General features: G+C 62.9%; 195 protein-coding genes, 6 tRNA genes, 2 pseudogenes and 2 riboswitches (2 of these 205 only partly in view). Of the genes and pseudogenes, 90 read left to right on the top strand and 113 right to left on the bottom strand.

What is annotated here, in order from left to right; translation table 11 throughout:
• A protein-coding gene (locus DVU_RS09835) for a peptide-binding protein (RefSeq protein ID WP_010939361.1) crosses the window boundary here: on the bottom strand, positions 1–1,310 show its 5' portion. Its footprint begins 388 nt before the window's first position; the window shows 1,310 of its 1,698 coding nt (coding positions 1–1,310); it begins with the start codon at positions 1,308–1,310; the stop codon falls past the left edge of the window.
• 232 nt (positions 1,311–1,542) lie between these two features.
• On the opposite strand from DVU_RS09835, the gene DVU_RS09840 reads away from it, so the two are divergent.
• Positions 1,543–4,758: a DEAD/DEAH box helicase gene (locus DVU_RS09840; protein ID WP_010939362.1), complete on the top strand. Its 3,216-nt coding sequence runs from the start codon at positions 1,543–1,545 to the stop codon at positions 4,756–4,758.
• A 254-nt stretch (positions 4,759–5,012) separates the two neighbouring features.
• On the opposite strand, the gene pdxR is transcribed toward DVU_RS09840, so the two are convergent.
• The gene (gene pdxR / locus DVU_RS09845) at positions 5,013–6,455 is read right to left on the bottom strand and encodes a MocR-like pyridoxine biosynthesis transcription factor PdxR (protein ID WP_010939363.1); all 1,443 of its coding nucleotides are present in this window, start codon (positions 6,453–6,455) and stop codon (positions 5,013–5,015) included.
• Positions 6,456–6,585: 130 nt separating this feature from the next.
• Here pdxR and DVU_RS09850 point away from each other — a divergent pair, with 130 nt between their 5' ends.
• The 3 genes from DVU_RS09850 (at position 6,586) to DVU_RS09860 (ending at position 9,287) form a co-directional block, all read left to right on the top strand.
• Positions 6,586–7,263, top strand: coding sequence for a phenylalanine--tRNA ligase beta subunit-related protein (locus DVU_RS09850; protein WP_014524458.1), 678 nt, complete (start codon positions 6,586–6,588; stop codon positions 7,261–7,263).
• Complete coding sequence (locus DVU_RS09855; RefSeq protein ID WP_010939365.1) at positions 7,260–8,180, top strand: DMT family transporter; 921 nt, start codon at positions 7,260–7,262, stop codon at positions 8,178–8,180. The genes DVU_RS09850 and DVU_RS09855 overlap by 4 nt, the downstream gene beginning before the upstream one ends.
• A 270-nt stretch (positions 8,181–8,450) precedes the next feature.
• On the top strand, positions 8,451–9,287 hold the full coding sequence (locus DVU_RS09860; protein WP_010939367.1) for an EF-hand domain-containing protein: 837 nt from the start codon (positions 8,451–8,453) through the stop codon (positions 9,285–9,287).
• 134 nt (positions 9,288–9,421) lie between these two features.
• On the opposite strand, the gene thiE is transcribed toward DVU_RS09860, so the two are convergent.
• The 5 genes from thiE to thiS form a co-directional block, all read right to left on the bottom strand.
• Complete coding sequence (gene thiE, locus DVU_RS09865; RefSeq protein ID WP_010939368.1) at positions 9,422–10,102, bottom strand: thiamine phosphate synthase; 681 nt, start codon at positions 10,100–10,102, stop codon at positions 9,422–9,424.
• A 268-nt stretch (positions 10,103–10,370) separates the two neighbouring features.
• On the bottom strand, positions 10,371–11,012 hold the full coding sequence (gene thiF, locus DVU_RS09870; RefSeq protein WP_010939369.1) for a sulfur carrier protein ThiS adenylyltransferase ThiF: 642 nt from the start codon (positions 11,010–11,012) through the stop codon (positions 10,371–10,373).
• Positions 10,997–12,331: a 2-iminoacetate synthase ThiH gene (gene thiH, locus DVU_RS09875; protein WP_010939370.1), complete on the bottom strand. Its 1,335-nt coding sequence runs from the start codon at positions 12,329–12,331 to the stop codon at positions 10,997–10,999. Before thiH ends, thiF begins: the two co-directional genes overlap by 16 nt.
• A 2-nt stretch (positions 12,332–12,333) precedes the next feature.
• A complete protein-coding gene (locus DVU_RS09880) occupies positions 12,334–13,131 on the bottom strand; it encodes a thiazole synthase (RefSeq protein WP_010939371.1) in 798 nt (265 codons plus the stop codon).
• The gene (thiS, locus tag DVU_RS09885) at positions 13,131–13,331 is read right to left on the bottom strand and encodes a sulfur carrier protein ThiS (RefSeq protein ID WP_010939372.1); all 201 of its coding nucleotides are present in this window, start codon (positions 13,329–13,331) and stop codon (positions 13,131–13,133) included. The genes DVU_RS09880 and thiS overlap by 1 nt, the downstream gene beginning before the upstream one ends.
• A gap of 155 nt (positions 13,332–13,486) precedes the next feature.
• Positions 13,487–13,587, bottom strand: a riboswitch (TPP riboswitch).
• 65 nt (positions 13,588–13,652) lie between these two features.
• Positions 13,653–13,753, bottom strand: a riboswitch (TPP riboswitch).
• 465 nt (positions 13,754–14,218) lie between these two features.
• On the opposite strand from thiS, the gene DVU_RS09890 reads away from it, so the two are divergent.
• The 3 genes from DVU_RS09890 (at position 14,219) to DVU_RS09900 (ending at position 18,034) form a co-directional block, all read left to right on the top strand.
• Complete coding sequence (locus DVU_RS09890; protein WP_010939374.1) at positions 14,219–14,890, top strand: Crp/Fnr family transcriptional regulator; 672 nt, start codon at positions 14,219–14,221, stop codon at positions 14,888–14,890.
• A 288-nt stretch (positions 14,891–15,178) separates the two neighbouring features.
• Positions 15,179–17,068 (top strand): anaerobic carbon-monoxide dehydrogenase catalytic subunit, encoded by a 1,890-nt coding sequence (gene cooS / locus DVU_RS09895; protein ID WP_010939375.1) that lies wholly within the window; start codon positions 15,179–15,181, stop codon positions 17,066–17,068.
• Positions 17,069–17,152: 84 nt separating this feature from the next.
• Positions 17,153–18,034, top strand: a complete 882-nt coding sequence (locus DVU_RS09900; RefSeq protein ID WP_010939376.1) for an ATP-binding protein — start codon at positions 17,153–17,155, stop codon at positions 18,032–18,034.
• 140 nt (positions 18,035–18,174) lie between these two features.
• Here DVU_RS09900 and DVU_RS09905 read toward each other — a convergent pair whose 3' ends face one another.
• From DVU_RS09905 to DVU_RS09930, 6 genes are all read right to left on the bottom strand, one after another.
• Entirely contained in the window at positions 18,175–18,591 is a 417-nt protein-coding gene (locus DVU_RS09905; RefSeq protein ID WP_010939377.1) for a universal stress protein, read from the bottom strand.
• A gap of 225 nt (positions 18,592–18,816) precedes the next feature.
• On the bottom strand, positions 18,817–24,168 hold the full coding sequence (locus tag DVU_RS09910) for a translocation/assembly module TamB (protein WP_010939378.1): 5,352 nt from the start codon (positions 24,166–24,168) through the stop codon (positions 18,817–18,819).
• Positions 24,168–26,288, bottom strand: a complete 2,121-nt coding sequence (locus tag DVU_RS09915; protein WP_223295093.1) for an autotransporter assembly complex protein TamA — start codon at positions 26,286–26,288, stop codon at positions 24,168–24,170. The genes DVU_RS09910 and DVU_RS09915 overlap by 1 nt, the downstream gene beginning before the upstream one ends.
• A 484-nt stretch (positions 26,289–26,772) precedes the next feature.
• On the bottom strand, positions 26,773–27,636 hold the full coding sequence (locus DVU_RS09920) for an ATP-binding protein (RefSeq protein ID WP_010939380.1): 864 nt from the start codon (positions 27,634–27,636) through the stop codon (positions 26,773–26,775).
• Positions 27,633–28,538, bottom strand: a complete 906-nt coding sequence (locus DVU_RS09925; protein ID WP_010939381.1) for a nucleotide-binding protein — start codon at positions 28,536–28,538, stop codon at positions 27,633–27,635. Before DVU_RS09925 ends, DVU_RS09920 begins: the two co-directional genes overlap by 4 nt.
• A gap of 20 nt (positions 28,539–28,558) precedes the next feature.
• Positions 28,559–29,071, bottom strand: a complete 513-nt coding sequence (locus DVU_RS09930; RefSeq protein ID WP_010939382.1) for a hypothetical protein — start codon at positions 29,069–29,071, stop codon at positions 28,559–28,561.
• 168 nt (positions 29,072–29,239) lie between these two features.
• On the opposite strand from DVU_RS09930, the gene orpR reads away from it, so the two are divergent.
• From orpR to DVU_RS09950, 4 genes are all read left to right on the top strand, one after another.
• Positions 29,240–30,616, top strand: coding sequence for a sigma 54-interacting transcriptional regulator OrpR (gene orpR / locus DVU_RS09935; RefSeq protein ID WP_010939383.1), 1,377 nt, complete (start codon positions 29,240–29,242; stop codon positions 30,614–30,616).
• A gap of 357 nt (positions 30,617–30,973) precedes the next feature.
• Positions 30,974–31,384, top strand: coding sequence for a NifB/NifX family molybdenum-iron cluster-binding protein (locus DVU_RS09940; RefSeq protein WP_014524460.1), 411 nt, complete (start codon positions 30,974–30,976; stop codon positions 31,382–31,384).
• The gene (locus DVU_RS09945) at positions 31,375–31,734 is read left to right on the top strand and encodes a NifB/NifX family molybdenum-iron cluster-binding protein (protein WP_010939385.1); all 360 of its coding nucleotides are present in this window, start codon (positions 31,375–31,377) and stop codon (positions 31,732–31,734) included. The genes DVU_RS09940 and DVU_RS09945 overlap by 10 nt, the downstream gene beginning before the upstream one ends.
• A complete protein-coding gene (locus DVU_RS09950) occupies positions 31,731–33,194 on the top strand; it encodes an iron-sulfur cluster carrier protein MrpORP (protein WP_010939386.1) in 1,464 nt (487 codons plus the stop codon). The genes DVU_RS09945 and DVU_RS09950 overlap by 4 nt, the downstream gene beginning before the upstream one ends.
• A gap of 348 nt (positions 33,195–33,542) precedes the next feature.
• Here DVU_RS09950 and DVU_RS09955 read toward each other — a convergent pair whose 3' ends face one another.
• The gene (locus DVU_RS09955; RefSeq protein WP_010939387.1) at positions 33,543–35,180 is read right to left on the bottom strand and encodes an L-lactate permease; all 1,638 of its coding nucleotides are present in this window, start codon (positions 35,178–35,180) and stop codon (positions 33,543–33,545) included.
• A gap of 156 nt (positions 35,181–35,336) precedes the next feature.
• Here DVU_RS09955 and DVU_RS09960 point away from each other — a divergent pair, with 156 nt between their 5' ends.
• Both DVU_RS09960 and DVU_RS09965 read left to right on the top strand, forming a co-directional pair.
• On the top strand, positions 35,337–36,239 hold the full coding sequence (locus DVU_RS09960; RefSeq protein ID WP_010939388.1) for a LysR family transcriptional regulator: 903 nt from the start codon (positions 35,337–35,339) through the stop codon (positions 36,237–36,239).
• A gap of 176 nt (positions 36,240–36,415) precedes the next feature.
• Positions 36,416–36,655, top strand: a complete 240-nt coding sequence (locus tag DVU_RS09965) for a hypothetical protein (RefSeq protein WP_014524461.1) — start codon at positions 36,416–36,418, stop codon at positions 36,653–36,655.
• A 311-nt stretch (positions 36,656–36,966) separates the two neighbouring features.
• Here DVU_RS09965 and DVU_RS09970 read toward each other — a convergent pair whose 3' ends face one another.
• A complete protein-coding gene (locus DVU_RS09970) occupies positions 36,967–38,295 on the bottom strand; it encodes an NCS2 family permease (protein ID WP_011792073.1) in 1,329 nt (442 codons plus the stop codon).
• A gap of 634 nt (positions 38,296–38,929) precedes the next feature.
• On the opposite strand from DVU_RS09970, the gene DVU_RS09975 reads away from it, so the two are divergent.
• The 16 genes from DVU_RS09975 to DVU_RS10050 all read left to right on the top strand — a co-directional run bounded on the left by DVU_RS09975 (position 38,930) and on the right by DVU_RS10050 (position 55,760).
• Positions 38,930–40,318 (top strand): sigma-54-dependent transcriptional regulator, encoded by a 1,389-nt coding sequence (locus tag DVU_RS09975; RefSeq protein WP_010939391.1) that lies wholly within the window; start codon positions 38,930–38,932, stop codon positions 40,316–40,318.
• Positions 40,319–40,766: 448 nt separating this feature from the next.
• Positions 40,767–40,943 carry a Flp family type IVb pilin gene (locus tag DVU_RS09980; RefSeq protein WP_011792071.1) on the top strand — a complete coding sequence of 59 codons (177 nt, stop codon included), beginning with the start codon at positions 40,767–40,769 and terminating at the stop codon, positions 40,941–40,943.
• Positions 40,944–40,983: 40 nt separating this feature from the next.
• The gene (locus tag DVU_RS09985) at positions 40,984–41,157 is read left to right on the top strand and encodes a Flp family type IVb pilin (protein ID WP_010939393.1); all 174 of its coding nucleotides are present in this window, start codon (positions 40,984–40,986) and stop codon (positions 41,155–41,157) included.
• A gap of 220 nt (positions 41,158–41,377) precedes the next feature.
• The gene (locus DVU_RS09990) at positions 41,378–41,944 is read left to right on the top strand and encodes an A24 family peptidase (protein ID WP_010939394.1); all 567 of its coding nucleotides are present in this window, start codon (positions 41,378–41,380) and stop codon (positions 41,942–41,944) included.
• 9 nt (positions 41,945–41,953) lie between these two features.
• Positions 41,954–42,772: a Flp pilus assembly protein CpaB gene (gene cpaB, locus DVU_RS09995; protein WP_010939395.1), complete on the top strand. Its 819-nt coding sequence runs from the start codon at positions 41,954–41,956 to the stop codon at positions 42,770–42,772.
• On the top strand, positions 42,769–44,223 hold the full coding sequence (locus DVU_RS10000; protein WP_010939396.1) for a type II and III secretion system protein family protein: 1,455 nt from the start codon (positions 42,769–42,771) through the stop codon (positions 44,221–44,223). Before cpaB ends, DVU_RS10000 begins: the two co-directional genes overlap by 4 nt.
• 9 nt (positions 44,224–44,232) lie before the next feature.
• Positions 44,233–44,637 carry a hypothetical protein gene (locus DVU_RS10005; protein WP_010939397.1) on the top strand — a complete coding sequence of 135 codons (405 nt, stop codon included), beginning with the start codon at positions 44,233–44,235 and terminating at the stop codon, positions 44,635–44,637.
• An 11-nt stretch (positions 44,638–44,648) separates the two neighbouring features.
• Complete coding sequence (locus DVU_RS10010) at positions 44,649–45,863, top strand: AAA family ATPase (RefSeq protein ID WP_010939398.1); 1,215 nt, start codon at positions 44,649–44,651, stop codon at positions 45,861–45,863.
• Positions 45,864–46,400: 537 nt separating this feature from the next.
• Complete coding sequence (locus DVU_RS10015; protein ID WP_223294683.1) at positions 46,401–47,693, top strand: CpaF family protein; 1,293 nt, start codon at positions 46,401–46,403, stop codon at positions 47,691–47,693.
• 79 nt (positions 47,694–47,772) lie between these two features.
• Positions 47,773–48,738: a type II secretion system F family protein gene (locus tag DVU_RS10020; RefSeq protein WP_010939400.1), complete on the top strand. Its 966-nt coding sequence runs from the start codon at positions 47,773–47,775 to the stop codon at positions 48,736–48,738.
• A gap of 11 nt (positions 48,739–48,749) precedes the next feature.
• A complete protein-coding gene (locus DVU_RS10025; protein WP_011792065.1) occupies positions 48,750–49,721 on the top strand; it encodes a type II secretion system F family protein in 972 nt (323 codons plus the stop codon).
• A 53-nt stretch (positions 49,722–49,774) separates the two neighbouring features.
• Entirely contained in the window at positions 49,775–50,890 is a 1,116-nt protein-coding gene (locus DVU_RS10030; RefSeq protein ID WP_010939402.1) for a tetratricopeptide repeat protein, read from the top strand.
• Between the two features lie 188 nt (positions 50,891–51,078).
• Complete coding sequence (locus tag DVU_RS10035) at positions 51,079–51,468, top strand: TadE/TadG family type IV pilus assembly protein (protein ID WP_010939403.1); 390 nt, start codon at positions 51,079–51,081, stop codon at positions 51,466–51,468.
• Between the two features lie 10 nt (positions 51,469–51,478).
• Complete coding sequence (locus DVU_RS10040) at positions 51,479–52,741, top strand: vWA domain-containing protein (RefSeq protein ID WP_010939404.1); 1,263 nt, start codon at positions 51,479–51,481, stop codon at positions 52,739–52,741.
• 15 nt (positions 52,742–52,756) lie between these two features.
• On the top strand, positions 52,757–53,251 hold the full coding sequence (locus tag DVU_RS10045; protein ID WP_010939405.1) for a TadE/TadG family type IV pilus assembly protein: 495 nt from the start codon (positions 52,757–52,759) through the stop codon (positions 53,249–53,251).
• Between the two features lie 190 nt (positions 53,252–53,441).
• Entirely contained in the window at positions 53,442–55,760 is a 2,319-nt protein-coding gene (locus DVU_RS10050; RefSeq protein ID WP_014524463.1) for a PAS domain-containing hybrid sensor histidine kinase/response regulator, read from the top strand.
• On the opposite strand, the gene DVU_RS10055 is transcribed toward DVU_RS10050, so the two are convergent.
• A complete protein-coding gene (locus DVU_RS10055) occupies positions 55,747–56,409 on the bottom strand; it encodes a hypothetical protein (protein WP_010939407.1) in 663 nt (220 codons plus the stop codon). The two genes, DVU_RS10050 and DVU_RS10055, sit on opposite strands and share 14 nt — an antisense overlap.
• Positions 56,410–56,711: 302 nt before the next feature.
• Here DVU_RS10055 and DVU_RS10060 point away from each other — a divergent pair, with 302 nt between their 5' ends.
• On the top strand, positions 56,712–57,185 hold the full coding sequence (locus DVU_RS10060; protein ID WP_014524464.1) for a nucleoside 2-deoxyribosyltransferase: 474 nt from the start codon (positions 56,712–56,714) through the stop codon (positions 57,183–57,185).
• 266 nt (positions 57,186–57,451) lie between these two features.
• Here the strand turns inward: DVU_RS10060 and DVU_RS10065 are convergent, their stop codons facing one another.
• Both DVU_RS10065 and DVU_RS10070 read right to left on the bottom strand, forming a co-directional pair.
• Positions 57,452–57,709: a hypothetical protein gene (locus DVU_RS10065; RefSeq protein ID WP_010939409.1), complete on the bottom strand. Its 258-nt coding sequence runs from the start codon at positions 57,707–57,709 to the stop codon at positions 57,452–57,454.
• Positions 57,710–57,763: 54 nt separating this feature from the next.
• Positions 57,764–59,503: a YeiH family protein gene (locus DVU_RS10070; RefSeq protein WP_010939410.1), complete on the bottom strand. Its 1,740-nt coding sequence runs from the start codon at positions 59,501–59,503 to the stop codon at positions 57,764–57,766.
• A 719-nt stretch (positions 59,504–60,222) separates the two neighbouring features.
• Here DVU_RS10070 and DVU_RS10075 point away from each other — a divergent pair.
• Complete coding sequence (locus DVU_RS10075) at positions 60,223–60,774, top strand: FlxA-like family protein (protein WP_010939412.1); 552 nt, start codon at positions 60,223–60,225, stop codon at positions 60,772–60,774.
• Positions 60,775–60,911: 137 nt separating this feature from the next.
• Positions 60,912–62,033, top strand: a complete 1,122-nt coding sequence (locus DVU_RS10080) for an FxsA family protein (protein ID WP_014524465.1) — start codon at positions 60,912–60,914, stop codon at positions 62,031–62,033.
• 220 nt (positions 62,034–62,253) lie between these two features.
• On the opposite strand, the gene sucD is transcribed toward DVU_RS10080, so the two are convergent.
• The 5 genes from sucD to DVU_RS10105 all read right to left on the bottom strand — a co-directional run bounded on the left by sucD (position 62,254) and on the right by DVU_RS10105 (position 68,286).
• On the bottom strand, positions 62,254–64,329 hold the full coding sequence (sucD, locus tag DVU_RS10085) for a succinate--CoA ligase subunit alpha (protein WP_014524466.1): 2,076 nt from the start codon (positions 64,327–64,329) through the stop codon (positions 62,254–62,256).
• A 90-nt stretch (positions 64,330–64,419) separates the two neighbouring features.
• Positions 64,420–65,073, bottom strand: coding sequence for a lactate utilization protein (locus DVU_RS10090; RefSeq protein ID WP_010939415.1), 654 nt, complete (start codon positions 65,071–65,073; stop codon positions 64,420–64,422).
• Positions 65,074–65,125: 52 nt separating this feature from the next.
• The gene (locus DVU_RS10095; RefSeq protein WP_010939416.1) at positions 65,126–66,445 is read right to left on the bottom strand and encodes a histone deacetylase family protein; all 1,320 of its coding nucleotides are present in this window, start codon (positions 66,443–66,445) and stop codon (positions 65,126–65,128) included.
• A gap of 153 nt (positions 66,446–66,598) precedes the next feature.
• On the bottom strand, positions 66,599–67,273 hold the full coding sequence (tmk, locus tag DVU_RS10100; RefSeq protein WP_010939417.1) for a dTMP kinase: 675 nt from the start codon (positions 67,271–67,273) through the stop codon (positions 66,599–66,601).
• Positions 67,249–68,286 carry a 3'-5' exoribonuclease YhaM family protein gene (locus tag DVU_RS10105; RefSeq protein WP_010939418.1) on the bottom strand — a complete coding sequence of 346 codons (1,038 nt, stop codon included), beginning with the start codon at positions 68,284–68,286 and terminating at the stop codon, positions 67,249–67,251. The genes tmk and DVU_RS10105 overlap by 25 nt, the downstream gene beginning before the upstream one ends.
• Positions 68,287–68,423: 137 nt before the next feature.
• On the opposite strand from DVU_RS10105, the gene surE reads away from it, so the two are divergent.
• The 3 genes from surE (at position 68,424) to gap (ending at position 71,573) form a co-directional block, all read left to right on the top strand.
• A complete protein-coding gene (surE, locus tag DVU_RS10110) occupies positions 68,424–69,176 on the top strand; it encodes a 5'/3'-nucleotidase SurE (RefSeq protein WP_010939419.1) in 753 nt (250 codons plus the stop codon).
• Between the two features lie 448 nt (positions 69,177–69,624).
• On the top strand, positions 69,625–70,548 hold the full coding sequence (fba, locus tag DVU_RS10115; protein ID WP_010939420.1) for a class II fructose-1,6-bisphosphate aldolase: 924 nt from the start codon (positions 69,625–69,627) through the stop codon (positions 70,546–70,548).
• Between the two features lie 23 nt (positions 70,549–70,571).
• Positions 70,572–71,573 (top strand): type I glyceraldehyde-3-phosphate dehydrogenase, encoded by a 1,002-nt coding sequence (gene gap, locus DVU_RS10120; protein WP_010939421.1) that lies wholly within the window; start codon positions 70,572–70,574, stop codon positions 71,571–71,573.
• Between the two features lie 324 nt (positions 71,574–71,897).
• On the opposite strand, the gene DVU_RS10125 is transcribed toward gap, so the two are convergent.
• Both DVU_RS10125 and DVU_RS10130 read right to left on the bottom strand, forming a co-directional pair.
• Positions 71,898–72,548, bottom strand: a complete 651-nt coding sequence (locus tag DVU_RS10125) for a chloramphenicol acetyltransferase (RefSeq protein WP_010939422.1) — start codon at positions 72,546–72,548, stop codon at positions 71,898–71,900.
• Positions 72,549–72,908: 360 nt separating this feature from the next.
• Positions 72,909–74,417, bottom strand: coding sequence for an L-serine ammonia-lyase (locus DVU_RS10130; RefSeq protein ID WP_010939424.1), 1,509 nt, complete (start codon positions 74,415–74,417; stop codon positions 72,909–72,911).
• Positions 74,418–74,891: 474 nt separating this feature from the next.
• On the opposite strand from DVU_RS10130, the gene DVU_RS10135 reads away from it, so the two are divergent.
• Positions 74,892–76,286, top strand: a complete 1,395-nt coding sequence (locus DVU_RS10135; protein WP_010939425.1) for a hemolysin family protein — start codon at positions 74,892–74,894, stop codon at positions 76,284–76,286.
• Between the two features lie 114 nt (positions 76,287–76,400).
• Here the strand turns inward: DVU_RS10135 and DVU_RS10140 are convergent, their stop codons facing one another.
• Together DVU_RS10140 and dksA are read right to left on the bottom strand one after the other, a co-directional pair.
• Positions 76,401–78,140 (bottom strand): NFACT RNA binding domain-containing protein, encoded by a 1,740-nt coding sequence (locus tag DVU_RS10140; protein ID WP_010939426.1) that lies wholly within the window; start codon positions 78,138–78,140, stop codon positions 76,401–76,403.
• 19 nt (positions 78,141–78,159) lie between these two features.
• Positions 78,160–78,522 carry an RNA polymerase-binding protein DksA gene (dksA, locus tag DVU_RS10145; protein WP_010939427.1) on the bottom strand — a complete coding sequence of 121 codons (363 nt, stop codon included), beginning with the start codon at positions 78,520–78,522 and terminating at the stop codon, positions 78,160–78,162.
• Positions 78,523–79,267: 745 nt separating this feature from the next.
• Between dksA and DVU_RS10150 the strand changes: the two genes are divergently transcribed.
• The 4 genes from DVU_RS10150 (at position 79,268) to DVU_RS10165 (ending at position 79,617) form a co-directional block, all read left to right on the top strand.
• Positions 79,268–79,342, top strand: a tRNA-Gly gene (locus DVU_RS10150).
• Positions 79,343–79,353: 11 nt separating this feature from the next.
• A tRNA-Cys gene (locus tag DVU_RS10155) sits at positions 79,354–79,428 on the top strand.
• A 7-nt stretch (positions 79,429–79,435) separates the two neighbouring features.
• Positions 79,436–79,510, top strand: a tRNA-Gly gene (locus DVU_RS10160).
• Between the two features lie 32 nt (positions 79,511–79,542).
• Positions 79,543–79,617: transfer RNA gene (locus DVU_RS10165), tRNA-Gly, on the top strand.
• Positions 79,618–79,710: 93 nt separating this feature from the next.
• Here DVU_RS10165 and DVU_RS10170 read toward each other — a convergent pair.
• The 25 genes from DVU_RS10170 to DVU_RS10290 all read right to left on the bottom strand — a co-directional run bounded on the left by DVU_RS10170 (position 79,711) and on the right by DVU_RS10290 (position 104,631).
• Positions 79,711–80,070: an XkdW family protein gene (locus tag DVU_RS10170; protein ID WP_010939428.1), complete on the bottom strand. Its 360-nt coding sequence runs from the start codon at positions 80,068–80,070 to the stop codon at positions 79,711–79,713.
• A gap of 9 nt (positions 80,071–80,079) precedes the next feature.
• Entirely contained in the window at positions 80,080–81,096 is a 1,017-nt protein-coding gene (locus tag DVU_RS10175) for a hypothetical protein (protein ID WP_010939429.1), read from the bottom strand.
• 1 nt (position 81,097) lies between these two features.
• Positions 81,098–85,138, bottom strand: coding sequence for a host specificity factor TipJ family phage tail protein (locus DVU_RS10180; protein WP_010939430.1), 4,041 nt, complete (start codon positions 85,136–85,138; stop codon positions 81,098–81,100).
• Complete coding sequence (locus DVU_RS10185) at positions 85,128–85,553, bottom strand: C40 family peptidase (RefSeq protein WP_010939431.1); 426 nt, start codon at positions 85,551–85,553, stop codon at positions 85,128–85,130. Before DVU_RS10185 ends, DVU_RS10180 begins: the two co-directional genes overlap by 11 nt.
• Positions 85,553–86,062, bottom strand: coding sequence for a DUF1833 family protein (locus tag DVU_RS10190; RefSeq protein ID WP_014524470.1), 510 nt, complete (start codon positions 86,060–86,062; stop codon positions 85,553–85,555). The genes DVU_RS10185 and DVU_RS10190 overlap by 1 nt, the downstream gene beginning before the upstream one ends.
• Complete coding sequence (locus DVU_RS10195) at positions 86,059–86,424, bottom strand: hypothetical protein (RefSeq protein ID WP_010939433.1); 366 nt, start codon at positions 86,422–86,424, stop codon at positions 86,059–86,061. The genes DVU_RS10190 and DVU_RS10195 overlap by 4 nt, the downstream gene beginning before the upstream one ends.
• Positions 86,424–89,345: a phage tail tape measure C-terminal domain-containing protein gene (locus tag DVU_RS10200; protein WP_010939434.1), complete on the bottom strand. Its 2,922-nt coding sequence runs from the start codon at positions 89,343–89,345 to the stop codon at positions 86,424–86,426. The genes DVU_RS10195 and DVU_RS10200 overlap by 1 nt, the downstream gene beginning before the upstream one ends.
• Before the next feature lie 2 nt (positions 89,346–89,347).
• A complete protein-coding gene (locus DVU_RS10205; RefSeq protein ID WP_041722685.1) occupies positions 89,348–89,560 on the bottom strand; it encodes a DUF1799 domain-containing protein in 213 nt (70 codons plus the stop codon).
• Between the two features lie 83 nt (positions 89,561–89,643).
• On the bottom strand, positions 89,644–89,994 hold the full coding sequence (locus DVU_RS10210) for a hypothetical protein (protein ID WP_010939435.1): 351 nt from the start codon (positions 89,992–89,994) through the stop codon (positions 89,644–89,646).
• 8 nt (positions 89,995–90,002) lie between these two features.
• A complete protein-coding gene (locus DVU_RS10215) occupies positions 90,003–90,947 on the bottom strand; it encodes a phage tail tube protein (protein ID WP_010939436.1) in 945 nt (314 codons plus the stop codon).
• Positions 90,948–90,964: 17 nt separating this feature from the next.
• Positions 90,965–91,432 (bottom strand): hypothetical protein, encoded by a 468-nt coding sequence (locus DVU_RS10220; RefSeq protein WP_010939437.1) that lies wholly within the window; start codon positions 91,430–91,432, stop codon positions 90,965–90,967.
• Positions 91,429–92,139, bottom strand: coding sequence for a hypothetical protein (locus DVU_RS10225; RefSeq protein WP_010939438.1), 711 nt, complete (start codon positions 92,137–92,139; stop codon positions 91,429–91,431). Before DVU_RS10225 ends, DVU_RS10220 begins: the two co-directional genes overlap by 4 nt.
• Positions 92,139–92,489, bottom strand: a complete 351-nt coding sequence (locus DVU_RS10230; protein WP_014524471.1) for a hypothetical protein — start codon at positions 92,487–92,489, stop codon at positions 92,139–92,141. Before DVU_RS10230 ends, DVU_RS10225 begins: the two co-directional genes overlap by 1 nt.
• Positions 92,489–92,653 carry a hypothetical protein gene (locus DVU_RS10235; protein ID WP_010939440.1) on the bottom strand — a complete coding sequence of 55 codons (165 nt, stop codon included), beginning with the start codon at positions 92,651–92,653 and terminating at the stop codon, positions 92,489–92,491. Before DVU_RS10235 ends, DVU_RS10230 begins: the two co-directional genes overlap by 1 nt.
• On the bottom strand, positions 92,646–93,056 hold the full coding sequence (locus DVU_RS10240) for a lipoprotein (protein WP_010939441.1): 411 nt from the start codon (positions 93,054–93,056) through the stop codon (positions 92,646–92,648). The genes DVU_RS10235 and DVU_RS10240 overlap by 8 nt, the downstream gene beginning before the upstream one ends.
• Positions 93,057–93,198: 142 nt before the next feature.
• Complete coding sequence (locus tag DVU_RS10245; protein WP_014524473.1) at positions 93,199–93,714, bottom strand: lytic transglycosylase domain-containing protein; 516 nt, start codon at positions 93,712–93,714, stop codon at positions 93,199–93,201.
• 7 nt (positions 93,715–93,721) lie between these two features.
• A complete protein-coding gene (locus DVU_RS10250) occupies positions 93,722–94,177 on the bottom strand; it encodes a phage holin family protein (protein WP_014524474.1) in 456 nt (151 codons plus the stop codon).
• 72 nt (positions 94,178–94,249) lie between these two features.
• On the bottom strand, positions 94,250–94,459 hold the full coding sequence (locus DVU_RS10255) for a hypothetical protein (protein WP_010939444.1): 210 nt from the start codon (positions 94,457–94,459) through the stop codon (positions 94,250–94,252).
• 2 nt (positions 94,460–94,461) lie between these two features.
• A complete protein-coding gene (locus tag DVU_RS10260; protein ID WP_010939445.1) occupies positions 94,462–95,487 on the bottom strand; it encodes a major capsid protein in 1,026 nt (341 codons plus the stop codon).
• Between the two features lie 10 nt (positions 95,488–95,497).
• Positions 95,498–95,866: a head decoration protein gene (locus DVU_RS10265; protein ID WP_010939446.1), complete on the bottom strand. Its 369-nt coding sequence runs from the start codon at positions 95,864–95,866 to the stop codon at positions 95,498–95,500.
• 3 nt (positions 95,867–95,869) lie between these two features.
• Positions 95,870–97,147: a S49 family peptidase gene (locus tag DVU_RS10270; protein ID WP_014524475.1), complete on the bottom strand. Its 1,278-nt coding sequence runs from the start codon at positions 97,145–97,147 to the stop codon at positions 95,870–95,872.
• Positions 97,107–98,660 (bottom strand): phage portal protein, encoded by a 1,554-nt coding sequence (locus DVU_RS10275; RefSeq protein ID WP_010939448.1) that lies wholly within the window; start codon positions 98,658–98,660, stop codon positions 97,107–97,109. The genes DVU_RS10270 and DVU_RS10275 overlap by 41 nt, the downstream gene beginning before the upstream one ends.
• Positions 98,660–98,881 (bottom strand): hypothetical protein, encoded by a 222-nt coding sequence (locus DVU_RS10280; RefSeq protein ID WP_010939449.1) that lies wholly within the window; start codon positions 98,879–98,881, stop codon positions 98,660–98,662. The genes DVU_RS10275 and DVU_RS10280 overlap by 1 nt, the downstream gene beginning before the upstream one ends.
• Before the next feature lie 231 nt (positions 98,882–99,112).
• The gene (locus DVU_RS10285) at positions 99,113–99,790 is read right to left on the bottom strand and encodes a hypothetical protein (protein ID WP_010939451.1); all 678 of its coding nucleotides are present in this window, start codon (positions 99,788–99,790) and stop codon (positions 99,113–99,115) included.
• A 53-nt stretch (positions 99,791–99,843) separates the two neighbouring features.
• A complete protein-coding gene (locus DVU_RS10290) occupies positions 99,844–104,631 on the bottom strand; it encodes a DEAD/DEAH box helicase (RefSeq protein ID WP_010939452.1) in 4,788 nt (1,595 codons plus the stop codon).
• A 130-nt stretch (positions 104,632–104,761) separates the two neighbouring features.
• On the opposite strand from DVU_RS10290, the gene DVU_RS16955 reads away from it, so the two are divergent.
• Together DVU_RS16955 and DVU_RS17030 are read left to right on the top strand one after the other, a co-directional pair.
• Complete coding sequence (locus tag DVU_RS16955; protein WP_263053354.1) at positions 104,762–104,887, top strand: hypothetical protein; 126 nt, start codon at positions 104,762–104,764, stop codon at positions 104,885–104,887.
• A 95-nt stretch (positions 104,888–104,982) separates the two neighbouring features.
• Positions 104,983–105,148, top strand: a pseudogene (locus DVU_RS17030) (IS481 family transposase); the annotation flags it as partial.
• An 88-nt stretch (positions 105,149–105,236) separates the two neighbouring features.
• On the opposite strand, the gene DVU_RS10300 reads toward DVU_RS17030, so the two are convergent.
• Both DVU_RS10300 and DVU_RS10305 read right to left on the bottom strand, forming a co-directional pair.
• Complete coding sequence (locus DVU_RS10300; protein WP_014524476.1) at positions 105,237–106,610, bottom strand: HNH endonuclease; 1,374 nt, start codon at positions 106,608–106,610, stop codon at positions 105,237–105,239.
• Between the two features lie 265 nt (positions 106,611–106,875).
• Positions 106,876–108,113, bottom strand: a protein-coding gene (locus tag DVU_RS10305) for an IS3-like element ISDvu2 family transposase (RefSeq protein WP_150103616.1) whose coding sequence is annotated in 2 segments (ribosomal slippage) — positions 106,876–107,768 and positions 107,768–108,113 — 1,239 coding nt in all. Because the reading frame shifts where the segments join, the coding sequence is not laid out codon by codon here.
• Between the two features lie 386 nt (positions 108,114–108,499).
• On the opposite strand from DVU_RS10305, the gene DVU_RS10310 reads away from it, so the two are divergent.
• Both DVU_RS10310 and DVU_RS10315 read left to right on the top strand, forming a co-directional pair.
• The gene (locus tag DVU_RS10310; protein ID WP_010939456.1) at positions 108,500–109,378 is read left to right on the top strand and encodes a phage regulatory protein; all 879 of its coding nucleotides are present in this window, start codon (positions 108,500–108,502) and stop codon (positions 109,376–109,378) included.
• A 389-nt stretch (positions 109,379–109,767) separates the two neighbouring features.
• Positions 109,768–110,499, top strand: a complete 732-nt coding sequence (locus tag DVU_RS10315) for a hypothetical protein (protein ID WP_010939458.1) — start codon at positions 109,768–109,770, stop codon at positions 110,497–110,499.
• A 34-nt stretch (positions 110,500–110,533) separates the two neighbouring features.
• Here the strand turns inward: DVU_RS10315 and DVU_RS10320 are convergent, their stop codons facing one another.
• From DVU_RS10320 to DVU_RS10345, 6 genes are all read right to left on the bottom strand, one after another.
• Positions 110,534–110,752, bottom strand: a complete 219-nt coding sequence (locus tag DVU_RS10320; protein WP_010939459.1) for a helix-turn-helix transcriptional regulator — start codon at positions 110,750–110,752, stop codon at positions 110,534–110,536.
• Between the two features lie 3 nt (positions 110,753–110,755).
• Complete coding sequence (locus DVU_RS10325) at positions 110,756–112,735, bottom strand: terminase gpA endonuclease subunit (RefSeq protein WP_014524477.1); 1,980 nt, start codon at positions 112,733–112,735, stop codon at positions 110,756–110,758.
• Entirely contained in the window at positions 112,725–113,738 is a 1,014-nt protein-coding gene (locus tag DVU_RS10330) for a hypothetical protein (protein ID WP_010939461.1), read from the bottom strand. The genes DVU_RS10325 and DVU_RS10330 overlap by 11 nt, the downstream gene beginning before the upstream one ends.
• 428 nt (positions 113,739–114,166) lie before the next feature.
• The gene (locus DVU_RS10335) at positions 114,167–114,697 is read right to left on the bottom strand and encodes a hypothetical protein (protein WP_010939462.1); all 531 of its coding nucleotides are present in this window, start codon (positions 114,695–114,697) and stop codon (positions 114,167–114,169) included.
• A 416-nt stretch (positions 114,698–115,113) separates the two neighbouring features.
• A complete protein-coding gene (locus DVU_RS10340; protein ID WP_010939463.1) occupies positions 115,114–117,606 on the bottom strand; it encodes a phage/plasmid primase, P4 family in 2,493 nt (830 codons plus the stop codon).
• 80 nt (positions 117,607–117,686) lie between these two features.
• Positions 117,687–118,127, bottom strand: a complete 441-nt coding sequence (locus DVU_RS10345; RefSeq protein WP_010939464.1) for a phage regulatory CII family protein — start codon at positions 118,125–118,127, stop codon at positions 117,687–117,689.
• Between the two features lie 354 nt (positions 118,128–118,481).
• Here DVU_RS10345 and DVU_RS10350 point away from each other — a divergent pair, with 354 nt between their 5' ends.
• The 6 genes from DVU_RS10350 to DVU_RS10370 all read left to right on the top strand — a co-directional run bounded on the left by DVU_RS10350 (position 118,482) and on the right by DVU_RS10370 (position 121,646).
• The gene (locus DVU_RS10350; protein ID WP_010940664.1) at positions 118,482–118,766 is read left to right on the top strand and encodes a hypothetical protein; all 285 of its coding nucleotides are present in this window, start codon (positions 118,482–118,484) and stop codon (positions 118,764–118,766) included.
• Between the two features lie 562 nt (positions 118,767–119,328).
• On the top strand, positions 119,329–119,484 hold the full coding sequence (locus tag DVU_RS16710; RefSeq protein ID WP_010939467.1) for a hypothetical protein: 156 nt from the start codon (positions 119,329–119,331) through the stop codon (positions 119,482–119,484).
• Between the two features lie 101 nt (positions 119,485–119,585).
• Positions 119,586–120,065: a hypothetical protein gene (locus tag DVU_RS10355; RefSeq protein WP_014524482.1), complete on the top strand. Its 480-nt coding sequence runs from the start codon at positions 119,586–119,588 to the stop codon at positions 120,063–120,065.
• 46 nt (positions 120,066–120,111) lie between these two features.
• Positions 120,112–120,801 carry a hypothetical protein gene (locus DVU_RS10360; RefSeq protein ID WP_010939469.1) on the top strand — a complete coding sequence of 230 codons (690 nt, stop codon included), beginning with the start codon at positions 120,112–120,114 and terminating at the stop codon, positions 120,799–120,801.
• Positions 120,794–121,051, top strand: coding sequence for a hypothetical protein (locus DVU_RS10365; protein WP_010939470.1), 258 nt, complete (start codon positions 120,794–120,796; stop codon positions 121,049–121,051). The genes DVU_RS10360 and DVU_RS10365 overlap by 8 nt, the downstream gene beginning before the upstream one ends.
• Positions 121,052–121,358: 307 nt before the next feature.
• Entirely contained in the window at positions 121,359–121,646 is a 288-nt protein-coding gene (locus tag DVU_RS10370) for a helix-turn-helix domain-containing protein (RefSeq protein WP_014524483.1), read from the top strand.
• Here the strand turns inward: DVU_RS10370 and DVU_RS10375 are convergent, their stop codons facing one another.
• Both DVU_RS10375 and DVU_RS10380 read right to left on the bottom strand, forming a co-directional pair.
• The gene (locus tag DVU_RS10375; protein WP_014524484.1) at positions 121,647–122,726 is read right to left on the bottom strand and encodes a tyrosine-type recombinase/integrase; all 1,080 of its coding nucleotides are present in this window, start codon (positions 122,724–122,726) and stop codon (positions 121,647–121,649) included. It lies immediately after the preceding gene.
• Positions 122,727–123,100: 374 nt separating this feature from the next.
• Entirely contained in the window at positions 123,101–123,298 is a 198-nt protein-coding gene (locus DVU_RS10380) for a hypothetical protein (protein ID WP_010939473.1), read from the bottom strand.
• Positions 123,299–123,696: 398 nt separating this feature from the next.
• Between DVU_RS10380 and DVU_RS10385 the strand changes: the two genes are divergently transcribed.
• Entirely contained in the window at positions 123,697–124,077 is a 381-nt protein-coding gene (locus tag DVU_RS10385) for a hypothetical protein (protein WP_010939475.1), read from the top strand.
• Positions 124,078–124,884: 807 nt separating this feature from the next.
• Complete coding sequence (locus tag DVU_RS10390) at positions 124,885–126,042, top strand: iron-containing alcohol dehydrogenase (protein ID WP_010939476.1); 1,158 nt, start codon at positions 124,885–124,887, stop codon at positions 126,040–126,042.
• A 310-nt stretch (positions 126,043–126,352) separates the two neighbouring features.
• On the opposite strand, the gene DVU_RS10395 is transcribed toward DVU_RS10390, so the two are convergent.
• Positions 126,353–127,870 (bottom strand): MltF family protein, encoded by a 1,518-nt coding sequence (locus DVU_RS10395; protein ID WP_010939477.1) that lies wholly within the window; start codon positions 127,868–127,870, stop codon positions 126,353–126,355.
• Positions 127,871–128,194: 324 nt separating this feature from the next.
• On the opposite strand from DVU_RS10395, the gene DVU_RS10400 reads away from it, so the two are divergent.
• The 3 genes from DVU_RS10400 (at position 128,195) to mtr (ending at position 131,515) form a co-directional block, all read left to right on the top strand.
• Complete coding sequence (locus tag DVU_RS10400; RefSeq protein ID WP_010939478.1) at positions 128,195–128,569, top strand: RidA family protein; 375 nt, start codon at positions 128,195–128,197, stop codon at positions 128,567–128,569.
• Positions 128,570–128,678: 109 nt separating this feature from the next.
• Positions 128,679–130,067, top strand: a complete 1,389-nt coding sequence (locus tag DVU_RS10405; protein ID WP_010939479.1) for a tryptophanase — start codon at positions 128,679–128,681, stop codon at positions 130,065–130,067.
• A 170-nt stretch (positions 130,068–130,237) separates the two neighbouring features.
• Entirely contained in the window at positions 130,238–131,515 is a 1,278-nt protein-coding gene (gene mtr, locus DVU_RS10410; protein WP_010939480.1) for a tryptophan permease, read from the top strand.
• Between the two features lie 305 nt (positions 131,516–131,820).
• Here the strand turns inward: mtr and DVU_RS10415 are convergent, their stop codons facing one another.
• The gene (locus DVU_RS10415) at positions 131,821–132,492 is read right to left on the bottom strand and encodes a helix-turn-helix transcriptional regulator (protein WP_010939481.1); all 672 of its coding nucleotides are present in this window, start codon (positions 132,490–132,492) and stop codon (positions 131,821–131,823) included.
• A 377-nt stretch (positions 132,493–132,869) separates the two neighbouring features.
• Between DVU_RS10415 and DVU_RS10420 the strand changes: the two genes are divergently transcribed.
• The 3 genes from DVU_RS10420 to DVU_RS10430 all read left to right on the top strand — a co-directional run bounded on the left by DVU_RS10420 (position 132,870) and on the right by DVU_RS10430 (position 135,650).
• Positions 132,870–132,944 (top strand) — tRNA-Gly (locus tag DVU_RS10420).
• A 259-nt stretch (positions 132,945–133,203) separates the two neighbouring features.
• The gene (locus DVU_RS10425) at positions 133,204–133,926 is read left to right on the top strand and encodes a class I SAM-dependent methyltransferase (protein WP_010939484.1); all 723 of its coding nucleotides are present in this window, start codon (positions 133,204–133,206) and stop codon (positions 133,924–133,926) included.
• A complete protein-coding gene (locus DVU_RS10430; protein ID WP_010939485.1) occupies positions 133,923–135,650 on the top strand; it encodes a YcaO-like family protein in 1,728 nt (575 codons plus the stop codon). Before DVU_RS10425 ends, DVU_RS10430 begins: the two co-directional genes overlap by 4 nt.
• Before the next feature lie 146 nt (positions 135,651–135,796).
• Here DVU_RS10430 and DVU_RS10435 read toward each other — a convergent pair whose 3' ends face one another.
• Positions 135,797–138,361 (bottom strand): tetratricopeptide repeat protein, encoded by a 2,565-nt coding sequence (locus DVU_RS10435; RefSeq protein WP_223295095.1) that lies wholly within the window; start codon positions 138,359–138,361, stop codon positions 135,797–135,799.
• A gap of 84 nt (positions 138,362–138,445) precedes the next feature.
• Between DVU_RS10435 and DVU_RS10440 the strand changes: the two genes are divergently transcribed.
• The 4 genes from DVU_RS10440 to infA all read left to right on the top strand — a co-directional run bounded on the left by DVU_RS10440 (position 138,446) and on the right by infA (position 140,871).
• Entirely contained in the window at positions 138,446–138,808 is a 363-nt protein-coding gene (locus DVU_RS10440; protein WP_010939487.1) for a molybdenum cofactor biosynthesis protein MoaE, read from the top strand.
• Between the two features lie 344 nt (positions 138,809–139,152).
• Positions 139,153–139,854: a thermonuclease family protein gene (locus tag DVU_RS10445; protein WP_010939488.1), complete on the top strand. Its 702-nt coding sequence runs from the start codon at positions 139,153–139,155 to the stop codon at positions 139,852–139,854.
• A gap of 404 nt (positions 139,855–140,258) precedes the next feature.
• Entirely contained in the window at positions 140,259–140,528 is a 270-nt protein-coding gene (locus tag DVU_RS10450) for an RNA recognition motif domain-containing protein (protein WP_010939490.1), read from the top strand.
• 79 nt (positions 140,529–140,607) lie between these two features.
• Positions 140,608–140,871, top strand: coding sequence for a translation initiation factor IF-1 (gene infA / locus DVU_RS10455; protein WP_010939491.1), 264 nt, complete (start codon positions 140,608–140,610; stop codon positions 140,869–140,871).
• 534 nt (positions 140,872–141,405) lie between these two features.
• Here the strand turns inward: infA and DVU_RS10460 are convergent.
• Together DVU_RS10460 and rsgA are read right to left on the bottom strand one after the other, a co-directional pair.
• Positions 141,406–141,900 carry a GNAT family N-acetyltransferase gene (locus tag DVU_RS10460; RefSeq protein ID WP_223295096.1) on the bottom strand — a complete coding sequence of 165 codons (495 nt, stop codon included), beginning with the start codon at positions 141,898–141,900 and terminating at the stop codon, positions 141,406–141,408.
• 83 nt (positions 141,901–141,983) lie between these two features.
• Positions 141,984–143,030: a ribosome small subunit-dependent GTPase A gene (gene rsgA / locus DVU_RS10465; RefSeq protein WP_010939493.1), complete on the bottom strand. Its 1,047-nt coding sequence runs from the start codon at positions 143,028–143,030 to the stop codon at positions 141,984–141,986.
• 374 nt (positions 143,031–143,404) lie between these two features.
• Here rsgA and DVU_RS10470 point away from each other — a divergent pair, with 374 nt between their 5' ends.
• Positions 143,405–143,674 (top strand): CD3324 family protein, encoded by a 270-nt coding sequence (locus DVU_RS10470; protein ID WP_010939495.1) that lies wholly within the window; start codon positions 143,405–143,407, stop codon positions 143,672–143,674.
• A 190-nt stretch (positions 143,675–143,864) separates the two neighbouring features.
• On the opposite strand, the gene DVU_RS10475 is transcribed toward DVU_RS10470, so the two are convergent.
• The 8 genes from DVU_RS10475 to DVU_RS10510 all read right to left on the bottom strand — a co-directional run bounded on the left by DVU_RS10475 (position 143,865) and on the right by DVU_RS10510 (position 151,103).
• Positions 143,865–144,395 carry a single-stranded DNA-binding protein gene (locus DVU_RS10475; protein WP_010939497.1) on the bottom strand — a complete coding sequence of 177 codons (531 nt, stop codon included), beginning with the start codon at positions 144,393–144,395 and terminating at the stop codon, positions 143,865–143,867.
• A gap of 39 nt (positions 144,396–144,434) precedes the next feature.
• Positions 144,435–144,779, bottom strand: coding sequence for a hypothetical protein (locus DVU_RS10480; RefSeq protein WP_010939498.1), 345 nt, complete (start codon positions 144,777–144,779; stop codon positions 144,435–144,437).
• A 2-nt stretch (positions 144,780–144,781) separates the two neighbouring features.
• Positions 144,782–145,432 carry a hypothetical protein gene (locus DVU_RS10485; protein WP_010939499.1) on the bottom strand — a complete coding sequence of 217 codons (651 nt, stop codon included), beginning with the start codon at positions 145,430–145,432 and terminating at the stop codon, positions 144,782–144,784.
• Between the two features lie 18 nt (positions 145,433–145,450).
• Positions 145,451–147,706: an acetyl-CoA carboxylase carboxyl transferase subunit alpha/beta gene (locus DVU_RS10490; protein WP_010939500.1), complete on the bottom strand. Its 2,256-nt coding sequence runs from the start codon at positions 147,704–147,706 to the stop codon at positions 145,451–145,453.
• A 73-nt stretch (positions 147,707–147,779) separates the two neighbouring features.
• Entirely contained in the window at positions 147,780–149,195 is a 1,416-nt protein-coding gene (locus DVU_RS10495) for a biotin carboxylase N-terminal domain-containing protein (RefSeq protein ID WP_010939501.1), read from the bottom strand.
• Positions 149,176–149,619: a PilZ domain-containing protein gene (locus DVU_RS10500; RefSeq protein ID WP_010939502.1), complete on the bottom strand. Its 444-nt coding sequence runs from the start codon at positions 149,617–149,619 to the stop codon at positions 149,176–149,178. The genes DVU_RS10495 and DVU_RS10500 overlap by 20 nt, the downstream gene beginning before the upstream one ends.
• A 4-nt stretch (positions 149,620–149,623) precedes the next feature.
• Entirely contained in the window at positions 149,624–150,358 is a 735-nt protein-coding gene (locus DVU_RS10505; protein ID WP_010939503.1) for an OmpA/MotB family protein, read from the bottom strand.
• Positions 150,342–151,103: a motility protein A gene (locus DVU_RS10510; RefSeq protein WP_010939504.1), complete on the bottom strand. Its 762-nt coding sequence runs from the start codon at positions 151,101–151,103 to the stop codon at positions 150,342–150,344. The genes DVU_RS10505 and DVU_RS10510 overlap by 17 nt, the downstream gene beginning before the upstream one ends.
• A 115-nt stretch (positions 151,104–151,218) precedes the next feature.
• Between DVU_RS10510 and DVU_RS10515 the strand changes: the two genes are divergently transcribed.
• The 3 genes from DVU_RS10515 to DVU_RS10525 all read left to right on the top strand — a co-directional run bounded on the left by DVU_RS10515 (position 151,219) and on the right by DVU_RS10525 (position 154,892).
• Positions 151,219–152,043, top strand: a complete 825-nt coding sequence (locus tag DVU_RS10515) for a purine-nucleoside phosphorylase (RefSeq protein WP_010939505.1) — start codon at positions 151,219–151,221, stop codon at positions 152,041–152,043.
• A 203-nt stretch (positions 152,044–152,246) separates the two neighbouring features.
• Positions 152,247–154,088, top strand: coding sequence for a translational GTPase TypA (typA, locus tag DVU_RS10520; protein ID WP_010939506.1), 1,842 nt, complete (start codon positions 152,247–152,249; stop codon positions 154,086–154,088).
• A gap of 435 nt (positions 154,089–154,523) precedes the next feature.
• Entirely contained in the window at positions 154,524–154,892 is a 369-nt protein-coding gene (locus tag DVU_RS10525; protein ID WP_010939507.1) for a hypothetical protein, read from the top strand.
• 264 nt (positions 154,893–155,156) lie between these two features.
• On the opposite strand, the gene DVU_RS10530 is transcribed toward DVU_RS10525, so the two are convergent.
• Positions 155,157–156,134, bottom strand: a complete 978-nt coding sequence (locus DVU_RS10530; RefSeq protein WP_010939508.1) for a YheT family hydrolase — start codon at positions 156,132–156,134, stop codon at positions 155,157–155,159.
• A 184-nt stretch (positions 156,135–156,318) separates the two neighbouring features.
• Between DVU_RS10530 and DVU_RS10535 the strand changes: the two genes are divergently transcribed.
• The 3 genes from DVU_RS10535 (at position 156,319) to DVU_RS16865 (ending at position 158,080) form a co-directional block, all read left to right on the top strand.
• Complete coding sequence (locus DVU_RS10535) at positions 156,319–156,459, top strand: hypothetical protein (RefSeq protein ID WP_014524486.1); 141 nt, start codon at positions 156,319–156,321, stop codon at positions 156,457–156,459.
• A 19-nt stretch (positions 156,460–156,478) separates the two neighbouring features.
• A complete protein-coding gene (locus DVU_RS10540) occupies positions 156,479–157,648 on the top strand; it encodes a BaiN/RdsA family NAD(P)/FAD-dependent oxidoreductase (RefSeq protein WP_010939509.1) in 1,170 nt (389 codons plus the stop codon).
• Between the two features lie 108 nt (positions 157,649–157,756).
• On the top strand, positions 157,757–158,080 hold the full coding sequence (locus DVU_RS16865) for a DsrE family protein (RefSeq protein WP_014524487.1): 324 nt from the start codon (positions 157,757–157,759) through the stop codon (positions 158,078–158,080).
• A gap of 58 nt (positions 158,081–158,138) precedes the next feature.
• On the opposite strand, the gene DVU_RS10550 is transcribed toward DVU_RS16865, so the two are convergent.
• From DVU_RS10550 to DVU_RS10595, 10 genes are all read right to left on the bottom strand, one after another.
• Complete coding sequence (locus DVU_RS10550; protein ID WP_010939512.1) at positions 158,139–159,101, bottom strand: CobD/CbiB family cobalamin biosynthesis protein; 963 nt, start codon at positions 159,099–159,101, stop codon at positions 158,139–158,141.
• Positions 159,098–159,574, bottom strand: coding sequence for a tRNA (cytidine(34)-2'-O)-methyltransferase (locus DVU_RS10555; protein ID WP_014524488.1), 477 nt, complete (start codon positions 159,572–159,574; stop codon positions 159,098–159,100). The genes DVU_RS10550 and DVU_RS10555 overlap by 4 nt, the downstream gene beginning before the upstream one ends.
• Positions 159,575–159,819: 245 nt before the next feature.
• Positions 159,820–161,265: a glycoside hydrolase family 3 protein gene (locus DVU_RS10560; RefSeq protein ID WP_010939514.1), complete on the bottom strand. Its 1,446-nt coding sequence runs from the start codon at positions 161,263–161,265 to the stop codon at positions 159,820–159,822.
• Positions 161,265–162,917, bottom strand: a complete 1,653-nt coding sequence (locus DVU_RS10565) for a hydantoinase/oxoprolinase family protein (RefSeq protein ID WP_010939515.1) — start codon at positions 162,915–162,917, stop codon at positions 161,265–161,267. The genes DVU_RS10560 and DVU_RS10565 overlap by 1 nt, the downstream gene beginning before the upstream one ends.
• Position 162,918: 1 nt before the next feature.
• Complete coding sequence (pdxA, locus tag DVU_RS10570; RefSeq protein ID WP_014524489.1) at positions 162,919–164,205, bottom strand: 4-hydroxythreonine-4-phosphate dehydrogenase PdxA; 1,287 nt, start codon at positions 164,203–164,205, stop codon at positions 162,919–162,921.
• A 204-nt stretch (positions 164,206–164,409) separates the two neighbouring features.
• Positions 164,410–165,357, bottom strand: coding sequence for an isoaspartyl peptidase/L-asparaginase family protein (locus DVU_RS10575; RefSeq protein ID WP_010939517.1), 948 nt, complete (start codon positions 165,355–165,357; stop codon positions 164,410–164,412).
• A gap of 285 nt (positions 165,358–165,642) precedes the next feature.
• Positions 165,643–167,565: a 1,4-alpha-glucan branching protein GlgB gene (gene glgB / locus DVU_RS10580; RefSeq protein ID WP_010939518.1), complete on the bottom strand. Its 1,923-nt coding sequence runs from the start codon at positions 167,563–167,565 to the stop codon at positions 165,643–165,645.
• The gene (glgA, locus tag DVU_RS10585; RefSeq protein ID WP_010939519.1) at positions 167,562–169,031 is read right to left on the bottom strand and encodes a glycogen synthase GlgA; all 1,470 of its coding nucleotides are present in this window, start codon (positions 169,029–169,031) and stop codon (positions 167,562–167,564) included. The genes glgB and glgA overlap by 4 nt, the downstream gene beginning before the upstream one ends.
• A 28-nt stretch (positions 169,032–169,059) precedes the next feature.
• The gene (locus tag DVU_RS10590) at positions 169,060–169,521 is read right to left on the bottom strand and encodes an NUDIX domain-containing protein (RefSeq protein WP_011791976.1); all 462 of its coding nucleotides are present in this window, start codon (positions 169,519–169,521) and stop codon (positions 169,060–169,062) included.
• Between the two features lie 748 nt (positions 169,522–170,269).
• Positions 170,270–170,506, bottom strand: coding sequence for a hypothetical protein (locus tag DVU_RS10595; protein WP_010940656.1), 237 nt, complete (start codon positions 170,504–170,506; stop codon positions 170,270–170,272).
• An 89-nt stretch (positions 170,507–170,595) separates the two neighbouring features.
• Here DVU_RS10595 and DVU_RS10600 point away from each other — a divergent pair, with 89 nt between their 5' ends.
• Positions 170,596–172,767 (top strand): Tex family protein, encoded by a 2,172-nt coding sequence (locus tag DVU_RS10600; RefSeq protein WP_010939521.1) that lies wholly within the window; start codon positions 170,596–170,598, stop codon positions 172,765–172,767.
• 172 nt (positions 172,768–172,939) lie between these two features.
• Here DVU_RS10600 and DVU_RS10605 read toward each other — a convergent pair whose 3' ends face one another.
• The 10 genes from DVU_RS10605 to DVU_RS10650 form a co-directional block, all read right to left on the bottom strand.
• A complete protein-coding gene (locus DVU_RS10605; RefSeq protein ID WP_010939522.1) occupies positions 172,940–173,554 on the bottom strand; it encodes a peroxiredoxin in 615 nt (204 codons plus the stop codon).
• Between the two features lie 280 nt (positions 173,555–173,834).
• Positions 173,835–175,490 carry an AMP-binding protein gene (locus DVU_RS10610; protein WP_010939525.1) on the bottom strand — a complete coding sequence of 552 codons (1,656 nt, stop codon included), beginning with the start codon at positions 175,488–175,490 and terminating at the stop codon, positions 173,835–173,837.
• Positions 175,491–175,822: 332 nt separating this feature from the next.
• Positions 175,823–176,383 (bottom strand): helix-turn-helix domain-containing protein, encoded by a 561-nt coding sequence (locus tag DVU_RS10615; protein WP_010939526.1) that lies wholly within the window; start codon positions 176,381–176,383, stop codon positions 175,823–175,825.
• Between the two features lie 216 nt (positions 176,384–176,599).
• Positions 176,600–178,075, bottom strand: a complete 1,476-nt coding sequence (locus DVU_RS10620) for a chromosomal replication initiator protein DnaA (protein WP_010939527.1) — start codon at positions 178,073–178,075, stop codon at positions 176,600–176,602.
• 319 nt (positions 178,076–178,394) lie between these two features.
• Complete coding sequence (thyX, locus tag DVU_RS10625; protein ID WP_010939529.1) at positions 178,395–179,132, bottom strand: FAD-dependent thymidylate synthase; 738 nt, start codon at positions 179,130–179,132, stop codon at positions 178,395–178,397.
• A 17-nt stretch (positions 179,133–179,149) separates the two neighbouring features.
• On the bottom strand, positions 179,150–180,112 hold the full coding sequence (ruvB, locus tag DVU_RS10630; RefSeq protein WP_010939530.1) for a Holliday junction branch migration DNA helicase RuvB: 963 nt from the start codon (positions 180,110–180,112) through the stop codon (positions 179,150–179,152).
• Entirely contained in the window at positions 180,113–180,721 is a 609-nt protein-coding gene (gene ruvA, locus DVU_RS10635; protein ID WP_010939531.1) for a Holliday junction branch migration protein RuvA, read from the bottom strand.
• A 373-nt stretch (positions 180,722–181,094) separates the two neighbouring features.
• Positions 181,095–181,595 carry a crossover junction endodeoxyribonuclease RuvC gene (ruvC, locus tag DVU_RS10640; protein ID WP_010939533.1) on the bottom strand — a complete coding sequence of 167 codons (501 nt, stop codon included), beginning with the start codon at positions 181,593–181,595 and terminating at the stop codon, positions 181,095–181,097.
• A gap of 74 nt (positions 181,596–181,669) precedes the next feature.
• Positions 181,670–182,413 carry a YebC/PmpR family DNA-binding transcriptional regulator gene (locus DVU_RS10645; protein WP_010939534.1) on the bottom strand — a complete coding sequence of 248 codons (744 nt, stop codon included), beginning with the start codon at positions 182,411–182,413 and terminating at the stop codon, positions 181,670–181,672.
• Between the two features lie 53 nt (positions 182,414–182,466).
• The gene (locus DVU_RS10650) at positions 182,467–183,081 is read right to left on the bottom strand and encodes an RlmE family RNA methyltransferase (RefSeq protein WP_010939535.1); all 615 of its coding nucleotides are present in this window, start codon (positions 183,079–183,081) and stop codon (positions 182,467–182,469) included.
• 55 nt (positions 183,082–183,136) lie between these two features.
• On the opposite strand from DVU_RS10650, the gene DVU_RS10655 reads away from it, so the two are divergent.
• Positions 183,137–184,951: a glycosyltransferase family protein gene (locus DVU_RS10655; RefSeq protein WP_010939536.1), complete on the top strand. Its 1,815-nt coding sequence runs from the start codon at positions 183,137–183,139 to the stop codon at positions 184,949–184,951.
• A 96-nt stretch (positions 184,952–185,047) separates the two neighbouring features.
• Positions 185,048–185,123 (top strand) — tRNA-Ala (locus DVU_RS10660).
• Positions 185,124–185,578: 455 nt separating this feature from the next.
• On the opposite strand, the gene DVU_RS10665 is transcribed toward DVU_RS10660, so the two are convergent.
• The 5 genes from DVU_RS10665 to DVU_RS10685 all read right to left on the bottom strand — a co-directional run bounded on the left by DVU_RS10665 (position 185,579) and on the right by DVU_RS10685 (position 192,380).
• Positions 185,579–187,516 carry an autotransporter outer membrane beta-barrel domain-containing protein gene (locus DVU_RS10665; RefSeq protein ID WP_014524491.1) on the bottom strand — a complete coding sequence of 646 codons (1,938 nt, stop codon included), beginning with the start codon at positions 187,514–187,516 and terminating at the stop codon, positions 185,579–185,581.
• A 496-nt stretch (positions 187,517–188,012) separates the two neighbouring features.
• The gene (locus tag DVU_RS10670) at positions 188,013–188,306 is read right to left on the bottom strand and encodes an ErpA-related iron-sulfur cluster insertion protein (RefSeq protein ID WP_010939542.1); all 294 of its coding nucleotides are present in this window, start codon (positions 188,304–188,306) and stop codon (positions 188,013–188,015) included.
• Between the two features lie 301 nt (positions 188,307–188,607).
• Entirely contained in the window at positions 188,608–188,760 is a 153-nt protein-coding gene (locus DVU_RS17035; protein WP_014524492.1) for a hypothetical protein, read from the bottom strand.
• 161 nt (positions 188,761–188,921) lie between these two features.
• Positions 188,922–189,815: a glycyl-radical enzyme activating protein gene (locus tag DVU_RS10680; RefSeq protein WP_010939546.1), complete on the bottom strand. Its 894-nt coding sequence runs from the start codon at positions 189,813–189,815 to the stop codon at positions 188,922–188,924.
• A gap of 111 nt (positions 189,816–189,926) precedes the next feature.
• The gene (locus DVU_RS10685) at positions 189,927–192,380 is read right to left on the bottom strand and encodes a glycyl radical protein (protein ID WP_010939547.1); all 2,454 of its coding nucleotides are present in this window, start codon (positions 192,378–192,380) and stop codon (positions 189,927–189,929) included.
• 409 nt (positions 192,381–192,789) lie between these two features.
• Here DVU_RS10685 and DVU_RS10690 point away from each other — a divergent pair, with 409 nt between their 5' ends.
• On the top strand, positions 192,790–194,328 hold the full coding sequence (locus DVU_RS10690; RefSeq protein WP_014524493.1) for a sigma-54 interaction domain-containing protein: 1,539 nt from the start codon (positions 192,790–192,792) through the stop codon (positions 194,326–194,328).
• Between the two features lie 81 nt (positions 194,329–194,409).
• Here DVU_RS10690 and DVU_RS10695 read toward each other — a convergent pair whose 3' ends face one another.
• The 3 genes from DVU_RS10695 to DVU_RS10705 form a co-directional block, all read right to left on the bottom strand.
• The gene (locus tag DVU_RS10695) at positions 194,410–195,144 is read right to left on the bottom strand and encodes a sulfite exporter TauE/SafE family protein (protein ID WP_223295097.1); all 735 of its coding nucleotides are present in this window, start codon (positions 195,142–195,144) and stop codon (positions 194,410–194,412) included.
• On the bottom strand, positions 195,137–195,748 hold the full coding sequence (locus DVU_RS10700; RefSeq protein WP_010939552.1) for a DUF4125 family protein: 612 nt from the start codon (positions 195,746–195,748) through the stop codon (positions 195,137–195,139). The genes DVU_RS10695 and DVU_RS10700 overlap by 8 nt, the downstream gene beginning before the upstream one ends.
• Positions 195,749–195,811: 63 nt before the next feature.
• The gene (locus DVU_RS10705; RefSeq protein WP_010939553.1) at positions 195,812–196,663 is read right to left on the bottom strand and encodes an EamA family transporter; all 852 of its coding nucleotides are present in this window, start codon (positions 196,661–196,663) and stop codon (positions 195,812–195,814) included.
• A gap of 488 nt (positions 196,664–197,151) precedes the next feature.
• On the opposite strand from DVU_RS10705, the gene DVU_RS10710 reads away from it, so the two are divergent.
• Positions 197,152–198,660, top strand: coding sequence for an APC family permease (locus tag DVU_RS10710; RefSeq protein ID WP_010939555.1), 1,509 nt, complete (start codon positions 197,152–197,154; stop codon positions 198,658–198,660).
• Between the two features lie 155 nt (positions 198,661–198,815).
• On the opposite strand, the gene DVU_RS10715 is transcribed toward DVU_RS10710, so the two are convergent.
• A complete protein-coding gene (locus DVU_RS10715; RefSeq protein WP_010939556.1) occupies positions 198,816–201,017 on the bottom strand; it encodes a hybrid sensor histidine kinase/response regulator in 2,202 nt (733 codons plus the stop codon).
• Between the two features lie 269 nt (positions 201,018–201,286).
• Here DVU_RS10715 and DVU_RS10720 point away from each other — a divergent pair, with 269 nt between their 5' ends.
• Together DVU_RS10720 and DVU_RS10725 are read left to right on the top strand one after the other, a co-directional pair.
• Positions 201,287–202,837: a DUF697 domain-containing protein gene (locus DVU_RS10720; RefSeq protein ID WP_010939557.1), complete on the top strand. Its 1,551-nt coding sequence runs from the start codon at positions 201,287–201,289 to the stop codon at positions 202,835–202,837.
• Between the two features lie 327 nt (positions 202,838–203,164).
• Positions 203,165–203,686 (top strand): hypothetical protein, encoded by a 522-nt coding sequence (locus DVU_RS10725; protein WP_223295098.1) that lies wholly within the window; start codon positions 203,165–203,167, stop codon positions 203,684–203,686.
• Between the two features lie 422 nt (positions 203,687–204,108).
• Here the strand turns inward: DVU_RS10725 and DVU_RS10730 are convergent, their stop codons facing one another.
• Positions 204,109–205,629: an L-lactate permease gene (locus DVU_RS10730; RefSeq protein WP_010939560.1), complete on the bottom strand. Its 1,521-nt coding sequence runs from the start codon at positions 205,627–205,629 to the stop codon at positions 204,109–204,111.
• Between the two features lie 542 nt (positions 205,630–206,171).
• On the opposite strand from DVU_RS10730, the gene DVU_RS10735 reads away from it, so the two are divergent.
• The 8 genes and pseudogenes from DVU_RS10735 (at position 206,172) to DVU_RS10770 (ending at position 214,514) form a co-directional block, all read left to right on the top strand.
• Entirely contained in the window at positions 206,172–209,933 is a 3,762-nt protein-coding gene (locus DVU_RS10735; RefSeq protein ID WP_010939561.1) for a complex I subunit 5 family protein, read from the top strand.
• Positions 209,934–209,936: 3 nt separating this feature from the next.
• Positions 209,937–210,902 (top strand): annotated as a pseudogene (locus DVU_RS10740) (respiratory chain complex I subunit 1 family protein).
• Positions 210,903–210,914: 12 nt separating this feature from the next.
• Complete coding sequence (locus DVU_RS10745; RefSeq protein ID WP_010939563.1) at positions 210,915–211,349, top strand: NADH-quinone oxidoreductase subunit B family protein; 435 nt, start codon at positions 210,915–210,917, stop codon at positions 211,347–211,349.
• 1 nt (position 211,350) lies between these two features.
• Complete coding sequence (locus DVU_RS10750) at positions 211,351–211,986, top strand: 4Fe-4S dicluster domain-containing protein (RefSeq protein WP_010939564.1); 636 nt, start codon at positions 211,351–211,353, stop codon at positions 211,984–211,986.
• Complete coding sequence (locus DVU_RS10755; RefSeq protein ID WP_010939565.1) at positions 211,983–212,528, top strand: NADH-quinone oxidoreductase subunit C; 546 nt, start codon at positions 211,983–211,985, stop codon at positions 212,526–212,528. Before DVU_RS10750 ends, DVU_RS10755 begins: the two co-directional genes overlap by 4 nt.
• Positions 212,525–213,625 carry a hydrogenase large subunit gene (locus DVU_RS10760; RefSeq protein ID WP_010939566.1) on the top strand — a complete coding sequence of 367 codons (1,101 nt, stop codon included), beginning with the start codon at positions 212,525–212,527 and terminating at the stop codon, positions 213,623–213,625. Before DVU_RS10755 ends, DVU_RS10760 begins: the two co-directional genes overlap by 4 nt.
• 8 nt (positions 213,626–213,633) lie before the next feature.
• On the top strand, positions 213,634–213,996 hold the full coding sequence (hypA, locus tag DVU_RS10765) for a hydrogenase maturation nickel metallochaperone HypA (RefSeq protein WP_010939567.1): 363 nt from the start codon (positions 213,634–213,636) through the stop codon (positions 213,994–213,996).
• The gene (locus DVU_RS10770; RefSeq protein ID WP_010939568.1) at positions 213,993–214,514 is read left to right on the top strand and encodes a 4Fe-4S dicluster domain-containing protein; all 522 of its coding nucleotides are present in this window, start codon (positions 213,993–213,995) and stop codon (positions 214,512–214,514) included. Before hypA ends, DVU_RS10770 begins: the two co-directional genes overlap by 4 nt.
• 196 nt (positions 214,515–214,710) lie before the next feature.
• On the opposite strand, the gene DVU_RS10775 is transcribed toward DVU_RS10770, so the two are convergent.
• Both DVU_RS10775 and DVU_RS10780 read right to left on the bottom strand, forming a co-directional pair.
• Positions 214,711–215,790 (bottom strand): lipid II:glycine glycyltransferase FemX, encoded by a 1,080-nt coding sequence (locus DVU_RS10775; RefSeq protein ID WP_010939569.1) that lies wholly within the window; start codon positions 215,788–215,790, stop codon positions 214,711–214,713.
• A gap of 506 nt (positions 215,791–216,296) precedes the next feature.
• Complete coding sequence (locus DVU_RS10780) at positions 216,297–218,627, bottom strand: methyl-accepting chemotaxis protein (RefSeq protein ID WP_010939570.1); 2,331 nt, start codon at positions 218,625–218,627, stop codon at positions 216,297–216,299.
• 427 nt (positions 218,628–219,054) lie between these two features.
• Between DVU_RS10780 and mtgA the strand changes: the two genes are divergently transcribed.
• Positions 219,055–219,801, top strand: coding sequence for a monofunctional biosynthetic peptidoglycan transglycosylase (gene mtgA / locus DVU_RS10785; protein WP_010939571.1), 747 nt, complete (start codon positions 219,055–219,057; stop codon positions 219,799–219,801).
• Positions 219,802–220,013: 212 nt separating this feature from the next.
• On the opposite strand, the gene DVU_RS10790 is transcribed toward mtgA, so the two are convergent.
• The 3 genes from DVU_RS10790 to DVU_RS10800 form a co-directional block, all read right to left on the bottom strand.
• A complete protein-coding gene (locus DVU_RS10790; protein WP_010939572.1) occupies positions 220,014–220,871 on the bottom strand; it encodes a glycine betaine ABC transporter substrate-binding protein in 858 nt (285 codons plus the stop codon).
• Positions 220,872–221,028: 157 nt separating this feature from the next.
• On the bottom strand, positions 221,029–221,880 hold the full coding sequence (locus DVU_RS10795) for an ABC transporter permease (RefSeq protein WP_010939573.1): 852 nt from the start codon (positions 221,878–221,880) through the stop codon (positions 221,029–221,031).
• A complete protein-coding gene (locus DVU_RS10800) occupies positions 221,877–223,070 on the bottom strand; it encodes a quaternary amine ABC transporter ATP-binding protein (RefSeq protein WP_010939574.1) in 1,194 nt (397 codons plus the stop codon). Before DVU_RS10800 ends, DVU_RS10795 begins: the two co-directional genes overlap by 4 nt.
• A gap of 453 nt (positions 223,071–223,523) precedes the next feature.
• On the opposite strand from DVU_RS10800, the gene DVU_RS10805 reads away from it, so the two are divergent.
• The 4 genes from DVU_RS10805 to DVU_RS10820 all read left to right on the top strand — a co-directional run bounded on the left by DVU_RS10805 (position 223,524) and on the right by DVU_RS10820 (position 229,005).
• A complete protein-coding gene (locus DVU_RS10805; RefSeq protein WP_010939577.1) occupies positions 223,524–225,542 on the top strand; it encodes a cation:proton antiporter domain-containing protein in 2,019 nt (672 codons plus the stop codon).
• 75 nt (positions 225,543–225,617) lie between these two features.
• Positions 225,618–227,045 (top strand): tetratricopeptide repeat protein, encoded by a 1,428-nt coding sequence (locus DVU_RS10810; protein ID WP_010939578.1) that lies wholly within the window; start codon positions 225,618–225,620, stop codon positions 227,043–227,045.
• Between the two features lie 327 nt (positions 227,046–227,372).
• Positions 227,373–228,002 carry a DUF47 domain-containing protein gene (locus DVU_RS10815; protein ID WP_010939580.1) on the top strand — a complete coding sequence of 210 codons (630 nt, stop codon included), beginning with the start codon at positions 227,373–227,375 and terminating at the stop codon, positions 228,000–228,002.
• A complete protein-coding gene (locus DVU_RS10820; protein WP_010939581.1) occupies positions 227,995–229,005 on the top strand; it encodes an inorganic phosphate transporter in 1,011 nt (336 codons plus the stop codon). The genes DVU_RS10815 and DVU_RS10820 overlap by 8 nt, the downstream gene beginning before the upstream one ends.
• Before the next feature lie 97 nt (positions 229,006–229,102).
• Here the strand turns inward: DVU_RS10820 and DVU_RS10825 are convergent, their stop codons facing one another.
• Both DVU_RS10825 and DVU_RS10830 read right to left on the bottom strand, forming a co-directional pair.
• A complete protein-coding gene (locus DVU_RS10825; RefSeq protein WP_010939582.1) occupies positions 229,103–229,324 on the bottom strand; it encodes a TraR/DksA family transcriptional regulator in 222 nt (73 codons plus the stop codon).
• Between the two features lie 11 nt (positions 229,325–229,335).
• A complete protein-coding gene (locus DVU_RS10830; RefSeq protein WP_010939583.1) occupies positions 229,336–229,827 on the bottom strand; it encodes a YhcH/YjgK/YiaL family protein in 492 nt (163 codons plus the stop codon).
• Between the two features lie 261 nt (positions 229,828–230,088).
• Between DVU_RS10830 and DVU_RS10835 the strand changes: the two genes are divergently transcribed.
• Positions 230,089–230,686: the start of a methyl-accepting chemotaxis protein gene (locus DVU_RS10835; RefSeq protein ID WP_010939584.1), read on the top strand. 1,490 nt of this gene lie beyond the right edge of the window; 598 of the gene's 2,088 nt are visible here — the first part of the coding sequence; its start codon is at positions 230,089–230,091; its stop codon lies off the right edge, out of view.

Below are 230,686 nucleotides of genomic sequence, written 5' to 3' on the forward strand. Positions count from 1 at the left end.
AACGCGGCCCACTCCACCGTCCGTATCTGTACACGTATCCCCACATCCTTGAGCTGGCTCTGGATGATGGTTGCCGTCTTGATACGCTGGTCGTTGCCCTGGTTGGTCAGGATGGTGAAGGCGAAGGGCCTTCCCTCGCGGTCGAGGATGCCATCCCCGTCCGTGTCCTGCCACCCCGCTTCGCGCAGCATCTCGGCTGCGAGGGCAGGATCATAGGAGTACGCCGTTAACCTGTCGTTGTATACCCATGTGCCGGGCTTGTAGGGACCGACCGTGGGCACCCCCTGTCCCAGAAGCACGCCCTTGATGATGCCCTCGCGGTCGATGGCATGGGCGATGGCACGGCGGACACGCGCATCGGCGAAGAACGGATGCTTCAGGTTGTAGCCGAGATAGGTGTACCCGAACGAAAGATAGCGGTATTTGCGCCAGTCACGCTCCCATGTGTAGCCATCGGTCTGCCGCAGGTACTGCTGCGGCGAGAGCCCCATCATATCGAGCTTGCCCGCCTTGAGTTCGAGGAACATGGTCGCGTTGTCGGGAATGATGCGGTACACGACCTCGTCGATATGCGGCCTGCCCTCGAAGTAGTCTGGGTTGGCACGCAGCACCAGACGGGTTCCGGGTTCCCACGATTCGAGCATGTACGGCCCCGCCCCCACGGGCTTGCGCGCGAAGGGGGTCGTCCGCACGTCCTGTCCTTCCAGCAGGTGCTTCGGCATGATGTCCTGCATCCAGCTTATGAGCGACCGGGCAAAGGGCTTGTCGTAGCGCACCTCGAAGCTGTAGCGGCCCGTCTTGCGGAACTCCTGCACGGCAAGGAAGTCGCCCGCGTACGGTGTCGGTGTCGTGGGCGCGATGATAAGCTTGTAGGTGAACTCGACGTCATCCGCCGTGAGTTCCACGCCGTCCTGCCACCGGATACCCTTGCGCAGCTTGAACCGCAGCAGCCTGCCCCCGTCGAGCACCTCGTAGGACTCTGCCGCCCAAGGCTCGATCTCGAGGTCACGGTTATACCGCAAGAGCCCCACGTAAAGCTGGCTTGCGACCTCGTGCGAGGACGCATCGCTGGAAAGGAACGAGATGAGGTTCGACGGTTCCCCGATGGACCCCATGATGATGCGTCCGCCATCTTCCGCCATTTCCTGTGCGGTGGGTCGCCCAGCTGGCGGGAAGCCCTCGCCGGCGGTACTGCCGGAAGGCACCTGCGGTGCCTCTTTGGATACCGTGGGGGCAGTATCATCGCCACATCCCGCACAAAGGCATACAGCCACAAGGGATACGATGGTCAGACAACGCAAAACCGACATCTTGCAATCCTCGCTTCTTGCCATACGCGCACTTTACTCTAGAATGAAACGTGAGGCGGCGTGCCCCGGACAGCGAGTGGCAAGCCTAGCAGAGAACACAACCATTGAAAACAACCTACCAATCGTGTATGATAGTACGTTGTGCCGCATAGTCCGGGGGGACGTTGCGGCATACTCACAAGACGATATGCACTAGATTATCATTCGGCGCACATGGGGAGCACCAAACACAATGGACAGAAGTGAGGAGCAGGCAATCCGTACGTTGTTGCAAGGATTCGTGCATGATACGATTCCTGAATACATCCGCGACGGTGCGCAGGACATGCTGGCACAGGGGGGCGTCCAGAAACTTGGCCTCAAGAAGGAAGGCGGCACGTGGGAGATAGACGGAAGCATCCAGAGTGACGACTTCCAGATCTATGTCTCGCGCATCAGCCTGACGCCGTCCGAACATCGGGCCTCGTACGTGTGCAACTGCTCCGATTCATTCTCGGGAGTCTGCCGTCATGTGGCGGCGACAGCCCTCAAGATGCTCTCGACCTTCGACACGCGCCCCGGTTCCGATGAACCCGCGAAGCCGCGCGTCGAGTGGCGGCAGAGCTTCAGAAGCTTCTTCTCCACTGCCCTCGACCCCGAACCGGGTAAACATTACCTCATCTTCAGGTTCCACCCCGAACCGGGTCGCCTGACCGTCGCCTTCTTCAGGGCGCGTCAGAACAAGTCGGGCCTTTCCACCGTCCATAACGAGATAACGCTCGAACAGATCATCAACAACCCGGAGTGGTGCGAACTCTCGCCCCAGCTTGTGGATGTCGCGAAGCAGGTGGGGCAGTTCGTCGACTACTACGGGCACCGCATCGAGATACCCGACGGACTCGTCTCGTGGTTCTTCTGGGCCATCCGCCGCGAGTACTACCTTTTCTGGCTGGACACCGAATCGCCATGCCGCATCGAGAACACCGCGCTGGGCCTCAAGCTGCACCCCCGCCTCGGCGATGACGGACTTTCGTTCGACGTGATGCTCTACCGCGAAGGCAAGCCGCCCTTCTCCATTCTCGGCGGCGAGAACGCAGCGACCTTCCACGGTCAGATGCCCATGTGGGTGTGCTGGAACCGCAGCTTCTACCCGGTGCAGACCAGCCTGCCCCCCCAACTGGTGCAGGACCTCATCCGCCAGCATCCGTCCATCCCGCAGGAGGACATGTCGGAGTTCCTCGACAGGGTGTGGACGCGCCTGCCCTCTTCCGACCTCTACGGGCAGGAGGACTTCCTGAAGCTGATGGAACCCGTCTTCCAGCCCGCGCGTTACAGCCCCAAGCTCTTTCTCGACGAAGAGGGAAGCCTCCTCACCCTCGAGATACAGAACGTCTACGAGACGGCCCATGGCGAATTCTACCTCGCCGGACCGAACCCGGACTTCCAGACCGGCAGCTACACCTTCGAGGGCACCACGTTCCTCATCCGCCGCCACCAGGACGAAGAGGCGGGGCTCATCACCCAACTTTCCGAAATGCGCTTCCAGCCGCGCAGCAGCCGTCTGTGGTTCCTCGAACCCGAAGAGGCCATCGCCTTTCTTCTGGACGCCTACCCGCGCCTTGTCGAGAAATACCGCGTCTACGGCGAGAAGGCCCTCTCCCGGTACAAGGTGCGCCTTTCACAGCCCGTCATCACCGCCAAGGTCGAGAGCAACGAAGAGGAGAAATGGTTCTCGCTCGACATCGACGTGGAATACGACGGGCAGAAGGTGCCCATCGACAAGATCTGGAAGGCATGGTCGCAGGGCAAGCGCTACGTGCAGCTCAAGGACGGCTCCTACACCAGCCTGCCCGAGACATGGCTCGAAAGGCTCGGTCACAAGCTGCAAGCGCTCGGACTCGACCCCGACAAGCCGCCGCAGAAGCAGTTCAAGCAGTTCGAGGCGCCCGTGCTGGACAGCCTCCTCGACGACCTGCCGGGCGCCGAGACCGACAGCTTCTGGAACAGCCTGCGCGACAAGATACGCACGTTCCGCGAAATACGCGCCGTCAACGCCCCGAGGGGCCTCAACGCCACCCTCCGCGGCTACCAGATGCAGGGCCTCGCCTACCTCAACTTCCTGCGCGAGTACGGCTTCGGCGGCATCCTCGCCGACGAGATGGGCCTCGGCAAGACCGTGCAGACCCTCTCCTTCGTGCAGCACATGGTGGAGAGTGGCAAGATAGGCCCCAACCTCATCGTCGTGCCCACCTCGGTGCTGCCCAACTGGGAGCGTGAAGCGCAGAAGTTCGTCCCTGAACTCAAGCGGCTCATCATCTACGGCACCCGCCGTGAGGGGATGTTCAAGCTCATCGACGAATCGGACCTCGTGGTCACCACCTATGCGCTGCTGCGCCGTGACCTTGAGGAACTGCAGAACCACACGTTCAACTGCATCATCCTCGACGAAGCGCAGAACATCAAGAATCCCAACACGATCACGGCACGTTCGGTACGCCGCATCAAGGCCGACATGCGCCTGTGCCTCTCGGGTACGCCCATCGAGAACAACCTGTTCGAACTGTGGTCGCTGTTCGAGTTCCTCATGCCCGGCTTCCTCGGGTCGCAGCACGCCTTCCAGCGCGGGGTCATCAAGCCCATCAAGGACGGCGACTGTGAAACGCTCGACTACCTGCGCACCCGTGTGCGGCCCTTCATCCTGCGGCGCACCAAGTCCGAGGTCGCCAAGGACCTTCCGCCCAAGATCGAGAACACCTACTACTGCGCCCTTGCCGAAGAGCAGGCCGAACTGTACACGGCCCTCGCCCGCAAGCTGAAGGAGCAGGTGCTTGCCGACGTGGACGAGAAGGGACTCGCCAAGAGCCAGATGTCCATCCTCGACGCGCTGCTCAAGCTACGTCAGATATGCTGCCACCCGCGCCTGCTCAAACTCGACATGCCCGGCTTCTCAACCAACCTGCCCTCCGGCAAGTTCGATGCCTTCAAGGACATGATCACCGACATCGTCGAGGAAGGACACAAGGTGCTGGTGTTCTCGCAGTTCGTGCAGATGCTGCATATCATCCGCTCGTGGCTGCAGATTTCCGGCACGCCCTTCTGCTATCTCGACGGCACCAGCAAGGACCGCTTCGAACAGGTGGACAAGTTCAACAACTCGCCCGACATCCCCATCTTCCTCATCTCCCTGAAGGCTGGCGGTACGGGTCTCAACCTCACCTCCGCCGACTACGTCATCCACTACGACCCGTGGTGGAACCCCGCCGTGGAGAGTCAGGCAACCGACCGTACGCACCGCATCGGTCAGACCCGGCAGGTGTTCAGCTACAAGCTCATCTGCCAGAATACGGTGGAAGAGAAGATACTCAAGCTGCAGGACATGAAACGTGGCGTGGCCGAGGCCATCATCCCCGGTCAGGAGACGTGGAAGTCACTCACCCGCGAAGACCTCGAGATGCTCTTCGACATCTAGTCCGGCATCTCCCAAGTGTACTGCAAGACTTTTGCAAGAGTCCTGCAGATATTACGACAGAACAGCAATGGCGCGCCATCAGGTGCGCCATTGCTGTTCTGTCATGGGAGACGACGGGCCGGAATGCCATCACGACCGGAAAGACTGGCGTGGGGTGGCGTCAAAGGGGCATATGGTCAGCGTACCCCTCAACACGTCGGACTGTTTCCATGACGAGCGCACACAATAACGGCCCGACCTCACAGAAACCAAGTCTACCCGACAGGGACACGACCGGCATTCCCTAGAACCTGTTTCAGCAGCCGCACCCCCTGTTCCATCGCCTCTTCTGAAAGGTGTGCGTAGCCGAGGATGAGTTCATTCACATGGTCATCGCCATGCTGAAGGGCATAGGCGTGCACCGGAGTCGCCTCCACGCCGCCCCGTGCGAGTTCGCTCATGACCTTGTCGTCGAAGCGCACGCCAGTAAAAGCCGCGACGAGATGCAACCCCGTGGCATGTCCGCGTATGCCCACGGCATCTCCGAAGTGCCGCATCAGTGATTTGACCAGAAACGCCCGTCTACGCCTGTACAGCTTCTTCATACGCCAGATGTGCCTCTCCAGTGCCCCGCTGCCGATGAACGACGCCAGCGCATGCTGCGACAGCGCATCCGTGTGCACATCGCTGTACAGCTTCTCCCGGTGCCATGCCGCCAGCAGTCTTGCGGGTAGGATGGCGAAGCCAAGGCGCAACGCAGGAGCCAGAACCTTGCTGAACGAACCGAGATAGACCACCGATTCCGGGGCAAGCTCATGAAGCGTTCCCACAGGTGAACCTTCATGCCTGAACTCTCCGTCATAGTCGTCCTCGACGATGAGACACTCCGCCTCCCGGGCGAAGCGGACGAGTGCCTGCCGCCTCTGTACGGGCAGGATGCCCCCCAGTGGATACTGATGCGAAGGCGTCACATACACGAAAGCGACGCCAGCCCTGCGGGCCTCCTCCGCCGATGGCAACATCCCCGTGTCCATGCCCCGGTCATCGACGGGCACACCTTCGACCCGCAAACCCGTCACTTCAAGTACTTCACGCAATCCGGCATGGGCAGGGTCCTCTGCCAGAACCACTCCGCCACTCCGTTGCAGAAGCCGGGACATGATTCGCAGCCCCTGGGTCGCCCCACTTGTGATCATCACCCTTTCGGCGTGGCAGCGTATGCCGCGTGTCCTGCGCAGGTATCCGGCTATCGCCTCCCGCAACGCCCAGACGCCTGCCGGGGCGCTATAGCGCAGCGCGTCGTCGGGCAAAGCCGCGCACACCCTCTGGTAGGTCCTGGCCCACTCTTCGCGCGGGAAGACATCGAGTGCCGGAATGCCAGAGCGAAAGCTCACCACCCCCGAAGGACGTTCGGGTACGGCTGCGGGTGCAATGACGAACGGCGCACGGTTTGCACCTCCCTCCCCGCGTTCTGACACGATGCCTGCTGCCACCCTCGTCCCCGAACCATGACGCGTTTCGAGGTAGCCCTCCGCGGACAGCTGGTCATAGGCATCAAGAACCGTATTGCGCGACACACCAAGCTCAACGGCAAGGGCACGGCTGGATGGCAGGCGTGCCCCCGCAGCCAGTTCACCATCAAGGATCATCTGCTTCAGGCGTTCATACAGCTGTCTACCTAGAGACAGAGGACCGTCGACATCAAGCGGGAGCCACATGCTCGCTCCAAGTGGTACCTTGTCATTACCTGTTGACTGGGTCTTTCCGCATCCACTTCTCCCACCTTATGCTCCACTCCCACGAGAGACAAGGGCCATGTGCCGCACAGAACACACGGAGGGACAGGACATGCGTATCGATGACAACGTTGTGGCAAGACATCCGGCGACCATCATGGGACTGCTGGAGGCGCAGGGGCTTACCGGGGCGGACACGGCAGGGTGGGACTCGCTGAAGACCCGGGAGACCGAAACCTTCAGGCACCGGCTGCGCGACTACAACCGCAAGGCCGCATCACTCACCCACCCCGTATCGTGCTACACCCGCTATTACCGTCGATACGGCAAGTCGTATCCCGTTCAATTGCAGATGGAGTCAGTGGTGCTCAAGGCGAGGGATATCAAGGCCGCATGTCTTGCGGTGGAGACCATGTTCCTTGCAGAAGTGCGCCACGGGTTGCTGGTCGCCGGACATGACACGGCGACCCTGCGGGGAGACTTCGTGCTGGATGCGGCAGCAGGTGGCGAGACGTTCACCACCGTCTCGGGGCAGTCGCGCACCCTGAAGGCGGACGACCTGTATCTGGCGGATGGGGATGTCATACTCTCCAGCGTGCTTGAGGGACAGGCGCAAGCGTCGTCACTCACGGCAGACAGCACCGACGTTCTCTACTGCGTGTACGGCGTTGAAGGCGTCACGCGCACAGACATGGAAGCCTTCTTCGATGACCTCCGCCGCTACATCCTCACAGCCTACCCTCATGCCTCGGTCGGCTGCCCCGCCTATCACGCGGCGGTGCCGGCATGAACGTCAGACTCCGGGCATACATCCACCTGACCCTTGCCATGTGCATCGCGGGCAGCGCCGTCGTGGCAGGCAAACTCATGGTCTCGTCCATGCCGGTGTTCCTCGCTGCAGAGGCGGGACTGCTTGCAAGCCTCGCCGTACAGGTGCCCTTCACCTTCATGATGAAGCGCGAACGCATCCCGGCCGACCTTTCTGTGCATCTGTACCTCGTCCTGCAGGCACTGTTCGGCGTCGTACTCTACAGGGTCTTCATCTTTCAGGGATTGCAGCACACGACAGCCACCGTGGGAGGAGTGATAAGCAGCACCACACCGTTATGCATCGTCCTGCTTTCGGCCATCTTCCTGCGCGAACACATCACGCGACGAACCATCGCAGGGGCCGTATGCGTCGTCACGGGACTTGCGACCATCAGCCTGACGCCGCTCATGGACGCCACACCTGCCGCCACGGGTTCATTCACCGGCAACGTTCTCATCCTTGCGGCAGTCGTCAGCGAATCGGCCTTCTCCGTCATGAGCAGGGCCAAGCGTGACCACCTGTCGCCGCTGGCAAGGACAGCCATGGTCTCGGTGTATGCGGCCCTGTGCCTGCTGCCTTTCGCCATTCACGATGCCCTGCACTATGACATGGCGACACTGGATGCCGAGACCCTTTCGTGCATCGCCTACTACGGAGTCTTCGTGTCGTTCCTGTCGTACCTGCTGTGGTTCAAGGGCGTCGCCGTCATCGCCGCAGGGACCGCAGCATCCTTCACCGGACTCATCCCTCTCAGCAGCATGGGCATCGCATGGCTGGTCCTGAACGAGACGATAACCTCTGCCCATATCGCGGGACTCGCCTGCGTGGGCGCGGGAATCGTCATCGCCTGTATTCGTCCGGCGACCAGTCCCACAACGTCGAGCGTAGCGGTCTGACCCCGTGACCTCTTCAGATTCCAGCCGGACAGGCAACGACTGCCCCCGTCGCACCCGAAGACATGCCTCCAAGACCGTATCACCCAGCAGCCCATCAAGTGTTTTTCATTTCATCCCGTGCAGATATAAAAAAACAAATGCTCATTACCAAAAAATAATACTGTAGCACCATCACAAGGTACACACCTTGCTTCCACCGTCACCGTTACATGTTGCGGCATTTTTTTCCGAAAACGGGCAAGGAGGGCACCCCGGACGCAGGAGGTGACCATGAGCATCGAGGCAACTGGACTGGGAAGCGGCGGATTGCAGGGCATCTGGCCCCACAAGGGCAGGGGCGTCACGTCGCGAGTGGCGAACATGATGCTGAAGGAGATGGATGCCGATGCAGACGGCAAGCTGTCACAGACGGAATCGGGCCTGTCCGAGACGGCATTCAAGGGGCTTGATACCGACGAGGACGGTTCCGTAAGCCGCAAGGAACTGAAGGCGGGGCTGCGCAGCAGGCGTGACCAGCTCATGTCCATGCTCGAACAAGGGCCGGACGAGGGAGACGACTCCACGGCGCAGCAGACCGGGCAGACCGGGCAGACCGGGCAGACCGGGCAAACAGGGCAAACAGGGCAGGCCGGGCAAGTAGGGGCTGCCGCCGGACTGGTGAAGAACATCCTTTCCAAGCGGGATGCAGACGCCGATGGCACCCTGTCAGAAGAGGAGGCGGGCCTCTCTTCGACGACGTTCGACTCTTTCGACACCAATCAGGACGGGGTGCTCAGCGCCGAAGAACTCGCGGCGGGCTTCGACAAGATGTTCGAGACCATGCGCGCCCTGCGAGACATGATGGGCAACGAGGAACACGCCGGGCCGGGGGCCATGCAACGCGCCGTGGCCGCCTACAAGGGGCAGATGAGCGGGCTCATGAAGGGCCTGTTCGAGACCGAGACCGACAGCGCGGGGGCCGAGACCTCTGGCACTGCGTCAGATACGGCAGCCACCGGCACGGTAGCGACGGACACGGCAACGACTGGCACGGGAACAACTGGCACGACGACAGCAGGAACAGGCACGACCGAGAGCACCACTTCCGGCATTTCTGCCACAGTCTGACGCCTGCACCACGGCACGCCATCCTTGGCGTGGTTCAGGCCCACACGCATCACGACGGTGCAGAATGGGGGCGGCACAGGACAGGCCGCCCGCACCGGAAGAAGAACGATGACAAAGGCACCGCAAGCGCCAACCTATCCGGCCTGTGGGCTATCCGTGCCCGCAGCCGCCACGCCACGCATGGCCCGCCGCACCGTTTGTACCTGTGCGACGATGTCCACTGCACCCACTATCTCCGACACCAGCGCGCAACACCGGGCGCCGTGGGCTGCCACCTCGCCGATGTTATGCAGCTTGATGCCGCCGATGGCCACGAAGGGGATATCAAGATGCGTCACGACCCAGTCGAGGTATGCGTACCCCACCGGGTCGCATACGTCCTTCTTGGTCTTGGTGGCGAAGATGGGGCCGACGCCGATGTAGTCGACCCCGGCAGCCACTGCGGCCATGGCCTGTTCCGGCGAATGCGTGGAGAGGCCGATGGCCCTGTCCGGCCCGATGAGACGCCTGACCTCGCCCACGGGCAGGTCATCCTGTCCGATGTGAACCCCGTCGGCATCGCAGAGTATGGCGATGTCCACATGGTCGTTGACGATGAAGCACGCTCCTGCCTCGCGGGTCATACGCCGCAGTTCAAGGCACTCGCGCAGCATCTCGCCAGCCTTCTTCTCTTTTTCGCGGTATTGTATGATACGCGCCCCGGCTTGCAGCATGGCGTCGACGACATCCACAGTCGGCCGCCCGAGACAGAGACCGGAATCTGTCAGACAGTAGATGTCGGCATCAGGAGTCGTGCCGGGCAGAATGACGGGCATGAGGCCACCTCCAGTGATGAATGAAAACGGGTTGTCGGGTACAGGCCCTGAATTAGTCAGCAGTGCCGGGACGCTGCGGCCTCAGATGCTACAGGGATGGCCCCGATACTTGTCGAACGGTCAGCCCTTCGACCGGCCGACCGGCTGACGGGGGCACTGGTCGGGCAGCTGACCGGCAAAGGGCCGGACTTGACCGACATGTTCGCCTAGGGGACTGCCCCCCGTCCGCGGGGCACGGCAGGGTATGTGCCAAACCTCCGGGCAACAGCTAGCGGTGGTTCATGGCGGGACACGGGCCCAGCAGACGCGCAAGCACCGCATCGGCCTGCATCGCAGCGGCCATGACGACACGGGGGGCGAGCGGCGGGAGGCCCGGCCCGACCTCGTTGGTGAAGTCACCCACGACGACCATGCTCTCTCCGAGATGCCGTTCCCGCATGGGTGGGCCGCCCCACCCGCCCATGCCGGAGGCGCACACTACCGGGCGCCCTGCCCCCATCAACGTCTCGGCAAGCATCCGTTTGGTGGCGGCGTCATCGACAGCCTCCACCACCACATCGCATCCGCCAAAGATACCTATGATATTGCCGTCTTCCAACTGCTGCACATGCACGACGAGGTCGACAGCGGGGTTGATGGCCCGCAGCACGTCAGCCAGTGCTTCGGCCTTGGGCCTGCCCACATCGGCGGCGAGGTAGTGCTGGCGGTTCAGATTGGAGGGTTCGACCACATCATGGTCGACCAGCACGAACCGCCCCACGCCGCTGCGGGCAAGCAGCACGGCGCAGTTCGACCCAAGCCCGCCAGCGCCCGCGATACCGACAGTGGCCTTACGCAACCGGTCACGCAGGGAGGGTTCGAGATAGCGGGACACCCCGTCCTCGAAAAGGCTCACTATCGGGCCTCGCATCGGACTGTGCCATCGGCATGGCCCGCTGCGCCACAGGCGTAGACGTTGTCTTGCGGGGGTTCCCAGTCCTTGAACACCGGCTGGTAGCCCCGTGCGGTGATGGCAGACACCATCTCCTCGACACTACGGTCATCAGAGATGTCGAACTGGCTTGGCCCCGCGTCAGCACCCTGCTGAAGGTCTTCAGTCACGGCATGTGCCATGCCTGATGTCATATCCACCTTCGTGGAACGGCCTGACAGGTCGCCTGTCGCATCGCCAGACGATATGGCTGTGCTTGCGGCTATCGCTGCGGCGGCCCCTTCGGTCGAAGCCACGTTGCCGTCTCCGCCTGCGGCATGTCCACCCACCGCCGTGGAAACCCCTGCGGACATGCGCGTCACGCCAAGGGGAATGAGATTGTCGCGGAACGCCGCGGCCTCACGACTGGAAACGGTGATGCCCGCCGTGGGCATGAAGATGCGGTACGCCGTGAGAATCTGCACCAGTTCACGATCGGAGACGGGGTGCTGCGGCTCGAAACTGCCCGTGTGCGGCCTCATGCGAGGCACCGAGAAGCTGACCTCCGTAGCCGGATAATACCGTTGCAACCACGCCCCGTGCATGGCGGTGTAGAACGCATCGCGCCGCCAGTCGTCCAGACCGAGCAAGGCCCCGAGGCCGACGCTCCGCATTCCCCCGAGGCAACCACGCTCCGGCGCGTCAAGCCGGAAACGGAAGTCGCGCTTGGGCCCTGCGGGGTGCAGCCATGCGTAGAGTCCGGGGTTGTAGGTCTCCTGGAACATCGTCAGCGACTCCACCCCTCCCGCCACGAGTTCGGCATACTCCTCGACCTGCATGGCATAGACTTCCACACCAATGGAGGGGAAAAGAGGCCGAAGCCGGTGTGCCGCCTCGGCGATGTAGGACACCGTGGAAATGCGCGGGGCATCGCCCGTGAGCAGCAGCAACTGACGCAGCCCCGTACTGGCGATGGCGCGCCCCTCTGCCATGATCCTCTCTGCGTCCAGCTGGTCGCGCCGGATATGGTTGCGGGCGTTGAACCCGCAGTAACGGCACTGGTTGGTGCAATGGTTGGCGAGGTACAGCGGGGTGAACAGCTGTATGGTGCGCCCGAAATGCCGCACGGTAAGCTCATGGGCGCGCTGCGCCATGTCCTCGAGGTACGGCATGGCCGCCGGAGACAGCAGGGCGGCGAGGTCGGCGGGGCCGGGCCGCGTAGCCGCCAGCGCCCGCAGGACGTCATCCGCCGTGGACGATGCGATGAGCGCGTCCAGCGTCTCGTGAGGCCAGCGGGCCAGTTCATCGTAGAAGCTCATGATCACGCCTGCCCGCCAAGGAAGCCCGTCAGCGGCGACGATGCCTCGGCCCTGCCGTCGAGCACACGGCCCGCACGGGCGAGAAAGGCACGCCGTCCCGCGCGCACGGCCTCGCCAAAGGCCCGCGCCATGGCGACGGGGTCTCCGGCGCTTGCGATGGCGGTGTTCACAAGGCACGCCGCCGCGCCCATCTCCATGGCATCGCACGCCTCCGAAGGCTTGCCGATGCCCGCATCCACCACGATGGGCAGCGACATCTCCTCGATGAGGATGCCGATCATCTCACGGGTGCGCAGCCCCCGGTTCGTACCGATAGGCGCACCGAGTGGCATGATGGCGGCGGCCCCGGCATTCTCGAGGTCGCGGGCCACATAGAGGTCGGGGTTCATGTAGGGCAGCACCGTAAAGCCCTCGGCGGCGAGAATCTCCGTGGCGCGTGCCGTGGCGTATCCGTCGGGCAGCAGATAGCGGCTGTCCGAGATGATCTCGATCTTGATCCAGTCACCGCACCCTGCGGCGCGTGCCAGCCGGGCGATGCGGACGGCCTCGTCGACCGTCCGCGCCCCGGATGTGTTGGGCAGAAGCCGCATGTGCGCGGGGATGTGCGCCAGCACGTTGCCCTTGGGGTTGCCAAGGTCTACGCGCCGGAGCGCCACGGTGATGACCTGCGAGCCGGAGGCATCGGCCACGGCAGGGATGAGCGCATCCGTACCGTATTTGCCCGTGCCGATGAAAAGGCGGCTTTCAAGCGCCTGTCCGCCCAGCACGAACGTGTCGTCGTGTCGTGTGTCGTGTGTCATTAGCCTCCTCCCACAAAATGAAGGATTTCCAGTGTGTCACCCTGTTCGAGGCCCATGTCTCCGAACGCCTCGGCCTTCACGATGGTCCCGTTACGCTCGACGACGACGGTACGGGGGTCGAGCCCCTGCCGCCCCAGAAGGGCGAGCAGCGTAACGCCGTCTTCGCAAGCGACTTCATGACCGTTCACAACTATCGTCATCGCCGTCTCTCCTTCTGCCGGGTTGTCTGCTGACGCCTGCCAAGGCCGACCGCCCCGCCTGCCCTGCCGCCATAGTCGCAGGCAGGGCGCAAAGGCGATGCGGCGGGCGCCGGAAAAACAGAACGCCCATCCGCAGAGGATGGGCGTACGGACGCATGTCCGGTGCGCGGCTTCCCTACGGCAGTGCTAACTGCGTCAGGTTCACAGGGTCTGGGACGAACCCACTCTCAGCCCGAAGGCTCCCCTAGCTCCGGTCGCGACGGCGACCGCTGATACTCGAAAAACAAAAAAGCCCATCCGCAGAGGATGGGCGAACGGACGTTGTCCGGCGCTCAGCTTCCCTACGGCAGTGTGAACTGCGTCAGGTTCACAGGGTCTGGGACGTGCCCACTCTCAGCCCGAAGGCTCCCCTAGCTGACTGAACGCACAGTAGCCTCCCGTGTCTGGTCTTGTAAAGCCCTTCGAGGCGAAAATCGCAGGTGTGTCGCCCCTGCGGCCGCACTCCGGACAGTGGCGACCCCACGCTCATGCGGCAACCACCTGCCACGACAGAAGTTCGCGCGGGAAGCAGGCACAGGGGACACAACCGAAGCACGTGCCACATGGAGATGCCACCATGTCACAGCCCCCTTACCGGTCATTCACAAGGGCACAAACCGCTACAGGCGGGCATCCCCTCCCTGCATCGGGAGACTGACGCAGCACCTGACGCCCCCCCATGCGCAATGATGCACTCTCCCATCATACCGAAGTGGTTGCCGACTTGTGCACTATTGAAGCATGATGCAACCGACCGACTCGACTCATGCCGCGAACTTCCATGCTTATTCCGCGACGCTGGCGACGACAGGCAGTATTGAACCGCACCCGGACACAGGATAGACACCATGAGACTCTCCGATGTCGATCTTGTCGAACTTCTTGAACGTCCTGGCAACAGATCATTCTCCTCCATATTCTCTTCACGCATCGTGATGCGCGGGCAATCCGTCTTTCGGCCCGACATGGAAGACGACATGATCCTCATTGTGCGTAGCGGTAGACTACGTGTCTATCTTGCTTACGGCGACAAGGAGTTCAGCCTTGCATTTCTCGGGAAGGGAGACATCTACAGCAGCCACACAGGCGCGTATGTACAGGCGTTGACCGAAAGCGAGATCATGCTTGCCGAAACACATCTCGTACACCGGCATATGGCATCAGTGACTGCAATATCGTCTATCATGGTGCGCATCCTCGGGCAGATGCTACGGTCGAGTTTCTTCCTCATCGAGAGCATGGTCTTCAAGGACAGTAACACCCGTCTGGCAGCGCTCCTTCTTGAACAGGCAGAAGACAGCGACAGGAACAGACAACAACCTGCCGATGACATGTCAGATTTGCCTGACATCCACCTTGAACTCACCATGGAACAACTCGCCGGGCTTGTGGGAACAACCCGGCAGACCGCATCCACCCTGCTCAACGACATGATACGGGCGGGCATCCTGCAACGCAGGGGGCGGGGACACTTTGTGGTACTGGATATGACCCGGCTACGCGAAATAGCCCTTCAATGACTGATTCCATGTGCCATCCAGCGGTGCCCTTTCCATGAGCAAGCCTAGCCTCATAGGCCGTAAGGACGCATGCAGCAGCAAATCATGCTCCTCTTCGGGCTTTGTCGGCTAGCCGACAGACATCGTGCCACCGGCGTACTAACCTGTTGCCACTACCACCCACCCAGCGGGACCGGAGTTTTCCGGAACGATGCAGGGCGCACACGACACAGGCACCTGAGTGCATGCCCCTAAATGCCATAGGCAGTCACCTCACTACCCGCCGGACAAACCGCACGAGGCAAGCCCATGAGTTCTTCCAAGACAATCCGTAGCCGTTCGATTTGGGATGACGCACACGCCATGCTCGAAAAGGCGAAGGCCGAGGGTATCAGCACCGTCTGGGATCGAGCTGCCGAACAGACGCCGGCCTGTAAATTCTGCGAATTGGGCACCACCTGCCGCAACTGCATCATGGGCCCGTGCCGTATCGCCAACCGCAAGGACGGCAAGATGCGCCTTGGCGTGTGCGGTGCCGATGCCGATGTCATCGTGGCGCGCAATTTCGGCCGTTTCATCGCTGGCGGCGCGGCGGGGCACTCCGACCACGGACGCGACCTGATCGAAACGCTCGAAGCCGTAGCCGAGGGCAAGGCTCCCGGCTATACGATCCGCGACGTGGCAAAACTCAGGCGCATCGCGGCCGAACTCGGCGTCGCCGACGCGGCGACACGCCCCGCCCATGACGTGGCCGCCGACCTCGTCACCATCTGCTACAACGACTTCGGCAGCCGCCGTAATGCGCTGGCCTTTCTTGCGCGTGCGCCGCAGGTGCGGCGCGACCTCTGGCAACGCCTTGGCATGACCCCCCGTGGCGTAGACCGCGAGATTGCCGAAATGATGCACCGCACCCATATGGGCTGCGACAACGACCACACAAGCCTGCTCGTCCATGCCGCGCGGACGGCGCTCGCCGATGGATGGGGCGGTTCCATGATCGGCACGGAATTGTCCGACATCCTCTTCGGCACGCCTCGCCCTCGCCAGTCCACAGTCAATCTCGGGGTCTTGCGCAAGGATGCCGTCAACATCCTCGTGCACGGACACAACCCCGTCGTCTCCGAAATGATTCTGGCCGCCACCCGTGAACCGGCCGTAAGGCAGGCGGCACAGGACGCCGGGGCAGCAGACATCAACGTGGCGGGGCTATGCTGCACGGGTAACGAACTGCTCATGCGACAGGGCATTCCCATGGCGGGCAACCACCTCATGACCGAACTCGCCATTGTCACAGGTGCGGCCGATGCCATTGTCGCAGACTATCAGTGTATCATGCCCAGCCTTGTGCAGATTGCCGCGTGCTACCACACCCGCTTCGTGACGACGTCTCCCAAGGGGCGTTTCACGGGGGCCACTCATGTGGAAGTGCACCCGCACAATGCGCAAGAGAGGTGCCGCGAAATCGTGATGCTCGCCATCGATGCCTACACCAGACGAGACCCCGCCCGGGTCGACATCCCGTCGCAACCCGTGTCCATCATGTCCGGGTTCTCCAACGAGGCCATCCTCGAGGCCCTTGGCGGCACTCCCAAGCCCCTCATCGACGCTGTTGTGGCAGGGCAGATACGGGGATTTGTGGGCATCGTGGGCTGCAACAACCCAAAGATACGTCAGGATTCAGCCAATGTGACGCTCACGCGGGAACTGATACGCCGCGACATCATGGTGCTTGCCACAGGATGCGTCACGACGGCTGCTGGCAAGGCCGGACTGCTGGTCCCGGAAGCCGCATCGAAAGCCGGCGAGGGGCTTGCCGCCGTGTGCCGCAGTCTTGGCGTGCCTCCCGTGCTGCACATGGGCAGCTGCGTGGACAACTCCCGCATCCTCCAGTTGTGCGCCCTGCTGGCAACCACGCTGGGCGTTGACATAAGCGACCTGCCCGTGGGGGCCTCGTCGCCCGAGTGGTATTCCGAGAAGGCAGCGGCCATTGCCATGTACGCCGTGGCAAGCGGCATTCCCACGCATCTTGGTCTTCCCCCCAACATCCTCGGCAGCGAGAACGTCACCGCCATGGCCCTGCATGGCCTACAGGATGTGGTAGGCGCGGCCTTCATGGTTGAACCGGACCCCGTCAAGGCCGCGGACATGCTCGAGGCGCATATCGTGGCACGCCGCGCAAGGCTTGGTCTCACATCCTAGCCGTTTCAGACTTCCGGACATGAACGCCGGGGGGCGTCTGCCACACGCCCTCCCGCCCTCTTACGACCACGCAGGAGCACACTCATGAAACTGGCATTTGCGGGCAAGGGCGGCGCAGGCAAGACGACGCTCACCGCATGGACAGCAGACTATCTGGCCCGCCATGGGCACAACGTATGGCTCATCGATGCCGACACTGCTCTTTCGCTGGGCCGTGCCTCGGGCCTTGCCCGCACCGACCTGCCCGCCCCGCTCATCAATCGGCACGACATTATCATGGAACGCATCAGCAGCGGGCTCATCAACCTCACCCCCGACGTGGAGGACCTGCCGGAGGCACTCTCTGTCGCCGTACCACTGGGGGGGCCGACAGTCACAGGAGTCGCTGCTGGGCGTAAACGTCTACTCGTCATGGGCTCCATAACCCACGCCGGCGGGGGGTGCGCATGCGAAGCCAACGCCCTGCTCAAGGCATTATTGGCCCACCTTGTCTATGACCGTGATGAATGGGTGCTGGTCGACCTTGAAGCGGGTGTGGAACACCTCGGACGCGGCACAGTTGCCATGGTCGACGCGCTTGTGGTCGTCAGTGAACCCAGCCTGCGCAGCCTCGAGACCGCATCAGAAATCTCGCAACTGGCAACAGGTCTGGGGTTGCCTCGTCAGGTACTGGCCCTGAACAGGCATTCCTGTTCAGGCATGAGGAACAGGCCGTTGGCATCGTCCGATGCCACGGACGGGAAGGCATTGCACACCCTCGCCCCCGCCCTTGCGTTACCGGAAAGACGGGTTGCCATCCCCACGCTGGCGGGCCTTCAGGAACGCATGCTTGAGCACGCCCATGTCACCGGCCTTCCGGAATCCGCCATGGTAGACGAGTTTGTGACAATGCTGCTGCAACAGGTCATGGAAAGCGCACATACAAAACAGTCTCTTGCACCTTCTCGTGGCGTCTGTTGTGCATGACCATCCAATGCCAGACGGGATGAGATAGACATCGTCCCGTCTCCTCGTCACATCGATACGAACAGAAAAGGGCGCAGCCTGTGCCGCGCCCGTCCTTTTCAAGAGCCTGTCGTCATCTTCGAAGCGTTCTTCTGCCGCCGTCAGCGTACGACCAGCACCGAACATGTCGCGTGTGTGACGATCTTCGTGGCGACGCTGCCAAGCAGGAAGCGCTCTATGGCACCTCGACCACGCGAACCGACCACGATGAGGTCGACCCCCTTGTCCTTGGCGAAGTCGATGACAGCGCCAGCCGCAGAATGCGACTTGAGCAGTTCACCATGGGCGACGACGCCCTTTCCCTTGGCATAGGCGACGGCCTTGTCGACGATTTCATGGGCCATGGTCGTGAACTTGTCCTCGATGTCCACACCCACGGCGAACTCCGCATACTCGTAAAGCTGCTCGTTCACACTGACGATGAACAACTCGGCCTTCTCACTGAGGGCCTTGGCGACGGCACACTCAAGGGCCTTCTGGGAATAACCGGACTGGTCAATGGCTACCAGAATCTTCATGGTACTCCTCCTTGGCGTCTCGCACTCAAGCGGTTCACAAGCATTGCCCCGCCCTGCCCGTTACGGGTGGGTGGCAGTCCCCGGACGGATGAGGCGTTACGACGCCTCGATGCGGAGCAACCGGGCCGACACGGTTCCGGCTATCTTGAAGTTAATGTCCGCTGACAGTTTGAGCAAGAGGAACGTGTATATTCTCATGCCACTCGGAAGAAACGCAATCCATGGTCAATAATCCTTCTTCCACATCACTCCGATATCACTCGAAGTCGATGAAGCCCGGCCTTCAAGGTTGACCCGCGGCAGCAGTTCGACCTCGACCCGCACCCCGAACGACCCGGCTTCCGCCCCCTGTTCGACGCCCACATACACGTTGTCCATGAGGTACTTGCCAGCCTCGACCGAAGGGCCTTCCGGCACTGCGGGAGTCTGGGCCTGACGCGCCGGAGATGAAAGCGCCCTGTCCCCGGCGGGTGTGATGCGGGCGGTGTCCTGCGTGCCGCGCCCGTCTCCGAGACGCAGCACATCGATGCCGAGCGTCTCCTGCACGGTGGCAAGCGGGTCGATGCCCGCCTTGCCCACGCCCGCCAGCATTCTCATGGCATTGGCGGCCTGCAACGCCTCGAAGCGGCTCAGTTCGGTCGCCGACTTGTCGAAAAGCACATGTGCCATCACTTCATCCTGCGGCAACGACGGACGGCTGTCGAAGGTGAGCGTCGGCTTCGAGGCCCGCCCTCCGACACGTATGAAGGCTGTCACGGTACTGCCCGCGTGTGAAAGCTCAAGGTCGAGGACAGGGTCGGGCGGCACGGCACCCGCGAAGGTGATTGCCCCCTTGGTGAAGACGAACGGCTTGCCGAGCAACGAGAAACGGCCCCGCACCGGTGACAGGCTTCCGCGTAGCGTGGGTTTCGCCGCCGTTCCCGACACATGCAAGCGCCCCTGCCACTCGCTGTCCAGCCCCCTGCCCCGCACGAACAGCCTGTTTGGAGCACGAACCGCAATGTCCAGCAGCAACGACGCTGCATCCGGCAAGGCAACGCCAGACACTCTCCCGGCGGCGATGGCCCCTTTTTCATGCACGTTCAACGTCCGCACCGTGGAACCGAGGCCGTTCACCAGTTCAAGTGTAGCCCCTTCGAGCACAAGGTCGGCATGTAGCGAAGGTGCGCGCAAGGGGCCAGTGAGTTCGACCGGGCCGGAGAGTGTGACGTCGAGGTCGTCACGCCTGAAAGGGCGCAGACCTGCCATGGCCCCGCGAAGCACGATGTAGGGGCCGGGGATGGCAGCGCGTAACTGTCCTGTTCCCGATGTGGGGCCTGCATGGTTGCCCATACCCTGTACCGCCCCGACAGAAGGCGTGGCGCCGCGCACTGAAGAGGCTAGAGGCGCAGCAACGACGCGGTCATCTTCGCCAGTGGGGAACAACGCCGACATGCCGCCGATGGCACGCGGCGACGCCCCATCCGCCAACGAGGTACCACCCTGTGCAGCCCCTGCCATGAAACCGAACCCGCCGCCCGCAAGCAGTGCCCCGTTAAGAACGACACGCCCGCCCTTGCCGTCTGCCGCGGCGAGGCGGCACACCAGCCCGTTACCCGCATCGTGCCGCAGTTCACCCGTAATATCCGTGAGCAGTATGCCCTGCACGAGGTCCTCGTACCGACCGCCACAGAGGAACCCGCGCACAGCCAGTTGCGGTGCTTCCACCGTACCCGTCACATCGACGGCGACATCGGCGCGTCCGGCAAGGCGTCTGTCCGGCAAGGGCACGAAGCGCCAGAACGGCGCCACATCACCGCGCAGCCTGACTCGGGCCGAAACCGGCGACGCCTCCCGCAATGCCGGGGTGCCTGATGCGAGGCCTTGCACGGGCAAGGAGATGTCAGCCCGTGCCGCCTCTAGTCCCTCCAGGCCGACTTCCAAAGCTGCGGTGAGCCTGCCATGCTTCGCATCCTCCGGGGCAAGTCGCCCGGTCAGCAGCAGGCTGGCGGTAGAGGGCCGGGTGCCATCCCGGCGTACAGCATCACCGGAGAGGTGAAGATTGCCGGTCTCGAACCGGAAGGCACCTTCCGTCCTGCCCTCCACCGTGCTCACGCGGGCCTCGCCCGAGACCTCTCCCGCCACAGGCACTGTATCGACCACGAGGCGGGCCAACGATACCGGGACATCATGCAGACGCAGCGAGGCCTCCGTCCCTGAACGCAGGTCGAAGGTCAGTTGCGCGCGCCCCTGCGGTTCGAACGCCATATCTGCGGCATCAAGACGCGGCCCACCTGCGAGGGACAACCGGGCGGGGCCGGTGAGACGCACTCCGGCACCGGCTGAAGGACGGCGCACCGCAAGGCGTTGCACCTGCACTTCAGCCCGTTGCATGAGAAGGCTGCCCGCCACGTCGGTCACAAGGTCGCCCCGCGTATGCAGGTCGAACCGGGCATCGCGGGCATCACCTTCGAGAGTCGCCCCGGCGGTGAGCCACGAGATGCCCCGCATCTCACCACCGGCAGTGGTCAACTTCAAAGAATAGCTTGCGGTTTGCAGCGCCGTGGCAAGGCTGTCGGCATACCCGGCGGCATCAAGACGCACATGGCTGGCGGAAACCGCCCCCATGTCCATCTCCGCTGCCGAGAAGACCGCCGACACAGCCTGACCGCCCCGACGTGCAGAAGTCTTGCTGACTCGAGAGGGCTGCACCTTCTCGCCGGAGAAACGCATGTGCAGTTGCGCATCTCGCCCGCTGAGGGGAAGCCCGGCGAACGCGGCGAGGGGCTTCCAGTCCATGACGACAGCTTCGAAGCCACCCGACAGGAGGCCGTCACCCGACGGCGTAACGTCACCTGGCGTTCCCTCCGCCCTAGCCCTCGAACCTTTGCCAGCCACGCCGCCCGTGCCCCCTCCCGTCCCATGTGGGGCAAAAGCCAGCGCGCCAGAGACATCCACACCAAGAAGGGTTCCACGCAATGCATCCAGCCTGAAGCCCGACGCGCCCGCCCCATCAAGGCCCCACGTGGCGGTCACCCCCATGGGCGCTTGCCATGCCTCACGTGCACTCAACGCGACGTTTCCCGACACGGAAATCCCTGCCGGGTGTCCGCGCGGTTTGTCAGCCGGACGGCGAGAAGCATGAACGCGAGAAAGCCCCGAAGCACTCTCCCCGCGCAGGGAGGCGTCACGGACAGAGTCACGCGACACGACACCTGCCACATGCAGGACAGGGGCGACGATGTCGCCTCCCTTCGCCACAAGACGCGGCGACGACGCCTCCAGCGTGAACGCCGGGGATGTGGCGTCACCAGTGATACCCACGGCAACATGCATCGGCCCGCGCAAGGCTGCCGTGCCGGACGGCGCGGGTGACAAGACCGATATGTCAGTCAGTGCGAGGCTTGCCATGGCATTCAGCGTCTTGGCGCCTTCCCCCATGGTGTCGTGAGCAGAAGGTCTTCTCGCATCGGCTGGACGTGGCGCCTCCCGCGCACCATAGCGGAGGGACGCCGTGCCGCGTAGCCCTGCCCCCGCGAGAGTGCTCACATCGAGTTCAATGGTGTCGCCGACCACTTCGCATGTCCCCGCCACCGCCGGAGACCGTCCCAGAAGACCCGCCAGCATGGGTGACCGCCAGCGCAGACCTTCGCCCGTGATACGCCATGCCGCCTTCACACCCGCATGGACGTCGCCCCCCATGCCGTCAGACGCATCGGGCGTAGCAGCCCCTGCCCCCGATGCCACGTCACTGCGGGGCACCATTCCGGCTGATGTACCGGGCAGGGGTACGGGAACGCCATCGACCGGCATTGGCCCGTCAGCCCTGTCAGGCGACTCCATGCCTGCGGATTGGCGGTCTTCAGCCTCGCGCTCGTCCTGCCCTCCCTGACCGACAGGAATGGCCCCGACAGTCCGGCGGGCGCTTCCGCGCTCGATGTCGACAGTTGCCCTGATACGCCCGTGGGCACCTGCCACTGCGGCAAGCCATCCCCCCTCCGCCAGTTCGAATCCCACGTCGCCCTGTACCCGACTCCCGCGCCCCGCCGCTTGTCCCTGACCTTGCCCGTTTGCATGCAGGGACGCTCCATCCGTCTCAAGGCGCAGGTCGTCCAGCAGCACGTCCATTCCCTCGCGCCGCATGGACAGCCCATAGGAAACGGGCAAATCCGCCTGCCGCCCCGGCAGACCTCCAACCTCTGCGCGACCGGATACACCGAGCAGTGCACCCTGCGCCGTTGCTGAACCTTGGGCGTCGCCCTCAAGGACGAGACGGCCGAAAGGCAGGGATACGAGCGGGGCAAGGCGTGCGCCATCGGCAAGCTGCGCCGCATACTGCAACGAAAAACCCGAGCCGCCCGCGCGATTCTCGAGCATGATGTTCTCTGCCGTAAACTGCCAGTGCTGCGAAGACGCCCTCACGGAACCGCCGGAGACGACAGGCTTCGATACGGCATCACGCACGGTGGCACTCCAGCCCACGTCCACACGTTCGCCGAGAAGGGCTCGCCACGTTTGCGGTGTCGCCGTACCGGGAACCAGCGACGCCGTCCCGGTCACCCCGACTCCTGCCAGTGCTGCCCCCGAGGATGGCACCCGACTACCCTTCGCGTCTGTGTGAGCATCCGCGCCATGCCTCTCACCTGTTAATGCGACCTCCCCCTCGAACACGAGCACATCGCCAAGGTCAGCCCTTGCCGTCGCCCGCCAGTCAGCCGCTGTCCCGTCACCCGAGAGAGAGAGGGATATCCCGCCCTGCCCGGAGAGAATCTCGCGCGGAAGCCACGGCATGAGAACGCCCGCAAGGCTGCCGGACGACGCAGCAGCATTGACCGCTGCCGCTGAATCCCCCCCCGCACCCGGTATATGGCCGCCCCCCACCGTCAGACGTGCGTCGACCCACGACCGCCCGCCGGAAGCCCCGGCGCGAAGTCGTGCGACGCAGGCGTCACGCGCATCGGTGCCCCCTTCAGGAGTCTCGACCCGCACAGTGGCGTCAGCCCGCACATCCGCGTGCCCCGGTCGCATCGTGACCGCGCCGGAAAAGGCCACCCCGAGCGGCGTACCTGCGAACGCGCCGCCCAGATGCCCATCCGTCATCTCGACACTGCCGATGTGCAACGCGGGCAGGGTAGACAGCGAAGGACGCACAGCACCTGCCGCATCGTCCGTGACGGGCTTGTCTTCACCATGTTCCACGACAGGCGCCCGGTACAGCCGGGGCCCGCTCAACTCCAGCGCATCGATGGAGACCTCGCCCGACAGCAGGGCCACGGGTCGCCAGCGCAAGGCCACCGTGTCCGCCGTCGCCCATTCGCCCGAGGCGTCGCCAAGGCGCACCCCCTCCAGCGTGAGCACACCGGGCAACGGCCCGGACAGCCGGTCGTAGGAAAGGGCCACGCCAGAACGGGATGCCGCCAGCACCAAAGCCCGCCCGACGAGGGATTCCCCTGCCGGGGTTCGCAACACCAGCAGAAGGGCGAGAAGAAGACCCGTCACACCCGCCGCGCACCATACCGCGACACGTCGTGCGCGAGATGCATACAGCCGGGGAAGCAGGCGACCACCAAGGGCCTTGAGGGAATCAGGCCAACGCATCAGAAACTCTGCCCTATGCTGAAGTAGAACTGGAGAGGCGCGTCATCTTCTCGCGGATTGACAGGTGTCGCCACATCGAACCGCAACGGGCCGATGGCCGTATAGTACCGCAGCCCGACACCGGCACCGAAGCGCATCCCGTCTCCGAAACGCGGCATGGACTCCTCGTAGACGTTGCCCCCATCGACGAACGTCACGAGACCGAGTGTCTCGGTGATGCGCGTTCGCGCCTCAAGCCCGACCTCGCCAAACGAACCGCCGCCAAGCGGCACGTCGCCATCGCGCGGGCCCAGCGACTGGTAGGCGTAGCCGCGTACGGAACCGCCACCACCGGAATAGAACCTGAACGACGCCGGGATGTCGGCGGGCGACTCTCCATGCAACGCCCCCGCCGCCGCCCGCAGCGCCAGCACGGTACGCCCTCCCGGCAACGCCGTGTAGGCGCTGGCGTCCAGACGGCTTCGCACCATCGACCGCCACTCGTGATACACCCCGGTATACGGCGTCGTCGAAAGGGCCGCCCGGACACCCTCATGGGGGTCGAGAAGGTTGTCGGTACCGTCGTACCTGATGGTGAGCGGTACGCCCCACATCGAATAGGAACGCTCCGGTCCCTGATGGTCGTTGATGGAACCGCCCTCGGTCGTACCGCCCGCGCTGGCCCACAGGTGCCGTGAGATGCGACGCTCGACACTGGCGGACACCGCCCCCGCGCGCTGGTCGTAGGCGTCGGAGTTCTCGTTACGTGCCCACGCATCGGCGATGAAATCCTGGTCGGGGCGCAGCAGGAACGGCTTGCGGAACGAGGCCACGACCTCCTGCCGCCGTTCCCACACGGGCAGTTCAAGGCGCAACCGCTCGCCTCCGCCCCACAGGTTGCGATGCTCCCAGAAGGCGAGCACACCCGGCCCCAAGGCCGAATCGTATCGTAGCCCACCACCGAAGCTGCGGGGCGGGCCGTAGGTCAGGCGCGCCATCACGGGCCGACATCCGGTGGCGTCGTCATGGTCGGCGGGAACGACCTCCATGCCGCTGAACAGCCCTGTGCCGCGCAACGACTCCCTGAAACGCTCGACAAGGCGCTCATCCCACGGCTGCCCCGGTCGCCATCCGACGTACGTCGCCACATAGTCACGTGACACGTCGTCCGCGCCTTCCACATCCAGCCCGCCCATGAGCACATAGGGGCCGGGGTCGACGGTCACGGTGGCATGAAGGGTGTGCGCAGCGTGGTCGACCTCGAATCGGGTGCCCGTGACCACTGCGAAGGGATGCCCCCGTTCATGCAGAAAGACCGGAATCCGCGCCACGGCGTCGAGGATGTCGTCCGCCCGCGCGGGGGCGCCCCCGGCGACCCCGGCGTCGGACAGTGCACGAGGGAACCCTTCGGGAACAGGGGCGGAATCGGCATCGGCCGTAGGTACGGCGATTCCGGCGGGGCGACCTTTCATGCCACCCTCTTCCGGCGTTCCGTGTGCGAACGATGGAGAGGGAACATCATCGCCCGCCCCTGCGCTGTCTGCTGCCTGACCTGTCGCGCTTGTCTGGTCTGATGCACTTGTCTGGTCTGGCGCGTCAGCCGGCCCCACCATGCCTACCACGCCCGTCATGCCCGCCTTGTCGTCTGCCACCTCTGAATGTCCTGCCCCCGCACGGTAGACCACCCGCGAGTCCGCCACCGTGTACAGCGGCCCCGGAAAGAGCGTGAGCGTAACCCGCAAGGGTGATGAGGCTGCATCAAGCCGCCCCTCTACGCGACCGGCGTAGAAGCCACGGGAATGCAGCACGTTGCGCGCTTCATCCTCGTCAGACCGAAGGCGGCGTTCGACACCGGTGACGCTGTCGGGGGCTTGGTCGGCGAGGCGTTCCAGAAGGCTCACCCCGCGTACGGCATCCAGCAGTGCGGAGCGTTCCTCGGTGGAGACTGACGACGCACCTGCATCGTCAGCGATGGAGAAGGTCACCTCGTAGGGCACGGGGCGCGCGTCATGCGAGGTGTCTTGCTTCGCAGTCGGCGCACCCGCGCAAAGGTCGGCGGGTACCTGCGGCGGTGTCAGGCCTTCGGGCAAGATGTGCTGCGTAAGCGATGTGGCGTTTCCGGATGCGGAAGGAAGCTGCATGTCCGTATGGTGCGCGGCGTTCGTGTCTGGGGCGTCACCCGGCCCCCGGTCATGGGCACTGCCTTGCCCTGCCTGCGGTGGTGGCACCACCGTAGGGAAAGGGTCACTTCCCCCACCGTCGGACACAGGGCGGGTGCGCCCGGAACAACCGGACAAGACCAGCACGAGGACAAGACACGAAAGAAGGGCACGCATCTGCATGGTGCGCACGATAACGCCCTCCGCCCTCTTTTGCCAACTGACAGCTTGTGCGCTGGCAATCCACGCAGGAGGGGGCAAGACAGACGGGCGCGGCGGGACGCGGGCACTCTCCGTCCTATGGCTGACGCCTGAAAGGCATGGGAAGGCGTTCCCCCGTCAGACTTCGCGCATGTAACGATGCTGCGAGGCCTGACGGGGGTTGTCGCCGCCATCAAGGGCCGGATGATGCGCTCTTCTTCGCCAGCCCCTGCGGAACAGGGCCAATGACGACGACGTCACGCGGTCAGACGAGTGCCAGCAACTGGTTCCAAACTCCGTTGAACCGTTGCCTCCACTCGCCGGAATCCTGTTCCGGCAATGTCCTGCCTTCCAGCTGTGCCTGTACGAACAAGGGAGAGAAGCCGAAGCGGCCCACCAGAGGCAGGTCGTGTGTGGTGCAATAGCCGATGATGCGCTCTGCCATGCCGGGGTGGATGTCGGCCTTGTTGAGCAGTACCGCCATGCGCACATCGAAGTGACGGGCGAGGGCATGGACACGCTCAAGGTCGTGCAAGGCCGAAACGGTGGGTTCGGTGACAGCAAGCGCGGCATCCGCCCCGGCAAGCGAGGCGATGACCGGACAACCGACACCGGGCGAACCGTCGATGAGCACGACAGACGCGTCGCGTGCCTCGGCAAGTTCGCGGGCACGGGTGCGTACGGTGCTCACCAGCTTGCCCGAATTCTCTTCACCGATGCCGAGCGCGGCATGTACCATGGGCCCGAAGCGCGTGTCGGAGACGTACCATTCACCGCAACGCCTGTCGCTCAGGCGCGCAGCCCCTGTAGGACAGACATGGGCGCATACGCCGCAGCCTTCGCAATGCTCCGGTGCCACCTGTGGTGCATAGCCCTGCGGAATGGCCCCGTACCGACAATGTGTGGTGCACAGCCCGCATGAGATACAGGCTTCGGGTTCGATGGAGGCCACGACACCACTGATGAAATCATGGCGTTCGCGTATCTCCGGCGCAAGGACGAGATGAAGGTCGGCGGCGTCCACATCGCAGTCGGCGAGCACCATGTCCTTGCCGACGGCTGCAAGCCCCGCCGTCACGCTGGTCTTGCCCGTGCCGCCCTTGCCGCTGATGACGACGAACTGTTTCATGACCTTATCCCCTTTTCCAGAAGCCTTGCGCCAAGGTCGCGGTAGGCGGCTTCAAGGTCGTGCGAGGCATCCAGCAACAAGCCGCCACCCGCATTACGCGAAGCAGCCTCGAGGCTGAACGGCAGTCTGCCCAGTACGTCGATGCCTTCTGAGGCGGCCCATGTTGCGACCCGGTCGTCACCCATGCCGAAACGGTTGATGACGATACCGTGCGGCAATCCGAGATGGCACACCAACCCGACAGCCAGTCTGAGGTCGTGCAGCCCGAAGGCGGTGGACTCGGCCACCAGCACCACGAAGTCCGCCTCGTCCAGCGCGTTGATGGTGGCACAGGCCGTTCCGGGCGGGCAGTCCCACAGGGTGACGCCATACCCTGCATGGCTGGTGGCATTGGCGTCTTCAGCTGTGCGTTTCACGGCCTTGATGAGCGGTGTCGCCATGGCCTCGCCCACGCGCAACACCCCGTCGCGGAACGCCATGTGGCAGGTTTCGCCATGGACATGGCAACTCGCCACGCCCTGCCGCACCTCACCCACCGGACGGCTTGCCGTGCCTACCACGCCTGCCGGGCAGACGAGTTCACAGAGTCCACACCCGTGGCAGAGTTCGGCGAAGACCAGCAGTTCACCACCCAGCATGGCCAGTGCCTTGAAACGGCACGCCTCGACACAGCGACGGCAACTCTCACCGAGGCACCTGTCGGGGTCGATGGCGGGCACGGGCACACCGCAGAGGCTACGAACCTGCCAACGCGCATCCACGAACAGATGCGCGTTGGGCTCCTCGACATCACAGTCCACCAGCGTCACGGGAAGGCCCTGCATCGCATACGATGCCGCAAGGTTCACAGCCACGGTGGTCTTGCCCGTGCCGCCCTTGCCGCTGGCTACGGCAATATTCATGCGTTCTCCCTGTCCATGTGTCAGTTGCGTTCGGGGGCGGCGTCAGTCGGCGCATCGGCAAGGGCCGGAGAGTCTCCGGTGAAGCGTCCCCGCCGTCCGAACCCTTGCCCGTTGCCACGGCCATTGCCACGCCCCTGCCCAGTGGGCACACGACCGGCGCGCATACGGCCACAGCCCGTGCCACGTCCGAAGCCGCCACGGTCGCCCGCACCGGGAGACATCACGACATCGAGAGGTGCCCCGCGTTCAGACATGACGACGTTTTCTTCCGTCTGCGGTGTCAGTGTCGCCCCCTGTCCGGCAGCACGGCCCGCGCCTCTACCTGCACCGAATTGGGTACCTAACTGGGCACCAAGCCCGACACCGCGGCAGAGACCACGACGACGACCGGCCCCTCTGCCAACACCTGTACCCGCACCGGCTTCGGCACCGGCAGGGCCTAGACCTGTCTGCCCCGGACGCTGCCCCGGACGCTGCCCGACAGGGCATTCTTCATAGGTCCCGAACGGCCCGGTTCCATCTCCGTATGGCATATGTGCTCCTTCCGCCGCGTATGCAGCGTTTGCCACGGACGAAGCACGTTCCGTTCCACGACTCCAATACATCGTAATCAAACATCTTTTCCCAACACACATGCACGCCCAAGAAAAATAGGGCGCAAAATGCGCCCACATGATAGAGACTTTCACACGGAGGATCATATGGCCCTGCCCCGAGACATCCCCTGCGAAACCATCATGGAAAGTGTCGCCGACGGCGTGTTCACGGTCGACCTCGACTGGCGCATCACCTCGTTCAACCGTGCCGCTGCCGCCATCACGGGAGTCCCCGCCGAAGAGGCACTGGGCCGACGCTGCCGAGACGTGTTCCACTCCAGCGTGTGCGACGGCGCATGTGTCCTGCGCGCCTGCATGGAACAGGACACCCCCTTCGGCAGCCGCACGGTGTTCATGGTGCGCACCGACGGGACGCGCGTTCCCGTCAGCATCAGTGCCGCACCGCTCAAAGACAGACGCGGCAGGCTCATTGGCGGGGTCGAGACGTTCCGCGACCTCACCGCGCTGCACCTCATGCGGCGTGAACTCGAAGGGCAACGCACCGTAGAGGACATCGTCACCCGCAGCCACGCGATGACGCGCCTTCTCGACCTCCTTCCGCAGATAGCCGCCAGCGACGCACCGGTGCTCATTCTCGGCGAATCCGGCACGGGCAAGGAACTCTTCGCCCGTGCGCTGCACAACCTCAGCCCCCGCGCCGCGAAGCCGTTCGTGGGCGTCAACTGCGGGGCGCTGCCTGAGAACCTGCTGGAATCGGAACTGTTCGGCTACAAGGCCGGGGCATTCACTGACGCACGCCGAGACAAGCCGGGGCGCTTCCACACGGCGGGCGACGGCACCATCTTCCTCGACGAGATTGGCGACATGCCCCTGCCCTTGCAGGTGAAGCTGTTGCGGGTACTTCAGGAGAAGTGCTTCGAACCGCTGGGGGCGGTGAACGCGGAACCCGCGCTGGCGCGTGTCATTGCGGCCACCAACCGCGACCTTGAACGCATGACGGCCGAAGGCACGTTCCGCACCGACCTCTACTATCGGCTGAATGTGGTGCTGTTGCGTCTGCCCCCGCTGCGTGAACGCCCCGAAGACGTGCCCGCGCTCATCGACCACTGCGTCAGGCGGCGCAACCTGCTCACCGGCAAGGACATCGAAGGCGTCTCGGAGGATGTGCTGCACCTCATGCTGCGCTACCCATTTCCGGGCAACGTGCGTGAACTCGACAACATCATCGAATATGCCTTCATCCTGTGCGGGCACGGGTTCATCCAGTTGGAACACCTGCCGGAGTACCTGCTGCACGCAGGGGGCATCGCCACCCCCTCCCTCGCGCCTTCACGTCCGCAGCCCCGCCCAGCCGGGGAGCCCGGAGACGACGGACAGCCCGCCACCCTTGAAGCCATCAAATACCGGGCGGTGGTCGACGCCCTTGCCCGCAACAATGGCAGGCGGATGGCGACCTGCCGCGAACTGGACATCTCCAAGGACACGCTGCGCCGCATCCTGCAACGTGGCGACACGAAATGACGTAGCCGGTCGACGCCATTCCCGGCGCACCCTGCGCGCTAACGCCGCCTCTCAGTCCCGACAGACCTGTCTGCGCACCCCGTGTAGCCAGTCTGACCACACCTCGCCGCGCTGGCCTCCATGCCGGTCTCCAAGACCGTTATCCCCTGCCCGACGCCTTGGCGGCTATCCCTGCCAGCCCGTCTCCCCCTGACATAGGGCGTGTTTTGCGCCCACATGGCCACGACAAGGCGCATTTTACGCCCATCACAAGCTCGACGTTCCACGCAAAAAGCAACAACCAATCAGAATAAAAGCATTTCTTTTCACGGCATCATTCCTGCTTCGGAGTGGTCGGTACCGGAGGTACGCCACGCCATGATCGTCCATGCCTGTCTCGCCAGTTACGAGGGCAGACTCGCCACACTGCTCGAAACAGCATCGGCACTGCATTTCGTCCGTCTTGACGACGCAGGGCCGCACACCCTCCATGTGCGCCCCTTCCGTCCGACGACCCCGATGCACCTCGCCGCGACGCTGCTAGAGGCCGACACACACCTGCTGGTGTGCGGCGGTGTCTGCGGACGTTGGCTGCATACCCTCGAAGCACAGGGCGTGGAGGTCATACCGTGGCTATCCGGCACCGAACAGGAAGTGCTGGCGGCACTTGCGAAGGGCACCGTCGACGAACTGGTCATGCCCGGCTGCATGAGACGCCTTGGAACAACAGGCGGCGTGTGCGCACGCGCCCGCTGCCGTACCAGAAGGGAGCGAAACGGATGCGAATAGTCATCACCGCACAGGGGAATACGCTCGACAGCCCCCTCGACCCGCGCTTCGGACGCGCCCGGTCGTTCATCGTCTGCGACACCGAAACCGGGGCGACGCATGCCGTCGACGTATCCGCCAACATGAACCTCGCACAGGGGGCGGGCATTCAGGCTGCCCAGATGGCTGCGGATGCCGGGGCGGAAGCCGTCATCACCGGGCATGTGGGTCCCAAGGCGTTCACGGCCCTCAACCGGGGGCACATCGCCGTGTACCTGTGCGACCTCGCCACCCCCCGCGAGGCACTTGCCGCCTTCATCGAAGGCAAACTCCGCCCTGCCGACACCGCCGACCGTGAAGGACACTGGTGAGTACCGTGAACGGCGCGAACATACAGAGCGAAGAACAGCATACGGGTGGGTGTTCCGCCGGATGCTCTGGCGGAAGCACGGGTGGAAGCACGGACGGAAGCACTGGCGGAAACACGCAACAGGGGTGCTCGTGCGACACGCACGATGAGCAGCGCGACGGCAGCGTCGCCGCGCAGACCTTTGGCGAAGAGGGTCCCGTCAAGACACTCGGGCGCATCGGCTCGAAGCTTGTCGTCCTCAGTGGCAAAGGCGGCGTGGGCAAGAGCACCGTGGCGGTCAACCTTGCCGTGGGTCTGGCACGGGCAGGTCGCAAGGTCGGTCTGCTCGACGTCGACGTACACGGCCCCAGTGTGCCCCGGCTTCTGGGACTCACGGGAACCCGCCCCATGATCGGCGAAGACGCCATGTACCCCGTTGGCTGGCGCAACAACCTGCGCGTCATGTCGCTTGGCTTCTTCCTGCCCGACCCGGAACAGGCGGTCATCTGGCGCGGCCCGGTCAAGATGGGACTCATTCGCCATTTTCTCACCGAAGTGCGCTGGGGCGACCTCGACCATCTGGTGGTCGACTGCCCGCCCGGAACGGGTGACGAACCGCTTTCCGTCCTGCAACTGCTCGGAACCGATGCACAGGCCGTCATCGTCACCACCCCGCAGGGCGTGGCCGTCGATGACGTGCGCCGTTCGGTGGGCTTCTGCCGTGAACTGGGCAACCCCATCCTCGGCATCGTCGAGAACATGGGCGGCTACGTCTGCCCCAAATGCGGCGAACTCACACCGCTGTTCCCCGCCGGTGGCGGTGAGGCACTGGCAGCCGAACAGGGCGTGACCTTCCTCGGACGCATCCCGCTGCACCCCGACCTCACCAGCGCAGGTGACGCGGGCCGCAGCCTCTACGAGGCCGATGCCGCCCACCCCATCGTTCGCGCGCTGGCACCCATCGTCGAACGCGCCGCCGCCACCCTGCACGCAAGCGACATCAGGCACGAAAGCACGACCGGACCACAATCCGAAGCGGCCCCCGGAACGGGCAAGACCGCCGCGACCATGCCCACGGCCCCCACCCGCAACGAATCATGCGCCCCCGCAACGAACCATCCCGATACCAACGGAGACACGACCATGAAGATAGCCATTCCCGTCGCCGGTGACGTACTCTGCCAGCATTTCGGCCATTGTGAACGCTTCGCGCTCATCGATGTCGACCCCGCCACCGGTTCCGTCACCGGGCGTAACGACGTCACCCCGCCCCCGCACGAACCGGGGCTGCTGCCCGTGTGGCTGTCTGAGAAGGGTGCCAACCTCGTCATCGCAGGCGGCATGGGTGCCCGTGCCCGCGCACTCCTCGAAGAACGTGGCGTGAAGGTGCTCATCGGCGCACCTGCCGCTGCCCCCGAAGCCATCGTCGCAGCACATATGGCCGGAACCCTCACCCTTGGTGCCAACACCTGCGACCATTGATCAGGACGAGAGGCCCTTCAAGCTTGCCGGTTCCCTCCGGTGACGCACGCCGGGATGCCGACGCCACCGCATGACGTCGGAACGCACGGCCCGGAGTGCCCTTGTGCCCTGTCCGGCATGGGTAACGACAACCGCCGCCGGATGAGAGGAGCGGCGGTTCCCATGCAGCATGAAGCCCCCCCGGTTGCGGTCCGGGGGGGCTTTTCATGGCACATGGGTGTCCAGCCATGTGCCTGTGCTACGCCGTCGGGAGCGGCGAGCCCTTATCGAAAGGGTCTACCCGTGGAACGGAGCATCCGTCCATCTGTGGCCTCCCTCCCTCGAGACGGAGGCCACAGGACGAAATGCCTATCTGGCGGGCAACATCCACGGGATGACATACGCCTGCAAGGTCACCAGCACGCAGATGACCAGCGTCATGGCGATGCTGTGCTTGAGCGCGAAGCGGAACAGGGCACCCTCCTGACCGACCGTATGTGTCGAGGCCGTGGCCACCGAGATGGACTGCGGCGAGATCATCTTGCCCGTGACGCCGCCCGTGGCGTTGGCTGCCACGGTGAGGTAGGGGTCGACCCCCACGGCACTGGCCGTAGCATGCTGCATGCTGCCGAAGAGGGCGTTCGACGACGTGTTCGAACCGGTGAGGAAGACGCCAAGCCAGCCCATGATGGGGGCGAAGAACGGGAAGAGTGCCCCCGTGTGCGTGAACGCGATGCCCAGCGTGGAGCTCATGCCCGAGTAGTTCATGAGCTGCGCCAGCCCGAGAATCATGACGATGGTCAGAATCGGGAAGCGCAACTGGTAGCAGGTACGGGCAAGGCAGCCGAAGGCGCGCCCATAGCCGTACCCCGGCATGACGGGTACGGAGAGAAGCCCCGCGAAGAGGATGGCTGTGCCACCCGCCGAGATGAGATTGAAGGTGAACTTGGCGGCGTAGGGCGCATCAGCCTTGACGATGGGCGCGGTCTTGGCGATGGCCGCGTGCAAGCCGGGCCACTCGAAGCTCATGATGAAGATGTTGTTGAGGAAGGTCTTCACGCTACCGAGACCCCAGAAGAACACGAAGACGGCGAGAATGGCATAGGGAGCCCACGCCCGCAGCACCTCGCCCGTCGAGTGCCGTGTCTCGCCGGTGGCGGCTTCGGGCTTCTCGTCGGCGAAGTGCCATGTGCGTGCGGGCTTCCAGAAGCGCAGAAGCACCAGCAGGCCCACGATGGTGACGATGGCGGCCATGACGTCCGGCAGGGTCGGCCCGTGCCAGTCGGCGAAGATGAACTGCGTACCGCTGAAGCACACGCTGGCGACGACGATGGCGGGCATGACCTCCATGGTGCGCTTGAAGCCGCACATGACCACCGTCATCCACAACGGAACGATGAGCGAGAACACGGGCAACTGGCGGCCCACATACTGGCTCAGGGTGAGCGTATCGAGCCCGCTGACCTGACTGGCGACGATGACCGGAATACCCAGCGCACCGAATGCCACAGGCGCAGTGTTGGCGATGAGGCAGATGCCGCCCGCATAGACGGGACTGAAGCCCAGCCCCATGAGCATGGCCGCGGTGATGGCGACCGGGGTACCGAAGCCCGCAGTGCCTTCGAGGAAGGCACCGAAGGCGAAGGCGATGAAGAGCGCCTGCAACCTGCGGTCGTCGGTGAGGCGCGCCAGCGAACTCTTGATGATCTCGAACTCGCCCGACTCGACGGTCATGTTGTACAGCCACACCGCCGTCAGCACGATCCAGATGATGGGGAACAGGCCCATGGCCACACCGTAGAGCGTGGCGTTGACAGCCAGACCGGCGGGCATGCCCCACACGGCCACAGTGGCGGCAAAGGCCCCGGCGAGGCCGCATGCCGCCGCCACATGCCCCTTGGCACGCCTCACGGCGAGCATGTAGAACAGGATGGCGAGGGGCAGCATCGCCACCATCGCCGACAGGGTTATGTTCGAGAAGGGATCGTACACCTGTGTCCAGAGCATAGAGGCCTCATGGGTTGCGGATGGATGATGACCGACGTGGAAAAAGCCGACCACGACGCCACGCGGTTGCGGAGTGTTGCCAATGTTGTTAGCGGAGGACGACGAACGTTGTGAAATGAATTGTCGGCATAACCATCATTCCAGATTGGAATACCCATGAACCTGCGTGTGCTCAGATGCTTCGTCGAAGTCGTTCGCAACGGTGGTTTCTCAGCCGCAGCCCGCGTCGTCTGCGCCACACAGTCCACCGTCAGCAAGGCTGTGCGCAGTCTTGAAGACGAATATGGCACTCCGCTTCTCGACCGCAGTAACGGTGTCGCCCTCACGGCGGCGGGTGAGACCGTGTACCGGCGCGCCCTCGCCATACTCGCCGAAAAAGAGGCCCTGGATGCCGAACTCGGGGCACAGCAGTCGCTACAGCACGGGACGCTGCGCTTCGGGGTGCCTCCCGTCGCGTGTGACAGGCTGTTCGCACGCCCCTTGAGCGCCTTTCATGCGCGCTATCCGGGTATCCGCATGGAATTGCACGAAGCCGGATGCTACGCACTGGAAGAGATGGTGCTGCGCGGCGAACTTGAGATGGTTCTCGCCCTGCTGCCCGTGTCGGAGAGGTTCGAAACCGCGCCGCTGTGCGACGAACCCCTCATCGCCGTACTGCCTGAAGGCCACCCGCTGAGCGGTCGGCCCTGTATCCGGCTTGAAGACCTCGATGGCAGTCCGTTCATCCAGTTCGAACAGGGGTTCGCCCTCAACCCGCGTATCCGGGACGCCTGCCTGCGTCGCGGCGTCAGCCTGCGCGAGACCTTGTGCAGTTCACAGATGGCGTTCATAATCAGCCTTGTAGCCGCAGGGCTAGGGGTAGCGCTCATCCCGCGGCTGATGCTCGCGGAGGGGACGCCCGCCGGAGTGGTCACAGCGCATCTCGACGCGGACGACCTCCGGTGGCAGGGGGCGCTCGCATGGCGCAAGGGGCACGCGCTCTCGCCGCCTGCCAGGGCATGGCTGGACATCATGGCAGAGATGCCGCCCCGGCTTTCGCCCGACATGGGCCAGACGTGACCGTCTGTGCCCTGTCCCCCCGAGCATGCCCTTGCTGCCTGCCCCGCACGATGACCTGCCGCCCAGCCAGCAGTGAGGCAAGGTACCGAGTCTGCACCGGCGCAACTGCCCGCAGCAGGACGACCTGCCGCCGGACTCGCGGAAAACGCACAAAACTCTCCGCACCATGGAGCATCATGATGGAAATCTACGACGTCGACTTCGTGCAAACCCCGAACATGGATGGCAACAAGGGCTCGCTCTTCGTGGATGCCACCCTCGACACGGGCGATGACGCGATGCGCATTCACCGCGGCGTTCCCGAAAGCCTCTACGAAGCATGGGAAAAGGATGGCTTCTCTGTGGCCATGTACCTGCGTGACATCCAGAACGCCTTTCCCTTCACCGAAGAGTCGGATGACGAGGACGACGAATAACGCCTGACCACGCCAGCCCGCCGCAGTGAAAGGCCCGGTTCACCGAAGCCCCGGATGCGGGGGGATGCACGGCTGACACCCGGCGCGGCAGGGGGCGACCCTGCCTGCGGGCCTTTCCGCATGCCATGCCGTTTGAGCCCCTACCGGTGTACCAAACGTCGCACAAGGTACGACCGTCCCGCTGCCGTCAGCCTCTGCCCCCTGAAGCTGAAGCCCGGCATCCGGCAAATTCGCAAAGGGTCTTCAGAGCACAAAAGGGCCGCCCGTTCACACGGGCGGCCCTTTGCACATCTGACACGTCTTCGCGAATGCTAGTGCGAACGCAACGCGAAGTTGAAGATGAAGGCGATGGCGATGAGCCACATCACCGGGCTCACCTCGCGGGCACGGCCCGAACACGTCTTGACGAAGGCATAGCTGATGAAGCCGAAACCGAAGCCGCTGGCGATGCTGAAGGTAAGCGGCATCATGACGATGGTCATGAACGCGGGAAACGCCTCGGTGAAGTCGGTGAAGTCCACATGCCGCACTTCCATCATCATGAGTGCACCGACGATGACCAGCGCGGGCGCCGTGGCGAAGGCGGGCACAAGGCCCACCAGCGGGGCGAAGACGAGTGCGAACATGAACAGTATCGCCGTCACCACGGCGGCGAGACCCGTACGGGCACCTTCGGCGATGCCCGCCGCACTCTCGACATAGCTGGTGACAGTCGAAGTGCCGAGAAAGCTGCTGAGAACCGTTCCCACGGAGTCGGTCACCAGTGCCTTGTCGAGGTTGGGGATGTGCCCCTTGTCATCCATCAGTCCGGCCTTGCGGCTGAGTCCGATGAGCGTACCCATGTTGTCGAACAGGTCGACGATGGTGAACGTGAAGAGAATGGAGAACAGCCCGTACTTGATGGCACCCATGATGTCGAGTTGCATCAGGGTGGGGGTGAGGCTGGGCAGGTTGAAACTCATGACCGAATCCATGCCCGTGGGCATGGGCACGGCACCCACGGCCATGCCAAGGCCCGTGGTGACGAGGATGCCGATGAGAATGGCGCCACGCACGTTGCGCGCCATGAGTACCGCCGTGAGGATGAGGCCGGTGCAGGCGAGCAGGGGTTCAGCCTTGGCGAGGTTGCCCGTGGTCACGAAGGTGGCGGGGTTGGACACCACGATACCCGCGCTCTTGAGGCCGATGAAGGCGATGAAGAGGCCGATGCCCACCACGATGGAACACTTGAGGTTCATGGGCACGGCGTCGATGATGATCTGCCGCACCCGCGTGACCGTCAGCAGCAGGAATATCACGCCGGAGATGAACACCGCCCCGAGTGCGACCTGCCACGGGAGTCCCAGTACGCCGCACACATAATAGGCGAAAAAGGCGTTGAGCCCCATGCCGGGGGCCACAGCCACAGGGAAGTTGGCCCACAGGCCCATGAGCAGGGTCGTCGCCGTGGCGGCCCATATGGTGGAGGCAATGGCTGCCTCCTTGGGGATGCCGGCATCGGCGAGGATGCTCGGATTGACGAAGATGATATAGGAGACGGCGACGAACGTGGTAATGCCGCCGAGGATTTCTGTCCGTACCGTAGACCCTTTCTCGCGTATCCTGAACAACCGTTCGAGAACGCCCGCTGCACCTGCCATCACGTCTGCTCCTTGATTGATTCGCGAAAGACGCCACACCCGTGCAGCGCCACCCTGACGTTCCAGCGGCGCGGGGTAGCCCTCCCCTGCCGCGGACACGTCCGCCTACACTGCATCTGCCATGATGACAAGACGCAAACGGGCCATGTCCCCGTGAACGGCTACGTCTTTGGCGTGCCCTTTCAGCAGGCCCGTCTGCACACCAGGGTCACAGGTATCGTGAAGCGCCCCGCCAGCCACATCATGCAGTCTACGGGCAGACACGCCGGAAAACCCGTGCTTCCGTTTCATCATGCCGAAAGCACCGGACATCAGGGGGGGCAAACAGGGTGCTCAACGTCACAACCGATTGCCCCAAGTACCCATCGATGCACCATTATTTTCATCCCGCGGCCCGCCCCACCACCGGTCACGGCCGACACGTGCCCCCCCGTCGTCGCAAGCCGTCACATTCCGTCTGATTTCCGGCTGTTGACCGCAAAGATGCATGTTCTCATGGACGTCCATCGAAGCCGGGGCTAGGCTTTCTGAAGATGGCATGAGGGTCAAACCAGCTGCTATCCACCCTGAAACATTGTCTGCTCGCCCGTTTCGGTCTACACATGCCCCTCTATCCAGCCACAAGAGAGGAACGATGAAAGGGCATATCCTGCTTATCGAAGACGACACAGCCTTTCAGGGTATGCTCCGTGAAGCCCTCGAAGAACGCGGCTACCGCGTCACCGCCGTCAACCGCGCCGAAGACGGGGTGCGCATCGTGCGTAGCGGAGACTTCGACCTTGTGCTCACCGACGTGATGCTGCCCGGCATATCGGGTGTCGAGGCCATCCCCCGCCTGCGTGAAGCCGCCCCCGGGACGGACATCGTCGTGATGACCGCGTTCTCCACACGTGAACTCGCGCTGGAGGCGGTCAAGCTGGGGGCCTACGACTTCTTCTCGAAGCCTTTCAGTCTCAAGGAACTGGACATCGTCATACGCCGCGCCATGGAGAAGCGGCGTATGCAGGGTGAAATCGTGGCGCTTCGAGAGACACTGCGCCGCGACACGCCCACCAGTCGCATCGTGGGCGAAAGCCGCGCCATGCGCGACGTGAAGGCGCTTCTCGAACGCATCGCCCCGCTGGAGAGCACCGTTCTCATCATGGGAGAATCGGGTACCGGAAAGGAACTCATCGCCGATACCATCCGCGCCCTCTCGCCCCGCGCCGCCAATCCTTTCGTCAAGGTCAACTGCGCCGCCATCCCTGAACACCTGTTCGAGAACGAACTTTTCGGCCACGAGAAGGGGGCGTTCACGGGGGCTGCCACTGCCATGCCGGGCAAATTCGAGCAGGCGCAGGGCGGCATGATCATGCTCGACGAAATCGGCGACATGCCCCTCGCCATCCAGCCGAAGCTTCTGCGCGTCGTCGAGCAGAAACAGGTCGAACGCCTCGGCGGACGCGCCCCTGTGCCGCTCGACGTGCGCATCATCGCCGCCACCAACCAGAATCTTGCTGAACGGGTACGCGAGAAGGCCTTCCGCGAAGACCTGTACTACCGCCTCAGCGTAGCTGTGGTTCTCATTCCCCCGCTACGCGACCGCAAGGACGACATCCCGCTGCTGGCCCAGTATTTCGTGAACAAGCTGGAAGGTACGCTGGGCCTTCCGGTGCATGGACTCTCTCCCGACGCCATCGCCGTACTCATGGACCATGACTGGCCGGGCAACGTCCGCCAGCTTGCCAACGTACTCGAACGCGCAGCCATCGCAGCCGACGGGCTCATCTGCGCCCGCGATGTCATGGCGGCCATTGGCACGGCGCGCGGTTCGAACGTCGACAAGGCGACACTGTCCGGCATGGACCTCAAGACGACCCTTCGCATGGTCGAACGCAACCTGATTCTCGACGCGTTGCGCCGCTGCCACGGGCGGCAGACCGAAGCCGCCGTGCTGCTTGGGCTGACCCCCAAGAACCTGTGGGCCAAACTCCGCAAGCACGGCATCCGTGCGGGCACGGAAGACCTGCTCCAACAAACGTAGAGTCCCGCGCAAGCCCCCCATACGCCAACCGTTGTCAGGCCGCCGGGTCGGGGGGAGGCTTTCCGGGGGCGCCCTTCTCCGGCATCCCTCCAACCATCAGGCTACGCTACGCCCGGTGACCGCCTCCGCGTCGAGGAACAGTGAGGCTCGCGCACCGGGCCACTCTACAAATCATAGATGCCCATCGCCCTGTCACGCCTCATCTTTCAGCTGTCCCCCCTCTGACGACACGCCCGTAATCTACAGAACGTAGACAAAACGTGGCCCCTTCCGGGACTGAAGGCCGACGCGGCACGTCACGCCCATCTCCCCTTCCAAAAAAAAACATCCTGAACAGCATGTTATGCAAGAGCATGTCCTTTCGATCGCGTTTGGCATGAGGGTTGCTCATACGGTTTCAACCGGGCCGGAGTCCACCCCCCGGCAACCGCAGCCAACGAGGCACACAATGAACGCCATCATGCAAAGACTGTTCAAGGAAGAGACCGGCGCCACCGCACTCGAATACGGCCTTATCGCCGCCCTCATCGCCGCCGTCATCGTCGCCGCCGTCACAGCACTCGGTACCAAGGTAAGCGCGACCTTCTCGTACATCGACTCCAAGATGCCCACCCCCGGCCAGTAAGGCGCGGCGGACACAAACCACAAGACAAAGGGGAAAAGCCATGAAGACCATCATTCGTCTGTTCAAGGAAGAGGAAGGGGCCACTGCACTCGAATACGGACTCATCGCCGCCCTCATAGCCGCCGTCATCGTCGCTGCCGTCACTGCACTCGGTACCAAGGTGAGCTCCACCTTCTCGTACATCGACTCCAAGATGCCCACCCCCGGTCAGTAACACCAATCCCGACGGACCCCATGCCGCTCCCGAAGGGGCCGGAGCATGCCCCCTGCCCGGCCCCTTCGTAACGTCCAAAGCACTGGACACGACACGTAATCATGGATTGACCAGACGTTACGGCCTACATTCGGACACTGGTGGAGAAGCATGTCATGCCAGCCACCTGCCCAGATGCCCCTGGAGACGACCGGAACACCGAAATGGAAAAGGAGACGACATGGACGGCATCATCATACCTGTCCTCGGGGTCATTCTCCTCATCGCGGTCGTCACCGACATACGGTCGATGCGCATCCCCAACTGGCTCACCTTTCCGGCGATGCTGATGGGACTGGGCTACCACACGGCCATGCGCGGGCTGGACGGCCTGCTCTTTTCTGCTGGCGGCCTCGCCCTTGGCGGGGCATTGATGCTGCTGCCCTTCATCCTCCGGGTCATGGGCGCAGGCGACGTGAAGCTCATGGCGGCCGCCGGGGCCTTTCTCGGAACACGAGGGGTTCTTTCGGCATTCATCTGGACCAGCCTTGCGGGCGGCCTCTACGCCCTTGTCGTCCTCCTGTTCCACCTTCCGCAACTGATGGCCATCCTGCGGGCAGTGGTCGCCAGCGTGCGGTTCATGTCCGTCACGGGTAAGCTTTCATACATTCCGGCCACCAAGGACGCACGTCTGCCACGCCTCTGCTACGGCGTGGCCATCGCGGCCGGAACGACGTTCTCGATGCTGCTTTCCTCCGGGCTGCTTCCGGAGGCATGGTTTCCTGTCCAGTGGTTAACGGCGTTGTAGGGGGTCTCCATGCGCAGGACGGCAGTGATACAGGTCATAGCGGCACTGGTGCTGGCCCTCGTGGCAGGCGTTCTGGTGTTCCGCTTCGTGCAGGTCAACCGGGTGGCGCAGCAGACGCAACAGCCCCCCGGAGTCGTGCTCGTCGTCGCCGCCGTCGATATGGAGAAGGGTGCGAAGATACGCGCCGACCAGCTCAAGACATCGACCTTTCTCTCCGCATCCGCCCCTCCCGGCGGATTCACTGATGCGAAGTCCCTCGTCGGCAGGGTGCTGGCAACCCCCGTCACGACCGGTGAGGTCATCACCGAGACCCGCCTGCTGCCCGCCGACGCGACCTCCGGCGGGGTGAGCACCATGATCGCCCCCGGAATGCGCGCCGTGGCAGTCAAAGGCAACAAGGTCATGGGTCTTGCTGGGTTCATTCGCCCCGGCAACCGGGTCGACATCATGGTCACCATCGACGACGAGACCCGTGAGAAGGCCAAGGCGCGGACGAAGGTCATCCTCGCGGGCATCAAGGTGCTGGCTACCGGCACCGAACTGCGGCAGGAGGGAGACGACACGGCGACATCGCCCGTGGAGGTCTACACCCTCGAAGTCACCCCTGAACAGGCCGAGCTGCTCTCGCTTGCCGCCTCACGAGGCGAACTGCACTTCGCGCTCCGCAACCCCGCCGACGACCTGCCCGTACGGACGGCCGGCACCGACGTTCCGGCCACGCTCAGGCAGTTGCAGGGTGGAGACAACGGCACCCCGCGCCGCGACCGGGGTTTCAAGGTCGAGATCATCTCCGGCACCGAACGGTCAACGATGAGGATCGAACGATGACCAGCCGCACCGCACCATCAGCATACGACGCATCCACACTCCTTTTCACCCTGCTGTGCACCATCGCCCTGTCCTGCGCCGCGCTGACGGTACCAACGTTCTGCGGTGCCGCCTCCTCCGAGTTGCAGGTCGCGACGGGCAAGTCCTCTGTCGTCTCCACGTCACGCCCGGTGGGTCGTCTGGCCATCGCGGACGAAGCCATCGCGGGTGTCGTCGTCCTTTCGCCGCAGCAGGTCTACGTGACCGGCAAGAAGGCTGGCACGACCACGCTGACCCTGTGGGACGGCGGTGGCGCGGTGATTGGCGTGTACGATGTGCAGGTCACGCCCGACATCGCCCAGCTCAAGGAGATGCTGCACCGCGTACTGCCCGGCGAGAACGACATCATGGTCATGGGCGTCAACGACACAGTGACACTCGCAGGCACGGTGCGAAGCGCGGCAAGCATGACCACCGCCATGGACATGGCGCGCCTCTACGCTCCCGACAAGGTGACCAACCTCATGCAGGTCGGCGGCGTGCATCAGGTGATGCTGGAGGTGAAGGTGGCCGAGATGCGACGTAACGTCATGGAACGTCTCGGCATCGACCTCACCTACGCATGGCGTGGCGACTTCATCTTCGGGATGCTCAACCAACTTTTCACCCTCGACAGCCAGAAGGGTGTCGTGGACGCTGGCCCCAGCGGGGCGGTGCTCAGCCCCAACGTGAACGGCGCCTTCCGCATCACGTCCGGACAGGTGAGCATCATGGGATTTCTTGACGTGCTCAAACAGAACGGACTGGTGAAGGTCCTCGCCGAACCCACCCTCGTATGCCGCAGCGGCGAGAAGGCCGAATTCCTCGCCGGGGGCGAGATTCCCATTCCCGTACCGCAAGGGCTCGGCACCGTTGCCATCGAATACAAGGAGTTCGGCGTCACCCTTCAATTCCTGCCCACGGTGGTGGGGGACGGTCGCATCAGCATGAAGGTGGCCCCGGAAGTCTCTGAGCTCGATTACACCAACGTGGTGCAGATTCAGGGCTTCACCATTCCCGCCATCACCAGCCGACGGGCGTCGACCACCGTCGAACTGGCCGACGGGCAGAGCTTCGCCATCGCGGGACTGCTGCGCGACGACGTGCGGCAGGCGGTGAACAAGTACCCGGTACTGGGCGACATGCCCGTACTGGGGACGCTCTTCCGTTCCAGCAACTGGCAGAAGAACGAGACGGAACTTGTCATCATCGTCACGCCGCATCTGGCCAAACCGCTTGAAGCGAACGCCACACGCCTGCCCACGGACGCCTATCGCGAGCCTTCCGCCTTCGAGTACTTCATCCTCGGCAGGATGGAAGGAAGCAGACGTGCGGATGCGACAGCCGCAGCGGCCCGCACTTACGGCACGACGGGCGCAGGCGCGCCCTCGGGAATGGAAGGCGCTTTCGGCCATATGCTGCCAGCCCGCTAGGAGAACGCCATGCACGCCGCCACGACACAACTTCACCACGATGCCCGCGCCGACGACATATCATGCCAAACGACAGGGAATCCCGGCTTCACGCGACACCACCCTGCCCCCCGCAGCCTGCCGCGGAGCACGGCACTGGCGGGCATTCTGCTGGCGCTCGCCCTCACCGGTGGCTGCAGTGCCTACCTTGAAGAACCCGTAGCCGAATGGCGCGAACCCCTCGGCGAGGCGTTCCACGCCCAGCGGGAACAGCAACGGCTCAATCCCGCCCCGGTCGATGCGTCCCCCGTGACGGGACTCGACGGGCAGGCCGTGGAACGTTCCATGAAGGTCTACCGGCAAGGTGAAGACAAGAAGCAGGAGAACGGCAACACGTTCCAGTTCAAGTTCGGCAACGCCAAGTCGAAGCAATAGCGGAAGCCGCCATGAACAACATCCATCCCGTTTGCCTCATGCCGAAAAGCCCCGTGACGGGTGACGAACTCGCCATTCTCGTCACGCGGCAGGGCGGATTCAGGCTTGTGTCGCCCGAAGAGGATGAACTCGGGCTGGTCATCGTCGAACTGGGGCGGGCCTCTGACAACGACTTCGACCTTCTTCGCAAACTCGACGCCGACCCGCGCGTCACCGAAATATTCGTCACCGCGCGCAAGAAGGACCCCGACCTCATCATCGAAGCCATGCGCGCCGGGGCCACAGAGTTCATGGCCCAGCCGCTTCGCCCCGAAGACATGAGCGCAGCCCTCGAAGGCTACCTCATGCGATGCCGCACCCGTGAGGCACATCCTGTCGCCACCAGCGAAGAGGGCGGGCGCATCGTCCATGTCGTCTCGGCCAAGGGCGGCGTTGGCGGCACGACCGTGGCCGCGAGTCTCGGCGTGCTGGCAGCGCAGCGCGGAGAGACCGTTCTCATGGACATGCGGCTGCCACAGGGCGACGTGCCTCTCTTTCTCGACCTCGCCTACACCCACACATGGGCATCGGCCATGCGCGACCTGGCACGCCTCGACGCGACCTTCCTGCGAAGCCTCGTCGAACGCCACTCCAGCGGGCTGCATGTACTGCCCTCGCCCGACAGACAAGACGGACTTGAGAGCCTGAGCGCCCTCGGCGTGAAAGCCATGCTGGGCCTCATGCGCGCCACCTTTCCCACCACCATCGTCGATGGTGGCCCCTTCAGCGACGAACTTGCGCTGGCTTCCATGCAACAGGCCGAGAGCATTCTGCTGGTCACTGAACTGGCACTGCCCTCCCTCTCCGGGGCACGGCGCATCCTCGATGACATCCGCCAACACGCGCCACAGGTCGAAGACAGGGTCCGACTTGTGGTGAACAGGTTGTGCTCGCGTTCTGGCGTCGAGGCCGAAGAGGCCGAACAGCTTCTTGAGCGCAAGGTCTTCTGCGCCATCCCCGACGACTACAGCAACGCCGTCTCCGCCATCAATCAGGGCGTGCCGCTGGTCACGGCGCATCCGCGTTCAGCGGCAGCCCGCGCCCTGCAACAGCTGGGCGAACGTACGTTCCCGCAGGAAGGGGCCGATGCACGGCCGGGCGGCCTTTTCGCACGCCTCCTCCGCCGGGGTGAAGCGGGGCAGGCATCCGTGCCCCAGACCCCGCTGCTGCACGGGTCGAGGGGGTAGGCCATGCGACTCGCCGAACGCCTCATGCGCGCGACACGACGCCAGCAGGAAACGGACGACGTACCCGCCGCCCCGGTTCATGCGAGACGCGCCACCGACCGCATCGCCATGCCCGACACCCTGCGTGGTGACACCGGGACACACGGGCCGGAGAACGCCCCTTCTTCGCACCTCGACGTCACCACGGCATCGGCCGGGCAACCGGACACGCACAGCCAGACCGGCATGCCGTACGATGTGGCGGTCGATGGCCTGCACGTCCGGCCTCCGCAAGACGGCCCTGCATCCGGACTTTTCCAGACGACCAGCGACCAGCCCCCCACCATTGCGGACGGCGAGAACGACGAGAACCCGATTCTGCCCCCTGCGGCCACCACGGCGGCACCGCGACGCCCTGTGGTCGCGCCGTCGTCATCAAGGCGCACGGACGACGCCACCGTGTCCCCCGCCGCTGCCGAAACACAGGCAACCGCCCCGGCACAGGCCGAGCAACCCCTGCGGGCAGCCCGCAGCACCCCCCGGGCCGCGGAACAGGTCGTGGACGTGAGCAAGCTCACCCTGCACGGTGACCACTATTACGAAATCAAGGAACATCTGCTCGACCGACTGCTTGAGCTTCTCGACCTCGCCGCCGTGGAGTCGCTTCCCCCCGAACGACTTGGCGACGAGATTGGCCGCCTCGTCGAGAGGCTCATGCGCGACGAGTTCAGGCAAGCCCCCCTCAACGCCAGTGAACGCCGCCAGATAACCGGTGACATCCGCGACGAGATCCTCGGCCTCGGCCCGCTGGAACCGCTGCTGCACGACCCCACCGTCAACGACATCCTCGTCAACAACTACAGGCAAATCTACGTCGAACGCCGCGGCAAGCTCATCAAGGTCAACACGCGCTTCCAGGACGACGACCACCTGCGCAAGATCATCGACCGCATCGTCTCGCGCATAGGCCGCCGAGTGGACGAATCGTCGCCCATGGTCGACGCCCGCCTTGCCGACGGGTCGCGCGTCAACGCCATCATCCCGCCTCTGGCGCTCGACGGACCCAGCCTGTCCATCCGCCGCTTCTCGAAGGACCCTCTGGAGTTGCACGACCTCATCGGCTTCGGCGCCCTGACGCCGGAGATGGGCGAAGTGCTGCAGGGCATCGTCAAGGCGCGGCTGAACATCATCGTCTCGGGCGGAACAGGGTCGGGCAAGACCACCATGCTCAACTGCCTTTCGCGTTTCGTGCCGCACGACGAACGCATCGTGACCATCGAGGACGCCGCAGAACTCCAGCTCAAACAGGAGCATGTGGTGCGCCTTGAGACACGGCCCGCCAACATCGAGGGACACGGCGAGGTCACGGCCCGCGACCTTGTGAAGAACTGCCTGCGTATGCGCCCCGACCGCATCATCGTCGGCGAAGTCCGTAGCGGTGAAGTGCTCGACATGCTGCAAGCCATGAACACCGGTCACGACGGGTCGCTGACGACCATCCACGCCAACACCCCGCGAGACTGCCTGATGCGCCTTGAGACCATGGTCGCCATGGCAGGGCTGAACATCAGCACCCTTTCGCTCAAACGCTACATATCCTCCGCCGTGGACGTGATCATACAGGTCTCACGCCTCTCGGACGGTTCACGCAAGCTCACCAGCCTGATGGAACTGACCGGCATGGAAGGCGAGGCCATCACCATGCAGGAAATCTACAGCTTCGAGCAGACCGGAGTGGACGACAAGGGCAAGGTTCAGGGGCACTTCCGCAGCGGCGGCATCAGGCCGAACTTCGCCCCGCGCCTAGCGGCCATGGGCATCCATCTCGGCGGCAGCCTCTTCGACGTCTGAGGCCCGCCGCACACCACGCAGGCGCCACCACCGCGCCTGCGGCGGCACGAAGGATAGCAGGAAGGTCAAGGAGAAGACCATGACGCTCATCATCCCCATACTGGCCATCATCGCCATGTTCATGCTCGTCATGGGACTCGCCAACCTCGTGACGGGCAAGCGCCGCACCGAACGCGAACGCATCGCGCGAAGGCTGGGCACACTGCACGGCGCGAAGGGCGATACACGCGGCGTCGACCTTGAGCGCAAACTCACCCTCTCCGACATGCCGTGGCTTGACGACCTCCTCGCGGCGCAGGCGTGGACACGCCGCATGGCCCTCATCCTCGAACAGGGGCAGGTGAAGACCACGCTGGGCATGCTGGTGCTCACCTCTGTCATGGCAGGCGCCCTCTGCCTGATGGCCATGGCCCTTTTCTCGAGCAATGTGTTCCTGCTTGTGGTGCCGCCGCTTGCCGTGGCCTATGTCCCGTTCATGCTGGTGTTCCGCAAGCGCGCCCGGCGCATGGCCAGATTCCAGCGGCAACTGCCCGACGCACTCGACCTCGTGGGACGCGCCCTGCGCGCCGGACACGCCTTCAATCAGGGAATGCGGATGGTGGCCGACGAGTTCGAAGACCCCATCGGCCCCGAATTCCAGAAGGTGCTTGATGAGATCAACTACGGCGTCCCCGCCGACACGGCCCTCATCAACCTCGTGCGCCGGGTGGACTGCCCGGACCTGAAGTTCTTCGTCGTCTCCGTGAACATCCAGCGCGAAACGGGGGGCAACCTCGCGGAAATCGTCACCGGCATCGCACGGCTCATCCGCGAACGATTCAAACTGGCGGGCAGGGTGCGCGTGCTTTCAGCCGAAGGCAGGCTCACGGCGTGGATACTGCTGGCGCTGCCCTTCGGCATCGGCATCATCATCAACATGCTGAACCCCGACTTCATGAGCGTGCTCTACGAGACACCGGAAGGGAACCTGCTGATGACGGGCTCGCTGTTCCAGATGACCATCGGCGCCATCGCGCTCAAGCGCATGACCACCATCAGGGTATGAAGGGTGACAGCATGATCGACGAAACATCCCTCACTCCCCTTCTGGCCGCACTGCTGGCCGGTGCCTCCGTGCTGCTGGCCTTCTTCGGCGTACAGGGGATGCGTGGCAGCAGACGTCGTATCGACCGTATGCAGTCGCGGGTGGCCCGCCACCTCGACCGCAATGCCCCGACAGCAGCGGCATCCGCCACCACGTTGAGTGACGACATGCGCCGGGGCATCAACGCCATGGCCGAACGACTCGGGCAGCGGGTCATCAACGAGGGCGACACCGAACTCACCGAGGCGGGCATGGCGCTTGCCCGCGCGGGCTACCGCAATCGCACGGCACCGAGGGTGTTCTGGGGCGTCAAGGCGGGTCTCACCGTGGCGGGATTGCTCATGGGCCTGACGGTGCGTCTGCTTCTCGGCGACGACGTCCCCGCAGGCATGGTGGCCCTCCTCTTCATCGGCCCTGCCGTGACGGGCCTCTACCTGCCCAACATCTGGCTTTCATCGCGCATCAAGGAGCGCAGGCAGGAAATCATCAACGCGCTGCCAGATGCTCTCGACCTTCTGGTCGTCTGCGTCGAGGCGGGCATGGGACTCGACCAGGCCCTCGCACGGGTGGCGAAGGAACTGCAAAGCACCAGCCCCGTGCTTGCCGAAGAACTGCAACTCTCCATCCTCGAACTGCGCGCGGGCAAAAGTCGCGCCGACACGCTCAAGAACCTCGCCGCACGGGTCGCCATCGAGGATGTGAACAGCCTCGTCACGCTCATCATCCAGGCAGACGCCTTCGGGACCAGCATCGCCAGCACCCTGCGCGTGTACTCGGACACCATGCGCACCACGCGCTTCCAGCGCGCCGAGGAAATCGCCGCCAAGATGCCCGTGAAGCTTCTCTTTCCTCTTGTTTTCTGCATTCTTCCAGCACTCTTCGTCACCATCATGGGCCCGGCCTTCATCAAGTTGATGCAGGTCTTCGCCCAGATGAACCAGTGACCCCCAAGCACTCGCCAGAAGCACGTGACAGGACCTCACGACAGGAGCACACCATGAGCATCACAGCCACGCACGACACATCTTCGAAGGGCCGCCATGCCCTGCCCGCCCTCGCGCTTCTGCTGCTCATGACACTCTCGGGCTGCGCTGCGCGTGACATGGGCGACGGAACGTCTCCCTCGCTCATGGAACGGCATGCCACGGGCAAGAGCCTCGCCCCCGATGCGCCGGGGACACCGCAACGGCAAGGCACACCGGCGGCCGAGGCGGAAGCCCACCTCCAGCGCGGCCTCGCCTACCTCGCACAGGACAGGCCCGAACTCGCCTTCGAGCATTTCAGCCGCGCCGCCTCGCTTGCCCCGGAGATGGTCGAACCCCGTCTGCAACGGGCGCGCCTGCTCGTCCGGCGCGGCATGCCCAACGAAGCCGCCGCCGACATCGAGGCCGTGCTCGCCGCCTCCCCGCAACACGCACGCGCATGGGAACTTGCGGGCATGGTGGCTTTCGACAGGGGACTTCTGGACGAAGCCGAAGCGGACTTCACGCGCGCCATCACCCTCGACCCCGACCTTGCCTCCTGCTACGCGCATCTAGGTGCCGTACACGACTACAAGGGGCGCCCCGACCTCGCACGTGACGTGTACGCCGCCGCCCTTGTCCGCTTTCCGCAGTCGGGCGAATTGCACAACAACCTCGGTGTCGCCTTCTCCATGCTTGGAGACGACGCCTCGGCCCTGCACCACTTCCACGAGGCCGTCGTGCTGGGCGCGTCCTCCGAACGGTCATGGAACAACATGGGGCTGGCCCTGTGCCGTCTGGGGCGCTTCGACGAGGCCTTCGAAGCCTTCCGCAACGCGGGGGGCGAGGCCGCAGCGCATAACAACCTCGGCTATTTCTTCCTCGTCAACGGCGACGCCTCGCTGGCCGTGCAGCACCTGCAACGCGCCGTCGAACTCGAACCCCGCTACTACGTCCGTGCCGCCGAGAACCTCAAGCGTGCCCGACTCGCGGCCAGATTCGCAGCGGGCGGCGTACCTGTGCCCGCCGCGGGGCCACAGACAGGAGGCATTGCCGGTACGCCCGTGAACAAGGCAGGCGTCTTGCCGCCAGCAACGGGCAAGGGTCCCGGCACACGGACGACCGGCGCAGGCGAACGGGTCATCCAGTAGGGGGACGCTTCAGCGCGCTACGAAATGCAATCGAACGGCAGGAGACCGCCACGGCTGCGAGGGGGCTCGCACCATGGCGACACGGAGACCACCATCAACGGCGTGCAACGCACGCAACGCGAGCATGAAAGGCGGTACCACCGCCCGGGGGTCCATGGGGGGACGTACCAACACAAGGAGAACGTCTCATGCGAGAAACCAGCAAAAGACAGTACGGCATGGCCACCATCGAAGTGGCGCTCATCATGCCGCTGCTGGCGGCACTGCTCTATGTCCTCGTCGAGGGGGGGAACACCATCAGGGTGTATTCCGCGCTCTCGGAGGCCAGCCGGGCAGCCGCAAGGCAGGTCGTGATGACCGGCGACGAGGCGGGCGTGCAGGATGTCGTCCGCTCGCTTGTCACCATCATCCCGGCGCAGAACGTCACGGCGCGTCTCATACGTGACAATGCCAAGGGAATGGTCACCGTCGAGGTCAGTTATGGCTACCGTTCGCTCTTCACCGCCAACCCCGCATCAGGAGACCCCCATGACGCGCTCTACACTCTCACCGCGCGGACGAGCATGCCTCTTCCGTAGCGCACGTCCCATGCGAGCCCTGTCGGCCCTTCTCCGGCGGCAGAAGGGTTCCATGGCGACGCTGGTCGCCGTGCTGCTGCCAGTCGTCCTCGGGCTTGTGGGCCTCGGCATCGACTCGGGCATGCTCTACCTGTCCCACAGCCGCCTGCAGGCCGCCGTGGATGCTGCCGCCCTCGCTGGCAGCCTGCAACTGCCCTACGACCCGCAGCTGGACAAGGGACTCGTGCGCGGGGCCGTCACGCAGTACATGGATGCCAACTACCCCGAAGCCTCTCTCAACGGGGTGACTCCGGGCACAGAGGAACGCAGTGTCACGGTCACCGCCACCGCCACCGTGCCCACCATCTTCATGAACGCGCTCGGCATCGGTTCCAGCGAGGTGCACGCCAAGGCCACTGCCGGATACAACAAGCTGGAGGTCGTCTTCGTCATCGACAACTCCGGTTCCATGAAGGGCACCCCCATCCAGCAGACCAACAGCGCGGCCTCGCAGCTTGTGGAACTCATCATGCCCGAGGGCATGATGACGTCGGTCAAGGTGGGGCTGGTGCCCTTCCGCGGCAAGGTGCACCTGCCAGCCGGTGTGGACGGGCTTCCCGACGGCTGCCGCAACGCCGACGGGACGCTGAACCCCAGCTGGCTGCACGAGGAGTACTTCAAGACGTCATACCGCTACCCATCAGGCTCGTCACTGAACGTGCCCAAGAACACGTGCACCAGCATTCCCCGCGTGCAGGGACTGACTGAAGACCGCGAGACAATCCTCACCGCCATATCGAAGCAGAACGGCCTTGGTGACGCCTCGGGGACGGTCATATCCGAAGGGCTGAAATGGGGACGTCACGTGCTCACGCCCGAGGCACCGTTCACCGAAGGCTCATCGGCAAAGGACATCCGCAAGGTCATCATCGTGCTCACCGATGGTGATACCGAAGACGGAAAGTGCGGAGGCAGCTACGCCATCAACTACACCCCCAACGCCTACTGGACCAACGCCTTCTACGGCATGCTGGACATGACGTCGCACTGCGAGAACGGGGGCAAGCTCAATGCCGCCATGCTCGAAGAGGCGCGCAAGGCGAAGGAGGCGGGTATCGAGGTGTTCGCCATACGCTTCGGCGATTCAGACAGTGTCGACGTCTCGCTCATGAAGAGCATCGCGTCCAGCAAGGCTGGGACCAACGACCATTACTACGACGCGCCCTCGGCCTACGACATCGACGACGTGTTCAAGAAGATCGGCCGACAGCTCGGCTGGAGACTGCTGCGCTAGCGCCAGGAGGCGAATATGCACATAGCAAATACACGGCGCTCGCTGACCGGGTCGAACGAAGGAGCGAGTACGCTGGAAATGGCCCTGTTGCTGCCCGTGCTGCTCGTGGTGGTGTTCGGGCTCGTCGAATTCGGTTACAACCTCTTTGCCCGCACGACGGTGGAGAAGGCGGCGCAACTGGGGGCCCGGTCGGCCGTTACCGGAGAGAGATTCGCCGAGGGCACACGTCTTGCGCTTGTCAGGTCGAAGGCGCGCCAGCTCACCGAGGCCCTCACCGGAGGCGACCCGAACTCCACCGCCATCACCGTGCAGGTACGAAGCTATCCCGGCGGGAACACGTCCGGGGCCGCAGTGGAGAACGACGCCGGAGCCCCCTGCGACGTGGTGGAAGTACAGGTGGACTACAGGTACGCCCCCCTTACCCCTATCGTGGGAGCGCTGCTACCTGCGGAAATCGGCGTCACGGGCAAGGAACGCATGATCAACGAGCCGTGGGCGGCCTGCAAATAACGCACAGCCACCGGTACACCGCAAGGGGGCGCATCAAGTGACAGCGAACGCCAGAGATGCACGACGCCGGAACCGTTCGGCCACAGGCAGGAACAGTTCAGGCAGCCCTGGCGGTGCACAGGCCGTGGTGCCCGCTGCCGCCCCTCCGCGTCACGCCCATGCGGGAACGGAACCGGCGCGGGCGACCACGATGAGCCTGCTCGCCGTCGCCCCGGAAGAGGACATACACGCCCTTGCCCGCACCCTGCACCATGCGGGCATCGCAGCCGCCTATACCCTTGCCACGACGCCGCACACACTGTCGTCAGCCCTCATCGACGAACCGTGGGACATGGTGCTGGTCCGCCCCGGCTTGCCGGGTCTTAGCCCGACCGACGCCCTGCATCTCGCGCGGGCGGCACGCAGCGACTTGCAGTGTGTCGCCCTGCTGCACCGGGAAGAGACCGAAAGCGCAATGGCTCTTCTGAAGGGCGGCATGGACGATGTCGTCGTCGCCGACGACCCCATTCTGCCTGCACACATGACCCGCCTCGCCCGCGAGGCGGCACGCAGGCGCGAACACTCGCGCCTGTGGCGTGACATGCGCCATGACGTCCAGCAATGGCGAGGCATGGTCGACAACACCCTGCTGGGCATCTTCCGCTGCCAGCCATGGGGCGACCTTGTGCATGCCAACGCCGCCTTCGCCCACATCCTCGGGCACGACGACCCCGCAGCACTCGTACAGCAACTCCGCACGGAGAATCGTTCCTTTCTCGACAAGAACCGGATGGAGCACTTCCTCTCCCGGCTTTCCGAACGAGACTGCATCGACGACTTCGAAGCCGACCTCCATAAGGTCGACGGTACGTTGACCCGGGTCATGCTCCATGCACGCATCATCCGCGACGACAACGGCGAAGCCCTCTCCATCGAAGGCACGATGGAAGACATCGAGCGGCGCAAATCGTTCGAAGCGGTCATCATCAATGCCAAACAGGAGTGGGAGAAGACGTTCGACAGCGTTCCCGACGTCATCATCATCTTCTCACCGGAATTGCGGATACGGCGGTGCAACAAGGCACTGGGCCGCCTGCTGGGCCTTCACCCGCGCGACCTCGTGGGACGGCGCTGTGAAGAGGTGCTCGGTTCCGGCAGTTCTCCGAACGATGCCTGCGCGTTGCTGCGTTCGCAAGAGAGTGCCGGTTTCAGCACCGGTGAACTGCACCTGCCCTTTCTTGGCGGCGACTTTCTCGTGACCCTCTCGCCACTGCAAACGGGACAGAACGACGAACCCGCCGGGGACATCGTCATGGTCGCCCACGACATCAGCAACCGCAAACGCCTCGAAAGCCAGCTGCGGCAGGCGCAGAAGATGGAGGCCATCGGCACGCTGGCAGGTGGCATCGCCCATGACTTCAACAACATCCTTGGCGTCATGATGGGCTACACGGAGATGAGTCTCGACCAGGCGGATGAGGACAGCCCCATGCACAGAAGGCTGAGTGAAGTGCTCGAAGCCGGCAAGCGGGCGCGAGACATCATCCACCAGATACTCACCATGAGCAGACAGGAAGAACCTTCGCGGCAGATGCTCTCGCTTTCGTCTCCCGTGCGCGAGACCCTGCGCCTTCTGCGGGCGACACTCCCCGCCAACGTCGACATCCGGGTGGATATCGAGGATACCGCCCCCGTCCTCGCCAACCAGAGTCAGATACAGCAGGTCGTCATGAATCTCTGCACCAACGCCGCCCACGCCATGCGCGCGAAGGGCGGGGTGCTCACCGTGGCACTCGACGCCGTCGACCTGAGTGCCGAAGAGGCCCAGCAACGCTCTCTCGAAGGCCCCGCGACCTTTGCCCGCCTACGGGTACGCGACACAGGGCACGGTATCCCCTCGGAGATACGCGAGAACATCTTCGACCCGTTCTTCACCACCAAGAAGCCGGATGAGGGAACGGGCATGGGGCTTGCCCTTGTCCACGGCATCGTCACCGGACATGGCGGGCATGTATCGTTCACCTCCACGGCGGGTTTCGGCACCGAATTCGAGATACTTCTCCCTGTCGTCTCCGGCCATGCGACGAAGGCGGAAGGAGACCCGGACAACCTGCCCAAGGGGGGGGGCGAAGTGCTGGTGGTCGACGATGAGGCGTCCCTTGCCCTCGTCATGGGCGAGATGCTCGAAAGCATGGGCTACAGGGCTGACATCGCCACATCACCTTTCGAAGCCCTCGAACGTTTCTCCGAGTCGCCGTCACGATGGGCCTTCGTGGTCACCGACCAGACCATGCCCGGCATGACCGGCATGGAACTCGCCGCCCATATGCTGGGCGTCGCATCCAGCATCCGGGTCATCCTGTGTACGGGGTTCAGTGAGGGACTGACGGAAGAGGCGGCACACAAGGCAGGCATAGCGAGACTGCTGTACAAGCCCGTCCTGCGCGCCGACATGGCAGAGGCGGTGATGGGCCTTGCGGTGTCAGCGGGGCAGGGCGAGTCGTCCGAAGCCCCGGTCACCGTGGCATGAGAGGCAGGGCGGATGTGACGACCGCATCCGAGGTGAAGTCCACCCCACGTTCCAGGGGCCTGTCCACCATGACGCGCATCGCCTCTGAGAAGCGCCTGCCCGCAGGGCCGAATGACGTGGCAAGCCAGTCACGTACCCCGTCACACAGGTAGTGCATGCACAACGGTGACTTGAAGAGATGCAGCACACAGCCTTCATCCCTGAAGTACCGGCACCGTGAGACGTGTGCATCCGGCTTGTCGGCGCCATGATAGGTGTCTTCATCCGCCTGCATGTGCTGAATATGGTCGGCAAGCTGCATGGCAACGGTTGAGGGCCGGGTCATCATGATGTCCGACATGGAATAGATGCGCCAGTGCTGGTTGTTGCAGCAGCCTACGGGCGGACGCGGACAGGATGCCGCACAATGGGTCTTGGTGAGGTGCGACTGGATGATGTCCAATTCGCGACCGTACAGCGAGTAGCGGATGATGTGCCGTCGGACGATACTGTCCTCGACCGTGAGATAGGCGCTGACGGCCGCCACATGGTCGCGAATCTGCCCGGTGCCGAGAAGCGGAAATCCATCAGGGTCGAACGAGGCGATATCGACATCCACGGTCGACGCCGCGTTGTCATCAAGTTGTGCCAGCCAGCCTTCCACGGGCATGGGAGAATCCTGCTCGTCGGGTACGCCTGATAGTCTGCGCTCACTTACACCGTACATTAGAAAAAACTAATAATCTACCCTCCACGCCCAACACCATATGGCAGCCACCCCAAAAGACCATGAAAAACATGCCTGCGCCAAGGCATGCAGGCTTGCCATCGCTCAGCGCCATCGGTAAAGGCAACAGTACCTCGCCGGAAGGATGTCCGTCGGCGGAGGTGCCTACCCACCATCAGGCCCGCCTGCACCAGTTCTACCGGACATGCCTGATTTACCTGACAGACCGACCCTAACGGATGCACATGCACACCCCCCAGTCAACCCCGCACGTCATTCCCCCGGCAGCCACTCCCAAGCGCGTCTATCAGTCGGGCACGTTCTCGACCCAAAGAGACAGGGCGGCGCACCTTCAACTGCTTTCCATGCTGCGCACTGCCGGGCACACCGTGGCATGGGCACCTGAACTCTGCTCGGCGCGAGAACTCGATGCCGCCGGTATCGACGGTGTTCACGGTCTCATCTTCGGCAGAGTGCGCAAGGCGCTGGACGACGCAGAGGTCATGGTCGTCCTGCTCGACTGCATCCGCTTCGACGACGGCACCCCGTGGGAGATGGGCTATGCGGCGGCACGGGGAATACCCGTCTACGCCCTGACCACCGACACCGTCCGCGTAGAGTGCGACATGGTGCTCTCGCTCGGTAACATCCTTCAGGGTAGCACCATCACCGCCACCAGCCACACCATGCCCGACCTGCTTGCCCTGCTGCATGACTGAAGCCGGTTTTCGCAAGCTGACCTGCCCGTGTCGAAGGAGGCTGCATTCTTGCGATGGCCTCTCAGCCTGCTCCCCTCCGCCATGCGCAAGGCATGGGAAAAGGCGGGGCTTCCCCCGCCTCGCGGTGCGGGCGAAGGTCACCCCGCCTGTCATGTTCACTTGCGGCAAGGATCGCCTGAACGACTTTCTCGAGGACAACTCCGGACTCGACGCGCGTGGCAACCGCCGGAACCAGTCAACGGTTGCCGGAACCAGCCACCGGACGGCTACCCCCCATGGGCTGGTCCTTGCGGCGTGAAGCGCCAGCTGTCACGCGAATTGTTCTCTGCGGCCTGTGTGGCGTCGACGTCGTTATAGTACAGCGCCCCGCTACGTATGCCGTAGACATCCTGCACCGCGCCATAATGGGCCAGGGCCGGGACACTGGCGACGACACGAGGCCCCACGCCCCAGAACGCCAGCCACAACACAGCCACCCCAAGCCCTAGCCTCATCAGTCTCACGGGTAGACTCGCCTGAACCATGTCCCATCTCCTTGCAGCATGAGGCGGGGGCCGGGGCCCCCGCCAGCCTTGATACTATATCTTCGCCGTGATCTCGGGGAACACGATGTAGAACATGACGTAGGCCATGGCCAGCGTCAGTACGAGGTTGAAGCTCTGCCCGGCCACGTACAGGATGAGCGGCTTGCCGCCCTTGAAGTAGTGCGCAAGTTCCCGGAAGTTCGTGGCCAGACCGATGGACGTGAACGCAAGGCAGAAGAACCAGTTGCGCAGCGGCGACGACAGGCCCTTCAGAACACCCTGGTTGACCATGATCTGGCTCATGTCGGAACCGAGGCTGCCGGATATGACCGAGAAGAGAACCGAAGCGGCAAGGAAGCCCAACACGAACTTGGGGAAGCGGTGCCAGATTTCGATCCAGCCCACGCTGTGCCCTTCCCTGCATTCCACACGGGCGCACCAGTACACGGCCACACCGAAGGCGACCACGCCGATGAGCACGTTCTGGATCATCTTGATGGTGGCGGCCACGTACAGGGCCTTCTCACCGAGGAACGCCCCGGCGGCAGCCACCGCACCCGTGGCGTCGATGGTTCCGCCCATCCACGCCCCCCCAAGAACCTGCGGCATACCCACGGCCTTGATGAAGGCGGGCATGGCGATCATCATGATGGCGGTGAACACCAGCGACAGACCGATTGCAAGGGTGAGTTCCTCCTTCTTGGCACGGCAGGCGGCCGCCGTGGCGATGGCAGCGGAGGTGCCGCACACCGACATGTCGGAGGAGATGACGATATTGAGCGTCTTGGAAGGCATCTTGAGAATCTTCTGCCCGAAGATGAAGGTGCAGATGAGCACGATGGGGGTGACCACCCACGCCACGAAGATGCCGGGAATGCCGATGGCGATGATCTTGTCGAACAGCACCTCCGCACCCAGCAGCACGAGACCGGTCTTGATGTAGTATTCGACCTGAAGGGCGGGCTTGATGAAACTCGGTGTTCCCACGGTGTTGGCGACCAGCATCCCGATGATGATGGCCCATGCCTCGGCACCGATGCCCCAGTACTTCATGGTGCTCTGATGCCCCATCATGAGTGCCAGCACCGCCACGAAGAACACACCGATGAATCCCACGAGGAACTTGGGCACATCATGGCCCATGAACTTCATGCCCACGGCGAAGAACAGCCCGAGGGCGACCATGAGCATGGGCAGTGATGTGGCGATGTTGAACGGCTTGGTCTTCGTCTTCTTCTCAGCAGCCTTCATCTTGGCATGCTCGGCACGCCATTCGGCAATCTTCGCCTGCGCTTCGGTGTTGAGCGCGGCATCGGCGAATGCTGCCCCTGCTGCTGCGGCCTCTGCGGCTTGCGCAGCCGCCAGTGCGGCATCCGACTTGACCTTGGCAGACTCGAACTTGGCCTTGGCAGCCGCGTTACGCTCGTCGGCAGCCTCCTTGGAAAGCACGAAGGCTTCGAGAGGGTCGGACGCCCAGGCACCGGGTGTCGTCAGGAAAGCACCTATAGCCTTACCCGATGGAGTATCCATCCCCTGGAGCTTCCCCTTGTCGTCCTGCGCCTTGTAGTAGGCTAGGGTCTTGAAGGGGGCACGCGCAGCCTCTGCAGCCATCACACCGTTGGCCTTATCCACCTTCTGGGCGAATTCGGGGGACGGGTTGGCGAGAAACAGCCACATCCCCGCAATAAGGATGACGAATCCGAGCCAGATGGCCCAGTAATCCTCCTTGGTCCACAGGTCGGACAGCTTCGTCTGCCCCTGGTCGACAACGACATTGCTTTCATTCTCAGCCATTGCTCCCTCCTTGCGTGAATGTGGCGCAACAACGCGTCACGTTTTCTTTTTCACGAGCAAGAAGCGTGCAATGGCACACCATTCATGATATGCTTTTCATTATAGCATGTTAAGCATGCACACAGGGGAGAGACGTGCAAACTTCAATTTGCAGTGCAAACCTGACATTGCATGGATTGCAAACTTTTATTTGCACCAAAAATCATAAAATATCAGACGATTATGGTTCACATTGCCGCACAGAACCCACTTGCGGGTGCTAGAAACCGCCCGACATCCACCCTTGTTCCTCTCATCACAATCGAGCCAGAATGACCGACACTCATGTATAGGTCATCACCACATCTCACCCCCCCTTCTCTGTACGCCTGAACGCCCATGCCACACCCCCATATCGACGCCTCCCACACACGACAAAGCTTTACCACGGGATGAGAACGACGCTCTTGCCCCGGTGAACACGCATCCCCAAAAAACATGGGGAAGCGTCCCTGACTCCTCCTGCCCTTTGCCGCCCCCGCACATGCCACGGAGAAGCGCGTCTCCTCGACCTCGCGCAATGAACGCCCTGTCCTCTGGACGTATGGGCGGTCAGCGACCACACATACGGGATGTAGCGTCGGGAACAACCTGCCGGATATAGCGGATGCGTACGATTCTTGCTTTCACTCTGCCAGACCCTCAACGCGGCAATCATTGCCGTATTCCAAGGAGGCGGCATGGAAATCTCCGGTCTGGAATCCATCATGGCGACCCGTTCGGTCGCAGCGTCATTCGCACGGCAGGAACAAGAGTCGCAACAGGTGGCATCACGCGGCACACAGGGTGACACCGTGAGCATCTCCTCCGAAGCGAAACGCCTGTACGAGCGTTTCCGCGACCTGCAAACCGAAAGTGCGGGAACGAACTCGCAGGGAAGCGCGTCATCGGACTCGGCATCGAACACGGCGAACGGTCAGACGGCAGGTGACGGCAAGACCGACACCGTCGCATCCGGTCCGTCGGGTTCATCCGGCGCGTCCGGGAATGCGGAAGCCGCAGGCAATACAGGTGGCACGGGCTCGGGTGAGGGGCTTGCCAAGCAGATCGAGAACATCAAGAAACAGATCAAGGAACTCCAGAACAGGGTGAAGCAGATCATGGACAGCCCGTTGCCCGCCGAGCAGAAGCAGACTGTGGCGGCTCCTTACCTGCAACAGATACAGGAGCTTGAACAACAGTTGCAGCAACTGGAGGCCGACGCGGCAAAACAGGGCAGTGGCGACGCCTGACAAGGGACACACGCACGGCGGATTGAGGCCACCCTCGCACCGACTCCACGAAAAAGCGTTGCGCGGCAGGGCGCTCCATGCCATTCTCCGGCAGCGTCAGTCCCTTATGTCTGGCGCAACAGGATGGCAGGTCGACCATGTTTCTGTTCAGAAGATTCCGCCGCAGGACACAGCCCACACCAGCCGACGCCATGACGCATGGCGAGACGGCTGAATTGGGCATCCAAGGCGATGGCACGACGTCTCCGGCAGGCGATGCCGACGTGCGTGAAGCCGGTGCGGTGCATCAATCTGCCAAAACCCGCAGCAATAACATTACGGCGAGTCTGAAGACGCACGACGCTCGCGCGCCCCATCAGCCCCACGAAGACGGCAATGGCGGGTCGATGCGGGATGCTGCCAACCTGAACGCCATGGCCGTCGACAATAGCCCCCCCGACGATGGCACACCTGACAGTGACCCCACTGACAGTGCCGACGCAAGAACGAAAACCGCGTGTGAGCCAGCCTCGGCAGACACCTCTGCCCTCTGTCCCGTGTTGCTGTCCCCGGAAGAGGTCGCCTTCCTGTTTGGCGGCACTGAAGCGGCAACGCAACGCTCGCCGGAATATCGCGACTTTCTGCTGCGCCTGCATGGTCTGCTGCGCAACGCCATTCCGTCTTCGTTGCGCGGGTATATGCTGCTCGCCTTCAGCCTTGGCATTCTCCCCGTACTGGGCAACCAGATGCAGCGGGCGACCTTTCCGCTGTGGTTCAATGTGCTGCTGTGGCTCACGGGCATCTTCGCAAGCGCGTGGCTGCTGCACAAAGGAAACGGCGAGTGCGTCAAGCGCCTGGCCCGTGACATCCACGCCCACCGGGTTCCGTCCTTCGACACCCTTCGTGGCTGCGTCCATGCCGTGGCTGCCTGCGCCATCGCCATGCCGAGTCCGGCGCTGACCCTCTTCGGCTGCGTCCTGCTGCTGCCACCCGTGTCGCGAAGCCTTGCCATCACCCTGTTGAACCGGGTGCGAGAGGCCGACCTTGGAGATGGGGAAGCCGAAGGCGAAGCCCAAAACGATGGCCCAGCGACAGGCGAAGATGAACCTATCGAAGGTTCCATGTCCGCCCCTGATGAAGAGGCCGGAGGCCACGGTCAGGGTACGCTCGGTCAGCGTGACCGTAGCCAGCGTGACCGTAGCCAGCATGACCGGACGGAAGGTGCCTCGCCCCCACCACACCCCGAAGCTTCTGACAAGGCGTCCGTCCCCGTTCCATAGGCGCACCACCTGCTGCCCACGCCAGTCACGCTGGCACGCAGACACGCCAGTCACACCGGGCACCCCGGTCTCCCTCCACGTCTGCCCCGCCTCCCGCGACGGGAAAACCCCGGCGGACGTCTCGTGACACCACTCCGGGGTTCCCATGACAACCTCGATGGACTGTATGAAAGGCAGCTTGGGGCGGAACACCTCGCAACCCTTTTCCGACGTGTCCGACCTAACCCAAGGCCTGCCGCACCGCCGCAGGAAGCGAACCAAGGTCGGGGCAGACAGCGATGCCCGCATCGCAAAGGGCGCGCACCTTGCCGGCAATGCCCCCGTCCGCCTCGTCGAGGATAGCCCCGGCATGCCCAAGCCTGCGCCCGGGGGGCGCGGTGCGCCCCGCCACGAAGCTGACCACGGGTTTGGGAAAAGCGGTTTCGCGCACCCACGCAGCCAGTTCCTCTTCTGCCGTTCCGCCGACTTCACCGAGAACAAGCACCCCTTGCGTCGCCTCGTCATCGCGCACCAGTTCACACAGGCTGACGAAATCGGAACCGATGTACGGGTCGCCCCCCACCCCGGCGCACAGGGACTGACCGATACCCGCCGCAGAGAGTCGCGCCGCCGCCTCATACGTCAGCGTGCCCGAACGGGAGAATACGGCCAGTGGCCCGGGAGAGAAGACATTGCCGGGCATGATGCCCACCTTGCACGCACCGGGAACGATGATGCCCGGCGTGTTCGGCCCGATGATGCGGGTGCGTGCGCCACGTGCCACGCGCAAGGCGCGCAGCATGTCCTTCTGGGGAATGCCCTCGGTGATGCACACCGCCCACGGTATTCCCTCTGCCACCGCCTCCAGCAGCGAATCGGCGGCGAACGCGGCGGGTACGAACAGGATGGTGGCATCGATGTCGTGCTGACGGCACGCCTCGTGGACGGAGTCGTACACCGGCACGCCCTGCGTCACCTGCCCGCCTTTGAAGGGCGTCACGCCCGCCACGATGTTCGTGCCGTAGTCGAGCATGAGTCGCGTATGCAACTGCGCCGACCGCCCCGTGATGCCCTGCACCAGCACCCGCGCCCCCTTGCCGAGATGCGGCGTGCCGCGCCGGGTGCCCGCTGCCCCGCCGTGAATCCGGGGGACGGGCTTTTCGGTACCGGGCGTGAACACGATGTCGGGGGCATCGGCGGGACGCAGGTGGCGCAGCAGGTCGAGGGCGTGGTCGATGTCACGGGCCACATGCACATCGGGGTGCGCCCGCCGTTCAAGCAGTTGTCGCCCCTCCGCCGCCTCGAACCCATCCATGCGGACGACCACGGGCTTGGCGGCGCGCCCGTCGCCAAGGGCCTCGACAAGGGCACCAGCCACGGCAGCGCACGAGACGATGCCGCCGAAGAGGTTCACGCACACCACGCGCACCTGCGGGTTGCCGAACAGCAGTTCAAGGGCCCGCCGCATACGCGGCACGTCGGCGGCACCGCCAAGGTCCATGAAGTTGGCAGCTGCAAGACCCGAGAAATTCAGAAGATCCATGGTCGCCATGGCAAGCCCGGCACCATTGACCAGCAGCCCCACCCAGCCCTTCAGTTCCACATAGCTGAGACCCGCCTCACGCGCCGCGTTCTCTTCCGGGGCGAGATGTTCCGGGGTGTGGAAGCGCAAGAGGTCGGGGCGTATATCCACCACGTTGTCATCGACCTCCACCTTGCCATCCAGTGCCAGCCAGCGCCCGTCACCAGTCAGGACAAGCGGATTGACCTCCGCCAGAAGCAGCCCGTAGTCCCGTACCGCCCCATGCAGTCGGAGGACGAACTCGCGAAACCCCGCCCAGTGTTCACGCCCGACGCCGATGCAGAAGAAGGCCGACCGTATCACGTGTTCCGGCATCTCTCCGGTCAGGGGCACGGCGCACACAAGGGCACCCTGCCCCGACTCGACCTCCACCCCGCCGCTACCGCTGGCAGTGAACAGCAGTTCACGCCGTTTCCGGGAGACCATGAACGAGACATAGCATTCGCGGGCGATGGCGGTGGCGGGCTCGATGCGCACGAACGGCACGGCATGACCGCCGATACGCATACCGAGGATGTCTTTCGCCACGTCACGCAAGCCTGCGAGGTCATCGGCGCGCCGGACGCCCCCCGCCTTGCCTCTGCCCCCCGCCAGCACCTGCGCCTTGACGAACCACGGTGCGTCGAATGGCGGCAGACATCCTTCAATCCCGGCACTGTCGGTCATGATGCCCTGCGGCGTCTCTATCCCGGCTTCCTCGAACAGTCGCTTGCTCTGGTGCTCGTTCAGAAACATGGTGAGTCCTGTTGGATTGGGGGTGGCGAAGGCGATGACGGAGCGCACAAACAAGAAGCGCCGCCCCGTTTCCGGAGCGGCGCAGTGGCATCAGTAGCCGGCGTCCTCGTTGATGAGGATGACGTGCACCCTCCCCGACGGGAAGCATTTCTCGGTGATCGTCCACACGTTGCAGATACGGTCGGGGCTCTTGCAGTCCATACACTGGGCCGTCTTCTTGCACGGCGTCTTCTTGTCGAGACGGATGGCGTTGACGGGCGAGGCATACTCCTTGATGCGGCGCATGCCGTCCTCGACCGTATCCACCACCTTGTTGCGCCCCACGAAGAGCACCACGTTGCGCGGCCCGAAGTTGATGGCACCCACGCGGTTGCCGATCATGTCGAGATTGATGAGCTTTCCGTCCATGGTCACGGCATTGGTGCCGGTGAGGAACATGTCGACCAGCAGCGACTGCCGTCTGCGTTCGTACATCTCGGCAGCGGAAAGGTTCTTGTCGAAGGTGTCGAGCAGTTGCAGGTCGGCACGCTGGCGCAGGGCTTCGGGCACCCCGCACTTCACCAGCGTCATGGAACCACCGAACGAGACGGACGACGCACCGGAGGCTGGCAGCAGGTCGTCAAGGAACACGCGCCCCGCCTCTTCGCAACTGTCGACGAGGGAGACGGCGAAATTGTTGGCGCGAAGCGATTCGGCCACTTCGGTGAGGCGCAAACGCCAGTAGGTATCGATGGGTGTGCTCATGGCTTGCTCTCCGGGGTCTTCGGGTGACGCATCGACCTTGTGCGGCACGGCATCAGAAGCCGTGCTGCGTGTAGCGTTTGCCGCGCCTGTCGATGCACTGGATGTAACGGTAGTTGCCGCGCGTCTTCGCCTCGTCCTCCATCCGCAACCCTGCGGCATGGCAGGCGTCACAGGCGTCCTGCGGGATGTGGATGCCAACGCTCAGCGGGTTTACGGTCGACCACGTCTCGACCTTCATCGCGCCGGAACAATGCTCGCACAGCGTCACCGTCTCGACCTGACTCTCGCTGATGCCGTCGGTATCATAGTACACGTCGCGCGTGCGGACAAAGGTATCACCCACCACATCGCCCTGCTTGGGGCGCGCCGGGGGTTCGAAGTACAGGCGCGGAAGTTCGTCGCACAGCCGTTCGATGTAGTCTGTCACGTTCCGCGGCTGTTCGATGGCGGCGAGGTCCAGCCCCGGTTCGCGCACGTCGTCGAAGTCGAGTCCCGCCATGGCGAGGCAGATGCCGAGGTTCACATACGGCAACGCGCCCTGAATGGCGTAGCCCCCCTCCAGCACGGCGATGTCGGGGTCGAGCATCCTGTTCAGCATGGCGTAGCCGCGCGCCGTGAAGTTCATGTTGGTGATGGGGTCGCTGAAATGGTTGTCCTGCCCCGCCGAGTTGATGATGAGGTCGGGCTTGAAATCGTCGAGGATAGGCCGCACCACATGCTCGATGACGTGCAGGAACCCCCTGTCGGACGTACCGGGGGGCAAGGGGATGTTGATGGTGCGCCCCATGGCGTTGGGGCCGCCCAGTTCCTGCGGGAAGCCCGTGCCGGGGTACAGGGTGCGCCCGTCCTGATGCAGCGAGATGAACAGCGTGTCGCGGTCGTGCCAGTAGATGTCCTGCGTTCCGTCGCCGTGGTGGCAGTCGGTGTCTACGATGGCGACACGAAGCCTGCCGTACTGTTCGCGGATATGCTCCAGCATGACGGCTTCGATGTTGATGTTGCAGAAGCCGCGGTTGCCGTGCACCACGCGCATGGCATGATGCCCCGGGGGACGGATGAGGGCGAAGGCCTTGTCCGCCCGCTTCTCCATGACGAGACGCGCCGCCTTGATGGCCCCCCCGGCGGAGACAAGATGCGACTTGGTGCACACACTCGACACGTCGGGCAGGCAGAAGTGCACGCGCTCGACATCTTCGCGGGTGGCCACATCGGGCTTGTGTTCGGTGATGCCCGCGATGTCGAAAAGCCCCTCCTCACGCAACTGGTCTTGCGTGTACAGAAGCCGTTCCTCCCTCTCCGGGTGCGTGGGGCTTATGGCCCAGTCGAACGCCGGAAAGAAGATGACACCCAGCCTGTTCTTCGCTTCGAGCATGGTCTCTCCTGTCGCCTTGTTCGCTTGCGGGCCTTGCCAGCCTTAACGGGCGGTTCGCCTTACGGGCCTTGAAGGGATACGTCGTCTGATGGGCCTTTCTGATGCAGCCGGGTCGCCCCGGATGACCGCAGTCGTGCCTCCCGGTCTACGCCGTCATGCCCCCGTCCGGCCCGAGACGGCTTCGCCGGACGAAACGTCGCCCAACGCCGCCGCCACGATGCCGACGACATCGCGCACCACGTCTTCGGGCGACTGTGTGGCATCGACCACACGGTAACGCCCGCCATGCAGGGCCGCCCATGTGAGATAGCCTTCGCGCACCCGGGTATGGAAGGCAAGACTCTCGGCCTCGAACCTTCCTTCGGCGGCGTGCATCCCCTCACGGATGTTGCGGGCAAGCGCCCGGTTCAATCCGGCCTCAGGTTCGAGGTCGAGAAGGATGGTGAGGTCGGGCCACAACCCGCCCACGGCCACGTCGTTGAACTGGCGCAGCATCATGGGGTCCAGCCCGCGCCCGTAGCCCTGATAGACCACGGTGGAGTCGGCATACCTGTCGCTGAGCACCACCATACCCTCATCAAGTGCGGGCCGCACCACCTGCGCCACATGCTGCGCCCTGTCCGCAAGGTAGAGGAAAAGCTCAGCCTCGGGGGTGATGTCGGTATTGCCGAGGTCGAGCAATATGGAACGCAGGGTACGACCGAGGCGGCTGCCGCCGGGTTCACGCGTCACGGCCACGCCATGCCCGCGCTGCTGCAACCATGCCGCCAGCCCCTGCAGGGCCGTACTCTTGCCGCTGCCCTCTATGCCTTCGAAAGTAATGAACACTGTTCCACCTCGGGTGTGCCCCGGCGGCGACGGGTCGTCGCCACGGGTTCCGGCGTACGTGCCGGACGATAGAGAAAACGCTGCAACGTGTTCTGATACGGCGACCAGCCCGTCTCGCCCTCGCCCATGTTGGCGAAGAGTCCGCGCATCTGGGCCATCTTGGCATCGATGTTGTCGGCGTAGTGCAGCACCATGGCTTCCGCCGTCTTGGGGCGCTTCGGCGAACCGTACTCCAGTTCACCATGATGGCTGAGTATGAGGTGCTTGAAATGCATGACCAGTTCGGGTTCGAGACCCGACTTGCGCAGGTGCGGTTCGATGCGCTCAAGCCCGATGTGGATGTGCCCCAGCAGACGCCCCTCGTCGGAGTAGTCGTTGGCGAGGCCACCGGTCAGTTCCCACACCTTGCCGATGTCGTGGAAGATGGCACCCGCCACAAGCGCCTGCCTGTCGAGTTCGGGATAGTGCTCTGCCAGATGCAGGCACAGCCGGGTGACGGAGAGGATATGCTCCACGAGACCACCCACGAAGGCATGGTGCACCGCCTTGGCAGCCGGGGCCACCAGCAGGCGGGGGCGGACGTCATCGTCACGCAGCACACCCAGCACGAACTTGCGCCACGGGGCATGGGTGAACACTTCGCGGCACAGCCTTTCAAGCTCTTCGAGCATCTCGGCGGCGGGGCGCTCGCTGGCAGGCAGGAACTGCGAGATGTCCAGCGAGGCCTGTTCAGCCTCACCCAGTGTACGCAGTCTTTCCACGGTCACCTCCACCCTGTCGCGGTAGGTGCCTGAACGCCCTTCGAGGTCGACAATCTGCCCCGGCGCAAGGTCGGGGTAGGCCTGACTCTGCGGGCTCCATATCTTGGCCTCCATGGTGCCCGTGGCATCGCGCAGTTCAAGACGCCAGAAAGGGCCGTTGCGGGCCTGATTGAGCGTCGCCGCCCCAAGCAGGAAGAGCCCGCGGACATCACCGTTGGCTTCTATATCTTTGATGGATTGTCTTTTTTCCATGTGCATCTTACACCAGTCACGGACAGCCGGAACGGGGACCGGCCATGCCGTTTTCGACCGGCCTGTTTTTCTTACGGTTTCGTGCTTTTCAGCCCTGTTGTCAATGCAGGCCGCCCGCCGCCATCCCCTTCCTCAGTATGCGTATAGCACTCACCAACGACGACGGCATACAGGCCCCGGGCCTGCGGGCCATCTACAAGGCACTCATCGAGGCCGGGCACACCGTGGACGTGGTGGCACCCGTCACCGAACAGTCGGCAGTGGGCCACGCCGTCACCATCGCCATGCCCCTGCGCGTGAAGGTCTTCCACGAGAACGGCTTCCGCGGGCACGGCGTGTACGGCACCCCCACCGACTGCATGAAACTGGGGCTTTCGTCGCTGCTGGAACACAAGCCTGAACTCGTGGTCAGCGGCATCAACGCCGGGGCCAACGTCGGCCCCGACATCCTGTACTCCGGGACGGTTTCAGCCGCAACAGAGGCCGCCCACATGGGCTACCGCGCCGTGGCCCTCTCCTACGACTCGTTCAGGCCGGAGGACATCTCGGCCCACGCCCGCCATGCTGCCGCACTGCTGCCGCACATCGAGTGGGCGGGGCTTCCGGAACGGTGCGTGGTCAACATCAACTACCCCGCCGTGCCCGTCGAGAGCATCAAGGGCGTGCGCGTATGCCCGCAGACCCGCGCCGTGTGGCACGACTGGTACGAGCACAGGACAGACCCCCGCGGCGGTTCATACTGGTGGCTGAACGGCGTCATCCCGCCGGAGACCGTGGCACCCGGCACCGACAGGGCGCTGCTTACCGAAGGCTACATCACCGTCACGCCGCTTCGCTTCGACTTCACCGACAGCGAGACCCTGACCAGACTCGCCTCGCTCGAAGAGTAGGTCTCTGCGAAGTCGCTAGACGACGTATAGGGAAGGTTTAGGGCGTTCACCGGCGCGGAGGAATGGGGGCAACGCCAGCGCCTTCCCCGGCGAGGCATCTCCCCGCACCTGCCCTGCCGTGCCCCGCATTGTCGTGCTTTGCCTTGGAGGTGCCCCCCGCGGTCGTGATGCGCCTGCGCCCCCGGCCCGCAGCGACTTGCAGCTGCCGGGAACCTCCCCGCAACGGGAGGGGCGCATTCATCGGACGTGTGATGGAAGCCCCCTTCGCACCTTTATTTTTTCGAGGGTTTCTGCTATTTTCCCCGCGCCTTGATTGTACTATACGCCGCCCTCGCCTATGATGGATGATGACGCGGCCTATACATGAACTCTCCGGCGCGCCACGGGCCGCCGTAGCATACCCACGGAGGCACCGCGTCTGCCTCCGCCCAACCCCGAGGAGGAGCATATGCCGCTGACCGGTCCCAGAGAGATGTTCGCACGGGCCTACCGTGAAGGCCACGCCGTTGGCGCCTTCAACGTGAACAACATGGAAATCATACAGGGCATCATGCAGGCGGGTGCCGAAGAACGCGCCCCGCTCATCCTTCAGGTATCGGCGGGCGCGCGCAAGTATGCGGGCCAGAATTACATCATCAAGCTCATCGAAGCCGCCCTGCTTGACACCGACCTGCCGGTGGTGCTGCACCTCGACCACGGTCAGGACTTCGACATCTGCAAGTCGTGCATCGACGGCGGCTTCACCTCCGTCATGATCGACGGTTCGCACCTGTCCTACGAGGAGAACATCGCCGTCACCCGCCGCGTGGTCGAATACGCCCACGACAAGGGCGTGTGGGTCGAGGCCGAACTGGGCCAGCTGGCGGGCGTCGAGGACGAGGTCTCTGCCGAACACTCGGTCTACACCGACCCCGACCAGGCCGTCGAATTCGTGCAGCGCACCGGGTGCGACTCGCTCGCCATCGCCATCGGCACCAGCCACGGCGCCTACAAGTTCACCGGCGACGCCAAGCTCGACTTCGCCCGCCTCGAGACCATCACCAAGATGCTGCCCGACTACCCGCTGGTGCTGCATGGCGCGTCCAGCGTGCCGCAGGAGTTCGTCGAGATGGCCAACGCCTACGGCGGCAAGGTGGGCGGTGCGCGTGGCGTGCCCGAAGACCTGCTGCGCAAGGCTGCCACCTTCGGCGTGTGCAAGATCAACATCGACACCGACATCCGCCTTGCGATGACCGCCACCATCCGCAAGCACTTCATCGAGAATCCCGGCGACTTCGACCCGCGCGCCTATCTCAAGCCCGCTCGTGAAGCCGTCAAGAACATGGTCCAGCACAAGATTCGCAACGTGCTGGGTTGCTCCAACAAGATCTAACGCCACATCAGGAGTCGAAGAGCATGTCCCTCAATCTCGGCATCAACGGCTTCGGTCGCATCGGTCGCTACCTTGTCCGTCTTCTGGCCGAAGACAACGAACTGTCGATAGCGGCCATCAACGCCCGCGCCGATAACGCTTCGCTCGCCCATCTCTTCAAGTACGACTCGTGCCACGGCCGTTTCAACGGCGAGGTGGGGCATGATGCCGACGGTCTCATCGTCAACGGCCGCCATATCGCGGTCACCCGCGAGAAGATCAACGAATGGCGCTGGGGCGAACTGGGCATCGACCTCGCCGTGGAGACCTCCGGCACGGTGAAAGACCGCGCAGGGCTGGCGCAGCACATCGCGCGCGGTGCCAAGAAGTGCGTGATCAGCGCCCCCGGCAAGGATGCCGACGTGACCATCGTCATGGGCGTCAACCACGGCGACTACGACCCGGCGAAGCACGACGTCATCTCTGCGGCCTCTTGCACCACCAACTGCCTTGCCCCCGCCGCCAAGGTCGTTCACGAGACCTTCGGCATCAGGCACGGCATCATGACCACGGTGCACTCGTACACCATGAGCCAGCGCATCCTCGACGGTTCGCACAAGGACCTGCGCCGTGGACGCGCCGCCGCCCTGTCGATGATTCCCACCACCACCGGTGCCGCCAAGGCCACCGCGCTGGTGTACCCCGCGCTGGCGGGCAAACTCGATGGCATGGCCGTGCGTGTGCCCACCCCCAACGTCTCGCTGGTTGACCTCACCTGCGAACTTGAGCGCGAGACCACGGTCGAAGAGGTCAACGCCGCACTCAAGGCCGCCGCTGCCGGGCCGATGCTTGGCAACATGGGCTTCTGTGAAGAACCGCTGGTCTCCATCGACTTCATGGGCAGCACCTTCGGCGGCGTGGTCGACGCCCAGTGCACCTCCGTCATCGACAAGACCATGCTCAAGCTCATCATCTGGTACGACAACGAAGCGGGCTTCACCAACCAGCTGGTGCGCCTGCTGCGTATGGTGGGCAAAAGCCTGTAGACCTACATGTCCCGCGCCGCGGATGCGGCGTGGAATGCTGGCGAACGCCAGTGACATATGAAACAGAAAGCCCCCTTCCGCACGGAAGGGGGCTTTCTGCAAGCGAAACTGCACATGCAGAACACTACGGCAACCACCTCGGGCGGCGCATCAAGTCTGCAGGAGCATCACAGTCGTCGACACTCGCACATCTTCAGAGGGAGGCTGCCGCAGGCCGCCCACGGCGCAGAAGACAGCATACCATCTGACCGCACCGCCGGACACCAGCAGGTCAGGAGCATGCCACTCCGTACACCCGCAGACCTCGTCCAGAGGCAGCCAGCATCAAGCCGCCCACATCAAGACGTCATCCATCTCATGCTGGAATGCCTGTAGAAAAGCAGCTACATGTCGACCATCTACGAAGCTATGCAGGGCCTCTACAGAGACGGAGAACTCATGTGAGTCCTTGGAGATCATGCCCATAGCGATGCGAGGAACTGTATCAACCCACGGGTCACCCCACGGGTTGGTTATTGACGTAAAATCAAAATCCCTGAGCATTGTCAGATACACGAGTTGCTGTGATGCCCCACCATCAGGACACAACGTCGGATTTACTTCAGAAAGACGCATCGCATTCTCGACATTATCCATGAATCGCTTTGCGTCTTCATCCCATGCGGCTATACAGTTGGAATGGAGCTTGTGCTCACTGGACTTTGGAACATATGTGAACGCAGCATCAACATACTCGAACTCAACAGGCCGCAGATCGATGATTCGCATTTTGAATTCAGGTATGCCATTCACAGCCTTCATCACGGCTCTATAGAGGAGAGAACTCAATCTGTTCGTCTTGCAGTTTGCTCTATATTCGACGACACGACGGGCATTCAACCTTGAGGTCACAGACAGACACGGATTTCTTCTGCCTTGAAAGAATGCGAAATGCTCGCGCCTGCTCCATGAATCGACATCCACAAAAGGTACCATCACAAGACCTCAGAAAGAAATGGCTTTTTCAGACATCGAAATCACGTAGTTGTCCGTCATATCAGAAATAAAGTCCAAACAGGGTTGTTCCTTGCCTCTTTCCGTCTCGAGGTCATAAAATCTCACCATCTTCTTCCAATGAATTCAAATGATTAATATGCAAAACTCTTGGACAGACATGACCATTGCTTGTATCAAAAAACTTGTGTTTTATGCTCAAGCCTTCTGTACCATTGCATTATTTCACTTCACGAGCCTTCAACTGTGGCAAATCCGGCAAATCTATTGGCGTAAAAGCGACTAGCCATCGCCCCTTTGTTAGCACACCATCGAAAACAACCAATAACCATGCGTAATCATTCAACATTCAACCACACTCACCGCAAGTCCACCCGCTGAGGTCTCCTTGAACTTGGCGTTCATGTCGTGGCCTATCTCGGCCATGGCGCGGATGACGTTATCCAGCGTCACGCGGTGGTGCTTGGGGTCTTCGCAGGTAGCCACAAGGCAGGCGTTGTAGGCTTTCACCGCGCCCACGGCGTTGCGTTCGATGCACGGTATCTGCACGTAGCCGCCCACGGGGTCGCAGGTGAGGCCAAGGTGGTGTTCCAGCGCGATTTCAGCGGCATTCTCCACCACGCGCACGGCGTTGCCTCTAGCGTGTGCCAGCATGGCGGCAGCCATGGCCGAAGCCACCCCCACCTCGCCCTGACAACCCACCTCCGCGCCCGCGATGCCCGCATTCTGCTTGGCGAGAAAGCCCACAGCCGCCGACGCCAGCACGCCTTCGCGCACGGCCCTGTCACCGATGCTGAAATCGTTACGCATGGCGTACAGCACGGCAGGCATCACCCCCGCAGCCCCGCAGGTAGGCGCGGTGACGATGACCCCGCCGGAGGCATTCTCCTCCGACACGGCGAAGGCATAGGCGTTGAGTCGGCACAGGAAGGCATCAACGGCATGCGGCAGCTTTCCGGCACGCGCCATCAATGTACTGGCCTTGCGAAACACGCCCAGCGTACCCGGCAGGCGTCCTGTCGTCGCCAGTCCGCGCTCCACACTCGCCTCCATGAGGCCTATGATGGTGTCCAGCCGCGCCACGATGGATGCGCGCGAGGCCCCCGTCACCGCCATCTCGTTCTCGAGGATGATCTCATGCAGGGCCAGCCCCGTGTCGTCCATGCATTCGCGCAACTGGCGCATGGTGCAGTACGGATGGACAGGCGCACCGCGTTCTTCGGGCTGCCAGCCCTCCCACTGGATGAAGCCGCCCCCGACGGAATAGTAGGTATACGAGAAGAGCGACGCCCCTGTATCACCAAGCAACTCCAGCACAAGCGTATTGCTGAACGGATGCTCATGCTGCACGGCGTCGTGCACGACACAGGCCGAAGTGAGCGGCAACCGCAGCCCGTCACGAAGCATCATGTACCGCACCACGGCACCGGATGCGGAGTGCCCCTGCCCTTGCCCTGCGACGGGGACGGGGACGACCCCCTCGCACCCCAGAAGGCTGGCGTAGCGACCATCCGCCAAGGTCGTGTCGGTGGCAGGGCGTTCCTCTCCCGCGCCTTCGGGCCGCACAAGGTACTCCGGCGGGCACGACGCAGGAAGCTGCCCCGCAAGCCCTGCCAGAACAGCCATATCGGTTCCATGACCATAGCCCGTGGCGCTCAGCGAACCGAAAAGGCGCACACGCACCCCTGCGGCACGGCACAGGATGTCGTCCGGCAGGGTGGCGCACCGCTGCGCGAAGTCGTAACCCGCCTTCATGGGACCGATGGTATGTGAACTGGAGGGGCCGGGTCCGGCCTCGAACAGGTCGAAAAGCGATATGGCGATGGCGGAACATGGGACGAGAGGCTGCATGGTGCTCCCGTTACGGGCGGAAAGGCTGCGCCCATGATGGCACGCCATCCCGGTTTCCGGTTGAAGCGCCCCGCGGAAGGAACGCCGTTGGCGATGGCGACAATTGGCGATGGAGGCAAGGGGCCATGCCTCGGCATGCCTGCCGGACAACCACCGATGTCGACGGACACGATGGGCACGAGTGGCACGGCTCACACGCAGGACATGCCGCATATGCGTGGGCACCATGAGCACGACGAATGCCGCGCACTCCGCCAGCTTCACCCGCGCCATGCCCCCGGCAGGAATAAGCCCGCGACCATCATGGTCCTCACAGGCGGGCACACCGGAATGCACATGGCAACAGGTTGAAATAACGCGGTATCGACACTATGATGAAAGGCTCTTCACGGTCAACCGTGCGGCATGTTACCTGTCACACTATTATGCAACCTGTAACCGCGCACCACACACGCACGAGGTACGCCGTCCACCATGTCCACATCCTTCGTCGGAGAAGGCTTCGCCATCCTGTTGCTCATTCTGCTCAACGGTTTCTTCGCCCTTGCCGAGATGTCGCTGGTCACTTCACGCAAACCGCGCCTCGAAGCGGAAGCCGCACGCGGCAACAGGGGGGCCGCAGTGGCCCTGCGGCTTCTTGAAACGCCCGACAGCCTCTTCTCCACGGTACAGATAGGTATCACCCTCATCGGCATTCTCACAGGTGCCTTCGGCGGCGCGTCTGTGGCGGCGCACCTGACCCACGTGCTGGCGGACATGCCTGCCGTGGCCCCCTACGCGGCATCTCTGGCTTTCGGGGTGGTCATCATCGTCACCACCTACCTGACGCTCATCTTCGGTGAACTCGTGCCCAAGAAGATGGCCTTCGCCTCTCCTGAACGTTTCGCGTGCGCCGTCGCCCCCGTCATGCTGGTGTTCATGCGGCTTTCCATGCCCGCGGTGTGGCTGCTCAGTCTCTCGTCGCGTGCGGCCTCCACCATACTTCGTATCCGCGAGGACGGGCCTTCCGTCACCGATGAGGATATACGGGGGATGCTCGCCGAAGGTGTGCGTTCCGGCGTGGTACTCGACGCGGAACGCACCATGTCCGAACGCGTCATGCGCCTTGGCGACCGTAGCGTGACGTCCATCATGACGCACCGCACCCGCGTGGCGTGGCTCGACAGCGAAGCGCCGCAAGAGGACATCATCGAACGTCTTGCCGCCTCGACCTACTCGCGCTTTCCGGTGTGCGACGGCGACCTCGACAACGTCCTCGGGGTCATCAAGGCGCGCGAATACCTCGCCGCCTGCGCGGAAGGGGCCGACGTGACGCTCAAGAACTTCATGCGCCAACCCGTCTTCATTCCTGAAACGGCCCGTGCGCTCGACCTGCTTGAAGCCTTCCGCACCACCCCGCATGTCCACTTCGCCATGGTAGTGGGCGAATACGGCGAGGTGCAGGGCATCGTCACCCTCAACGACGTGCTCGAAGCCATCGTGGGCGACATCCCGAGCCCCGACGAGGCCGATGAGCCCGAAGCCGTCCGCCGCGCCGATGGTTCATGGTTGCTGGATGGCATGATGCACATCGATGACATGGCCGATGTGACGGGTCTGCGCCTGCCCGACGAAAAGCATGGAGACTTCGAGACGCTGGCAGGTCTTCTGCTGCAACACCTCGGCAAGCTGCCCGCCATCGGCGACACGTTGCGTCTGGGGCCCCTGCATTTCGAAATCGTCGACATGGACGGACGACGCATCGACCGCGTGCTGCTCAGCACCGCTGCTACCGTGAAGGATGAATACGCACCCGGCACCGATACCGCAGCGCAGAAGTCCGCCACCGATGCAGCCCCCTCGAAAGGCGGCAGCAATCCCGCCGCATGAGATACGGGCACGGGTGGCAAAAGCAGCGCCAACGAAACAGGAAGGGAATGCTGGCGGCTACGGCAACGCAAGTGGCTACGGCAAAACTGGCAGGAGTCCTGCCATACCAGTCGTCTAGTCCGCCTTGGCAGTCGCCGCCTCGTCATCATGACCGGGCGGAATGCCCCCTTCTGCGAGGCGCGCCTCCAGTGCGGCATCCAGCTTCACAACCAGAGAGGTGAGCGTGCGTTCGACACGCACCTTGCCGGCAGGGGCCCCGCGTACAGGTTTCACGTCCTTGACATAGGCGCACATGATGCGCGCCTGTGCATCCTCGCGTTGCCAACTCTTCAGCCCCACCAGCACTCCGGCCTGAACGAGCGTCTGTTCCGGCACGTCATGGGCGGCATGGTCACGCCGGATGACGAGATGCGCGCTGGGGCCGTCTTCGGCGTGCATCCACAGGTCATGCGGCGAAGACAGTTTCAGCAGCGCGGCGTTCCCCTCTGCGCTGCGCCCGCGCAGCAGCCTGAAGCCATCGTCGCTGCGGAAGGCCTGCACCGTCTTGGGCAGCCCCCCTGTCCGGGCACGCACCTGTGCCCCACGGCGTCCCACGTTGCCGACGGCGACCTCAGCAGGGGCATCCGGGGCGAGGCGCGCCTGTTCGGCAGCCATACGCTCTTCGCGCACGCTGGCCCTGCGTGATTCCAGCATGGACAAGCCCCGTGCGCCACGGTCGGAACGATGGAACATGTCCGCCATGTTCTCACGCACGGTCTTGCGCGGGTCGAGCGAGATGCGCCGTTCCCCTTCCCCTTCGGGCACGATGACGTGATCAAGCCTGACCTCGGCGGGATAGCGGTACAGCACCGCCTGCAACGCCACGGCATCATCCCGTTCCGCAAGCAGGGCACGCAGACGGTGCTCTTCACTGTCGAGTTTGGTGAGCAGCCGTCCGAGTCGGGCCGATTCCCCCTTGAAGGGTTTCGCTGCCTCATTGTGCCGGGTCGCCGCTAGGTCACCGAAGACGAGGGGTTCGCCATAGCGCAATGCCGCGTCCAGCGGGTCTTCGCAGACCACTTCACGCACATCGCCAGAGAGGCCCGAGACCCGCCCGGACACTGCCGCCCACGCCCCGCCAGGTGAGACGACGGGCATGCCACCGGGCTGGACAAGGGGCTGTACAGGGGGCTGGACAGGGGACTGTGCAGGGGGCTGCACGGGGAGTCCGCCGAGTTCCAGCGGCCACGCCGACAAGGCCACCGGGCCATCGCCACGTTCATACAGGAAAAGGTCGCCGCAGCCCGCCTCAAGGTCGACAAGCAGCGCCGCAGCGTCCGGTCTATCCATATGCAGCAGTGTCCGGCGCAAGGCAGGCGTGAGCATGGGGTAGGTACGCCAGGCTTCACTGACCGCACCTTCTGTCTGCGGCATGGCATCATCGGAACAGGCGTCAACGAGCGTAAGGGCATCGGGCCATGGCCCGTCATCGGGGGCAGGAGCGAACGCCGAGGCCAGCGACACCCCCTCGCGCATGTCCATCACCAACCAGGTCTGGTCGGCCGAGGCGACACGCATGGCAAGACGTCTCTCTTGCCAGTGGCAGACGACATCTACGACACGCTTACCGCACAGGTACTTACGCAGCCGCATGGTGACGGCATCGGGAGTCGATGGTGCCGCAGGACGGCGTGGTGACAGGTAGAGGAGTGGAAGCTTGCGGCCGGCCCGCAACACCAGATGTTGCTTATGACCGGCCGCATAGAAGGTGACGGTGTACAGATCGGGGGCGGGATGGTGGATCTTCTCCAGCCGCGCCCCCGTGAGCACGGGGGTCAGTGCCGCGAACACGCGGCGGACGACATGCGCGTCCATGGCGACTCCCCGACGGAGGCTAATCGCCCCGCAGGTGCTCGTCTTCTTCCTGCTTGCTCTTGCAGTTGATGCAGAGCTTCGTCACAGGACGGGCCTTGAGACGCGGAACACCGATCTCCTCACCGCATTCGTCGCAGACGCCAAACGAACCGTCGTCGATGCGCTGGATAGCTGCACGGATCTTCTTGATGAGCCTGCGCTCACGGTCGCGGATGCGGAGCGTGAACGCCCTGTCCGACTCGGCAGTGGCACGGTCGGCGGGGTCGGCGAAGATCTCGTTATTATCGGTGAGGTCTTCGAGCGTGGAATCTCCCTTCTGCTGCGCTTCATCCAGCATGGAGGCAAGCAGTTGCCGGAAGTATTCGATATCCTTCTGTTCCATGTGTGACCTCCTCGCGAAATGGCACGGGCAGGATCCCGCATGGGGCTTTCAACCCACACGTCTTTGAGATCAAGCACACTCGCATAAATCATCATGTCCATCTAGTAAAGGCCCGATTATGCCCGTAACAGAACTTATATGTATTGAATGCGCAGCCAAACAGATCCATGACGCCACCGCACCTGCACCACCACATGTCCGACACCCGCCCCAGCCGAGAGCGGTATATACCAGACACGCAGCAATGCGTGCATGATGGAGCACACCAGCACTCCAGGTTGACCGCCTTCCGCGCGCCTCGCACTGCCAGCCCCGGTCGCTTGGCTGCTACGCCCCCGCCTGCCATGCCCCCAGCACCAGAGATGATGAGAGGACATGATTCGGGATATGCCAATGGCATCCCAAAAGGGCGACGCGACGCCCCGCCCGCCGCATCAGGATGTTCCATGTGCTATCTCATGCCGGGGCGCACGCTACCAGCCCGCATCCCCCTCCTCGAAGCATCTTGCCGTCGCCCCGAATACGGGATACTCGACCTTGTGCCTTTCGTTCTATCCCTTCTTGCCGCACCTTGGTGACAAAGGGTGGATACGGGAGCGTATTCAGCGGTTTCGCCCTTCGTGCGGCGACTTTTTATTCACGCACAACCCGCTGACTTTTCACGCAACTTCTGAAAAAATTGATTTTATCGAATCGCGTCGCTTGACAGTTCCGGGCTGCTGGCGTAGAAGCCTTTCCTCGCTGAGCGGGAGTAACTCAGTGGTAGAGTGCAACCTTGCCAAGGTTGAAGTCGCGGGTTCAAATCCCGTCTCCCGCTCCAGCAAATCCGATGGCGGCGTAGCCAAGTGGTAAGGCAGAGGTCTGCAAAACCTCCATTCTCCGGTTCAAATCCGGACGCCGCCTCCACATCGGTGCGGGAGTAACTCAGTGGTAGAGTGCAACCTTGCCAAGGTTGAAGTCGCGGGTTCAAATCCCGTCTCCCGCTCCACCGCAACGCCTAGCCCTTCGGGGACACCGCAGGCGGGAATAACTCAGCGGTAGAGTGTCAGCTTCCCAAGCTGAAGGTCGCGGGTTCAAATCCCGTTTCCCGCTCCAAGAAATCAAGAGGCTTACGAGCAATCGTAAGCCTCTTTTTCGTTTCCGTGGCTAACCTTTGGCTAACCAAGTGCCAAAACGCGCGCGCATGACCTAGCCCTTTTGCATGTCTGCAAGCTCGGTACGCAGGGTCTGGGCCTGTGCTTCGAGGGCTGCTATCTTGGCTTCGTCCTCTGCCGTCGCCGTACCTGCGAGCTTGGCGCGCACGGGGCGCACTGATTGCAGGTCTATGGCGTCGAGTTCGCGCTGGATTTGGGCTTGGCGATCTATCTTTGCAAGCTGCGCATACGCAGAATCAAGCTCTGCTTGCGTCGGCTGCGGGTCTGGGAGGTTCCACTGGGTGATGGCGATCTGTCCCCCGGTGTGTGGACCCTGCTCCAGTCTCCACGCTATGAGCGGGTCGGCTTGTGGGAACATCAGCCGAAGCGCTTCATATATGCGTTCGTTCTGCATAATACCTCCCTAGCGTATGCGGGTTATGGTGGCCCAACCACTCGATGCGTGGATACCCGCTGTCGTGCCATTCGCCTGTACGGTAAAATACATGATGTCACCTGCTTGGCATTCGCATACCGAGTGCATATACGGGTACAGCCACACGGCTTCGTTAGTGGGCAGTCCGACAAGAAGATTGTCCACATTGGTTACCGAGCCCGCCCTGTTTCTTTTCAGAAATATGGACGCGAATCCTTGTAGCGTGCCGCTCTCCATCAATGGAAGTTGCAAATCAAAACGGTACGTTCCGCTTTCTTGAATAGTCCACCCGAGGTCGCCGCTATCAGGAGTCACATTGAGATTACCGCTATTCGGCCCCGTGGTGAGGATGTTCGACAACACCCCGTTTGCCAGAGCTTGTCCGGCGGCGGTCGTTATCCTGTAATTGTTGTACTTACCGACTTCGGGCGATAGTGCCCCTATCGCACCACGCACCGCCTCCGCAGTCTTCTTCCCCGCCAATACATGCCCCGCAGCCATGTCAGACGCGGCAGCCGCCAGCGTGGCCGTGACAGCGTTGCCGGTGCATGCCGCAGCCGTAGCCGCCTGTTGCGCCTGCGCCGCCCGCAGGGGCGGCATCTCTGCCCACGCATCACCCACACGGCGCAGCATGAGCCAGTGCGTCGTCGACAGGGCGCAATCCACACCGCCCAGCAGGGCGATGCCACCCGCCCCCGTGCCGTGCTTCACCGTCACGGTGCGCCCGCTGTTGGCGGCGCACAGCATGAGCACCGCCCCGGCGTGCATGTTGGTCGTGGCGATGGTGGTAAGGTCGTCGGCGGACGTACCGCCTTCGGTGTCGACGATGACCGCCGCCCGTGTGGGCGTTATCTGCCCGGTGGCGATGGTGAGCGCCTCGGCCTCGGCAGCACCGGGGAGTTGCAGCGTGGACGCCAGCCAGCGTTCGAACTCGACACGCGCCTGTGCCGCCGTCCAGTTCGGGTCCACGTTGAACAATACCGATGCCTGTGGGAACACAGCCATGTTAACCTCCTGCCGCGCCCTGTAGGCGGGCGTCGATGCGCCCGGCGACAGGTGCGCCGTTACTGTCTATGCATTGTACGAGCGGGCCGGATACGACCCGCCCCGCCTCGATGACGCCCTTGTCGAGATAGCGGCATGACGCCGCTGTGCCGCCGTCGAACTCCAGCCCGAACGTGATGGCGCGTATCCAGCGGAACAGCCCCGCCGGGACGGGCAGCCTCATGCCGGATGACGGCACGGCCACGCCGTCGAGCGTGATGTCGGCATCCGGTACGTCGAACGTCCACTGCACGTCGGCGAACACGCCCTGTGTCCCCCCCCGTGAGGTGACGCGGATGTACACCTCATCGCCCGTGGCCACGTCGAGCATGTCCGGCATGGGGTTCCACGCCGTGGGGATGACGCCGCCCCACATGGCTGCGGCCCCCCACATGGGCGAGTCGCCCCACGCCGGACGGCGCGGGCCGTGGGCGTACTCCACGGCGTCGATCACACCGGCGACCACCTGCACGGCAACGCGCAGCCTCGCGCCCGTGGCCTCCTCCGGCACCAGCAGGCGGGCGACATATGACGCTGGAAGGTACGCATCGCCCCACATGGTGGTGGGCGACCACATGGCCCCGCCTGCCCACATCGCACGCGCCCCGGCGGCATGGACCTTGCCGTCAATCCGGATGCCGTCGGCGAGCGTGCCGGGCCACCCCTGCGCCGCCTCGCTGATGGTGAGCACCACGTTCTGCACGGGCTCGTCACCGAGGTTGACGACGGCGGAGACGGCAGGGCTACGCAGGCCGATGTCATCCACCGTGCGCACGAAGACGCGCCGCGCCCGACCGGCCCACGGCCCCACGTCGAACCGGCGTTCGGTCAGCAGGCCGGGGGTGAGCAGCAGCGCACGTTCGACGGGGTCGGTGTCGTCCATGCCCATCAGCACCTCCCAGCCCGCCACGTCCACGGGGGCGTCGTCGGGCATGGTCCAGTACACATGCGCCCCCTCAAGGTAGACGCCCGAAGGTGCGGGAGGCGGCGTGGTGCGCCCCACCACGGTATGCCGCTGCGGGGCCGTCCACCCCGACCCGACCCCGAGGCGGGTGCTGGCCTGCACGCACACCTCGTACTCGACCGACTCCTCGACGCCGTCGGCGTAGACGACGCCATCCTCCACGGCAGCCGACCCGGCCAGCCGCCACGAACCGCCAGCGGGCCGTACGCGCACCTGTACCGATGCGCCGCCGCTGGCGCGGTAGTCGACGGCGATGCGCGGCACGAGTGCGCCTGACGCCTGCCGCACGAGCACTGCCTCGTCAGAGCGCAACGACAGCACCGATGGCGGGTGCGGTGGTTTCGCAGGGTCGTCACCCTGCAACGTGATGTTGCTGTCGAACGGGGGGATGGGTCCGGTGGCGGCATCGAACACGGCGGGGGCATAGTCCACGAGGACAAGCCGCGCCGTGAGGTTCTCGCCCGGCTCGATGCCCTTGACCACCAGCTGGGCGCACTCGCGCCCCAGCAGGCCGAACAGCCACAGGTCACCGGCCTCGGGCACCTCGCCCGTACCGGAGAGTTGCAGCGTCTGCGAGAGCCCCGCCACGGTGACCACGTCGCGCACGTGCGAGGCCCCGTCAGCACTGCGCCAGCGGATGCGGTACGCTTGCCCGGCCTCCATGCCCACGGGTTCGTCCACGGTGAGCACCTGCCCCGCCACGGACTTCACGCGGCCGGAAGCCACGCCCCACATGGGCACGTCGTGCTGCACGACCACGAGGTCGCCGCGTGTGCAGACCAGGTGCTCCATGTCGGCGTACAGCTCATACTCCTCGGGTCGGAGTCGGGCGCAGGCGATGTGATGACGCCCAAGCACCCACACCTGCTCGGGGTCGGTCACGCCGGGCAGCTCAAGGCCCTCGAACACGGTGGCGTTGTCCGCATCGTACCCGTCGGCGTAGACGATGCGCTCGTCCTGCTTCCAGTCCTGTGTCGCGTTGACGAAGCGGACGCGCCATGCGTGGGGCTGCTGCGGCAACGCCTTGGTGGAGCGGAAGCCCCACGACGTGCGCGGCGAGAAATGCTGCGCCACCCGTGTGCGCGGCTCGTCGATGACCACCGACCACTTGCCGTTGGGCCGTGCCCGCCCGGCAAGCCCGGCTGCCGCCACGTCGTCCAGCACCTCCTCCACCGATGCCGTGTAGTCGTGGACGCGGTTGTAGGTCAGGCGGCGACGCTCGCAGAACTCGTGCCAGTAGGCGAGCTGGTCGAGGTCAATGCGGTCGTCGGGCACGGGTCGGGCGATGGCCGGGCCCTGCAACACGTACCGGAACAGGCTTGCGGGGTTGCTGGTGGGACGGCGCACCCATGTGCGGGTGGCCTTGTCCCAGTCGAGGCACACCGTCTGGGCGATGCAGTTGAGTTCGTCGAGGGCGCCGTTGAGTTGCCCCGTCGCCCGTATGCGCGTGGAGACGACGCACAACGGGCGCGAGAACCGGAGGGGCGCAATCTTGCGCGTCGACCGCAGGACGCCCCACCACGTCTCGTCGGCTATCTTGCTGTCGTCCGTGTCTGCGGTGATGCGGCGCACCCGCACGTCGTACTGTCCGGTGGGCACGTCCACGCCCACGGTACGCCGCAACGCCGAGGTCTGGGCGGCGGTCATCTCCAGAGACGTGATGGGCAGAGAGAGCGGCGACAGCGAGAGTTGCGCCCGGTTGTTGGCCGTGCCCGTCGTGTACGTGATGGCGTCGCTGCCCGCTGGCGCGATGATGACGACGCGGGAGACGACGGCCCCGACGACGCGCACCTGCACGATGCCCGTGTACCCTGCGGGTGTCGGCTGGGGGCTGTCCACGCCGATGGCCCCGGCCCGCTGCTCGATGCGTCCGGACGCGCTGGAGCAGATGACATGCCACTGCGGCACGTCGCGCCACTCCATGATGTCGTAGATGTTGCCGTCGACGTATTCGCCGACCTTCACCTGCTGCCGGGCACGCTCGAACTGGTAGCTCGTCGCCCCCACCTGCAACGGGCCGCCCAGAGACGCCCACGCCTGCGAGCCCTTGGGCGCGTACTGCGCCTCGATGAGCACCGTGCGCTCCACCTTCTGGGCGCGGTCGTTGAACTGTACGAGACCGCGCGGGAGCGAGATGTCGATGTCGATGCGGTCGCACGCCTGCGGGGTCGTGCGCATCTGCCAGCCTCCGGACTGCTTGAGTTGCACGGAGAGGGACTGCTCGTACACGTCATTGGAGTAGTGCGCCGGGCGCGAGGTCTTGTCCGCGAACGGCAGCACCTCGAGCTGCACGTCGCTGTAGGCGTTGATGTCCGTCTCGCCAAGGCGGAACCCCGTCTCGATCTGCATCTCGGCATAGCCGAGGCAGAACAGTTGCCGCACGTACTGGTCGTTGCCGACCACCTCGGTGTAGGGCATGGCGCACTGCGGCGGCACGATGCGATGCCGCCCGAGCAACAGCGGCACCGTGCCCCACGGGCGCAGCGTGTTGCGTGCGCCCTCGATGGAATAGGTGGGCGAATCGGCCGCGCTCGACGCCGTGCCCTGCGACAGGCTCGCCGGGCGCAGCGGCACCAGCGAGTTGATGGCCAGCATCCCCGCCCCGGTGACGGCTGCCGCCACCGCTGCCGAGGCCGCCATGCTCCCGGCGGTATAGGCCGTGACGCCAGCCGCCGTGGTGAACGTGGTGCCATACGTCGCCAGATAGTATTGCTGCGAGACGACCGCGAGGGCGATGACGGCGACGGTGAGCAGCCCGCGCAACGCCTTGCTGCCGCCTCCGCCCCCGGCGGGCACGAGGCGATAAGTGACTGTGCTCCCGGCGCGTGGCGTGACGTCGGCCCACCTGTCACGCGGGACGTACTCCCCGTCCACGAACGCATGACCGCAGCCGCGCAACGCCTCCGGTACGCCCATGTCGTCGAGGCCGCGCACGACGATGGATTCGAGCGTGCCCCCCACGGGCACGACATCATGCACCCGGTCGCCGGGGCGGAACGGATGCGGGCACCCGGTGACGGATACGACATCAGCCTTCATGGCGGTACACTCCCTCCAGACGTGAGAGCCAACGGGGTGCCCGGTACTGCTCCGTGCAGGCATCGATGCCCTTGCAGACGTGGAGCATGTAGCGGGCGTCGCCTATCACCACGCCGACATGGAGCGGCAGCCCGCCGATGCGGAAGAGCACCACGTCACCCTCTCTCGCGTCGCCGGGCGGGACGATGCGCCACCCGGCCATGTTGCTGTCGATGGCCCCGGCGATGCCCGCGTTATCGGCGGTGCTGGTGTAGTCGTCGGTGTAGCTCGGCAGGTCGATGCCGAACTGCTCGTGCAGCACGAGGCGCACAAGGCCCCAGCAGTCGCACCCCTCACGGGTGCGGCCCTTGTCTGCGAAGGGCAGGCCCACATACTCGTTCCACCACTGGGTTCGGCACTGGTCGCGGCACTGCATCAGAACATCCCCGGAAACTCTGCTGGGTTGAACGTGCCCGCCGGGCATGGTTCGGTGGTGAACTCCGTCACGGAGAGCGTGCCGGAGATGCTCATGGCATCGTAGGTGACGGACGAGAGCGCGAAGCCGGGGAACACGGCCTCAACCACGTCGGGCGTGGAGGCCATGACCATCTCCAGCGTTATCTCCGGCGCACTGGTCAGGGCGCGGATGGTGGGCACCATCTCCCGCCCCACGTTGTCTATGGTGATGCTGGTCTGGGGTGTCTCCTCCGCGCTGTCGTTGGGCAGCGAGATGGAGAACGGTACGAAGACGAACGTCTCGGCGCGGCTCACCGTGCCGTAGACCACCTCCTCATCGGTGACGACGGTGCGCTGTGTCGGGTCGGACGAGATGCGCAGCGGCGCAGCCAGCGACGGGTGCATGATGGTGATGAGCAGTATCGGGTAGTCGCCCGTCTCCTCGGCGTAGATGGCGCGGAGCATGGATGAGGACAGCGTGCGGCTCACGGCAGCACCTCCAGCGAGAGGCTCGCCACCCAGTGGCTCACCCCCAGCGGCGTGAGCGTGTACAGGCTCTCACCCGTGCCCCGCAGGCGGCATTCGATGGCTCCTTTCGTGCGCGGGTGCACCCACATGAACCGCAAGGCCCCGCCGGACAGCGTGTCGTACACGAACGCCCGCAACGTCTCGGCCTGTTCCGCAGCCAGATACAATGACACCTGCATGACCCAGGGGCGTGCCGCACCCCTGCGCCGCACCTTGGCGGGGCCTGTATCCATGCTCGTCCGCAACGTCAGGTCGGGTGCCTGTTCCTGATAGCCGTCAGCAAGGGGGGCCTGCGGCAACGAATCTGGCCAACGCGCGATCATCATCCCCTCCTCGTCAGAGTGGGCCGTGCGCCGTAGCGACTGCGCATGGCGGTATCCACGCCGCTGCCATGACGGCGCACCTCGCGGGCCACGGCCTCACCGATGATGACGTCGATGTTGCGGCCTCCCCGGGCGTCCTGCGTCTCGCGCGTCTCGACCGGGGCACCGCTATGATTGTGGACGTTGACGGTGACATTCACGCTGGATGAGTCGGCGCCTGTGGCGGATGTCCGAGCACCGGCAAGGGCATTCAACACGCTGTTGGGCTGGATGACACCTGACACATTCGGTTGGAAAAGCTCAGGGCCTCTCTCGCCTACAAGGTAGGTCCTGCCAGCCGCTACCGGCCCCCCGGACGCACGCGTGCCGGCAATGCCGGGCACCCTGTCGGCGTAGTCGCCCCACACGCCGGAGGAAGAACCGCCCGTGCCACCACCCCAAGCGAACATGCCACCGACCCACGAACCCACAGCACCCGCCAGCGGGCCGGTTATGCTCTGCCTGATGGCGATGCGCGCAAGGTCGGCGATGATGGAGTCTGCAAGTGAAGAGAACTCGAGCTTGCCCTTGGTGCATGCCTCCACAAGGGCGTCTTCGAAGCCCTTTGTAACATCGGTGGCGAAGTCCCCCCATTGTTGCGCGGCATTCCGTGTCGCCTCGTAGTATTCGATGGTGACGCGCCTCATGCCGCTGTAGGCATCGGTGGCAGACTGCAGGCGCTTGCGGTCGAGCCATCGCTGTATGTCCGCCTCGGCGACTCCGGCCGCGCGAAAATCTTCAAGCCGCTTGTTCAGCGCCCGCATCTGCAGGGCCTCGTCGTTGCGGTAGAGTTGGGCCAGCTCGTCGTAGAAGGCGATGCGTGCCTGCATGTTCTCCTGCACCACAGCGGCGTGCGCCGCCTCCACCGTCAGTTCACGCTTGCGGGCCGCCACCGCCCCGTCGATGCCCTTCAAGAGGTCTGCACGGTACTCGCGTTCGGCAGCCGCCGTGGTGGTGAGCATCGACAGCTTCTGGCGGTCGATGGTGCCGTCATCGCGGGTGGCGGCCCGGATGGCCTCTGCCCTGTCTTCAAGGGCTTGCGTCTCAAGCTCCACCGCGCGGGTGGACTTGGCAACCTCTTCGGGCGTGAACCCGTTGTGCTGCTTGGCGTACTCCATGACATCGGCAAAGGCCCGCACCTGCGGGTTGGTCGCGCCAAGCACCTTGGCGAAGGCGTCATACTCCTTCGCCAGCCTGGCTATGCGGCCCTGCCCTTCTGTGCCCGTGTCGCCATAGCGGGCGAGCTTCTCGGTGATGGATTCGGTGGCCGACGCGATCTTCGACGCACCCTTGGTGTCGGTCGAAATGCGCGGGGGACTCGTGATGCGAAGGCCGGCCGTCGTGGAGGCCTTGAACGCCGCATCCATGGCCCTGTCGCGGGCAGAGAGGTCGCCGTACTGGCTCTGCCACGACCGCACCGCGTACTCCATCTCGGCGCGGTCGATGTTCTCTTGCATGGCCTTCCAGCCTGCGGAGCCTTTCATGTACGTGCGCTGCTTGCGGCGCATCATCTCAAGGTTGCGCTGCGCGTTGGCCGGGTCGTGCATCGCGGCGAGCTTTTCCTCAAGCCCGTCCTTGCCTGAAAAGACGAGGTCGCCCCACGAGAGGGTTCCCTTGTTGATGCCCTCAAGGGCGCGATGCCACCGTTCACCGACGCCATAGAGGGTGGAAACCCCCGCCGTGACGAGCATCCCCTTCTTGCCGCCAATCAGCGCAGCGAGAAGGCCAGCCTCGCGAATGGGTTCGGGCAGCTTGTTCCAGCCCTCGACCACGTCGGAGAGCACACTGCCGATGGCCGTGCCCACACCGCCTAGAACCCTCAGTGCGGTCTGCCCGGTATGCGCCACATTGCCCAGCGTGGTCTCGATGGACTGGAGCGTATCCGGGTCGTTCAGCTCATGCAGCTTGTCGATGAACTCGCGTGTGAGGGTGATGACGCCCCCGCCCAGCACGTCATTCAGACGCCGCAGGCTGTCGACGATGTTCTCCACGCCCGAACCGGCCCGCAGGTTCTGCGCATCGACCAGTTCGCCCAGCAGCTCACGGTACGACTGCTTGACGCCCGCGAACAGGCCACGCCCCGTCTGGCCGGACAGAAAGCCAAGGGCATCCTGCATGTTGGACGACAGGCCAGACCACGTGTCGGCGACATCCTTGCCCGCGAGCTTGAACGATTCGAGCCGCTTGTTCAGTTCTGCGACCAGTGTGCCCTGCTGCTTCCACGTCTTCACCATCTCGCCCGTGATGCCCAGGGCCACGGCGAGGCGGTCTTGCGTGGGAACGATGGTTCCATCGAGCAGGCTGCGGGCCTCTGCGGAAAGCTGGTTGAGGGGAATGCCAAGCGCACCAAGCGACTGCACCACGGACAGCGTGAAGTCGGCCGTCTGTTCCAGCGTCATGCCCACCGCCGACGCCGGGCCGATGAGGGCCTGAAAGCCCTCCACGAGCTGGTCGGTGGTGGCCGTCGTCTCAAGGCCCATCACCTGTATGCGGCGCATGGACTGTTCGGCCAGTTGCTGGGCGGCGTTGTACTTCTCCATACCCTCGAGGGTGCGGCCCTGTGCCGTGGTCAGGGTGTTGACCGCTGCGATGACCGACCCGATGCCGATGCGCGACTCTTCCCACTGTGCGTTGAAGTCGAAGCCGCGCCGCCCGAAGTCCACAGCCGCTTCGAGGGCCTTGTAGCCGGACACGGCGGCCGCAAGCTGCATGGTCAGCCGTTCGAACGAGGTGCTCATGGCATCCGTGCCGGCACGGGCACGCGGCCCCACGCCTTCGGCGCTTGTGCCCAGCGCCCCAAGCTCCATGGCGATGCGCCGTATGGCGTTGGAGGCCTTGTCTTCGGTCTCTATGGTGATGCGCGTACCCGGATTGGCCGCCATGTTCACTCCCGCTTCTGTGCTTCCCTGTCACGGCGCAGCGTCTCGGTCTCTAGGGCTGCGAGCTTGTGGTAGTCGTGCCACGTAAGCTCGGCCCCGAAGAACTCCGCCATCTGGAACACCGCTGGCCAATCGAGCGCCACCCTGCCGTTGAAGCCGATGCGCCACTGGCCGTTCACCCTCGCCCAGAACTCCCAGATGGCCATGTTCGCTGGCATGAGTTCCGGGCCCTGGCCGTATTCGCAGCCGGCGCAATCGGGAGCCTCCGACTGCGCCGACGCGCGGCATGTTTCGCAGTAGGCTAGTCGGTCTGGGTCGGCTGCGAACCGCCAGACCTCAACAAGTTTTTTATCTCCTCCTCGGGGTAGCCGAGGCTGTAGAGCCACGTCTCGTTGATGAGTTGCAGCACGTCGCGGTTGGGCAGGTCGTCCCACGGTTCCAGCTCGGGGTGCATCTCGCGCACGCACGCCTCACGTCTGGTCACGAACTCGTCGTTGACGATCCGGCTCAGGGCCTCGTCATCGCCGCGTGCGGCCCTGGCTGCGGAGGCGGCCCGCTGCTTCTCCATGCCGAGCAGCGCCACGCAATCGCTGCGCTTGAGCGAATGCAGCTCGGCCTCTTTGCCTGAAACGGTCAGCATGACCTTGGGCATGGTGTCTCCTAGTAGGTGGCGATGGTGTTGGTGAGCGTGGCCACGACCACCGAACTGGCGGCATGGTCGGCATGGTAGGCAGACCAGGCGAACTCGCAGCGCATCCCCTTGGGGCCGTCGATGGTGGGGCCCGTCAGCTCGAACTGCAGTTCGTTGAACGTGAAGGTGAGGATGTTCGCCCCGGCCGTGAAGGAAAGCTCAAGAGAGGTCTCGGTGGAGTTCATCGCCTTGTCGAGCAGTGCGGCGTCCTTGAGCAGGGCCGTGAGGCTGCCGCTCACCGTCATCAGACCTTCGGAGATGTCGCCCCGGGCACCGCCCTCGCCGATGCAGAAGGTGTCGCCATCAAGCCCGGCATCGAGGGAGAAGTTGAAGGATGGGCACACGCCGATGGCCTGCCCGCCCTCCTTGAGCGTCGCCTGAAAGTTGCTGAACCGCGCGAACTGCGCCGCTTCGGGGCTGCTGTCGCACGAGGTAGCGCCCTTGATCTGCTTCGACCCCATGAGATCGACCGTGGCCAGCAATTCACCGTCGCCCCCCACATCCATGGAGAACTTCGAGACCTTGCAGCCCTTGTTCAGCAGATAGAACGGCACATCGGTGGGCACGCGGGTCTCGATGAACAGGCTCGGCTGTTCATCGCCCACCTTGAAGGTGTGCACATAGGGCCCGGTGCCGGTGGTCACGGGTGCGCCGAACATCGCCTTGAGCCAATAGCCCATGGACAGCGCATCGACGGGCACCACGGCGGCACCGCCAAGGTCGGTGTAGCCGTCGAACGGCTGTGCCGGGTTGCGTGTGCCGAGCAGCGTGCCGCCCGTGTTCTTCTTGCGGCTGGGCTTCAGGTTGCAGGTGTTGATGGGCATCATCACCCCCACGGGGGTCGCCGTCACACCGTAGCTGTCTTCGAAACCCAGCATGAGCGTGGCCTTGTAGCCTCTGGCCTGCTTCGTCATGTTCGTTCTCCTTGTGGTTACTGCCAGCCGTCGGAACCGATGCCGATGACATTCGGCTCTCGCACGGTCACCACCATGTCGCGTTCGGCATAGCCGCCCTTGGCCGGATGCGTCGTGCCCTCGCCCACCACAGGCGGGCAGGTGGTGCCTGCCAGCACGCGCATGACGGCAGGGGCGAATTGACGTTCCATGGCCACGATGGCCGGTTCGGTGACGATGTTCGCTGTCTTGTCGGGCTTCGCCTGCACATGCACGCCGAAGTAGATGATGATGCCCCAGCGGTGTTCTTCGGCCTCCGGGCCGCGCTCGTCGCCTGCGGGTTGCAGGCACACGTAGGGGGCGTCCTTCTTCTCCGGCTCATGGGCCACGTCCAGCCCCACGAAGACCTTGAGCGGTGCGCCGAAGGCCGTGGTGCACAGCGCACCGAGTTCGGCGTCGGTGACGAGAGCCTGCGCCCACGTGTCCATGATGTCGAAGGTGTTCATGCGTTACCCCCTGATGCACGCTTCGCCGCGTTCGACCGGGTCTCGTGCATCCACTCCGCACCGCGTTCCACATAGCGGGCGACCTTGGTCTGGAAGAGTTCGATAAGCTCCTCGCGCCGCGCCTCGTAGGCCTCGCGCATCAACGGGCGGGCGGGAACCGTGATGGAGCGGGGGATCTTGCGCTTGGCCACGGCGTAGAGCCTGCGGGATTTGTCAGTCACCCTTGGGGTCACACCACGCTGCACCATGTAGCCGAGGCGCTGGGCAGAGGCCGAAAGCCAGCCCACGTCCACCCGCATCTGCGGCAAGGGGTAGCGGAAATAACCGATAGGCCCGTAAAGCTGCCCGAAGAACCGCCCGCGTCGACGCGGGCGCGGCCTGCCGAGCAACTCGTCGAAGACCCCGGAACGGGTGATGGGCGAGAGCTTGGGCCACGAGGTGCCTTCGGGGCCGCCGCGCACGATGTCGGCGCGAATGCCCTTCTGCATGGCGAAGCCGAGGGCCGAAAGGGCCTTGTGGGCCTCCTTCGGCAGCATGTCGGCGAGGTTGCGCAACCACGGCCCGGCATCGGCGGTGACGGATGCCGAGAGAAGCGAGGCTCCACGGTCAGAGAAGAACGGGTCGCGCCGGTAGCCCACGCGCACCTTGCCGTTCCTGTCCACCCTCTCCTGCCGAGTGTAGATGAACCCAACCTGCCCCGTAGCCATCAGCGCAGCCTCGCCCGCTCTTCGCTCACGCAGTGCAACAGCAGCAGCCCGGCCCCGGCCAGCCCCAGCGGTTTGCAGTAACGCAGCTGCCATACGCCGCCGAGCATGGTGACCTCGTCGCCACGTTCAGGTATGGCTGGCAGGTCGCCCGACACCACATACGCCAGGGCGAGACGCCCGCGCTCGCCGGAATATCCGGCCACCTGCGAGTCGAGCAGGCACACCCCACGGTCGACGACCATGGCCTGCACCGCGTGGGCTGCGCCCGAGACCGAAACGGTGACCGTCTCGGCCCCGAGCGAGCCGCACAGCGAGCGCAGCGTCTTCACGAGCGTCTCGTTCAGGCTCATCACGCTTCCTTGTCGTAGGCGTCGGGGTCGCGCACGAGGTCGACGAGCGAACGCACCTTCTCCTCGGTGACTTCGCCCCGGCAACGGTTCACCGCATCGAGCACCGCCGGGATGCCATGACGTGCCGCCAGTTCGAGGATGGCGACAAGCAACGCCCTACCCATTCTGCACCTCCCTCGCGCCCTGTTCGGGCACGCCTATCTGCCGCAGGTAATCGGTGAGTTCCGCAAGCCGCAGGGCCATGGACGACAGCGTGGCGAGGATGCGCTCGCGCTGTGCCTCAGAGTCGGTGGCCTCGCGCCCGCTGGCGACATACTCCTCAAGGGCGATGCGGGCTGCGTGATAAAGAGCATAGAAGTTACGGGCCACGACCTTGCCCCTGGCGTACTGTTCCGCCGTGATGAGGCCCTCCGAGCGGGCATCTGCCATGCTGTGCATGGTGACGTCGTAGACGGCCCCGGCACCTACGAGGGTGCGGTAGGCGTTGGTCTCGAACTCGGCAGGCTTGCAGCCGAGGCAGAGCGTCGCCAGCAGCGCCACCAGCGCGAAGATGGAAAGACGTTTCATGCGCTTCTCCGGTAGAGGATGGGGTGGACAATGCGCTCCCACAGACGGGAGACCCATGACGCCAGAGGCCGAGGCAACCCGAGGCAGCGCAGCCGGCAACGCACATGCAGGGCGTTGAAGCGGTGCTGCGCCGTGCTGCGGTTCATGCCAGCACGTCCCACGACCCGCCGAGGGCCGCGAGCACCTTCGCCGGGTATTCGGGGTTACGCACCCGTCCGTCGTTGAACACGGCCCCGACACCGCCATTGTAGGCGGCGCACAGGCTCGCGTAGTCGGTGACGCCCTTGCCCGCGAGACGGACAGCCGTCCACGCGAGATGGCGACAGCCGTACTCGAGACCCTCCGCAGGGTCACACAACCGGGTGAGGTAGACGCCCTTGAAACCCCGCTCTCGCGCCACCTGCCCCATGACCTGCATCAGGCCGAACGAGGTCGCCCGCAGGCGCCCTTCGGTCTCACGCGAGCAGGGCCGGACGGCAGCGGGAACGGAGCAGACGACATACCGTTCATAGAATCCGGGCTCGTAGCGGGTGGCCCACGGGTCGCCGCCCGACTCGACCTGCACGATGGCGGCGACGAGTTCGGCAGGCAGACCGTGTTGCTGGGCCGCACGCTCGATGAGAGCCCTGTAGGGGCTTTCCATCAGCAGAGTACGCATAACCGCCTCACTTCGATGTGCAGAGGTTGTCGCGGTAGGCCCTAAGCCTTTCACGTATCTTCTCGGGGACGGGCACGCCGAAGTACGAGAGGTGCTCCAGGCATGAAAGCCCCTCGTTGACGCAAAGGTAGGCCACGAACACGTCACGCAGCGGAATGGTCATGCCAGTGGACTGGCTCGTGGCGGCCTGCACGGCGGCCATGACCACGATGGAGAGGAAGTAGAACACGAACTTGAGACCACCGCCCCGCAGCTTCGACGAGCTGACGCGCCCTGCCCTCCACGCACGGCAGAACCCGAGCGCGAAGTCGATGACCAGCAGCAGGAACAACAGCGAGATCATCATTCCCACACCGCCCAGGAGCGTGCCGACGAACGCAGCGCATGTGCCGATGCTTGCTTTCACGGGGAACTCCTCGCAGAGCGTTCTTGCGTAGCTGCCTATCTGGTCGAGAGTGTGCATCGTGCCTCCGCTGGCCATGCCCTCGGGCCGGGGCTGTTAGACGGGCGGGAGTCTAACCCCAGCCCGCATTGTTCACTGGTCGCCGCCCTGCCCGCCCTGGTCGCTGACATCTTCAGGGGCCTCCTCGGGGGCTTCGGGCACGGGGGGCTTGCAGGCAGCGCCATCTGCCACGAGCTGCTTCGCCAGTTTCACTTCCAGTTCCAGTTCAACGCCCGGGAAGTGCAGCGTCCCACGGTGTTTCACCGACTGCATCAGCAGGACGGTCATGGTCTTGGCGGCCATGGCTAGGCATCCACCACGGTGGCGATGACGATGCCGTTGGGGATCTTGGGCCAGGGCATCGGACGCGATTCGGCGAGCAGGAAGAGACCGCTCGGGTCGTCCTCCATCTTCGACTTCGAGAAGATCTCCACGGGGCCGCTGCATTCGAGGTCAGCGGGCAGGCCGAAGTCCAGCGAGGTGGGCAGTTCGGTGCTGGTGAACAGCACCTTGTTGGGCGCAAGCAGCTTCTGCGACACCCCGGCACCGTCGGTGTAGGTCGTACCGCAGTGGTAGATGTCGATGCCGTTGACGCGGCCCTTGTACATGCGCTGCACGTTGGGGCCGAGCTGGCCGAGTTCGATGCGCTTGTTATCCAGCTCTTCCTTGATGGCCGGGTTCTTGCGGAACGCCGTCCATGCCTTGTCACCCATGACGCACACGTTGGCCGGGAATCCGCTCTCCTGCACCAGCGCGTTCCACTCCTCGAAGTCGCCGGATGGGTCGCTCGCGGACTCGGTCCACCTGTCGGTGCCGGTCAGGGTGACCTTGTTCGACGCGGGAATGAGAAAGTCGATCTGCCGCTGGATGTTGTCCTGGCTGATGACGATACCGCCCTGCATGGCCTGCGCCGCCATCCACTCAAGGCTCTTGGTGATGCGGTCCTTGAGGTCGTCGAGTTCTCGCGTGACAGCTTCGAGGATGCGGTCGCGCGGTGCGCCGGGGTTGTAGGGGTCGCGCCCCAGCTGCGGGGCCTTGAGCAGGTCGGCGGCGCGGAACTGCTTCTTGGGCCGCATGCGCGTGGTCTTGATGGCCTGCACTTCGCGCTTGGTGTTCTCCACGAGGGTGCCGCCCTCGTAGTCGGTCACGAAGGGGGCCAATTCCTTGCCGTACATCTCAAGCTCGACGGCGGCGGTGTCGGTGAGCAACGTGTTGCGACGCGACTCCGGGAAGAACAGCGAGAGGAACAGCGAGTTGAACCACGGCCGCACCGTGATGATGCCCGTCAGCGTCCGCGCCTCGAAGTGGTCGGTCAGTACGATCTTGCCCATGGTGCGCTCCTTACTTCACGAACAGCCCGGCATCGGCGAGGCTGTCGATGGCCGTGTTCTTCTGGGTGGTGGTGATGCCCGAGGCCCACGTCAGACCAGCCGCGCGGAACTCGCCGTGGGAATAGGCCACGGTCTTGGCCTCGCCGCTGGCGGGGATGGTCACATCCTCCACGAGGATGCGACGTGCGCTTTCGCTGCCGTCGGATGCTGCGGGCGCGTGGGCCGCATACTTGCGGCTGGCGGTGATGCGCCCGAGCACCGTACCGGCCAGCAACGTGACCTCGGCTGCCGTGGCGTTGACCAGCGTGATCGGCTCCTGCACGACAGGATGCCCGCCCACGAACGCGGGAATGATGTAGCTCTTTCTTGCGTCAGCCATGACTTACCCCTTGGCGATGGCCTTGGACTGTTCGATGAGCGCAGCGTAGCGGTCGCCTTTCGCTTCGGTCTTCTGCTGCGTGGACAGGGGCGTGGCCCCGGCCTGCATCAACCCTTCGAGAATGGCCTTCTGCGACGGGCTATCCTGCGCAGCCGTGGTCGCTTCGTCGCCCTTCGAGGCCTTGGCGACTTGCAGCACATTCATCGAGGCCAGCGATGCGATCTGCTCGGTGCTGAGGTTCAACGCGGCCAGTTCGCCCACTTTGGCGGCTGCTTCAGGACCGCACACGATGGTGACGATAGCGGACACGCTTTGTGCGGCCTGTGCCGTTTCCTTCGAGGCTGCGGTGCGGGCGTTCTCTTCGGCCTCATTGCGAATAGCTGCCACGGCCTCCGGGTATTTGGCGGCCAGTTCCTTTGCGTCCATATGGACCTCCTGACTGAGTGCTGCCACGGCTCCGGCGAGGTCGGGCACGATGGCTGTTACGAGACCGAGTGCAAGGGCCTCGGTAGCCCTGAATACCTGCCCGTCGGCCCACGCTGCCGGGTTGGCCCGGTCAAGGCCCATGGGCGCAGACACGCCGTCGAGAAACTGCGTGTAGGCGGTGTCGATGAGATGCTGGAAATACGCCTTGTCGTTGTCCGACAACGGGGCTTCGGGAGCGCCTGCCGCCTTGCGCGAACCGGCGGTGATGTAGGTGGCGCGAATGCCGTTTGTCTCAAGGTACTGCGACCAGTCATAGTGCATCCAAAGCACGCCGACGCTGCCCACGATGGCCGCAGCCGGGGCGAACACCCGGCCCGTGGAACCGCCTATCCAGTAGGCGGCACTGCACATGGTGCCGTCGGCGTAGCTGGCGATGGGCTTGACCCCGTCCGCAACGCGGGCCGCTATCCAGTCGGCAAGCTCGCGTGTGCCGTCCACCGTGCCGCCGGGGCTGTCGATGGCCAGCAGCACGGCCCGCACTGCGGGGTCGTCCAGTGCCTGCTGTACCGTGGTGCGCACGCCCTCCATGCCCGTCGTCCACCACGAACCACGCTTGGTCAGCGTGCCGCGCATGTTGACCACAGCCACATCGCCGTGCAGCTCATAGGGCCTGTCGTCGCGGTCACGAAGCAGGTCGCCAAGCGACATGGCGGCACCCTCTGCACCGGAGGCGAAGCGGGACACATGCTCGCGCAGGGCTTCGGGCATGATGGCCAGAGGCCCCGCCAACAGCTGCATGGGTGCAGCCGCTTCGTCAGCTGGCTTTCTGGTCTGAGGCTGTGGCATCTTGGGCATCGTCTCTTCCCTCTGTCTTCTTTCCGGTGGTGAGCGCTGGCGTGACGCCCTCGCGCTGCATGAATCTGGCTTCGCGTGCGGACTGGCGGATGCTGTCGCGCCAGTCGCGCCCCTGTTCGGCGTGCGTCTCGGCCTGTGTCCGCAGCAGCCCGCCAATGGCGGCAAGGTTCGACTCGACCTCTTTCACCGGGTCGATGTAGCCACGGGCCGGACCCATCCACGAAGCCGCCGTCCACAGGTGCTGGGCCTCGTAGAAGTCACGCGCACCGGGGGGAATGGGCAGCAGGTTGCGAAGCCATGCCTCTTCCCACACCATGGCCCACAGCGGCTGGCAGTAATGACGGGTAAGAAAATCGCGGTAGTAGAGGATGGTGCGCCACGCCTCCAGCAGGGCGGCGCGGGCCGACGAGTAGTTGGTCTTGCTGAAGTCCTTGGTGAGGACCTCGTAGGGCATACCCGTTGAGGCCGACATGGCCCGCAGCACCAGTTCGAGAAAGGCGTTGAAGTTGCCGCCCGGCCTGTTGCTTTGCAGCACGTGCGGGCGGTCGCCCATCTGCCCGAACATGACGCCGCCCGGCTCCACGCCGTAGTCGGGCTTGAAGCTCTGCGGCGCGGCGTTGGGTTCGATGTTGCCAGCGCCCCCTCCAGCCAGACCGCCAAGGCGCAAGTTGTTGACCGCAGGCGTGCCGCCCATGGTGCGTTCGATGAACAGCGGGAAGGCCGCCGTGACGATCTGCGCCACAAGCTCGTAGTCCAGCGCGTCGTCGAGCTGGCGGAAGAGCTTCATGCCGGGTTCGAGAAGTGACCGTCCCCGCACCTGCTCATCAAAGAGCGGGCGGAAGCAGTGGAACACCGCCTGACGGTGGGCCACGCGGGCCGGTTGCCTGACGAAGCGTTCGTGCAGTCCGGGCATGTACGGGGACGGGTCGGAGATATGGTAGAAGCAGGGCCGCCCGCGTTCGTCGAGTTCAACGCCGTCGCGGATGTCGCCACCCGTCATTCCGGGCGGCGTTCCGAGGCGGTGCGGGTGGATGTTCTGTATCTGCAGGGCCAGCAGGCTTGTGGCGTCCTTCTCCATGATGGCGAGGTGCAGCAGTTCGCCATGCACCAGCACAGAGCGCAGCCCGAGCAGCTGCATGTCCTCGAAGTGGAGGCGGGCCGACCAGTCGCACTCACGGCACCACCGCGCCCAGACCCACTCCATGGATTCTTCGATGGCGGTGGCCTCGTCCTCTGTGATGCCGAGCAGCGCGTAGGGAAGGGTCGCCTGCGGTTGCAGGCCGCAACCCACAGCCGAGACGGTGATGGAGTCGACCACCGAAGACGCGGCCCAGTCGTTGGCCACGAGGTCTTCAGCGCGGGTCTGCGCCAGCCTGCGCTCCATGCCCTCGCGGATGTCGGAAGCACGCATGGGGCCGTAGCCGGACAACACACCACGATGGCTGCCAGCCTGACGCGATACCAGGGGCTGACGCGCCGCGCGTGACCGTATGGACTGACCCGGGAAGCGCATCAGCGCACGCTCCCGAAGTTGACCACATGGATGGCATGGCCACCGCGCAGCCGTTCAAGTTCGCCCTCGTAATACTGAAGCTGCTTCCTCACCTCCGGCAGTTGCGAACGGCGCAGGGTGATGCCCTCGAACGTCGTCTGCTCTGCGGTGGCGAGGTCTTCAAGGGCCGTCTTGTAAAGCCCGATATGGCGGAGGAGTTCCTCCTCGGTCCAGATGCTCATGCACCACGGTTACGACGCGGCGCGGCTCTATGTCGTGGAGGATTTGGAGGATTTGGAGAATTTGGACGAAAGATTCTCAAGCACAAAAAAACGCCCCATAGCGGGGCGTTCTGCATGAATAAACGGCTCACTCAAGGCAAACTCCACAAACAAAACAAGCCGGAGTTGCCCTGCTACAAGGGCAACTCCGGCGTTCTGGAAACATGAATCAAGCACAGAGTCATGTGATTACTAGCTCTGTACACACCAAACTCTCTTCCGCTCTTCTTCAAGGCGTCGTAGATTTTGCGCAAACACGCCATCACAACTATGTTCGATATCTGCAAGAAGTTCGCAATCTTTCTTCGCCGAAAAATTCATTATTCGACTATAATAGTTAGTTTTAAATGTATTATAGTCATGAATATTAATTCCAAAAAACACGCACAGCCGACACCGTTCAGTACTTTCTACGCAACAGTCTTCACTCTCATGTAAAACTTCTCGCCTAGTATAATCATCACTGTATTCATATCTTATGATAGTCTTTTTTTTCAAATAATTGCGATAAAAATGAATTTTTTCACACACATGGCCACTACTAAAAGAAAAATTTGGCAAATTGCATTTATCATTCTTACAATTCATAGCGGCCATTACAAGTTCTTTAGGCGCATTTGTTAGCACACGACTTTGAAACAAGTCTTCATGGCATAGCATGTAATTACGCTGTACAGATGGTGCTATTTCAAGATAGCAATATGGCAAAGATTTATCATCTTGATAAATCGCACTCATATAATTAATGAACCAGTTTTCTGGATCATAACCACCTTGCTTTGTATATCCCCGCGAGAAGTAACATCCTTTAGACTCACCGCTAACATAGTTTGTAGCTCTCGCATACTCATGCACAGTTACAGTAGACATCTACTTACTCCAAAGCTCTATTCTACTTCTCTCTATAACGCACCCGTATCTCTCTACCCTTCACACTCCGGCAAGCCTGAAACAATGCGATTGGTTTCCATGCTGACGCGGATGATGCGCTTCACCAGATTATAGATGTACGCCGGGTCGTCATGCTCCCGGCACCAGTCGTTCGGGTCGTTCCTGATGCCGCTATCCTTGTCCACCGTGATAGCGTACCGCTCCATGAGCCACTCAATGGCGCTCTTGCCGTTGACCACATAGCCATACGCTTCAAGAGGAATATCCTTGAAGGTGATGTTGCCGTTATAGATGATGGTTCCCTTCTCGCCCTTTTTGGGAAAGCGCATCTTCTCCACATGGTAATAAGCAAAATCGTCTCGCCCATCTTGTGGCTGGCGCTCTTCGGTCACAGGCCACGGCTCCACCGTTTCATACTTCAGATGCCAGTGGGCCAGTTCGCGCCCCGCCTTGCTAAATGCCCAGAAGTCCGGAGCAAAGGGCACCCGTGGCAACATCTTCTTAAGGTCAGCGGCGTACTTTTCCCGGTACTGCGGGGAATGCAGCACCCCGTATACGTAATAGAAAAGATCTTCTTTCCCTATGGTTGCATCGCCGTAGTGCTTGCGGAATACCTCAAGCCCTTCATCCGTTATGGCCTCTTTCCGGACATACCCGTCCTGTCCACTGTCTTCACTTTCGCTGGAAAGAAGACTCAACTGTCGTTCTGTGCTGACTGTCTTCTTTTCGTAATGGTATAAGGGGAAACACTGTGACCCTTCTGCCCAAAGACATGGCACAACATCCACCATTATTGCAGAAAACTTTTTTGTAGATCCTGCTCCAGGAGTCTGTATTGCAAAATTAACACAATCAGGCGATGCAAAAATCGAGGGCTGCTTATACACACAATTATTAAGATGTCTATTAAAATAGGCTTTTTCTTTCACAAAGGGGCGATAAGACGAACACTGAATGCTTGTCGCGAGGAATGTATACTTCTTTTTTTTGACTATATCTTGCTTTTGCTGCCGATCCCATAAAAATTTTGTTTTATCAAAATTAATAATATCAGAAGCTGCTACATCTCCACCCTCATGTATAATCAATTGATAGCGATCGACCTCATTGTTATAAAAATCAATCGAGGATTTAATATTCTGCGCCAACCGTTGCCCGCTAAAATTGTAACACCACGCATCACGATTCGTCTTTAACCCACCAGAACGCATGCAAAAAATAGACGCTCTTCCATCTTCATTGAGTGGCATAAATTTACCAAAAGTCTCATCCCGCTGATTCAGCCAGTCATCATGGCTATTAGGCTCTAACGCTTGCCATTCAAGCCCTCTGTAGTCATGGGCTTTCGCAATAGCTGCAAGCTTCTGTTCCCGTGTCAGATAGTCGCCAATGTCATGGTAGAAGATGCGGGCTTTGCCCGTATGCTCAGCCTTCTTGACGAGCAGGGTTATGGCAACAGGGGTGCGGGATCCGCCCTCAAAGACATTCCCGGCTTCCTTCTTCCGCAACTCTCCTTGTGTGCGCGCATTACCTCGCAAATTATACACATGAACGGAAGTAAACTCTTCTTCCAACACATGCCGGAAACCGTCAGCCGTATTACTATCTATCCAATAGCCGTTGGTAACGAAGCAGATAACCCCCTCATTGCCAATGCGATCAGATGCCCATCGAAATGCTCTTATATAAGAGTCATATAGGCTGTTTTTCAGCGTTGCCGTAGAGTGCGCCGCATACGTTGCTGCAATACGCCCATCCAAATGGGCATACTTCAAATTCTGATTGTTATCGTTGGCATTGCCCTGCCCCACAGAATACGGCGGATTGCTGACGATCACACGAATATCACGCCGTTTCTGGGCTTCTACGCGCTCGCTGTTCTCCGGGCAGTCTCCAGCGGTGACAACCTCGCCCGCATGAACCCTCGCCACGTTGGCAGCTTCGCCAAGCTGGAAGGTGTCGGTAAGACATATGCCGGGGAAGGGCTGGTAATCGCCCTGGGTGACGCGGTGGTACGCCTCTTCGATGTTGATGGCCGCAATGTAATAGGCCAGCAACACTATTTCGTTGGCGTGAAGCTCATGTGCATACTTGTGGGCCAGCTTGTGCGGAGGGATAAGGCCACTTTCGATCATACGGACAGGGAAGGTCCCGGTGCCGGTGAAGGGGTCAAGAATATGCACCCCTTCATCTTGCAGGCTGCACCCGAAATGCTCGCGCAACGCCTTGTCCGCACTGTGGATGATGAAGTCCACCACCTCCACGGGGGTATATACGATGCCGAGCCGCTCAACCATTTTGGGGAACGCTGTCTTGAAGAACTTGTCGTACAGTTCCACAATGATCTTCTGACGCCCGGCAGGGTCGTCTATGCCCTGCACACGGCGGCGCACATCGGCATAGAAGCCTTCAAGGTGGTCAAGATCCTTCTCCAGCGCCTTACCTGCCAGCACATCCATAATGCCTTGCATGGCCTGCGAAACGGGATTTTGCTCCGTAAAGGCGTAACCACTGAACAGAGCGTCGAACACGGGCTTGGTAATGACGTGCTGCGCCAGCATTTCAATGGCTTGCCCCGCGTCTATGGAGGGGTTCAGGTTGCTTTGCAGGCCGTGAAGAAAGGTTTCGAATGCTTGCTGTTGTTCCTGCGTAGGGTTTTCAAGCATAAGCCGGATACGCCCCTGATGCCGTTCGGCAATATCGGCAATATCCTTGGCCCATGTTTCCCAATAGAGACGGTCGCCGCATTTGTGGACGATTTTTCCATAGATGGCGTTTTGCCACTCTGCGCCATAGGCATCTGCCACGGGGAGTGAAAGCCACTCTGTGCGGAACTTGTCGGTACGGTCGCCACTGCCTTCGCCCGTGCCGCCGATAATATCGACCTCAACCACGCCGCCAGCCTTGCCCGTCAGGTCTATCTTCGCAAACTGGTTATCAAGCCGGTCGTCGTGTGCCCGCAGCGCATTAAGCACCTGCCAGACGATGCGATATTTTTTGTTGTTGTCGAGCGCCTTTTCAGGGGAGCCACCCATATTGATGCCAATGGGCAAGATGACATAACCGTACTTCTTGCCATCAGCCTTGCGCATGACACGGCCCACAGACTGCACAACATCCACCACCGAATCACGCGGACTCAAAAAGATGGCGCAGTCCAGGGCGGGAACGTCCACACCTTCTGAAAGGCATTTGGCATTGGTGAGAATACGGCAGGTGGCGGGGGCGTCGGCTGGTGCAGCGTTGGCATTCTCTTTCAACCACGCAAGCTTCTGGTTGCGCTCCACCACGTTCATGGTGCCGTCTACGTGTTGCGCTTCCAGCTTCGGAAGGGGCACAGCATCACCCAATTCGGCAGCGATGCGGACAAACTCGCCAGCCAGCCGCTTTGAGTTCTTGATGTTGCCCGCAAAAGCCAAGGCCGTGCGCATGGGCAACGGGTCGCTGTGCTTGTCTGCCGTATCGTCTTCTGCCAGCCTTTTACCAAGGCCATTCCAGCACCCCACGATCTTTACGGCGTCATCAAGGTCAAGTTCGTCGCTGTTGTCTTCTATGCGCGATTGAAGCGCAAGGGTCACATGCTTCTCTTCAACAGCGATGATCAGCACCTTGTAATCTGAAAGCAGGTCACGCCGCACAGCTTCGTCAAACCGGAGGCGGTGAAACTCCTTCCCGAAGGTGGCTTCGTCATCCATTGAAAATACGGCAATATCTCGCTCTTTTGCCTTGCTTTTGCTCTGTTCGGCGTACAGACGCGGGGTAGCCGTCATGTATAGGCGCTTCTGGCCTCTGATGTAATCTGCGTCATGAATGCGAACAAAGGCCGAATGGTCTTCGCCTTTGGGGGTATAGCCCGCCGTGCGGTGCGCTTCATCACAAACGATAAGGTCAAACGTAAAGCCCGCCTGCTGCTGCGCCTCATGCACCACAGCAATAGACTGATATGTGGCAAAGACCACGGTAAGGCGTGAGGTGTCTTGCGTGGCATTAAAGGCAGCTGCCAACTTGGTGGCATTGGTGGTGGCAGGGTATGCCATCTCGGCTATTCGCATGTCTTCATCATCGCGGCTGACTTTACTGTCAGAGCACACGGCAAAGCAGCGCAACGGCTTGGTGCTGTCAGCCGTCCATGCCCGGAGCGTTTGCGAAAGCAGCGCAATGGAAGGCACCATGAAAAGCACAGTGCCCCCGGGGGCCACCATGTCTTCGGCTATGAGCAGAGAGGCATAGGTTTTGCCCGTTCCGCACGCCATGATGAGCTTGCCGCGATCATGGGCAGAAAACCCCTTGCGCACAGCCTCCAACGCTTCGTTCTGATGCGGGCGTGGCTTCTTGTGCTCAATGGGCTTGAGGGTATCTGGCGCAGCAATCGTGCATTGCGTCCAGTCTATGGGGGCGCTGGCGAGGTCTTCCAGCGTGAGCAATGCCACCGGTATGGTCTGGTGCTCTATTGCATCCGCAGCGTTCTTGCTGAGAGGGGCAGTCGCCACGATAAGCCGCTGTGAGAAGCCGCCTTTGCCGGAAAGCGTAAAGAAGGTGCCAAGGTCACCTTGCGAAATGGCATTCTCGTAGAATTTGCACTGGATGGCGCAATAACTTTCGCCATCACGGAACCGGGCAACAAGGTCTATGCCGGTATCGGGGCGCTTGTAGCCAAGGGCTTCGCGCTCCGGCCAGTCCTTCCAGAGCCACACGTCAGAAAACAGCGCCTGATACTGCGGGTCGGTCTTAAGATAGGCCCGTATGAGCCGTTCGAAAGCATCGCCCTTATCGCGCTGGTATTCCTGTTCGCGGTACTTCTGAAGTATCTGGTGCAGCATGGTTGCCCTCCTCAATTATTGAAGAAGGTACCTTGCCAGCCACGAGGCCAAATCGCAAGATTCAACCTCGAATCAGGTGGGACAGTTAGACAAACGAACTAAGCCGGAATTGTCGCACAACAACGTCCGCATGGCCGCCTACGAATCCGCCACGCTCACCCTGTCCATGATAGACAGCCTTGCATGGTCAGGAGAACAATGCTGGACGGTACTCATGGGGCTTGAGAAAGCCGCTAAGATCATGACACCGCAATAGAACGCAAAGAGGGGCCGCAAGGCCCCTCTTCAGTTGTGGGATGGGTATGGTGGTGCGGCAAGAGGCGAACGAGAAGCACGCGCCCGCAGAGCGATCACGAGTCGTTAAACGATTTGCAAACACACGATGCCTACCTCTCCACGCAACCACGGGGGCACACCAAGGCAGAAACATGAGCGGCCGGACATCCTATCAAGTCTTCCTTGATAGCCTCCCGAAGGGCAGCCGAAAGAAGACAACGAAGAACACTGCGCAGTTTGATCATCCCCCCCCAGCCGGGTACGGCAAGTGTCAAGTGAATACTATCTCTGTACAGTCAGGTGCATACTAGATCTGTACATCCAGAGAGTTATTCGTCAACCGTAGGATACAAAATTTCTGATGATCCAATTACGCTATGAAGCTGGTTCTTTCTAAATTCAGAAATATCGAGAGAAATTGTGTCCATATTGTTGCGTACATACTCCACAATAAGCATCTCTGTTCCACCACTTAAAAAATATGTTTTATATTTATTTAAATCTACAATATTATCTTTCAAAAGCCACAATGCACCGCGCATAATTTCAAGCATAGCACTTTCATTTTCAACATACTTTGCAATACAATTACGCACCTCTATAGGAACAAATTTCGAATAGTCACCTCCACAAGAAGCAATACAGTTAATGCTATACAACAAATCATCTGCGATTGAACTAATATACGCAGCAGGTTCTTTCTTAATATAATCGGTCCTAATATCTTTTCTCAATATACCAACATTTTTTTTATCGTTCTGCTTAGCTTTTTGAGCCTTATCCCACACATCATGTACATCCATATCCCAATGCTGCGCACAAATAGACACCTCTTTGGGGTCAAGGCTAGTCAAATCATATTCACTACAATATGGCGTAGACTTAACAACAGACTCAATATGCCATTCAGAAATTCTGTTTCCTACATAAGAATTTGAAAGCACAACATAGTAGTCAAAATAAGAAAACAAACTCACGTAACAACACAACAATTTACCTTCACTAAAAAGATGCAAAGAATGCCTCGGAAGTTCCGCGTTAACAGTCACACTTTCTCTTCCTGCAATCCTACTTTTTTCGAAATACCAAGCCGTTTCGTCAATCATTCGTTCAAATTTATTCCTAGGATAATAAGGTACCACTTCTACATCTAAGAACTTTTTCTGTTTGACGCAAAAAGCAGCATCAAGGAGCGAAGCATCCAAACCTAGCGACAAGGCATACTCTACAGCAATTTTTGCAAGTCCTAATCTAGAATCATCGTCAAAATCAAGCAAAGAGTTCACAACACACTCATCAAATGGCAGTTCTGTCACGAAACACCAGTCTGGATACCTTTTAATCAAATTATTTTTGCTTAACGGGCTACAGTATATCTTCTTGTTCATCTCATCTAGCTTCACTCCTTTAACATATAGCCTTCCAGACTTGACACTACAATCAATAGAACCAAAAGAATCAATCTCTACAGAGCATGTGGCATTAGGATTGCTTTCCCTATCACGCTTAGTGTTAAACAAAGCAAGAAGCAGTGCGAATTTCTTACAAAAATGAGCGTCGATAGAATGGCCAAGTTGTTCACCGCACTTTTCATGCAATATTGTGCTGGAACGCAACTTTCCAGCAATACCATTAGGAATCACATGCTCACTATGCTTGTTATCTTCAGTAATTTCTTCACCACACATATAACAAAATGCCATATAAACATCCCCACATCTTGATTAAGAACCACACAACACAATTACTATTGAACGGTGCTGCGAAATAACAGACCAGAAAAAACCGCACCAAAGCGCGTTAAGCACTGAATTTTAATGTTCTAGCATAAACATTCAGACTAAGTACTGTTAGAAACATCCCCACCCTAACCTAGCTTAATTGTAAACCTCCCCAAGTTAGTGCCATCCAAATGTGCGGCGAGGCACCCTCCATGCAGTTGGCTTTCGGTTGCTGGAGTTGCCCCCGCTAAACCGGACACCCTGCGGTTGCTGACAGTCGGATGAATTGTCTTGGCGAGCGCATCCGTAATCCCTTGTGTGGAGCATTTTCGTTGTAGTCTTCGAACCACTCGGAAAGGCGCTTCAGAACGCTCGGTGCGTCGGGACAGATGTTGCAGTCAACGTAATCACGCTTGAATGTCTTCACGAATGCCTCTGCCATGCCATTGCTCTCTGGACTGCGCACCGGGGTAAAGCAGCTTCGCAGGCCTAGCCACGAGGCAAACTCCACTGTTTCCTTCGCAGTATAACAAGATCCATTGTCTGAAAGCCATTCCACTGTATGGGACGTGTGCGCATTGCCGAATCGGCGCTCCACGCTTTCCAGCATCAGATCGCGGACCATAGAGCCTGAGATGCCCCTGGTCGTCGCAACGTAGCTGATGACTTCCCGGTCGCACGAATCGAGGACGAACGCGACACGCACGACCTCCCGGTTATCGCATGGGATCTCAAACCCATCAGAACACCATCGTGTATTGCGGTGCAGAGTAACAATCTTGCCTTCGTGCGCCTTGTCTGGACGTTTGCCGTTATGACGGGTGAGCAACAGGCCATTCATCCGCATGATGCGGTAAACGCGCTTGTGATTGACTTCAGATTGCCCTGTAGCTCTCAAATGGGCATTGAGGCACGCCTGTATCCGCCGATAGCCGTAGGTTTGCCGCTCATCAAGAATGGCACGGATGAGACGAAGCAATTCCTCATCCTGCGCCTTCACGTAACGAGGCTTTCTGGTACGATGTGGACCGTCAAGCCGCTCTGCCAAACGCGAACGGGAGACTTGCAGGGAGTCCGCTACACGCTTCATAGGGAACCGTCCTCGAATGGCAACGGCGAACGCGAGATCAGTTTTTTTTCGCGTGCAATGTCGATAGCTTCCTTCAGGATTTCGACTTCCATCGTCTTTCGGCCGAGAAGCCGTTCCAAATCCCGAATGCGCTTCTTCAAAGCCTTCGCCTCTGCCACGCTCACCACTCGGTCGTCGGCCTGAATAGCCACTTTTCCGCCATCGCTCATGAGCTTTCTCCATCGAAAGACAAGATTCGGAGCGATGCCGTATTTGCGAGCCACGAAGGAGACGCTCATTCCGGGTAAAGACGACTCTTCAACTACCCGTAGCTTCTCGGCAATGGTCCAACGACGACGTTGAACCATGGTCACGACCTCGACCGTGGAAATCTCTTTAGCACTCTGTCTGGACATACCTCTAGCACTACCTCTTCGGTTGGCAGAGAGGTCCGGCCTAATTGGGGGCTACTCCAGTTGCCATATCAAATGAATATCCCCCTTGCTATACCCCACGGCGAAAGACGACCACACCTGAACCCACATTCTTGACTTTCAGCGGCTGATGTGGCTTGCTTCCACTAGGTGCTCAAAACACCTTCATCGGCGGATTGCCACCCGACAGACTGGCCTTTTCTTTTGCCTATCGCATAGGCATCTCTGCCCCTATTTGCCGGGTGTGGGCGAAATACAATACCCGTAAGGGAAAATAGCCCGCAGCTCCGATGGCTGTTTTGAGCACCCGGCAATTCCTCATGTGGGGAGTTGTCTCCGTGAACCTCAAAAGTTCCATCGGAGGCCCCATGTCCAGCATCAGCATTCCCACCGTCGACCTCGTCGCAGGTCGCCCCGTCGTCTCCAGCCTTCGTCTGGCCGAGCACTTCGGCAAAAAGCACTTCAACGTAATTCGCGACATCCGCAGCGTCTCGGCAGAAGTCAGCCCAGAGTTCAACCAACTCAATTTTGAGTGCGTTGAATATGTCGACGAGAAAGGCGAGACGCGCCCCATGTACAACCTCACCCGCGACGGCTTCACCATCGTGGCCATGGGTTACACCGGGCCGAAAGCCATGAGGATGAAAGAGGCGTACATCCGGCGGTTCAACGAAATGGAGCGCACCCTCGCCCACGGCCCCGCCGAGGCAGACACCCTCCCCGCCGCACAGCCCGTCGCCCTGCCCGCATCACATCAAGACACACTGCGCCGGCTCATCAACTCGTGGGCCGACATCGCCAGCATGACCCGCGCCCGGGCACGCGCGGAAGTCCGCAGGGCCATGAACGTCGACCGGCTCGACAGAATCCCCGCCGCAGACATGGACAGGGCCATCAGCTTCGTGCTCGGCAAGATGGAGCACGCCAGAACCGACGCGGCCCAGACCCCGCCCGCCATCGCCACCCCCAACGCCGACATGCTGCTCGACTACGGGCACCAAGTGACCAAGGCCCTGCGAACGCTCCGCGAGAGCATCGACGCCGTGCGTGGCGACCTGCCAGAGACCTACGGCAAACGCCTTGCGGCACAGGCCGGACAGTCGATGTTCAACAACGCCCGCATGGCTGCCTACGAATCCGCCACGCTCACCCTGTCCATGATAGACAGCCTTGCATGGTCAGGAGAACAATGCTGGACGGTACTCATGGGGCTTGAGAAAGCCGCAAAGATCATGACACCGCAATAGAACGCAAAGAGGGGCCGCAAGGCCCCTCTTCAGTTGTGGGATGGGTAGGTGGTTCGGTAAGAGTCGGATGATGATCACGCACCCTCTGAACAATGATAGGCGGATACCATCTTGTACTATTGAAGTTGCACATGATTTCTAATATGATGCGCATAATTCACAACAACTTCCAAGACAAGCCCTGTACACCCCACTCCGCGACGGTACCAAACTGCACTCAATCTACAACAAACGCTAATGCTGTTTCAACCTTATCTTTATCTACCATATTTCGTGGACCTTAAAAATGATGCACAACTACACAAAAAAATAAACATGCGATTACGCACATCCTACAAACAACAAAAAATTAACAGACAACGGACATAACCACGAAGGAATCCATCAAAATGAAAAAAAAGAGCAAATACGACATAATAACAAGACTAAAAAGCTTCGTGACAGAACTAAATAAAAATCGACACTCTGATAAAATGAAAAAGTTTATAAGAATCTTAGCCTGCACTACTGCAGTTTCATCAATAGCCTTATTCATACTTACTTCCAATAAAGACATAAAAATAGCACTCTTATCTTCTTTGATAGGTGCAGGCGGATCTATAGGAGCAAGCATCGCCATAATAACACAAGAATCAAAAAAAGAAAGAATAGAAACATCACGAACAACAATTATAACCATTGTATTTCTTCAGCATCTATTCAAAGACATTGAGCAAGCAAAAAATTCAGTGTTAGGTTTTAAAGCATTGCTAAAAGAACCAGGCTTAAATTTTGAAATATTAAATGAATCAATGAAAAGGATAGATTGTGCGTTTAAATACCACGACATGTCAACGCTAACAAATATAGATTACAAAGCAATAGCAATCTATACAAAACTCATTTCAACATCTTATAGCATAAAAGACGCATACTGTATTGCCAACCCTCTCGATATCAACGGCAAACCTGCACCGAACACACAGATAAACCTAGAACAGATAATTGCGCCACATCTTATAACACAATGTCACAAGTGGGAAGAATCCCTTACAAAAATCAAACAGATGACGAAAGAGGCGCTCGACGACTTCACATCAAAAGCGACCAAGCTACACGACAAAATCACGACAGAAGCTTAACAAAACAACATCAAGGGGCCTTCCGGCCCCTTTCTCATAGGCACACCTCACTAGCCACCCGACACCGCAGGTACTCCCGTAGCGTGTCCACCCGCACCCGCAGCCCGGCCCGCACGCCAACCCGGGTGGCTGGCAGCTCGCCCATGTTCACCAGATTATAGAAGGTGCTCTTGCTCACCCCTAGCACGGCGCAGCACTGCTCCCAGTTGAGCAGACGGCTACCGGGCAGCTTGTCGATGTCCAGCGCATCCATAGGCTATCTCCTCACATGGCCCCACCAGCCGGGGCGCTTCGTGTTGTCGTTACCCTGCGAATAGGGGCGCGGTTGAGGCTCCTCTTCGGGCTTGGGGATGAAGCGAATCTGCAACATGTCCGCAAGGGCCAGCAGGTTGTAGCTCACGTCCCACGCGTGGTTCGGCCTGTTTTTGGGGCACTGCCACATGCCGTGGGTGTCGCGGTATTCGGCCACCATCTGCTTGGCCCAGTCTTCGGTCAGTTCACCGTTGTACAGCCACGCGCCGGGGTCTGTGGGCGCCACCTGCAACAGGCCGTGCAGCCGGTTCTTGAAGTGCGTTGAATGGACATGCAGACGCTGCAACCCGCCGGGAATGGCGCGGCTCGACCCCGGATAGGTGTCCACCGTCCGAAAGGTGTGCGGCGTGGCCATGCGCTGCTCTCCCTTGGCGGGAATGAACAGCGGATGCAGCCGGCACCAGTCATAGACCTCACTGGTACGGTGGCCCATGGCGTCGATAACTCCGGCCTGAACCGGGTAGACCAGCCCCTGCGCATCTTCATAGACCGTGTTGAACAGCACCTCTTCAAGGTTCGAGAAGTCGTCGGGCGAGGCCGAAGGCACAAAGCCGTTGCGGATGCTCCATGACGTGGCAGAAAGCCCCCACCCGAAGGCGCGAATCTCGTACCAGAAGCCGTTGTCCTGCGTATCCACGGCAGCCAGCAGGCACGCCACCTGCCCGCCACCGGGCACAAGACCGGCGGGCCTGTCGTCGCGCAGCCGCATGACGGCCCCTGCATCGCCCTCTTCCGTGCCGTCCACCCACGGTTCGGCGAGGTAGCCGTTCATGAAGTCCTTCAGCGTTTGCAGGTCGCCAAGCTTGCGGTCGCGGTCGGCCTGAATGAACTTGGCCGCCGTCTCGGAGAGCGACACGTCGCGCGAGATGAGCGTGGAGTACTGGAACGCCACATGGCGCGGGCGGCGTTCGAGCATCCAGCTCATGGCCTCCATGCCCGTCTCCGGGTCGCGCCATTCGCCGCGCGCCACGGCCATGTCGCGGTCGTGGTCGTTCCACAGCGCACCGCAGCCCCGGCAGCGATAACGGGCCAGCATCTGGTCGTTGACCTTGGCATAGTCGCGCTCGCCCTCGGGCCACACCACGCCCACCTCGCCGTCGTCGTGCGTGAAGCGCATCTCCTGATAGACGCCGCACTTCGGGCAGCGCACGAAGTAGTGGAAGATGACCCGCGCCTCAGCCAGGCACAGCATGATCTCACCGCGCGGCGTGGATGGCGACGAGAGCAACATGCACTTGTGCGTATGCTTGAAGGTGCGCACGCGCTTCATGGCCAGCGACACCGGCCCGGCCTCGCGCTTGCCGTCGTGCTCGTACTTGTCCACCTCATCGAGCAGGAGGTGCTTCACCGGCTTGTTGGCAAGGCGCGACACGCTGCCCGCCCAGCCGAAGTGGATGGTCATGTGCCTCAGGTTGATGCTCTTGGCCGTCTCGTCGTCGGCAAGGCCGGTGATGTACTGCTCAAGCGGTGGCGACGCCTTGAGCAGCGGGATGACTCTATCCTTGGCCATTTCGCGGGCGGTATCCTGCTGGTCGAGCACCATCAGCACCGGCCCGGGGTCGCGGTCGATGGCCCACGCCAGACAGCCTAGCTCAAGGGCCGTCTTGCCCGTCTGTGGTGGCCCGCAGATGCCGATGACGCGGATGAACGGCAGCGAGTAGGCGTCCATGATGGTGCAGGTGTACGGGAACACTTCACGACGCCAGCGCCCGGGGCGCTGCCCGCCGATGATGCGGAAGTGACGCTCGCACCACTCCGTGACGCTGATGCGCTTCGGACGCCGGAAGGCACGACGCACAGCGGCTGGCCAGCGGAAGACGAAACGCTGCGGACAGTCGTCGTCATCATGCGGACGCCGGATTCTCACCACAGGAAGGGGTTCGCGCGTGGGCGGCACCAGTTGCAGTTGCTGCTCATGCGTCATGGCCACCGTCCCCGGGGAGCACTTCAAGGGCCCCTGTTGCGCTTGCTGCGCTGGCTGCGTCTGTTGCCAAGGTCGCTCCACCCATTGCCGAGGCTGGTGCGGCGGCTGTTCCCGCTGCGCCCGTTGCCGAGGTTGGCCCGGCGGCTGTTGCCGCTACGCCATTTGCCGAGGCTGGTGCGGCAGTCGTTTCTGCTCCACCCGTTGCCGAGGCTGGCGCGACGGCCCCCGTCGCACGTTCGGAGATGCCCCCTGCCGATAATCCCGGTGAATCTCCCACACTGCGTTCCAGCACCGTCGTGTGCGCCATCGAGGGCACCGCAGAGCCGCTCAAGAAGCCGGGAGCTACTGCGCCCGTCGCACCGCCAGCACCGTCCGCCGCGCCCGCGTCCGCCTCCTCATCGATGACCTCGACCTCATAGGCGCGATCCAAGGCGAAGCCATTCAGGAACACGCGGCTACGCTCGCGAAGCATGTCTATGAGCAAGGCCTCGTGCTTCGGGTTGCCATCGACAAGGCTGATGATCTCAAGGGCCTCGGAGTGGATCCAGTTGAGCAGTTCAGATTCGAGCACGGCTACGCCAGCGGACATCATCCTCTCCATTTCGCCGCGCGAGACCAGCTCGCCGCGCTTCTTGCGGAGCTCAAGTTCTTCAAGGTCGCCGCGTATGCGTTCACGCCGCAGCCGCTGCTCTAGAAGCGTCAGACCTACATCCTTCGCCGTTGCTCCCCCCTCCCCCCCCTGTGGGACCGCCCCGGCAGACACCCGAGGAGGCCAGCCCGCAGCGGTGGCAATCTTCACAATATCGTCAGCATGATAGAGACCGTCGCGCCGGGGGCGGCAATCCCGCCGGGTGCCAACATAGTTGTAGAACGTGCGGCGAGAGATGGCCCACTTGTGCTGGGCGAAGTCGGTCCATGCAGCCCCGGTTGTCGCCCACGTCTGCCCGCCCTTCGAGGTGGCAGATCCAGCCCGCCGCGCCGTCGCGCCTGTCGTCTCCATCATGGTGTTACGCCGCTCCATCCCGGTGGCACGCACCGTGCTGATTGGCTAAGTGTGCAATGTGCAACGGTTTTGAAATTCGAGTGCGCTCGCCGCCCACGTGTTCCACGACCCCTGCGGGGGGACTGGGGGGGAAGGACCCGAACGACGCCCCGGCCCCCTTGTGCCCCAAGGGTTTTGCGACTTCGCATGACAATTCGCCGCGATACGCGAGGCCGAACGCCGAAGGGCCACGGCAGCCGAAGCGCCAGCTGTGCACCACGCCCGGCTGCACGGATGTGGTCAGCCGTCTTGCACATGTGGCCCAAGGCCGCGCCGCCATGCCAGGAGAGCATGGAGTCTGCCCGGTGGCCAACGAAGCACCAGCCGGGCTGAACAGGGACACCCCGCATGGCGACAGCACTCCGCCTTTGTGTCGGCAGCCCATCGGCCTACGCATGGGCGCACCTCCTCAGCCCGCCTTCCGCGTCATGATCCATCACGGGGATTTCCGAGCGATGGCGTTCGAAGTAGACGTCGCCGGCTTCCGACCAGAAGAGGTCATGGAACTCCATGACACGGTTCCAGTTGTCCCGCGCCCATCCCTGGGAGAAGCCGAAGCCGCATCCGCCGCTCCAGAGGCGATAGACATGGAGCGGATACCGCCGCAGCATGTCGGCCATCCTTTCCGCTCCAGCCTCCGGCGCATCGCACCGGGGAGCGATGCCGAGCTTCGCGCTGTACCCCGAGGGGGTGTACTCCACCACGGCCTTCCCCCTCGCTTCTACAGGTGCGACCGATGCGCTGGCCCCGGCCGCCGTGGATGGAGCAGACGCTTGCGTCATGCCCCCGCCCTGCGGACGTGGCGTTGCGACCTCCGCCACGGTGCCGCCCGGGGACACAGCGGATACGCCGCGTTCCTTCGGCCCGTCTGGCTGGCCGTACTTAGCGAATAGCCTTTCGATCTGTGCCCGATCTTGCATGGTCTCCACTCCGGTCCGTGGTGGTCCGTATTTGGTCCGCATTCAACCTGTTGTTTTTCTTATCTGGTCCGTAGGTCCGCTGGTCTGGAGGGTAAAAAACTAGACAATACGCACGCGCGCACCCGTACACGCATGCGTGCGCCCGTGCGCGCATTATGTTCCGCGGACCACGGACCAAGCCGCATTTTACACCGCATCCCATCGGTATCTATCCGTTTTCGTGGTCCGTGAATCTACGGACCAGCACGGACCACCTCTGCGTCGACCGGCTGCAATCGCTTGGATTGTCAGGGTGTCGCTTCTTTGAGGCTGGTCCGTGTTTCGCTCACCCGCACCCTGTGCTCGGGCCGGAACGGTGGCGCCGCAGCACAGGAGGGGTACGGGGAGAGCGCACAAAAGAAGAAGAGCCATGCGGCCTACTCGATCACGACAGGGTTGAGGGTGATGTTCTCGACGAGATACGGACGCGCCCCATTGGCCGCCCGGGGGCGCGTGACACGCACGGCGGCGTCTTCACGCACCTTGCGTGCCGCCGTCTCAAGCTCGCGCATGAAGTTCTCACGGTTGAGCTGCTTGAAGCCGTTCTCGCTGGCGTACCGCTTGAAGTCCGCATAGAGGTCCTTGATGTCGGTGCGGGTGTTGTCGGTGATGGTGCAGCGGTCTTGCACGAAACCGAGCACGGGGTTGTTGAACCTGCGGTAGTCCATGAGGATGTCGCGGGTCTCGTCGCACATGGTGAACCGGCCTTGCGCCAGCAACCGGTGCAGCCCCACGAGTGCCCACTCGAAGATGCCGTCGAGTTCGGCCATGAGCTTGCCTTCAAGGTCGGGGTCCATGGCCGGGTCGTTCTCGAGGAACTGCCGTTTGAACTGGATGGGCAGGATGCGCCGGAAGTAGCCGTCGCTGTTGTCCATGACGCGGGGCAGCTTGTTGGCGGCGTAGACGAGCTTGACGCACGGGGTGAACTCGAACGAGTCCTTGTGCTTGAACGACGCCTGTATGGGGTCACCCGTGACGATGGCCTTGAAATACTCGCTCTCAAGGGCCGCCGTGGTGACTTCCGTACCCACGTTCAGCAGCTTGCCGAAGAGCGCACTGCGCTGGAACTGGTCTTCGAGGCCCGTCATGCTCACAGCCGAGCAGTTGGCCTCGCCCACCATGGCCCGCAGCACCTTGATGACCTTCGACTTGCCGTCCGACCCCGGCCCCAGAAGCAACAGGCACTTGTCGAACTTCGTCTGCCGGGTGAGGCAGTAGCCCATGAACTCCTGCAACTGGGCGATGGGGCCTTCCGTCTGGATGGTCTCTGCAAGGAACGTCAGCCAGCGTTCCGGCTTGGGCGTCGTCTCGCTGTCGTACCTGACAGGCAGCATGATGGTGGCGAGGTAGTCCCGGTCGTGCGGGGCTAGCTCAAGCGTGGTCACGTTGAGCATCCCGTTCTCGATGCAGAGCCAGTCGTCACGGTCGTTCAGCGACCTGCCGTGCGGGATGGCCGACATGGTCATGGCCAGCGACGAACACGACGCAACCCGGGCTGCCGTCGCCTCCTCTCCGAGCGCGTTGATGGCGCGCCGCTTGAGCTGCTCGTCGCTGTAGATCTCGAAGTGCTTTCCGTTCCAGACGAAAAGCTGCCCGCTCTTGTCGTGGTACATCATGGGATTCTCCTGACAGAGGTAGTCCGCGAGAATGCGCTCGCGGAAGGTGAATCGCCCGTTGGCGCTCATGCCGAAGAAGCGCATGTAGGGCGCGTTGGGGTCGGCACCTGCAGGGGGTGCATCGTCTCCGGCATCCGGAGATGCGCCGGCCTTTCCCGCAGGGACATACGGCTGCGCATCGTCGAGCAGCAGCATGAAGTCCGACAGGGTCTTGCGATGCCGGACGAAGAAGTCCGTCAGGTCCTGCCCGTGGTCTTCGGGCCATGAGCCGTCCTCGCGCAGCCCCATGAACGCGGGCCAGCGGATGATGCGCACGGCGCAGCCCTTGCGGACGAGGTTCTTCGCCGCGGCCTCGGCATACTTCTGCCCTGCCTGGTCGGCGTCATAGGCGATGACCACATCGCGCCCGGCAAGGGCTTCGGCATGGTCTTCGGGCCATTCGTTGGGCTTGCCCGTCTGGGTGATGGCGTTGCGGACGCCATGCGAGAAGGCGCACAGGCAGTCGCCCTCGCCTTCGCACAGCAGCACCCCGCCCGGGCGGAGCATCGAGGCCGGAGGAAAGAGCATGGAAGCCCCATGCCCACGGCCCCAGCTGTAGATCTTGGGCTGGTCGCCCGGTGGCTTGCCAAGGGCGTGGTAGCACCGCAGGTTTCGCAACACCCCTTGTGCATCGCGCACGGGGATGACCACCCTGTCGATGGTCTTGAGCGGAAAGACGGCGTACAGGTCGGACTTCTTGCGGAAATGGCTGAGAAGCCGCACCCCGTAGGTGGTCATGACCTCTGGCGTCCACCCGCGCTGCGTGTAGAGACGGGCCGCCCAGTCTGGCGTGACGGGGGTCATGGCCTCGTAGACGGCCTCTGGTATCTCAAGGTTCTGGCGCGGGCTGCGCTTGGCTGCCCCCTTCTGCGAGGCGGCTTCGTGCTTGCGGGTCTCGCCCGGAGTGCGCCGCGCAGGTTGCCCCACTCCGGCGTCGGCGGCGAACTCGCGCCGGAAGGCCTTGAACCCCTCGCCACTTCGCAAGGGCAAGCCGCGGACATGGCAATAGAGGTCGACGAGGTCGCCGTCTTCCACGCACTGGCGGAAGCAGTGGAACACGTCTTCATCGACGTTGTACGAGAACGACTGGTTCTGGTCGTCATGCAGCGGGCATAGACCGTTGAGCCAGTTGTCCTCTTCGTCGGTCACCGTGAACAGCTTGCGGGCGATGGCATCGCGCTGGTCACGGCTTAGGTTGCGCCCTGCCCAGCCCATTTACGCCACGCCACAGAGACCGGACAGGGTTGCGGCGGCTGTGGCCTTGCCGCAGCCTATGCCGCCGAAGATGCCGATGGTCATGGTTTCGCTCCTGAAGCCGCCTGCTCTTCATCGATCTGGCGCGCGAGGCAGTCTTCCGCTTCTTTGATGGCCTTCTGCAGAAGTGGCCGGGTCTGCTCTACGGGGCAGCCCGCCTGTTGTGCCTTGAAGAACTCGGCCAATGCGATGGTGGCTTGCGTCTGCTCATGGTCGAGACTGCGCCCATCAGGGGATGCCGTGACGAGTTCGAGGCGGTACCCGAGTCCGGCGGCCAGATAGGAGACCGGTTCTACCGTGCGAAGTGCCTTACAAAAGGCAAGGAGATCGTCAGCCGAGAACTTGGCGTTGGAAATTTCGGGGTTCAGCTGGTTCATCAGCGTCGAATACGGCACCCCCACCTCGACGCTGATCTGCTTCGCAGGAAGATCAGATTCCTCAAGAATCCTCTTGAGCATTCCCGACAGAAAGCGGTCACGCATGAAAGTCTCCCATGGCGTTTGAGAAAAAACATTGCGAAGTTCTGCTTTAAGAAGAGCTGGACGCCTGCCATGGTTAAGCATGACAGGCGTCGCCCTGCGGCAGCTCGATATGCTCAAGAAGCAGTCTGGCCAGACGACGCTGCGTTTGTGTCATCCGCCCGGAACTCTGGAGCCGATAGAGTTGCCGACGTGAGACCCCAAGCTCTTCAGCGGCCCGTAAGCCGCCTAGCTTCGAGACAAGTTGTTCGAGAAGTTGGGCGTCATTCATGGGGGAATAATATGACAACTTGTCACGTCAATCAACGACAATCATATCCACTGCCGAAAGAGGTGCCTCTGCGTTATATGGTTGTGATGCCGAAACCATCACTCGAAGAAGCCATCGTTGCCGTGTTCAACAACCTCGTAGAGACCTACGAGCCCACCCCCCGTAAGTTCGCCATGCGCGCCGTAACGTGGGTCATTCCCGGTGCGCGGCCAAAGACGTGGGAGCGGTGGAGTTCGCGCGAGACGAGGGCTGTGCCCATCCGTGAGGTCGAAATCCTTGCAGCAGCGTTCAACCTCTCGTTCGAGCAGATCATCCATCGCGCCCGGCACTATCAGGAGACCGGGGCGTTTCTTCCGCTAACGCCCGCCTAGCCACCTCGCTGCCGTCTATCATCTCCGCTATCGCCTCAAGCCTTCCGGCCAGGAGCTGCAAGACATAGTCGCGCGGCTCGCCGCAACCGCCTTCGCTGGCCATCCAGCGAAGCGTTCCTGCTATTTCATCCAGCTCTGAAAGCAGACCCATCACATCCTCCAGTGTGAGACACCTCATCGGCGAATATCCACGTCGAGCAACGGGTGTGCCTCGTGGATTTTTTGTCGCCCGTTTCGAGACAAATTGTCATTTTTTTTGTTGACTGGCGAGACAATTTGTCACAGCATGGGCCATCGAAACCGAGCAACCCAGAGCAGCGCCATACGGCAGAGGTCTGGGAGAACGCGGTGACGATACCCCCTGCGAGTACCGAGCACGGCAAGCCGCAAGCCCTAGGGAGCGGGAAGGCACGCGACGGCAGGGAATGGGGGCTCAAACGGGAACGCCAAACGACGGAGGCAGCCATGGGCATCAGCAAGAGGACGCCACGAGAGGCGATAGGCAACGTTCTGGTTCTTCGGCTCGTCATCATCGCGCAGTTGGCGGCGCACGAGGTGGACCATGCCTGACATGAACTACCGCTACGACGCCGACCTGCACAAACTGGTGACGCTGGTCCGCATGGGGGCACACACCCTGCGCCTTGCCGCCGACACCCTGCCCGCCCTGCGTACCTTGTGGTTGCAGCACATCCGGCACGGCTTCGTCCCTGCGTAGGTGGCCATGCTCAGTAGATTCAACCGATGGATGGACGACCGGGGCTATGCGTGGCTGTTCCTCGCATGCTGCATCGCCGCCGCTCTTCTCTGGGGCATGCCATGACCGTCTACTGCAAGGACAAACGTACAGCCCTGAACGACCGCCACTGCCTGTTGCGCCACATCCATTCCGTCAGGACGGAGCAGCGCCTCCAATGCGCCGAATGCCGCATAGGGCGCACCTTGGCGGAGAACGGGCTACCCCGGCCCGTGCACCACAAGGCCAGCAAGCCCCGCGTAAAGATGGTCACCCCGCTACGCCCGGACTCTGGCGTCGAACTTGCCGCCGTACTGCTGCGGGCCATGCTTGAGGCAAGCGCCGGCCGCGTGTCGCTGTCCCGCCTTTTCAAGGCCTACAACGATGCCGCCAACGCGCTGGGCCTTCCCGCCACATCACCCGGCGGGCTTGCGAAACGGCTCCGTAGCCGGGGGTGCTCGACCGTCATCACCGATGCCGGGCAGGTCATCACCGCCAGCAAGGGCACGCGCCGCTTCGTCTCTTCATCCATGCCGCGAAACCACGGCAAGAACGCAAGGTGAACGCCATGAGAATTGCCCGACCGCATAGGCAAGCCGGGGGTGCCGCATGAGCGACAAGCGCCGCCCCGACGCGACCATGCGTCTGCACCGGCCCACGGGCGAAGTGGTGCGCATCGAAATCTTCCGCTCCGAGCAGTGGCCCACACGGCCCGAGGCACAGCCCAACGCCTTTCGCATCCGCCTCGATGGTCGCTGGTGGCCAGAGGCGAAGACCATGGACGAGATCCACTTCGCCAGCCCCTACGGCATTGGCCAGCTTGTGACCCGGCTCGTGTCGGCGTCGTTCGGCATCCCTTCGGGGAGTCCCGGCAGCGAAGAACCGCCCGTGCACAAGGGCGACGTGGTGCGCGTCTACGCCGATGGACGCATCACGCGGTCACGGGCACTTGGCGACGCCGCCCGCGATCCCGCGACGATGGAATGGATGGTGCGGGTCATCGGCTTCCAGCAGCCGCAACGTGTCGACGCGCTGCTACCGCCGCCGAACGAACCCCAATCGGTTCCCGCCTGCATGACCGTCTGCACGTCATGCGGCAACGTCACCGCCGGAAGCGACGACCTCTTTCAGCCATGCCTCAACTGCGACGGCAACGAACGACTCCTCGTCCGGGCTGCCGAGCTTGGCGAACTGGCCCTCCTCAGCCGTAAGGTGGATTCCATGGCGCGTGAAGAGGGCCTCTGCGGGCACATCGCCCGACAGATCATCGAACCACCGCAGGAGGATACCGATGCGTAGCGTCCGTCTCATGCCGGCTTCCGCCATCATCGCAGAAGAGGCTGGCACCCTGCTCCACGACGTGGAGAGGCTCTTCAATCGCAGCGGCCTCAACCCGGCGGACAAGTTCGCGCTGGCCAACGTCCGCATGGCCCTGCGCCGCGTCAGAGACAGACACCGCCAGTGCATGGGCGTGGACATGCCTGACGCCGCACCGGAATCACCCTGCATTTCGTGCCATCGCGCCCTACGCGAGAACCAGACGCCCTAGCGTCCGGCTCCGAGACGTCCCCGGCGATTCGCCCCCGGATAGCCGGGGCATGAGGAAATCGGGCCGGGTAGCCCGCACCACGACACCTTCGCACGCACGGCGCGGCGAGAAGCGGGCAGCCGAAACACGCCGGGGGTGGACGACGACACCCCTGGCCAAACCGGAAGAGATGAAACGCAAGGCAAGCCATGAGATGCGCGGCGCTCTCAACCGGGAAAACATCACCCGGTGCCGGGACGGAAGCAGACAGGCCTACAGCATTGTCGACCACCAGACACACCGATCAGGCTGCATGAAGGAGAAAGACATGATGAACGTTGAAGAGATCAAGGAAATCTACTCCGGCCAGATTGCCGAAGCCATACGCGAGGCCATGGCCCCGGTCGTCGAACTCCAGTCCATCGCGGTGAAGTTCACCCTGACCGCCAACGAGGTGAGCCGCCTCTACGGTATCAGCGAGTCGCTGCTCGAGAAGCTGCGTGCGGCCGGAAGGGGGCCTGCCTATATACAGGCAGCGCACAAGGGCAAGGTGCTCTACACCAGAAAGGCCATGGAGGACTGGCTGGCCCGCAACACCTTCCAGACGCAAGCCTAGCTACAGGATTCCGTCGAGCTGATTCACGGCCTCGCGCCGCGTGTCGGGGGCCAGCTTCGCGTAGCGTCTGGTCATCTCGACGACGCTGTGCCCCATGAGGTCTGCAACCGTATAGAGAGGTACGCCTCGCTGGACGAGCCACGAGGCGAAGGTGTGGCGCAAGGTGTGGAACACGACCTTGTGCCGCGCATCATCCACCCCGTCATTGAGTTCCAGATCGCGGACAACCCGGACGAACGTCTGGTTGATCGTCCGCATCCCCTCACCCGACGCCTTGGTGAAAACGAACTCCTCGGGTCGGCGACCAACCACATACCGCGCCAGCACCCGCGCCAGATCTTCCGTCATGCTCGCCATGCGGCTACCAGACTTGGCGTCCATCACGGCGATGACCCGTGCGTCAATGTTGACGTGCTGCACCTTGAGCGAAAAGATCTCGCGCAGCCGCAACCCTGCGAACAGCGAGACCCTGCACACATCGGCGAACTGGGGAGAACGGCAGTCCAGCTCCTCAAGAAGCCAGCGGGCCTCTTTGGGCGACAGGAAACGCATCCGGGCATTGTCTACACGCTTGACGACCACGCCATCCGTGGGCGTAGGGCCGTGATACACACCCCACCCCGCCATACGGCGGTACAGACGCTTCACGAGGCCGACAGCATGGACTCGCGTCTGTGGTGACAAGTCACCCATCCGGCGCAGCAACTCGTTGATGTCGACGGTCTTGACCTCATCCATCCTGCGAGAACCGATCACCGGCTCGATGTGCTTCAGGTACAGTGAGCGGTCTGTCTTATAGGATGACTTGGACGCCAGCCAGTCTCGGCAGTAGAGCGTCCATGCATCCCCTACCGTCATGTTCGCCCGGACGACCTGCTTCGAGAGGCGCACCGCATCGGCACGGAGTGCCGAGGCCAGCTGCGGGGTCATGCCGTCCGACCTCCACCCCGCCCTCTTCCAGACGAGCTTACCCTCGACCTTGATGCAATAGTCGTAGGCGACGTCTGCCTTGCCCTGGTATTTTCTCGTGGTTGACGCCACTTCGAAAACGCCTGTAAACCTCGTTTTACGACGTGCCACGACGCCCTCCCGTAGCTAACTTTTGGCTAACCAAGTAGCGTGGCTAACCCTACAGCTAACCTTTTTCAGAGGCAAACTACGGGCAAATGAGGGCTATCAGAATTTGCAACCATCTGTTATGATGCACAATGCGGAAAGTTCAGACAGAGTGCGGACAAGGTTGCACAGCTTCCCAAGCTGAAGGTCGCGGGTTCAAATCCCGTTTCCCGCTCCAGAATTCAATGCCTCACGAGAAATCGTGAGGCATTTCGCTTTGATACGCAATCAAACGCTTTGACATGATGCCGTAGCGAATTGGCGCAGACAATTCGGCTGCCCCCAGGGGGGGCTTGAGGCGTCGCTGGCGCATCAGGACTGCAGCGTCAGACGCGCCCTCAAGAAACCGGGCTATTCCAGTGCCCGCAATTCTCGCATGAAAAGCCCGAATGGCTTGGCGTGCCGTCGGCTGCAAGCTCTATCTCGACCTCGTTCAGCGTACCGCAATTCCCGCAGGGAATGCGCGCCATGCCAGCATCGGGCGCGTAGTCGCATTCCTCACCATTGATGGTGACCGTTGCCGTGAAGTCTGCCATGACGTACTCCTTCCTTGCGCTATGGACGTAGGCATAAAAACTTTCCCCTCATTATAGCGCGTACGGCGTGCCACAGGCAAGAAGACGGACAGCATGGCCAGCTAAAGAAGCCATTGACAGCAGGCAACGCCCGACAGATATCCTCGCCCTGCCCGATATTATAGAAACATTTCGAATGATCATCATATGTTTTACGATAACAATATTACCCTTACTTCTATTGCATGCAACCTTCTTCCCCACTGCCAAGTGGCAAGCGACAAGAAGGTAGGGCATTTTCACTTTTCCACCAACACCACATCCCACTCCTACTAGTATTCCCTGTTTTTTACTGCTACACAGCGCCCGTGTTCCCTACACTTCGTGGATTCGTGAAAATGCATAAAGAGGGAGAGTCTATGGCCCGCATAAAGACGCTGGCTGGCGCTGTACTTCTGGTGACTACCGTGACAGTGCCTACTGCGTATGCGTCGGACGTGGAAGATGTTGTAGAAGTGGCAAGTGACATTGTTGAGCTGATCCGTGAGGTAAGCGGTGCACGGCACCGATACGAGGATAACCGCTCTGAATCGTATCGCCGTGAATGGCTCGAACAACGTGATCGCCTCGAAGAACTGCGCACTGATGAGATATCGAGGCTGGCAGGTGTGTCACGCGGGGCGATTCGTGACATGCGCTCTCGTGATTACGGGTGGGACGCCATCTGCGACATTTATCACATCAATCCTAAGCGGATAGGGCTTAAGGCGCATCAGGGCCGTGACGATGATGACGACTAGCCAGTAGCCGCGCCCAAGAGCGCCATCGCAAACAATAGAAGGGCATCTCATGTGAGGTGCCCTTCTTCTTCGACTATTCCAATGCTGTGAGCACTCCTGACAGTCACGGGAGCATGAAAACCACCTATTGACGGCACGCGGTCACCACTGGTGTTACAGGGGTCCTGTGCACCAGAGGCATGCTTGCCCAAAAAACTGTTTGTTGATCATTCAAGAATCTCTTTCAGAGTGTACCCATGCGCCAAAAACAAGTGCCACGTAGCCTATCGCCCCTCATCCCCATTTGACACCCCTACTGTACAGGACGAGTATTCACCTGACCCTACCGTACCCATAGGGATGTTACTCAGGTTGTCTTCTTTCGGCAGCCTTCGCAAAGGCTTGGCTGGTAGTCCGAACGCTCATGCTCATGCCCTGGTGGGGCCGCTCTTTGTTGTAGTGATGCAGATAGGCGCCGAGGCCTACCTGCATTCCCTCCAGCCCTCATCCCACTTTTCATGCCTGCCGACGATTCATGGTACACCCATCTTGTGTCCCTGATGGCAGGCTGGATAAGTTGCTGGCTGCAAAGAATTCCCCGCTTGAAAAGACAGGTCTTCTCCCTCTGTCTCCGCCCACTCCTCCCAGCTTTCAGACTCTACACTGTGAGCATAGAGCGTCCTATTGCACATCCCCCCTAACAGCCCCGGCCCATCACACCGATTTATCCGAAAGGTTGGCGCAGCGAGCCTGTTGTGCTACAATCCCCCGCATCATCATGCCAGCCATCAAGTCGGCATGAAATCCCTGAACACAACAGGAGCGGACATGTATCCCTTCGACTTCTACAATCCGACCCATATCGTCTTCGGCAAGGACAGGCTGCCAGAAATCGACCGTCTCGTCCCGAAGGACGCGCGCGTCCTCATCCTCTACGGCGGTGGCAGTGCCAAGCGCTTCGGCACCATCGACGCCGTGAAAAAGGCGCTGGGTGACCGCTTCGTCATGGCCTTCGGGGGCATAGAGGCGAACCCGCAGTTCACGACCCTCATGCGGGCTGTGGCACTCACTCGCGAGAATGACATCGACTTCCTGCTTGCCGTCGGTGGCGGGTCGGTGATGGACGGCACAAAGTTCGTCGCCCTCGCCCACGGCTATGAAGGTGACGAACAGGGACTATTGAAGCACGGGCTCAACCCCATTCCCATCGAAAAGGCCCTGCCTCTCGGCACCGTGGTCACGCTTCCGGCTACAGGTTCAGAGATGAACATGGGCGGGGTCATCAGCCACGGCAACGGAAAATACCCGGTGTTGTGCGCCGCCACGTTCCCGCGCTTCTCCATTCTCGACCCCACGCTCACCTACACGCTTCCCGCAGCGCAGGTGGCCAATGGCGTCGTCGACACCTTCGTGCACGTCATGGAACAGTATCTGACCTTCCCTGCCGAGGGCCGTTTTCAGGACAGGACGGCCGAAGGCATTCTGCTGACCCTCACCGAAGTGGGATACGCCACCCTCGAAGACCGTGCAGACTATGACCCGCGCGCCAATCTCATGTGGTGCGCGACCATGGCCCTCAACGGACTCATCGGCGCAGGCGTGCCGCAGGACTGGACGTCGCACATGATCGGGCATGAGATAACGGCCCTGCATGGTGTTGACCACGGTCGCACGCTTGCCGTCATCCTGCCCGCCGTCATGCGCGTGCGCCGCGAACAGAAGCGCGAGAAGCTGCTCCAATACGGTCGTCGTGTATGGGGCGTCACCGCCAAGGACGAGAACGCTGCCATCGATGAGGCCATCGCCAGAACCGAGTTCTTCTTCGAAAGCCTCGGCGTACCCACCCGCCTCTCCGCATACGGTATCGGTGAGGAGGCATTCGACGCCATCATCGCAGGTTTGAAGGAGAAGGGGCATACCGCCATGTCCGAACGGGGCGACCTCACGCTCGAGGATAGCCGGAACATTCTCAAGGCTGCACTGTAGCAAAGTCGCACTCTGCACTCGGGCCATGAGGCCCGACGCAGCCCTGCCCGCAACAAGAACATATACACCATACAAGACCGGCCCGGTGCAGCAATGCCCGGGCCGTTCTTCGTGATGCCTACCGCGCTTCATGTGAGGGTGTGGGTGGGGCGTACCGCGTCTGAAACCTGCAAGAGTCCTCGAGGACGCGGTACAGAAAGACTACGGCACGATCACATCATGCACGTCAGGGGCCAATCGCCACTCCCCCTGCCATCGACCCTGCACAGCCCCACGCATATCCTTGCGGATGGCATCGTACCTTGCAGTGTCACTTCTGCAGTGCCTCCAGCACCGGGCGACGGGCACCGGTCACGGCATGACTGCCCTGATAGGCGATGTAATACGATGAAATCTGAGCGACGTAGGTCACAGGTTCACGCCCGACGTATCGTAACGCCGCATATTCCACATTGCCGAACCAGCGATTGGGGTCGAGTCCCATCCGTATGGCACGTTCGCGGACACGGGCCATGCGGTTGGGGCCCATATTGTAGGCGGCAAGGCTGAACAGCGTCCTGTCCGGTTCGCGGATATCGGCATCGGAAAAGTAGTCCGACCGCACATATTCAAGATAGCGCACCCCGGCATGGATGTTCGTCACCGCCTCCTTCACGACATCGGGAAAACCCATGGTCCGGGCTGTCGAAGGTAGCACCTGCATCACTCCGACGGCACCGCGTGGACTGCGCAGCTTCTGGTTGAGACGCGACTCCCGGTAGCCCTGCGCAAGCAAGAGCAACGGGTCGAAGGCATAGGTGTCGCCATAGCGGATGAAATGGGGATAGAGACGCTTTGCCCGGGCAGCGAACTTGCGGTTGAGCCCTTCGACGTGCCACGACCTGTCTGCGTAATAGCGTTCCAGCAGTCCAGCAGCCTTCTTCACGGCCCTCCCCCCATCGGCAGCGAAGAAGGCGTTCACTTCATGCAGCAACCCCGGGGCATCGGGGCGTACCGCCCATGCGATGTCCTGCCCCGTCTTCAACTTGAGCGAAGGCAGAACCTGCACATCGGGCATGGCGCGTCGCCACAGCCGGGCACGATGACTGTCGGCGACCATCAGGTCTATGGCACCTGTCCCGAGAAGGTCGAAGAGGTCCTCCGGTTGCAGGTCGGCCGATGGCGTCACGATGTTCAAGGGCGCAAGGCCCTGTGCGGCAAGACGGACGTTGAGTTCGCCCAGATGCTGCTCGTGGCTTGAGCCCCGGACGACATGCACCGTCCTGCCCGCGAGTTCATCCAGGCTCGTTGGCACGGGTGCACCCTTGCGGATGGCAAAGACCTCGTCGATGCCGCGCAGGTACGGCGTGGCGAACGGGACGCGTGCGCTACGTGCCTCCGTGACGGTGAACCCGGCAGCGGCAATGTCCCCCTTGCCCTGCTCAAGCGCCGTCAACAGTTCATCGAACGCGACCGGAATGAAGATGGCGCGGACAGGCAGGGCCTTCTTGCCCCCCTTCTTGCCAAGCCATGCGGCGAATGCACGGGCGAGTTCGACTTCCACGCCGCGCAGTTCGCCGTCAGCGATGAAGAAATCTCCCTTGCGGTAGGTGACGAGAACACGAAGCACTCCACGTTGCCTTATCTCCTTCACATCACCCGAGAAGGCCTTCTCCGCAGGGAGGATGAGGTCCTGGATGCGGTCTTCCGGCAACGTCGCCGGGTCATCCTCCTGGGCTGCGACCATGGCGGCGGCTGTACCCGACACGACAACCAGACAGGGCGCTGTCAGGGCGAACATGAAACAGAACAGCACGACAACGCGTGACCACCCGGAGGATTTCGGCATAGGTGCTCCTTTCCTGCCCGTGACGGGGAGGCACAAGCCCATGATAGTACGCGATATCGGCATGATGCAAGACATTCTACCCGGCGCGAAAGGCACACTAGGCTGGTGACGCGAGAAAGCAGGACAGGGCCTTGCCGCCTTGAGACACGCACACCGGGCCGGATGCCCTGCACATTCGCATGGTTGGAAGCTAAAAAATCATCGTGATAAAAGTTTATTGACACAACAATAAAAATGCGATTACTGCGAAGTCATGCGGTAACGCATTGAACCGTTCCGGCAAGAATGCAGGAATGACAACCAACCGCCGAAAGGAACACTCGCATGATCAACCCCATCGCCACCCCCAAGGCTCCCGGCGCTGTCGGCCCCTACTCTCAGGGTATAGATACCGGTTCTCTTGTCTTCGCCTCCGGTCAGTTGCCGCTGCACCCCGAGACCAAGACCATGCCTGCCGACATCCGTGAACAGGCCGCACAGTCGCTGGAGAATCTCAAGGCCGTTCTCGAAGCCGCCAGCAGCGGACTCGACAAGGTGGTCAAGACCAGCGTCTTCCTTGCCGACCTCGCCGATTTCGCCGCCGTCAACGAAGTGTACGCGAAGTACTTCGCAACCCCCTTCCCGGCCCGTTCGTGCTTTCAGGTGGCGGCCCTGCCCCTTGGCGCACGTGTGGAGATAGAAGCCATCGCCGTCAAGTAGCGACGGCGACAACGAGGCAGAGGAGAAGGGCCCGTCCCACAAACTCCATAGGGGACGAGGCCGCCAGGCCCTCAGTTCGGCACAACATCAACCACATGGAGAAGCTGCCATGAAGCGCATTCCCGAACCGTTCCGCATCAAGATGATCGAACCCATTCGCATGACCACCCTCGAAGACCGCACCAGGGCACTCGAAGAGGCGGGGTACAACCCCTTCCTTCTCAAGAGCGAGGATGTGTACATCGACCTGCTGACCGACTCCGGCACCGGTGCCATGAGCGACCGTCAGTGGGCGGGCCTCATGATGGGCGACGAGGCTTACGCTGGTAGCCGCAACTTCCTGAATCTCGAAAAGGCCGTGAAGGACGTGTTCGGCTACGAGCACACCGTCCCCACCCACCAGGGGCGCGGCGCCGAACAGATTCTCTTCCCCTGCCTTGTGGCCCGCATGAAGGGCGACAAGCCCGTCTTCATCTCCAACTACCATTTCGACACCACCGCCGCCCACGTCGAGATGACGGGCGCCAAGGCCATCAACGTGGTCACCGAGAAGGCGTTCGACACCGGCACCTACTACGACTGGAAGGGCGACTTCGACCTTGAGAAGCTCGAAGCCACCATCAGGCAGCATGGCGCGCAGAACGTGGCTGGCATCATCGTCACCATCACCTGCAACAGCGCAGGCGGCCAGCCCGTCTCCATGGCGAACATCCGCGAGGCAGCAGCCATCGCCAAGCGCCATGGCATCACCGTCATCATCGACTCCGCCCGTTTCTGCGAGAACGCATGGTTCATCAAGCAGCGTGAGGCCGGATACGCCGACAAGTCCATCCGTGAGATCATCCGCGAGATGTACTCCTACGGCGACGTGCTCACCTGCTCTGCCAAGAAGGACCCCATCGTCAACATCGGCGGCCTCTGCTGCATCAAGGAGGACGTCGACCTCTTCCGTGCCGTGCAGGTCCGCTGCGTGCCCATGGAAGGCTTCGTCACCTACGGCGGCCTTGCCGGACGCGACATGGAAGCGCTGGCCATCGGTCTCTATGAAGGTACTGACGAACACTTCCTCACCTACCGCATCAAGCAGGTCGAATACCTCGGCGAACGTCTGCGTCAGGGCGGGGTTCCCATCCAGTACCCCACCGGCGGTCACGCCGTGTTCATCGACGCCAAGCTGATGCTGCCCCACATTCCGGGCAACCAGTTCCCGGCACACGCCCTCGCCAATGAGGTCTACATCGAAGGCGGCGTGCGCGGCGTCGAGATAGGTTCGCTGCTGCTCGGGCGCGACCCCGCCACCGGCCTGCAGAAGGAATCGCCGCTGGAACTGCTGCGCCTCGCCATCCCGCGCCGCGTCTACACCAACGACCACATGGACTACATCGCCGACACGGTCATCGCCGTGCTCGACCGCGCGTCGTCCATCAAGGGCCTTGAGTTCACCTACGAACCGCCGGTGCTGCGTCACTTCACCGCGCGTCTGCGCCCCATCGCCTGACAGGACGGGGGGAACGCCTTCGGGCGTTCCCCCCTTTTTTACATCAACACCGGGAGCATGACGGAAGCACCGCCTGTCCACTGCGGCTATGGACAAGGCCGGAGGCCGATGCCTTCGACATTCGCACCGCACCCTCCCGCAGAGCACGAGACACATCGAGAGGAGTGACCATGTCACAGTGCATGACAGCCAACGGGCAGACCGCCACGCAAGCCGGGGTGAAGAATCCCTCGGTTCTTGGCGGCGCCATGATCATAGCCGGGACGACCATCGGCGCGGGCATGTTCTCGCTGCCGAGCGTCTCTGCCGGCATGTGGTTCTTCTATTCCCTCTTCGTCCTGTTCGGCACGTGGCTTTGCATGTGCCATTCCGGCCTGATGATCCTCGAGGCCAACCTCAACTATCCCGCCGGGACATCCTTCGACAACATCGCCAAGGACTGCCTTGCCAGACCCGTGCGGCTGCTGAACAGCCTCTCGGTGGCCTTCGTGCTCTACATTCTCACCTACGCCTATATCAGCGGCGGCGGGTCCATCGTCGCGCATACGGTGAAGGCGGCTGTGGGCATCGACGTTCCCATGAAGCTGGGCGGCTTCCTCTTCGCGCTTGTGCTCGCGTTCGTCGTATGGCTGAGCACCCGCGCCGTCGACCGCATCTCCACCATCATGCTCGGCGGCATGATACTCACCTTCTTCTCGTCGGTGAGCGGCCTCATGTTCAACGTGCAGCCCGCTGTGCTCTTCGACACCGGCGACACCAGTGCGCCATACTCGCCCTTCATACTCGCCACGCTTCCCTACTTTCTCACCTCGTTCGGGTACCACGGCAACGTCCCCGGACTCGTGAAGTACTACAACAAGGACCCGAAGGCCGTCGCCAAGACCATCATCTACGGCAGCTTCCTCGGCCTCATTCTCTACGTGTGCTGGCAACTCAGCGTACTGGGCAACATCCCGCGCGAGGAATTCCTCGACATCGTCGCCAAGGGCGGCAACATGGGCATCCTCGTGGGGGCGCTGTCCAAGGTCACAGGCAGCACCAACCTCGACTACCTGCTCCAGGTCTTCTCGCATCTTGCCGTGGCGACCTCGTTCCTCGGCGTGACGCTTGGCCTGTTCGACTGCATCGCCGATACGCTCGGCTTCGACGACTCGCGTCTCGGACGTACCAAGACCGCCATCGTCACCTTCGTGCCCCCGGCCATTGGCGGCCTGTTCTACCCCGACGGATTCATCATGGCCATCGGCTTTGCCGGGCTTGCAGCCACCGTGTTCGCTGTCATCGTACCCGCCATGATGGCACTGGCCACACGCAGGAAGTTCGGCAACACCACCTACCGCGCCCCCGGCGGCAACGTGATGCTCTATGTGACCATCGCCTATGGCATCACCGTGGCCATCTGCCATGTGCTGACCATGTTCGACATGCTGCCTGTCTACGGCAAGTAGCGAAACGTCACGGGCAGCAGCCCCACGCACCAAAAGGCGGCGCATCGTCACTGATGCGCCGCCTTCGCATATGCAGCCCGTCAGGACGAACGCCCGACACTCAGAGGGGTTGAGGGGGCCGTTGTCCCTGCGGGTGGCCACCGTCGCCACGCGTTGCCGTCTTCCCGCAAGGGGCACCGATGTCGGCCCATCTCACTCGACGGCAGAGGGGTGGCAGATGCCACATGCAGCAGGGGCGACGCCCTTCCGGAAGCGCCGCCCCTGAGATGCGAATGCACAGCGAGATGCCGCCACACGGGCGATGGTCAGCCATTCACCCGTTGCAGATAGCGGTAGATGGTTGCCTCTGAGGCGGCAAGATGCCTTGCCACAACTGCCACTGTCCCCTTCAGCAGGAACACGCCCTTCTCGTTGAGGGTGCGCACGATGGCCATCTTCTCGTCCGGCGTCATGCGTTCGGGTGCGATGGCCGCACCGTTGACCACCTGCCGGATGATGCTGTCGGTGAGGTCTTCGATGGACTCGGCGAAGGTCTCGAGCGTATGCGGCACATCAGGTTCGGGACGTCTGGGCATGAGCCGCCCGCGTTCGATGAATCTCTCAAGAAGGCCGTGCGCCTCCACGAGGGACGAGGTGTCCATGTTCAGGCACAACATCCCCGCCAGTTCACCGTCATCGCTGAGAATGAAATAGGTCGCCGAATGCAGGGGGCGTCCGTCACGACTCTGCGTCTTGTAATCCATGACGAAGGGCCGTTCCTTCCATGCCCCCTCCTTGAGAAGCCGCAGGGCGAGGTCGGTGAGCGGTGCCCCCTTGCGGCGTCCGCTGATATGATTGTTGGCAATGGCCAGCACCGAATTGTCAGGGTTTCTGACATCGTGCAGCACCACTTCACAGTCCTCACCCAGAAACGCGCCCAGAAAATCCACAAGCGGCACATACCGCTCGATGGTGCATGAGGTCGTCTTGTCTGCCACGTCGTATCCTTCGGGTAGTTGCTGTGAAAAAATAGTCTTTGTGCAAAAAAACTATTGTACAGCAAAAAAACTGTCAAGCCAATCTCGCCAGCACCGCCGCAACACACCACCGGAACGCCCCGAGTGCCCCCCCGGCAGACGTTGTAACAGCCTCACCGACAGAGGTGCCCCTCCATCATGGCGATGCCCGCCGTCCGCCAGCCCGCCGTGGCCCTTGCCAGACACCCCGGTTCAGGCTTTGCAGAAAAATGTGACTGACCATGCAAAGAAGTGTTGACAGGCGACGAAGGTTTGCGTTAGCACACGACCCGCACGAGGGAACAGCCCCGATGTCCGCATCAGAGCCGCTTCCTTTCCCACATTGTGGGTCTGAACGTGCGGGAGTAACTCAGTGGTAGAGTGCAACCTTGCCAAGGTTGAAGTCGCGGGTTCAAATCCCGTCTCCCGCTCCAGAGAAGGCACGGCCGGTCGCAAGACCGGCCTTTTCTTTTGCCTTGGGCCAACTGCCGGTGACATATCCGCCACCCGCGGCCTCCACACCCGAGGGCAGCATCGAGCACCGTCCCTGCGGGGGAAAGGCCCCCTGCCGTACCGCCCCGGGCAGCATACTCCACGCCCGCCAGCCTCTGCCCTTCACATCTTGCGCAACGCCGTACCTTGAGGCATGAACTCCCGACGGGCAACCACCCGCAGCAACAGCAAGGAAGGCACATGCACACCGATACCCCTTCGCTGGAGTCGCTGCTTGAAGCGGCGCGCCAGCGTTACGATGTCGTTTTCGAACCGCTCACCGTGGACGAGACCCCCCTCGACGTGCTCCAGATTCGCAACATGCGCCAGCACATCGACGCGCTCGTCGCCAACCGCAGTGTCCGCGACCCGCTGCACGACCTGCCCCTGTGGGCGAAAATCTGGCCCGCGTCGTTCGTGCTGGGCCGCTTCCTGCGCAAGGCGTCACCCGAAGGGCGCACGCTCCTTGAAGTAGGGGCGGGCTGCGGCGTGACAGGACTCATCGCCTCGCGCTATGGCTTCGCACATGTCACCGTGTCTGACATCAACGAGGACGCCCTCCTCTTCGCCCGCGCCAACGTGCTCAAGAACGGGCTCGAAGACCGGGTTTCAGTGCGCCGTGTCGATGTGGCTTCCACCCGTCTCGACGAGAAGTTCGACGTCATCGCAGCATCGGAGGTGCTGTACCTCGAAGAGTTGCACCGGCCGCTCATCAAGTTCCTGCTGCGCCATCTCGCACGGCGTGAGGATGCCGTGGCCATGCTCTGCACCGACACCCGCCGCAAGATGGGGCGCTTCTTCAAGCAGGCCGAACGCGACTTCCGCATCGAGGAACAACTCGTGGGCATCCGCACCACGGGTGACGACGGCGAAGAGGAACGCCGCGTCTTCACCATCCACCGTCTGCACCACAAACACCCATGATACAGCTTCGCCCCTGCCCCAAGAGCTACACACGCGACCAGGACAAGGCGACCACCCCGGCAGAGACCGTACGCCGGGTGCGCGAACGCCTCGCCTCGCTCGACATCAGCATACTCGCCGAGACGCGCCGGGTGGATGTGGGACGCCTCGGCATCCCCGTCTTTCTCAGCGTGTGCGGCGCCGATGCCCGTGCCGTGATGCCCACGCGCAAGCAGATGGGCAAGGGTGCCTCGCTGGAACAGGCGCAGGCATCTGCGCTCATGGAGTTGATGGAGCGTTACAGCTTCTTCACCTTCTGGCGAGACATGCCCGGCATGGTGGAGGCCACATGGTCCGAAGCCCGAAACCGTTTCGGCGACGCGCTGATACCCGTCGATGAGATTCTGCACTCCGTGCATGACACCCTTTCCCCCGACGACGCCGTCCGCGCCCTCGACCTGTGGCGCTGGAAGTTCTTCCCCGCCACGGACATCACCCACGGGCGCGAGGTATGGCTGCCCCTCGACTGGTTCAAGAAGCTTGGTGAGTTCAACGGCTCATCGGCAGGCAACACCGAAGAGGAGTCCATCCTTCAAGGCAGTTGCGAACTTGTGGAACGCCACGTGTGCTGCCTCATCGACCGCACACAGCCCGAGTTGCCCACCATCGACCCGGCGTCCCTCGACGACCCTGTGCTGCTTGAACTTGCGGCTGCCTTCGAGCGCAACGGCATCCGGCTGGTGCTCAAGGACTTCTCCATGGGGATGCCCGTGCCTACGGTCGGGGCCATCGCATGGGACCCTGCCACCTTCCCCGAACGCTCCGAAATCGTCTACACGGCAGGCACGTCATCCTCTCCGGTGAAGGCAGCCATACGCGCCGTGACAGAGGTCGCACAGCTTGCGGGCGACTTCTGCACCGGGGCCTGCTACGAGGCCTCGGGGCTTTCCAAATACGAAAGCCTCGACGACATCGCGTGGCTTGTCGCCGGACCCGTTGTCGCCCTTGACACCCTGCCTTCGGTGGAGACCGACGACATCCGCGACGAACTTGCCGCGCTCTGCGACGGGCTTGCCGCGACGGGGCACACGCTCTACAGCGTGTCCACCATGAACCCCGATGTCGGCGTCAACACTCATTACAACATCGTGCCCGGGTTCCACTTCCGTGAACGCGACCGTAACGCCTCACTGGGGCTGTTCATCGGGCGCATCCTGAGTGAAGAGGCAGACGCCGGCACGGCGCTGGCGGGGCTCTCGGTTCTGGAGGAGCTCTACCCCGGTGCGCATTTCCTGCCCTTCTTCAAGGGGATGCTGGCACTCAGGGCCGAGTCGCACCACGAGGCCATCAGCTTCTTCGAACAGGCCGAACCGCTGCAGCCTGAAGCGGACTCTCGCGGTCTGGCGGCCTTCTACGGTGCCTATGTGCGTACCCTGCTCACAGACTGGCAAGGGGCCCTTCCCGGGCTGGACCGTGCCGTGACCGAATGCCCCGAGATGAAAGAGTACTTCAACCTGCGCGGGGTGTGCCATTTCAAGCTTGGCGACTACGCACAGGCCGCACAGAACTTCGCGCAGGTACTGCATATCGACAAGGGGGCCGTGGTCGACCTCGCCAATCTCGGCCTGTGCCACAAGTTCATGGGTGACACCGAGAAGGCCGAAGAGCTTCTCTCCGCCGCACTGGAGATAGACCCCGGCCTCGACTTCGCACGCCGCCATCTGGATGAGATGCGCCAGCCCTGACCCTGTACCTCGGCGTGTAGCCCCTGATACCCGCACGGATGAAGCAAAGAAGGTCGCCCCCGGGCGACCTTCTCTATTGCAACACCGTCCTCCGCACACATCACAAACGCCTGCCTGACGGAGGTCTCAGGCCACTCGCGCCAGCACTATCGCTTGTTGGCCTTTTCCTGCGCCTCACGGAACAGCCTGTCCTTGCGCTTTTCGAAGGACAGTGCCGTGCGCAATGCCGCAAGGCCGAGGGCAAAGAGGCTGAAGAACATGATAAGCAGCTTCTGCACCTGCCACTTTTCCGCGCTGGCAAGCCCCAACGCCCACGAGGCTCCCGCCTTGTCGCCGTAGTAGATGGACAGGGGAAGCACAACGAGTATGCACAGCAGAATGCCTATCTCCATCCACATGAACGTACGTCCCATGAACAGCGTGAACAGCGTGGCATCACGGACGATACGCAGGAACTTGAGACGCGATTCGAGCTTCTTGATGCGGTCCATCTCCGTCTCGACGGTCGCCTGCGCCTTCTTGAACGATTCTGCCGTCTGGAAATGGGTGCGGATGGCCCAGTTGAGGTTGGCTGCGCACTTGTTGTAATCGCGGTTGAATTCGATGAGCAGACTGGGAAAGGGAAACCATGCGGCCTCGTCCCGAACGCGGGTGAGGCGTTCCATATAGCCCTTGAACCGCTCCTTCAACTCCCTTCCCTCACGGGCGACACGCGCCTGAAGCTCACGTTCGATGCTGGCACAGCCATTGATCAGCATCTGGAACGCCACAAAACTCCTGGAATCGGCAATCTGGCGCAACACACCGATGCGTTCGGTGGCATGCAGCGTGAACGGATGCTCATCGGGGAACCACGCCCCCACCTCGCCAAGCAGCCTGTCCAGCCCTTGCCTGTCTTCCGCTGCGCGCTTTTCCGCCTCGCCCCACGGAATGGTCAGGGCTGAAAAGAGTTGCAGGTGCCCCCGTTCGAGTTCGGGGTCGACCAGCAGACGATTGAAGATGGCAGGGTCACGCTGGATGAGATTGAACACATGCCCCAGTGCCTGGTCGGCGAAACCCATCTTCACCTGACACACCGTCTGCCTGTATTCCGCGTCAATCCACAGGGGACAGAGACGGACGGCCTGCCTGTAGCATTCATTGGCCTGCGGATAGCGCCCCTGCATCTCATGCAGCCGCCCTTGCAAGAAATCGTGCCATGCCTGCTGCAACGGGGTGTTGCACAGCGTTGCGGCCTCTTTCCACAGTGCCAGCGCTCGGGTGGGGTCTCCCCGTTCAAGGGCGATGAACCCCTGAAGGGTTCGAGACCGATAGTCGCGAGGGTTGCGGGCGATGACTGGCCCCAGTTCCTTTTCGAGAGGGATGAGGTCGGCACCCGCAAAGCGGTGATAGAGGTCCCATACCGGATTGTCGTCATGAGGGGCCTGTTCTTCAAGCCCGCGCGGGTAGTCCTTGCCCCGCGCCAGCCACATGCCGGGGATGAAACGAAGCTGTACGGCCGAATTCAGGGCGAAGATGGCGCGCATGAGCACGCCCTCGGCCCCCGAGGCCCCTGCAAGCTGTGAGAACCCCTCTTCAACACCTGCGGTGAGTGCATCCTCGATGCCCTTGAAACCGGCGTTGATGGTGTCGAAGTCCATCATCTGCAACGCCGACAGGGCGTCCCGGTCGTTCCCCTTCATATTACGGGTGGGGCATGACGTGGTCTCATGATTGCGCATTCCGCAATAGAAGCAACCGTGCCCCGTTCCTGCCAGCAGACGCCCCGAAACCAGCAGCGGCAGCATGCCGCCGTTGCCGCCCTCCTCGTCCAGCCCGACATTGCTCCAGTCGTCCATGCTGGTGTGTTCCACCGAGAAGCGCACATCGTGGATGGTGAACCCCTCACCCAGCAGGTAGGCGTTGCGGTAGCTCATGTGCGGGAAGTCGGGCATGAGCTGTTCCCAGTCGACCCGTATCTTCCGAGGCAGTTCATTGTTGAAGTTAAACCCCTTGCGGTCGACGATGACGCTCACACAAGGCCAGTAACGGGTGGGACGCTGCTCCTTTATCTCGCGGACAAGGTGCAGCAGGTCGCGCACCCAGAGTCTGAACTGGCGCAGGTTGTCCAGTGAGAAGATGAGAAACTGCTCGTGCAGGATGAACTTGAGCCTGTGCCGCTGCAACACTCCCTCGATTTCGGCGAAGAAATCGCGCCAGCCAGCCTGGAACTTCTTGTCCAGAGGATTGCCGAGAGGGTGCAATACGGCATACCATCCCAGCGTGGACTGGTAAGGCATGCGCGGGTCTGCACCAAAACCGCTCCATTCGGCATTGGCCATGCCCTGCAACGAGGCCGTGCGTTCCATGGAGATGCCCGGTATGCCGATGGCCGACTCTCGCGCTCGCCCATGAACCCAGACCGTGAACGACTGCGGGACGAGCACCTCTTGTGCTGTCAGGGCGCTATCGAGCGAAAGGCCGACCTCGCGCCGCATTCCCAGCAGCAGCTTGGCTGGCAACACCTGTACCGCAACGGGAAGATTGTTGAACTTCGCCCAGATGTGCAGACGGGCCAGGGCCAGAAAGACATCAGACGAGAAGAAGTACCACAATGCCTGGTCGCGCTCCGCGACCACGGTCATGCCGCCATAATCCTGCAATGTCTGCGGCACTGCCGGATTGAGGTCGCCCTGCCAGCATAGCCACAGGGCGATCCCCGACGAGCTCATACGGATTTCCTTGAGCTGGGGAAGGCGACGTGTCAGGTCGGCTAATTGTGGCATGGCAACTCACTTGCAACGCTGGAGGTCAACTTGGACATCACTCTCACTCTCGCGGAACTCAAAAAGAAACCCGGGTTCGCCGATAACGTGGGCATGGTTCTGGTACATAACGGTGTCGTGCGAGGCTGGTCGCGCAAAGACCACGCACCCGTCACCTCTGTTCGCGTCACCCCCGACAGGGCACGCATGGACGCCATCTGCCGCGAACTTGAAGCGCGACCCGGCATATTCTGCATACTCGCAGAAGCCGTCGAGGGCGAGTGTCGGCCCGGTGACGATCTTCTCTTTCTCGTCGTCGCTGGCGACATCCGCGAAAACGTCAAAGCCGTTTTCGCTGAACTTCTCGACAGGATAAAGGCCGAAGCCGTCATCAAGCAGGAATGCACGGCCTGACTCCCCTCGTATCGACACTCCTAACACGTCGAAGCATAAAAAGCCCCATGCCGGTACTGCCAGCATGGGGCTTTTCTTGCAAATACCACACCACCCTGCACATATTATTTTCAAGTATAGAATTGTTGATATAAAGGTATGCGTCCGTGTATGATCCATGCTGAAGCCACCTTGGCCCCCTGTCCAACGAAGTCGGACAGGGGCCCCCCGATGCAGGGGGCGTGGCATCGCATGCGGCATGAACAGGATTCGCTGACTCTACACATTGCTCACCAACGCGCCGTCTCACCGCCTTCGCGTGTGGGATGACGACGCCAGACGGTCACGGGCAGAGAGAGACGCAGATGCACGACGCACCAGTCGCCAGTCGTGGCACGGCTGACAAAGGTCAGCACAACGGCTATCGCCGCCCCTGCGCCCTTGCACACGTCTGTGTGTTCGTGACCCTGACCGTATCGTTTCTTCTCGCACATGCCTTGCCACACAAGGCTTGGAGTAACATACAGACTCCGGCACAGGAGGCCTCGGCGAACGTCCAGACGAGGGCTGCCAGTCCCCCGACTGACCTGCACGCAGGCACCCCCGACACGCCATCAGCCTCCGCCTCATATGCCGAGGCGAAACCTGCCACGACAGACCGCAAGCGTCGGCATCCGGCAATCGCGCCGGACAGCGCATACCCCCATGGAATCCCTGACACGCCTGTTGAAGCCATCGTCCTGCGCATCGCCGATGGCGATACCATCATCGTGGACATCCCCGGCTATCCACCCATCATCGGCCATCGAATCGCCGTACGGGTGGCAGGTTGCGACACTCCGGAAAGCAACGACCCCCGGCAGGAGATGCGCACCCTCGCCCGGCGCGCCACCTTCCGTACCCGCGAGATGGCCCCGCCGGGTTGCACCGTGCGCCTTCACAACCTGAAACGTGACAAGTACTTCAGACTTCTCGCCGACGTGGAGACACCAGTTGGCGACCTCGGCACACACCTCATCGGCGAAGGGCTGGCAAGACCCTACTCCGGCGGACGCAAGACGTGGTGACCACCGCCACCATCCCGCGCCAGCCATCAGTCCGCAAGAAAACACCCCCGGTCGCCGACATAGAGGCGGCGCACGCTCATGGCTTACGTGCCGGACAATGCGGGACTGAAACAGTCCACGCGGCCACTTTCCATGTGCGCAGGGGGCAGGCATCGACGGCGGGTCGACCATGGGCACCGCAGAGGTGCTTCCATATCTCTTCAGGTGCCTCATGACGAACGTAACGACATGCCGTTGCAAAAGAACATGTGATCGCAACCAAAAAAAAGTTGACGGCCAATTCGAAAATATGTATCACGGACCCATTCATTCACGGCGTTGACTTTTTCGTCTTGGACTTCGCATGGGCAAAGCTCCGTACCGATAAAGCATCAAGCCGAACTTTTCTTACGGAGCCTTTTTTCATGGCCAAGACTCTCTATGTGGGCAACCTGCCCTTCAGCGCTTCTGAAGACGACGTTCGCAGCCTTTTCACCAACTACGGTGAAGTTGTTTCCGTTAAGCTCATCATGGACCGTGAAACCGGTCGTCCCCGTGGCTTCGGCTTCGTGGAAATGAACGACGGCGACGCTGGCGCTGCCATCGAAGCTCTCGACGGTGCCGATTTCATGGGCCGTGCTCTCCGCGTGAACGAAGCGCAGGAGCGTGCCCCCCGTCCGAAGCGCGCTTGGTAGCGTAGCCTTAAGACATCCACAAGAGGCCCCTTCCTCAGGAACGGGGCCTCTTTGCACTTTCTTGCCTAGGAGGCACTTGATGGCAGCTGACGATCATATTGAAATGGAAGGCGTTGTTGAAGAGGCCCTGCCCGGTACGCTCTTCCGTGTCGTGCTGGAAAACGGTCACGAAGTTCTCGCGCACCTGTGCGGCAAAATGCGCAAGTTCCGCATCCGCGTCCTTCCCGGTGACAAGGTCACTGTGCATATCTCCCCTTACGACCTGACCAAGGGCCGCATCGCACGCCGTACGACCACCCCTTCCGGTGGCCCCCGCCCCGCCCGTTCCGGCAACCGTCGCTAGGTCGCATCACCTCGCGTACAACGCATGACGCAGGCGCCCCCGACGGGCGTCCGCGTTCGTGCAGACGTTTTCCGCCATTCCACACCCTGCCAAGCGTCTCACGCAGCAAGAAAAGCCCCGCTGGCCGATTCACGATACCCGGAAGTCTTCCAGCGAGGCTATCTGCTCACTCCGCGCGCTTCGCGCCCCGTGTGGTCCTACCGCGACCCAGACGGGCAATCCCTCGCGGAAGCCCCGACCGGGAGTCGTTCCAACGCTGACCGGCTCATGAACTGTTGCACACATCCCCCACGCGCCCCTTCGGCATGAACCGCACCAGGGCTGACTGTATGCCGGAAGCCCGCTTCCCCATCAGTGGGTCACATCCATGCACCTGTCCCCCCTTGGCGCAAGGCAGTGCCACGCACCCCGGTAACGCACCCCGGCAACGCACCCCGTTGACGCACTCCGGTTTCACACACGAACCAGAGTCCAGGGAAGCTTGTCGCACTTGTATCCGCCAGCACACGCCACAGCGCGCGTTCCTGCGGGCATCTACACCTCAAACGCTTCGTGAAAGGTCACGACGCCCTTGGGCACTTCACCTTTGAACGGCATGGCGAAGAGATACTCCGGCGGGACGCCTTCGACATTCAACCCCGGCGCATTCATGAACCCGAAACGGACGTAGTAGGTGGGGTGCCCCACGAGGCAACATCCTGCGGCACCAAGCGACTGCAGGCGGGCAAGCCCTTCGCGCACCAGTGCCGTCCCCACACCTCGGCGCGGATACGCAGGGTGCACCGACAAGGGGCCAAGGCCAAACCAGCCCTCCGTACCGTCAGACACCGCCACTGGCGAAAAGGCCACATGGCCGATGACGCGGCCATCAAACACGGCAACCAGCGACAACGAAAGAGCCCCGGCGTGACGCAAGGCTTCGATGACATATGGTTCCCGCTTGTCACTGATGTCCAGCGTCGCAAACGCCTTGGCGGTCACCTCGAATATGCTGCCGATGTCCTCCGGCACTTCCTCCCGTACAATCATGGAAGCCACCATGTGCTCTCCCTGTAGGTGCATGTCTGTCCCTGGTTTCTTTCTGATGCACTGCCACACCCGCCACCGGGCAGTCATCGCTGTTTCTTCACTGATTTGACGAGCTTGCTGAAGTTCTTGTCCCTATGTCTTCTCTCATGCAACGACAGGGCACCGAACGCAGCCTCTTTCCGCAGCCTGATGTAGTTGTCGTAGCGCTCCTGCGAGAGAGTGCCCGCCTCTAGGGCTGCCCGCACCGCGCAGCCCGGTTCACGCTCGTGCCGGCAATCGTGAAACCGGCATGACCCGGCAAGCCGTTCAACGGCCTCACCCACGAAACCCTCTTCCGATTCCGGGCCGATGACGCCGAATTCCCGCATGCCGGGAGTATCGACCAGCAGCCCGCCACCGGAGAGTATGACCATCTGACGGCGCGTCGTCTGATGCCTGCCTTCCCCCGTGGCGCTCACATGCTGTGTCGCGAAAAGCTCACGCCCCAGCAGCAGATTGGTCAGCGTCGTCTTTCCGACCCCCGACGACCCTAGCAGGCAACAGGTCTTTCCCGCCTCCACCGCAGCCTTCACGGCATCCACGCCATCTCCGCTGTACGCGCTGGTTGCAATCACATCGACATCCGCCACGCTGTGCACGACTGCGACCAGCCCCTCGAGGGCTTCTGCCGAGACCATGTCCGTCTTGGTGAGCACTACAACGGGCTTCACCCCACCCTCGCGCACCATGAAGAGATAGCGCTCAAGCCTGTTGGGACAGAAATCGTAGTGGCACGACTGCACGATGAACGCCACATCGACATTGGCTGCGATCATCTGGTGGCGCCCTGTTTGCCCTGCGGTCCTTCGCCTCAGCCATGTCCGGCGGGGCAGCACATGATGGATGACACCAGCGGAAAGCCCTCCATGAATATCCAGCGCGACCCAATCCCCGACGCAGGGATAGTCTGCCGGGTCGTCGTGCTCATGGATGAAGCGCCCTGACACTTCTGCCGCAATCTCACCAGCGTTTCCCGTTGCCATGCAACGCCCCCGGTCCACAGCCACGATGCGTGCCAGCGACAGGCCGTCTGCAAGCCACCTTTCTCCATGTCCGGCGAACCATTCGTCATATCCCGAATCCGATAGCATCGTGCTCCCACCTGTTCCGTTGCAGAACACGGCAGACAGCACTGCCGCATTCGAAGTAGAGTGACAGGTATACGACCGGTACCCACCCGACCACCTCGTAGACGCTTAGTAGTGATGCTGTAGAACACCTGTGCCCGCGCCCCCGAAGAACGCGCGGGGAGGGGGCTTGGCATCCTCACGTGGTCAGTCTATAGTCGCTCCTGTCTATCGGCCATGGTCGGCGACGACCTCACCAGAACACCCTAGCATTCGGAGTTTTTTTGAAGAATTCACTCCAGATGGAGCTTGTGCCGCACCTCCGGCAAAGGCTCCTGCACATCTAGCACAGGACTGCCGGAGCCTTTGCTCGTTCCTTATTCCAATGAGGAGGGAGCATGATGGCATACCGGAACGCAGCTGCGGTACTCCCGCAGCATCTTCTGGAAGAGATACAGAAACACGTCGATGGGGCGTTCCTGTATATCCCGCGTAGACAGGAACAGCGCAGGCGATGGGGCGAGAACAGTCCCGCACGGGAAGAGATGATGCGGCGTGATGCCGCCATTGTCGCAGACTATCTTGAGGGTGAACGCGTCAGGAGTCTCTCTGAACGCTATCACCTCTCCGACAAGGCCATCTACAGGATCATCGCAAACCGGAAGTGAACATGAGCAAGACCCGCCTCCGTCACCGGAAGCGGGTCTTGAAGCATGACGGGGCGATACGCCCTCACCCCACGCCCTACAAGGTGTCGGCGACAGGCCCCCGAGGCATCCATCGTGATTGCGGGCGGACTCAACGCAAAAGAGGCGAAGCCTTTCGGCTTCGCCTCTTCACATCTCATGTGCTGACGCCCTAGAACGGCACGTCGTCCATGCCGCTGGCTTCCGAAGGGAACGCCGGGCCGAGGTCGTCGTCATAGGCCTGGTTGCCCATGTCGTTGTTGCGGTTCTGCTGGCGACCGCCCTGCCCACCCTGACCGGATTGGCCGCCACGGCCGCCGGTGGGATTGAACGAACGACGGGGCGAACCGCCGTCTTCGCCCTGTTGCGCAGCCTCGCCACGACGGTCGAGGAACTGCACGCGCTGCGCCTTTATCTCCGTGCTGTACCTGTCCTGCCCCTGCTGGTCCTGCCACTTGCGTGTCTGCAGGCTGCCTTCGACAAAGACGAGGCTACCCTTGCCGAGGAAGTTGGCGCAGTTCTCGGCGGCACGCTGGAACACGACGACGGTGTGCCATTCGACACGGTCGACCTTGTTGCCTTCACGGTCGACGTAGCTTTCATCAGTGGCGATGCGCAGGTTGGCGATGGGGGTGCCGTTCTGGGCATAACGCAGTTCGGGGTCTCGCCCGAGTCTTCCGATAATCATCACTTTGTTGAGCATGGTATCCTCTCGAGGGCGGCACACCGCCCGGTTATCATTCTAGGACGCGGGAGCGAGGCGTTCGAGTTCGTCGAGAGCGGCTTCGATTTCGTCGCTCAGACGATTGGCCTCACGCGGATTCCACTCTGCAAGGGCCTCTTCGAGGTTCGCCTTGAGAACGGCAGCGCGTTCTATCCCCTGCCCCAGCGCCTTGCGCAGGGTGTCGTTCCACCCGGCGAAGTTGCAGGCGTCGTCGAGAGCCGCGACCAGCTGAAGCACACCGCCGCCGTCAGGCCCGACCGGGCCGTCAGGCCACACGAGTGTGGTCAGACGGGGCCATGCTTGCAACACTTCCTCTTCCCGGAAGGTCGATGCCGAAACCCTGATCTGCAAATATCTGCCCACGGCTACTCCCGTTCCTCCCACTCCGTCTGGACTCTGGCAACCACCTCTTCGATGAGCGGCAGCTGTTCCTGCGGGCAGACGCCTATGAGCGGCTGCCCCGCATCCACGTTCTCGTTATGCTGGAAGTACACCGCATAGATGACCCCGTCGGGCCCGGAGTACCCCAGCGAAACTTCGCGCTTCATGCGCGACATGATGAAAAGCTCCATCCCGTCATGCACGGTCACCGACCGCGACCCCGAAGCCTTGATCTTCTTGTCCACGTCCGGCGTGAAGTAGTACTTCGCCCTTTCCGGCGCGTTGAACAGGTTCAGGGTACGCTGCAGGATGATGCGCAGCACCTCGTCACGCGAGAGGAAGTGACGGATGACCATAAGAGGTGTACGTGCCTCGACGAAACGCCCCTCAAGCGACGTCTCGATGCTGGTCACCTCTCCCTTCTCCCCGGCGTGGATGGGCTTCTTGTTGTGTTCACGTTCGATGGTGGCAAGCAGTGTGCCCGGCTTCTCCTTCCACATGCCCGACACACCGCGCACGCGCGTACCCACGGCGAGGTCGCCGAAGGTGACGACACCGCAGTGCGGTGCCACGACCTGTATCTCTTCGTAGGGCGAAGCCTTTATCTCTTCAAGCAGTTTCGTAACGTCCAGCATGGCTTTCCTTCTCCTGCCCTACCGGTAGTAGAGATTGCGGCCGCCCATGGTCAGCAGGGCCTGCTTCACATTGGCGCGGATGTCGCGACGGTCCCATATGCCCTGAATGTGTCCGCGCGAGAGGGCGCGGTAGGCACGATGGTAGTCGGGGGGAATGTCCATGCCCGTGGTCTCCTTGATGACCCCGGGCCCCGCAAAGCCGATGTTGGATGACCGCACGGCGAACTGGTATGGCGAACAGCCGAGGAAGCTGGCCACAGGCCCGGCGTAGGAGTTGGTGTCGTACAGGACGAGGTACAGCCCCCCGGCCTCGATGTAACGGCGCACGGCGATGGTGCAGCGCGGCATCTGGATGACACCGTTGGTGCCCTCCTGAATGCGGATGCCCGCCGTGCCATGCACATAGGCGAGGAAGGGGTAGCGCTTCTTCTTGGCTCGTTCAGCCGCCTGAATGAACTTCTCGCCCTCTGCGGCACCGACGGAACCACCACGGAAATCGGCCACCAGCATGGCGACCACGACCTTGGTGTTGTCGATACGCGCCTCGAACGTGACGCAACCGCTCTTGAGGCCCGTCTTCTGCTTGGCCTGATCGAGCTTGACGTCGAAGCCCTCGAAGGAAAGCGGATTCGCAGCCTCGACTTCGGCGTTGAACTCGAACACCGAGCCCTCGTCGAAGACGTTATGCAGATACCACTGGTACTCCATGGGGAAATGGTGCCCGCACGAGGTGCACACCCCGGCGAACTCACCGAACAGGTCAGGGGCCCACAGGTCGAGACAACCGTGTGTGGCGGCGTTGGGGCAGGTGATGGCCCTGTCCTGCTTGGCGCGGGGGCTCACATAGCTCCAGTTGCCGTTACGCTGCTCGGTCTCGTCCCATTCTGAAAGGGTCGTCAGGTCGCGGGCCGTATCCTCGCAGGCACCGCCGGAACCGGGCAGGGCGCAAGTGATGCGTCGCCACGGCTTGAGCACCTTCTCCTTGAGCACCTGCATCTCGGCATCGACCTCTTCGAGCACATAGGCGATCTTCTGCTGGTGCTTGCGGAACAGGTCGTACTTGAAGGTCGAGTACACGTCCCACCACATGTCCCACCACATGGACGCGGCCTTGCGCATGACGGGACGCCTGTCCTTGCATGCGGCGCGGGCGAGGCGCAGGAACTTGCGCTGCCTGCGCGCCACGAGGCGGTCTTTCGCGGAGGACGACAGACTCCAGCGCACATACACGCTGTCGAGGTCGAGGTCGGCGGTCTTGCGCCGACGGCGCAGGGCCATGGCACGCAACGGGGCGAACCCCTTCACGCCAAGCAGCACCTCGTCGGTGGCGCGGATGACCTCTTGCCGCAGGGTGCGGAAGAAGTCGAAGTGGTACGGACGCGCCCCGAGAGGCGGTTCGTCGATGACGTGGTCGATGTACCCCGACCGCAGGTTGTCCGCGGCGGTGATGCGCAGTTGCTGCGCACATTTCTCGATGAGTTCGGGCGTGGCCCGCTGACCGTGGCGCAGCCGTCCCTCGATGGCGGCGCCCCCTTCGGGCGAAATGACCGAATAGTAGCCGTGAGACAGCATGAGACGCCTGTCTGCAAGGCCGATGGCCTCGGCACCGCCCGAACCGCCCTCGGAGAAGACGGCGATGACAGGCACACGCAGCCCCGCCATCTCATACAGGTTGCGCGCAATCTGCTGTGCCGCACCGGGGTAGTCCTCCACCGGGAACGAACCCGGCGTGAACACATAGGTGTGTATGGGAATGCCCTCGGTCTCGGCGACCTTCATGTAGTGCAGGGCCTTGGCATTGCCCCACGGCTTGACGGAACCGCCGTTGCGGAACTCCTCGCCGTGGCCCTTCTCCTGCCCGATGACCATCACCGGCTGATGATAGGTCTTCTTGCCGCTACGTCGCGTGATGTAGGCGCGGGCGATGAGCATGCTGGGGTCGATGCTGTATTCGTCCTTGCCGCCGATCTCGGTGAAGTTGTCGTAGACGTTCTCGAGGATGTCGCGCAGGCAGATACGCTGCGCGTGCCGCACGATGCGCACCTTGTCCATGGGCGTAAGCTCGGCTTCGAGTTTGCGCTCCACGAAGGTGAAGAGATCTTCGAGTGTGGCGAGGGCGGGCCCGTTTTCCCCTTGGGCGCCCGTATCGCGCTGCGAGAACTCCGCAAGGCGCGTCGCAAGAAGCTCGATATTCTCGTTATGCTTGCCGCCGAAGATGTCACGGATGTAGCCGAGACGCTCGACGAGATGCTGTACTCTCTTCTCGTTGTCCATGCTGTCGCTTCCCCCGCTTTACCGGCGGGGACGGGTCGGATGCGCGATGCCGCGCGATGCGCGGCGTGAACAGCTAGAACCGCAGGATGCGGCCGGTGTTGTCGCGCAGGAAGTTCACGTTGGAACGCAGCTCATCGCCCGCCTTGTTCTGCCCCTGCAACGTCAGTCCTTCAAGGAAGCTGACGCCGCGCCGTTTCACCTCTTCGAGGTCCTTGCCCCAGATGATGGCGAGGGCGAGGTTGGGGTCGAATTCGGTGGGGATGTCGTAGGGCTCTTCGGTGGGGACATGCGTATACATGCGCGCCCAGTCCTCTTCGGGCCAGCCGAAGGCGTCGATACGCCCGACCCACGGCGTGAACCGGTTGTCGGGGTCTTCAGCGATGAGGCGGTACTCGATGCCGACACCTTCGAAGGTGATGTCCTCCTGACCGTAGCCGAGAGGCTGCCCGAGTCCGATGCGAATCTGTTCGGCGATGAGGTCGACCTCTTGCCCGTTCACCCTCGCGATACGGGCGGAGACGCCGTTCTCGACCTGGATGCGCGTGTTGACCTCCATGAGGAAGGGATGACCGTCACGTGTGACGATCCATTCCCACGTACCCACGTTGTCGTAGCCGACCTTCCGCGCCATGGCGAGCGAATGGTAGGTGATGTCGCGCAGCACCTGCGCCGCGTCGAACCCGTACTCGATGGAGGTGGGGTCGAACCCCGGCGCAACCTCGATACGCTTCTGCAGGCCGATGGACTGGATGGAGCAGTTGCGCGTGCCGAAATGGACGGGATTGCGCCCTGTCCTGTCGGAGACGATCTGCACTTCGAGGTGGTTGAAGTCGCGGATGCGCTGCTCGATGAGCACCCCTTCGTCCTTGAACTGACGCAGGGCGTAGTTGCGGATGCGGCGATACACCGACTTGAACAGGTCGAGGTCGTAGACCTCTTCGATGCCCATGCCCCCGCCGCCGGCAGAGGCCTTGACCAGCACGAGAGGCCTGCGGATGCCCTGCTGCTCCTGAAACTCGTAAAGGCTCTGTGCGACCTTTTCGGCTTCAAGTTCATCGTAGATGGGCTTGTCAGACCCCGGCACCGTGGGCACGCCGAGACTGCGCGCGAGGCGCTTGGTGTTGATCTTGTCGCCCAGTTCGCGGATGACGCGCCACGAGGGGCCTATGAAGATGAGCTTGCGCTCACGCTGCGCCACGCGCCGCGCGAAGCGGTAGTCCTCTGCGAAGAAGCCGTAGCCGGGGTGCACCGCTGTGCAGCCCGCGTCGTCGGCGACGGCGAGTAGTTCGTTGGCATCATGATAGGAGGACACCCGATAGAGGCTGTTGGCCCCGCCCAGTTCACGGGCGAGTCTCACATGGCCTGAGGCGGCGTCCTCCGCCGTGTACACGCAGGTGAACTCCAGACCCAGCCGGTGGCAGGCCCGGACGATACGGGTAGCGATTTCCCCTCTGTTCGCCACCAGCACCTTATGATCGTTCGTCTGCACCAATATCCCTCGTTGTTTCTTTGGACTCTTCATTCCGTTGTTCCGCGGCCTTGCGCTCGGCAATCTGCCGCTTCTGCACTTCGAGCACCAGTTTGTCGAGATGCTCCTCCTGCGCCCTGTTGGGGCCATCGAACGAACAGGCCACCAGTCCGGCGTCGCAACGCCGCACCACATGGGCCAGAAGCCCCTCGATGTAGGGTTCGCCATCGACGAAGAGGTCGAGCCTGAAGTGCTCCCCATCCACAAACGCATCGCACGGTGCAAGCAGGGCAAGCCCGAGTGCGCTGATGTCCCTCACGGCGTAGAGGCCGTGCGACGGAACGACGGCGGCTACCCCCTGCACCAGGGCCCTGTAGGCCTGCCTTGCACCATGTGTGGTCGGAAGGCTGAAATCGAAATCGTCGAACTCGTCGAATTCGGACATATGGCTACCTGACGACGCGACGCTCCAGAACGAACTCCACCCTTCGGTTGCGGGCACGGTTTTCGTCGGAGGTGTTCGGGAAAAGCGGGTCTAACTCACCAAGCCCGGTGGCTGTCAACCGTGCAGGCTCGATACCCGCCCCAAGAAAATAGCGCAACACATTAACCGACCGCAGTGCCGAAACTTCCCAGTTGTCCTTGAACCGCGCGTTGGCCGAGGGCTGCACGTCGTCTGTGAAACCCTTGATATTGATGTTCTGCTCGCGCCGACGGATGAAGAGGTCTTTCAGGGTCGCCAGCACCCTGTCCGCACCGGGGGCAAGTTCTACGGCACCGGGGGCGAAGAGCACCTCGGAAGGAACGCGCAGGGTGATGACCCCCTCGTCGAACACGGCACCGATGACACCTTCCACGCCGTTCACGGTGAAATAGGTGCGCATCTCGTTGTACGTCTGCCGTTGCGCCTCGATGAGCTCGCGTTGCAGACGCACCGTTTCGAGCAGCGCCCCCTCGTCGGTGCGGACGTTGCTGGTGGTCAGTTCCGATTCCTTGCCGCCGAAGACCATGCGCACGGTCTCGAACGATTCCGCGAAACGCTTCTTGTCGATGCTGGAGAGCGAGAACAGCAGGATGAAGAACGCAAGCAGGAGCATCGAGATGTCAGACAGCGTCGTCATCCACTCGTTCGGCGGTTCGTCCTCTTCGACGTCAAAGAGGGGTTCGTCATCGCCAGGAGCCACTCTTACGATCCTTCGGCGGCAGGAACGACGAGAGCTTCTCGTATACCAGCCGCGGGTTGTTGTTCTCGAGGATGGACTTGGCCCCCTCGAAGATGATGAGCAGGTGCAGTTCTTCCTGCATGCTGCGCGCCTTGAGCTTGCCCGCTATGGGCAGAAAGACGAGGTTCGACAGCAGGGCCCCGTAGAAGGTGGTGATGATGGCCACGGCCATGGCGGGGCCTATGGTGGTGGGGTCGTCGAGTGTGGCGAGCATCTGCACGAGGCCGATGAGGGTACCTATCATGCCGAAGGCCGGGGCGAAACCGCCCAGCCTGTTGAACACCGATATGGAGATGTTGTGCCGCCGTTTCATGGCGGAAATCTCGATGGCGACGGTGGTGCGAATGAGCGTAGGGTCGGCATTGTCGGCGATGAGCTGGCACGCCTTCTTGATGAGCGGATTCTCGGTCTGCACGTTCTCGAGGGCGATGATGCCCTCACGGCGGCTTATCTCGGCGATGCGCACCATGGTGCTGACGATGTCGCGCGCCTCGACCTTGCGGCTGCCGAAGGCCTTCAGGCCACCACGCACGGCCTGCCAGACCTCTTCAAGAGGGAACGTGACCAGAATGGAGGCGAACGTGCCGCCGAATACGATCATGGCACTCGGCAGGTCGATGAACTTGCCCGGCGCAGCGCCCATGAGGATGGCGCCAATCACAAGGCCGAAGCCGATGATGACGCCTACAAAGGTTGCAATATCCATAGGTTCAGCCTATAGCACCTCATGCGGCGGATGTAATGCCCTTACGGGCTGACATGCCGCCGCAGCTTCGTGGACACGCCCCCCTGCTCCTCACCCCGTTAGCCTTGAGTATCTTATGCAAAACCCGGAAAAAGTCCAGATTGCCGCCCAAGCGGTTCGTACGGCCCTGCCGCAAGGCTTCTCTCCCCGCGTGGGCATCGTCCTCGGCACGGGTCTCGGGGCACTCGCCAACGCGGTGACGTCCCCGGTCGCCATCCCCTACGAGAGTCTGCCCGGCTTTCCGCGTTCGACCGTCGCCTCGCATGCGGGCAGCTTCCTGTGCGGCTTTCTGGGCGGTGCCCCGGTCGTGCTACAGCAGGGACGCTGCCACCTCTACGAGGGATACCAGCCTGAAGACGTGTGCATGGGCGTGCGGGTGATGGCGGCCCTCGGTGCTGCCACACTTGTCATCACCAATGCTGCGGGCGCGCTGAATCCGCAATTCGACGCGGGCGACCTCATGTGCATCACCGACCACATCAACTTCACCGGGCGCACCCCGCTGGCAGGCCCCAATCACGACGCGTGGGGACCACGCTTTCCCGACATGAGCGCACCCTACGCCCCCGGTCTTGTCCAGTTGGCCATGCGCGAGGCGGGGCAACTGGGCATCCGCCTCGAACGCGGTGTCTATGTGGGCGTTCACGGACCGCAGATGGAGACACCTGCCGAAACGCGCATGTTCCGAACACTGGGGGCCGATGCCGTGGGCATGTCCACCGTGCTGGAGGTCATCGCCGCCCGTCATCTGGGCATGAAGGTTCTTGGCATCTCGTGCCTCAGCAACAAGAATCTGCCAGACTGCATGGAAGAGGCCCCGCTTGAGGAGGTCATACGCGTCGCAGGCATGGCGGGCGAGCGTCTCACCCGGCTTGTGGCCGCCATCGTGCCCCACATCTAGATTATAACACGGGCGTCCCGCCATGCATGAACGCGCGAGACGCCCGCCAAACAAGCCCTTGCGGCGTTTCGAGCCTGTTTCGTCACCCCGTCGGCATGAAGGTGACACTTGCAAGGCGTCTCGTGGTGCGCTACAGCACCCACCGCAACTTTCGCTTTTTCCCCCCTCCGGCACACCGCCGGGCCAGCATCGAGGATAATCTCTTGAGCACTTTTGTACGCAACGACCGGCTGCGGAACGTGGCCATCATCGCCCACGTCGACCACGGCAAGACCACGCTCGTCGACGCACTGTTCCGCCAGAGCGGCGTTTTCCGCGCCGACCAGCAGGTCGACGACCGCGTCATGGACCGCATGGACCTCGAACGCGAACGAGGCATCACCATCGCGGCGAAGAACTGCGCCGTCACATGGGGCGACACCAAGATCAACATCATCGACACCCCCGGTCACGCCGACTTCGGCGGCGAAGTGGAGCGCGCGCTCTCCATGGCCGACGGTGCCGTCCTGCTTGTCGACTCCTCCGAAGGGCCGCTGCCCCAGACCCGTTTCGTTCTCCGCAAGACCCTCGAAGCCGGTCTGAAGGTCATCGTGGTCATCAACAAGATCGACCGCAAGGACGCCCGCGTCCAGGAAGTGCTGAACGAGGTCTACGACCTGTTCATCGACCTCGACGCCACCGAGGAACAGCTCGAATTTCCCGTCCTGTACGCCATCGGGCGCGATGGCGTCGCCATGCGCTCGCTCGACGACCCGCGCGAAAGCCTCGCGCCGCTGTTCGAGACGCTGGTGTCGGTCATCCCCGGCCCCGAATACGACCCCGAAGAGCCGTTCCAGATGCTCGTGGCCGACCTCGACTACTCCGACTATCTCGGCCGACTCGGCGTGGGTCGCGTCCGCCATGGCTCCGCCACCGCCAAGGACGCCCTCGTCTACATCGGCCCCGACGGCACGGCCCGTTCCGCCCGCGTGACCCGTATGCAGGCATACGAAGGTCTGCAACTGCGCGACCTCGACGTGGCCCAGCCCGGTGAGATCGTGGTGCTTGCAGGCATCGAGGACATCACCATCGGCGACACCATCTGCACCCGCGACGCCCAGCGGGTACTGCCCCGCATCCGCGTCGACGAACCCACCGTGGCCATGCGCTTCACCATCAACACCTCGCCGCTCGCCGGGCGCGAGGGCAAGAACGTGCAGTCACGCAAGATTCGCGACCGTCTCATGAAGGAGACGCTGCGCAACGTGGCCGTACGCGTGGACGAAGCCGAAGAGAAGGACAGCTTCATCGTCAAGGGACGTGGCGAGTTCCAGATGGCCATCCTCATCGAGACCATGCGCCGTGAAGACTTCGAACTGTGCGTGGGCCGTCCCGAAGTCATCTTCCACCGCGAAGGCGACCAGCTGCTCGAGCCCGTCGAGCACCTGTACGTCGACTGCGACGAGGGCTTCATGGGCGTCGTCACCGAAAAGATCACCCAGCGCAAGGGCCGTATGCTCAACTGCGTGAACAACGGCACCGGGCGCGTACGTCTCGAGTACTCGGTCCCCTCGCGCGGGCTCATCGGCTACCGTGACGAGTTCCTGACCGACACCAAGGGCACGGGCATCATGAACTCGCTGCTTTCGGGCTATGAGCCCTACCGCGGCGACTTCCCCTCGCGCTTCACCGGTTCCATCGTGTCAGACCGCGCGGGTAACGCCGTTGCCTATGCCCTCTTCAACCTCGAACCGCGCGGCGAGATGTTCGTCGTACCGGGCAATCCGGTGTACGAGGGCATGATCGTCGGGGAACACAACCGCGACAACGACATCGACGTCAACCCCACCAAAGAGAAGAAGCTCACCAACATGCGCGCTTCGGGCAAGGACGAGAACGTCATCCTCACCCCCGTACGTCCCATGACGCTGGAACGCGCTCTGCGGTTCGTCCGTGAAGACGAACTGGTGGAAGTGACGCCGCAGTCCATCCGCCTGCGCAAGGCCGAACTTTCGGCACAGAAGCGCTATCAGGCCGGGGCTGCCAAGAAGAAGGCCTCCGCCTAGACCGGCGCACTGCGCGCAGCACCTCGCAAGATACAGGCCCCCGCGTCATCACGATGCGGGGGCCTTCTGCATTCATGCCGCCTCGCGCCCGGGGCAGGCGGTCGAGAGTCCGAACAACCACGGAAATGGACACATGGCGCGCAAGCCTGTGCCGCAGGGGGCCGAAGAGGGCGAAGGCGTTCACCATGCGGCAGTTCGCAACCCGTTATCGTCGCTGCCGACCATGAAGCCGACAGTGGAACCGGTGATGCGCCCGGCACAACGCCCTCTGGCGTCGGAGTTCCGTCGCGGACGCAGGAGTGGGACACACGGCAACACGCGATTAACACCATGGAATAAAAGACATGCCCGTGTAATGACAGGGCGCGGCAAAGCCACATGACGAATGGAGCGTTTCTTGCTTGCTGCAAGGCAAGACCACTCAAGGAGCAGACCATGAAAGAGACTCTCGCCACAGCCGCCGCCCGCAACCTCTCCGACGAAGACCGCGACATGCTGCGCCGCCTTGCGCTGGCTACCGGAGAAGACGGGCCCCGCGCTGCACTCGACATGGGGCTGCGCGACCGGCTTTGCGCCGAAATGGCCGAAATGGCCGACGCCGTGCGTTCGCTGCTGGCCCTTCTCGACAGGCACGACGCCGTGGCGGCCTTGCCTGAACGCGCCCTGCCCGCCTATCAGGACGTCATGGAGCGTATCGGGTCCGCAGCCCTGCGGGCGACAGACCTCGTGGACAGGTCGCGCACACTCGACCGCGACACCCTGCTGGCCCTTGCCCCCGCCGAAGCCAGGACGACCCTGCAATAGCTTCACGGTTTAGAACGACGGTGCTGTCCACGACATGGATGCCGGAGACGCCCGCTACAAGACGACCGTCCACGGTAGCTACCGGCAAAGATTGCCCCGCGCCGCAATGAACCATGCAGCAAGACCCAGCACGGGGCAGCCAGCATCCACAATCAGTCTCCACAGCCCGTATCGGCCGCTTGCATCACTGCCAGCTTCCGGCCTTACGCCGGGCTTACCGTCGGGCCAACCGCCCCGCACCGACGGCAGGGTCTCCCCTACGCCTTACGCCAGCCCGGAGAAGAACGACACGGCCCGCGACTCTGCCCAGTACCTGTTGTGACGGTTCATGGAGACGAAGCCCACATGCCCCCCGTGCAGCGGCACTTCAAGCGTGAGTGCGTCGTTCGTTACGGCCTCGTCCCACGGAAAGCACGAAGGCGAGAGGAACGGGTCGTCAAGGGCGTTCACCACCAGAGTGGGAACCCGGATGGCGGCAAGATGCGGCGCGCAGCTGGCCCGTGTCCAGTAGTCCAGCGCCGAAGAGAAACCGTGCAGCGGTGCGGTGAACCGTTCATCGAACTCGCGGAAGGTACGCATCGTCTCCAGTCCCGAAACATCGACCTCGCCGGGAAAACGTTGCGCCTTGAGGCGCATCTTCGGACGCAGCATCCGCATGAAATAGGCCATGTAGACGGCGTTCGATGGTCTGTCGAGCACCGCAGCCGCACCCACGAGGTCGCACGGCACCGAGAAGACCGCCGCCCCCGTCACCTGCGAAGGCACAGATGCCGCATCCTCGCCGAGGTACTTCAGCGTCTGGTTGCCGCCCATGCTGAAGCCCACCAGCACGACACGCCCATACCCCTGCGCAACGCACCACGCCACAGCCGCCGCGACGTCGATGGTCTGACCGCTGTGGTACATGGGCAACAGACGGTTGTCCTCGCCGCCGCATCCCCTGAAGTTACGTGCTGCCACATCCCACCCGGATTCCAGCAGGGCACGGGCCATACCCGTCATGTACTTGCGCCCGGTGTCGCCCTCGAGACCATGCGACACGATGGCGACACGGTCGCCACGTTGCCCGTCGGGACGCGCCGTGAGCGTATCCAGATTGAAGAAATCGCCATCTTCCGTCTCGATGCGGATACGCCGGTACGAGACCTCGGGGTGAGGGCGGAAGAGTACGGGGAACATGGTCTGCACATGCGGATTGTGCAGCAGGGGCGGGCAACGGTAGGATGAGGGGAGAAGCGGCATGGGGCCTCCTGCGAGCGAGATGAAAGCGATACGGCACCTCTTCCATACTGCCACGAAGGCGCGCACGAAGGTGCCCGGCGGGGAGATGTGCACGCCAAGCCCTACCCCGCCGCCGTCGGCGAAGCAAGTCTCCAACAGTGTCAGACACATCTGCCGCGCTGCAGACACAGGACGCACACGACGCATGAAGGCGCACGTACTGCCCTGTACGCCGGGGCGTCCGGCTTCCATCCCGGTTCTTACCGCCCTCACGGCCCACACCGGCCCAGACAGGATACAGACAGGGTACGGCATAAGTGATGACAACCGCACCCTGCCGGGTTAGGTAGCCGCACGGAGAACGCATGACCCACAACACCGACATCATCATCCTCGGCGCGGGGGCCTCAGGCCTCATGTGCGCCATGACCGCCGCCACGCGTGGACACCGCGTCACCCTCGTCGACCACGGCGGCAAGCCCGGACGCAAGATACTGGTGGCAGGCGGCGGCAAGTGCAATTTCACCAACACCGAGGTCGGCCCCGACGACTACGTGGGCCGCAACGCCGATTTCTGCCGTTCGGCGCTTGCCCGCTTCTCGCCGTGGGAGATGGTCGCCCTTCTCGAAGAACATGGCGTACCGTGGGAAGAACGTGACCACGGGCAACTCTTCTGCCGACGTTCCGCAGCCGATGTGGTCGAGGTGCTCACCAGCCGCTGCCGAGACCTTGGCTGCCGCTTCGAGATGGGCCGCATGGTGACAGGCGCGCGCCGCGATGCAGATGGCTTCATCATCGACTGCGAAGGTACACGGCTTGCGGCGTCGCGTCTCGTGGTCGCCACAGGCAGCCCCGCATGGCCGCAAGTGGGCGCCAGCGACATCGGGCACCGCATCGCCCGCAGCTTCGGGCATCGCATCGAACCTGTCCGGCCCGTCCTCGTACCGCTGGTGATGCCCGAAGGCTGGCAGCTTGGCGGCTTGCAGGGCATCAGCCTCGAAGCGGGCATCTCTACGGGCGGTGTCACCTTCGTACGCGACCTGCTGTTCACCCACCGGGGCGTCAGCGGCCCCGCGGCGCTTCTGGCCTCGTGCCACTGGCTGCCCGGTATGTCGCTACAATTCGACTTCCTGCCCGGTGTGGACATCCCCGCACTGTGCGAAAGCCCCGACCATCGCCGCCAGCTGGTACGCACCATGCTGACACGCCTGCTTCCTGAACGACTCGCCACGCGCCTCATCCCCGAGGACCTCGGTGGACGCAAGGCGGCTGAACTTTCACGCGCCGACCGCCAGCGCCTTGCAGATGCCGTAAGGTCGCATACCGTCGTCCCCACTGGCACGGAAGGGATGCGCAAGGCGGAAGCCGCCGCCGGAGGAGTGGATACGGGCGAGGTGTCGTCGCGCACCATGGAAAGCCTGAAGATGCCGGGACTCTTCTTCAGCGGAGAGGTGCTTGACGTGGCAGGGCATCTCGGCGGCTACAACCTCCACTGGGCGTGGGCCAGCGGCAGGGCCGCAGGCGAGGCCATCTGAAGCCATCCCCCGTGGCGGGCTAGAGGACCTGCACCCGTCTTGGCGGACAAGGGCGTCCATGGTAGATGCATAGAAGAAATCTATTCATCAGACATGGAGTCATAGACGATGCAGATACTGATCATCCTGTCGAGCAGCGACCCGGAAATCAAGTGGAACGCCGTTCGCTTCGGCAACGTCCTGCTGGGCGAAGGCGACGACGTGACCATCTTCCTCAACGGCCCTGCGGTCGACCTTGCCGCCGGTGACAGCGCCACCTTCCCCATCGCCGAACAGGCGAAGCTGTTCTCGCTCAGCGAAGGCGTTCTCGCCGCCTGAGGCAAGTGCATGGGCATCCACGGTGTGGATGCGGAGACCTCGCTTGCCCCGCTTTCCAACATGAAGTTCCTCACCGAACAGGTTCGCAACGCGGACAGGATTCTCAACTTCTGATGCATGCGGCCCAGCTGCGCCATCGCAACCGGGCCGCATTGCCTACCATAGGCCCCGTTCACCACGGAACGCCGAAAATCCAGCCCGCCAGCAATGCTGCCAGCCACAGGGTCACCGCCCCGGCAAGCCCCGCCAGCCGAAGATGGCGCAGGAGTCCTTCGATACGCGGGCCGTCCCACTGTGTACCTGCGGGGCCGAGCAAGGGTTTCTCCTTAACCTTGCCGAAATAGACGGCACTGCCGCCCATATAGGCCCCGTGCAGCCATGCGGCAGCCGCCATGGGCCACCCGGCATTGGGACTTTCCATGCGCCGCGCATCGGACGCCACGCGCGGCAACCCGGGCCACTGCCCCGGAACCCCGGCGAAGGGGGCCGTCACCCACAGCAGCACCACGCAGCACCGCGCAGGCACCCATGCCAGCACGTCGTCGAGGCGGGCACAGGCCCATCCGAGACGTTCCCATCTCTCGGTGCGGTAGCCCCACATGGAGTCCATGGTGCTCACGGTCTTGTAGCACCACAGCCCTACGGGGCCACCTGCCACCAACCACAGGAAAGGGGCCACGAAGCCGTCATTGAAGTTCTCGGCAAGGGTCTCGGCCAGTGCGCGACGCAGACCGTCACGGTCGAGGGCCGACGTATCGCGACTCACCAGCATGGCAAGCGCAGCGCGCCCCTCTTCAAGGCTTCCATGTTCGACGGCATGCAGAGCCGCCCTGCCCTCACGCAGCAGGCATCCCAGCGCAAGGCCCGCATAGGCCAGCCACAGCGAGACGAGCGCACCCACCACGGGAAGTGCGCCTGCAAGGGTGACTACCACACCCGCGCATAGCACAGCCAGCACCGTGCATACCACCCCGGCGGGCCGTGTCGCACCAAGGGCCCTGCCCAGTCGCTCCAGCGGCCCTAGCAGATGTCCGATAGCCCTCACGGGGTGCGGCAGCCAGCGGGGGTCGCCCGCCAGCATGTCCAGAACGAACGCAATGGGCGGCAGCCACAGCAGGGTGTCGAAGCTTGTCACGGCATGGTCTCCGGGGTGTGCTGGTCGAGTTCGCCTGTGGCGGCAAGGGCCTGATACAGCACCACGCCCGTAGCCGTGGAAAGATTGATGCTGCGCACCTCTCCCCATATGGGGATGCACACCCGGTGCGGGGTGAGGTCGAGCACCTCCTGCGGCAGCCCCGTCGTCTCCGGGCCGAAGACGAGCATGTCGTCCGGGGCGTAGGTGAACCGATGCACGGCGGTACCCCCGCGGGCACTGGTGGTGACAAGGCGTCTGCCTTCGACCCCGCGCGAGAGAAAATCCTCCCAAGAGGCCCAGACGGTGAGCGGCACATGCGGCCAGTAGTCGAGTCCCGCACGCTTGAGGTAGCGGTCGTCGAGACTGAAACCCAGTGGTTCGATGAGATGCAGGCGGGTGCGCGTGGCGGCGCAAAGGCGCGCGACGTTCCCGGTGTTGGGCGGAATCTCGGGATGGTAGAGGACGATATGCATCATGGCTCCTGCGGCCGCCGGCTGCGGCGAGGGCACACTACCCCGAAGGCGTCTGGCGGAAAAGCCCCGGCATCGCCCATGCCGCGGCAAGGCAGAGGTACGGGGAACACGCGAAGGCAGCGAGACAGGCGTGCTTCAGACTGCGTGGTACCGCCTCTGCGTTCCGCCTCGGATGCCAGCGTAGCCGCCTCCCGCACACGAAGCCCGTGAATGCAGTGACGTGCCTGCGCGAGCCGCCGCTGGGGTCACTGCCCGATGCCGATGCCAGTGCCGGTCCCGACGCCGATGCCGATGCCCGTACCGCGCCCGTAGCGCGCACCCTGTCTGTCGTCGAAGGGGTCGCGTTGCAGCGTGTCGCGGTCGCGGCACAACGGCTCATCGCCGCGCGGCATGGGCAGAGTGAGACGCAGGGGGCGCGGCGCGCCAGTCGGGTCGGGCACGGCAGGGACGGGGGCGATGGCAGTGCCTGAAGAATCTCCCTGCGCGATGGCGCCGGGTGATGCCACCGTAAGCACGGACTTGAGTCGCATGATACGTTCCCACGATTGCCGCAGCCTTTGTTCGGACACCTTGCCCTCACGCACGAGACGCACGAGCGTGGCATGGACCTTCTCGGCAAGCCCCTCGTCCCATACGAGATTGTTGCCGAAGAGCAGGATGTCGGCCCCAGCCTCCACGGCGAGACGCACGGTCTCGTCGAGGGAATAACGGGCGGTGATGGCGCCCATCTGCAGGTCGTCCGTCACCACGACGCCCTTCCAGCCGAGGTCGCGCCGCAGCAGTCCGTCGATGGTGCGTTGTGACAGCGTGGCAGGATGCGCCGCATCGATGCGGTTGTTGTAGAGATGACCCACCATGACCATGCCCGCCCAGTCGTCGCGCAGGAGAAGGGCATAGGGGCCGAGTTCTTCGCGCCGCCATGTGGACGAGATGTCGGTGACGCCAAGATGCGAGTCCTGCAACGAACTGCCATGCCCCGGAAAATGCTTGAGAGAAGCCACAACACCGCGCCATGCCAGCCCGTTGACGAAAGCTGCGGCATGGGACGCCACGCGGCACGGGTCGCTGCCATAACTGCGTTCGAGGCGGGCTATGACAGGGTTCGACGGATTGACGGCAAGGTCGACCACCGGCCCGAAATCCACGTTGAGTCCCACCTCCGCCATCTCCGTGGCGAGCGTGGACGCCATGCGACGCGTATCCTCCGGGCTGCCCTTGCCGAGAGACGCCGCAGAAGGATAGGCGAAGAACCCGTACTCGGGCTTCAGGCGTCGCACCCTTCCGCCCTCCTGGTCGACGGCGATGAACAGGGGAACCGGGGCCGCCGCCTGCAACGCCCCCGTCAGACGGCTCAACTGCTCTTTGGAGACGATGTTGCGCACCCGCACCGACGGGTCCATATCCCTGTCGAACAGGATGACGCCACCCACATGCCCTGCGGCGATGCTGCGAAGGATGGGGCCTGCATCCGCAGGTTCGGCCCCACGGAAGCCGAGCATGAGCATCTGTCCCGCCATGGCTTCGACCGTGGCGTTGGCAGAGGCGCATTGCGCAGAGGCCACGGTGAGGCACAACGCCAGCAGCACGGCGAATGTAGACGCCAGCCAGCGCAGACCACCTCTGTTGTGCCTCTGCGGTGAAAGCCCCCCACAGGGCGACGAACAGTAACCCGGCACCACAGGAACAGTCATCACGCCCCCAGAATGCCGGGACGCACCTGGCATTTCACGCGGATGTTGCGCCCCGCCGTGCCGTAGTCGTCCACCATGTTGAACGACGTGGCTTCCACCACCTCCACAGCCGCCTCGTCGTCATCCACCCCAAGCGAGGCGAGATGCTCAAGCAGCGCCTGCCCGGCATCACGTTTGGCGGCTTCGATGTCGTAGCGGGTCCCCACTTCGCGGCGCACGTCGAGGGTTGGGATGAAGAGCACCCCCTTCTCGGTATCGGCGAAGAGTTCGAGTTCAGCCGTCGTGCGGGTCAGTGCGGCACCGATGGCATTGGCCACGGCGTATTGTTCCGGCACATCCACTCTGCGGCCCAGCGCGTCAGCCAGCAGGGGGCGCAGCACCTCGGCGGGGCCGCCCATGACATAGGCGCGCACGGGGTCGACCCGACGCCCCTGCAAGAGTTCCATGATGGTGTACACCGGGCGGGCGTTGATGGCGTCGACGAGTTCCGTCACTGCTTCCGCGATGCGGCGTACGGCGGTGGTCACGGCTTCGGACGCAAGACGTTCGGGGAACATGTCCCACAGTGCCGCCAGGTCACGGATGCCGCGCCGGGAAGCCTCCACCTCGCCCACGTGGGCCTTGCCCATGTAATTGAGCGCGTCGATGAGGGTCGGCTGCGTGCCGCCCAGTGCCATGCTGGGGCCCATGCGTTCGGGTCCCACACGCACCGCCCCGGCCTGCACATGAAGGCGCGAGTCGCCCCCCACACCGATGGAATGGGTGCGCAAGGCACGCACCAGCGTGGCGTAGCTGCCCACGTCGATGCCGTCGCGTTCGATGACCGGGGCGCCGGAGGCGAACACCGCGATGTCTGTGGTCGTGCCGCCCACGTCGAGGATGACGCAGTCCTCACGGATGTCGCACAGGGCCACGATGCCCATGACACTGGCGGCCGGGCCGGAGAGGATGGATTCGACAGGCACCTCGCGCGAGACGGCGAGAGGCATGGTGCCGCCATCGGCCTTGAGCACATGGATGGGCGCGGCAAGCCCCATCTCACGCGCGGCGTTCTCGATGGCGTCCGCGAAGGCGTTGTACACCCGCCACACGGCGGAGTTGTAGTACGCCGTGGCCACGCGGCGCGGAAAGTTGAGCTGCCCCGAAAGCCGGTGCCCCATGGAGACGAAGTCGCCGCACTCCATGAGCTTGCCCCCGATGGCCTGTTCGTGCGCGGGGTTGCGGGTGGAGAACTTGCCCACGGCTGCGTAGACGCGCACGCCTTCGCGACAGTAGCGACCCGCCACTGCGTCCAGCGAATCGGCGTCGATGCCGGCAATCTCCACGCCGCGGTGGTCGATGGAACCGGGTACGGACTGGTAGAAGCGCCCCACGCGCACATGCTCCGGGTCGATGCCCGGCCCGCCAGCCACCACCACGCCCACCTCTTCGGTGCGCCCCTCGACGATGGCGTTGGTGGAGAGGGTGGTGCTGAGATTGATGCGTGTCACGGCGGCAGGTTCCACCGTCTCCAGCAATGTCCGCATGGCCTGCCGCACCGACGACAGCAGGTCGTGGTGGTCGGTGGGAACCTTGCAACTGCACACCACCCTGCGCCCGTCCATGACGACGGCGTCGGTGTGGGTGCCGCCCACGTCTATGCCGAGAAACATGCTACCTCCCCTTTGCGTCGCAGAGCATACAGGCCAGTTGCAACGCGGCGGTGAAACTTCCGGTGGAGGCGCGCCCCGTCCCGGCGATGTCGAAGCCCGTGCCATGGTCGACCGAGGTACGCACGAACGGCAACCCCAGCGTGACATTCACGGCATCGGAAAAATGCAGCAGCTTGAGCGGGCCAAGCCCCTGGTCGTGGTACATGGCGAGCACGGCGGGATAGCCCCCCCCGGCGGCCCTGTGGAACAGCGTATCGGCGGGGAAGGGCCCTTCGACGGCCAGCCCTTCGCGCCGCGCGTCCTCGATGGCGGGGGTGATGACCTCTATCTCTTCACGCCCGATGCGCCCCGATTCGCCCGCGTGCGGATTCAGCCCGCACACAGCCACGGGGCCCTGAAGCCCCAAAGCCCGCACGAAGGCCGCAGTGAGTCGCAGGCAGCGCAGGACACGCTCACGGGTGACGAGGTCGGCCACTTCGCGCAACGGCGGGTGCGTGGTGACAAGGCTGACGCGCAACCTGTCTCCGCACAGGTGCATGCACACCTCGTCGTCGGCGAGTCCCGCACGGCGGGCGAGATACTCGGTATGTCCGGGGACGTCGAATCCGGCGGTATGGAGCATGGCCTTATGCAGAGGCAGGGTCACGACTCCGGGAACGACCCCGGCGCACAGCAGGTCGCAGGCAGCGGAAAGGGCGACCCCGGCGGCGCGCCCGCCTGACACGGTGGCCTCGCCCACGCGCACGTCAAGGCCATCCAGCCCCGGCGGTTCGTACAGGTAGATGCCCGGGCCTGCGGCGAGGGCATCACCGGGGGTATCGACGCGCGTCCAGAATGCCTTGCGGGTATGGGCGAAGAGTGAAGCCTCGGCACCGATGCACAGCACTGTGCGTCCGGCAAGGAAGGGCAACAGCGCTGCCGCATGACGGGCGGTATCCGCATCCGGCGAAGTGTCAGGCTGTGCCGCACCTGTCGTCAGGGGTGCAGTCGCTTCCTTTTGCAGGCCAGCCCCATCGGCGCAAACATCCGGTGCTGACGCACTGGTGCAAATATCCCGCGCTGAAGCACCGGCACCCTTTTCAGGCGGTGACGTATTGGCATCGGTCGAACGCCGCACCACCTCGCCAAGCAGACGGCAGGCGAGTTCAGGCCCCAGTCCGTTGGAGTCACCCAGCGTCACGCACAGGGGCGCGACGGGCTTATGCGAAAAATGGTCCACCATCCCGGCACAGTATGCCGATTCGAGGTACCTGTCCAGACCACCACGAGGGATGTTACCCTTGCCCACAGCGGTCTCCTGGGCGTCTGCGGCGCGCCATCGGCTACGCAATGGGAGGAGAGGCCGCAGGCTTCACGAGGTATCAGCAGGGCATCGACAACTGCGACACAGGCGGCTGACAGAAGCCGGTGGCAGAAACTGATGGCAGACGCATGTAGCGGTGACGTCCGGCTATGACGTCCGGCTATGACGTCTGGCACCACCGCCGTCGCCCTACTCCCCAGTGACGGGGTCGGGCGTCACCGACGCATGAACGGTGCCGTCGGCCCGCGCGTAGGCATGGGCGATATGGTCGGTGTTGCAATGCACCCCGTAGCGCCCGTGGCGGTCAAGCATGATGAGTCCGGCATGTCCGCCCACGCGCCTGTGCAGCATGTCGATGGCCCGCCGCGCAGCCTCGTCGGGCAGACATTCGCGCAGGTGTTCACAGGCGCAGTGCGTCATGAGCGTACGCATGACGCCTTCTCCGAAGCCCGTGGCAGAGGCCCCGCCCGTCTCGTTGTCGGCGTAGGTCCCCGCACCGCACAGCGGCGAATCGCCCACACGCCCCGCCAGCTTGAAGGGCGTCCCCCCGGTGGAGGTGGCGGCGGCGACGTTGCCGTGGATGTCCAGCGCCACGGCACCCACCGTCCCCTTGGGAACATCACCGGCGGGTGCGGTGTCCGTGACGGGCCGGAAGGCATCATGGGTGCTGTACCCCGCGCGCGAACGCAGGGTCTCGTAAAGAAGGCGCTCACGTTCCACAAGCAGGGTTGCCGGGTCGACAGGCTTTAACCCCTGTTCGAGGGCGAAACGCTCGGCCCCTTCCCCCACCAGAAGACAGAATTCGGTGTCCAGCAGGCGCCGGGCGATGTCCACGGGGTTGGCGAAGCGACGCACCGCCGCCACACCGCCAAAGTCCAGCGTGGCACCGTCCATGATGGCGGCGTCGAGTTCGATGACACCATCGCGGTTGAGTACGGCCCCTCGCCCTGCGTCGAAGGTCGGGTCGTCCTCCAGCACGTTGACGGCGGCACGAACCGCCTCGACTGCCGTCGCGCCGTCGCGCAGCAAAGGCCACGCAGCCTCGACGGCGCGACGGCATCCTGCGATATGGGCTTCCTGACGGTCGGCGGGGATGGTCCATGCACCGCCGTGCACGATGATTCTGGGTCGGGTCATTGGCATATCCGAACGATGCGCAGCAATGCCTTGAAAGCTGCCACGCGTGCTGACGGTATTGATGGCACAAGGCCGGGCACAGGTCGCGCCGGACATCACGGGCATATACCCGTGCGCTGCGGCGGGCCACTTATACGGCATCCCGTTGCGACGGAAAAGAGGAAACGTACCCCGACCACCTGTGGGCAGGGGCATTCTGTTGATGGTGCCAGCTTTCACCTCGGGAGCACTCACCCCACGAAGGGTCGCCAACCCGCGCCTCTCTGGGGGGGCGTATCGCGGGGGCTAGGTGCCCTGCCCTGTCACGGGGGCGAAGCACATGGCGGCAAGCGGGGGTAGCGTCAGTTCGATGAAGTGCCCGCCACCCCAGTGGTCTTCCCGTGCCATGACGGCACCGGCGTTACCCACGTCACTGCCGCCGTAGTAGGCACTGTCGGTGTTGCACAGCTCACGCCACGTGCCGCCACGCGGGCAGGGCACGCGGTAGAAGCGACGCACCACGGGCGTGAAGTTGAAAATCCACAGGAGAGGTCGTTCACCCGCGGCCAGCCGGAGGAAACTGATCACCGAACTGCCGTAGTCCGCGAAATCCACCCAGCGGAAGCCCGACCAGTCGTGGTCGCGCCTGTGCATGGCAGGTTCGGAACGCAGCAACCGGTTGAGGTCGCCCACCAGCCGCGCGATGCCCTCATGGGCGGGGAAACGGTAGAGACACCAGTCCAGTTCGCGGCTTTCGTCCCACTCGTTCCACTGGCCGAATTCGCCCCCCATGAACAGCAGCTTCTTGCCGGGATGCGCCCACTGGTAGGCGTAGAGCAACCGCAGGTTGGCCTGTTGCTGCCACATGTCGCCGGGCATCTTCGACAGCAGCGCCCCCTTGCCGTGCACGACCTCGTCATGTGACAGCGGCAGCACGAAATTCTCGCTGAAGGCGTAGAGCATGGAGAAGGTCAGCGAACCGTGGTGATAGGCCCGGTGTATCGGGTCTTCTGCAAGGTAGCCCAGCGTGTCATGCATCCAGCCCATGTTCCACTTGAAGCTGAACCCCAGTCCGCCCGTGTAGACCGGACGGGAGACACCGGGCCATGCGGTGGATTCCTCCGCCAGCGTCATGGCACCGGGAAACTCGGCATGGATGACCGTGTTGACCTCGCGCAGGAAGTCCACGGCATCGAGGTTCTCGCGTCCGCCATGCCTGTTGGGCAGCCACTGCCCCGCTTCGCGCGAGTAGTCGAGGTAGAGCATGGACGCCACGGCGTCCATGCGCAGACCGTCGATGTGGAACTCCCGCAGCCAGTACAGGGCATTGGCGGTGAGGAAGTTGCGCACCTCGTTGCGCCCGTAGTTGAAGATGTAGGTTCCCCAGTCGGGGTGTTCGCCAAGGCGCGGGTCGAGGTGCTCATACAGCGCCGTACCATCGAAACGCCCAAGGCTCCATGCGTCCCGCGGGAAATGGGCCGGGACCCAGTCGAGGATGACGCCTAGCCCTGCCTGATGGCACCTGTCGACGAACCGTTTGAACCCCTCGGGCGAACCGAAACGCGAGGTCGGCGCGTAGTAGTGCCCCGTCTGGTAGCCCCACGACTGGTCGAGGGGGTGTTCCGCCACGGGCAGCAGTTCAAGGTGAGTGAAGCCCAGTCCCGTGGCATAGGGAATGAGCTGGTCGCCCAGTTCATCGTAGGTCAGGAACGGATGGCCGTCGCCATGCCTGCGCCGCCACGACCCGAGATGCACCTCGTAGATGGAGACCGGACGTTCGAGGGGCAGCCCCTGACGCGCCCGTTCAGCCATCCACGCCCCGTCGCCCCATGCATGGTTGTCGATATCCCATGCCACCGACGCCACCCCGGGGCGCATCTCCGCCCACAGGGCGAAGGGGTCGGCCTTCTGCTCTTGCCGACCATCGGCCCCGCGCACCACGAACTTGTAAAGCGACCCGCGGCGCACTCCGGGCACGAAGGCGGCCCATACGCCCGACACCCCCACGGGGAAAAGGGGGCAGCCCTCATGCCGCCAACCGTTGCAGTCGCCGGACAGGTGCACGGAACGGGCATTGGGGGCCCACACCGCAAAGCGATAGCCCGCCTCGCCATCCTGTACTGCCGGGTGTGCGCCGAGAATGCGGTAGAGGTGCCTGTGCCGCCCCATGCCGAAGAGGTAGAGGTCGAAAGGCTCGATGAACAGGGGACGGCTGCACGGAATGGTCACGCGCCCTCCTCACCGGGGGAGACCCCCAGTTGGGCGTAAAGGTCGAGGTAGGCGCGTCCGGCGCGTTCCCAGGTGAAGGCCTGTGCCATGGCGCGTCGCACCATGCCCTGCCAGTCGCCGGGGGCCGTGGTCCACAGGTGCACCGCATCGAGGATGGCCCGCAGAAAGGCCGCGGACTCGCACCGGCCGAAGGTGAAGCCCGTGCTCTCCGGCGAGGGCCACGGGACGATGGTGTCGCGCAGCCCGCCCACGGCCGTGGCCACGGGCGGTGTGCCGTAGCGCAGGGCGTACATCTGGGTGAGGCCGCACGGTTCGTACCGCGACGGCATGAGAAAGATGTCGCTGCCCGCCTGGATGCGGTGGGCGAGGTCTTCGGTGTAGCTGACGATGGTGCACACCCGGCCCCGGTAGGCCTCCATCAGCTCAAGGGCCCGCGCCTCATGGGTCAGATTGCCCTCGCCGAGGATGATGACCCCGACGTCGCTCTCCATGAGGCGGGGCAGGATGTCGAGCAGCAGGTCTATCCCCTTCTGCCCGCGCAGTCTGCCGATGAAGCCGAGGATGGGACGCCTGGCAAGGTGCGGGTCGAGGCCGAGTTCTTCGATGAGGGCGCGCTTGCACTGCGCCTTTCCTGCAAGGTCCGTGGGCGTATAGCGGCAGGGGAGGAAGCGGTCGTTGCCGGGCGACCAGATGTCGTAGTCCGCACCGTTGAGGATGCCGTGCAGGGCGTGGGCACGCTTCCGCAGGATACCGTCGAGACCGCTGCCATAGGCGGGGCCGAGAATCTCACGCGCATAGCTGGGGCTGACCGTGGTCACCTTGTCGGCATAGGCGATGCCCGCCTTGAGCAGGTTGAAGTCGCCCCAGAATTCCGCGCCGTCCACGCTCCATGCCTGCGGGGGCAGGCCCGAAGTCTCGAAAAGACGCGAGGCGAAACGCCCCTGGAAGGCGAGGTTGTGTATGGTGAGCACACTGCGCGTATCCTGCCAGAACGGGTCGGTCTGCCGCAGGAAGTAGAGAAAGGCGGGCACAAGTGCCGTCTGCCAGTCGTGGGCGTGCAGCACTGCCGGGGGCTGCCCCAGACGGCGCATCAGCGCCAGCAGCGCGCGGCAGAAGAAGACGAAGCGTTCGCAGTTGTCGAAGTAGTCGCCCTTGTGGTCGTTGTAGTAGTAACGCCTGTCGAAATACTCGCCCCGGTGGATGAAGTAGACCGGCATGCCATGATAGTCGGCCTCGAAGACGTCGCAGGTGATGGGGGCCCACGGGTAGCCCACATGGCAGTCGGAGACCGTCAGCCGGATGGGATAGTCCGCCGTTCGCAATCTGCCATAGAAGGGTGTCACCACCGCCGTGGGCACGCCCATGCGGTGCAGGGCAAGGGGCAGCGCACCAAGCACATCGCCCAGCCCCCCGCTTTTGGAGAAGGGGTACATCTCCGATGTGGCGAACACGACCTGCCGTTGCATGATGGCTGTCTCCACGGATGCCGGGGCATCACACCGCACCGCGGTTGCGGCGCAGAAAATCGGCGATGATGGTCGCATGATCGAAGGCAATGGGCTGCGGCAGTGCGTCCGGCGAAAAGAACCGTGCCTGCGCCGCGTCATCGCCCGCATGGGGTTCGGAACCGGTGCCCTTGGCGATGCGCGCCGCGTAGACCACGCTCATGGTGTGATGCCGCGGGTCGCGGGCCGGGTCGGAGTAGACCCCGACCAGCCCCTCCAGCGTCACCGCAAGTCCCGTCTCTTCTCTGGCCTCGCGCACGGCGGCGTCCTCGGCCGATTCGCCGTAGTCGATGAAGCCGCCGGGCAACGCCCAGCCGTGCGGTTCATTCCGGCGTTCGACCAGAACGATGCCCCTGCCGGGGGCATGGATGACCACGTCCACGGTGGGGGCGGGATTGCGGTACATGACCACCTGACCGCCGCAATGCGGACAGGGTATGTTGTGCGTCATCCTCATACTCCCCACGAATGACCGTCCTGCACGGGCGGAAAGATGCCCGAGTCTGAAGAATACGCAACAGCCCGCCACAAGACAAGCATCTGCGGCCTCCCCCTTGCTCAGAGGCGCCTGCCCCTGACGTCGCACATGGTATGGACCGCATTGGGATGCGACACCCATGGTGACGGCACGATGCCATCCGCGTGACACGACGGCGCAGGCACGGTTCACACAGGCCGGGCACAGGCAATGATGTCGCCTCGCCCGCAGGTATCTGCAGGTGACAGGCTTCTGGCTGCCAGCAGCCCAGTGGAGAACCGGACGGAGGAGGCTCGCACGTCCGGGCGGGCGGGCCGACAACGCAGCATGTCGCACACCTTCTGACGCGCGTCTTCCGGGGCATGCCCGAGGCCGACACTTGAGGCCCGGCGCTCAGTCAGACGTCCGACCTCCCGTTCGACCCGGCATACGGTCAGGCTTCCGGCGAAGCGCCTGACCGAACATCGTCCGAGCATCGCCCGAACGTCGGCCAAGCGTCGACCAGACGTCCCGCCCCCTGCCAGCCCGACTCCAGACAAGGCTTCCGACCAGACTTCCGGCCAGAGTTCACGGCTGACACACGGCCATGTGCACCGGATACCCGGCCATGTTCCGCGCCAGAAGCACAGTCGGGCGACAGGTGCGACGGCACGCCCCGTCACCCCGCCAGAAGCCCCCGTGTACTGCGTCAACCTGCGTGCCTTCCGCCCGCGTCCGCAGGTTATGCCCGCTTGACCTCCAGCGTGGACTCTCCGGCCGTGAGAAGGTAGTTGCCTGAAGGGGTCTCAAGCAGGTACTCCGCACCGGGGAAGAGTTGCGCACGCGCGCTCCATTCATCATTGATGAACACGTCGCGCGCACCGCCGCTTTCTTCGAAGCGAACCTGCGTTCCATCGGACAGCACCACGACCTCGGCCTCGTTCAGGGAAAGGGGAAGATCCCGTTCGGTGTATTCCATGACGTACCTCCAAAAAGGACTCTGTTGGCACACACCTCCACACCGGAGGATATTGCCATCCTTCTACACCCCAACCGAAGATACCACAAGTGACTGAAACGATTCCACACGACTCTGTCGCACATCGCCTCGCCGCCGACTTGGGCATCACGACCGCACAGGCAAGTGCGGCACTCAAGCTTTTCGACGAGGGGGGCACCATCCCCTTCGTGGCCCGCTATCGCAAGGAGGCCACTGGCGGCCTCGACGAGGTGGCCCTCACCGCCTTGCGTGACGGCTGCGAACGGCTTCGTACGCTGGACAAGCGACGTGACGCCATCATCGCCTCCATGACGGAGCGCGAACAGCTTACCCCCGACCTCGCCAAGGCCCTCCATGCGGCGACCACTCTCACCGCGCTGGAAGACATCTACCTGCCCTTCCGCCCCAAACGGGTGACAAGGGCCGCCAAGGCGCGTGAACGTGGCCTCGCCCCCCTTGCTGAACGGCTGCTCGAACAACGCGGCGCACAGGCGGGGCAGCTTGCCGCCCCGTTCGTCGACGAGGCCAAGGGGGTTCCCGACACGGCAGCCGCCCTTGCAGGGGCACGTGACATCATCGCCGAGACAGTGAGCGAAGACAGGGCCACACGCGCCACCCTGCGCGACATCTTCGTCCGCCGTGCGACGCTGCGTTCGAAGGTCGCACGTGGCAAGGAGGAACAGGCCGCAACCTATCGCGACCACTTCGACCGCAGCGAACATGCAGCCGCCGCCCCGGCGCACAGACTGCTCGCCATGTTCCGTGGCGAACGCGAAGAGCTTCTCGACGTGCGGGTGCGGCCCGATGACGACATTGCCGTGGGGGCCCTTCACCGTCGCTGGCTGAAAGGGCGTGCATCTTCAGCCGGGACGGATGCGGCTGAAGTGGCCACGGCCCTGACCGACGCATGGAATCGTCTTCTGGCCCCGTCACTCGAGAACGAGTTCAGAACCGCCCTGCGCGAACGGGCCGAAGCGGAGGCCATAGCCGTCTTCGCCGCCAACCTTCGGGAATTGCTACTGGCCCCGCCGATGGGGCCACGACGCACACTCGCACTCGACCCCGGCTGGCGCACCGGGGCCAAGCTTGTATGCCTTGACGCGCAAGGGGCCCTGCTGCACCACGAGGTCATCCACCCCCTCACCGGTGGAGACCGGGCGACCCGCGCCGCCGCCACCCTGCGTGAACTTTGCACACGGCACGGCATCGAAGCGGTGGCCGTCGGCAACGGTACAGCGGGGCGCGAGACCGAAGCCTTCGTCAAGTCGGCCGGGCTTCCACCTCATGTGACGGTGGCCCTCGTGGATGAGCGCGGGGCCTCGGTCTACTCCGCCTCCGAGGTCGCCCGCGCAGAATTCCCCGACCACGACGTCACCGTGCGCGGCGCCATATCCATCGGGCGCAGGCTCATGGACCCGCTGGCCGAACTCGTCAAGGTCGACCCCCGCTCTCTGGGCGTGGGCCAGTACCAGCATGATGTCGACCAGAACGCCCTGCGTCGCGCCCTCGAAGAGGTCGTGGCGTCGTGCGTCAACGCCGTGGGAGTGGATGTCAACACCGCCAGCCCCGAATTGCTCGCCTACGTCTCGGGCATCGGCCCCGCGCTGGCGAAAGGCATCGTGGCATTGCGTGCCGTCAACGGTCCGTTCCGTACACGGCGCGACCTTCTCAAGGTGCCGCGCCTCGGCCCCAAGGCCTTCGAACAGGCTGCCGGCTTCCTGCGTGTGCATGGCGGCCCCGAACCTCTCGATGCAAGTGCCGTCCACCCTGAAAGCTATGCCGTCGTGCGACGCATGGCAGAGGATACCGGGTGCAGCGTGCCCGACCTCATGCGCGATGCCACCCGGCGCGAGGCCCTGCGGCTGGAACGCTATGTGGACGACCGGGTAGGTCTGCCCACGTTGCGCGACATCATGTCGGAACTTGCGCGACCGGGCCGTGACCCGCGTCCGGCTTTCGAGGTCTTCGCCTTTGCCGAAGGTGTGAACAAGGTCGATGATGTCCAGCCCGGCATGGAGCTTCCCGGCATCGTCACCAACGTCACCAAGTTCGGTGCCTTCGTTGACATCGGCGTCCACCGTGACGGTCTCGTGCATGTGAGCCAGCTGGCCGACCGTTTCGTACGCGACCCTGCCGAGGTCGTGGCGCCGGGACGCAAGGTGCGGGTACGGGTGCTCGATGTGGACAGGCAGCGTGAACGCATCAACCTCACGCTCAAAGGGGTTCCGCAGCAGGATTGAACCTGCGACCCGCCCGTTCCGCGCGCCCCGGCATGATAGGGATATGGCAGGGCTACGATAGATGCACAGCAGGGCGCAAGCCCCCGCTGCCGAAGGCCCCGCGCAGCCCCGGACAGGACAAAGCCCCCGCACACCTTGCAGTGTGCGGGGGCTTCATGTGTCGTTGCAAAGGCTACAGGTTGGCAGCCGACTCCGCAAGGTACGACGCCACACCGTCAGCGGTGGGCTTCATCCCCTTCTTGCCCTTGTTCCAGCCTGCCGGGCACACTTCTCCGTGCTTTTCGGTGAACTGAAGGGCGTCCACAACGCGCAGCATCTCGTCGATGTCACGCCCCAGAGGCAGGTTGTTCACCACCTGATGCTGCACCACGCCAGCCCTGTCGATGAGGAACGACCCACGGAAGGCCACGCCCCCCTCACTCTCCACATCATAGGCACGCGCCAGTTCATGCTGGATGTCTGCCACAAGCGGGTACCCCACAGGGCCGATACCGCCCTTGTCGACAGGCGTGTTTCGCCATGCGGCATGTGTGAACTGGCTGTCTATGGAAACACCGATGACCTCGACATTGCGCTGGCGGAACGCTTCAAGCCTGTGGTCGAAGGCGATCAACTCCGACGGGCACACAAAGGTGAAGTCCAGCGGATAGAAGAACACCACGGCATACTTGCCCTCGGTCACCTTGGCGAAATCGAAGTCATCCACAACCTCGCCATTGCCGAGGACAGCTGAAAAGGTCTTGCCACCTTCGAAGAACGGGGCCTTCTTACCTACGAGTACTCCCATGTCCAACTCCTTGCGCTGTATCAACCCGTGCGCCGGGTACGTGTTCATCATGACTTCCGGGACGTGGGTGACGCCCCGCTTTCCATGTCGAGAAAGATAACAGGAATCATTCCTGTGTCAATGGCTTTCTAGGATCTCCCTGTCTCCTCCAAGCCATGCCTTTTAGCCATGCATACCGCCGCAGCCCTGACAGGTCGTGGCAGAAAACGGAACAGCCAGCAAAAGCCCCCCGTATGTCGGAAGACACACGGGGGGCTCGTTCGGCCGAAGCTGCAAACGGCTATGCGCTCTTTTCGCTATCGCGCTGGCGTATTTCGGCGCGTTTGATCTTGCCGCTGATGGTCTTGGGCAACTCTGCCACGTACTCGACGATGCGGGGGTACTTGTAGGGAGCGGTGACCTTCTTGACGTGGTCCTGCAACTCCTTCGTGAGCACCTCGCCCGCCTCGTAGCCTGCGGCAAGCACGATGGTGGCCTTCACAGCCTGCCCGCGCAACGGGTCGGGCACGCCGGTGACGGCGGCCTCGACGACGGCAGGATGGGCCACGAGGGCGCTCTCGACCTCGAAGGGCCCGATGCGATAGCCCGAACTCTTGATGAGGTCGTCCACACGCCCGAGGAACCAGAGGTAGCCGTCCTCGTCCATCCACGCCTTGTCGCCGGTGTGGTAGTACCCGTCGAACATGACCGATGCGGTCTTCTCGGCGTCCTCCACATAGCCCCGGAAAAGCCCCACAGGCAGTCCGTCGCTGATGCGGATGCAGATTTCGCCCTCTTCGCCCGTCGGACATTCCTTGCCCTCGTGGTCGAGAAGCGTGATGCCCCACCCCGGCATGGGGCGCCCGATGGAACCGGGCTTGGCCTCCATGCACGAGAGCGTGGCAATCTGCAACGTGGTCTCGGTCTGGCCGTATCCCTCGTAGATGGAAAGGCCCGTTGCGGCCTTCCACCCGTGGAACACGCTCTCGTTGAGCAGTTCACCTGCCGTTGTGCAGTGGCGCAGCTTCGAGAGGTCGTAACGCGAAAGGTCGGCCCGCACGAGAAAGCGGTACACGGTGGGCGGGGCGCAGAAGGTGGTGACGCCGTTCTTCGCGACGACATCGAGCAACGCTTCGGGGTCGAACTTGCCGCGGAAGTCGTAGACGAAGACGGCTGCCCCCGCCATCCACTGCCCGTAGAACTTGCCCCACACGGCCTTGCCCCAACCCGTGTCGGCCACGGTGAGGTGCAGGTCGCCGGGGCGCAGGTCGTGCCAGTACATGCCCGTCACGAGGTGCCCGAGGGGGTAGGTGTGCACATGTTCCACCATCTTCGGCATGCCCGTGGTGCCGGACGAGAAGAATATGAGCAGCGGGTCTTCGCCGCAGGCAAGTTCGTCGGGTGCTGTCGGGCGCGGGAAAGAGGGCGAGGCATCCGCACAGAGGGCCTCGTAGTCGCACCAGCCATCGGGCAACGGTGTCCCGCCGCACTGCACGAGCACTGAAAGGGTCGGACAGTCGGGACGCGCGGCCTCGATACGGTCGGTGATGCCGTCGTCGACGATGACGGCACGAACCTGCGCGCGTTCGACGCGGAACACGATATCCTTGGGGGTCAGTTGCGCTGGGGCGGGAATGGCTACCGCGCCGAGACGATGCAATGCCAGCATGGAGACCCAGAATTCGATACGCCGGTGCAAGACCAGCATGACCCGATGGCCCTTGCGCACACCTCTGGCCTTGAGCGCGTTGGCAAGCCGCGCAGAAGCGTCGGCAAGCCATGCGAAGGTGTAGTCGCGCCGCACCCCGGCGTCATCGACGTGGGCAATGGCGAGCCTGTCGGGAGTCTCGTTGGCCATGGCATCGAGAACGTCGAAGGCGAAATTGAAGGTCTCTGGCGCATCCAGCGAGAAGACACGCAAGAACTCGTCGTAGCTGGCAAAGGTGAGCTTATCCATGATGTCGTCAATCCTCGTGATCAATCCTGACGGTATTGAGATGCACAGGCAGCAGCGGGCACAGGCGGGATTCGCCCGTCCGGAGACCCGGAGACTGTGCTCGGCTTGTCGCCGGCACATTCCCGTAGCCTGCACTCCACCCGGCAACGACGCTGCCGATGGTGGCGCAAGCCCTGTCCGGGGCTGCCATCTATCCGTGGATGCCGTGGCATCCGTTCCATTCTGTCATGCCCTGCCCTTATGGGCTTCGGGCTTCGTCAGGTGCGGGCGCGTCGTGCGCTGCGGATTCAGTCACGCAGCCATCCCCGCCGGGACGGGGCACACGGCGCACCCTAGCTAATCACGTCGAGGAACACCGCATCCGCCCCGTCGAGACCACGAAGGGCGTGGGGTATGCGCGAACTGAAGTACATGCTGTCACCGGGTTCGAGCACGTGCACCTTGTCGCCGAGGCGCACCTCCATCCTTCCTTCGAGGATGTAGATGAACTCCTGACCGCGATGATAGTTGAAATTCAGTTCGGATTCATCCTTGGCAGGGACGCGGACGATGAACGGTTCCATGCGCCGGTTGGTGAACCGCGAGGCAAGGTTCCAGTAGTCGTAGTCCTTGCGCCGCTGTACGCTGAGACCCTGCCCCTTGCGTACGATGGTGAAGTCCTGCAGGTGGGCGTCTCCGCCCGAGATGAGCGCGGTGAGGTCGACACGGCATTCACGCGCCACATCGGTGAGATAGCTTACCGGAATCTCCACTTCGCCACTCTCGTAGCGAAGCACATCCGCAGCCGTGACCCCGACCTTGGCTGCCAGGTCATCGGGCGAAAAGCCCACGGCATCGCGCAATCCCGCAAGCCGGGGGGCAATCTCCTTGTAGGGCTTGTCCTGCGTACTCATACTGCCTCCTTGAGGGTCGCGTCCGCACGCGACGTTTCATACTGGATGAGAGCAACGCTCCAAAACCCTGAAGTCATCGTAATAGCCTGTACGCCTTCGTTTGCCTAGCCCCGCCCCCCGCCAGCGGAGTGGGCAGGACAAAAAAAACGCGGCCCCCGGACGGGGACCGCGCACAGATGCGTCATGACGCCGACCGCCATGCGGCGGCGTACCCCGTCAATGCCGGGCGTGCGTAATTCGACCGTTGCGTTCGAGCAACGATATGGTGTTGGCGACCTGACGTCCGAGAGGCGTCTCGCGGTTCATCTCGCGCTCCAGCGCGGTGATACCCTTGAGCACCGTGGAGTGCCGACGATTGAAACGGTCGCCAATCTCTTTCAGCGAAAGGTCGGTGTGCTTGCGTGCCAGAAGATAGGCCGCGTTGCGCGCCACGACATACTCACGCTTGCGGCTGCGCGAATTGAGCTGCTCAGGGGAAAGACCGAAGCCCTCGCACACCATGCGGACGATGCCCTCAAAATCGAGCTGCGTCTCGGCCTGTGCATAGTTGCCGATGATCTCGAACGCCATCTCAAGGGAAATCTGCCTGTTGAGCAGTTTTGCCTTGAGAATGAGGTTATGCAGGCAACTTTCGATCTGACGAACGTCGGTGCTGATGCGTTCGGCAAGCAGGTCGGTCACGTTGTCGGGCAGCATCACCTGATAGATGCGGGCCTTCTCACGCAGGATACGGCGGCGGGTGTCGAAGTCCGGACGTTCGATACCGGCGAGGAAGCCGGAACAGAAACGCGAGACGAGCTGGTTGTCGACGTTCTTGAGGTCACGCGCCGCGAACGAACTGGAGAAGACGATGCGGCTGCCGCGCGACTGCAGGGCCTTGACGGTGGCGAGCACCTCGTCCTGCATCTTCTCCTTGCCTTGCAGGAAATGGACGTCTTCAAGCAGCAGCACGTCGACATCGCGATATCTGGCCTTGAAGCGTTCAACGTCACGCGCCTTGAGCGCGGCGATGAGACGCGAGGCGAACTCCTCGGCGGTGAGGTAGGCAACGTTGGGGTTGCTGCGATTGCTCGACTCGCACAGCGACCTGCCCACGGCATGCAGCAGGTGGGTCTTGCCGAGGCCGGGCCCGGAACTCAGGAACAGCGTATCGGTCATGAGACCGTCGCGGCACATGCCACGCGCAGCGGCACAGGCAAGTTCGTTGTTGGGCCCGACGATGAAATCATCGAACGAGAAACGCCAGTTGGTGCGACTCTGCGGGACGGGAGCCCAGTCCAGAGGCAGTCCGAGCTGTTCCTGCGCCTGCTGCGTCTCCGCAGACAGACGCCGGGGGGCATGTCCCGAGGGACGCGCCTCGACGGCAGGGACGACGGACGGTACGGGCGCGGCAGTTGGCACGACCTCGACCACTGCGGGCCGGGGTGCCAGCACGGGGCGCGGCGCAGCGGCAGCGGGAGCGCCGGCAGTGACGACGACCTCGACGGTGTCGCCGATAACGCCACAAGCGGCGGTACGGATGTCTTCGAAAAGACGGTCACGCACCCAGCCGGCCACGAACTCGTTGGGGGCCTCGACGCGAAGAGTCGACCCGTCCACCTCACCGGCGAGCGGCGAGATCCAGACTTTGAACAGTCCGGGAGCGAGCGTGTTCTGGAGGATATGCTGAATTTGGCCCCAAATCGATGTCATACGCGGGTCTTTACGTTTCTCGCCTTCATGATGCAACACGCGAAATCATCCTATACGGGCGTCTCCTGCAGAGGCCCGTTCCCCAACACCATACAAATTGCAACATGCTGATTTACATAGGGATGTCCCGATGCACCACGCTCTGCCTCCATACCCTGACAGCGTTGTCTGGCAAGGGTTTCCACAGGGAGACAGACAACTTTTCAACATGCATGAGAACAAGTTTTCCACAGGCAAAAGACGTCTTATCAGCTAATATCAAAGACAGGGCACCATCAGTACACTGATGTGCCCTGCAGCATTTACGTTTTTCAGTGCATCAGGGCATCGACTGACGGAGCGGATACCTCCCGCAGGTGAAGCGTTCACCCTCGGGGCAATAGCCGAGCCTCTCGCATTTTGCACCGGCATGCGCGAAAAGTTCAGGGAGCACCTCCCGGCAAAGACCGAGCATGACGTCTGCCACCGCGCGAATCTCCCACTGCGCCCTCATGCAACAGCGTTCTTCGAAGAAGTGCACAAGTGCACGGCAGTTCATGGTGACCACGATCTTGCTTGCGGCAGCCTGCGGCAGGACGAAGCGGGCATCCTCGTTCGCGCGGCTGCCCGTACGACCGTCCTGTTCGAGCAATGCCTTGATGTCGCGGTACGCGCTGCCCACATCCTCCATGAACTGCTCGAAACGCGCCTTGGCAGCGGCGTTGCGGGCGATGGCGGGCGGCATCACGTAATCGAAATGACTGCCGTCGACATAGCGCTGACTCTGCTGTGAGAACGACGCGATGCGATGGCGCACCAACTGGTGCGTGAGTGCCCGCGAGACCCCCTCGATGGCGAAGGTGAACGACACATGCTCGATGGGACTCGAGTGCCCCGATTCGAGAATGGACGCGATGAAGGCACCCTGCTTCTCCCGCTCAATCTCGCCGGACAACAGGCGCGGCCACATGTCGGCCACGAAACCGGCGTGGTAGCACTGCCTGAAAGCGGCATAGAGAAGCGAAAGGGGTTCCGGCGTATGGGCGAGCAGTTCCACACGGGGTTCTGTTCTGGGCATGGTTCTATCCTTGATGGTCAACCGAGAAGATTCAGATGTCTGTAGGCCTTGGCCGTGGCTACCCGACCACGCGGCGTACGCTTCAGGAAGCCGCACTGGATGAGATAGGGTTCATAGATGTCCTCGATGGTGCGCACTTCTTCGGCACAGGCGACGGCCAGCGTCTTGATGCCCACGGGGCCGCCGCCGTAATGCTCGATGAGCACCTCAAGCAGCTTGCGGTCCATCTGGTCTAGCCCGCTCTCGTCCACTTCCATGCGACCGAGGGCCTCGCTGGCGAGGTCGGCCGAGATGACCCCGCCCGCGTGGACGGTGGCGAAGTCGCGCACGCGTCGCAGCAGACGGTTGGCGATGCGCGGTGTGCCACGGGCACGACGCCCTATCTCTATGGCACCCTCTTCGGTGAGATTGGCCCCTATGATGCGGGCGGTGCGGGCGACGATGCGCGCGAGGTCGGCCGGCGTGTAGTATTCAAGACGACTGATGATGCCGAACCGGTCGCGCAACGGCGACGAGAGCAGTCCTATGCGCGTGGTGGCTCCCACCAGCGTGAAGGGCTCGACATCGATCTTGACCGTACGCGCTCCCGGCCCCTGCCCTATGACTAGGTCGAGCTTGAAGTCCTCCATGGCGGGGTAGAGCACCTCCTCCACGGCGATGGGCATACGGTGGATCTCGTCCACGAAGAGCAGGTCGTGCCTGCCGAGATTGGTGAGGATGGCGGCGAGGTCCCCGCTGCGCTCCAGCACGGGCCCTGAAGTGGAGACGAGGTTCACCCCGAGTTCACCCGCCATGATCTGCGCCAGCGTGGTCTTGCCAAGGCCGGGGTTGCCGTAGAACAGCACGTGGTCCATGGCCTGACCGCGCTCGCGGGCGGCGTCGAGATAGACGCGCATGTTGGCGCGCAATTCGTCCTGTCCGATGAAGTCGTCGAGCAGGCGCGGGCGTACCGATTCGTCGAGGCACACGTTGGCGGTCATCTAGCGTCCCCTCGCCAGAGCGCGCAATGCGGCGCGCAACGCGCCCCCCACGTCGAGGTCCGGCTCGCCGTGGAGCACATCCTTGAGCACGTGTGAGGCCTCTTCCTCGCCGTAGCCGAGGTTCGCAAGACCCGCCAGCGCGTCGCGGAAGACACCGCCGGGGGCACCGCCCGTGACAAGGGGCGCGGCTGCGGGCAGGTCCTCGACCTTGAGCTTGTACTTGAGTTCGAGAAAGATATGCTGCGCCGTCTTCTTGCCGATGCCGGAGACGCGAGTGAGTGCCAGCACATCGTCTTCAACCACCAAACGCCGCAGGTCGTCCGGCCTGAATTGCGAGAGGATGGCAAGCCCGGTCTTGGCACCGACCTTGGAGATGGACGTGAGCACGATGAACGTCTGCCGCTCGTCCCATGTGGCGAAGCCGTAGAGTTCAAGCGCATCTTCGCGCACTTCGGTGCTGATGAAGAAGCTGACCCGCCCCCCCTTGTCGGGAAGACGCGCAAGCGTGTGCCCCGGCACGAAGACCTCGTACCCCACCCCGCCGTCGGTGACGACGACACAGGCGTTGCCCGCGACTTCGGCCAGACGGCCTTCGACATACGCTATCATGCTTCAACCTCGTGCGTTTCCATGAATGGAGGTGCAGCCTACACCAAAAGCCGCGCACCTGAAAGAGAGGCACGCAGGGGCGGGCAGGCGAAGGGGCCTACGCCTTCACATGCCAGAGTACAAGACACAAGGGGCACAAAGGGCATGAAGGGCACTGTCATCCGCAACAGGCCGGCGTCAAGGCATTCAGCAGACACCGCGGGCCGACCTCCACGATGAGGTCAGGCGCCCCGGACTTGCGTCCGGCCCAATGCCCCCGATGCACCGGGCGTTAACCCTGACTCGGCACAACAGGTGGCGCTCCGCAACTGCCCCTCACCCGGGCAGGCACCACGCCCGATATGGGCGAGCGCACTGCCCCGCCCTTATTCTATCAGGCTAACCCCGCCAGACGCGTCAGGCGCCGCTGGTTCAGATGGCAGATGGCTGCGGCAAGGGCATCACCGGTGTCGAGTTTCCAGTCGGGTCGCACGCCAAGCACCTGCCCGACCATGTAGCCCACCTGTTCCTTCTCTGCCCTGCCCGTACCGACCAGTGCCTTCTTGATGACCGACGGCCTGTAGTCGATGACCGGCACACCGTGCGCGGCACACGCAGCCACGACGACCCCGCGCGCCTGCCCCAGCTTGAGGGCCGTAGCCACGTTCTGCGCCGCATGGACGTCTTCGACCGCCGCCTCGTCGGGGGTATGGGCGCGGACGACATCGGCAAGCTGACGGTAGAGGTCACCGAGGCGCGCAGCGAAATCGCCGCCTTTGGGGCGAATGGCCCCGCAATCGACGAGCGTGAGCACGCCCGAAGCCTCGCGCACGATGCCCCAACCCGTACACTGCGAACCGGGGTCTATGCCTATGACCGTGACGGAAGCCGCCATGCGTCCCCCTGCCCCGCCATGCGGCAGGGCGGCGTAAATGAAGGAGCCCGCCGTACGGCGGGCTCCGGAACAGTCTAGCCCAGTTCGGCGAGCAGTTCGTCCGGCAGGTCGAAGTTGGCGTGCACGTTCTGCACGTCGTCGTTGTCTTCGAGGGCGTCCACAAGCCTCATGAGCTTGCGGCCCGTCTCCGCGTCGACTTCTATCTCGTTCTGCGGAACCATGGTGAATTCGGCGGACTGCATCTCCACGCCAGCGGCTTCGAGGGCTTCGCGCACGGCGTTGAAATCGGCAGCGGCGGTCACCACTTCCCAGCTTTCGCCTTCATCGGTCACGTCCTCGGCACCGGCTTCGAGCGCCACTTCCATGAGCTGCTCTTCGGTGTACTTGTCCTTCTCGAGGGTGATGACGCCCTTGCGGTCGAACATCCACGCCACGCACCCCGACTCGCCCATGGAACCGCCGTGCTTGCTGAGGATGTGACGCACTTCGGCCACGGTGCGGTTCTTGTTGTCGGTAGCCACTTCGACGATGAGTGCCACACCGCCGGGGCCGTACCCTTCGTAGGCCATTTCAAGGATGTCGCCACCGGCAAGTTCGCCCGTGCCTTTCTTGATGGCGTTCTCTATCTTGTCCTTGGGCAGGTTGATGGCCTTGGCCGCAGCAATGGCGGCACGCAGACGCGAGTTGCCGACGGGGTCACCGCCTGCCTTGGCTGCGATGATGATTTCCTTGGCGGCCTTCGTGAACATCTTGCCCCGCTTGGCGTCCTGACGGCCCTTGCGGTGCTGGATGTTTGCCCATTTGCTGTGTCCTGCCATGCGTCCTCCTTATATGCACGAGGGAAGGCGACGCAGCCCTCCCCCTCGGGGAATCACTTGTCGGTGTCCGATGTCTCCACCCCGCGGTAGCCGAGGCAGACATAGAACGTTTCCTTGCTTTCAGCCCGCGAACTCTTGGGCTTGAACGACTTGACGGCACTGAACCTCTGGCGCATCGCCTGTACCAGTTCCTGCACGTCAGGCCCCATGAAAATCTTGACCACGAAACTGCCGCCCTTTATCAGGCAACGGTCGGCCACTGCAAGTGCCTCAAGGCACAATTCCAGCGACCGCGCCTGGTCGGTGAAGCGCGTTCCGGTGGTGCGGGGGGCCATGTCGCTGATGACCACGTCGAAGGGTGCTATCTCGTCAAGCAGGTTCTCGAACGCCTCTGAACGCTCGAAGACGTTCTCCTGCATGAAGGTGACGTTGTCCGGGAAGACGGTATCCGTCTCCTGAAGGTCGCAGGCCAGCACGCGCCCGCGTGGCCCCACCTTCTCGGCCGCGCCAAGAGACCACGAGCCGGGGGCGGCACCGAGGTCGAGCACCTTCATGCCCTGACGGAATATCTTGAATCTGTTGTCGATTTCCTTAAGCTTGTAGACAGACCGGGCGGGATAGTTCTCCTGCTTGGCCTTGAGAAAGTAATGGTCGCGGTATTTCTTCATGCATTCACCTGCGGCACCTTGTAACCGAAAGGGCGTCGAACGCCAAGAGGCCATCATGCCACGTCCGCAGAGAAGCCGCATCACCGGCGAAGACGGTTCGCAACGCACCCTCGCAAGCGGCCCGGACGCCTACGACTGCATAACCATGCCACAGGCGAACGCCGCCGCACCGGGTGTTCTCGTGCTGGGACTCGGCCCGGTACCGGCTGACGTCATGGCTGTGGTCGAAAGGCTCATGGCGGGGCGCGGGCATTCCATCCGAGACAACGCAGACACCACCGGCCCCGCCCCCTGTGGCACCGACGGCGACATCCTCCGAGGCCACAACGCCCACTTCGCCCACCTCGCCCACCTCGCTGAGACCTCCAGCCCCAGCCCACAGGCTACCGCGCCCCGACACACTGCACCGACCACAGGTGACGACCCCACGTTACCCATCGGCGATGACGGCAGGGCTGCCACTTCCGCCACAGCCCGAATCATCTACATCGAATGCGACGCCTTCGCCGCAGTCATGCCCCCCGCATGGCACGCTGCCATTCCCGGACACTGGCTGCGGGCGCACCCCGACGACCTTCAGACGCTCTTGCGCCATGTCGGGCACGTCGTCACCTTCCGGCAGGCGGCAAGGCTCTTCCCTTCGTTCTGGGGGCCGATGCTTGGAAGGGTCATGGCGGCACGCATCGCGCCTCGCACACCGCAAGGGAGCTCGCGCACCGTCCTCCTGCCGGGCACCGAACGTTCGCTGCTTCTGCCTGAAATCGAAGCCGCCCTCATCGACGAGGGATATACCCCCCTGCGCGTCGCACCCGACGACCTGAACACGCGGCTGCCGCGCATCCTTGCCGATGAACGCCCGACCATGCTGCTGTCGGTCAACCTACAAGGGCTTGATGCCGCCGGAGAACGCTTCCGTCTGCTACAGGCATGCGGCGTGCCCGTGGCCCTGTGGTGCGTGGACAACCCGTGGCATCTGCTTTCGGCCCTGCGCACCCCGTGGTGGCGCGAGACCCTGCTGTGCGTGACCGACGCCAGCTTCATCCCCGCCCTCCGTGCCCACGGCGCGCAACACGTCCTGCATCTGCCGCTGGCCGCCAGCCCGCACCATTTCGCCCCTGTCGAAGTGAACGCGCAATGCCCCCCAGCCGCGTATGACGACACGTCCGGGACGCCTCTCCAGACGATTCTCTTCGTCGGACGCTCCGGCTTTCCCGACAAGGCACGCTTCTTCGCCGGATGCCGTGTCTCCGACGACGACCTCGCCGCCGCGCGCGACCTGCTGGACGCCGCCGACGCCCCACGCCAGCCCGACTTCCACTGGTGGACAGAACGGCAGGGGCTGACGAGGCTGTGGCCCGACAAGACTGTACGCACCGCCGGGTATGGCGCCGAATCGTGCGCCCTGCTGCGCCGCATTCGCTACCTTGAGGCCGCGTGCGACGTGGGTCTCACCGTAGTGGGCGATACGGCATGGCGCGACCATCTCCCGCGCCTGCACGACCTGCGTCCTCCGGTGGACTATTACGGCACGCTGCCACGACTCTACCGGCAGGCACAGCTGACGCTGAACGTCACCAGTCTGCTGCTGCCCGCCGGACTGACGCAACGGCACTTCGACGTATGGATGGCGGGCGGCTTCTGCATCACCGATGCCACCCCCGGACTCGACATCTTCCCGAAGAGACTCGCCGCAGAAGTGAGCATGTCCCACCCCTCTGCCCTGCCAGTGCTGTGCCGTCGGCTGGAAGACGACGCCACACTGCGTGGGGACCTTGCCGCTGCATGGCGAACCTGCATCACCGAAGCGCACACCTACAGCCACAGACTCCTCACTCTCTTCGCGGCACTGGACGCCCTCGACAGAACATAGCCTTCACGACAGAAATGCGCGTCCACCGTTGACAGCCAAACGCACCGGGAGTATACGACGTTCTCGCGTTCGGCGGCCCTGTCCGCCACGCCCGATGGGGATGTAGCTCAGCTGGGAGAGCGCAGCGTTCGCAATGCTGAAGTCAGGGGTTCAATCCCCCTCATCTCCACCACGCAAGCAAAGGCTCATGGTTGTCAGACCATGGGCCTTTTTGCATAGCTCCCCACAAGTCATATGTGCCACATGTGTTGTGTGTGCTGAGCGAGTCATTACCTGACAGTTACCCCTTCAAGATGGTGTATCATGCCGTGCCTGAATAGGTAGTGATGAGGTTCCAAAGCCTCGTGAATCATCAGAAAGTATAACGCCCGTTCTCTTCAGTTCTTTCTCGCGAGCCTACCCGTCTGTCCGGCTCACCAGTGCCCTTCATGTTGTTGTCCAGATTCTCCAGAGACAAGAAAGTGGGCGCATGCCACTGCATGCGCCCACTTCAAATCAAAACAGGTCGCTACCCTATGGATTCATCAGGATGCTGATAGCGGCCATGTTTTATACCGGGTCTGCTTTTCAGCAGAGATGCCCAGACTGCGAACCGTGCCTTTCGCCATCACGCAGCCGTGCACGGCATCAGAATTCATACATCAGTGAGAGGTTGCCTCCTACGCCCTCACGTATGCCGGTGTAGCCCTGTGCGCCAAGATCAATAGAAAAGCCCGTGTCTGGCAGAGGCTTCCATGTGACCCCCACCTCGCCCAAGCCCGTGCCACCCTTCAGGCTTGGCGCGGGAGCGTCAACTCCGGCCACCACGCTGTGCGCCGTACCATCGAACTCGTATTCCCACGCCGCACCGAAGTACGGCGCGATGCATTCATTCAGCGAGTAGCCGAAACGCGCCCCAAGGCGGGTACGATGCGAATCCACGTCATCAAGGGTCACTGCGTCACCCAGTATGCTCACGTCCGCCCCGTTTGTGTGCGTCCAGAAATACTTGGCGTACACGTCAATCCAAGCCTGCTCTGTGATGTTCCAGATGTACCCCAGGCCCGTGTGCGCACCGTAATAGGCAACACTGATGTCGTACTCGGCCTCGCCCAGCGTCGGGTTCAGGTCATCGCTTCTGTAGTCGGAACGAAGCCTGCCCGCACGCACCGTCGCTTCGGCATACAGCCCACGCGCTACACCCTCGGTGACTTCCACCCGGCCAAGGAGACCGCCGCCCACAGAACGGCTATCGCCCTGCGCCGTGATACTGTCGCCCGCAGCCGTTTCGTTGTGGCTGTCGTAGGAACCGATGCTTGTCTCAAAGAACCCTCCCACAAGCAGGTCTACGCCGCTTACGGGCAGGCGTTTGGCAAGACCGGTCATGAGGGCAACACTCTGCATGTCCACGTGAGACCCCGTTGCATAGCGAGAGGTCGCGCCGGACGTGGCGCCGAAGCCCGACCAGCCTGCCTGCGCCATGTTGTCCGCGCCAAGTGAGGCTGCCGCACGCGCATTGCCCATACCCGGCCCGGCAGCAAGGTCCGCGCCTTGCGTCACAAGGGCGATGCTTGCCGTCTTGCCTTCGGACGGGGATTTGCGGACACTTTCATCCGTCTGTTCGATGCTGATCACGCGGGCCACCAGACTGTTGAGGGTTGTTTCCAGACCGAAGGTGTAGAGGCTCGAAATGCCCGCCATGCCCGAGACATTGTTGGTCATGCCCGTGTCGGCGTATAGTCGTGAGGTGCTTTTGATAAGGGTAACGGTGTCATTGACAGCCAGCGGGGTTCCGCTGCCCATGATGCCCACGCCCACGGTGGTGGGGGCGATGGAAGGGCCGGATGAGGGAGTTTCGATCACAACCCCGTTATCCACGGTGAGCACCGTGTCGCCGGCCCGCACCGTTCCGGGCAGATAGAAGCGGAAATGCTGGAAATTTTCGATGCCCAGAGTCTGAAGGTTCAGGGTATGGATTTCCAGTGTGTTGTCGGTGCGCGCGTCCCGCGCCGGGTCACCCGAACCGACCTCTGCGCGACCGCCCATAAGGGCTGTTCTGCTCAGGTCAGGATTGCCGAAGATACGCAGGGTATTACCGGTAGCGATGCCCCCCGTAGAAAACCCACCAAATACGCCGAGGGGACTTAGCGTGCCGCCGGTTATGATCACCGTATTATTGCTGGCGTTACCGCTGCCGGAATCATCGCTGAAGCCACCGTATAACCCTTCACCAGCATATGTGCCGCTGGTTATTGTCACCTGATTGCCGTTGGCGTTGCCGCCATCGCTGTAGCCACCGATGATGGGGCCGCTGATGTTGAGGTCGGTAATATCGGGGTCAAAAATGACGTTCCCGCCCGTGACACCCGTGGTGTCGGACTTATAGATACCAACGTAGCCGGGATTCGCGAAATTCCAGCTAGGCAGGTTTTCGGTGGTGCCACCAAAGTTGGCAGCCCACAGAGGCGCGGCAAGTGCGAACAATGCAAGAAAAAGCAGTGTTGCTGCAACGCGCGCGGAATGGCTGTGCGCGCGCCACGGAATTGTGGTAGCCTGTGGGGGCCGCAGACGCATAGGTAATAACATAAACCCTTCCTGAAGTTGTAACGTGGTGTTTCCCCTGACGTGTTGCGGATGCAAATATGCCCGGTGCAGCGGGTGCTGACATCGGGCATGGATACGGCCTCATTCAATAGAGGCTATATCTGCAATACAGGTAATAATAACAGTATGTTTTTGTTATGTAAACAGTATATACCACCTATCTACAGTGTGTGAGGACATTCGACGCATCACCGAAAAACAACGATGCGGCCTTCGGAATGAGTGGCCAGAGCGCACACATCAGCACCATATTGCCGCTCATGCCTTCGCGCCTGCCTATATAGCACGATGTCCCAAAACCATGTCGAAGGGCATGGCCAGAGACAATGAAGCTTCACGGAAGATTCTATAATGCCGCAGATAGAGACCATCTCCGGCCGCGAAGCCTGAATTCGCCTTCCACAACGAACGAATGGCCTTTCTCCCTTGAAATGCTTCTGAGGAGAAAGGCCAGGATAACCTTATCCGCAGGAAGGCATCATGCCTGTTCAGCGAAGAGCAGCACTTCGTTGTTGTCGTTGAACGACAGTGTGAACACCGTGCCGTACTTCACGAGAAAGTCCTTTTCGGCAATGAACGGCACGTCCTCGACGTCGACGCGGACATCCTCATCCATATCCTGTTCTTCCATTCCGAGGCCGAGGATGACCTTCGAACTGCATCCCGACCCGTGCTTGTATTCGCGCAGGCGCACGCAGGTTCCGTCATCCTCTTCGGCAAGCATCGCACGTAGTTTGTCCAGCATGGCTGCGGGTACGGTAAGGGTGAACATATCCTATCTCCTTCTTGTGTTTCCCATGCCAGTCGTCCGGCATGGTGTTGTCTGACGGTTCGTCCGTTCGGATCGTCCGCGGTGAGGGGCACCCCTGCCTCACCCGTGAGCGTCGTTCGCAAGACGAATCCATGAGCAGCACGGTGCTGCCTTTCGGGTGACTTCTCCGGTGGTCTGTCGGCGCAATCGGGGGAACACGGCAAAAGTCCCTCCTCGCACCACCCGGAAAACGCAAAAGCCCCCTGTCGAGGCGACAGGGGGCGGCAATGGCGGTGAACGCGGCACTCGCCGTGGGGCTTTGCTAGCCTTCCACGGGGCTGAGCACAACCTCTCTGTTCTCGCCGAACGTGAGGCTGTAGGCCGTACCGTATTTCACCAGAAAATCCTTGTTGGCGGAGAACGGTACGCCGTTCACTTCAATCTGCTCGTCCTCATCCTCGTCAAGTTCGTCCATGCCCAGACCGAGCACGATCTTGGCATGTCAGCCGCCGCCGACCTTGTACTCGCGCAGTCGCACGCAGGTTCCTTCATCTTCGTCCTCGAGCATGGCGCGCAGCCTGTCGAGCATCTCTTCCGTTACGGTGACAGTGAACATAGCTTCTCCGTTCCTAGTCGTTACACCATGACGGGCACGAGCCCGTGTTTCGCAAACCTGTCCAGAACAGCCGAAAGCTGCTCGGGAGTGTACTGGGGCATGTCGGGCGCGGGCAGGCCCAGCGCCACGTATTTGTTCCATCCGAAGGCATGGCACGGCATGACCTCCACCTTGTCGCGCCCGAATTCGCCAAGCAGGGCGGCGAGGGCGGAGAGGTTGGCGTCATCGTCGTTCATGCCGGGAATGAGCGGCATCCTCACATGCACTTCCTTGCCTGACGCCAGCGCGGCGCGCAGGTTGCGCAGAATCAGCGTATTGTCCTGCCCGGTCAGGCGGCGGTGCGCCTCCGGGTCGGTGTGCTTGCAATCGAAGAGGAAGAGGTCGGCAAGGGCGAGGGTACGGTCGAAGCGCTCTTCGGGACAGAAACCGCAGGTGTCGACCGTGACATGGATGCCCTCTTCATGCGCCGCCTTGACGAGGTCGAGAAAGAACTCGCCGCCGGAGGTGGGCTCACCACCGCCGAAGGTCACGCCACCGCCGGAATTCTCGTAGAAGAGCATGTCCTTGAGAACGACATCCATGACCTCTTCGACGGTCATGAGGCGACCCGACATCTCACGCGCCTTGCTTGGGCACGAGGCCGTACACAGGCCGCAGTGGGTGCATTTCGCGATGGAACGGATGACCTTGCCATCGACGATGCGCGCCGCCCCTTCGGGACAGACCTCCACGCACTTGCCGCAGCCGGTGCAGAGGTTCTCGAAGAACAGCATCTGGGGAACGGCACTCTGCGACTCGGGATTGCTGCACCACAGACACCGCAGCGGGCAGCCCTTGAGGAAGACGGTGGTGCGCAGGCCGGGGCCGTCATGCACCGACATACGCTGGATATTGTAGATCATTCCCTGTCGCATCGAAGGCTCCGCAATGTTGCCGCTGTGCCGTGCAATACAGGCGCAGGTCGGGCGGTGGATGAAAAGAAGAAGGCGGGAGCCGGGTTCGGCCCCCGCCAGTCGATCATGCCATTAGTTCTTGTATTCTGTGCGCTTGATGATCTCGTTCTGCACACCCTTGTCGAGGCGGGTGAAGTAGGCGCTGAAGCCTGCCACGCGCACGACGAGGTCGGCGTATTCCTGCGGCTTGCACTGCGCGTCCTTCAGGGTATCGGAGCTCACGCAGTTGAACTGGATGTGCGAACCGCCGAAGTCGCAGTAGGTCTTGATCAGCGACACGAGGGTACGGGCACCGGCAGGCCCTTCGATCACCGAGGGGTTGAACTTCACGTTGAAGTGGTTGGCCCCGTAGCGCACGGTGTCGATGGCTTCGGCACCGGACTTGATGAGGGCGGTGATGCCTTCATGGTCGGTACCGGGCATGGCGGAGACGCTACCGTCGGTGAGTGCCACGCCAGCCTTGCGGCCGTTGGGCAGTGCGCCCATGAGCGAACCGAAGTAGTTGTGGTACGACAGCGAGTAGGCGTCCAGCGGGGTGCGGTAGCCGAAGCAGTCCGGGCCCTGCGCACTGTGGATGGCGTCCACGTCGCGGTAGAAGCGCTGCACGAAGTGCTCCACTTCGGGGTAGTCGTTACCGTGCTTGGGCGCCTCGAAGCACATCTTGCGGATGTCTTCGTAGCCTTCGAAGTTGGCCTTCAGGGCTTCAAGCAGCTTCTCCATGGTCACCTGCTTCGTTTCGAAGACAAGGTACCTGATGGCCAGCAGCGAGTTGGCGGCGTCGATGCCTGCGGTCATGATGGGGTTGACCTGCGGGTAGCGCGTACCACCGGCCTCTTCGCACATGCCCTTGTCGATGCAGCCGTCGTACATGGCCGAACGGAAGACGCTGGGCACAACCTGAAGCCGGGCCATCTGGCTGAGGTCGGAGTGCTTGCGCGAGATGTTGAAGAGATGGTCGAGTTGCTTCTTGGTGGCTTCGTACACTTCCTCGAAGGTGGTGAAGGTGGTCGGGTCGCCGGACTCGACGCCCACCTGCTTCTTGGTCACAGGGCACTTGCCGTTGTTGAGCATGAGCTCGACGACCTTGGCGAGGCAGGGCTGGTCTTCCTGCGTGATGAAGCTGCCCTTGCCGCAGATGCCGGTGGACACGCACCCGTAGTTGCCGCAGTTGCGGGCGTCTTCGAGGGTGATGCCGCCTTCGTACTGCGCGAAACGGGCGAGGTTGCGCTGGATGACCACGTTGTTGTTGAGGATCTGGGGCTGGCCGGAGCCGCCGCGGATGCACTCCACAACCTTCTTCATGTACGAGTCCTTCAGCTTCGGATGGTAGAGCAGGGTCAGCGTGGGCTGGATGTTCTTCATCTGAATCTGGGTGTCGAGCAGCACCTCTTCGAGTTCGGTGCTTGCGTCGTCACCGTTGGCGTCGACACCGCCGATGGTGATGGACTGACCGGTGTGACCGGACAGGGTCATGGCGTAGGAGGCCCCCTGGTACTCGCCCAGTTCGAGGTGCTTGATCCACTGGAACTTCAGCAGGGTGAGCACCTGTTCGCGGGTGAGGTTCCCCTCTTCGATGTCCTTCTTGTAGAAGGGGTACATGTACTGGCCGTAACGACCGGGCGAGGTGGCGCAGGCCATCTGCTCGGTCTCGATGGCGAGGTGGATGAACCAGAAGGACTGGATGGCTTCGCGGAAGTTGCGGGCCGGGTATTCAGGCACGCGGCGGCATATCTCGGCGATCTCGAGCAGTTCTGCCTTGGCCTTGGGATCGCTCTCTTCGGCGGCGGTCTTCTCGGCGAGTTCGGCGTAGCGATGCGAATGGGCGATGACAGCCTCGAACGTCACCAGCATGGCGCGGTAGAGGTCATGCTTCTCCTTGTTCGCAAGGGTGGTGGGGCAGGCTTCGAAACGTGCGCGCACGTCGTCGGCGAGCCAGCGCAGGCCCTTGTTGAGCACCAGCGGATAGTCGGCGATGCCCGAGCCGCTGGCGACGCTGACGTTCTCGTAGTACATGCCCGCCTTGGCGAAGGGCGCGGGGTTGATGCCGTACTTCTCCTTGAACATCTTGTTGTTCAGGTCGATGCAGGTGCGGCCCTTCCACAGCTTGTAGGTCTTCTCGAGAAGCTCTTGCGTCTCCTGCGGGATCTTCATCTCGCCAAGAGAGGCCATCTTGGCCATCTGCATCTCTTCCTTGATCCACGAGACGTTCCATTCGGGGTAGGCGTACACGCCAGCGCGCACACCGGTGAGGGTGCCCACGATGGGGTTGCCGTCGAGGAATATCTTCTTGCGGAGGAGCACCCGCTCAAGCAGCTTGGCGCGGATGTAGACGACGGGCTCGCCCTGGAATTCGTCGTAGACGTCGAGAAGGCACTGCAGACGTTCGGGGTCCATCACCTGCGGCGCGGCAAGAAGAAAGTCCTTGAGTTCCTTGACGCGCGATTCGGCGGTATCCCAGTTGATGCCGTAGCCCTTGTTTGCAGGGGTCTGGCCTTCGGTGTTCGATGCGGAAGAAAGAGCAGCCATTTCAATCTCCTGTGTTGTGAACGTCGTTGTTGCCACTACGTTTCATTTCGTCGGGTCACGTTGCGCCATGTGCCGCCCCGTGCATGAGGGCTTCGGCATCCGGCATCATGTCCATGCCTCCCGGCATGGAGTCCGGTCAGCATCGCGGGATGGGTAGCGGCGTCACGCCTTTCATCGTGTGCGTCCGTGCCCGCCCTCTCTGCTTGCCCTTTTCTGCACAAGCCATGCCACGGCCCTTTCACAGCCGCCCGACGTTGCCAACACTACGGAATGCCCTTCCCTTCTCGCCTTTTTTCACAATCTCCGCCGACCATTTTTTATCGATTGAGAAAAAAACTTTCTTTTCACAAAGAAATCTTCTAGGTTCCCTTCCCGACCACACCATGAGCCTTCCGTGCGAGGACCCCCCATGATGCCCCTAGACAGCAGCACTTTCGCCGACGTAAGCCGCGCAGCCGTTCTCACGCCGGCCATGCAGACCATATGGGAAAGTATGGGGGTGGGGGTCGCCGTGGTGGACGGAGAGGGCATATGCCGCTTCATGAACACCATCCAGCGGCGTGTGGACGGTTTCAGCCGCATTTCCGTGGTCGGGCGGCACATCACGAGTCTCTATGTACCGCACGAACTCGAATGCATCCCCACCATCGAGTGTCTCCGCAAGGGCGAACCCATCCTGAAGAAGGCGTACTGGTACAAGACCACCAACAACTACCTTGCCAGCACAGTCACGGACTTCATCCCCCTCTATGACGCGGGACGTAAGGACGGGGTCATAGCCTTCACCATCTGGACGGGAACGACAGCCTTCGCCGAAGGGCGCAAACGCCAGCCCCGCCCGCCGCAGCCCAAAGGGGCGGCCTATGACTTCTATACGTTCGACAGCATCGTGGGACAGGACGCCAACCTGCGCGAGGTCATCGCCGAAGCGCGTACGGCAGCCGCAACCTCTTCGCCGGTGATGATCTGGGGGGAAAGCGGCACGGGCAAGGAGGTGTTCGCGCAAGCGATCCACTCCGAGAGCGACCGCAGACAGCGACCGTTCATCCCCGTGAACTGCGCCGCCATTCCCGAGAACCTGCTCGAAGGCATCCTCTTCGGCACGGTCAAGGGCGCGTACACGGACGCCGCCGACAAGCCCGGGCTCTTCGAAGAGGCCGATGGCGGCACCCTGCTCTTCGACGAGCTGAACTCCATGCCGCTGGGTTTGCAGGCCAAGCTGCTGCGCGTATTGCAGGAGAAACGCGTGCGCCGCCTCGGTTCGCATACGGAAGTCCCGGTAGACGTGCGCATCATGAGCATCCTCAACGAAGAACCGTTGCAGGCCGTGGAACATGGCGTCCTGCGGCGCGACCTCTTCTACCGTCTCGCCGTGGTGGGCATCTCCGTGCCGCCCCTGCGCGAACGCAGGAACGACATCCCGCTTCTCGCCCGCATGTTCATCGACCGTTCAGAATTGGCGACGCGCCCCGGTGGGCCGGGGACAGTCGGCGTCAACGACGATGTACTGCACATGTTCATGCACTACGACTGGCCGGGCAACATCCGCGAACTCCTGCATGTCGTGGAGGGCAGCCTCGCGCTTCTGGGTGATGGCCCGGAGATATGCCCCGCATGTCTGCCGCGGCACTTCCGGGAGGCATGCCATGCGACGGGGAGCACTCCCGCAACGGTTTCGGACATCGTGACGCAGGCCCCCACCCTCCCCGCCCCCGCGGCCGCTGCCGGCGAGACCGGCGATGCGGGCCTCTACTACGACTACCGGAACATCCGCAAAAGCCACGTCGTCCCGCTCAAGGGATGCCTGCAGAAATACGAGACCCAGTGCATCTCCAACGTGTTGCGGGTCACGGGGGGGAATGTGGCGAAGGCCGCCCGCATCATGCAGGTCACTGGGGCGGGACTGCGTTACAAGATGAAGGCCCTCGACATCTCGGACGAGGATTGAGCCGCGAAACGGCAACGCCCCGCACGTGCAACACGGCGGGGCGTACGATGCGCATCGGCAGGGCTGGTTGATGCTGGAGCGTCACGCCACAGCGCGCCACAGGCACACAAGCCCGGCCAGCACGATGACCCCCATGAGCATGCGCCGGAACGTCCCCACGTTGATGAGGCGTACCACCGGAAAGGCACAGACCGTACCGATGATGGTGGCCGGGATGCCGTACATGGCGTAGTCGATGACGGCCTCGGTGTAGAGTCCTGCCCCGGCCTGCAACAGGCAGGTCATGGTACCGCGAATGACGAAGAAGACGCCCAGCGTCCCCAGGAACACCCGTGGCGACCAGCCCGCATACAGTCCATAGGCCCCGACGGGAGGCCCGTCGAAGGAGATGGCCGTCCCAAGCAGTCCGGCACCGAAACCGGCAGCGCCGCCGAAGCCCCACGACTCGCGGCCCGGGCCTCTGACGCGGAAGGTACGTTGCCAGTAGACGTAGTAGAGAAGCAACACCCCCACGGCCCCCTGCAGTACCGTGCCGGGCAGGACGGTGAGGATGTACAGCCCCGCGAGGGCACCGGGAATGGAGCCCGCCAGCATGGGCCACATGGCGGAGACACGGCAGTGCCGGTAGTGCATCAGCGCGATGCAGCCGTCCATGACCACGTTCATGATGCAACTCAGGGGCACGAGTTCGTGCATGGGAATGACCGTCGCCGCCACGGGCACAGCCACCATGGCCCCGCCGATGCCACTCACGCCAGAGACGAAACCACCTACCAGCCAGGCGAAGAATACGAGCAACGACGTGGTATCAGGCATCGGCGCCCCCATTTGCGCCCCCGCCTGAACCCTCGTCTGGCCCCTTGCCGGGGCACTCGCCCCTATCCGGCGCACCGGGCTGCAAGGGGGCACGCCCAAGCTTCCGCATGAGCAGGTCGTAGCGTTCAAGCACGAGGTTGCGTCCCGCATGCCGTGCCGAGTCCACGCAGTCAGCATAGGCCGTGAGTGCTTCAGGGGAATAGGTCTGCAACTCGCAACCGAGGTAGCGGCGGAAGCCCTCCTCCCCGTCCGCCCCGATGATGTCGGGGTGCTGCGCGGCGACCTCTGCCCGCCATGTTGATTCGACGGCGACGATGTCCTCGATGCGCGGGTCTTGGGCCTTCGTCTGCAGAAGGCCCTCCATGAGTGCGTACTTTTCGGTCATGAGATTGCGGCCCGCCTCTGCGGCCTTGCGCAGGTCGTCACGATAGGCTTCGAGAAACGGCAACGCCAGAACCCCGTGGGTCATCTCACGCATGATGCGGAACGTTCCCGGCAACTCCTGACAGGGTGAAACGCCCCCCCGGTTACGGACGGCGAGGAACATGGCGAGTTCGGCCTGCACAATGTCCTCTACAAGGGCCTCACGGCGATCAGTCGTCATGGTCATGGTCTCCTTGGATATATACGAAAAGAGGTTGCCATACGCCGCACGGCAGCTTTCACGCTACTCGGCGGCAAGGGTCATGCCTGCCGAGGCTGCGACGACGGAGGCTATACCGCCCCACTGCCCCGCGGACAATTGCTCGTCCAGCCAGAAGCAGCCCATGAGGGCCGCCACAGCCGGGGCAAGACTCATGAGCGTACCGTAGACTTTCGGCGTGATGCGCCGTAGTGCCTGCATCTCGAGAAGGCAGGGTACGGCTGCGGAAGAGAGGGCCAGCAGCAGCCCGAAGAGCAGTGAAGACGATTCGAGCAGTGCGCCCCCCACGGTGACGAGCGACAGGGGCAGGGTCGCCACCCCCCCTGTGAACATGGCAAGCGCCAGTGCCGCGCAGCAGTCTCGGGCACAGGCCGCCTTGCCGAACCAGATGTACATGGCCCAGCACCCCGCCGCCGCCCCGGCAAGGGCGACGCCGCGCATGTCCACCAGCCCGACGGCGTCGGGGCGCAACAGCAGCCAGATGCCCGCTGCGGCAAGGCCCACCCATGCGAAGTCCCGCGGACGGCGCGACGCGGCAAGGGCGATGACCAGAGGCCCCAACATCTGCACGCCCACGGATATGCCAAGCGGAACATACCGGATGGCAGCATAGGAAAAGAGGAACATGCCCCCCAGCCCGACGCCGAACAGCAGGTGGGGCCTCCACTCATCGCGCGGAATGGGCTTCTGCCAGGGACGCGAAACCAGCGCGAGTACGGCGGCAGAGAAAAAGAGCCTGTACGTGGTGACGCCCTCGGCACCTACGACAGGAAAGAGATGCTTCGCCCAGCTGGCGCTGCAATAGATGAGCACCTCGGCACAGAGGACGAGCAACACGGCGAGATACGACGACGAAGAAGGGGCTGACTGCTGCATGACGCATCCTCGGGAAAAGGTTCACGAGTGTGCGCATGTGCAAAGCTGATGCCGCTTGCCATGACGAAGCCGGAATGGCCCCGTAACGCCTTGCCGCAGGGCATGTCGGAACCCCAGCGGCCCATCAAGAGAAAGATGATCTCTTTATTCACCTGAAACAACACACCAATTTGACAAAGGCCCCAGCAAGGCACGGCATGTGTGCGGACAGCCGCCGCACACAAAGAAAACTTCACTTGATGCCCATTTTCTACCTGAATAGTAAGTTTTCTTTCTCACGCTAATAGAAACTATTAATAACAATGACATTCATTAATCATTGTGCCCCAATGGAGACATGTGAAGGACTTCACATCGCTGGTACGCTTGTTGCTGTTCCGGGCTCATCACGCGGTTCCTTGTCTCCGGTTGATGTTCCCGCGTGGGGCTGCGGCTAACGACCGTCGAGCCGGGAACATCCTCTTCAGCAACCCTTTGTGAGGTTCATCATGTCCGAACAGTTTGAACTTGAAAAAACCCTGTCCCCGATGCAGGTGTGGGCCCTCGCTCTGGGCTCCATCGTCGGCTGGGGCTGCTTCGTGCTGCCCGGCGACATGTTCCTGCCGCAGGCTGGCCCCGTAGGGACGCTCACAGGCTTCCTCATCGGTGCCTTCCTTCTCAGCTTCGTGGCTGTCTGTTACAGCTACATGGTCAAGTACGTACCTGTTGCAGGTGGCGCATTCGCCTATGCCTATGTCGGCTTCGGCCCGACAGCGGCCTTCATCTGCGGCTGGGCGCTCGTTCTGGGCTACATCGCCATCGTCTGCATCGACATCGCGGCCCTTGCGCTCATCTTCAGGTTCCTCTTCCCGGGGGTCTTCGAGTTCGGCCCGTTGTACTCCATCGCCGGGTGGCAGGTGTACACGGGTGAAGTGATGCTGATGACCTTCGGCACCCTCGCCTTCGGCTGGATGAACTATCGCGGCGTGAGCTTCGCGGGCAAGTTGCAGGTCGTTCTCGCCTACATGCTGACCATCGGCATCGTGGCGCTCTTTGCGGGCACCGCCTCCCTTGAATCGGCCCACATGAGCAACCTCATGCCCATGTTCGCCGAACATCGCACGCCGCTTTCCTGCGTGCTGATCATCTTCGCCATCTCGCCCTTCCTCTTCGTGGGCTTCGACACCGTGCCGCAGGCCGCTGAGGAGTTCGCCTTCGACCCCGCGCGCTCCCGCAGGATCATGATCCTCGCCATCTTCATGGGCGTCATCCTGTACAGCCTCGTGGCCCTTTCCGTGGCCATCGTGATGCCCTACCCCGAAATGCTCGCCAAGATGGAAGCCCTGCGCGCCAGCGGCGGCACAGCATGGGCCACCGGCGACGCCGCCACCATGGCCTTCGGCAAGTTCGGCGCCATCGTGCTGGCCTGCGCCGTTCTCGGCGCCGTCTGCACCGGCATCAACGGCTTCTACATCGCCACCTCGCGCCTGCTGCTCAGCATGGCTCGCGGCCGCATCCTGCCTTCTTGGTTCGGCGACATCCACCCCAAGTACCGCACTCCCTACAAGGCCATCCTCTTCACCATCGCCATCGTACTGCTGACTCCCTTCGCCGGTCGTTCCGTGGTGGTATGGATCGTGGACATGAGCTCGGTGGGAACCGGCATCGGCTACCTCTTCACCTGCCTTGCCGCCCGCCGCGTGCTTCTGGGTACTCCCGGCGTCGGCAACAAGAGCCTCAGCATCCTCTGCTGCAACATCGGCACGCTCACTTCCGTCATGTGCATCGTCCTGCTGCTGGTGCCCGGTTCGCCCGCCTACATCAGTGAAGCATCCCGCTGGTGCATGGTCGCGTGGGTAGTGATGGGCTTCTTCTTCTACTACTCCAACAAGTCCGTATGGGCCCAGTTGCCTGAGATGACGATCCGCTCGAGCATCCTCGGCAGCTGCGACATCCCTGTCTTCTTCAAGGGCAACACCTCTGGGGTGAAGGCCGCGGCCGAAGCCGCCTCGAAGTAAGACCACGCTATCGTAGACACATCCCGGACAGGCAGCCCCCCGCAGGAACATCCTGCGGGGGGCTCATCGCATGTCTTTCAGACCCTTTGCCGTGCAAAGGTGCGCCTGACGCCCCATCCACACCGCGCCCTGCTCACCCTCACCGGGAACACTCTCTACCCGCCGTCCGTCACACCCGTCCTTCTCGCACGCAGCAGAGGGATATGACGCAGCACTTCGCCAAGGGCATGCATGGAAATGGGTTTGGCGAGATAGGCATCCATGCTGGCATCGAGAAAACGCTCCCGGTCTCCGTTCATCACGTACGCCGTGAGCGCCACGACCGGAACATCGGCATTGGCACAGTGCGAGGCACGCAACAGCCCCACGGCGGTCATCCCGTCCATCTGGGGCATCTGGATGTCCATGAGCACACAGTCGAACGGCGCGCCTACAAGCACGGCCAGTGCCTGTTCGCCGTCAGTGGCCGTCCTCACGGTGTGTCCCATTCTTTCGAGCATGGCGCGCACTGTGAACAGGTTCACGGGGTCGTCCTCTACCACGAGCACCCGAAGCCCCTGCGGGTCCTCCTGCGGCGGGTTCACCTCGGGCGCGGCGGCCTTGGCGTCGCCTGCCGCCAGTGGCAGACAGAGGGTGAGATACACCGAAGTACCGACGCCGACCTGCGAATCGACCGTGAGCGTACCGTCATACGCATGTACCAGCGTGCGCGTTATGGCCAGACCGAGTCCTACTCCCTGATACCGCTTGGTGAGCGGGGCCTCGACCTGCGTGAAGGGCTCGCAGATGGACCCCACCTGTTCTTCCGGGATACCGCAGCCGGAGTCGTGCACCATGAACAGGATGCGCGCCCGCCCATCGGGCATGGGCAAAAGGGTCTTCACCTCGAGTTTCATCTGCCCCCTGTTGGTGAACTTCATGGCATTGCCCACAAGGTTGAGCAGTATCTGGCGCACCCGCACGGCATCGCCCAGAAAGGGCCCCGGGACCGCATCGAGGGCGAACTCAAGCGGGAGTCCCTTCTCGCGGGAGAGGGGTGCGAAGGTCTCACGAATGGATGCAAGGACATCGGAAAGTGTGAACGGCTGTTCGGCAAGCACGAGTTTGCCCGCCTCGATGCGCGAAAGATCGAGGATGTCGCCCAAAAGGTCGGTGAGCCTGCGCCCGGAACGTCTCGCCATGCCGAGATATTCGGCCTGACCGGCATCAAGGCCCGTGGCCTCGAGCAGGTCGAGCATACCGAGAAGGCCATTGAGCGGCGTGCGGATCTCATGGCTCATGTTGGCGAGGAACGCGCTCTTGGCCGCGTTCGCGTTATCGGCCTTCTCCTTGGCCTCACGCAGATGGAGATTGGAGTCCTCAAGCAGGGCCGTTCGTTCAGCGACACGCGTCTCCAGTTCATTGCGTGCCCGTTCCACCGCATTGCGGGCCGCCACCTCCTGCTGGAGGGCACGCCGCAGGGAGCGCGACGACAACGCCGTGAAGACCACAAACGCGACGACGATGACGGCCACATAGGCGGCATTGCGGAACCACGGCTGTATGGCGTCATCAAGCGCCAGTCCCACGACCACCCAGAACGGATGGTGCCCCACCTTGCGATACGAGAATATCTTCTCAAGCCCCCCCACATGGGACACTGTTCGCACCACACCCGCCTCACTGCCTCCCTGAATGGCTTCCCGCACCGGCTGTGCTCCGAATCTTCCCGGTGTGACATCCATCTCCGGCGGCAGGGGCGGCACACGGGTGAGCATGATGAAGCCCTGGCGCAAGAACGAGATGTGACCATTGGGGCCGATGTCTATGCCCTGAAACAGTTGGCTGAACCGCTCCAGCGGAATGGTAGCCAGCACCACCCCCATGAAGACGCCGTCACCATCGGTGACCCGACGTGCAACACTGATGACCCTCTTGCCACTCAGGCGCCCCTCGATGGGTTCCGAGACCTCCATGCGAGTCGCCCCTGCACGCAGGTTCCTGAAATAGACACGATCTCCGATATGCACCCGCTGCTGTAACAGCCCGTTGCAGTCGAGCACGACCTCACCCGAGGCGTCCGCATAGAGCAGGTTGTCCACAAGGGGCAGATGATCGATGAACCGGCTGAACACGTCGGGCAGTGCCTGCCTTGCGTTGTCCCCCTCATGGCGCCGGGTCTCCCCGGCGAGTCCCAGCAACCCCACATCGAGCGTGTCGAGGTAGCCGCCGATGCGTTCAGCCAACGTCACCGTTATGTTGGTCGACGCGACTTCCATGTTCGAGAGCGTATTGCGCCATGCCTCACGGAAGGTCATCGCCCCGAGCAGGATGACGATGATGTTCGCCACGACCGTGAGAATCCTCAGACGCACCATGAGTGAAGGCCCCTGAGCCTTCAGCATGGCGGACGTGGCGTCGGGACTGCGATCGTTCGAAGGGTGGGGGGCATCATCCCCCGGATGGATGTGATGCGACATGGGCCAAGAGTACTACCACAGAGAAGGGTACGTAATGATATTCCTGACCACCATGCCGTACATGCACACTTGACGATGACGCATGCCTGTCGCACCTTTCCGGAAAGATACGCCACAACAGCATCCATCCCGCCCCATCCAACGCGCCCTCGAACAGGAGACGAAGCATGTCCACCACGCCCGCACGCATTGCCATTGCGCTTGCCATCGCACTTTGTGCAAGTGTGTTCATCTTCATCGGCGGACAGGTGCTCACACTTGCTGACATGGCTGGGCGTATCCACCCGTTTTTCGGCGACATCGTATTCTGGACGGGTATGGGGGCCATGCTTGCGGCACTGGGCTGGCTGGCGGCGACCTATCTCATGCGGCCCCGCCAGCTTGAACTGCCAAAGGACGACACGCCTGAAGCCCTCGCCGACTACAGACGTGCCCTTGAGACACGGTTGCGCACCAACCCCCACCTGCGTGGTGAAGAGGTGCCTGCCGCCTCTGCCGACGGCGTTCCCCACTCCCTTGAAGACCTGCTCTCACACCTCGATGCCGCCGCCCTGCGCGAGACCAGACGCACGGCATCACGCATCTTTCTCACCACGGCCATCGCCCGCAACGGCAGACTGGACACCCTCATCGTCCTCGTACTGCTGGCCCGCCTCGTCTGGCGCATCTCGGCCCTCTACGACAGCCGCCCGCACCCGCGGGCGCTGGTTCGCCTGTACCTCAACGTCGCCGGCACGGCCCTCGCCGCCGGGGCACTGGAGGATGCAGGACTCGAAGACCACATCCACGCCCTGCTCACGCCGCTTCTCGCCGCATCGCCCATGACATCCGTACCCGGCATATCCGGTGTCGGCACGGTGCTGACCGCCTCGCTCGTCGATGGTTCCGCCAACGCCCTGCTGGCCCTGCGGGTCGGCATCGTCACGCGCAACCTGCTCTCGCCGCCGTTGCCGGGAATGCCCGAACGCCCCAACCCCTACCGCGAGGCCTCGGCACTGCTTGTCCGCATGTCGGGCGGACTCGTCCGCAAGGTGATGAAGGCGGCGATGAGCGGCCTCACCTCCGGACTCACGGACAAGGCGCGCCGCGCTGCGGATGCGGTGCGGCAGGGAATGCGTGGCAAAGGCTCCCGCAAGCACACGGACGAGACCACGCACGCCGCAGCAGGCCCGGAACGGACTGCCCCTGCACAAGATGCGACGAAGCCGGCAGCGAATGATGCGGCACGCCTGCTGCCAAGACAGTCGGCATCACGACCGGCGGGTTCGGATTCCGGCATGGAACCCCCTGTCCATGTGACCACGACGGATTCGACGACACCGTCGCCACAATCGGCCCGTCCGGTCGTGCGGCGGCCCTCAGGGCGTCGTGATGTCTCGCAGGCCGCCTACAGGGCCGTGCCTCTTCACGATGCCGAAGCCGGGCCCGCACCCAGCGTCCCCTCCGAGGCCGACGACGCGACATGGGAGCGCATAGGCCCGTTACCCGGCATCACCCGCATTGAGGAGAGGCCCGAATCGACCGACGGCCGGGGCGATGTCACGCGTGGGCCTCGTCCGGGAACGCATACAGGCAGGACAGCAAAGGCGGGACGCCAAGAAGAGTCCGGAACAGCCGACCGGACGGATATGGCCGATGCCCCGGAAGACGCGCCCCGGGCATTCTCGCCAGCAAGAAGGCTGCTGCGGTCGCTGCTCCTCAAACGTCGCCAAGGCTGACCACGCAGGGCTACGACATCGGCAGCCGTGCCCGTCATGATGTCCGACCGCCAGAGAGCGCCCGGCGCAGATGCCGCCACGCCCCAGAGACCCCGTCGCGAGGCCCCATCGGCAAGAGATGGCAGCCCTCGTAGGATAGGGTCCGCCCCTTTCATGGCATTGCCCGCAGCAGCCCCGTGACCGGCCTGTCGTTGCCTGTCCCGCCACCTGCCTCCCTGCATCTCTGTCTGTCGGTCACCCCGCAGGGCAGATTTGATGCCTGCGGCATCCTGTGCTAGTGAAGCCGCCTTATCCGTCCCCCCCTCGTGGAAGTGGCTACCAAGGAGGATGTGCCGCGTGTACAAATGGCTTCGAGTGTTGCTGGAACTGTTGCCGCTACAGGTGTTCGCCCTGTCGTGGAGGCTCGAAGGGGCGACGGCCCCCGGCGGGTGGCAGCTTCCCTATGGCCTTGCAGCACTCACGGCTGTCGTCTGCATCGGCATCCTCGTCTGGCGCAGGGTATTGCTCGACAGGCTGCTCCTCGGCGTCAATGCCGCCATCATCCTCGGGGCACTCGGCCTCTACTGCGGTACGCCGGGTCTGCCGAAACTGCTCGCCGATATTCGCGGGGCTGGCGTCTTCGCCGTCGTGCTTCTTACCGCGGGTGTGACATACCTTGCCCGCCCTGCCGCCCTCCTCGATTTCGAACGCGGCACATGGGAACCATGGGACAGGTACATGCTGCTTGCCGTGTTCATCGCCTTCTGGCTGGCCTTCGCCACGCGAGAGGAACCCCTCGTGGGGGCCATGCTGCTTGGCGCGCTTTTCGTGGTGCGCACCATGCTACAGCAGGCCGCCCGCCGCTGGTGACCCCTTCTTCGCCGTTCCAGCTTCTCCGCAGGGCCACCAGGCGCCCTCTCACGACAGCACCCGACCACATACCCCCTACCACGTGACCCGCCCACGAGAATCGGCCCTCGCCCCTTTGCCCTTCCTCCTTCGTATGACGATGCCCACCATGGGGGACATACCCTGACCGCAGGTGATGGCGTCTCAGTCTGATTCAGCCTCTTCCGTCAACGCCCCATGCACCTCCACCACCAAGCCCTTGGCGGCGTAGGCCGAAACAGATGAAGGCCGCCTCTCGACGCCGTAGACGCGTTGCAAGGCCACGACGGGTATCGACCTACGGAAAGAGACACATCCAAGGCGACCTCTCGCCATACGAAAAGGGCCGCCCCGAAGGACGGCCCTTTGTTGTCTCCGCGTGCTGCGGCGTGCGCCTTGCAGCATCACCCCTGCAGCATGTGCAGGTACGGAATGGCCACGTAGACCAGCGTCCCGAGAATGAGCACGTAGCCCACGCACACGGCCAGCGTGCGGTTCATGATGCGCCCTTCGGAACCGACAAGGCCGGTGGCAGCCGTGGCAACGGCGATGGACTGGGGCGAGATCATCTTGCCAGCCGTGGCACCTGCCGCCGAAGCAGCCACGATCCATGCCCGGTCGATGCTGATGCGGTTCGCGACCTCCATCTGCAATTGCCCGAAAAGGACATTGGAGGATGTGTCGCTACCCGTCACGAAGGTTCCCAGCGCACCAAGCAGCGGGGCTATGAGCGGGAAGTAGCTGCTGGTGGCATCCGCCACGGCCACAGCGAGGGTGTTGATCATGCCGCTGGATGCCATGACCTTGGCAAGGGCGACGATGGAGACCACCGTCACTGCCGAGAAGGCGAGCTTGCGGGCCGTCTTCACGAGCACCCCGGTTATCTCTCCGAAACGGACGCCCTGAATCATGCCGCCAAGGTAGGTGGCGATGATGATGAGCGAACCGGGTGTCGCCAGCCATTTGAAGGTGAACGGCGTGTCACCGTGGATGACGACGGTGGTCTTCACCGCCCCCAGTGTGTCCTTGATGAGCGGAAAGAGGTTGCTGCACAGGATGATGAAGCTGAAGACGAAGATATAGGGCAGCCATGCCTTGACCTTGTCCGCGGTGGGCAGGGGCTCGGTTTCTACAGCGGCGGTGTCGCGGTGGAAGATGCGCGCCCAGACGATGGTGGCGACCATGCTGCACACGCTGCCGATGAGGCAGGGCAGTTCCGCCCCCATGTACTTGGCGGTGTAAAGCTGCGGCAGCGCGAAGGCGACCCCGGAGACGAGCGTGGCCCAGAACACCCCGCGGATGCCCTTGAAACCTGCCGTGAGGATGACCAGCAGGAAGGTGATGAGGATGATGAACACCGAAAGCTGCAACGCGGTGTAGTAGCTGATGGTCTCTACGGGCAGCCCGGTGACGCTGGCCATGGTGACGATGGGAATGCCGATGGCGCCGAAGGCCGTGGGCACGGTGTTGGCCACGAGACAGATGACAGCGGCGAACATGGGCTGAAAGCCCATGGCGGCAAGGATGCTGGCGGGGATGGCCACTGCTGTGCCATAGCCTGCAACCCCTTCGAGAAAGCCGCCAAAGCCCCATGCGACGATGAGGACAAGAAGGCGCTTGTCTGTGGTGATGCCGGAAAGCATACGTGTGATGACATTCATGCTGCCCGTATGCTGCGCCAGATTATAGGTGAACACGGCGGCGACGATGACGACCATGATGGGCCACAGGCCGAGGGCCGCCCCTTCGAGGGCTGCCGTGCCTGCCGAAAGCGGGGCCATGTGCCAAGGGCCGAAGACGGCGATGCAGACCGTGGCGGCAAGCGTCAGGGCGCATGTCCTGTAGGCGGGCAGTTTGAGCACGATGAGCGAGAAGATGAGCCAGACTATCGGCGACAGCGCGAGAACAAGTTGCATTGAATCCATATCATACCCGAAGAGTGACAAGGGTTGCGTGACATGCCCGCAAGTGCGGGAAGCGGCCTCACATTCTGTTTGGTCAATCAAGGAATGCAAGGCGAGTACACGTCCCCTCGGGCTTGCGTCAAGTCGAACGCACAGCCGCACGGCGTCATGGAAGCATAGCGTGCCAGCAGGACATGACCACCGCGCCTCGTCATTGCGCCACTCGTCCGTAGTGAGTGCCGACATCCGCAGTGCGAGCGCCACATATATTGTTTGATTATATAAACAACACCTGTTGCATCACGTAAGCACTCACCACGCCCCTTGCACTGCCACCGCATTGCGTTTTTTTGCGTTTCTTCGAGTCCATCCACGGGCGGCATCATCTCTCTCAACATCCTGTTACCTCAGGACAAAAAAGAGTGTCGCCCTCCCCTGCCACTCCACATTGGGAATCGATTCACAAACACCCCCTTGAATTACCCCGCGTGTTGCAATATGGTCGGTCAACCAACTGTTTGGTCAATCAAGATATCGGGACTTTCGTCATCAGGGAGATTAGGATGCAACCAGCACCAACTCTGTTCGACCTGCCCTTCATGGTACAGGCTGGCATAGTGCTGCTATTCTGGGGCACGCTGGCAGCCATCGCTGCGCGGCGTCGCCTTGACGCGCTCATCGGCTACGGGGCTGTGGCCGATGCGGGCATCGCGCTCATCGGTTTCGGCCTCGGTTCAGCCACGGCGACGACGGGGGGCATCCTCTTCGCAGCCTTCCAGTGTCTTGCACGGCTACTTGCCTACGGTGCCCTGCGCCCGCTGATGTCCAAGGCGGGTTCTGCCGAAGCCGACGCCCTGCGGGGCATACGCGAAGCCATGCCCGCCAGTGCCGTGCTCTATGGTTTCGGTATGTTCGCGGCACTGGGCATCTCCCCTTTTCTCGTGCCGGAAGGGAGAATGCTGGTCACGGCAGCCGCCGTGCAGTCGGGCGGGCTGCTGCTGCCCCTGCTCATGGCGCTGTCGGCAGCCATCATGGCATGGCTCACCGTGGTCGCCACGCAGACCGTCTGTCTTGAACACGGCCCGTGGGAAGCCTCAGGCATCACCCCCGAACGCCTCCCCCTGCACCTCGCCCCTGTGGCGCTTGCTGTAGCGGGATGCGGCATAGGGGGACACGCCCTCATGGTGGGTGCCGCAGCATTTCTCGGGCATGCCCCCGAATCGCTTCCCGCACTGGCTGACGGATGGCACCCGGCGGCACTCGTCCCCTACGCGGGGGCTTTTTGCGTCTGGGCGGCTGGTGGCGTGGCACGCCCCTTCCGCAGCATCCTCGCCGTGGTGCTTGCGGCTGCGGCCCTTGCGCTGGCATGGCACGGCGCGGGACTCGACCCCCTCGCACGGCTCTTCGCCGTCATCACCGGGGGCGTCTGCCTCGCCGTCACGGCCTACTCCGTAGGGTACATCACACACGCCCGCCACAGTTCCGGCTACTACTTCTTCCTCATGATCATGACGGGGTCGCTGATGGGCCTCGTATCCACACGCTCTTTCGGCAGCTTCTACGGCTTCTGGGAACTGATGACATGGTCGTCGTACTTCCTTGTCGTGCATGAAGGCACCCCCCGCGCCTTCCGCGCCGGTGTGAAGTACTTCGTCATGTGCGCTGCGGGTGCGATGTTCATGCTTCCCGGGCTGCTCATGCTCACCAACGGTGGTTCGGCAGACTTCGACGCCGTGACCACAGCCGTGCGCCAACTCGACCCCATGCTGCTCAAGGCCGCCCTGCTGCTCACCCTCGCAGGCTTCGCGGTCAAGGCCGGTTTCGTGCCCGTGCACGGCTGGCTGCCCGACGCCCACCCCGTGGCCCCGTCCTCCATCTCCGGCCCGCTGTCGGGCCTGCTGACCAAGACCGGCATCTACGGCATCGTCCGCGTCCTGTTCGCTATATGCGGCATGACCGTGCTGCTGCAGACCGGCGAAGGCATCGCAGGCATCTCGTGGATGGGCGCGGCGGTGACGACGCTGGGCGTGCTCACCATGGCCTACGGCGAAGTCATGGCCTTGCGGCAGGACGACATCAAGCGCCTGCTCGCCTATTCCACCATGGGCCAGATCGGCGAAATCGCCACCATCATCGGCCTTGGCACATGGTTGTCGACCACGGGCGCGCTCGCCCACGTGCTCAATCATGCCATCATGAAGAACCTGCTCTTCCTCTGCGCAGGTGCGCTGGTCATGCGCGCGGGTCGCAAGCTTGAAGACCTCGCGGGCATGGGCCGCATGATGCCGTGGACGGCGGGCTGCATGATGGTGGGTGTGCTCTCCATCATGGGCATGCCGCCCTTCGCCGGATTCGCCAGCAAGTACCTCATGCTTCAGGGCGCGGTGCAGGCCGGGCACCCCGAACTCGCCGCCGCGCTTCTGCTGGCGAGCCTTGCCGGGGCCGTGTACTACATGCGCATCATCCGCGTGCTGGTCTTCATGCCCCGCAAGGGACATCCGGTGCAGGAAGCACCGTGGGCCATGCGCCTGCCCATGCTGGTGCTGGCGGGCCTTTGCGTGTTCCTCGGCATCGCGCCGCAGTACGGACTCGCCCTCGTGACCCCCGTGGCCGACATGCTGGTGGCAGCAGGCAACCTCGCTCCGCAGACCCTGCCCTCGCTGACCGTAAGCTGGCCCCCCTATGTGGTGCTGACCATGCTCGGCGCGGCACTGCCCGCCCTGTTGCGTCACGACCGCAAGCTGGCCGGATGGGCCACGGCCCTCGTCCTGCTGGTTGCCGCAGTGGTCGCCGCCTTCACCGGGCGCGACCTCGACATGCTCTCGTACGGCTTCGTGCTGACAGTCGCTGTCATCGGCTGCCTCAACATGGTCTACGCCGTGGGCTACATGGAACACAGCCACACCCAGTGGCGGTTCTACACGTTCTTCCTCTTCATGGTGGGGGGCCTCATGGGTGTGGCGGCAAGCCGCGACCTGTACAGCTTCTTCACCTTCTGGGAGATCATGAGTTCGTGGAGTCTCTACTGCGTCATAGTGCATGAGGAGTTCCCGGAGGCACTGCGCGAAGGCTTCAAGTACTTCTTCTTCAACGTGCTGGGGGCGGCCTTCATGTTCCTCGGCGTGGTGCTGCTCACCGCAGGCGCCGGCAGCCCGGCCTTCGACGCCGTACACGCTGCCCTGCCCTCCATGCCCGTCGGACTCTCCGCCACCGCGGTGGGCCTCATGGTGCTGGGCCTCGTCATGAAGGCGGCGCAACTGCCCTTCCGCATCGACGTGCAGATGCACCCCGCCACCGCGCCCACGCCGGTCTCGGGTTACATCTCCTCCGTCCTGCTCAAGAGCGCGCTCTTCGGCCTCGCCAAGCTGCTGCTGGCCCTTGGCGGCGGCGCAGTGCTGGTGCAGGCCGCCGGGTTCACCGACGGCATCGGCCTCATGCAGGTCGTGGCGTGGGTCGGCGGCATCACCATCGTCATGGCGGCGCTTCTCGCCGTCCTGCAATCCGACCTCAAGCTGGTGCTCATCTACTCCACCGTGAGCCAGCTGGGCTACATGGTGCTGGCCTTCGCCCTCGGCACGCCGCTGGGCATGGCAGGGGGCCTGCTGCACCTCGCCAACCACGTGCTGTTCAAGGACCTGCTCTTCCTCGTGGCGGGCGCACTCATCCTGCAGACGCACAAGCACTCGCTCGACCAGCTTGGCGGCATAGGCCGCAAGATGCCGGTGACGCTGGGCGTCTTCGCCATCGGCGCACTCTCCGTCGTGGGCGTGCCCCCCACCAACGGTTTCACCTCGAAATGGATCATCTACCACGCCCTCATGCAGCAGGGTGAAGTGATGCTCGCCATCCTCTCGCTGGTGGGAAGTGTGCTGACGCTGGCGTACTTCGCCAAGTACCTGCACGCCGCCTTCCTCGGTCAGCCCTCGCCCGACATCGACCACGTGCAGGAGGCCCCGCGCGTGATGCTGGTGCCCATGCTCGTCCTCGCTGCGGGTTGTGTCGTCACCGGCTTCTTCCCCGGCCTGCTGCTTGCGCCCATCGCCACCATGCTGACGGCCCTCGGCCTGACCGCGCCCGAAGTCGCCCCGTGGGGCCTCGCCAGCGGCGCAGGCGCATGGAACGCCACCGCGGTTGCGGTACTCGCCACCGTGGCCGCAGCCTTCGGCTGGGGCATGCTGCGCCTGCTCACCCGCGACAGCCGGGTGACGACGGTGCACACCTGCGGTGTCGACCTCGGCCGTGACGTGGCCCGCATGAACTCCGGCAGCATCTACGGCGCGCCCGTGGCCCTGCTGCGCGGCATGACCGCCTCCAAGGAGCGCTAGACCATGCAAGACATCCTTGTCGCCCTCTTCCATATGATCGTCTTCCCGGGCGGTGCGTTCGCGCTGACGCTGGGGCTTCTGCTCAAGGGACTCGACCGCAAGGTCGAGGCCCGCTTGCAGCGCCGCGTGGGGCCGCCCATCGTGCAGCCCTTCATCGACCTCGTGAAGCTGACCACCAAGGAGACGCTCATCCCGGCCACGGCCAACCGCACCTTCTTCCTTGCCGCGCCGCTCATCGGCTTCACGGGCATGGCGGTGTGCGCGGCCTTCATCCCCGTTCCCGGCGTCTATGACGGCATGCCGGGCATGGGTGACATGCTGGTGCTGTTCTACCTGCTGCCCCTGCCTGCCATCGCGCTCATGGTGGGCGGGTCGGCGTCAAGCTCGCCTTTCGGGGCCATCGGCTTCTCGCGCGAGATGACCATGATGCTGGCCTACGAGATTCCGCTGCTGGCCGTCCTGCTGGCGGTGGCGCTCAAGGTCGGTCACGCCACGGGCGTGGGGGCCGAACTCTCGCTGGCCTCGGTCGTGGCCTACCAGGCAAGCACGGGGATGCTCGGACTCGACCCGGTGATGCTGCCCGCGCTGCTGGCCTACCTGCTCTTCCTGCCGGGAACGGCCGGTGTGCCTCCCTTCGACATCCCCGAAGCGGAGACCGAGATCATCGAAGGCCCGCTGCTGGAATACTCCGGCCCCGCTCTCGGCTTCTTCCATCTCGGCGCGGCCCTGAAGACCGTCGTCGTGCTGGGCCTTGGCGTGGCGATGTTCTTCCCCGGCACCGTCCCCGGCGGCATCGTGCCCAACGTGCTGTGGTTCGCCGCCAAGTGAGCGGGCCTCATGCTGCTGTCGCTGACACTGGTCAAGGCCGCCACCGGCCGTTTCCGCATCGATCAGGCGTTCACCTTCTACCTCAAGCTGCCCACCCCGCTGGCCATGGCGAGTCTCGCCCTGGCGTGGCTGGGCTTTTAGGGAGACCCGGCAATGAACCTGGTCAAGAAGCTCGCCGTACGCTCCCCGTGGTTGTACCGCATCAACGCCGGATCATGTAACGGCTGCGACGTGGAGCTTGCCACCACGGCGTGCATTCCTCGCTACGACGTGGAACGGCTCGGTTGCAAATACTGCGGCAGCCCCCGCCATGCCGACATCGTGCTCATCACCGGGCCCCTCACCGCCCGCGTGAAGGACAAGGTGCTGCGCGTGTGGGACGAGATACCCGCCCCGAAGATCACCGTGGCCGTGGGCATCTGCCCCGTCAGCGGCGGCGTCTTCCGCGACGGCTACCCCATCGAGGGGCCGCTCGACCGCTACATCCCCATCGACATCAACGTGCCGGGGTGTCCGCCCCGTCCGCAGGCCATCATCGAAGGCGTCGTCAAGGCGCGCGACCTGTGGCTCGAACGCATAGGAGGCTGACATGTTCGGATTCCTCAAGGTTCTCGCCCGCAACGTGCTGAAGGGTCCCTCAACCGACCCCTTCCCCTTTGCCGAGGCCCACACCCCCGCCCGCTTTCGCGGTCAGGTGCGTCTCGACCCGGCACTGTGCGTGGGCTGCGCCATCTGCCACCACGTCTGCGCCGGGGGTGCCATCAACATCGCCGAACGCGAGGACGGCAGCGGCTACGACTTCACCGTGTGGCACAACACCTGCGCCCTGTGCGGCCTCTGCAGGCACTACTGCCCCACCGGCGCCATCACCCTCAGTAACGACTGGCACAACGCCCACCTGCAATCGCAGAAGTACGACTGGTGCGAACGCCAGTTCGTTCCGTTCATGCAGTGCGAAGGCTGCGGTGCGCACATCCGCCCGCTGCCGCCGCAACTGGCGGCCCGCGCCTACGGTCCCGGCGGCTTCGACTTCGCCTCGTTCATGCGCCTTTGCCCCTCGTGCCGCCAGCTGGCCGCCGCCCGGGCGGACGTGCATATCCCCGAAGCCTCGGCCATGCCCGCAGCCCCCGCAGGCCACGCCGACGAACCCGCCATCCGCGAAGGTGACGCCACCGCCGTCACGGTCAAGGGCGACGAGACGCCCGCCACGGGAGTACAGCAATGACCACCATGCCCGACAATGCCCTCACCGCCCCCCTCGCCACCGCACTGGATGCGCTGGCAGAGGCGGAAGGCTTCACCTGGACGCGTGATGCCCACGGCAACGCCTACGGCTGGCTGCGCCTCGCCGAACGCGACACCCTGCCTGAAGCGGCGCGCCTGCTGGCCGAAGGTGGAGCGCGCCTTGCCACCGTCACCGCCTACGACCCCGTGCGCGAACCCGGCGTGCCCCGTCAGGAGATAGCCTACCACTTCGACGTGCACGGCACGACGCTGACCGTCACGGTGGTCCTCGACCCCGAATGCCCGTCGGTGCCCTCCATCACCCCGCACTTCCGCAACGCCGACTGGAACGAGCGCGAGTTCATGGAGATGTACGACATCGCCGTACCGGGCCACCCGAACCCCCGCCGCCTGTTCCTCGACGAGAAGCTCGATGCGGGCATCATGAACACCATCATCCCCCTTTCGACCATGACCAACGGCGCGTCCACGCAGAACCTGTGGGAACGCATCCTCGCCGCGCGCCCCGGAGACAAGGCATGAGCACTCCCGACAGCACGACGCAGACATGGACGCTGCCCGTAGGCCCGCTGCATGTGGCCCTTGAAGAGCCCATGTACTTCAAGCTGGATGTCGACGGCGAAATCGTCCGCAACGTGGAAATCACCGCCGGACATGTCCACCGGGGCATGGAGGCGCTGGCCATGCGCCGCAACCTGTTCCAGAACATCGTGCTCACCGAACGCGTGTGCTCGCTGTGCTCGAACAGCCATCCCTTCACCTACTGCATGGCAGTCGAGCACCTCGCGGGCATCGAAGTGCCCGCCCGCGCCGACCATCTGCGTGTGGTGGCGGAGGAGATAAAGCGCACGGCCTCGCACCTGTTCAACGTCGCCATCCTCGCGCACATCATCGGCTTCAAGTCGCTGTTCATGCATGTGATGGAAGTGCGTGAGATCATGCAGGACATCAAGGAGACGGTGTACGGCAACCGCATGGACCTCGCCGCCAACTGCATCGGCGGCGTGAAGTACGACGTGGACGCCGAACTGCTGGCCATGCTGCTTGCCGGTCTCGACAAGGTGGAACGTAACGCCCGCGAGATATACCGCATCTACGCCTCCGACCCCATGGTCACAGGGCGCACCACCGGCATCGGCGTACTGCCCCCCGACGAGGCACGCCGCTTCGGCGTGGTGGGCCCCGTGGCGCGAGGTTCCGGCCTTGCCGTCGACGTGCGCCGCGACGTGCCCTATGCCGCCTACCCGCAACTCTCGTTCGATGTGATCACCGAAGAGGGCTGCGACGTGCGCGCCCGCGCCCTCGTACGTCTGCGCGAGGTGTTCGAGTCCATCTCCATCATCCGCCAGTGCGTGGCGACCCTGCCCGAAGGGGCCATGACGGTCATCATGCCGGAGATACCCGCCGGGCAGTCGGTGGCACGTAGCGAAGCCCCCCGCGGCGAGCTCATGTACTACCTGCGCACCGACGGCACCGACATCCCCAACCGGCTCAAGTGGCGCGTCCCGTCCTACATGAACTGGGACGCCCTCGGCGTGATGATGCGCGACGCCAACGTCGCCGACATCCCGCTCATCGTGAACAGCATCGACCCCTGCATCTCCTGCACGGAGCGTTAGGAGAGACCATGCACGAGGCATCCATCGTGGCGGGCATCATGCGCATCGTAGAGGAGGAGGCCGCACGGCACGACGTGACGCGCATCGCGCGCGTACGTCTGCGAGTGGGGCTGCTCACCGGTGTCGAACCCCGCACCCTCACCGCCTGCTTCGAGCTTTACAGCGAGGGCACGGTGGCAGAAGGAGCCTCGCTCGACCTTGAGACGGTGCCCGCCCTCGGCACCTGCCACGCCTGTGGCGCGACATTCGACCTGCATCGGCGTTGTTTCGCCTGCCCTACATGTGGTAACGATGACATAACCCTTGAAGGTGGACGCGAACTGACCATCGCCGGTCTTGAAGTGCCCCAACCCGAAGGAGCAACAGCATGAACCACGAGGAACTCTTCGTCATACAGGCAGAGGCCGAAAAGTGCCGTGCCTGCCGCAAGTGCGAACTGGCCTGCATCGCCTCCCACAACAACCTGACCATCAAGGAGGCCGCGAAGAAGCGTACGGTGTTCGCTCCGCGCGTCCACGTGGTCAAGACCGACGAAGTGAAGATGCCCGTGCAGTGCCGCCAGTGCAAGGATGCCCCTTGCGCCCGTGTCTGCCCCACCCGCGCCCTCGTGCAGGATGATGGCGTGGTCACCATGCGCGCCCAGTTTTGCGCCGCGTGCAGGCTGTGCATCATGGCGTGCCCGTACGGAGCCATCAGCCTCTCGTTCATCGGCCTGCCCGAAGAGGACGAGGCAGGGGCCATGCATGGCCGCGAAGTGGCCGTGCGCTGCGACCTGTGCTCCGAATGGCGCGCACGGGAAGGCAAGAGCAGCTGCGCCTGCGTGGAGGCATGCCCCACCAAGGCCCTGCACATGGTCCCGCTTGCCGAGGCACGCGGCAGACACCAGTAGCCTTCGCCTCTCGACAGAATGCAGACGCCCCGCCGGAAACCCGGCGGGGCGTTCGTCATAAGAACGTTCGTCATCAGAGCGTTCGCAACTAGGTCGTTCGTCATCTCATGGGTACGGAACGCCACGCAACCTGCCATCCCGTGAAGAAGTCAGGCGACACGCGTCGCCCCCTCATGCGTGAAGACGCATCGCCTCTCTACTGCGTCCTTCCGGGCGCGGCGTCAGTCCTGTACAGGCTTTCGGCATTGCAGAAGTCGCGGTAGGCCGCATGGTCGAGCGGATAGTCCCATGACCCGCTTCGCAGCGCGACCCGTCCGCCGAAGCCGGTCTTGAAGCGGTATAACCCGTGGAAGGGGTGTGCCGGGTCGTGCCCGGGCGGGACGGCACCCATCTCGTAGTCGTGGCACCCCCGGTCGCGGGCATGGCACATGGCCGTCCAGTGCATGAGATAGGGTGCCATGAGGTTGCGTTTGACATTGCCCGACGCCCCGTACAGGAAGTTGGCCGTTCTTCCGGCCAGCCCCACGATGCATCCGGCAAGGATGTCCGTCCCGTGCGTCGCCAGCAGGAACAGAAGTTCAGTACTGCCCGCGCCGTCGCACAACGCATGGAACATGGCGCTGAAATGCGTGATGCTGCACGGTTCGAAGCCGTTCCGTATGGCCGTCTGCCGATAGAGGGCGTGAAACTGCGGCAGACTCTCGCGTCCGACCTCGCGCACGGCCACGCCCTTGCGCCGGGCAAGCCCGATGTTGTAGCGCGTCTTGGGCTTCATGCGCTCAAGCACCGCCGCTTCCTCGCCGGTGATGTCCACCACCAGCGAACTTGCCACCGTCAAATCCTGAAACGACTTGCGAAGATTCCAGTGTCGCGTGCCCATGTTCATGCGCAATTCGCGCAAGCGTGCCTCGGGGAAGGCGTTCCATCCCTCGTCGTGCATCTCGTCCGCATAGGGCGAGACCCACGGCAGGTCGTAGCGGATGAACGCCACATCGGGGCCTAGCCCCTCCGCTAGCGCGAGGGAGAAGCTTTCAAGGTAGACACCGTAGTCCTCATGGGGCGGGGCCACCTCCGGGCCTTGCGGCACGATGGCGACGCGGTGCCTGCCAAACCGCCGCAACAGCACAAGCACGTCGCCCCACGGCCCGGAAGACCGGATGTCGAAGGCGTGCGACTCCATGCCGAGACGGGTCTTCACCTGCGCCCAGTACGGCGTCTGGAAGAGGATGTCCGTGGGTAGAAGGGCCTGCGTCTTCTTGCGAGAAAGGTCGACCATGTCACGCTCCCTGACGTCACTGCTTCGACGTCTCTGTCCGCCCCGCCCGGCAGTACGGGCACACAGGCGTCTTCAGGTAAAAACAAAGCGGGAGACGCATGAGACATGCGACCCCGCCAACACGAAACCACGGTAGAAGGACGATGCTGATACGCTAACGTCTATACCTTTATGCAACGGCCTCCAAAAAACGTATCGCGCCGGTCATGGTCTCCCATCCGACGCGAACTTGCGGCACATGTGCGTTGCACACGGCTTTGCCTATAGCACATTCTCATGCGCACAAAGCCCTGTTCATACACCACGTATATGTTTCTGACAACTCGACGTCCCGACATTCACCTTCAGGTCGTAGCACGTGGAACATTCGCTAATCCATACGGATACACAGTGCACAGCGGTTTGCCATGCACGGGGACTTCGAAAGTCACACGGCAACGAGACATGACAGAAGCCCCCGCATTCCTTGCAGAATGCGGGGGCCGCGACATCTGTCATGCAGCCTGTCAGGACTTCATGCCCTCAATGATACGTTCGAGCTCGCTCGCCATGTCAGCCACTTCGGTGATGGCTGCCGCCGACTGGCTCATGCCCTCTGCCGTGTCGCTGGAGATGACGTTGATCTCTTCCGTGGCGCGGGCTATCTGCTCCGACGCCGCCGACTGCTCTTCAGCTGCCGTGGCGATGGAGCGCACCTGATCAGCCGTGCCCACCGAAAGCTGGACGATGGTCTTGAGCGAAGCCCCGGCATCGCCTGCGCGTGCCACAGAGGTCTCTGCATCGCCACCTGCCAGCCCCATGAGTTCGACCGTCTTGCGGGTCACGCCCTGTATGGCACGGATGGCGTTCCCCACATCGTTGGTGGCGCCCATGGTCTTCTCGGCGAGTTTACGCACCTCGTCGGCGACGACGGCGAAGCCACGCCCCGCCTCGCCAGCCCGCGCCGCCTCGATGGCGGCATTGAGCGCCAGCAGGTTGGTCTGGTCGGCCACATCTGAAATCATGTCCACGATGGTGCCGATACCATCGGCCTGCCGACCAAGTTCCTCAAGACTCACACCCATCTCGTGCATCCTGTCCCGCAACGCACCTATGGATGCCACAGCGTCCTGCACCACCCCGGCACCCTTCTCTGCACTCTCGCGGGCCGTGTCGGCACTGGTGACGGCCTCGCCCGCGTTCCGCGCCACCTCAAGGATGGAGGCGTTCATCTGCTCCACGGCGGCAGCCGTCTCGCTGATGCGCGTCTTCTGCACCTCGGTGCCGCGACTCGACTCGTCTATCTGCGCCGAAAGCTCTTCGGCGGCAGCGGAGAGACGGGCCGACACGTCCATGGCGCGACGTGCCGCCTCCGCGATGCGGGCATGTTGCGCTTCGACCTCGCGCTGCTTCTCGATGATGTCGGTGATGTCCATCCAGAACGCGATGGAACCGAGCAACTCGCCGTCCATGTCATAGAAGGGTGTCGTCGCCACGTTGAGATGGACTTCACGCCCTGATGGTGCGTTCCATACCGCCACGTCATGCAGGTCGGTGCGACTCTTGATGGCCTTGTCGGAGAGGGTCTCCCGGTTGGGGTCGCGCCAGTAGAACTCGCCGGAACGCATCCCGTAGTAGTCCTGCGGTTTTCCGGTACGCTCCAGCAGCTTGAGGATATGCTCGTTGGCCCATGTCATGGTGAAGTCGGGGCCGACGATGCCGCACGGCGTGGGTATGCCCTTCAGCACGCCCTGTGCGAAACCGAGTTCAGCCTTGATCTTTGTCTTCATGTGGTCGACATCGGCGGCGAGGTCGGCGAATTCGCAACTGAACCTCCCCTGCGGCACGGTAGAGAAGTCACCGGCGGCAATCTCGCCCGTGTAGCGCTGCAACGCCCCCAGCGGGAGAATGACGAGCCTGCGCAGCACCATGACGAGGACACCCGCAAGCACCAGTGACGCCACGACACTGATGCCGATGATGACCATGCCGAGGCTGCGCGCCGCAGCCAGCACCTCTGACTCGTTGATGTTGGCAGCCAGTATCCACCCGGTCTGGGGGACGGTGGCGAAAGCGGCGAATTTGGCCTCGCCATCTGAGACGTATCGCATGAAGCCGTTCTTGCGCCGCAACATCTCCGAGACGGACGAAAGGCTTGTTCCGCTTGTCATGACCAACGCAGGATTGGGATGCGAGAGGAAGGTCCCCTTCTCGTCGACGAGGAAGAGATACCCCGTCTCGCCGTTCGTTACGGACTTCAAGACTTCCTTTTCGAACTCATGGAAATTGAACGAGACCTGAACCCCGCCCAGCAGTTTGCCATTCTCGGGGTCGCGCACGGGCACGGCGATGCGCAGGGCAAGCCGTCCCCCCTCGACGCTGTAAAGCTCACGCGCGATGGCGACATTCGCACCGGACAGCACCTGTGCAACGACCGGATGCTTCTTCTTGTTCTCGCCCCGTTCGTCCTTGTTGGCGGCATTGAAACCTGCAACAGCTTCCCCTGCGGTATCGAAGGTGTAAGCCGACCAGATTTCCGGATAGGTGGCAAGATAGTCCTTGAAACGGCGTTGCGCCGTCTCGCCCTCATCCACCCCTGAACGCAGGGCGACGACAACGGCACGCTGCCGTGCCAGCCCCTCGCACAACTTCTGAAGATTGCGGATGTAGACCTCTGTCGCCGTCTCCACCGCACCCATCAGGGTCTCGGTCGCCTCACGACGGGACGCCTCCGCGTAGGAAGTCACGGCATTCACCGCATACCAGCCCAGACCTCCGAATCCCAGAAGCAACAAGCCGACGAGAAGCACCGTCACGCGATTGTTGAGCCTGTCGAAAAAACCCTTGCGCACTTCCACTGCCAGCCTCCCGAAGATACTTTATCTACCAATCGTCGATTATTCCGTTAACTTTATGGGGTTTTGCACTAACAGGAGGTGATTTTTCAATACCCTACCCGCATACCCTACCTGCCATATACGCAGTATGCCCCCTGCACGCGTTCACTCACAACACACATTCATCAAACGTTCATTTTAAAAATACAGCCCATGGCATCTATCGTAGCGGCATCGTCAAAAGTCGCAATACGGTTATTATGTGACACGCTGTCCGCATCGCAGACCTGTGCGCCTCCAGACCGCAACGGTACTTGGCAACCGTGCCCCGTTGGGCTACGCCAAAGGCCCACCGTGGACTTCGAGGTGCAGACAGGACGGACACTCCGCCCAAGACGGAGGTGCACGATCATTCTCCGCGAGTCTGCCGGGAAATGGACGATCACACATGTACAGAAAGAACATCGCTCGACGCCACAAGCCCGCGCAGCCGAAACGAAGCCTGATGAAGGTCTTCTGGCTTTGCCTCGCCGCCATCGTCACTCTGGCTGCCGCGGATGTGCTACGCTACGCGGTCTGGCCCGATGTGGACGACCTCGTGACAGCACAGCCGCAGACAACGGCACTCATCGAACAACGTCGTGGCGAAGCCGAAGACGTGGGCAAGACATTCCGGGTGCGCCGCACATGGGTTCCCCTCAAACGCATCTCGCCGCACCTCATCCGCGCCGTGACCATCGCCGAGGATGACAAATTCTGGGGACATGAAGGATTCGACGTGGACGGCATGGAGGACGCGTTACGCCGCAATCTCGAGAAGGGACGCCTTGCCGCAGGGGGCAGCACCATCACCCAGCAGCTGGCGAAGAACCTCTATCTCGGCACGGAACGCAGCCTCTCACGCAAGCTGAAAGAGGCGATTCTCGCAGTCCGTCTCGAAGATGCCCTTTCAAAGCGGCGCATCATCGAACTGTATCTGAACGTCGTCGAATGGGGCGACGGCATCTTCGGTGCCGAAGAGGCGGCACGGGCGCACTTCGGGGTTGCGGCGGCGAACCTGTCACCTGAACAGTCCGCCCGCCTAGCCGTGGTACTGCCCAATCCCCGAAAGTGGTCGGCACGCAACCCTCCCCGCCACATACGGCAGAAGACCGCCATCATCCTCTCGCGCATGGAACGCAGAGGGCTCATCTGAACACGCCCCGCTCTTCAGTACAGGGGCAGACGGCACTGCCTCGCACACGATGAAGCCCCCGGAACGCAGTCGTTCCGGGGGCCTGTCGTCATCACGAGAATGCCTGTCATGGCAGGTGCATAGTGCACCCTTGTCCTACAGAGGTTCTGGATTCGCAAGGCAGCAGGTGAAGCGGACGCCTCATTCAGTCCCACAGCCCTGAAAATGCGCCTCTACTTCGCCAGCCAGCTGTCCACCAGCGCAGGGTGCTCCTTCATGAAGCGACGGGCGTTGGTCAGCGGGTCGGCCCCTTCCTCGTTGTTCCACGCCATGAGGGTCTGCAACTGGGCCGTATCCGCATAGGCGAAGCGGTCGAGAAAGGCGAAGACCTCGGGCATGTCCTTGTCCAGCCCCTTGCGTACCACCGTGTGGATGGATTCCATCCCGCCCAGGGCGCCCTTGGGGTCGTCAAGGTACTTCAGTTGCCAGCGTCCGAACATCCAGTGCGGCGACCACGCGGTGACCACAATCCATTCCTTGCGGCGGATGGCGTCGGCAAGGGCCGCCGTCATGGTCGCCCCACTGCCCTCCACAAGCTGCATCTTCTTGAGGCCGTATGCCTTGATGGCATCCTCCGACATACGCATGAGTCCGGCACCGGGGTCGATACCGATGATGCGCCCGCCGAAACGGTCAGCAGCGGCGTCGAGTTCGGCGATGGAGTTCACCGTCACATAGTCGGGTACCGCCCAGCCAAGGCGCGCACCGTCCACCAGCGGGCCGAGGTCGCGCACCTTGCCTTCAAGACGTTTGAGGTAGTCGCCGTGCGTGACGGGCAACCACGCCGTGACCGTGGCGTCCACGTCGCCCGAAGCCACAGCCATCCACATGGCACCGGCACTGACCGGAAGAAGCTCGACCTTGCGGTGCAACCTGTCTTCGATGGCGGCCTTGACGAGATTGCTCGTGGCGCGGGCGCAATCCCATTCCACATAGGCGATGCGCACGGGCTTCGCGTCCTTCGAGGCGGCCTGTGCCGCACCGGTGAAGGCAAGAAGGAACGCCACTGCCAGCAGAATGATCTTTTTCATGGTTTCTCCTCTGGTTTGCCGGGGACCCCGGACGGGAACGGAATGGCGGGGAGAACCGCCGCGTGCGGCACCGGAGGCTGCAAGCCCCCGGCACACGCACCGTGATCGGTGACAGGCGCGCTGACTCGATGAGAACGCAGCGCGGCCTGACGAGGTGCTACCTGTCGACGGAACTGCGGCGCCCTATGTGCTGGAGCACCCGGTCGAGGCATATGGCGACGATGACGATACCGATGCCCGCCTCGAAGCCGCTGCCCAGTTCGAGCCTCTGGATGGCCTTCCACACCTCGCCGCCAAGGCCGCGCGCACCGATCATGGCTGCGATGACGACCATGGAGAGCGCCAGCATGATGGTCTGGTTCACGCCAGCGAGGATGGTGGGGGCTGCCAGCGGCAGTTCCAGCTTGACCAGCCGCTGCCAGCGACTGGTGCCGAACGCCTCTGCGCATTCCACGAGGTCGTCGGGGACCTGCCGGATGCCGAGGCACGTGAAGCGAATGGCAGGGGGCATGGCGAACACCACAGTGGCGAACACCGCCGCCACCTTGCCGAGACCGAAGAACGGGATGGCGGGAATGAGATAGACGAACGCGGGCATGGTCTGCATGAGGTCGAGCACCGGCATGAGCACCTTGCGCACCGTGACGTTGACCGCCGCGGCGATGCCCAGGGGCACGCCTGTCACCACAGCCAGCGCCGTGGCCACGAGCACGAGGGCTATGGTGCTCATGGTGGCCTCCCACAGGCCGAGGTTCCATATGAGCCCGAAGCCCAGCAGGGCGAACGCACCGATGCCCGGCTTGCGCGTGGCACGCCATGCCAGCAGCGCCACCACGGGTATGAAGGCCCACGGAGGAATGGAGCCGAGCAATGATTCGAGCATGTCGATGCCATTGCCAGCCACTGTGGAGAAGGCACGCGTTGCGCCGGAGCACCACTCCACCATGTTGTCGGTGAAGGCTTCGAGCCATGCCCCGAGGGGGATGCGTGGAATTTGGACGGACATCATGCGACACCTCCGCGTTCGGCAAGCGCCCCCAGCAGCAGACCGCGAACGATGACGCCAGCCAGCCTGCCACGTTCGTCCACGACAGCCAGCGGATGCGGCAGGTCTGCCATGAGGGATATGAGTTCCGTAGCCGGGGCTTCTGGTGGAACCGTGGCGATGTCACGTCTGACGATGGAACCAAGCTCGCGTACGCCCTCGGCGGCGAGGCGCGCCGCATCGTCTGCGGTGATGAGCCCCACCAGCCTGTGCCGTTCGTCCAGCACGAAGAGCGTTGCGATGGCGTTACGCCGCATCTTGCGCAGGGCGGTGCGGGGGCCGTCTATGCCGAGCACCGCCACGGCTTCGGAGCGCTTCATGACGCTGCCAGCCGTGAGCACCTTGGTCACATCGGCCTCGCCCACGAAGCGGGCGACATAGTCGTCGGCAGGATTGGTGAGGATGTCCTCGGGCGTGCCTATCTGCACCACCGCCCCGTCGCGCATGAGCACGATGCGGTCACCCAGTTTGAGGGCCTCGTCGAGGTCATGACTGATGAACACGATGGTCTTCTGCAGGTCGTCCTGCAACCGCAGCAGTTCGTCCTGCATGTCACGCCGGATGAGTGGGTCGAGCGCGCTGAACGCCTCGTCCATGAGCAGGATGTCGGGGTCGAGGGAGAGGGCCCTTGCAAGCCCCACACGCTGTTGCATGCCCCCGGACAGCTGCGCGGGACGCGATGCGGCCCACTCTGCGAGCCCCACCCTTTCGAGCGAGACCATGGCCTGACGCTCGCGTTCGGCACGGGGCACGCCCATGGCCTCTAGGCCGAAGGCGGCATTCTGCAGCACAGTGCGGTGCGGGAAGAGGGCGAAGTTCTGGAAGACCATCCCGAAGCTGCGTTGCCGAAGGCGTCGCAACTCGTCGACGGGCATGGAGGTCACGTCCCGGCCGTCGACGGTGACGGTTCCGGCCGTGGGTTCGATGAGGCGGTTGAGGCAGCGTACCAATGTGGATTTACCGCTGCCGGAGAGACCCATGACCACGACGATCTCGCCCTCCTCCACATCGAAGGAGGCACGGTCGACACCCACGGCATGGCTTGTGCGGCGGTGGATTTCCTCCTTGCCGAGCCCCTGCTCGAGAAGACCGAGGGCCTTCTCGGGGTGTGGACCGAAGATCTTGGTCAGGTTCCTGATGGAAAGTTTCGACATGCTCCCTCCTGTTGGATGTCGCGGGGTGGAAGACACCCCGTCGGGCACCGGCCCGACAACGGAAGGGAGGACAGCGAACGCCGCCCGCAAAACGGGCACGCGGAAGGCGCAAGGCTGCAACCGCGACGCATGGCATCATTCGCTCGATAGTGCGGAATGAAAGACCACACACATGGGCAGGCTGCTCTGCCCAAGCCCATGTGTCGCACATCCTCCTGGATTGAAAACGTATGTAATAACTGCACTTGAAAGGACAATCATGCTTCTTTGAAAAGGAGCAAAATCATCCATTGTGGAGGACATGCTACAGCAATGTCGTCATCATGTCCAGCACAACACATGCACATAGCGCATATGCACACATGGAACATACCTTATGCATCATGAAAGCCGACATTGTACCCGCCACAGACTTACGGTAAGCTCTGACATCCCAAGCCAAAGGAACCCTCGATGCAGCTACCCCTTCTGCCGGACATCGTCGTCCTCTTCTGTCTCTCGATAGGCGTTCTGCTCGTCTGCCACCGGGTGCGCCTGCCCGCCATCGTCGGCTTCCTCATCACGGGTGTGTTGTGCGGCCCTTCGGCACTGGGGCTCGTCTCCGCTGTGCATGAGGTCGAACTCATGGCCGAGATTGGCGTGGTTCTGCTCATGTTCACCATCGGCATGGAACTCTCCGGCGATGAGCTGTCGCGCCTGCGCAAGCCCGTCTTCATCGGCGGCACTGCACAGGTGGGTCTGACGGTAGCCGTCTTCGCGGGCATAGCCCTGCTGCACGGACAGACGCTCTCCGAAGGCATCCTGTTCGGATTTCTCGCCGCCCTCTCTTCCACCGCCATCGTTCTGAGCCTCTTGCAGCAACGCGCACAGACCGAGAGTCCGCAAGGACGCATCGCCCTTTCCGTGCTCATCTTCCAGGACATCGCCATCGTCCCCATGATGCTGGCCATTCCGCTGCTGGCGGGAACCATCACGGCAGACGCGAAGTCGCTCGCCCTCTCGGTGGGCCGCACCGTCGCCGTTCTCGGCGGTCTCGTCCTTCTGGCGCGTTATGTGGTCCCGCCCCTGATGGAGCGCGTGGTACGCACCCGCAGCCGTGAACTGCTGCTGCTCACCACGCTGGGTCTTTGCCTCGCCGTCGCCCTGCTCACATCATCCATGGGCCTTTCCCTCTCGCTGGGGGCCTTTCTTGCCGGACTGCTGTTGGCAGAGTCGGAATACAGCCTCAGCGTCATCGAAGGGGTGCTCCCCTTCCGCGACGTGTTCACCAGCCTGTTCTTCATCTCGGTGGGGATGCTGCTCGATGTGGGCTTCCTGTTCGACAACCTCGGTGCCGTACTCGCCGTCGCCGCCGCACTGGTGGTTCTCAAGGCCGCCATCGCCACTCCCGCCATCCTGCTGCTGGGCTACCCGCTACGCACCTGCATCATCGCCGCACTGGCGCTGGCCCAGATAGGTGAGTTCTCGTTCGTCCTTGCCCGGTCGGGGCTTGAGCACGGGCTTCTCGGCAAAGATGCCTACCAGATGTTTCTTGCGGCGAGCATCATCACCATGACGCTCACCCCCGGACTGCTTGCCGTGGCACCCCGCTTCGCCCGCTACGTGTCGACGCTGCTCAAGAGTCACGAGACCTTTGATGAAGCGCACGGGGCGGCCCTGCACGACCACCTCATCGTGGTCGGCTTCGGGGTCGGCGGCAAACACCTAGCCCGGGTGGCACGAGAGGCTGGTATCGCCTACACCATCCTCGAGATGAACCCCGACACGGTGGCGCGGTACCACGGCAAGGAACCCATCCACCACGGCGACGCCACCCACCCGCTCGTCCTCGAGCATCTCGGCGTACGGCAGGCCCGCATCCTTGCCGTGGTCATCTCCGACCCCGCAGCCGTTCGCGGCGTCACCGCGGCAGCCCGCGCCCTGAACCCTGCCCTGCACATCGTGGTGCGCACCCGCTTCCTCGGCGAAGTGACCGCCCTGCGCGACCTCGGCGCCAACGAGGTCGTCCCGGAAGAGTTCGAGACCTCCATCGAAGTCTTCAGCCGCGTTCTCACCCACTACCTCGTCCCGCGGCAGACCATCGACGGTTTCATCGACCGCATCCGGGCCGAGAACTACGACATGCTCCGCAGCCACGACCTTCCGGGGTCGACGCTTGCCGCACTCGAGGGCGGTCTGCCCGGAGTCGCCGTCGAAGCCTACACCGTCGAAGCGGGGGCCAGCATCGCCGGACGTACGCTCCTTGAAAGCGACCTGCGGCAGCGCCATGGCGTCACTGTCGTCGCCATCCGGCGAGGGGAGACGACGCTGGCATCCCCCGATGGCAGCATGGCGCTGCTGCCCGGCGACGTTGCCTATGTCTTCGGTGAGCCCACGGCACTGCATGACGCGGCGGCACTCTTCTCGAAGGCTACCGGCGACGCTCCCTTCGCAGAGAGGGTGCCATCTTCGGTCTCGGAAACAGCGGCCTGACGCACCTGCCCCCAGACAGGGTCGCCCGGTTTACCGCCGTCGCAGCCCGTGCTAGGTGAGCGCCGGAGGCTTGCCATGTCCCGCACCATTGCCGAAACACCCCGTCCCGCCGTAGCGTCCATGTCCAGCGGCTGCATACCGCCCCACCATCGCCCTGACACGTTGAAGCAGCGATGGGGCACCCCGGCTGCGGTCTGCCTGCTGGTGACCTGTCTTTTCGCGATGACGCTGCTCACCACCGGCTGCAAGCCCCCCCGCAGGACCCCGCCCACGCTCCCCGACCGGCCCGACATGGCTACGGTGGAACAGCCCGTCGTCCCGCCCGCCACTGTGGACGGCAAGGACCTTGACGCCCCCCAGACACCGAAAGAACGCATCGCGCTCGCCTTGCGCCTTCTCGATGACGGCGGCGACGGGGCCGACCCGACGCAGGCTGTGCAACTCATCGAACAGGATGCCACGACGGGATACGCCCCCGCGCAAGACCTGCTCGCCCGTCTTTCGCTGGAAGGGTACGGCACGGCCAAGGACCCGGCGCGCGCCTTCGCACTGGCCATCGAAGCCGCCCGACAGGGATTGCCCGATGCACAAAGGCTTGCCGGGACCATGTACACACTCGGACTGGGTACCGCCCGCGACCTTGAGCAGGGAATGCGCTGGCTGCGCGAAGCCGCCGACGCAGGCGACGGTGAAGCCGCAGCCATGGTAGCCGACTATTACCGGCAAGGCCTCGGGGTGGAACGGAACGACACGGAAGCCTTCCTCTGGACCCACCGCGCAGCCGAACGCGGCGTGAAGCGTGCCGCGCTATGGCTTGGCCTGCACTACCACTACGGTGTAGGCACTCCTGCAGACCAGAAACAGGCCTTCGCCCTTCTCAGACCTTTCGCAGACGAAGGCGATGCAGAGGCGCTGACCATCATCGCCCTGCTACTGCACAAGGGGGAAGGCGTCGCACAGGACAGGAAGGCGGCCCTTCGCTATTTCGAGAAGGGAGCAGCAGCGGGGGACCCGGTGGCACAACTCGACCTCGGGGTGCTGTACCATCAGGGTGACGGCGTCACGCGTGACATGGACAAGGCGCGCGGCCTCTTCCGTCAATGCGCGGAAGGCGGCAACGCCCGGTGCATGACCCTGTACGCCAGCATGCTCGAAGAAGGGGAAGGCGGACCGTCAGACCCGGCTGAAGCCCTCGCATGGTACATGGTCGCGTCCATGGCCGGAGATGATGACGCAACGCCGTTCCTTGACGACCTGCGAAGCCGCATCACCGCGGAACAGGCAGCACAGGGCAAGGTCAGGGCCACCGCCATCATCAGGTCGTTGACCGCAAGCCCCGCCGCTGACGAAGCGTCACGGCAATCATCCGGGCAGACTGCGGGCCAAGCATCGGGCCACGCTTCGGGCCAGACGCCAGAGAGTACCTCGGCGCGGACATCGGCCCCGGTGCCATCTGCCCTTCCCCGCGAGGCGGCAGGCAAGCGTCCGACCGTACTGCCCTGAAGCCGCCCTCCATGCATCCTGAACAGGATGCGGCGCTTCGCCGCAGAATAGTCACAATCACGTTACGGAAAAGCATGTTCCTTGCCATGCCTTGCCCCCGTCATCGCATGGGGTCATGCCATCCTTCCGCTAAAAATCATAGAATACAGCGCGTAATCATGTACAAACCGAATATGGGCGACAATCGTTCTCGTCACTGTTCTGTAACATTGAGCGTGCATAAGGCGACACAACAAAGGCAGCCATAGCCCGGCGCTTGTGGGGCACGGTTGCTGTTTATGTGCACAACCAATAACGCGGCTCGCCCCGCCACAGCAGGAGAGAGGCATGGCATTCTGCCTGTTCCCCAAGAACATCAGATTCTTCGAACTGCTCACCCGCCAGAACGACATCCTTCAGGAGGCGGCCAACCTCCTCGACCAGATTCTCGACGACTTCGGCAATGTCACCGATGCGTGCAAACGCGTGAACCTCATCGAAGAGGAAGGCGACAAACTCTGCCGCGAGATAACCCATCAGCTTTCCCAGACGTTCATCACGCCCATCGACCGCGAGGACATCCACCGCATCAACCTCGCGCAGGAAGATTCCATCAACTACATCAAGGGCATCTCCACCCGCGCACGCCTCTATGGTTTCGGCCAGATTCGCTTCCCGGCCCGGAAGATGGCGAAGAACCTCAAGGCCATGGCCGTCGAGACCGGCAAGATGCTGGCATGTCTGCGCGCCAAGGAAGGCGTCGAAGGGCACGTCAAGCAGATCAAATCGCTCAAGGGCGAATGCGAGATGCTGCTCGGCACCGGCCTTGCCGAGCTTCAGGACGCCGAAATCGTGGACTTCAAGGGCATAACCGACATCATCAAGTGGACGCAGGTGTACGACCGCGTTGAACTGGCCGTCGAGCGCGTCGAAGACCTCGCCGACGTGCTCGAAGAGGTGGTGCTCAAGAATGCTTGAGATACCCCTGCTGCTGGTCGTCATCATCGTCGTGGCGCTCATCTTCGACTTCACCAACGGCGCCCACGACTGTGCTAACGCCATTGCCACCGTGGTCTCCACCAAGGTCATCTCGCCCAAGGTCGCGGTCATCATGGCTGCGGGCCTGAACCTTTTCGGCGCGTTCCTCGGCGAGGAGGTGGCCCATACGCTCGGTTCGGGCATCGTCAACACCGACATGGTCATGGGCTGTCAGGCCCTTGTACTGGCGGCGCTCATCGGGGCCATCGCGTGGAACCTCATCACGTGGTACTTCGGCATCCCCTCGTCGTCGTCACACGCGCTCATCGGCGGGCTCATGGGGGCTGCCGTGGCCTACTCCGGCTTCGGCACACTCAACGGTCCTTCCATCGCCAAGAAGATCCTTCTGCCCCTCGTGCTCTCGCCGCTGGCGGGCTTCGCCGTGGGTTTTCTCTTCATGTCACTGCTGGCGCTTGGCCTGTGGAAGGTCAGCAGGCAGCGTGTGAGCAGCACGTTCCACAGGTTGCAGATTCTTTCCGCCGCCTTCATGGCCACAAGCCACGGCCTCAACGACGCCCAGAAGACCATGGGGGTCATCACCCTCGCCCTGTTCATCTTCCATGAGATAGACACCATCCACGTCCCCTTCTGGGTCAAGTTCATCTGTGCTTCCGCCATGGCTGCCGGTACGGCCCTCGGGGGGTGGAAGATCGTCAAGACCATGGGGCACCGCATCTTCAAACTCGAACCGGTGCACGGCTTCGCAGCGGAGACCTCCGCCGCCCTCGTCATCACCGGTGCCTCGGCTTTCGGCGCGCCCATAAGCACCACCCATACCATCACCGCCTGCATCTTCGGTGTCGGTTCCACCAAGCGCCTTTCGGCAGTGCGCTGGGGTATCGCCGGCAACCTCGTGGTGGCATGGGTGCTCACCATCCCCGCATCCGCCCTCATCGCCGCACTCAGTTTCTGGCTGCTCGACCTCATGGGATTCGTGCAATAGAGGCAGCAGACACGACAATATCAGAAGGGCCGACAATGCTTGCGCATAGGCGGCCCTTCTGATGTCACAAAAATCCGGCTTGAGACGAAAGAGGAACCTACCTCGCCCCCTTCTCCCGCTCTTCCTGACAGGCACGGCACAACCCGGCGCCGGGCAATGCCTTGAGACGCGCCTCAGGTATGGCTTCTCCACACTCGCGGCAGCACGCCACACCATCAATCCACTCTGGGCCTTCACTGTCCGCCGTAGCGCGGGCCTTACGCAGGGCAGCCTCTCGGTCGAGGCGCTCCAGTTCCTGGGCCTGATCGAACATGTCCATGCGTGTCCTCCTTATGAGGATGAGTCCGCGTGACGGAAGGGCGGCAATGCCGCCATCCTGACCTTGACAACTATCTTGCGCACAGTTCCCTGATAAGGGCCTTGCAAGCCCGGCATATGGGCGTCTTCCGGATAAAGCACGGCGAAGGTACCGGGCAGCAGGGGAACACGGGCGTAGGCTTCATCGCCTTGCGCGTAGAACCGTACATCACCCGCGGCGTCATATGGACCGGCTGGAACGAGGGGGGCACGCGAAGCGACATGCATCCACTCTCCCCCTGCGAGGACGTACTGGATATCGATGTAGCACTCGTGGGCTTCGTAGCGCGCACCGTCGAGGGCGCGAGGTTCGTAGGTGGCGACATTGGCGTAGAGGTCATCGCCGAGGATGACGTGCCGTCCGTCGGTGATGTCGGCAGCGGCATGGGCGAGAAAGCCGAAGGCCCTCTCCCAGAGAGGCCCGGCGCAATAGCGCCGCCAATGATCAAGCGAGGCAACGATCATGCTGTCACACCCGAATGAGGACGGTAAAAGCGAATGCCGTGGGCGAGTCCTCCCGCCGACGGCAGACCAATATATTCACCCCCATAGCGCAACGGCACCCGATTGTAAACGAAAATACTCATTGCAATCTTCGAATGACGTACTACACTAGAATAAAAGATTACCATGCCCATCGGGGAGAGCCTTTCCTCACCCATACATATCTCGACAGTACGTGAAGTTGAACATCGTGTTTGCGAACGACAACACCGGGGGGGGAATATGACCATTCGTACAAAACTCGTGCTTGCGTTCCTCGCTTCCATCGTCGTCGCCATCGGCAGCATCACGACGGTGGTGTCGCTGCAGGTGAGCAAGAATTCCGTCGCCGCCTTCGAGGAATCGTCACTGGGTCAGCTTGACCGCACCAACGATTTCATCGCCGCCTTCCTCAACGAAGCCCGCTATAACGCCATGTTCCTCGCCAAACTCGACGAGGTCGTACAAGCCCCCGGCAAGATAACAAGCTATGTGAACACCACGTCAGCACCCAGCATCCGCCGTGCCGACATGCAGCCCAACGAACAGAAGCTGTTCGACATCTTCATGCACATGACCAAGGGCAACCCGGCCTATGACGGTGTGTTCCTCGGCACGGCGGAAGGCGGCTTCAACATGTTCCCCGAGGACAGCCTGCCTGCGGGGTACGACCCCCGCAAGCGCCCGTGGTACAAGGAAGCACTAGGCAGCGGTGAAGACTCCATCATCAGCAAGGCCTACATGTCGACCACGCGCGTTCCCGTAAGTTCCGTCGTCGCCAAGGTCTTCGATGCGCAACGCCGGGTCGTGGGTGCCATCGGCATCGACATCAACCTCTCCA

The sequence above is a fragment of the Nitratidesulfovibrio vulgaris str. Hildenborough genome (assembly GCF_000195755.1).
Classification (GTDB): domain Bacteria; phylum Desulfobacterota; class Desulfovibrionia; order Desulfovibrionales; family Desulfovibrionaceae; genus Nitratidesulfovibrio; species Nitratidesulfovibrio vulgaris.

Coding starts and splice junctions, on each gene's coding strand:
- DVU_RS10645 (WP_010939534.1), bottom strand. CDS start 182,413: ATGGCAGGACACAGCAAATGGGCAAACATCCAGCACCGCAAGGGCCGT.
- DVU_RS10170 (WP_010939428.1), bottom strand. CDS start 80,070: ATGCAGAACGAACGCATATATGAAGCGCTTCGGCTGATGTTCCCACAA.
- DVU_RS10460 (WP_223295096.1), bottom strand. CDS start 141,900: ATGATTGTACGGGAGGAAGTGCCGGAGGACATCGGCAGCATATTCGAG.
- DVU_RS10555 (WP_014524488.1), bottom strand. CDS start 159,574: ATGCATATCGTCCTCTACCATCCCGAGATTCCGCCCAACACCGGGAAC.
- DVU_RS09990 (WP_010939394.1), top strand. CDS start 41,378: ATGGACGGCATCATCATACCTGTCCTCGGGGTCATTCTCCTCATCGCG.
- DVU_RS10090 (WP_010939415.1), bottom strand. CDS start 65,073: ATGAGCACACCCATCGATACCTACTGGCGTTTGCGCCTCACCGAAGTG.
- DVU_RS10500 (WP_010939502.1), bottom strand. CDS start 149,619: ATGTCCGAATTCGACGAGTTCGACGATTTCGATTTCAGCCTTCCGACC.
- DVU_RS10760 (WP_010939566.1), top strand. CDS start 212,525: ATGAGCACTCCCGACAGCACGACGCAGACATGGACGCTGCCCGTAGGC.
- DVU_RS10745 (WP_010939563.1), top strand. CDS start 210,915: ATGAACCTGGTCAAGAAGCTCGCCGTACGCTCCCCGTGGTTGTACCGC.
- DVU_RS09905 (WP_010939377.1), bottom strand. CDS start 18,591: ATGAAGATTCTGGTAGCCATTGACCAGTCCGGTTATTCCCAGAAGGCC.
- DVU_RS10400 (WP_010939478.1), top strand. CDS start 128,195: ATGATCAACCCCATCGCCACCCCCAAGGCTCCCGGCGCTGTCGGCCCC.
- DVU_RS10045 (WP_010939405.1), top strand. CDS start 52,757: ATGCACATAGCAAATACACGGCGCTCGCTGACCGGGTCGAACGAAGGA.
- DVU_RS10620 (WP_010939527.1), bottom strand. CDS start 178,075: ATGACATCGATTTGGGGCCAAATTCAGCATATCCTCCAGAACACGCTC.
- DVU_RS10020 (WP_010939400.1), top strand. CDS start 47,773: ATGACGCTCATCATCCCCATACTGGCCATCATCGCCATGTTCATGCTC.
- DVU_RS10320 (WP_010939459.1), bottom strand. CDS start 110,752: ATGGATGCGCTGGACATCGACAAGCTGCCCGGTAGCCGTCTGCTCAAC.
- DVU_RS10425 (WP_010939484.1), top strand. CDS start 133,204: ATGCACACCGATACCCCTTCGCTGGAGTCGCTGCTTGAAGCGGCGCGC.
- DVU_RS10340 (WP_010939463.1), bottom strand. CDS start 117,606: ATGGGCTGGGCAGGGCGCAACCTAAGCCGTGACCAGCGCGATGCCATC.
- DVU_RS10365 (WP_010939470.1), top strand. CDS start 120,794: ATGCGTAGCGTCCGTCTCATGCCGGCTTCCGCCATCATCGCAGAAGAG.
- sucD (WP_014524466.1), bottom strand. CDS start 64,329: ATGTTTCTGAACGAGCACCAGAGCAAGCGACTGTTCGAGGAAGCCGGG.
- DVU_RS10205 (WP_041722685.1), bottom strand. CDS start 89,560: ATGCCAGCGAACATGGCCATCTGGGAGTTCTGGGCGAGGGTGAACGGC.
- DVU_RS09890 (WP_010939374.1), top strand. CDS start 14,219: ATGAGACTCTCCGATGTCGATCTTGTCGAACTTCTTGAACGTCCTGGC.
- DVU_RS09940 (WP_014524460.1), top strand. CDS start 30,974: ATGATCGTCCATGCCTGTCTCGCCAGTTACGAGGGCAGACTCGCCACA.
- DVU_RS10510 (WP_010939504.1), bottom strand. CDS start 151,103: ATGGATATTGCAACCTTTGTAGGCGTCATCATCGGCTTCGGCCTTGTG.
- DVU_RS10200 (WP_010939434.1), bottom strand. CDS start 89,345: ATGGCGGCCAATCCGGGTACGCGCATCACCATAGAGACCGAAGACAAG.
- DVU_RS10330 (WP_010939461.1), bottom strand. CDS start 113,738: ATGATGGAGACGACAGGCGCGACGGCGCGGCGGGCTGGATCTGCCACC.
- thiF (WP_010939369.1), bottom strand. CDS start 11,012: ATGCGAGGCCCGATAGTGAGCCTTTTCGAGGACGGGGTGTCCCGCTAT.
- DVU_RS10395 (WP_010939477.1), bottom strand. CDS start 127,870: ATGCCGAAATCCTCCGGGTGGTCACGCGTTGTCGTGCTGTTCTGTTTC.
- DVU_RS10250 (WP_014524474.1), bottom strand. CDS start 94,177: ATGCACACTCTCGACCAGATAGGCAGCTACGCAAGAACGCTCTGCGAG.
- thiE (WP_010939368.1), bottom strand. CDS start 10,102: ATGCCCGTCATTCTGCCCGGCACGACTCCTGATGCCGACATCTACTGT.
- DVU_RS10715 (WP_010939556.1), bottom strand. CDS start 201,017: ATGGTGCGTCTGAGGATTCTCACGGTCGTGGCGAACATCATCGTCATC.
- DVU_RS10610 (WP_010939525.1), bottom strand. CDS start 175,490: ATGGATAAGCTCACCTTTGCCAGCTACGACGAGTTCTTGCGTGTCTTC.
- DVU_RS09980 (WP_011792071.1), top strand. CDS start 40,767: ATGAACGCCATCATGCAAAGACTGTTCAAGGAAGAGACCGGCGCCACC.
- mtgA (WP_010939571.1), top strand. CDS start 219,055: ATGTACAGAAAGAACATCGCTCGACGCCACAAGCCCGCGCAGCCGAAA.
- DVU_RS09900 (WP_010939376.1), top strand. CDS start 17,153: ATGAAACTGGCATTTGCGGGCAAGGGCGGCGCAGGCAAGACGACGCTC.
- DVU_RS10560 (WP_010939514.1), bottom strand. CDS start 161,265: ATGACTGTTCCTGTGGTGCCGGGTTACTGTTCGTCGCCCTGTGGGGGG.
- DVU_RS10255 (WP_010939444.1), bottom strand. CDS start 94,459: ATGGCCGCCAAGACCATGACCGTCCTGCTGATGCAGTCGGTGAAACAC.
- DVU_RS10055 (WP_010939407.1), bottom strand. CDS start 56,409: ATGCCCGTGGAAGGCTGGCTGGCACAACTTGATGACAACGCGGCGTCG.
- DVU_RS10825 (WP_010939582.1), bottom strand. CDS start 229,324: ATGGACATGTTCGATCAGGCCCAGGAACTGGAGCGCCTCGACCGAGAG.
- DVU_RS10265 (WP_010939446.1), bottom strand. CDS start 95,866: ATGGCTGACGCAAGAAAGAGCTACATCATTCCCGCGTTCGTGGGCGGG.
- DVU_RS09965 (WP_014524461.1), top strand. CDS start 36,416: ATGATGGAAATCTACGACGTCGACTTCGTGCAAACCCCGAACATGGAT.
- DVU_RS10225 (WP_010939438.1), bottom strand. CDS start 92,139: ATGGCTACGGGGCAGGTTGGGTTCATCTACACTCGGCAGGAGAGGGTG.
- DVU_RS09920 (WP_010939380.1), bottom strand. CDS start 27,636: ATGAAACAGTTCGTCGTCATCAGCGGCAAGGGCGGCACGGGCAAGACC.
- DVU_RS10775 (WP_010939569.1), bottom strand. CDS start 215,790: ATGGTCGACCTTTCTCGCAAGAAGACGCAGGCCCTTCTACCCACGGAC.
- DVU_RS10770 (WP_010939568.1), top strand. CDS start 213,993: ATGAACCACGAGGAACTCTTCGTCATACAGGCAGAGGCCGAAAAGTGC.
- DVU_RS10430 (WP_010939485.1), top strand. CDS start 133,923: ATGATACAGCTTCGCCCCTGCCCCAAGAGCTACACACGCGACCAGGAC.
- DVU_RS10290 (WP_010939452.1), bottom strand. CDS start 104,631: ATGCTGCACCAGATACTTCAGAAGTACCGCGAACAGGAATACCAGCGC.
- DVU_RS10285 (WP_010939451.1), bottom strand. CDS start 99,790: ATGTCTACTGTAACTGTGCATGAGTATGCGAGAGCTACAAACTATGTT.
- DVU_RS10690 (WP_014524493.1), top strand. CDS start 192,790: ATGATGCCCCTAGACAGCAGCACTTTCGCCGACGTAAGCCGCGCAGCC.
- DVU_RS10350 (WP_010940664.1), top strand. CDS start 118,482: ATGCCGAAACCATCACTCGAAGAAGCCATCGTTGCCGTGTTCAACAAC.
- DVU_RS10030 (WP_010939402.1), top strand. CDS start 49,775: ATGAGCATCACAGCCACGCACGACACATCTTCGAAGGGCCGCCATGCC.
- DVU_RS10135 (WP_010939425.1), top strand. CDS start 74,892: ATGTCCACATCCTTCGTCGGAGAAGGCTTCGCCATCCTGTTGCTCATT.
- DVU_RS10185 (WP_010939431.1), bottom strand. CDS start 85,553: ATGCAGTGCCGCGACCAGTGCCGAACCCAGTGGTGGAACGAGTATGTG.
- DVU_RS10245 (WP_014524473.1), bottom strand. CDS start 93,714: ATGCGTACTCTGCTGATGGAAAGCCCCTACAGGGCTCTCATCGAGCGT.
- DVU_RS10405 (WP_010939479.1), top strand. CDS start 128,679: ATGAAGCGCATTCCCGAACCGTTCCGCATCAAGATGATCGAACCCATT.
- DVU_RS16710 (WP_010939467.1), top strand. CDS start 119,329: ATGCCTGACATGAACTACCGCTACGACGCCGACCTGCACAAACTGGTG.
- mtr (WP_010939480.1), top strand. CDS start 130,238: ATGTCACAGTGCATGACAGCCAACGGGCAGACCGCCACGCAAGCCGGG.
- DVU_RS10130 (WP_010939424.1), bottom strand. CDS start 74,417: ATGCAGCCTCTCGTCCCATGTTCCGCCATCGCCATATCGCTTTTCGAC.
- DVU_RS10315 (WP_010939458.1), top strand. CDS start 109,768: ATGAAAAAAAAGAGCAAATACGACATAATAACAAGACTAAAAAGCTTC.
- DVU_RS09945 (WP_010939385.1), top strand. CDS start 31,375: ATGCGAATAGTCATCACCGCACAGGGGAATACGCTCGACAGCCCCCTC.
- DVU_RS10270 (WP_014524475.1), bottom strand. CDS start 97,147: ATGCCCAAGATGCCACAGCCTCAGACCAGAAAGCCAGCTGACGAAGCG.
- DVU_RS10810 (WP_010939578.1), top strand. CDS start 225,618: ATGTCCCGCACCATTGCCGAAACACCCCGTCCCGCCGTAGCGTCCATG.
- DVU_RS10095 (WP_010939416.1), bottom strand. CDS start 66,445: ATGCTCGAAGCGAAGAACAGGCTGGGTGTCATCTTCTTTCCGGCGTTC.
- DVU_RS10195 (WP_010939433.1), bottom strand. CDS start 86,424: ATGATCGCGCGTTGGCCAGATTCGTTGCCGCAGGCCCCCCTTGCTGAC.
- DVU_RS10335 (WP_010939462.1), bottom strand. CDS start 114,697: ATGCAAGATCGGGCACAGATCGAAAGGCTATTCGCTAAGTACGGCCAG.
- DVU_RS10700 (WP_010939552.1), bottom strand. CDS start 195,748: ATGACGACTGATCGCCGTGAGGCCCTTGTAGAGGACATTGTGCAGGCC.
- gap (WP_010939421.1), top strand. CDS start 70,572: ATGTCCCTCAATCTCGGCATCAACGGCTTCGGTCGCATCGGTCGCTAC.
- DVU_RS10370 (WP_014524483.1), top strand. CDS start 121,359: ATGATGAACGTTGAAGAGATCAAGGAAATCTACTCCGGCCAGATTGCC.
- DVU_RS10725 (WP_223295098.1), top strand. CDS start 203,165: ATGTGCCGCGTGTACAAATGGCTTCGAGTGTTGCTGGAACTGTTGCCG.
- DVU_RS10385 (WP_010939475.1), top strand. CDS start 123,697: ATGGCCCGCATAAAGACGCTGGCTGGCGCTGTACTTCTGGTGACTACC.
- DVU_RS09975 (WP_010939391.1), top strand. CDS start 38,930: ATGAAAGGGCATATCCTGCTTATCGAAGACGACACAGCCTTTCAGGGT.
- DVU_RS10450 (WP_010939490.1), top strand. CDS start 140,259: ATGGCCAAGACTCTCTATGTGGGCAACCTGCCCTTCAGCGCTTCTGAA.
- DVU_RS10730 (WP_010939560.1), bottom strand. CDS start 205,629: ATGGATTCAATGCAACTTGTTCTCGCGCTGTCGCCGATAGTCTGGCTC.
- DVU_RS09915 (WP_223295093.1), bottom strand. CDS start 26,288: ATGCAGCTTCCTTCCGCATCCGGAAACGCCACATCGCTTACGCAGCAC.
- surE (WP_010939419.1), top strand. CDS start 68,424: ATGCGTATAGCACTCACCAACGACGACGGCATACAGGCCCCGGGCCTG.
- fba (WP_010939420.1), top strand. CDS start 69,625: ATGCCGCTGACCGGTCCCAGAGAGATGTTCGCACGGGCCTACCGTGAA.
- DVU_RS09930 (WP_010939382.1), bottom strand. CDS start 29,071: ATGCCATACGGAGATGGAACCGGGCCGTTCGGGACCTATGAAGAATGC.
- DVU_RS10050 (WP_014524463.1), top strand. CDS start 53,442: ATGAGCCTGCTCGCCGTCGCCCCGGAAGAGGACATACACGCCCTTGCC.
- DVU_RS10650 (WP_010939535.1), bottom strand. CDS start 183,081: ATGAAGAAATACCGCGACCATTACTTTCTCAAGGCCAAGCAGGAGAAC.
- pdxR (WP_010939363.1), bottom strand. CDS start 6,455: ATGTGGCTCCCGCTTGATGTCGACGGTCCTCTGTCTCTAGGTAGACAG.
- DVU_RS10175 (WP_010939429.1), bottom strand. CDS start 81,096: ATGGCTGTGTTCCCACAGGCATCGGTATTGTTCAACGTGGACCCGAAC.
- DVU_RS09960 (WP_010939388.1), top strand. CDS start 35,337: ATGAACCTGCGTGTGCTCAGATGCTTCGTCGAAGTCGTTCGCAACGGT.
- DVU_RS10535 (WP_014524486.1), top strand. CDS start 156,319: ATGAAGGCGCACGTACTGCCCTGTACGCCGGGGCGTCCGGCTTCCATC.
- DVU_RS17035 (WP_014524492.1), bottom strand. CDS start 188,760: ATGGACGAACTTGACGAGGATGAGGACGAGCAGATTGAAGTGAACGGC.
- DVU_RS10310 (WP_010939456.1), top strand. CDS start 108,500: ATGTCCAGCATCAGCATTCCCACCGTCGACCTCGTCGCAGGTCGCCCC.
- DVU_RS10005 (WP_010939397.1), top strand. CDS start 44,233: ATGCACGCCGCCACGACACAACTTCACCACGATGCCCGCGCCGACGAC.
- DVU_RS10575 (WP_010939517.1), bottom strand. CDS start 165,357: ATGACCCGACCCAGAATCATCGTGCACGGCGGTGCATGGACCATCCCC.
- cpaB (WP_010939395.1), top strand. CDS start 41,954: ATGCGCAGGACGGCAGTGATACAGGTCATAGCGGCACTGGTGCTGGCC.
- DVU_RS10705 (WP_010939553.1), bottom strand. CDS start 196,663: ATGCAGCAGTCAGCCCCTTCTTCGTCGTCGTATCTCGCCGTGTTGCTC.
- DVU_RS10590 (WP_011791976.1), bottom strand. CDS start 169,521: ATGACGCACAACATACCCTGTCCGCATTGCGGCGGTCAGGTGGTCATG.
- DVU_RS10615 (WP_010939526.1), bottom strand. CDS start 176,383: ATGAGTACGCAGGACAAGCCCTACAAGGAGATTGCCCCCCGGCTTGCG.
- DVU_RS10445 (WP_010939488.1), top strand. CDS start 139,153: ATGCACGACGCACCAGTCGCCAGTCGTGGCACGGCTGACAAAGGTCAG.
- DVU_RS10755 (WP_010939565.1), top strand. CDS start 211,983: ATGACCACCATGCCCGACAATGCCCTCACCGCCCCCCTCGCCACCGCA.
- DVU_RS09970 (WP_011792073.1), bottom strand. CDS start 38,295: ATGGCAGGTGCAGCGGGCGTTCTCGAACGGTTGTTCAGGATACGCGAG.
- DVU_RS16955 (WP_263053354.1), top strand. CDS start 104,762: ATGGCCGCCTACGAATCCGCCACGCTCACCCTGTCCATGATAGACAGC.
- thiS (WP_010939372.1), bottom strand. CDS start 13,331: ATGACGATAGTTGTGAACGGTCATGAAGTCGCTTGCGAAGACGGCGTT.
- infA (WP_010939491.1), top strand. CDS start 140,608: ATGGCAGCTGACGATCATATTGAAATGGAAGGCGTTGTTGAAGAGGCC.
- DVU_RS10470 (WP_010939495.1), top strand. CDS start 143,405: ATGATGGCATACCGGAACGCAGCTGCGGTACTCCCGCAGCATCTTCTG.
- DVU_RS10140 (WP_010939426.1), bottom strand. CDS start 78,140: ATGGACGCGCATGTCGTCCGCCGCGTGTTCGCGGCACTGACCCCCGTG.
- DVU_RS10230 (WP_014524471.1), bottom strand. CDS start 92,489: ATGAGCCTGAACGAGACGCTCGTGAAGACGCTGCGCTCGCTGTGCGGC.
- DVU_RS10820 (WP_010939581.1), top strand. CDS start 227,995: ATGCTTGAGATACCCCTGCTGCTGGTCGTCATCATCGTCGTGGCGCTC.
- DVU_RS10805 (WP_010939577.1), top strand. CDS start 223,524: ATGCAGCTACCCCTTCTGCCGGACATCGTCGTCCTCTTCTGTCTCTCG.
- DVU_RS10735 (WP_010939561.1), top strand. CDS start 206,172: ATGCAACCAGCACCAACTCTGTTCGACCTGCCCTTCATGGTACAGGCT.
- DVU_RS10490 (WP_010939500.1), bottom strand. CDS start 147,706: ATGGACAACGAGAAGAGAGTACAGCATCTCGTCGAGCGTCTCGGCTAC.
- DVU_RS10655 (WP_010939536.1), top strand. CDS start 183,137: ATGCCACGTCCGCAGAGAAGCCGCATCACCGGCGAAGACGGTTCGCAA.
- DVU_RS10485 (WP_010939499.1), bottom strand. CDS start 145,432: ATGCTGGACGTTACGAAACTGCTTGAAGAGATAAAGGCTTCGCCCTAC.
- DVU_RS10680 (WP_010939546.1), bottom strand. CDS start 189,815: ATGCGACAGGGAATGATCTACAATATCCAGCGTATGTCGGTGCATGAC.
- DVU_RS09925 (WP_010939381.1), bottom strand. CDS start 28,538: ATGAATATTGCCGTAGCCAGCGGCAAGGGCGGCACGGGCAAGACCACC.
- DVU_RS10540 (WP_010939509.1), top strand. CDS start 156,479: ATGACCCACAACACCGACATCATCATCCTCGGCGCGGGGGCCTCAGGC.
- rsgA (WP_010939493.1), bottom strand. CDS start 143,030: ATGCTATCGGATTCGGGATATGACGAATGGTTCGCCGGACATGGAGAA.
- DVU_RS10565 (WP_010939515.1), bottom strand. CDS start 162,917: ATGTTTCTCGGCATAGACGTGGGCGGCACCCACACCGACGCCGTCGTC.
- DVU_RS10080 (WP_014524465.1), top strand. CDS start 60,912: ATGTTTCTGTTCAGAAGATTCCGCCGCAGGACACAGCCCACACCAGCC.
- cooS (WP_010939375.1), top strand. CDS start 15,179: ATGAGTTCTTCCAAGACAATCCGTAGCCGTTCGATTTGGGATGACGCA.
- DVU_RS09850 (WP_014524458.1), top strand. CDS start 6,586: ATGCGTATCGATGACAACGTTGTGGCAAGACATCCGGCGACCATCATG.
- DVU_RS10790 (WP_010939572.1), bottom strand. CDS start 220,871: ATGAAAAAGATCATTCTGCTGGCAGTGGCGTTCCTTCTTGCCTTCACC.
- DVU_RS10795 (WP_010939573.1), bottom strand. CDS start 221,880: ATGATGTCCGTCCAAATTCCACGCATCCCCCTCGGGGCATGGCTCGAA.
- DVU_RS10210 (WP_010939435.1), bottom strand. CDS start 89,994: ATGCCCAAGGTCATGCTGACCGTTTCAGGCAAAGAGGCCGAGCTGCAT.
- orpR (WP_010939383.1), top strand. CDS start 29,240: ATGGCCCTGCCCCGAGACATCCCCTGCGAAACCATCATGGAAAGTGTC.
- DVU_RS10125 (WP_010939422.1), bottom strand. CDS start 72,548: ATGGTACCTTTTGTGGATGTCGATTCATGGAGCAGGCGCGAGCATTTC.
- dksA (WP_010939427.1), bottom strand. CDS start 78,522: ATGGAACAGAAGGATATCGAATACTTCCGGCAACTGCTTGCCTCCATG.
- DVU_RS10720 (WP_010939557.1), top strand. CDS start 201,287: ATGTCCACCACGCCCGCACGCATTGCCATTGCGCTTGCCATCGCACTT.
- DVU_RS09860 (WP_010939367.1), top strand. CDS start 8,451: ATGAGCATCGAGGCAACTGGACTGGGAAGCGGCGGATTGCAGGGCATC.
- DVU_RS10275 (WP_010939448.1), bottom strand. CDS start 98,660: ATGCGCTTCCCGGGTCAGTCCATACGGTCACGCGCGGCGCGTCAGCCC.
- DVU_RS10220 (WP_010939437.1), bottom strand. CDS start 91,432: ATGAACACCTTCGACATCATGGACACGTGGGCGCAGGCTCTCGTCACC.
- DVU_RS10595 (WP_010940656.1), bottom strand. CDS start 170,506: ATGGAATACACCGAACGGGATCTTCCCCTTTCCCTGAACGAGGCCGAG.
- DVU_RS09855 (WP_010939365.1), top strand. CDS start 7,260: ATGAACGTCAGACTCCGGGCATACATCCACCTGACCCTTGCCATGTGC.
- DVU_RS10060 (WP_014524464.1), top strand. CDS start 56,712: ATGCACACCCCCCAGTCAACCCCGCACGTCATTCCCCCGGCAGCCACT.
- hypA (WP_010939567.1), top strand. CDS start 213,634: ATGCACGAGGCATCCATCGTGGCGGGCATCATGCGCATCGTAGAGGAG.
- DVU_RS10180 (WP_010939430.1), bottom strand. CDS start 85,138: ATGAAGGCTGATGTCGTATCCGTCACCGGGTGCCCGCATCCGTTCCGC.
- DVU_RS10240 (WP_010939441.1), bottom strand. CDS start 93,056: ATGAAACGTCTTTCCATCTTCGCGCTGGTGGCGCTGCTGGCGACGCTC.
- DVU_RS10515 (WP_010939505.1), top strand. CDS start 151,219: ATGCAAAACCCGGAAAAAGTCCAGATTGCCGCCCAAGCGGTTCGTACG.
- DVU_RS10525 (WP_010939507.1), top strand. CDS start 154,524: ATGAAAGAGACTCTCGCCACAGCCGCCGCCCGCAACCTCTCCGACGAA.
- DVU_RS10390 (WP_010939476.1), top strand. CDS start 124,885: ATGTATCCCTTCGACTTCTACAATCCGACCCATATCGTCTTCGGCAAG.
- DVU_RS10670 (WP_010939542.1), bottom strand. CDS start 188,306: ATGTTCACCCTTACCGTACCCGCAGCCATGCTGGACAAACTACGTGCG.
- DVU_RS10260 (WP_010939445.1), bottom strand. CDS start 95,487: ATGGGCAAGATCGTACTGACCGACCACTTCGAGGCGCGGACGCTGACG.
- DVU_RS10435 (WP_223295095.1), bottom strand. CDS start 138,361: ATGAGCTCGTCGGGGATCGCCCTGTGGCTATGCTGGCAGGGCGACCTC.
- DVU_RS09955 (WP_010939387.1), bottom strand. CDS start 35,180: ATGCTCTGGACACAGGTGTACGATCCCTTCTCGAACATAACCCTGTCG.
- DVU_RS10685 (WP_010939547.1), bottom strand. CDS start 192,380: ATGGCTGCTCTTTCTTCCGCATCGAACACCGAAGGCCAGACCCCTGCA.
- DVU_RS10025 (WP_011792065.1), top strand. CDS start 48,750: ATGATCGACGAAACATCCCTCACTCCCCTTCTGGCCGCACTGCTGGCC.
- DVU_RS10695 (WP_223295097.1), bottom strand. CDS start 195,144: ATGCCTGATACCACGTCGTTGCTCGTATTCTTCGCCTGGCTGGTAGGT.
- DVU_RS10235 (WP_010939440.1), bottom strand. CDS start 92,653: ATGGGTAGGGCGTTGCTTGTCGCCATCCTCGAACTGGCGGCACGTCAT.
- DVU_RS10075 (WP_010939412.1), top strand. CDS start 60,223: ATGGAAATCTCCGGTCTGGAATCCATCATGGCGACCCGTTCGGTCGCA.
- DVU_RS10345 (WP_010939464.1), bottom strand. CDS start 118,127: ATGCGTGACCGCTTTCTGTCGGGAATGCTCAAGAGGATTCTTGAGGAA.
- DVU_RS10355 (WP_014524482.1), top strand. CDS start 119,586: ATGACCGTCTACTGCAAGGACAAACGTACAGCCCTGAACGACCGCCAC.
- thiH (WP_010939370.1), bottom strand. CDS start 12,331: ATGAGCTTCTACGATGAACTGGCCCGCTGGCCTCACGAGACGCTGGAC.
- DVU_RS10475 (WP_010939497.1), bottom strand. CDS start 144,395: ATGCTCAACAAAGTGATGATTATCGGAAGACTCGGGCGAGACCCCGAA.
- DVU_RS10010 (WP_010939398.1), top strand. CDS start 44,649: ATGAACAACATCCATCCCGTTTGCCTCATGCCGAAAAGCCCCGTGACG.
- DVU_RS09985 (WP_010939393.1), top strand. CDS start 40,984: ATGAAGACCATCATTCGTCTGTTCAAGGAAGAGGAAGGGGCCACTGCA.
- DVU_RS09840 (WP_010939362.1), top strand. CDS start 1,543: ATGGACAGAAGTGAGGAGCAGGCAATCCGTACGTTGTTGCAAGGATTC.
- DVU_RS10035 (WP_010939403.1), top strand. CDS start 51,079: ATGCGAGAAACCAGCAAAAGACAGTACGGCATGGCCACCATCGAAGTG.
- DVU_RS10065 (WP_010939409.1), bottom strand. CDS start 57,709: ATGGTTCAGGCGAGTCTACCCGTGAGACTGATGAGGCTAGGGCTTGGG.
- DVU_RS10215 (WP_010939436.1), bottom strand. CDS start 90,947: ATGACGAAGCAGGCCAGAGGCTACAAGGCCACGCTCATGCTGGGTTTC.
- DVU_RS10380 (WP_010939473.1), bottom strand. CDS start 123,298: ATGGCAGACTTCACGGCAACGGTCACCATCAATGGTGAGGAATGCGAC.
- DVU_RS10300 (WP_014524476.1), bottom strand. CDS start 106,610: ATGGCATTTTGTTATATGTGTGGTGAAGAAATTACTGAAGATAACAAG.
- DVU_RS10325 (WP_014524477.1), bottom strand. CDS start 112,735: ATGACGCATGAGCAGCAACTGCAACTGGTGCCGCCCACGCGCGAACCC.
- DVU_RS10750 (WP_010939564.1), top strand. CDS start 211,351: ATGTTCGGATTCCTCAAGGTTCTCGCCCGCAACGTGCTGAAGGGTCCC.
- DVU_RS10830 (WP_010939583.1), bottom strand. CDS start 229,827: ATGATCGTTGCCTCGCTTGATCATTGGCGGCGCTATTGCGCCGGGCCT.
- DVU_RS10000 (WP_010939396.1), top strand. CDS start 42,769: ATGACCAGCCGCACCGCACCATCAGCATACGACGCATCCACACTCCTT.
- DVU_RS10800 (WP_010939574.1), bottom strand. CDS start 223,070: ATGTCGAAACTTTCCATCAGGAACCTGACCAAGATCTTCGGTCCACAC.
- ruvA (WP_010939531.1), bottom strand. CDS start 180,721: ATGATAGCGTATGTCGAAGGCCGTCTGGCCGAAGTCGCGGGCAACGCC.
- DVU_RS10360 (WP_010939469.1), top strand. CDS start 120,112: ATGAGCGACAAGCGCCGCCCCGACGCGACCATGCGTCTGCACCGGCCC.
- DVU_RS10530 (WP_010939508.1), bottom strand. CDS start 156,134: ATGCCGCTTCTCCCCTCATCCTACCGTTGCCCGCCCCTGCTGCACAAT.
- DVU_RS09910 (WP_010939378.1), bottom strand. CDS start 24,168: ATGCGTTGGCCTGATTCCCTCAAGGCCCTTGGTGGTCGCCTGCTTCCC.
- DVU_RS10710 (WP_010939555.1), top strand. CDS start 197,152: ATGTCCGAACAGTTTGAACTTGAAAAAACCCTGTCCCCGATGCAGGTG.
- DVU_RS10815 (WP_010939580.1), top strand. CDS start 227,373: ATGGCATTCTGCCTGTTCCCCAAGAACATCAGATTCTTCGAACTGCTC.
- DVU_RS10605 (WP_010939522.1), bottom strand. CDS start 173,554: ATGGGAGTACTCGTAGGTAAGAAGGCCCCGTTCTTCGAAGGTGGCAAG.
- ruvB (WP_010939530.1), bottom strand. CDS start 180,112: ATGACCGCCAACGTGTGCCTCGACGAATCGGTACGCCCGCGCCTGCTC.
- thyX (WP_010939529.1), bottom strand. CDS start 179,132: ATGCCCAGAACAGAACCCCGTGTGGAACTGCTCGCCCATACGCCGGAA.
- ruvC (WP_010939533.1), bottom strand. CDS start 181,595: ATGGCGGCTTCCGTCACGGTCATAGGCATAGACCCCGGTTCGCAGTGT.
- DVU_RS09880 (WP_010939371.1), bottom strand. CDS start 13,131: ATGACACACGACACACGACACGACGACACGTTCGTGCTGGGCGGACAG.
- DVU_RS10040 (WP_010939404.1), top strand. CDS start 51,479: ATGCGAGCCCTGTCGGCCCTTCTCCGGCGGCAGAAGGGTTCCATGGCG.
- glgA (WP_010939519.1), bottom strand. CDS start 169,031: ATGCAACGGCAGGTCGTGTTCGCCACATCGGAGATGTACCCCTTCTCC.
- DVU_RS10105 (WP_010939418.1), bottom strand. CDS start 68,286: ATGGAAAAAAGACAATCCATCAAAGATATAGAAGCCAACGGTGATGTC.
- DVU_RS10070 (WP_010939410.1), bottom strand. CDS start 59,503: ATGGCTGAGAATGAAAGCAATGTCGTTGTCGACCAGGGGCAGACGAAG.
- DVU_RS10280 (WP_010939449.1), bottom strand. CDS start 98,881: ATGAGCATCTGGACCGAGGAGGAACTCCTCCGCCATATCGGGCTTTAC.
- DVU_RS10665 (WP_014524491.1), bottom strand. CDS start 187,516: ATGTTATTACCTATGCGTCTGCGGCCCCCACAGGCTACCACAATTCCG.